General features: G+C 70.9%; 203 protein-coding genes, 2 tRNA genes and 2 pseudogenes (2 of these 207 only partly in view). 119 read left to right on the top strand and 88 right to left on the bottom strand.

Features of this window, described 5'->3' with window-relative positions; translation table 11 throughout:
* The 5 genes from ACWFR4_RS11695 to ACWFR4_RS11675 form a co-directional block, all read left to right on the top strand.
* Positions 1-1,188: the 3' portion of an NtaA/DmoA family FMN-dependent monooxygenase gene (locus ACWFR4_RS11695; RefSeq protein ID WP_453466277.1), read on the top strand. Its footprint begins 171 nt before the window's first position; 1,188 of the gene's 1,359 nt are visible here — the last part of the coding sequence; the start codon falls outside the window, past its left edge; it ends in the stop codon at positions 1,186-1,188.
* Positions 1,185-1,973: a DUF1684 domain-containing protein gene (locus ACWFR4_RS11690; RefSeq protein ID WP_453652113.1), complete on the top strand. Its 789-nt coding sequence runs from the start codon at positions 1,185-1,187 to the stop codon at positions 1,971-1,973. Before ACWFR4_RS11695 ends, ACWFR4_RS11690 begins: the two co-directional genes overlap by 4 nt.
* Positions 1,974-2,229: 256 nt before the next feature.
* Positions 2,230-3,135 (top strand): S1 family peptidase, encoded by a 906-nt coding sequence (locus ACWFR4_RS11685; protein ID WP_266565994.1) that lies wholly within the window; start codon positions 2,230-2,232, stop codon positions 3,133-3,135.
* A gap of 187 nt (positions 3,136-3,322) precedes the next feature.
* A complete protein-coding gene (locus tag ACWFR4_RS11680; protein ID WP_453652111.1) occupies positions 3,323-4,156 on the top strand; it encodes a slipin family protein in 834 nt (277 codons plus the stop codon).
* 237 nt (positions 4,157-4,393) lie between these two features.
* Positions 4,394-5,476 (top strand): S1 family peptidase, encoded by a 1,083-nt coding sequence (locus ACWFR4_RS11675; RefSeq protein ID WP_453652109.1) that lies wholly within the window; start codon positions 4,394-4,396, stop codon positions 5,474-5,476.
* 156 nt (positions 5,477-5,632) lie between these two features.
* Here ACWFR4_RS11675 and ACWFR4_RS11670 read toward each other — a convergent pair.
* A pseudogene (locus ACWFR4_RS11670) lies at positions 5,633-6,127 on the bottom strand (DUF3533 domain-containing protein); the annotation flags it as partial.
* A 164-nt stretch (positions 6,128-6,291) separates the two neighbouring features.
* On the opposite strand from ACWFR4_RS11670, the gene ACWFR4_RS11665 reads away from it, so the two are divergent.
* Positions 6,292-9,792 (top strand): DNA polymerase III subunit alpha, encoded by a 3,501-nt coding sequence (locus tag ACWFR4_RS11665; RefSeq protein ID WP_453652107.1) that lies wholly within the window; start codon positions 6,292-6,294, stop codon positions 9,790-9,792.
* The gene (locus ACWFR4_RS11660) at positions 9,789-10,763 is read left to right on the top strand and encodes a DNA polymerase Y family protein (RefSeq protein WP_453462792.1); all 975 of its coding nucleotides are present in this window, start codon (positions 9,789-9,791) and stop codon (positions 10,761-10,763) included. The genes ACWFR4_RS11665 and ACWFR4_RS11660 overlap by 4 nt, the downstream gene beginning before the upstream one ends.
* A gap of 5 nt (positions 10,764-10,768) precedes the next feature.
* Here ACWFR4_RS11660 and ACWFR4_RS11655 read toward each other — a convergent pair whose 3' ends face one another.
* Positions 10,769-11,143, bottom strand: a complete 375-nt coding sequence (locus ACWFR4_RS11655; protein WP_453462795.1) for a cupin domain-containing protein — start codon at positions 11,141-11,143, stop codon at positions 10,769-10,771.
* Positions 11,144-11,247: 104 nt separating this feature from the next.
* Between ACWFR4_RS11655 and ACWFR4_RS11650 the strand changes: the two genes are divergently transcribed.
* Positions 11,248-11,694: a MarR family winged helix-turn-helix transcriptional regulator gene (locus tag ACWFR4_RS11650; RefSeq protein ID WP_453462798.1), complete on the top strand. Its 447-nt coding sequence runs from the start codon at positions 11,248-11,250 to the stop codon at positions 11,692-11,694.
* Between the two features lie 173 nt (positions 11,695-11,867).
* Positions 11,868-12,734 carry an esterase/lipase family protein gene (locus ACWFR4_RS11645; RefSeq protein ID WP_453462800.1) on the top strand — a complete coding sequence of 289 codons (867 nt, stop codon included), beginning with the start codon at positions 11,868-11,870 and terminating at the stop codon, positions 12,732-12,734.
* A gap of 76 nt (positions 12,735-12,810) precedes the next feature.
* Here the strand turns inward: ACWFR4_RS11645 and ACWFR4_RS11640 are convergent, their stop codons facing one another.
* From ACWFR4_RS11640 to ACWFR4_RS11630, 3 genes are all read right to left on the bottom strand, one after another.
* On the bottom strand, positions 12,811-13,800 hold the full coding sequence (locus ACWFR4_RS11640; RefSeq protein WP_453652105.1) for a lytic polysaccharide monooxygenase: 990 nt from the start codon (positions 13,798-13,800) through the stop codon (positions 12,811-12,813).
* Between the two features lie 359 nt (positions 13,801-14,159).
* A complete protein-coding gene (locus ACWFR4_RS11635) occupies positions 14,160-14,360 on the bottom strand; it encodes a hypothetical protein (protein WP_453652175.1) in 201 nt (66 codons plus the stop codon).
* A 110-nt stretch (positions 14,361-14,470) separates the two neighbouring features.
* A complete protein-coding gene (locus ACWFR4_RS11630; RefSeq protein WP_453652103.1) occupies positions 14,471-14,851 on the bottom strand; it encodes a hypothetical protein in 381 nt (126 codons plus the stop codon).
* 832 nt (positions 14,852-15,683) lie between these two features.
* On the opposite strand from ACWFR4_RS11630, the gene ACWFR4_RS11625 reads away from it, so the two are divergent.
* A tRNA-OTHER gene (locus ACWFR4_RS11625) sits at positions 15,684-15,780 on the top strand.
* A gap of 160 nt (positions 15,781-15,940) precedes the next feature.
* The gene (locus ACWFR4_RS11620) at positions 15,941-16,306 is read left to right on the top strand and encodes a hypothetical protein (protein ID WP_453462805.1); all 366 of its coding nucleotides are present in this window, start codon (positions 15,941-15,943) and stop codon (positions 16,304-16,306) included.
* A 969-nt stretch (positions 16,307-17,275) separates the two neighbouring features.
* On the opposite strand, the gene ACWFR4_RS11615 is transcribed toward ACWFR4_RS11620, so the two are convergent.
* On the bottom strand, positions 17,276-17,689 hold the full coding sequence (locus tag ACWFR4_RS11615) for a hypothetical protein (RefSeq protein ID WP_453652101.1): 414 nt from the start codon (positions 17,687-17,689) through the stop codon (positions 17,276-17,278).
* A gap of 222 nt (positions 17,690-17,911) precedes the next feature.
* Between ACWFR4_RS11615 and ACWFR4_RS11610 the strand changes: the two genes are divergently transcribed.
* Complete coding sequence (locus ACWFR4_RS11610) at positions 17,912-18,391, top strand: GNAT family N-acetyltransferase (protein ID WP_453652099.1); 480 nt, start codon at positions 17,912-17,914, stop codon at positions 18,389-18,391.
* 19 nt (positions 18,392-18,410) lie between these two features.
* Here the strand turns inward: ACWFR4_RS11610 and ACWFR4_RS11605 are convergent, their stop codons facing one another.
* Positions 18,411-18,551 carry a hypothetical protein gene (locus tag ACWFR4_RS11605; protein WP_326713761.1) on the bottom strand — a complete coding sequence of 47 codons (141 nt, stop codon included), beginning with the start codon at positions 18,549-18,551 and terminating at the stop codon, positions 18,411-18,413.
* Positions 18,552-18,661: 110 nt separating this feature from the next.
* Here ACWFR4_RS11605 and ACWFR4_RS11600 point away from each other — a divergent pair, with 110 nt between their 5' ends.
* Positions 18,662-19,297, top strand: coding sequence for a class I SAM-dependent methyltransferase (locus ACWFR4_RS11600; RefSeq protein WP_453462813.1), 636 nt, complete (start codon positions 18,662-18,664; stop codon positions 19,295-19,297).
* Here ACWFR4_RS11600 and ACWFR4_RS11595 read toward each other — a convergent pair.
* Both ACWFR4_RS11595 and ACWFR4_RS11590 read right to left on the bottom strand, forming a co-directional pair.
* Entirely contained in the window at positions 19,294-19,794 is a 501-nt protein-coding gene (locus tag ACWFR4_RS11595; protein ID WP_453462816.1) for a DUF402 domain-containing protein, read from the bottom strand. The two genes, ACWFR4_RS11600 and ACWFR4_RS11595, sit on opposite strands and share 4 nt — an antisense overlap.
* Positions 19,775-20,695: a GNAT family N-acetyltransferase gene (locus ACWFR4_RS11590; RefSeq protein WP_453462819.1), complete on the bottom strand. Its 921-nt coding sequence runs from the start codon at positions 20,693-20,695 to the stop codon at positions 19,775-19,777. The genes ACWFR4_RS11595 and ACWFR4_RS11590 overlap by 20 nt, the downstream gene beginning before the upstream one ends.
* Positions 20,696-20,766: 71 nt before the next feature.
* Between ACWFR4_RS11590 and ACWFR4_RS11585 the strand changes: the two genes are divergently transcribed.
* Complete coding sequence (locus tag ACWFR4_RS11585; RefSeq protein ID WP_453462821.1) at positions 20,767-21,147, top strand: GntR family transcriptional regulator; 381 nt, start codon at positions 20,767-20,769, stop codon at positions 21,145-21,147.
* A gap of 35 nt (positions 21,148-21,182) precedes the next feature.
* Here ACWFR4_RS11585 and ACWFR4_RS11580 read toward each other — a convergent pair whose 3' ends face one another.
* On the bottom strand, positions 21,183-22,277 hold the full coding sequence (locus ACWFR4_RS11580) for a DUF5925 domain-containing protein (protein WP_453462824.1): 1,095 nt from the start codon (positions 22,275-22,277) through the stop codon (positions 21,183-21,185).
* 154 nt (positions 22,278-22,431) lie between these two features.
* Here ACWFR4_RS11580 and ACWFR4_RS11575 point away from each other — a divergent pair, with 154 nt between their 5' ends.
* On the top strand, positions 22,432-23,856 hold the full coding sequence (locus ACWFR4_RS11575; protein ID WP_453652097.1) for a GH39 family glycosyl hydrolase: 1,425 nt from the start codon (positions 22,432-22,434) through the stop codon (positions 23,854-23,856).
* Between the two features lie 59 nt (positions 23,857-23,915).
* On the opposite strand, the gene ACWFR4_RS11570 is transcribed toward ACWFR4_RS11575, so the two are convergent.
* The 6 genes from ACWFR4_RS11570 to ACWFR4_RS11545 all read right to left on the bottom strand — a co-directional run bounded on the left by ACWFR4_RS11570 (position 23,916) and on the right by ACWFR4_RS11545 (position 32,214).
* Positions 23,916-27,803 carry a lipopolysaccharide biosynthesis protein gene (locus ACWFR4_RS11570; RefSeq protein WP_453652095.1) on the bottom strand — a complete coding sequence of 1,296 codons (3,888 nt, stop codon included), beginning with the start codon at positions 27,801-27,803 and terminating at the stop codon, positions 23,916-23,918.
* Positions 27,796-28,596: a polysaccharide deacetylase family protein gene (locus ACWFR4_RS11565; RefSeq protein ID WP_453652093.1), complete on the bottom strand. Its 801-nt coding sequence runs from the start codon at positions 28,594-28,596 to the stop codon at positions 27,796-27,798. The genes ACWFR4_RS11570 and ACWFR4_RS11565 overlap by 8 nt, the downstream gene beginning before the upstream one ends.
* Positions 28,593-29,606 (bottom strand): glycosyltransferase family 2 protein, encoded by a 1,014-nt coding sequence (locus ACWFR4_RS11560; protein WP_453462836.1) that lies wholly within the window; start codon positions 29,604-29,606, stop codon positions 28,593-28,595. Before ACWFR4_RS11560 ends, ACWFR4_RS11565 begins: the two co-directional genes overlap by 4 nt.
* The gene (locus ACWFR4_RS11555) at positions 29,603-30,403 is read right to left on the bottom strand and encodes a glycosyltransferase family 2 protein (RefSeq protein ID WP_453462839.1); all 801 of its coding nucleotides are present in this window, start codon (positions 30,401-30,403) and stop codon (positions 29,603-29,605) included. Before ACWFR4_RS11555 ends, ACWFR4_RS11560 begins: the two co-directional genes overlap by 4 nt.
* Before the next feature lie 376 nt (positions 30,404-30,779).
* On the bottom strand, positions 30,780-31,874 hold the full coding sequence (locus ACWFR4_RS11550; protein WP_453462842.1) for a GNAT family N-acetyltransferase: 1,095 nt from the start codon (positions 31,872-31,874) through the stop codon (positions 30,780-30,782).
* Between the two features lies 1 nt (position 31,875).
* A complete protein-coding gene (locus tag ACWFR4_RS11545; protein ID WP_453462845.1) occupies positions 31,876-32,214 on the bottom strand; it encodes a hypothetical protein in 339 nt (112 codons plus the stop codon).
* Between the two features lie 441 nt (positions 32,215-32,655).
* Between ACWFR4_RS11545 and ACWFR4_RS11540 the strand changes: the two genes are divergently transcribed.
* On the top strand, positions 32,656-33,465 hold the full coding sequence (locus tag ACWFR4_RS11540) for an SGNH/GDSL hydrolase family protein (protein WP_453462848.1): 810 nt from the start codon (positions 32,656-32,658) through the stop codon (positions 33,463-33,465).
* A 31-nt stretch (positions 33,466-33,496) separates the two neighbouring features.
* Here the strand turns inward: ACWFR4_RS11540 and ACWFR4_RS11535 are convergent, their stop codons facing one another.
* Positions 33,497-35,044: a protein kinase domain-containing protein gene (locus ACWFR4_RS11535; protein WP_453652173.1), complete on the bottom strand. Its 1,548-nt coding sequence runs from the start codon at positions 35,042-35,044 to the stop codon at positions 33,497-33,499.
* Positions 35,045-35,385: 341 nt separating this feature from the next.
* Here ACWFR4_RS11535 and ACWFR4_RS11530 point away from each other — a divergent pair, with 341 nt between their 5' ends.
* Together ACWFR4_RS11530 and ACWFR4_RS11525 are read left to right on the top strand one after the other, a co-directional pair.
* Positions 35,386-35,658, top strand: coding sequence for a hypothetical protein (locus tag ACWFR4_RS11530; RefSeq protein WP_453462851.1), 273 nt, complete (start codon positions 35,386-35,388; stop codon positions 35,656-35,658).
* Between the two features lie 496 nt (positions 35,659-36,154).
* The gene (locus ACWFR4_RS11525) at positions 36,155-37,903 is read left to right on the top strand and encodes an amidohydrolase (RefSeq protein ID WP_453652091.1); all 1,749 of its coding nucleotides are present in this window, start codon (positions 36,155-36,157) and stop codon (positions 37,901-37,903) included.
* A gap of 15 nt (positions 37,904-37,918) precedes the next feature.
* Here ACWFR4_RS11525 and ACWFR4_RS11520 read toward each other — a convergent pair whose 3' ends face one another.
* Positions 37,919-38,704 (bottom strand): ABC transporter permease, encoded by a 786-nt coding sequence (locus ACWFR4_RS11520; RefSeq protein WP_453652089.1) that lies wholly within the window; start codon positions 38,702-38,704, stop codon positions 37,919-37,921.
* Positions 38,705-38,747: 43 nt separating this feature from the next.
* On the bottom strand, positions 38,748-39,698 hold the full coding sequence (locus ACWFR4_RS11515; protein WP_453466571.1) for an ATP-binding cassette domain-containing protein: 951 nt from the start codon (positions 39,696-39,698) through the stop codon (positions 38,748-38,750).
* A 63-nt stretch (positions 39,699-39,761) separates the two neighbouring features.
* On the opposite strand from ACWFR4_RS11515, the gene ACWFR4_RS11510 reads away from it, so the two are divergent.
* Positions 39,762-40,472 (top strand): TetR/AcrR family transcriptional regulator, encoded by a 711-nt coding sequence (locus ACWFR4_RS11510; protein WP_453466573.1) that lies wholly within the window; start codon positions 39,762-39,764, stop codon positions 40,470-40,472.
* Positions 40,473-40,493: 21 nt separating this feature from the next.
* Here ACWFR4_RS11510 and ACWFR4_RS11505 read toward each other — a convergent pair whose 3' ends face one another.
* The 3 genes from ACWFR4_RS11505 to hmgA are packed head-to-tail and all read right to left on the bottom strand — an operon-like array spanning position 40,494 to position 43,833.
* The gene (locus tag ACWFR4_RS11505) at positions 40,494-41,714 is read right to left on the bottom strand and encodes a type ISP restriction/modification enzyme (RefSeq protein WP_453466577.1); all 1,221 of its coding nucleotides are present in this window, start codon (positions 41,712-41,714) and stop codon (positions 40,494-40,496) included.
* Between the two features lie 12 nt (positions 41,715-41,726).
* Positions 41,727-42,476, bottom strand: a complete 750-nt coding sequence (locus ACWFR4_RS11500) for a GntR family transcriptional regulator (RefSeq protein ID WP_453652087.1) — start codon at positions 42,474-42,476, stop codon at positions 41,727-41,729.
* Positions 42,477-42,516: 40 nt separating this feature from the next.
* Positions 42,517-43,833, bottom strand: a complete 1,317-nt coding sequence (gene hmgA, locus ACWFR4_RS11495) for a homogentisate 1,2-dioxygenase (protein ID WP_453466581.1) — start codon at positions 43,831-43,833, stop codon at positions 42,517-42,519.
* A gap of 101 nt (positions 43,834-43,934) precedes the next feature.
* Between hmgA and ACWFR4_RS11490 the strand changes: the two genes are divergently transcribed.
* The 3 genes from ACWFR4_RS11490 (at position 43,935) to ACWFR4_RS11480 (ending at position 47,477) form a co-directional block, all read left to right on the top strand.
* Positions 43,935-44,567, top strand: a complete 633-nt coding sequence (locus tag ACWFR4_RS11490) for a TetR family transcriptional regulator (RefSeq protein ID WP_453652085.1) — start codon at positions 43,935-43,937, stop codon at positions 44,565-44,567.
* A gap of 199 nt (positions 44,568-44,766) precedes the next feature.
* Positions 44,767-46,203 (top strand): CitMHS family transporter, encoded by a 1,437-nt coding sequence (locus tag ACWFR4_RS11485; RefSeq protein WP_453466585.1) that lies wholly within the window; start codon positions 44,767-44,769, stop codon positions 46,201-46,203.
* 5 nt (positions 46,204-46,208) lie between these two features.
* The gene (locus ACWFR4_RS11480) at positions 46,209-47,477 is read left to right on the top strand and encodes an MFS transporter (protein ID WP_453466587.1); all 1,269 of its coding nucleotides are present in this window, start codon (positions 46,209-46,211) and stop codon (positions 47,475-47,477) included.
* Between the two features lie 6 nt (positions 47,478-47,483).
* Here ACWFR4_RS11480 and ACWFR4_RS11475 read toward each other — a convergent pair whose 3' ends face one another.
* From ACWFR4_RS11475 to ACWFR4_RS11465, 3 genes are all read right to left on the bottom strand, one after another.
* The gene (locus tag ACWFR4_RS11475) at positions 47,484-50,759 is read right to left on the bottom strand and encodes an ATP-binding protein (protein ID WP_453652083.1); all 3,276 of its coding nucleotides are present in this window, start codon (positions 50,757-50,759) and stop codon (positions 47,484-47,486) included.
* An 84-nt stretch (positions 50,760-50,843) separates the two neighbouring features.
* Positions 50,844-53,762 carry an FG-GAP repeat domain-containing protein gene (locus ACWFR4_RS11470; RefSeq protein ID WP_453652081.1) on the bottom strand — a complete coding sequence of 973 codons (2,919 nt, stop codon included), beginning with the start codon at positions 53,760-53,762 and terminating at the stop codon, positions 50,844-50,846.
* Entirely contained in the window at positions 53,762-56,296 is a 2,535-nt protein-coding gene (locus ACWFR4_RS11465; RefSeq protein WP_453652079.1) for a S8 family serine peptidase, read from the bottom strand. The genes ACWFR4_RS11470 and ACWFR4_RS11465 overlap by 1 nt, the downstream gene beginning before the upstream one ends.
* A 284-nt stretch (positions 56,297-56,580) precedes the next feature.
* Here ACWFR4_RS11465 and ACWFR4_RS11460 point away from each other — a divergent pair, with 284 nt between their 5' ends.
* From ACWFR4_RS11460 to ACWFR4_RS11450, 3 genes are all read left to right on the top strand, one after another.
* Positions 56,581-57,969 carry an aldehyde dehydrogenase family protein gene (locus tag ACWFR4_RS11460; protein ID WP_453456623.1) on the top strand — a complete coding sequence of 463 codons (1,389 nt, stop codon included), beginning with the start codon at positions 56,581-56,583 and terminating at the stop codon, positions 57,967-57,969.
* 14 nt (positions 57,970-57,983) lie between these two features.
* Entirely contained in the window at positions 57,984-59,066 is a 1,083-nt protein-coding gene (locus tag ACWFR4_RS11455; protein WP_453456626.1) for a Zn-dependent alcohol dehydrogenase, read from the top strand.
* Positions 59,067-59,262: 196 nt separating this feature from the next.
* Positions 59,263-60,591, top strand: a complete 1,329-nt coding sequence (locus tag ACWFR4_RS11450; RefSeq protein WP_453456628.1) for an MFS transporter — start codon at positions 59,263-59,265, stop codon at positions 60,589-60,591.
* Here ACWFR4_RS11450 and ACWFR4_RS11445 read toward each other — a convergent pair.
* The 3 genes from ACWFR4_RS11445 to ACWFR4_RS11435 form a co-directional block, all read right to left on the bottom strand.
* Entirely contained in the window at positions 60,557-61,612 is a 1,056-nt protein-coding gene (locus tag ACWFR4_RS11445) for an urea transporter (RefSeq protein ID WP_453652077.1), read from the bottom strand. The two genes, ACWFR4_RS11450 and ACWFR4_RS11445, sit on opposite strands and share 35 nt — an antisense overlap.
* A 102-nt stretch (positions 61,613-61,714) precedes the next feature.
* Positions 61,715-62,425, bottom strand: a complete 711-nt coding sequence (locus ACWFR4_RS11440; protein WP_453652075.1) for an ArsR/SmtB family transcription factor — start codon at positions 62,423-62,425, stop codon at positions 61,715-61,717.
* A 43-nt stretch (positions 62,426-62,468) separates the two neighbouring features.
* Complete coding sequence (locus ACWFR4_RS11435; protein ID WP_453652073.1) at positions 62,469-63,116, bottom strand: TetR/AcrR family transcriptional regulator; 648 nt, start codon at positions 63,114-63,116, stop codon at positions 62,469-62,471.
* Between the two features lie 79 nt (positions 63,117-63,195).
* On the opposite strand from ACWFR4_RS11435, the gene ACWFR4_RS11430 reads away from it, so the two are divergent.
* The 3 genes from ACWFR4_RS11430 (at position 63,196) to ACWFR4_RS11420 (ending at position 65,478) form a co-directional block, all read left to right on the top strand.
* On the top strand, positions 63,196-64,347 hold the full coding sequence (locus tag ACWFR4_RS11430; protein ID WP_453652071.1) for an acyl-CoA dehydrogenase family protein: 1,152 nt from the start codon (positions 63,196-63,198) through the stop codon (positions 64,345-64,347).
* A 127-nt stretch (positions 64,348-64,474) separates the two neighbouring features.
* Positions 64,475-64,765, top strand: a complete 291-nt coding sequence (locus ACWFR4_RS11425) for a YiaA/YiaB family inner membrane protein (protein ID WP_453652069.1) — start codon at positions 64,475-64,477, stop codon at positions 64,763-64,765.
* A 74-nt stretch (positions 64,766-64,839) separates the two neighbouring features.
* Positions 64,840-65,478, top strand: a complete 639-nt coding sequence (locus ACWFR4_RS11420) for a TetR/AcrR family transcriptional regulator (RefSeq protein ID WP_453652067.1) — start codon at positions 64,840-64,842, stop codon at positions 65,476-65,478.
* Positions 65,479-65,490: 12 nt separating this feature from the next.
* On the opposite strand, the gene ACWFR4_RS11415 is transcribed toward ACWFR4_RS11420, so the two are convergent.
* A complete protein-coding gene (locus ACWFR4_RS11415; protein WP_116503845.1) occupies positions 65,491-65,952 on the bottom strand; it encodes a MaoC family dehydratase in 462 nt (153 codons plus the stop codon).
* Between the two features lie 125 nt (positions 65,953-66,077).
* Between ACWFR4_RS11415 and soxR the strand changes: the two genes are divergently transcribed.
* On the top strand, positions 66,078-66,545 hold the full coding sequence (soxR, locus tag ACWFR4_RS11410) for a redox-sensitive transcriptional activator SoxR (RefSeq protein ID WP_453456648.1): 468 nt from the start codon (positions 66,078-66,080) through the stop codon (positions 66,543-66,545).
* 11 nt (positions 66,546-66,556) lie between these two features.
* Here the strand turns inward: soxR and ACWFR4_RS11405 are convergent, their stop codons facing one another.
* Both ACWFR4_RS11405 and ACWFR4_RS11400 read right to left on the bottom strand, forming a co-directional pair.
* The gene (locus ACWFR4_RS11405) at positions 66,557-67,219 is read right to left on the bottom strand and encodes a response regulator (protein ID WP_453652065.1); all 663 of its coding nucleotides are present in this window, start codon (positions 67,217-67,219) and stop codon (positions 66,557-66,559) included.
* Positions 67,216-68,430 carry a sensor histidine kinase gene (locus ACWFR4_RS11400; protein WP_453652063.1) on the bottom strand — a complete coding sequence of 405 codons (1,215 nt, stop codon included), beginning with the start codon at positions 68,428-68,430 and terminating at the stop codon, positions 67,216-67,218. The genes ACWFR4_RS11405 and ACWFR4_RS11400 overlap by 4 nt, the downstream gene beginning before the upstream one ends.
* 132 nt (positions 68,431-68,562) lie before the next feature.
* On the opposite strand from ACWFR4_RS11400, the gene ACWFR4_RS11395 reads away from it, so the two are divergent.
* The 3 genes from ACWFR4_RS11395 (at position 68,563) to ACWFR4_RS11385 (ending at position 70,963) form a co-directional block, all read left to right on the top strand.
* Positions 68,563-69,501, top strand: a complete 939-nt coding sequence (locus ACWFR4_RS11395; RefSeq protein WP_453652061.1) for an ABC transporter ATP-binding protein — start codon at positions 68,563-68,565, stop codon at positions 69,499-69,501.
* Entirely contained in the window at positions 69,498-70,340 is an 843-nt protein-coding gene (locus ACWFR4_RS11390; protein ID WP_453652059.1) for an ABC transporter permease, read from the top strand. Before ACWFR4_RS11395 ends, ACWFR4_RS11390 begins: the two co-directional genes overlap by 4 nt.
* Positions 70,341-70,450: 110 nt before the next feature.
* Positions 70,451-70,963, top strand: a complete 513-nt coding sequence (locus tag ACWFR4_RS11385; RefSeq protein ID WP_453652057.1) for a hypothetical protein — start codon at positions 70,451-70,453, stop codon at positions 70,961-70,963.
* Between the two features lie 94 nt (positions 70,964-71,057).
* Here ACWFR4_RS11385 and ACWFR4_RS11380 read toward each other — a convergent pair whose 3' ends face one another.
* The gene (locus ACWFR4_RS11380) at positions 71,058-71,660 is read right to left on the bottom strand and encodes a hypothetical protein (protein WP_453456663.1); all 603 of its coding nucleotides are present in this window, start codon (positions 71,658-71,660) and stop codon (positions 71,058-71,060) included.
* Between the two features lie 257 nt (positions 71,661-71,917).
* On the opposite strand from ACWFR4_RS11380, the gene ACWFR4_RS11375 reads away from it, so the two are divergent.
* Positions 71,918-74,773 (top strand): penicillin acylase family protein, encoded by a 2,856-nt coding sequence (locus ACWFR4_RS11375; RefSeq protein ID WP_453652055.1) that lies wholly within the window; start codon positions 71,918-71,920, stop codon positions 74,771-74,773.
* Positions 74,774-74,817: 44 nt separating this feature from the next.
* On the opposite strand, the gene ACWFR4_RS11370 is transcribed toward ACWFR4_RS11375, so the two are convergent.
* Both ACWFR4_RS11370 and ACWFR4_RS11365 read right to left on the bottom strand, forming a co-directional pair.
* Entirely contained in the window at positions 74,818-76,143 is a 1,326-nt protein-coding gene (locus ACWFR4_RS11370; protein WP_453456669.1) for an MFS transporter, read from the bottom strand.
* An 84-nt stretch (positions 76,144-76,227) separates the two neighbouring features.
* Positions 76,228-77,478: an exo-beta-N-acetylmuramidase NamZ family protein gene (locus ACWFR4_RS11365; protein ID WP_453652053.1), complete on the bottom strand. Its 1,251-nt coding sequence runs from the start codon at positions 77,476-77,478 to the stop codon at positions 76,228-76,230.
* Positions 77,479-77,627: 149 nt separating this feature from the next.
* On the opposite strand from ACWFR4_RS11365, the gene ACWFR4_RS11360 reads away from it, so the two are divergent.
* From ACWFR4_RS11360 to ACWFR4_RS11350, 3 genes are read left to right on the top strand one after another with little or no spacing between them, the layout of a single operon-like run.
* Entirely contained in the window at positions 77,628-78,395 is a 768-nt protein-coding gene (locus ACWFR4_RS11360) for an SDR family oxidoreductase (RefSeq protein WP_453456675.1), read from the top strand.
* Positions 78,392-80,059, top strand: coding sequence for a class I adenylate-forming enzyme family protein (locus tag ACWFR4_RS11355; RefSeq protein ID WP_453456678.1), 1,668 nt, complete (start codon positions 78,392-78,394; stop codon positions 80,057-80,059). The genes ACWFR4_RS11360 and ACWFR4_RS11355 overlap by 4 nt, the downstream gene beginning before the upstream one ends.
* A 26-nt stretch (positions 80,060-80,085) precedes the next feature.
* Entirely contained in the window at positions 80,086-80,679 is a 594-nt protein-coding gene (locus ACWFR4_RS11350) for a TetR/AcrR family transcriptional regulator (RefSeq protein ID WP_356280404.1), read from the top strand.
* A gap of 87 nt (positions 80,680-80,766) precedes the next feature.
* Here ACWFR4_RS11350 and ACWFR4_RS11345 read toward each other — a convergent pair whose 3' ends face one another.
* Positions 80,767-81,063 (bottom strand): hypothetical protein, encoded by a 297-nt coding sequence (locus ACWFR4_RS11345; RefSeq protein WP_453652052.1) that lies wholly within the window; start codon positions 81,061-81,063, stop codon positions 80,767-80,769.
* 86 nt (positions 81,064-81,149) lie between these two features.
* On the opposite strand from ACWFR4_RS11345, the gene ACWFR4_RS11340 reads away from it, so the two are divergent.
* Positions 81,150-82,085: an NADP-dependent oxidoreductase gene (locus tag ACWFR4_RS11340; protein ID WP_453456684.1), complete on the top strand. Its 936-nt coding sequence runs from the start codon at positions 81,150-81,152 to the stop codon at positions 82,083-82,085.
* A 50-nt stretch (positions 82,086-82,135) separates the two neighbouring features.
* Here ACWFR4_RS11340 and ACWFR4_RS11335 read toward each other — a convergent pair whose 3' ends face one another.
* The 4 genes from ACWFR4_RS11335 to ACWFR4_RS11320 are packed head-to-tail and all read right to left on the bottom strand — an operon-like array spanning position 82,136 to position 84,391.
* Complete coding sequence (locus ACWFR4_RS11335; RefSeq protein WP_453456686.1) at positions 82,136-82,486, bottom strand: DUF202 domain-containing protein; 351 nt, start codon at positions 82,484-82,486, stop codon at positions 82,136-82,138.
* Entirely contained in the window at positions 82,483-82,875 is a 393-nt protein-coding gene (locus tag ACWFR4_RS11330; RefSeq protein ID WP_266668769.1) for a YidH family protein, read from the bottom strand. The genes ACWFR4_RS11335 and ACWFR4_RS11330 overlap by 4 nt, the downstream gene beginning before the upstream one ends.
* A gap of 9 nt (positions 82,876-82,884) precedes the next feature.
* Positions 82,885-83,463, bottom strand: a complete 579-nt coding sequence (locus ACWFR4_RS11325; protein WP_453456689.1) for an NUDIX hydrolase — start codon at positions 83,461-83,463, stop codon at positions 82,885-82,887.
* Positions 83,464-83,500: 37 nt separating this feature from the next.
* Positions 83,501-84,391: a DMT family transporter gene (locus tag ACWFR4_RS11320; RefSeq protein ID WP_453456692.1), complete on the bottom strand. Its 891-nt coding sequence runs from the start codon at positions 84,389-84,391 to the stop codon at positions 83,501-83,503.
* A 186-nt stretch (positions 84,392-84,577) separates the two neighbouring features.
* Between ACWFR4_RS11320 and ACWFR4_RS11315 the strand changes: the two genes are divergently transcribed.
* The 5 genes from ACWFR4_RS11315 to ACWFR4_RS11295 all read left to right on the top strand — a co-directional run bounded on the left by ACWFR4_RS11315 (position 84,578) and on the right by ACWFR4_RS11295 (position 90,509).
* Positions 84,578-86,245: an FAD-binding dehydrogenase gene (locus tag ACWFR4_RS11315; RefSeq protein ID WP_453652050.1), complete on the top strand. Its 1,668-nt coding sequence runs from the start codon at positions 84,578-84,580 to the stop codon at positions 86,243-86,245.
* Positions 86,246-86,480: 235 nt separating this feature from the next.
* Entirely contained in the window at positions 86,481-87,440 is a 960-nt protein-coding gene (locus ACWFR4_RS11310; protein WP_453652048.1) for a hypothetical protein, read from the top strand.
* 71 nt (positions 87,441-87,511) lie between these two features.
* Complete coding sequence (locus ACWFR4_RS11305) at positions 87,512-89,074, top strand: APC family permease (RefSeq protein ID WP_453652046.1); 1,563 nt, start codon at positions 87,512-87,514, stop codon at positions 89,072-89,074.
* 141 nt (positions 89,075-89,215) lie between these two features.
* The gene (locus ACWFR4_RS11300) at positions 89,216-89,881 is read left to right on the top strand and encodes a molybdopterin-dependent oxidoreductase (protein ID WP_266742132.1); all 666 of its coding nucleotides are present in this window, start codon (positions 89,216-89,218) and stop codon (positions 89,879-89,881) included.
* A complete protein-coding gene (locus ACWFR4_RS11295; protein WP_453456703.1) occupies positions 89,865-90,509 on the top strand; it encodes a cytochrome b/b6 domain-containing protein in 645 nt (214 codons plus the stop codon). Before ACWFR4_RS11300 ends, ACWFR4_RS11295 begins: the two co-directional genes overlap by 17 nt.
* Positions 90,510-90,519: 10 nt before the next feature.
* On the opposite strand, the gene ACWFR4_RS11290 is transcribed toward ACWFR4_RS11295, so the two are convergent.
* Genes ACWFR4_RS11290 through ACWFR4_RS11275 form a run of 4 tightly spaced genes read right to left on the bottom strand, consistent with a single transcriptional unit; the run spans position 90,520 to position 94,372 of the window.
* Complete coding sequence (locus ACWFR4_RS11290) at positions 90,520-91,551, bottom strand: L-idonate 5-dehydrogenase (protein ID WP_453652171.1); 1,032 nt, start codon at positions 91,549-91,551, stop codon at positions 90,520-90,522.
* 26 nt (positions 91,552-91,577) lie between these two features.
* Positions 91,578-92,342 carry an SDR family oxidoreductase gene (locus tag ACWFR4_RS11285; RefSeq protein WP_453456706.1) on the bottom strand — a complete coding sequence of 255 codons (765 nt, stop codon included), beginning with the start codon at positions 92,340-92,342 and terminating at the stop codon, positions 91,578-91,580.
* A gap of 46 nt (positions 92,343-92,388) precedes the next feature.
* Entirely contained in the window at positions 92,389-93,786 is a 1,398-nt protein-coding gene (locus ACWFR4_RS11280) for a GntT/GntP/DsdX family permease (protein WP_453456709.1), read from the bottom strand.
* 34 nt (positions 93,787-93,820) lie between these two features.
* The gene (locus tag ACWFR4_RS11275; RefSeq protein WP_453456712.1) at positions 93,821-94,372 is read right to left on the bottom strand and encodes a gluconokinase; all 552 of its coding nucleotides are present in this window, start codon (positions 94,370-94,372) and stop codon (positions 93,821-93,823) included.
* Positions 94,373-94,502: 130 nt separating this feature from the next.
* On the opposite strand from ACWFR4_RS11275, the gene ACWFR4_RS11270 reads away from it, so the two are divergent.
* A complete protein-coding gene (locus ACWFR4_RS11270) occupies positions 94,503-95,204 on the top strand; it encodes a FadR/GntR family transcriptional regulator (protein WP_453652044.1) in 702 nt (233 codons plus the stop codon).
* Positions 95,205-95,219: 15 nt separating this feature from the next.
* Here the strand turns inward: ACWFR4_RS11270 and ACWFR4_RS11265 are convergent, their stop codons facing one another.
* The 8 genes from ACWFR4_RS11265 to ACWFR4_RS11230 form a co-directional block, all read right to left on the bottom strand.
* A complete protein-coding gene (locus ACWFR4_RS11265; protein ID WP_453456718.1) occupies positions 95,220-95,612 on the bottom strand; it encodes a YchJ family protein in 393 nt (130 codons plus the stop codon).
* Positions 95,613-95,661: 49 nt separating this feature from the next.
* Positions 95,662-97,923, bottom strand: coding sequence for a glycoside hydrolase family 3 N-terminal domain-containing protein (locus ACWFR4_RS11260; protein ID WP_453652042.1), 2,262 nt, complete (start codon positions 97,921-97,923; stop codon positions 95,662-95,664).
* The gene (locus ACWFR4_RS11255) at positions 97,920-99,854 is read right to left on the bottom strand and encodes a glycoside hydrolase 5 family protein (protein WP_453652040.1); all 1,935 of its coding nucleotides are present in this window, start codon (positions 99,852-99,854) and stop codon (positions 97,920-97,922) included. The genes ACWFR4_RS11260 and ACWFR4_RS11255 overlap by 4 nt, the downstream gene beginning before the upstream one ends.
* Before the next feature lie 34 nt (positions 99,855-99,888).
* Complete coding sequence (locus ACWFR4_RS11250) at positions 99,889-100,884, bottom strand: LacI family DNA-binding transcriptional regulator (RefSeq protein ID WP_453652038.1); 996 nt, start codon at positions 100,882-100,884, stop codon at positions 99,889-99,891.
* Positions 100,885-100,931: 47 nt separating this feature from the next.
* On the bottom strand, positions 100,932-101,777 hold the full coding sequence (locus tag ACWFR4_RS11245) for a carbohydrate ABC transporter permease (RefSeq protein ID WP_453456729.1): 846 nt from the start codon (positions 101,775-101,777) through the stop codon (positions 100,932-100,934).
* Between the two features lie 14 nt (positions 101,778-101,791).
* Complete coding sequence (locus ACWFR4_RS11240) at positions 101,792-102,730, bottom strand: carbohydrate ABC transporter permease (RefSeq protein ID WP_453652036.1); 939 nt, start codon at positions 102,728-102,730, stop codon at positions 101,792-101,794.
* A gap of 41 nt (positions 102,731-102,771) precedes the next feature.
* Positions 102,772-104,052, bottom strand: coding sequence for an ABC transporter substrate-binding protein (locus ACWFR4_RS11235; protein ID WP_453652169.1), 1,281 nt, complete (start codon positions 104,050-104,052; stop codon positions 102,772-102,774).
* Between the two features lie 177 nt (positions 104,053-104,229).
* Complete coding sequence (locus ACWFR4_RS11230; protein ID WP_453652034.1) at positions 104,230-105,144, bottom strand: AraC family transcriptional regulator; 915 nt, start codon at positions 105,142-105,144, stop codon at positions 104,230-104,232.
* Positions 105,145-105,337: 193 nt separating this feature from the next.
* Here ACWFR4_RS11230 and tkt point away from each other — a divergent pair, with 193 nt between their 5' ends.
* From tkt to ACWFR4_RS11155, 15 genes are all read left to right on the top strand, one after another.
* Positions 105,338-107,422: a transketolase gene (gene tkt, locus ACWFR4_RS11225; protein ID WP_453652032.1), complete on the top strand. Its 2,085-nt coding sequence runs from the start codon at positions 105,338-105,340 to the stop codon at positions 107,420-107,422.
* 38 nt (positions 107,423-107,460) lie between these two features.
* On the top strand, positions 107,461-108,597 hold the full coding sequence (tal, locus tag ACWFR4_RS11220) for a transaldolase (RefSeq protein WP_453456740.1): 1,137 nt from the start codon (positions 107,461-107,463) through the stop codon (positions 108,595-108,597).
* The gene (zwf, locus tag ACWFR4_RS11215) at positions 108,594-110,126 is read left to right on the top strand and encodes a glucose-6-phosphate dehydrogenase (protein WP_453456743.1); all 1,533 of its coding nucleotides are present in this window, start codon (positions 108,594-108,596) and stop codon (positions 110,124-110,126) included. Before tal ends, zwf begins: the two co-directional genes overlap by 4 nt.
* Complete coding sequence (gene opcA / locus ACWFR4_RS11210; protein ID WP_375986828.1) at positions 110,123-111,058, top strand: glucose-6-phosphate dehydrogenase assembly protein OpcA; 936 nt, start codon at positions 110,123-110,125, stop codon at positions 111,056-111,058. The genes zwf and opcA overlap by 4 nt, the downstream gene beginning before the upstream one ends.
* The gene (gene pgi, locus ACWFR4_RS11205; RefSeq protein ID WP_453652030.1) at positions 111,051-112,697 is read left to right on the top strand and encodes a glucose-6-phosphate isomerase; all 1,647 of its coding nucleotides are present in this window, start codon (positions 111,051-111,053) and stop codon (positions 112,695-112,697) included. The genes opcA and pgi overlap by 8 nt, the downstream gene beginning before the upstream one ends.
* 17 nt (positions 112,698-112,714) lie before the next feature.
* Positions 112,715-113,590 carry a phosphogluconate dehydrogenase (NAD(+)-dependent, decarboxylating) gene (gene gnd / locus ACWFR4_RS11200; RefSeq protein WP_266676216.1) on the top strand — a complete coding sequence of 292 codons (876 nt, stop codon included), beginning with the start codon at positions 112,715-112,717 and terminating at the stop codon, positions 113,588-113,590.
* Between the two features lie 19 nt (positions 113,591-113,609).
* On the top strand, positions 113,610-114,209 hold the full coding sequence (locus ACWFR4_RS11195) for a histidine phosphatase family protein (RefSeq protein ID WP_453652028.1): 600 nt from the start codon (positions 113,610-113,612) through the stop codon (positions 114,207-114,209).
* Between the two features lie 112 nt (positions 114,210-114,321).
* A complete protein-coding gene (locus tag ACWFR4_RS11190) occupies positions 114,322-116,013 on the top strand; it encodes a carbohydrate binding domain-containing protein (protein ID WP_453456753.1) in 1,692 nt (563 codons plus the stop codon).
* A 197-nt stretch (positions 116,014-116,210) separates the two neighbouring features.
* Positions 116,211-117,077 (top strand): ROK family protein, encoded by an 867-nt coding sequence (locus ACWFR4_RS11185; protein WP_453652026.1) that lies wholly within the window; start codon positions 116,211-116,213, stop codon positions 117,075-117,077.
* Positions 117,078-117,108: 31 nt separating this feature from the next.
* Positions 117,109-118,803, top strand: coding sequence for an ABC transporter substrate-binding protein (locus tag ACWFR4_RS11180; protein ID WP_453456758.1), 1,695 nt, complete (start codon positions 117,109-117,111; stop codon positions 118,801-118,803).
* 10 nt (positions 118,804-118,813) lie between these two features.
* The gene (locus tag ACWFR4_RS11175; protein WP_453456761.1) at positions 118,814-119,803 is read left to right on the top strand and encodes an ABC transporter permease; all 990 of its coding nucleotides are present in this window, start codon (positions 118,814-118,816) and stop codon (positions 119,801-119,803) included.
* Between the two features lie 7 nt (positions 119,804-119,810).
* Positions 119,811-120,734: an ABC transporter permease gene (locus ACWFR4_RS11170; protein WP_453652024.1), complete on the top strand. Its 924-nt coding sequence runs from the start codon at positions 119,811-119,813 to the stop codon at positions 120,732-120,734.
* Positions 120,727-121,698: an ABC transporter ATP-binding protein gene (locus ACWFR4_RS11165; RefSeq protein WP_453652022.1), complete on the top strand. Its 972-nt coding sequence runs from the start codon at positions 120,727-120,729 to the stop codon at positions 121,696-121,698. Before ACWFR4_RS11170 ends, ACWFR4_RS11165 begins: the two co-directional genes overlap by 8 nt.
* Positions 121,695-122,681, top strand: a complete 987-nt coding sequence (locus ACWFR4_RS11160; protein WP_453652020.1) for an ABC transporter ATP-binding protein — start codon at positions 121,695-121,697, stop codon at positions 122,679-122,681. The genes ACWFR4_RS11165 and ACWFR4_RS11160 overlap by 4 nt, the downstream gene beginning before the upstream one ends.
* Entirely contained in the window at positions 122,678-123,856 is a 1,179-nt protein-coding gene (locus ACWFR4_RS11155; RefSeq protein ID WP_453456773.1) for an ROK family protein, read from the top strand. The genes ACWFR4_RS11160 and ACWFR4_RS11155 overlap by 4 nt, the downstream gene beginning before the upstream one ends.
* Before the next feature lie 538 nt (positions 123,857-124,394).
* Here the strand turns inward: ACWFR4_RS11155 and ACWFR4_RS11150 are convergent.
* Positions 124,395-124,479 (bottom strand) — tRNA-Leu (locus ACWFR4_RS11150).
* Between the two features lie 188 nt (positions 124,480-124,667).
* On the opposite strand from ACWFR4_RS11150, the gene ACWFR4_RS11145 reads away from it, so the two are divergent.
* The 3 genes from ACWFR4_RS11145 (at position 124,668) to ACWFR4_RS11135 (ending at position 127,256) form a co-directional block, all read left to right on the top strand.
* Positions 124,668-125,993 (top strand): M20/M25/M40 family metallo-hydrolase, encoded by a 1,326-nt coding sequence (locus ACWFR4_RS11145; RefSeq protein ID WP_376257120.1) that lies wholly within the window; start codon positions 124,668-124,670, stop codon positions 125,991-125,993.
* Positions 125,994-126,144: 151 nt separating this feature from the next.
* On the top strand, positions 126,145-126,378 hold the full coding sequence (locus tag ACWFR4_RS11140; RefSeq protein ID WP_376539378.1) for a chaplin: 234 nt from the start codon (positions 126,145-126,147) through the stop codon (positions 126,376-126,378).
* A gap of 140 nt (positions 126,379-126,518) precedes the next feature.
* Positions 126,519-127,256: a chaplin family protein gene (locus ACWFR4_RS11135; RefSeq protein WP_453456776.1), complete on the top strand. Its 738-nt coding sequence runs from the start codon at positions 126,519-126,521 to the stop codon at positions 127,254-127,256.
* A 76-nt stretch (positions 127,257-127,332) separates the two neighbouring features.
* Here ACWFR4_RS11135 and ACWFR4_RS11130 read toward each other — a convergent pair whose 3' ends face one another.
* Positions 127,333-127,521: a DUF5703 family protein gene (locus ACWFR4_RS11130; protein ID WP_067429589.1), complete on the bottom strand. Its 189-nt coding sequence runs from the start codon at positions 127,519-127,521 to the stop codon at positions 127,333-127,335.
* A gap of 47 nt (positions 127,522-127,568) precedes the next feature.
* On the opposite strand from ACWFR4_RS11130, the gene ACWFR4_RS11125 reads away from it, so the two are divergent.
* Positions 127,569-128,270 carry a hypothetical protein gene (locus ACWFR4_RS11125; protein WP_453468086.1) on the top strand — a complete coding sequence of 234 codons (702 nt, stop codon included), beginning with the start codon at positions 127,569-127,571 and terminating at the stop codon, positions 128,268-128,270.
* Between the two features lie 82 nt (positions 128,271-128,352).
* Here ACWFR4_RS11125 and ACWFR4_RS11120 read toward each other — a convergent pair whose 3' ends face one another.
* Both ACWFR4_RS11120 and ACWFR4_RS11115 read right to left on the bottom strand, forming a co-directional pair.
* Positions 128,353-130,599: a helix-hairpin-helix domain-containing protein gene (locus tag ACWFR4_RS11120; RefSeq protein WP_453652018.1), complete on the bottom strand. Its 2,247-nt coding sequence runs from the start codon at positions 130,597-130,599 to the stop codon at positions 128,353-128,355.
* Positions 130,596-131,579, bottom strand: coding sequence for an aldo/keto reductase (locus ACWFR4_RS11115; RefSeq protein ID WP_453468088.1), 984 nt, complete (start codon positions 131,577-131,579; stop codon positions 130,596-130,598). Before ACWFR4_RS11115 ends, ACWFR4_RS11120 begins: the two co-directional genes overlap by 4 nt.
* A gap of 128 nt (positions 131,580-131,707) precedes the next feature.
* On the opposite strand from ACWFR4_RS11115, the gene ACWFR4_RS11110 reads away from it, so the two are divergent.
* Positions 131,708-132,763, top strand: coding sequence for an LLM class F420-dependent oxidoreductase (locus ACWFR4_RS11110; RefSeq protein ID WP_453652016.1), 1,056 nt, complete (start codon positions 131,708-131,710; stop codon positions 132,761-132,763).
* A gap of 235 nt (positions 132,764-132,998) precedes the next feature.
* Positions 132,999-133,787: a ferritin-like domain-containing protein gene (locus ACWFR4_RS11105; RefSeq protein WP_453652014.1), complete on the top strand. Its 789-nt coding sequence runs from the start codon at positions 132,999-133,001 to the stop codon at positions 133,785-133,787.
* Between the two features lie 20 nt (positions 133,788-133,807).
* On the opposite strand, the gene corA is transcribed toward ACWFR4_RS11105, so the two are convergent.
* Entirely contained in the window at positions 133,808-134,806 is a 999-nt protein-coding gene (gene corA, locus ACWFR4_RS11100) for a magnesium/cobalt transporter CorA (protein WP_453468091.1), read from the bottom strand.
* 62 nt (positions 134,807-134,868) lie between these two features.
* Here corA and ACWFR4_RS11095 point away from each other — a divergent pair, with 62 nt between their 5' ends.
* The 5 genes from ACWFR4_RS11095 to mshC all read left to right on the top strand — a co-directional run bounded on the left by ACWFR4_RS11095 (position 134,869) and on the right by mshC (position 138,913).
* Positions 134,869-135,555 (top strand): histidine phosphatase family protein, encoded by a 687-nt coding sequence (locus tag ACWFR4_RS11095; RefSeq protein WP_453652012.1) that lies wholly within the window; start codon positions 134,869-134,871, stop codon positions 135,553-135,555.
* Positions 135,556-135,655: 100 nt separating this feature from the next.
* Complete coding sequence (locus ACWFR4_RS11090; RefSeq protein WP_266566185.1) at positions 135,656-136,246, top strand: DUF3090 domain-containing protein; 591 nt, start codon at positions 135,656-135,658, stop codon at positions 136,244-136,246.
* Positions 136,210-137,046, top strand: coding sequence for an SCO1664 family protein (locus ACWFR4_RS11085; protein ID WP_453652010.1), 837 nt, complete (start codon positions 136,210-136,212; stop codon positions 137,044-137,046). Before ACWFR4_RS11090 ends, ACWFR4_RS11085 begins: the two co-directional genes overlap by 37 nt.
* A 104-nt stretch (positions 137,047-137,150) precedes the next feature.
* On the top strand, positions 137,151-137,591 hold the full coding sequence (locus tag ACWFR4_RS11080) for an SRPBCC domain-containing protein (protein WP_453468093.1): 441 nt from the start codon (positions 137,151-137,153) through the stop codon (positions 137,589-137,591).
* Positions 137,592-137,683: 92 nt separating this feature from the next.
* Positions 137,684-138,913: a cysteine--1-D-myo-inosityl 2-amino-2-deoxy-alpha-D-glucopyranoside ligase gene (gene mshC, locus ACWFR4_RS11075; RefSeq protein ID WP_453652008.1), complete on the top strand. Its 1,230-nt coding sequence runs from the start codon at positions 137,684-137,686 to the stop codon at positions 138,911-138,913.
* Positions 138,914-139,073: 160 nt separating this feature from the next.
* On the opposite strand, the gene ACWFR4_RS11070 is transcribed toward mshC, so the two are convergent.
* The 14 genes from ACWFR4_RS11070 to ACWFR4_RS11005 form a co-directional block, all read right to left on the bottom strand.
* On the bottom strand, positions 139,074-140,114 hold the full coding sequence (locus ACWFR4_RS11070; protein ID WP_453461713.1) for a PAC2 family protein: 1,041 nt from the start codon (positions 140,112-140,114) through the stop codon (positions 139,074-139,076).
* Between the two features lie 184 nt (positions 140,115-140,298).
* Positions 140,299-140,970: a FadR/GntR family transcriptional regulator gene (locus ACWFR4_RS11065; RefSeq protein WP_453461710.1), complete on the bottom strand. Its 672-nt coding sequence runs from the start codon at positions 140,968-140,970 to the stop codon at positions 140,299-140,301.
* 196 nt (positions 140,971-141,166) lie between these two features.
* Positions 141,167-142,435: an MFS transporter gene (locus ACWFR4_RS11060; protein ID WP_453652006.1), complete on the bottom strand. Its 1,269-nt coding sequence runs from the start codon at positions 142,433-142,435 to the stop codon at positions 141,167-141,169.
* Positions 142,432-143,424 (bottom strand): Rieske 2Fe-2S domain-containing protein, encoded by a 993-nt coding sequence (locus ACWFR4_RS11055; protein WP_453461705.1) that lies wholly within the window; start codon positions 143,422-143,424, stop codon positions 142,432-142,434. The genes ACWFR4_RS11060 and ACWFR4_RS11055 overlap by 4 nt, the downstream gene beginning before the upstream one ends.
* A gap of 5 nt (positions 143,425-143,429) precedes the next feature.
* Positions 143,430-143,654 carry a recombinase-like helix-turn-helix domain-containing protein gene (locus ACWFR4_RS11050; RefSeq protein ID WP_100599058.1) on the bottom strand — a complete coding sequence of 75 codons (225 nt, stop codon included), beginning with the start codon at positions 143,652-143,654 and terminating at the stop codon, positions 143,430-143,432.
* A 20-nt stretch (positions 143,655-143,674) separates the two neighbouring features.
* Positions 143,675-144,619: a PDR/VanB family oxidoreductase gene (locus ACWFR4_RS11045; protein ID WP_453652004.1), complete on the bottom strand. Its 945-nt coding sequence runs from the start codon at positions 144,617-144,619 to the stop codon at positions 143,675-143,677.
* 15 nt (positions 144,620-144,634) lie between these two features.
* The gene (locus ACWFR4_RS11040) at positions 144,635-146,263 is read right to left on the bottom strand and encodes a thiamine pyrophosphate-binding protein (RefSeq protein ID WP_453652002.1); all 1,629 of its coding nucleotides are present in this window, start codon (positions 146,261-146,263) and stop codon (positions 144,635-144,637) included.
* A gap of 10 nt (positions 146,264-146,273) precedes the next feature.
* Positions 146,274-147,056, bottom strand: coding sequence for an SDR family oxidoreductase (locus tag ACWFR4_RS11035; RefSeq protein WP_116503067.1), 783 nt, complete (start codon positions 147,054-147,056; stop codon positions 146,274-146,276).
* A 19-nt stretch (positions 147,057-147,075) separates the two neighbouring features.
* Positions 147,076-147,828 carry an SDR family oxidoreductase gene (locus ACWFR4_RS11030; protein WP_453461697.1) on the bottom strand — a complete coding sequence of 251 codons (753 nt, stop codon included), beginning with the start codon at positions 147,826-147,828 and terminating at the stop codon, positions 147,076-147,078.
* Complete coding sequence (locus ACWFR4_RS11025; RefSeq protein WP_453461694.1) at positions 147,821-148,342, bottom strand: cupin domain-containing protein; 522 nt, start codon at positions 148,340-148,342, stop codon at positions 147,821-147,823. The genes ACWFR4_RS11030 and ACWFR4_RS11025 overlap by 8 nt, the downstream gene beginning before the upstream one ends.
* Before the next feature lie 10 nt (positions 148,343-148,352).
* Positions 148,353-149,132, bottom strand: coding sequence for an alpha/beta fold hydrolase (locus tag ACWFR4_RS11020; protein ID WP_453652000.1), 780 nt, complete (start codon positions 149,130-149,132; stop codon positions 148,353-148,355).
* A complete protein-coding gene (locus tag ACWFR4_RS11015; RefSeq protein WP_383000093.1) occupies positions 149,129-149,926 on the bottom strand; it encodes an aspartate dehydrogenase domain-containing protein in 798 nt (265 codons plus the stop codon). Before ACWFR4_RS11015 ends, ACWFR4_RS11020 begins: the two co-directional genes overlap by 4 nt.
* Entirely contained in the window at positions 149,923-150,867 is a 945-nt protein-coding gene (locus ACWFR4_RS11010; RefSeq protein ID WP_453651998.1) for a VOC family protein, read from the bottom strand. Before ACWFR4_RS11010 ends, ACWFR4_RS11015 begins: the two co-directional genes overlap by 4 nt.
* A gap of 26 nt (positions 150,868-150,893) precedes the next feature.
* Positions 150,894-152,378, bottom strand: a complete 1,485-nt coding sequence (locus ACWFR4_RS11005) for an aldehyde dehydrogenase (RefSeq protein WP_453461687.1) — start codon at positions 152,376-152,378, stop codon at positions 150,894-150,896.
* 299 nt (positions 152,379-152,677) lie between these two features.
* On the opposite strand from ACWFR4_RS11005, the gene ACWFR4_RS11000 reads away from it, so the two are divergent.
* Complete coding sequence (locus ACWFR4_RS11000) at positions 152,678-154,042, top strand: MFS transporter (protein ID WP_383094421.1); 1,365 nt, start codon at positions 152,678-152,680, stop codon at positions 154,040-154,042.
* Between the two features lie 130 nt (positions 154,043-154,172).
* Here ACWFR4_RS11000 and ACWFR4_RS10995 read toward each other — a convergent pair whose 3' ends face one another.
* Positions 154,173-155,327 (bottom strand): TetR/AcrR family transcriptional regulator, encoded by a 1,155-nt coding sequence (locus tag ACWFR4_RS10995; RefSeq protein ID WP_453651996.1) that lies wholly within the window; start codon positions 155,325-155,327, stop codon positions 154,173-154,175.
* A gap of 203 nt (positions 155,328-155,530) precedes the next feature.
* Positions 155,531-156,625: an XdhC family protein gene (locus ACWFR4_RS10990; RefSeq protein WP_453461681.1), complete on the bottom strand. Its 1,095-nt coding sequence runs from the start codon at positions 156,623-156,625 to the stop codon at positions 155,531-155,533.
* Between the two features lie 117 nt (positions 156,626-156,742).
* Here ACWFR4_RS10990 and ACWFR4_RS10985 point away from each other — a divergent pair, with 117 nt between their 5' ends.
* The 5 genes from ACWFR4_RS10985 to ACWFR4_RS10965 are packed head-to-tail and all read left to right on the top strand — an operon-like array spanning position 156,743 to position 161,859.
* Positions 156,743-157,612, top strand: a complete 870-nt coding sequence (locus ACWFR4_RS10985) for an FAD binding domain-containing protein (RefSeq protein ID WP_453651994.1) — start codon at positions 156,743-156,745, stop codon at positions 157,610-157,612.
* Entirely contained in the window at positions 157,609-158,181 is a 573-nt protein-coding gene (locus ACWFR4_RS10980; protein WP_383094430.1) for a (2Fe-2S)-binding protein, read from the top strand. The genes ACWFR4_RS10985 and ACWFR4_RS10980 overlap by 4 nt, the downstream gene beginning before the upstream one ends.
* Positions 158,182-158,186: 5 nt before the next feature.
* Positions 158,187-160,598 (top strand): xanthine dehydrogenase family protein molybdopterin-binding subunit, encoded by a 2,412-nt coding sequence (locus tag ACWFR4_RS10975; protein ID WP_453651992.1) that lies wholly within the window; start codon positions 158,187-158,189, stop codon positions 160,596-160,598.
* A gap of 38 nt (positions 160,599-160,636) precedes the next feature.
* Positions 160,637-161,266, top strand: a complete 630-nt coding sequence (locus ACWFR4_RS10970; RefSeq protein WP_453461674.1) for an SRPBCC family protein — start codon at positions 160,637-160,639, stop codon at positions 161,264-161,266.
* 56 nt (positions 161,267-161,322) lie between these two features.
* Complete coding sequence (locus ACWFR4_RS10965) at positions 161,323-161,859, top strand: MarR family winged helix-turn-helix transcriptional regulator (RefSeq protein ID WP_453461671.1); 537 nt, start codon at positions 161,323-161,325, stop codon at positions 161,857-161,859.
* Positions 161,860-161,931: 72 nt separating this feature from the next.
* Here the strand turns inward: ACWFR4_RS10965 and ACWFR4_RS10960 are convergent, their stop codons facing one another.
* The 5 genes from ACWFR4_RS10960 to ACWFR4_RS10940 form a co-directional block, all read right to left on the bottom strand.
* Entirely contained in the window at positions 161,932-162,990 is a 1,059-nt protein-coding gene (locus ACWFR4_RS10960) for an LLM class flavin-dependent oxidoreductase (RefSeq protein WP_453461669.1), read from the bottom strand.
* A gap of 124 nt (positions 162,991-163,114) precedes the next feature.
* Entirely contained in the window at positions 163,115-164,737 is a 1,623-nt protein-coding gene (locus ACWFR4_RS10955; protein ID WP_453461667.1) for an FAD-dependent oxidoreductase, read from the bottom strand.
* A gap of 3 nt (positions 164,738-164,740) precedes the next feature.
* Positions 164,741-166,285 carry a glycerol kinase GlpK gene (gene glpK / locus ACWFR4_RS10950; protein WP_372562219.1) on the bottom strand — a complete coding sequence of 515 codons (1,545 nt, stop codon included), beginning with the start codon at positions 166,283-166,285 and terminating at the stop codon, positions 164,741-164,743.
* Between the two features lie 58 nt (positions 166,286-166,343).
* On the bottom strand, positions 166,344-167,135 hold the full coding sequence (locus tag ACWFR4_RS10945) for an MIP/aquaporin family protein (RefSeq protein ID WP_453461664.1): 792 nt from the start codon (positions 167,133-167,135) through the stop codon (positions 166,344-166,346).
* A gap of 365 nt (positions 167,136-167,500) precedes the next feature.
* Positions 167,501-168,265 (bottom strand): IclR family transcriptional regulator, encoded by a 765-nt coding sequence (locus tag ACWFR4_RS10940; RefSeq protein ID WP_453461661.1) that lies wholly within the window; start codon positions 168,263-168,265, stop codon positions 167,501-167,503.
* A 288-nt stretch (positions 168,266-168,553) separates the two neighbouring features.
* On the opposite strand from ACWFR4_RS10940, the gene metH reads away from it, so the two are divergent.
* From metH to ACWFR4_RS10920, 4 genes are all read left to right on the top strand, one after another.
* Complete coding sequence (gene metH / locus ACWFR4_RS10935; RefSeq protein ID WP_453651990.1) at positions 168,554-172,075, top strand: methionine synthase; 3,522 nt, start codon at positions 168,554-168,556, stop codon at positions 172,073-172,075.
* A gap of 142 nt (positions 172,076-172,217) precedes the next feature.
* Positions 172,218-172,913, top strand: coding sequence for an HAD family hydrolase (locus tag ACWFR4_RS10930; protein ID WP_453651988.1), 696 nt, complete (start codon positions 172,218-172,220; stop codon positions 172,911-172,913).
* A gap of 369 nt (positions 172,914-173,282) precedes the next feature.
* On the top strand, positions 173,283-174,887 hold the full coding sequence (locus ACWFR4_RS10925) for an ABC transporter substrate-binding protein (RefSeq protein WP_453461654.1): 1,605 nt from the start codon (positions 173,283-173,285) through the stop codon (positions 174,885-174,887).
* Positions 174,888-174,964: 77 nt separating this feature from the next.
* Positions 174,965-176,554, top strand: coding sequence for an ABC transporter substrate-binding protein (locus ACWFR4_RS10920; protein ID WP_453461651.1), 1,590 nt, complete (start codon positions 174,965-174,967; stop codon positions 176,552-176,554).
* Positions 176,555-176,637: 83 nt separating this feature from the next.
* On the opposite strand, the gene ACWFR4_RS10915 is transcribed toward ACWFR4_RS10920, so the two are convergent.
* Positions 176,638-177,309: a response regulator gene (locus ACWFR4_RS10915; RefSeq protein WP_116503106.1), complete on the bottom strand. Its 672-nt coding sequence runs from the start codon at positions 177,307-177,309 to the stop codon at positions 176,638-176,640.
* A gap of 38 nt (positions 177,310-177,347) precedes the next feature.
* Complete coding sequence (locus ACWFR4_RS10910) at positions 177,348-178,205, bottom strand: RecB family exonuclease (protein ID WP_453469096.1); 858 nt, start codon at positions 178,203-178,205, stop codon at positions 177,348-177,350.
* 206 nt (positions 178,206-178,411) lie between these two features.
* Here ACWFR4_RS10910 and ACWFR4_RS10905 point away from each other — a divergent pair, with 206 nt between their 5' ends.
* The 3 genes from ACWFR4_RS10905 to ACWFR4_RS10895 all read left to right on the top strand — a co-directional run bounded on the left by ACWFR4_RS10905 (position 178,412) and on the right by ACWFR4_RS10895 (position 181,697).
* A complete protein-coding gene (locus ACWFR4_RS10905) occupies positions 178,412-179,932 on the top strand; it encodes a site-2 protease family protein (protein ID WP_453651986.1) in 1,521 nt (506 codons plus the stop codon).
* 61 nt (positions 179,933-179,993) lie between these two features.
* Positions 179,994-180,899: a tRNA (adenine-N1)-methyltransferase gene (locus ACWFR4_RS10900; RefSeq protein ID WP_453469094.1), complete on the top strand. Its 906-nt coding sequence runs from the start codon at positions 179,994-179,996 to the stop codon at positions 180,897-180,899.
* A gap of 219 nt (positions 180,900-181,118) precedes the next feature.
* Entirely contained in the window at positions 181,119-181,697 is a 579-nt protein-coding gene (locus tag ACWFR4_RS10895; RefSeq protein WP_453468620.1) for a hypothetical protein, read from the top strand.
* 100 nt (positions 181,698-181,797) lie between these two features.
* Here ACWFR4_RS10895 and ACWFR4_RS10890 read toward each other — a convergent pair whose 3' ends face one another.
* Positions 181,798-182,112, bottom strand: a complete 315-nt coding sequence (locus tag ACWFR4_RS10890; protein ID WP_100597123.1) for a ferredoxin — start codon at positions 182,110-182,112, stop codon at positions 181,798-181,800.
* Positions 182,113-182,366: 254 nt separating this feature from the next.
* On the opposite strand from ACWFR4_RS10890, the gene arc reads away from it, so the two are divergent.
* The 6 genes and pseudogenes from arc to prcA all read left to right on the top strand — a co-directional run bounded on the left by arc (position 182,367) and on the right by prcA (position 188,168).
* Positions 182,367-184,133: a proteasome ATPase gene (arc, locus tag ACWFR4_RS10885; protein ID WP_383538746.1), complete on the top strand. Its 1,767-nt coding sequence runs from the start codon at positions 182,367-182,369 to the stop codon at positions 184,131-184,133.
* A 278-nt stretch (positions 184,134-184,411) separates the two neighbouring features.
* Positions 184,412-185,923, top strand: a complete 1,512-nt coding sequence (gene dop, locus ACWFR4_RS10880; RefSeq protein WP_453468619.1) for a depupylase/deamidase Dop — start codon at positions 184,412-184,414, stop codon at positions 185,921-185,923.
* Between the two features lie 120 nt (positions 185,924-186,043).
* Positions 186,044-186,262, top strand: coding sequence for a ubiquitin-like protein Pup (locus ACWFR4_RS10875; RefSeq protein ID WP_011027899.1), 219 nt, complete (start codon positions 186,044-186,046; stop codon positions 186,260-186,262).
* Positions 186,263-186,337: 75 nt separating this feature from the next.
* Positions 186,338-186,532: pseudogene (locus ACWFR4_RS10870) on the top strand (endonuclease domain-containing protein); the annotation flags it as partial.
* Positions 186,484-187,326: a proteasome subunit beta gene (gene prcB / locus ACWFR4_RS10865; RefSeq protein ID WP_453468618.1), complete on the top strand. Its 843-nt coding sequence runs from the start codon at positions 186,484-186,486 to the stop codon at positions 187,324-187,326. The pseudogene ACWFR4_RS10870 and the gene prcB, both read left to right, overlap by 49 nt.
* 83 nt (positions 187,327-187,409) lie before the next feature.
* Positions 187,410-188,168 carry a proteasome subunit alpha gene (gene prcA / locus ACWFR4_RS10860; protein ID WP_453468617.1) on the top strand — a complete coding sequence of 253 codons (759 nt, stop codon included), beginning with the start codon at positions 187,410-187,412 and terminating at the stop codon, positions 188,166-188,168.
* A 66-nt stretch (positions 188,169-188,234) separates the two neighbouring features.
* On the opposite strand, the gene ACWFR4_RS10855 is transcribed toward prcA, so the two are convergent.
* Entirely contained in the window at positions 188,235-189,272 is a 1,038-nt protein-coding gene (locus ACWFR4_RS10855; RefSeq protein ID WP_453651984.1) for a LacI family DNA-binding transcriptional regulator, read from the bottom strand.
* Between the two features lie 124 nt (positions 189,273-189,396).
* Between ACWFR4_RS10855 and ACWFR4_RS10850 the strand changes: the two genes are divergently transcribed.
* The 18 genes from ACWFR4_RS10850 (at position 189,397) to ACWFR4_RS10765 (ending at position 207,021) form a co-directional block, all read left to right on the top strand.
* Positions 189,397-190,656: an MFS transporter gene (locus ACWFR4_RS10850; protein WP_453463312.1), complete on the top strand. Its 1,260-nt coding sequence runs from the start codon at positions 189,397-189,399 to the stop codon at positions 190,654-190,656.
* Between the two features lie 9 nt (positions 190,657-190,665).
* Positions 190,666-192,027: a Pup--protein ligase gene (gene pafA / locus ACWFR4_RS10845; protein WP_030606492.1), complete on the top strand. Its 1,362-nt coding sequence runs from the start codon at positions 190,666-190,668 to the stop codon at positions 192,025-192,027.
* A gap of 144 nt (positions 192,028-192,171) precedes the next feature.
* Positions 192,172-193,188, top strand: coding sequence for an FKBP-type peptidyl-prolyl cis-trans isomerase (locus tag ACWFR4_RS10840; protein ID WP_453463309.1), 1,017 nt, complete (start codon positions 192,172-192,174; stop codon positions 193,186-193,188).
* 59 nt (positions 193,189-193,247) lie between these two features.
* Positions 193,248-193,622, top strand: coding sequence for an FKBP-type peptidyl-prolyl cis-trans isomerase (locus tag ACWFR4_RS10835; protein ID WP_116503132.1), 375 nt, complete (start codon positions 193,248-193,250; stop codon positions 193,620-193,622).
* Positions 193,623-193,850: 228 nt separating this feature from the next.
* Complete coding sequence (locus ACWFR4_RS10830) at positions 193,851-194,804, top strand: helix-turn-helix transcriptional regulator (RefSeq protein WP_453463306.1); 954 nt, start codon at positions 193,851-193,853, stop codon at positions 194,802-194,804.
* Between the two features lie 15 nt (positions 194,805-194,819).
* Positions 194,820-195,776 (top strand): helix-turn-helix transcriptional regulator, encoded by a 957-nt coding sequence (locus ACWFR4_RS10825; RefSeq protein WP_453463303.1) that lies wholly within the window; start codon positions 194,820-194,822, stop codon positions 195,774-195,776.
* Between the two features lie 137 nt (positions 195,777-195,913).
* Complete coding sequence (locus ACWFR4_RS10820) at positions 195,914-196,159, top strand: phage terminase large subunit family protein (RefSeq protein ID WP_227293753.1); 246 nt, start codon at positions 195,914-195,916, stop codon at positions 196,157-196,159.
* Positions 196,160-196,168: 9 nt separating this feature from the next.
* Positions 196,169-196,366, top strand: coding sequence for a hypothetical protein (locus ACWFR4_RS10815; protein ID WP_453651982.1), 198 nt, complete (start codon positions 196,169-196,171; stop codon positions 196,364-196,366).
* Positions 196,367-196,627: 261 nt separating this feature from the next.
* A complete protein-coding gene (gene tatA, locus ACWFR4_RS10810; protein WP_376539334.1) occupies positions 196,628-196,915 on the top strand; it encodes a Sec-independent protein translocase subunit TatA in 288 nt (95 codons plus the stop codon).
* Positions 196,916-196,965: 50 nt separating this feature from the next.
* Positions 196,966-197,910, top strand: coding sequence for a twin-arginine translocase subunit TatC (gene tatC / locus ACWFR4_RS10805; RefSeq protein WP_453463297.1), 945 nt, complete (start codon positions 196,966-196,968; stop codon positions 197,908-197,910).
* Between the two features lie 30 nt (positions 197,911-197,940).
* A complete protein-coding gene (locus ACWFR4_RS10800; RefSeq protein ID WP_453651980.1) occupies positions 197,941-198,831 on the top strand; it encodes a diacylglycerol kinase in 891 nt (296 codons plus the stop codon).
* 115 nt (positions 198,832-198,946) lie between these two features.
* Positions 198,947-201,772, top strand: coding sequence for a DEAD/DEAH box helicase (locus tag ACWFR4_RS10795; RefSeq protein WP_453463291.1), 2,826 nt, complete (start codon positions 198,947-198,949; stop codon positions 201,770-201,772).
* An 86-nt stretch (positions 201,773-201,858) separates the two neighbouring features.
* A complete protein-coding gene (locus tag ACWFR4_RS10790; protein WP_453651978.1) occupies positions 201,859-202,095 on the top strand; it encodes a hypothetical protein in 237 nt (78 codons plus the stop codon).
* 329 nt (positions 202,096-202,424) lie between these two features.
* Entirely contained in the window at positions 202,425-204,047 is a 1,623-nt protein-coding gene (locus ACWFR4_RS10785; RefSeq protein WP_453463286.1) for a sensor histidine kinase, read from the top strand.
* On the top strand, positions 204,044-204,451 hold the full coding sequence (locus ACWFR4_RS10780; protein WP_100597102.1) for a roadblock/LC7 domain-containing protein: 408 nt from the start codon (positions 204,044-204,046) through the stop codon (positions 204,449-204,451). Before ACWFR4_RS10785 ends, ACWFR4_RS10780 begins: the two co-directional genes overlap by 4 nt.
* Complete coding sequence (locus ACWFR4_RS10775) at positions 204,448-204,846, top strand: DUF742 domain-containing protein (RefSeq protein WP_453463283.1); 399 nt, start codon at positions 204,448-204,450, stop codon at positions 204,844-204,846. The genes ACWFR4_RS10780 and ACWFR4_RS10775 overlap by 4 nt, the downstream gene beginning before the upstream one ends.
* Complete coding sequence (locus tag ACWFR4_RS10770; RefSeq protein WP_376539328.1) at positions 204,827-205,459, top strand: GTP-binding protein; 633 nt, start codon at positions 204,827-204,829, stop codon at positions 205,457-205,459. The genes ACWFR4_RS10775 and ACWFR4_RS10770 overlap by 20 nt, the downstream gene beginning before the upstream one ends.
* A gap of 77 nt (positions 205,460-205,536) precedes the next feature.
* Positions 205,537-207,021 (top strand): cytochrome P450, encoded by a 1,485-nt coding sequence (locus ACWFR4_RS10765; protein WP_453463280.1) that lies wholly within the window; start codon positions 205,537-205,539, stop codon positions 207,019-207,021.
* Positions 207,022-207,066: 45 nt separating this feature from the next.
* Here the strand turns inward: ACWFR4_RS10765 and ACWFR4_RS10760 are convergent, their stop codons facing one another.
* On the bottom strand, positions 207,067-208,014 hold the full coding sequence (locus ACWFR4_RS10760; RefSeq protein WP_453463277.1) for an RluA family pseudouridine synthase: 948 nt from the start codon (positions 208,012-208,014) through the stop codon (positions 207,067-207,069).
* 78 nt (positions 208,015-208,092) lie between these two features.
* Between ACWFR4_RS10760 and ACWFR4_RS10755 the strand changes: the two genes are divergently transcribed.
* From ACWFR4_RS10755 to ACWFR4_RS10740, 4 genes are all read left to right on the top strand, one after another.
* Entirely contained in the window at positions 208,093-208,689 is a 597-nt protein-coding gene (locus tag ACWFR4_RS10755; protein WP_453463274.1) for a GNAT family N-acetyltransferase, read from the top strand.
* A gap of 180 nt (positions 208,690-208,869) precedes the next feature.
* Positions 208,870-209,517 (top strand): PadR family transcriptional regulator, encoded by a 648-nt coding sequence (locus ACWFR4_RS10750; protein WP_389526634.1) that lies wholly within the window; start codon positions 208,870-208,872, stop codon positions 209,515-209,517.
* A gap of 322 nt (positions 209,518-209,839) precedes the next feature.
* On the top strand, positions 209,840-210,868 hold the full coding sequence (locus tag ACWFR4_RS10745; protein ID WP_453651975.1) for an ATP-binding cassette domain-containing protein: 1,029 nt from the start codon (positions 209,840-209,842) through the stop codon (positions 210,866-210,868).
* Entirely contained in the window at positions 210,865-211,641 is a 777-nt protein-coding gene (locus ACWFR4_RS10740) for an ABC transporter permease (RefSeq protein ID WP_453463265.1), read from the top strand. Before ACWFR4_RS10745 ends, ACWFR4_RS10740 begins: the two co-directional genes overlap by 4 nt.
* A gap of 62 nt (positions 211,642-211,703) precedes the next feature.
* Here ACWFR4_RS10740 and ACWFR4_RS10735 read toward each other — a convergent pair whose 3' ends face one another.
* Both ACWFR4_RS10735 and ACWFR4_RS10730 read right to left on the bottom strand, forming a co-directional pair.
* On the bottom strand, positions 211,704-212,537 hold the full coding sequence (locus tag ACWFR4_RS10735) for a siderophore-interacting protein (RefSeq protein WP_453463262.1): 834 nt from the start codon (positions 212,535-212,537) through the stop codon (positions 211,704-211,706).
* A 51-nt stretch (positions 212,538-212,588) separates the two neighbouring features.
* Entirely contained in the window at positions 212,589-213,536 is a 948-nt protein-coding gene (locus ACWFR4_RS10730) for a 5'-3' exonuclease (RefSeq protein ID WP_453463260.1), read from the bottom strand.
* A gap of 249 nt (positions 213,537-213,785) precedes the next feature.
* On the opposite strand from ACWFR4_RS10730, the gene ACWFR4_RS10725 reads away from it, so the two are divergent.
* From ACWFR4_RS10725 to ACWFR4_RS10710, 4 genes are all read left to right on the top strand, one after another.
* Positions 213,786-214,910 carry a quaternary amine ABC transporter ATP-binding protein gene (locus tag ACWFR4_RS10725; RefSeq protein ID WP_453463257.1) on the top strand — a complete coding sequence of 375 codons (1,125 nt, stop codon included), beginning with the start codon at positions 213,786-213,788 and terminating at the stop codon, positions 214,908-214,910.
* Entirely contained in the window at positions 214,903-217,521 is a 2,619-nt protein-coding gene (locus ACWFR4_RS10720) for an ABC transporter permease/substrate binding protein (RefSeq protein WP_453651973.1), read from the top strand. Before ACWFR4_RS10725 ends, ACWFR4_RS10720 begins: the two co-directional genes overlap by 8 nt.
* A gap of 160 nt (positions 217,522-217,681) precedes the next feature.
* Positions 217,682-218,257 carry a helix-turn-helix domain-containing protein gene (locus ACWFR4_RS10715; protein ID WP_453465527.1) on the top strand — a complete coding sequence of 192 codons (576 nt, stop codon included), beginning with the start codon at positions 217,682-217,684 and terminating at the stop codon, positions 218,255-218,257.
* Positions 218,254-218,994, top strand: coding sequence for a helical backbone metal receptor (locus ACWFR4_RS10710; protein WP_453651971.1), 741 nt, complete (start codon positions 218,254-218,256; stop codon positions 218,992-218,994). Before ACWFR4_RS10715 ends, ACWFR4_RS10710 begins: the two co-directional genes overlap by 4 nt.
* On the opposite strand, the gene ACWFR4_RS10705 is transcribed toward ACWFR4_RS10710, so the two are convergent.
* Complete coding sequence (locus tag ACWFR4_RS10705) at positions 218,921-220,078, bottom strand: TDT family transporter (protein ID WP_453465530.1); 1,158 nt, start codon at positions 220,076-220,078, stop codon at positions 218,921-218,923. The two genes, ACWFR4_RS10710 and ACWFR4_RS10705, sit on opposite strands and share 74 nt — an antisense overlap.
* 70 nt (positions 220,079-220,148) lie before the next feature.
* On the opposite strand from ACWFR4_RS10705, the gene ACWFR4_RS10700 reads away from it, so the two are divergent.
* Positions 220,149-221,090, top strand: a complete 942-nt coding sequence (locus ACWFR4_RS10700) for a LysR family transcriptional regulator (protein WP_453465532.1) — start codon at positions 220,149-220,151, stop codon at positions 221,088-221,090.
* A gap of 15 nt (positions 221,091-221,105) precedes the next feature.
* Here ACWFR4_RS10700 and ACWFR4_RS10695 read toward each other — a convergent pair whose 3' ends face one another.
* The 3 genes from ACWFR4_RS10695 to ACWFR4_RS10685 form a co-directional block, all read right to left on the bottom strand.
* Positions 221,106-221,798 carry a gamma-glutamyl-gamma-aminobutyrate hydrolase family protein gene (locus ACWFR4_RS10695; protein WP_453652167.1) on the bottom strand — a complete coding sequence of 231 codons (693 nt, stop codon included), beginning with the start codon at positions 221,796-221,798 and terminating at the stop codon, positions 221,106-221,108.
* 26 nt (positions 221,799-221,824) lie between these two features.
* Positions 221,825-223,273 (bottom strand): ethanolamine permease, encoded by a 1,449-nt coding sequence (eat, locus tag ACWFR4_RS10690; RefSeq protein WP_453651969.1) that lies wholly within the window; start codon positions 223,271-223,273, stop codon positions 221,825-221,827.
* Positions 223,274-223,384: 111 nt separating this feature from the next.
* On the bottom strand, positions 223,385-224,110 hold the full coding sequence (locus tag ACWFR4_RS10685) for a FadR/GntR family transcriptional regulator (RefSeq protein WP_453465536.1): 726 nt from the start codon (positions 224,108-224,110) through the stop codon (positions 223,385-223,387).
* 86 nt (positions 224,111-224,196) lie between these two features.
* Between ACWFR4_RS10685 and ACWFR4_RS10680 the strand changes: the two genes are divergently transcribed.
* The 4 genes in view from ACWFR4_RS10680 to ACWFR4_RS10665 are tightly spaced (at most 33 nt apart) and all read left to right on the top strand, a layout consistent with a single transcriptional unit that may run on beyond the window.
* Positions 224,197-225,573, top strand: a complete 1,377-nt coding sequence (locus ACWFR4_RS10680) for a glutamine synthetase family protein (protein ID WP_453465537.1) — start codon at positions 224,197-224,199, stop codon at positions 225,571-225,573.
* A 1-nt stretch (position 225,574) separates the two neighbouring features.
* Positions 225,575-226,930 carry an aldehyde dehydrogenase family protein gene (locus ACWFR4_RS10675; RefSeq protein ID WP_453465539.1) on the top strand — a complete coding sequence of 452 codons (1,356 nt, stop codon included), beginning with the start codon at positions 225,575-225,577 and terminating at the stop codon, positions 226,928-226,930.
* A gap of 6 nt (positions 226,931-226,936) precedes the next feature.
* Complete coding sequence (locus ACWFR4_RS10670; RefSeq protein WP_453651967.1) at positions 226,937-227,746, top strand: 3-oxoacyl-ACP reductase; 810 nt, start codon at positions 226,937-226,939, stop codon at positions 227,744-227,746.
* A 33-nt stretch (positions 227,747-227,779) separates the two neighbouring features.
* Positions 227,780-228,143 carry the start of a haloacid dehalogenase-like hydrolase gene (locus tag ACWFR4_RS10665; RefSeq protein ID WP_453651965.1) on the top strand. It continues 926 nt past the right edge of the window, so only the first 364 of its 1,290 coding nucleotides appear in the window; it begins with the start codon at positions 227,780-227,782; its stop codon lies beyond the right edge, outside the window.

Genomic DNA, 228,143 nt, shown 5'->3' with positions numbered 1-228,143 from the left:
CGCGGCCTGTTCGACTTCTTCTTCCTCGCGGAGGGGCTGCGGCTGCGCGAGCACAAGGGACGCGTCCACGACCTCGACGTCGTCGGGCGGCCGGAGTCCCTCACCGTCCTGAACGCCCTCGCGGCCGTCACCGAGCGCCTCGGCCTCGCCGCGACCGTCAACGCGACGTTCAACGAGCCCTACGAGACCGCCCGCAGGTTCGCCACGCTCGACCACCTCAGCGGGGGCCGCGCTGCCTGGAACGTCGTCACCTCCTCCGACGCCTTCACCGGCGAGAACTTCCGCCGCGGCGGCTACCTCGACCGGGCGGACCGCTACACCCGCGCCGCCGAGTTCGTCGCCACGGCCCGCGAACTGTGGGACTCCTGGACGCCCGAGGGGCAGCCGCGCCCTTTCGCGCACACCGGTCGACACTTCGACATCGAGGGCGAGTTCACCCTGCCGCGCTCCCCGCAGGGGCAACCGGTCGTCATCCAGGCCGGGGACTCACCCGAGGGGCGCGAGTTCGCGGCGTCGGCGGCCGACGTGATCTTCACGCGGCACGGCACGCTGGAGGCGGGCCGTGCGTTCTACGCCGATGTGAAGGGCCGGCTCGAGAAATACGGGCGCACCGCCGAGGACCTGAAGATCATGCCGGGTGTCACCGTCGTCCTCGGCGACACCGCGGCCGAGGCCCAGGAGCGGGCCGCCGGGATCCGGCGCCAGCAGGTGTCCCCGCAGAACGCGCTCCTCACCCTGGAGCAGATCTGGGGCGTCGACCTCTCCTCGTACGACCCCGACGGGCCGCTGCCGGACATCGATCCGGTCGTCGACTCCGGGCTCTCCCAGGGCCGCACCAAGCGTGGCGATCCCCGTGCCGTCGCCGAGCAGTGGCGCGCCCTCTCCCGTGCCAAGGGCCTGTCCATCCGGCAGACCGTCATCGAGACCACCACGCGCCAGTCGTTCATCGGAACCCCGCAGGCCGTCGCCGCCGAGCTCGACGAGTTCGTGCAGAGCGACGCGGCCGACGGCTTCATCCTCGTACCGCACCTCACCCCGGGCGGCCTGGACGAATTCGTGGACCAGGTGGTGCCCCTGCTCCAGGAACGCGGGGCGTACCGCACGGAATACACCGGTACGACGCTGCGCTCCCATCTGGGGCTGAAAGAACCCGTAGGCCCCGCACGCGAGGAAGGCCTGACCGCATGACCGACGACGCGACCGGCGCTGCCGGCGCCTGGCAGCAGTGGCACGAGCAGCGGACCGTATCCGTCTCCGAGCCCTACGGACCGCTCGCCCTCACCGGCACCCACTGGCTCGACGACTATCCGGAACGCAAACTTCCGGCCATTCCCGGGCGGTGGCGGGCCGACGGCGACCAGGTCGTCCTGACCGCCGCACCCGAGGACGGACTCACCCGCGACGGACAGCCGCTCACCGGTGAGGTGCGCCTCGCGGCCGACGCGCAGGTCGGCCTCGGCGAGCGCCGCCTCGTCGCGATCGTGCGCGAAGGCTTGTGGGCCGTACGCGACTTCGACCCGCAGTCGGGGCCGCGGCGCGCCTTCCGCGGCATCGAGGCCACCGCCCACGACCCCCGCTGGACGGTCGAGGGCCGCTTCACGCCGTACGAGACCAGCCGCACGGTCCGCGTCGAGAACGCCGACGGCAAGGAGCGCGGCCTCGGCCTCGGCGGTGAACTGGCCTTCACGCTCGAAGGACAGGACCTCACGCTCCAGGTCGCCGTGCAGGCGGACGGCTCGCTCTGGGCCGTGTTCGCCGACGCCACCAGCGGCGACGGGACCTTCCGATTCCGCTTCCTGCAGCCCGCCGCGCCCGACGCCGGAGGCCGTACGGGCGTGGACTTCAACCGCGCGGTGCTGCCGCCCTGCGCCTTCGCGGACCACTTCGTCTGCCCCTTCCCGCCGCCCGGCAACACCCTGCCGGTCAAGATCGAGGCCGGTCAACGGAACCTCGTCGCCCGTACCTCCGTCTGACAGGGGAGCCGAGCCCCGGCGGCCTGCGAACCACCGCAGCAGCCGTCGGGGCATGTGGACGTGTACCGGTCGGACGGCCGAAAGGCGCCCTTGTGCCGGTCAGTTGAAACGCCGAATACTCCCGAGCAGCGCTTGTCAGGGGCACCGCATCTTCGGAACATTCCGGAATCCGGAATCCGAACGAGGGGCCGCTGGCTGCGCCTCACGGGCCCCGACCCCACGCGGGCCCCCGACTTCCCTCGGGAGGAACGAACCAGTGAGGATCAAGCGCACCACCCCCCGCAGTGGCATAGCGAGACGCGCCCGGATGATCTCCGTGGCCTCCGGACTCGTCGCCATCGGCGCACTCGCCGTCCCCACGGCCAGCGCGTCGGACGCGCCCGTCGCGCACACCTTCAGCGCGACCCAGCTCACCCAGGCCGGCACGTCCGTCCTGAAGTCCGATGTACCCGGCACCGCCTGGGCGGTCGACCAGAAGACCAAGCAGGTCGTCGTCACCGCCGACAGCACGGTCTCCCAGGCTGAGATCGCCAGGATCCAGAAGGCGGCCGGCAGCAACGCGGGCGCCCTGAAGATCGAGCGCACCCCCGGCACGTTCAAGAAGCTGGTCTCCGGCGGCGACGCCATCTATGCGAGTAGCTGGCGCTGCTCGCTCGGCTTCAACGTCCGCTCGGGCAGCACCTACTACTTCCTGACCGCGGGCCACTGCACCGACGGCGCCGGCACCTGGTGGTCGAACTCGTCCCACTCGACGACGATCGGGTCGACCGCGGGATCCAGCTTCCCGGGCAACGACTACGGCATCGTCAAGTACAGCACCACGGGGACCCCGCCCGGAACGGTCGGCAGCCAGGACATCACCGGTGCGGCCACGCCGTCCGTGGGGACCACGGTCACCCGGCGCGGCTCGACCACCGGTATCCACAGCGGCCGCGTCACCGCGCTCAACGCCACCGTGAACTACGGCGGCGGCGACATCGTCTCCGGTCTCATCCAGACCACGGTCTGCGCCGAGCCCGGCGACTCCGGCGGCCCGCTCTACGGCGGCTCCACCGCGTACGGCCTGACCTCCGGCGGCAGCGGCAACTGCACCTCCGGCGGTACGACCTTCTTCCAGCCGGTCACCGAGGCGCTGAGTGCGTACGGAGTGAGCGTCTACTGATCCGTATCCGTCGTCTGACGGATACAGCCTGACCTGCAGCCAGCAGCAGGGAGCCCCCGCACGGCAACTGCCGTGCGGGGGCTCGCTCTTGTGCGCGTTCTGGAGTTACCTTCGAAGGAGAAGCCTTCGAAAGCGTCACCTTCGAAAAGGCTGCCTGAGTGCCTGGGTCAGAACCCTGGAGGCCTTCATGGTCGAGGAGCTGCTGGCGGGAGCCGCCGCCGCGTCCGCCCTAGTGATCTACGCGACGGCGGCGGCGCGCGTCGTCAAACAGTACGAGCGGGGAGTGGTCTTCCGGCTGGGGCGGCTGCGACCGGATGTGCGCGGTCCGGGATTCACGATGATCGTGCCGTTCGTGGACCGGCTCCGTAAGGTCAACATGCAGATCGTCACGATGCCGGTGCCCGCGCAGGACGGCATCACCCGGGACAACGTCACGGTGCGGGTCGATGCCGTCATCTACTTCAAGGTGATCGACGCGTCCGAGGCCGTCGTACAGGTGGAGGACTACCGGTTCGCCGTCTCCCAGATGGCTCAGACGTCACTGCGGTCCATCATCGGCAAGAGCGACCTCGACGACCTCCTCTCGAACCGCGAACAGCTCAACCAGGGCCTCGAGTTGATGATCGACAGTCCGGCCGTCGGCTGGGGCGTGCAGATCGACCGCGTCGAGATCAAGGACGTGTCGCTGCCCGAGACCATGAAGCGCTCGATGTCGCGGCAGGCCGAGGCGGAGCGCGAGAGGCGCGCCCGGATCATCAACGCCGACGCCGAACTCCAGGCCTCCAGGAAGCTCGCCGAGGCCGCCGCGGAGATGTCCGAACAGCCTGCGGCGCTCCAACTCCGGCTCCTGCAGACCGTGGTGGCCGTCGCCGCCGAGAAGAACTCGACCCTCGTACTGCCCTTCCCGGTGGAGCTCCTGCGCTTCCTGGAACGGGCGACCCCGGGGGACGGGGTGCGGCAGTCGGGCGCCGAACAACCGCCGATTCCCGGCCCGGTGGCATCGGAATCAGGACAGGACTAGACCTCACCCTTTGCGGACCGCCCCTCTGCGCGGAGTGTTTGCAGTGGGAACCGACGTGGTGCGACAGGCGTGTGACGGGGGTGCACGCGGCCGGGGGAGCGCATAGCGTCAGTCGCACGCGCGTCCTGAAGTCGACCTTGTGTGTCCCCTGTGGCCGTCGGGATAGTGGGCGCGTCAACCTACGGGACCGGCTCACCCCACAGTGGTCGGTTCCGACCCCCCACAGGAGGACGAGAGTTGAAGCACCGACGCATACCCAAGCGGCGTGCCGCCGCGGTAGGAGCGGGCATCGCCGCCCTGGTCGCCGCGGGAGTCACCTTCCAGACTGCGAACGCGAGCACGGACACCCCTGATGTGGCCCCGCAGACCCTGTCGATCGCGAAGGCCGGAAATCTCGCCTCGTCCCTGACCAAGGACCTCGGCGCGGACTCGGCGGGCACGTACTACGACGCGAAGGCCAAGCACCTCGTCGTGAACGTCCTGAACAAGGATGCGGCGGACATCGCGCGGGCGGCCGGAGCCAAGGCCAGAGTCGTCGAGAACTCCCTGGCCGAACTCAAGAGCGCCCGTACCACCCTGAAGCAGGACGCCACGATCCCCGGCACCTCGTGGGCGGTCGACCCGGCCACCAACAAGGTCGTCGTCACCGCCGACCGCACGGTCGACACCGCCGCGTGGAACAAGCTCGGCAAGGTCGTCGACGGTCTCGGCTCCAAGGCCGAACTCCAGCGCACCAAGGGGGAGTTCAAGCCCCTCATCGCGGGCGGTGACGCCATCACCGGCAGCGGCGGCCGGTGCTCCCTCGGCTTCAACGTGGTCAAGGGCGGCCAGCCGTACTTCATCACGGCCGGCCACTGCACCGAGGCGATCTCGACCTGGTCGGACTCCAGCGGCCAGGAGATCGGCACGAACGAGCAGTCCAGCTTCCCGGACAACGACTTCGGCCTGGTCAAGTACACCGCCGACGTCGCGCACCCGAGCCAGGTCGACCTCTACAACGGCTCCACGCAGCCGATCACCAAGGCGGGCGACGCGACCGTCGGCATGAAGGTGACCCGCAGCGGCTCCACGACCCAGGTCCACGACGGCAGCGTCACCGGCCTGGACGCCACCGTGAACTACGGCAACGGCGACATCGTCAACGGACTCATCCAGACCGACGTCTGCGCCGAGCCCGGCGACAGCGGCGGCTCGCTCTTCTCGGGCGACACCGCGATCGGCCTGACCTCGGGCGGCAGCGGCGACTGCACCTCCGGCGGGGAGACCTTCTTCCAGCCGGTGACGGAGGCACTGTCCACGTTCGGCGCCGAGATCGGCTGACGTAACGACAGCGAGTCAGCGAGACAGCGCGACACAGGGGGCCGGCCCGTCATCGACGGGCCGGTCCCTCACGTTCTGAGTGTCCGGGGCGCCCCGGGGCCCGGCTTCCGCCTGCCGCGGAACACGGAGGCGGCCATCGTGATCACGATGCCGGCCACCGACCCGTCCCTGAAGGGCGAGCGTCGCGGCGCCGACCGCGAAGATGATCAGTGCACCCAGCCCCCACGGCGCCATGATGCTGCCGGGCAGCGCGCCGAGGATCGGTCCGACGATCACGGCGCCGCCGAGCCCGCCGATTATCGACACGAGCGCCATGCTGACCAGCCGGATGACCGCGCGCCGCGGGTCGGCGGGCCCGGCGCCCGTGCTGATCGCCAGGACCGAGGCGCACAGGTGGCCGCCGACGCACCAGCCGACGACCGGATAGAGGGCGGAGGAGCGGACGGTGCCGCCGCCGGAGGCGACCAGGAGGGTGTCGGTGGTGCTCCGGGGGTCGATGATCAGGGCCCCTGCACAGGAAGTGATGAAGAGCAGCTGGAGGGCGGTCGCGCCGATGACGAGCAGCGCGGCCCGCGGTGTGACGGCGCTCTTCACCTCGTCGAGGAAGGACCCGCGCGGGGGCCCGGGCAGGGTGTCGGCTGTCTGGGTCATGCCCTCACGGTCCGGGGAGCCCGGTCCGTACGCAGGCGGGGTGGGGCTGAACGGGTGCCTGGGGCAGAGACCTCGCTCAGATGTCGTACACACGTTCGATACTTGGTCTATGGTGGTGGTGGGGAGGCGAGAGCAGGTCGGTTCGAGGTGTGCAGGAGGTGCGTGTGCCAGGGTTCACGCATTTGCACACCGTTTCCGGGTTCTCCCTCAGGTACGGGGCCTCGCACCCGGAGCGGCTGGCCGGGCGTGCCTCCGAGCGGGGCATGGACGCGCTCGCCCTCACCGACCGGGACACCCTCGCGGGCTCGGTCAGGTTCGCCAAGGCCTGCGTCAAGGCAGGGGTGCGGCCGCTGTTCGGGACGGACCTCGCGGTGAGCGGCTCCCCGCCGGCCGGATCCGCCGCGCCGGGCCACGCCCCGGCCGAGCGGCGCAGGCAGCCCGTGCGCGGTGGTGCCTTCATCGACGAGTCGACTCCGCGCGTGACCTTCCTCGCCCGCGACGGAGCGAGGGGCTGGGCCTCCCTGTGCCGTCTGGTCACCGCCGCCCACGCCACCGGCGAGACCCGGCTGACCTGGGAGGACAACCACGGCGACGGCCTGACCGTGCTGCTCGGACCCGCGTCCGACGTCGGCCGCGCGCTCGTCGCGGGCCGCCCCGACCGGGCCGCGCGCCTCCTCGCCCCCTGGCGCGAGATCTACGGCGACGCCCTGCGCCTCGAAGTCGTCCACCACGGCCGCGAGGGCACGGGTCCCGGATCCCTGCGCCTGGCCGCCCGCACCGTCGGCTTCGCCGCCGAACAGGGCATCCGCCCCGTCCTCACCAACGACGTCCGGTACGCCGACCCGGGCCTCGGTCCGGTCGCCGACGTCCTCGACGCCGCGCGCCGCCTCGTCCCGGTCGACCCCCGCAAGGAACTCGACAGCGGAGAGCGCTGGCTGAAGGACGCCGACGCCATGCTGATGACGGCCGAACGGGTGGTGGAGGCGGCGGGCTTCCGCCGTGACGCCGCGTACCGCCTGCTCGAACAGACCAATGCCGCGGCGGCGGAATGCCGCGTCGATCCCGAGGACGACCTCGGCATCGGCTCCGTGCACTTCCCCGAACCGCGGCTCGTCGGCGCCGGTCGCCGCACCGCGCAGCGGGTTCTCGCGTCGCGGGCGACGGCGGGGATGCTGCGCCTCGGGTACGACCGGAAACGGGAGTACTGGGAGCGGATGCACCGCGAGTTGGACATCATCGCCTACCACGACTTCGCCACGTACTTCCTGACGGTGTCCCAAGTCGTCGACGACGTACGGGACATGGGCATCCGGGTCGCCGCGCGCGGCTCCGGCGCCGGGTCCCTGGTCAACCATCTGCTCGGCATCGCGCACGCGGACCCGGTCGAACACGGCCTCCTCATGGAGCGGTTCCTGTCCAAGCGCCGCTCCGTCCTGCCCGACATCGACATCGATGTGGAGTCGGCCCGGCGCCTGGAGGTCTACCGGGCGATCATCGGCCGGTTCGGCGCCGAGCGCGTCGCGACCGTCTCGATGCCGGAGACGTACCGCGTCCGCCATGCCGTACGCGATGTGGGCGCGGCCCTGTCCATGGACCCGGCCGACATCGACCGGATCGCCAAGTCCTTCCCGCACATCAGGGCCCGCGACGCGCGGGCCGCGCTGGAGGAACTGCCCGAACTGCGGGAACTGGCAGGGGAGTCCAGGCAGGGCGGGGACAGGTACGGACGCATGTGGGAGCTGGTCGAGGCGCTCGACGCGCTGCCGCGCGGTATCGCCATGCATCCGTGCGGGGTACTGCTCTCGGACGCCTCGCTGCTCGCCCGTACGCCCGTCATGCCGACCAGCGGCGAGGGCTTCCCCATGTCGCAGTTCGACAAGGAGGACGTCGAGGACCTCGGCCTGCTCAAGCTCGACGTCCTCGGGGTGCGGATGCAGTCGGCGATGGCGCACGCGGTCGCGGAGACCGAGCGGGCGACCGGTTCCACGGTGGACCTGGACGCGGTGCCGCCCGGTGACCCGGAGACGTACCGGCTCATCAAGTCCACCGAGACGCTGGGCTGTTTCCAGATCGAGTCGCCGGGCCAGCGGGACCTGGTGGGACGGCTCCAGCCGGCCACCTTCCACGACCTCGTGGTGGACATCTCGCTGTTCCGCCCGGGTCCCGTCGCCGCCGACATGGTGCGGCCGTTCATCGAGGCGCGGCACGGGCGCGCGCCGGTCCGCTATCCGCACCGCGACCTGGAGGGACCCCTGAAGGAGACGTACGGGGTCGTCGTCTTCCACGAGCAGATCATCGAGATCGTGAACATCATGACGGGATGCGGCCGCGACGAGGCGGACCGGGTCAGGCGGGGGCTGTCCGACCCCGATTCGCAGGGGCGCATCCGGTTCTGGTTCGCACAGCAGGCGGCGGCGCACGGATACGACGCCGAGACCATCGCCCGCACCTGGGAGATCGTCGAGGCCTTCGGGGCGTACGGGTTCTGCAAGGCGCACGCCGTCGCCTTCGCGGTGCCGACCTATCAGTCGGCGTGGCTGAAGGCCCATCACCCGGCCGCGTTCTACGCGGGGTTGCTCACGCACGACCCCGGGATGTACCCGAAGCGGCTGATCCTCGCGGACGCGCGGCGCCGCGGGGTGCCGGTCCTTCCGCTGGACGTGAACAAGTCCGCGGTCGCCCACCGTATCGAACTGGTGTCTGATAAAGGGGGTGGCGACCACAAGAGTGGCGGTCACAAAGGGGAGAAGTGGGGCGTGCGGCTCGCGCTCTCCGACGTGCACGGCATCAGCGAGGCCGAGGCGGCCCGCATCGAGGAGGGGCAGCCGTACTCCTCGCTGCTCGACTTCTGGGAGCGGGCGAGGCCCAGCCGGCCGCTCGCGCAGCGCCTCGCCCAGGTCGGCGGGCTCGACGCGTTCGGTGCCAACCGGCGTGACCTGCAACTGCACCTGACGGAACTGCACCGGGGAACGCGCGGGCCCCGGGGTGCCCGTGGCGCCCAACTGCCCTTGTCCGGCGGCCACGGGACCGCGCCGGCCGGCCTGCCCGACCTCGGCGACGCCGAGCGGCTCAGCGCCGAACTCGGGGTACTGGGGATGGATGCCTCCCGCCATCTCATGGGCGACCACGAGAAGTTCCTCGAGGAGCTGGGGGTGCTGACGGCGCGACGCCTGCGCGAGGCCGAGCACGGCAGGGTCGTACTGGTCGCGGGCGCCAAGGTCGCCACACAGACCCCGCCGATCCGCTCCGGCAAGCGCGTCATCTTCACGACCCTGGACGACGGCACGGGCCTGGTCGACCTGGCCTTCTTCGACGACGCGCACGCCGCGTGCGCGCACACCGTCTTCCACTCGTGGCTGCTCCTCGTCCGCGGCACGGTCCAGCGTCGCGGACCGCGCAGCCTCAGCGTGGTGGGCGCGGCCGCGTGGAACCTCGCGGACCTGGTGGAGGTGCGCCGGCAAGGCGGCCTCGACGCGGTGGCGCTGCGTCTGGCGGAGCCGCCCGAACAGCCGCCGTCCGACGGGGACGACCCGGTCGACGGCCGCCGCATCCGCATGGCCACCGGATACGAGATGCACCCCTGGGCGGACCTGCGCCCGGCGGGCGACGGCCAGTCGGGGCCACCGCGCAAACTGTGGCACCAGAGCCCCGGGAGCGCGGGATGACGACTCTGTACGTACGGTTCCTGCTGCCGCCCGTGTACGAGGCGGCACTGCCCCAACTGATCGCCCTGCTGGGTGAGTTCAGCCCGACGGTCGAGGCGCTGCCGCCCGACGCCGCCCTCGTGGACCTGGGCGGGGCGGTGCGCTACTTCGGGCGGGACGCCGTCGAACTCGCCGCGGTGATCAGGGTGCGGGCGCTCGCCCTGTACGGGGTGGAGTGCGTGATCGGCGCGGGCCCCGGCCCGATGCTGGCGCGGATGGCGGCGCGGACGGCCTCGCCCGGGGTGACCAGGGTGGTGCCGGGGGACCCCGGCGCCGTGGCCGAGTTCCTCGCCGGGCAGCCGGTCGCCGCGCTGCCCGGCGTCGGCGCCGCCACCGCCCGCACCCTGTGCGAGTACGGGCTCGACACCCTCGACCGGGTGGCCGCCGCCCCGCAGGGCACCCTGCAACGGCTCACCACCGCCCGCATCGGCCGTGAACTGCACGAGAAGGCGCGCGGCGTCGACCGCACCCGGGTCACCCCCAACGCCGCCACGCGGTCCACCGCCGCCGAGCGCCCCTTCCCGCGCGACGAACTCGACCCGTACCGGCACCGCCGCGCCCTGCTCTCCCTCGCCGACGAACTGGGCGCCAGGCTCCGCGACGGGAAGCAGGTGTGCCGCTCGCTGACCCTCACCGTGCGCTACGCCGACCGGTCCACGACGACCCGCAGCCGTACGCTCCCCGAGCCCACCGCGCACACGACCGCGCTGTCCACGGCCGCGTACCGGATGTACGAGGCGCTCGGCCTGCAGCGGGCCAGGGTGCGGGCGCTCGGTCTGCGGGCGGAGGGGCTCCGCCCGGTGGAGGGTTCCGCCCGCCAGTTGACCTTCGACCCCGCGGACGAGAAGGCACGGGCGCTGGAGGCCGTGGCCGACCGGGCCCGGGCGCGGTTCGGACCCGGGGCGATCGTGCCCGGTCGGCTCGCGGCGTGAGCCCCTTACTGAGCCCAGGGTGGCGTGACGCGCGTGCCGTCCGCCAGCACGGCCTCCAGGCCCACGGACGTCGTGACCCACATGGTGGCGGGCAGGTCGCCAGGGTTCTCGACCGTGAGGGTCGCGCCCGGATCGGCGATCGCGGTGTCGCCCGCGGTGAGCGTGTCCGTGCGTCCGTCGATCGTGAAGCGCAGGCTGCCGCTGAGCACGTGCAGGATCTCCTCGCGGGACACCGTGTGGGCGACGCCCGGGGTGCCCGCCGGGATCTCGGCCCGCCAGGCGCACAGCTCCTTGCTGCCGGTGGCGGGCTTGGCGTACGAGACGAAACGGACGCCGTGCAACTCGTGGACGGCGGCCTCGGATGCGCGGATGACTGGCATGTCGGCTCCCTCTGGCGGAATGGTCGAACGGGTCATCTGGTCAAGCAACTTGACTACATAGTCAGGCAGCTTGACCAAATCGTCAAGGGTGTTTGAATGGCTCCGTGCAGAACTCCGAGGCCATGGCCCTCTCCGCCGCCCTGCTCTCCGCCGCCGGCGAGCTGACGCAACGCATCCATGAAGGGGTCGTCACCCGCGGCTTCGAGGGGCTGCGGCCCGCGCACGGATTCGCCTTCGCGCGGCTCTCCCGGGGCGGCGCGACCGCCACCGACCTCGCCGCTCACCTGGGGGTCACCAAGCAGGCCGCGAGCCAGCTCGTCGACGAGTTGGTGCGCAAGGGGTACGCGGAGCGGCAGCCGCACCCGGACGACGCCCGCGCCCGCCTCGTCGTCATGACCGAACGCGGCTGGGCGTGCGCGCGGGCCGCGGAGGAGTCTGCCGCCGACGCGGTGCGACCGTGGGTCGAGCGGCTTGGTGAGCGCAAGGCCCGTGCGTTGCTCGACCAGCTGACCGCCGTCGCGCCCGACGGGCCCATCAGGCCCACCTGGTGACGATGTGTCAGCCCCGTACGCGTCCAGCCGTCACCGGAAGTTTTTACTGACGCGTAACTTCACTCTTTTACTACTGGCGCGTAATTTAACTGGCAGTACAGCATCCTCGTGATCCGGATCACAGGGCACGCACCCCACATCGCAACTCCCTTGAGCCGCAAGGAGATCACACGATGCTGCCCCGGAACTGGAAACGTGCGGTCAGATCCCTGACCGCGGCCCTGTTGCTCACGGCCGCGGCCACCGCGGTCCCCGCCGCCGCCCACGCCGGCACCGCCACCAGCAGCGGCTGGAACAACTACAACTGCAAGCCCTCCGCCGCCCACCCGCGCCCCGTCGTCCTCGTCCACGGCACCTTCGGGAACTCCGTCGACAACTGGCTTGTCCTCGCCCCCTACCTGGTGAACCGCGGCTACTGCGTCTTCTCGCTCGACTACGGACAGCTGCCCGGCGTCCCGCTGTTCAACGGCCTCGGCCCGATCGACAAGTCGGCGGGCCAGCTCGACACGTTCGTCGACAAGGTGCTCGCCGCCACCGGCGCCCCCAAGGCCGACCTCGTCGGCCACTCGCAGGGCGGCATGATGCCCCGCTACTACCTCAAGTTCCTCGGCGGCGCCGCGAAGGTGAACTCTCTCGTCGGCATCGCACCCGACAACCACGGCACCACCCTGAACGGCCTGACCAATCTCCTGCCGTACTTCCCCGGAGCCGGTGACCTGCTGACCCTCGCCACCCCCGGGCTCGCCGACCAGATGGCGGGTTCCCCGTTCATCACCAAGCTCAACCAGGGCGGGGACACCGTCCCCGGCGTCCACTACACCGTCATCGCGACCAAGTACGACGAGGTCGTCACCCCGTACGGCACCCAGTTCCTGAGCGGCCCCGACGTCCACAACGTCAAGCTCCAGGACCTGTGCGCCGTCGACCTGTCCGAGCACGTAGCCATCGGCACCATCGACCGCATCGCCTTCCACGAGGTCGCGAACGCCCTCGACCCGGCCCACGCCACCCCCACCACCTGTGCCTCGGCGGTGAGTTGAGCCCGGAGCGGTGAGAAAGGCAAAAGGGCCGCCGTCTCCAGGAGTGGGCAGGGAGGCGGCGGCCCGGCTGTGGGCGTCAGCCGCTGTGGCGCCCGCCCGCCACGGAGCGGCGCCGCACCGACGCGAACAGCGTCGCGGCACCGACGGCCAGGACCGCGGCGCCGCCCATCGCGATGTACGGGGTGGTGCTGTCGCCGCCGGTCTCGGCAAGGTTCTCGTCGGCGAGAGGCTTCGTGGCACCGCCCTTCGCCTCGGGTCCGTTGCCGCCCGTCGAGGCATCGGCGGCCGGCGCCGCGGACTCCTCGGCCTGCGGCTCGGCGCTGCCCCCGGCGTCACCGTGGTGGTGCTCCACGGACGACTTGCCGGCGCCGTCCGCGATCTCCTGGTCGGAGGGCGCGGAGGCGGTGGGAGCGGCCGCACCGGCCCCGCTGTCCTTGCCGAACACCACGTCGGAGCAGGTGTAGAAGGCCTCGGGGGAGTCGGAGCGCTGCCAGATCGAGTAGATGAGGTGGCGGCCCGACCGCGCCGGGACGTCACCGTCGAAGACGTAGTCGCCGTTCTCCATCTTCGGGTCGGTGACCTTGACGAAGGGCTGCGCCTCCAGGTCCGACCACTTCAGCGGCTTCGTCGGGTCGTACGAGTCCTTGGTGATGTACAGCTCGAACGAGCCCTTGTGCGGGGCCGTTCCCTTGTAGTGGAACGTGTGGCTGCCCGCCGACATCGGGCTCGACGGCCAGTCGGCGCGCGGAAGATCGAGCCCCTTGTACTTGTCGTTGCCCGCGCTGCACAGCTTGCCGTCGGGGATGATCTCCTTCGACTTGCCCGCGGCGTTCGCGATGTTGACCGCGTTCCAGTCGTAGAAGGCCTGCGTGCCACTGGCCGCGACGGCGGCCTTGCACGCCGCGGACCGCGGGCTCTCCGGGCCCTCCGCGTAGCAGGCGGAGACGCGGCTGACCGGGTCCGTCATCGAGCCGTGCGCCGACGCGGGCGCGGCGGCCAGCGCGGTCAGGGCGAACGGGACGGCACCTGCGACGGCGAACGCGGCGGCCTTGCGGCGAACTGTCATGAGTGGGAACTCCTCAACGGCGGTTCAGGGGTGGGGGGACGGGCCGCGACGACGGCCCCGGCGGTGAGAAAGCTAGCCCCTGAAAACCGCGGAATCGCCTGCTGAGGGCAGGCGATGGCGATCTTTATGGTGCGGTTAAGGGAGGGCTAATTGAGGGCTCAGGCTGGGCGTTTGCACAGAGCCCGATGACCTGCGTGCTGTGGGTGAGCCAGTCCGTCACAGTCCACTGGAATCCAGCAGGTGTCGCGGTGTTTGGCTCCCTGTTTGGCTCCCCGGCAGTGCCCGTCATGCCTGCGGGACCTCGGGTGCTGACCTGTGACTGCGAATGTCCGTTACAACCGGCCAATTAGGGCCCGCGCTCACGCCGCCTCGTAGTGGTGCGCTCGGCCGCCCCGCCACATCATCCACGCCGGCTCGTCGAGGGGGTCATCCGCCTCCGGGATACCCGCCCGCCGCAAGAACTCGACCACGTCACGATCAGTATGCGCGAGGCCGAGGATCTGCCCGCGCACTGTCACCCGTCGGCCGCCCGTCCCAAGCGGCGGGTGCACGAGGTCGATCCTTCTGGCGCCTTCTGCGCAAAGCCATCCGGGTCGACGGTGCGGCGGACAGAGATTAGAGACGGGCACGGCCTCCAATCATGGCCGCGCCCGTTTTCTGTTTGTGCTGCTCAGGAAGGGAGGAATCCCGGCTTCTCCCTTCCTAGGTCTTGCAGGTGGTTCAGGTAGTCCTGTGCAGCCGGTTCGGTGCTGTAGCGCTGCCTCATGACGGCTGCGAGTTCTCGACTGGTCATGATGAGGGAGGGGACGGACTGTCGGTCACCCTGTAGTGCCCGCTCGCCATGGATGAGGGCCTGTTCGAGGGAGCCGTCTCGCGCTGCGGCGACCCCCAGGGTCACCCGTGCTTCGGCGTTCCGCTTGGGGGAGCGCTCCCTACCGTCGAAGTCCGTTCCGGCACGCAGAACCTCCTCCGCGAGCGTCCGCGCGAGCTGGTCCTCTCCGACCGGTCGGTAGCAGTCCATCGAGTAGAAGTCGAACTTGGCGGGGTCCACCACAGAGTGGTTGTCCAGGTTCTCGGATACGGCATTCCCTCAAGGAGACGCCGTCCCTTGTCAAGGATCGCTACCCGTTCCGATCCCTCGGCCGAATACCTCACCTGTACGGAGAGAGTGCCGTGCGACGGGGCACTCACGTTGATGCACGTCCCGGTGACCCTCACTCCGCGCACCCGCAGCGCCCGCCCACGTTAAAGATGCGTGCTGCGATGCCAAGCACAAGCAGAGACAGCACGGTGCCTAGAACTGCCATCCCGTTCACGCGGTGCTCTCCTTACGCTTCCTCAGGTCATCTATCGTCCTCGATGACGTGCGCACGGCGGATTCTGGCACTGCTGCTCGCGGATATCCGGCGCTTGCACCTCAACCCACCGTGGAGCGGGCGTGGTCCATGGCGTCCAGGTGGAGTGCGGCACTGCCAGAGAGCGCGTGCGTAGGAGGTCATGGCCGCGGGCCTGCGCCGAACTTCTGGAGTTCCTCAACTCATCGTCACGGATGAGCACCTGCGCCGGTATCCGAAGCGACGTCTCTGAGCAGGTGCGGGGCTGCTCGCGGTTGCATTCGGTCGCGATGGTTGCGGTACCTCGCTGCGGTACCGCGGGAAGGCGTGAGGTACAACTACGCCATGGCGATTCGACCGACGCAGGCAATGTGGTGGGCTGAAATGGCGATCTGCCTTGCCGTAGCCGCCGGGACTTTCGCTGGGATCAGCGCTTTTCTGGGGGCATCGGCGACCCAAGGCCGTCACGTCACAGTGGAGGGCGGGGCCTCCATCGTGTTGATTGCGCTGTCCGCCGGCGTCGGCATCTTCGTGAGCGGCCGGTTCAGGGCGTGGGGGCTGCGTCGGCAAGCCGTGTCCTGTACACGGTCTTGAAAACCGTCGTGGCAGCGATGCCACAGGGGGTTCGAATCCCACACCCACCGCAGATGAACGGCCCCTGACCAGGTAAATCGGTCGGGGGCCGTCGGCATGTCCGCCACCGTGATCGCCCGGTGTCCCCGTGATTTCCCGCTCGTTCGGGCACGGAAGGGGCACGCTTCACATCACCTCGGTCCGTCAGTCTCCTGGGCTGCGAAACTCTCTGAGTGAGCTATCCCGCGACAGACGAGCTGTCCTCCGCCGAGCGCGCCTTCATGATCAATGCAACGGAGATCGACATCCTTCCCGGCGTATGGGGCGACATGGATGAGCCGCTAGTGTCCGGTCCTGCCTCGGATCTTGTCCCGATCCTCCTGTCACTTGTCGACAGGGGATGGATCGAGGTGTCCCGGGTCATCCCCTGGACTGCACCCGATGGGGCTGCGGGTTTTCAGTCCGGCCCTCCCATCCCGAAGCGGGCCCTTCCTGCTCTTCTGTCGGATGCCGAGAACTGGGAGTACCCGCAATCTGCTGAGTGGTTGGGGTGCCTGACAGTGACCCTTACCGAGGCAGGACAACAGATCTCCTGTTGACTCGCGGTCGGCGACATGATCGGTGGAGTTCATCCGGCCGCGGGACTTGAACCTGTGGCCTCATCCCTATCAGGTCGATCATGGCGGCTCTTTGGCGTGGACCAACCGGACCTGTGCTTGGACTGTTCGTCCGCTGAGGTACAGCGCTGACCGCGGCTGTTCGAGTTCGTTGGTGTCAGACGCTGATGTCAGCTTCGGCACGCGTTCTTGACAAGCGCCACTAACTCGACCTGGAGGACCAGTGGCGGGATGGGCAGTTCAACCAGCGTCCCGATTATCCAGTGCCCGGTGCCGCTTCGGTCGCGTTGGCCTGCCGAGGATCTGAAGCACCCCGCCGAGCACGCAAAGAATCATGGCTACGCCAGCGAGGTCCGCGCCCACTTCATAGGACCACCCGACCAGCCTCGGTACTCCGTCCAAGGCAAAGCCGGCACCAATCAAGATGAAGCCCCAACCAGCCTTCCGCGGATGCCTGTACTGCGCTCCATGCCGGCCGTTCAAGGTCAACATTCCCAGGGATGCCAACAAGCATCCGCAGGCCGACATGATCCACGAAGTCATGGCACCCCTCCGCCGGGAGATTACCCCGCGGGCGTTGGAGTCTCTATGGGGGCCCAGGTCGTGAGCAATCTTGAAAACCGTCGTGGCGCGAGTCGCCGTGGGTTCAATTCCCACACCCACCGCGCAGGTTGAAGGCCCCTGACCAGCGTCATCGGTCGGGGCCTTCGTCGTGCTCGTCCCCTGCCGCTGATCGGGATTCCCCGTGAGTTCCCGGTCTATCGGGCACGGATGGGGCACGGCTACCTTCTGATCCGTAGCTCTAGCCGGATCGGTCAGCGACGGCCATGCCGGTCGCTACGAGGCCCCGTCGGGACGGTAGCGGACGAGGGCGGTTGCTGGGGTTGCCGTACTGGCCTGATGTACAACGAGCAGAGGTCGACCAGCCCACGGCACCCCGCCGTGTCCCGCTCAGCCCCCGTCAGGCCATCCGCCGGGGCTGTCTGTGCGGATGAGAATCCCGGGGTCGTCCGGATCAACCTCACCCGTGTAATGGCTCGGCCAGAATGCCCGGCGGGTGCGCGACAGAGGTACCTCCACGAGTCGGCCGTCGTGGATCATCCACAGGCCAAAGCACTCGTCCTCCTCGTCGTGAACCAGCACTTGCACCGAGCGTGGTGATTTCCAGGGCAACGACTCAAGGTGCTCCAGCAATCCGATCCATCGGGACCGCCGCACGAACTCAATGGCCCAGCCGTCGAACATGTTATGTCCGATATCAGTGAAACATCCTGACCACTCTCGGCTGTCGTCTGGCCGGGTCAGCGGCTCCATCGTCTCTTCTTCGTTGCTTGCCGGCACGATGACTTCGGCAAATCTGCTCATGAGGGAGTATTGCCAGCCGTTGGGACGCAATGGCAACCAAGTTCTTGTCGTCCCTGTGGGGACCACTGTGAACACCGCGCTCCCGCAGATGCCTACCTCCTCAACCCGCCACTCGCCCCAGCTCCCATCCCGTCCGCCGTCTGCTCGGCTCTGCCTGGGTCGATGGTGGACGGTGCGGTTAAGGAGGTGCTCAGGCTGCGATCAGGTCCGTACTGTGCGGCCATGACCCACACAGTTCGCCGCGCAGTGGCAGCCGACGTACCCGACGTGAAAACGGTGACCGACGCCGCGTACCACCACTACATCGACCGCATCGGAGTGGTGCCCGCGCCCATGGAGGCCGACCACAGCGCCGAGGTGGCCGAGGGCAGGGCGTACGTCGTGGACGGGGAGCGGGGCGGAGCGCCCGCCGTCGTCGGGCTCGTGGTCGTCGAGCCCCGCGAGGACCATCTCTTCCTCGACAGCATCGCCGTTCACCCCGACGCCCATGGAAAGGGCGTGGGGCGACGGCTGCTGGCATTCGTCGACGAGCACACGCGCACGCTCGGCCTTCCCGAGGTGCGGCTCTACACGAACGCGATGATGTGGGAGAACCAGGAGATCTATCCGCGGTACGGATACGAGGTGGTGGAGCGCCGCGTCGACGGCCCCTACGATCGCGTCCACTACCGCAAGAGGCTCTCCGCCGACCGCCCCGCGTGACGCGGGCGTCCCGGCCCGCTCACTCGTCGGGCCACCACGTGCGCCGGATGTCCTTGCGCACTTCCGGACGGTCGTGGCGGCGCTCGGCGGCGTCTTCCTGCTGCTGCCGACGGGTGGTGCTGGTCTTCGCCACGGGCTTGTTGATGGTCACACGGCGCATGACTGCCTCCTGTGCCTACCCCGGTTCCACTGCGGTACCGCTGTAGACGTGTTCCCCGGAGGGTGACGCATCGAAGCGTGATTGTCAGTGGCAGGTGTCACGATCTGGGTATGAGGATGAGCGAGGACACCACGAACCGGGACATGGCGCCCCTCGAACGGGTCGACTGGGACGCCGAGGCCGCGGCCTTCGACGACGAACCCGACCACGGTCTGCGTGATCCCGCCGTGCGCGGGGCCTGGGCCGCGCGCCTGCGGGACTGGCTGCCGGACCACCCCTGCGAACTGCTCGATCTGGGCTGCGGCACGGGCAGCATGTCGCTGCTCGCCACCGACCAGGGACACAGCGTGACCGCGGTCGACCTGTCGCCCGCCATGGTCGACCTCGCGCGCGCCAAGCTCGCGGGCCGCGCCGCCCGGGTGCTCGTCGGGGACGCCGCGGCGCCGCCCGTCGCGGGTGAGACCTTCGACGCCGTCCTTGTGCGGCACGTCGCGTGGACACTGCCCGACCTCGACGGCGCCCTCGCGCACTGGCTCTCGCTGCTGCGGCCCGGCGGGCGGCTGATCCTGGTGGAGGGCGTGTGGGGAACACTCAGTCCCGTCGGCATCCCGGCGGCCCGGCTCACCGGCGCCCTCGCCCCGCTCGCCGCCCACATCCGGCACGAACCGCTCTCCGGCGACGCGCTGCTGTGGGGGAGACAGGTCGAGGACGACCGGTACGCGGTGGTCGCGACCGTTCGGTCCTAGGCGAGCAGCCGGCCGAACCCCTCGGCGCGCGCGAGGAGTTCGAGGTCGTCGAGGGCGCGGAGCGCGGCCGCCGCCGCGTGCGGATCGCGCTCCGCGATCCCGCTCGCCGCGAACTCGTCCTCGTCGAGCCGCAGTACGTCGCTGCCGTCCGCCGAGACCCACAGGTCGAGGTCGAGATCCTCCACGACGAGTTCGCCGCCCTCGCGGACCGCCGGCCGGGTCACGTCGCAGTACCAGCCCTTGAGCGTGCCGCCGCCGGTGCGCACCTCCTTGACCGCGTACCACCGGTCCCGCCAGTAGTGCTCGGTGAAGACGTCGCCCGGCCCGAAGCGCACGAACCCGAAGTCCCTGACCCCGGGGGAGGCCCAGGCGGCGGTGACGGTCACGCGCGTGCCGTCGTCGCGGACGATGTCCGCGGGGTAACGGATCTTGAGCCGGCCCGCCTTGAGGAGGACCACGTCGAGGGACCCGGTCGGTTCAGGTGAGGGTGCGGACATGGCGTACCTCCGTGGCACAGATCTCGTAGCCGAACCATTTGTTGATCGCGAGCATCGGGCCGTTCCCCGCGTCGTTGCCCGTGAACGCCTCCGTGACGCCGGCCTCTCGGGCGCGGTGCAGGGAGTTGTTCTTGGCGAGCTTGGCCAGGCCGCGGCCGCGGAACTCCCGTGCGGTGCCGGTCATGCCCGACGTGTAGCGGGTCTCGTCGTCGGTGCGGGCCAGGCTGAACGCCACGGGCCGGCCGTCGGACACGGCCACCGAGGTCAGTTCGTGGTCGGTCAGCGGATGGTGCCAGGTCTCGTCGAGCCAGTGCTCGTAGTCCGTGAACTCCGTGGCCACGTCGCTCGGTTCGTCGCTCACCGTCTCCGCGTCCAGTTCGAACAGCGGACGCGGGTCGTCCGCGAAGTCCGCGCCGGTCCGCAGCGTCACTCCGGCCGGCGGCGCGGCGAGCGGCGGCAGCGTGCCGTGCGCCAGATCGAGGCGGAGGAAGTGGGCCGGCCGGCTCGCCCGGTAGCCGCGGCGCGCGGCGAACGCCCGGTCCCGCGGGGTGTCGAGCACCCACGAGTAGACGGCGACGGCGCCCTCACCGGCGAGATACTCCTCCGCCGCCCGCACGATCAGGGACCCGGCCCCGCGTCCCGTGCGCCCGGGGTCCACATAGACGTTCACATAGCCCTGCCCCGGGTCCGGACTGTCGTACGCGATCCCGACCTGCGCGGTGCCGACGACCTCGCCGTCGGCCTCGGCGACCAGCGGCCGGTACCGGGCGTCCGGATGGGCGTGCGCCAGATCGAAGGCGACCGACTTGGCGGTGGCGAGCATGGCGGGCAGTGCGGCGCGGCGAACCCGGGCGAACGCAGCCGCGTCCTCGGACCGCAGGGCCCGGACGATCACAGTCATACGGCCGCACGCTACGCGTGGGGCGCGCCGGGGTGCCTCCCATTTTTTCCGCGGTGCGGGACAATCGGCCCGTGACCTTGAAGATCGACATCGATGCGGGCGCGGCGACGGCGCCCTACGAACAAGTACGGGCCCAGATCGCCGGACAGGCCCTCTCCGGGACCCTGCCCGTCGGCTACAAACTGCCGACGGTACGCGGGCTCGCCGAGACGCTCGGCCTGGCCGCGAACACGGTGGCCAAGGCGTATCGGGCGCTCGAGTCGGACGGCGTGATCGAGACGCGCGGCCGCAACGGCACGTTTGTCGCCGCCGCGGGTGATGCCTCGGCCCGGGAGGCCTCGGCGGCGGCCGCCGTGTTCGCGGAACGGGCCCACCGCCTCGGCCTCTCCGAGTCGCAGGCGCTCGCCGCCGTACGGGACGCGCTGCGGGCGTCGTACGGCGACAAGGGGTGACCGGGCGGCAGCCCCGGGCATCCAGGTCCTGAGCGCTACAGGTACAGCCCCGCGTCCGCCGAATCGCGCTGGTCCGGGACCGACGCCGGGCTGGTGCCGCGGCGCAGCGCGTACAGCTCGGCCAGTGTCGCGCCCTCGCGGCCCACGCCCTCCTCGCCGCCGAGCCAGTCCACCGACTCGCGGTGGGTGAGGGGGCCCACCTCGATACGGGCCAGGCAGCGGCCGGGGCGCACGACCGCCGGGTGGAGGCGCTCCAGGTCCTCGTTCGTCGTGACGCCGACCAGCACGTTCCGCCCCTGCCCGAGCAGGCCGTCCGTCAGGTTGAGCAGGCGTGAGAGCGCCTGCCCCGCCGTGTGCTTGGCCTCGCCGCGGATGAGCTCGTCGCAGTCCTCCAGGAGGAGGAGGCGCCAGCGACCCTTCGCCGTGCCGTCGTCCTCGCCGATCGCGATGTCCATGAGGTAGCCGACGTCGGAGAACAGTCGCTCCGGGTCCAGTACGCAGTCCACCTGGCACCAGTCACGCCACGACCGGGCCAGCGTGCGCAGCGCGGACGTCTTGCCCGTGCCGGGCGGTCCGTGCAGCAGGAGCAGCCGGCCCGCGATGTCCTCCGGGGTCGTCTTCATCAGCTGGTCCATGGCCCCGGCCACCGGCGCCGTGTAGTTCTCCCGCACCTCGTCCCACGTACCGGCCGAGATCTGCCGCGTGGTGCGGTGCGGTCCGCGCCGGGGCGAGACGTACCAGAACCCCATCGTCACGTTCTCCGGCTGGGGTTCGGGCTCGTCGGCGGCGCCGTCCGTGGCCTGCCCGAGCACCTTCTCGGCGAGCTCCGCGGTGGTCGCCGTCACCGTGACGTCGGCGCCCCTGTTCCAGCGGGAGACGAGGACGGTCCAGCCGTCGCCCTCGGCGAGCGTCGCGCTGCGGTCGTCGTCGCATGCGGAGCGCAGGACCACCGCGTCGGGCGGCAGGAGGGTGGCCCCCGACCGCACCCGGTCGATGTTCGCCGCGTGCGAGTGCGGCTGCTCGCCCGTCGCGAAACGGCCGAGGAACAGCGCGTCGACGACGTCGGCCGGAGAGTCGCTGTCGTCGACGTTGAGCCGGATCGGCAGCGCGTCGTGTGGGTTCGCAGACATGCCGCCATGATCCGCCACGCACGGCGCTCCCGCACGGGATTTCCGCAGCGCGTCACACGCTTGCCCGCCCGGCGGCCGACGCCCGTGCGCCGTTACAACCCTGTCGCAGCGGAGTCTGTCCCTCCGCGAACGACCGTAGTTACTCTTGCCCTTGATGGGACGTCATGGGTGGGTTTCGGGGGCGGGGCGGTGGCGGCTCACCGCTCTGCTCGGCGTGGGGATGGCCGTTCTGGCCCTGGTGCTGACGGTGATCAGCACACTGCCGGACGACCGTGCCGACGACAGCGGCACCACGAGTGCGGGTGACAAGGTGCACGGCTCCCCGTCCGACCCGCCCGCGCAGCTGGGGCCCGCGGTCGGGTGGGGCTTCACGCACACCCAGTACAGCGCGGACGAGGGAGACGACGGCGCGACGCGGCGGGTCGAGGACACGCTCTCCGGCCAGGGGGTTCCGCAGATCCAGCACATCATGGGCTGGGGCGCCGGGAACCCCGAGCCGGTCAAGGGCCGTTACGACTTCGACGAGATGGACCGCCGGATCGACTTCATCAGGAAGTCGGGCGGCACCCCCGTCGTCACCCTGTGCTGTTCCCCGGACTGGATGAAGGGCGGGAAGGCGGGGGTCGACAACACGGACTGGAGCCGGCAGTCCCTGGAGACCGCGCCCGACCGGGCGCACTTCAAGGACTTCGCCGCGCTCGCCGCGACGGTCGCCAAGCGTTACCCGGACGTGCGCCACTTCATCGTGTGGAACGAGTTCAAGGGCTTCTGGAACAACGGGAAGCAGCGCTGGGACTACGAGGGCTACACGGAGCTGTACAACCTCGTCTACAAGGCCCTCAAGAAGGTCGACAAGGACATCATGGTCGGCGGGCCCTACCTGGTGATGGACAGCGTCGACCCGCGCCAGACCGAGAACGCGTCGGCGGACGTGAAGGGGCCCTGGGGCAGCATGGACCGACGTGTCCTCGACGCCTTCGACTACTGGAACAAGAACAAGGCGGGCGCCGACTTCGTCGTCGTCGACGGCTCCAGCTACACCGTCGACGACGAGCTGCTGCCCGACGAGTTCAAAGCCACGGACAAGCTCACCGCCGTCGGCAAGTGGGTGGAGCAGCAGACCCGTGACCTGCCCCTGTGGTGGGCCGAGTACTACGTGGAGCCCGGTGACCGGAACGACGACCGCAAGGGCTGGAGCGAGCCGCACCGCGTCGCCGTCCAGGCGTCCGGCCTCGTCGCGATGGCCAAGGGCGGCGCGTCCTCCGGCTTCTACTGGAACCCGGAGGAGAAGACAGGCACGACGTGCGCCGGCTGCCTGTGGACGCCCACGCAGTCGGGCGACGGCGGCGCGAAACTACCCATGTACGACCTGATCTCCCGCTTCCACAAGGCGTTCCCGCCCGGCACCGAGTACGAGACGGTGCCGGTGGCCGCGGACGACGTCCCGAACGTGCGGGTGCTCGCCGACGACAGGACGGTCGTCGTGGTGAACACCCTGAACCGGAAGATCAGCGCGAAGGTCGACGGGAAGCGGTTCGAGATGGGTGCCTACGAAGTGAAGTGGCTCGAGCGGAAGTAGTCCGCCCGAGCCACCGACTGTTCTTGAGCGCCACAGGGCCTACTTGAGACCCGCAGGGCCTACGCCATCGTCAGGAACCTCTGGACGATGGACGCGAGCAGCACCGCGAGCAGCGGCAGCGAGAACCAGAAGCTGCTCTGCAGCCAGCGCAGCTGCCGCACACTCGGCCGCACCGCCACCCGCACGATCTCGCGCGCCCCGAGCAGCAGCACCAGGGCGACGGCCGCGAGCCCGCCCACCACGGACCACGGGGTCCAGGTGATCTGCGGGCCGATCGGCCCTGGCTCGGCCTTCGGGACCTCACCGCTCGGCTGCTTGCGCAGCGTGTACATCGTGACGTCGCCGTTGACGAGGACCTTCGTCAGCTCCTGGCGGTCGTCGAGGTTGCGGATGAGCCGCGTCTCCCAGGTCTTCGAGTAGCCGACGTCCATCTGCAGATAGACGACCTGACTCTTGTTGATCATGAGGTACGAGTTCGGGCCCGCGTCCTTGAGCGCCTTCACCAGGCTGGAGACGAGGACGGGGTCGACGGGCGCGAGCGTGGGAACGTACTGCACCTTCTCCATGTCACGCGTGCCCCACGGCATCGCGGGCGTGACGTTGTCGACGGTGTCGTTGCTCATCCACAGGAGGCGGACCGTCGGGTCGTCGTGCGCGTAGACGTAGTCCATCGCCGCGACCTCGCCCGGCCTGATCCGTTCGAACGGCTCGTTGCCCCAGCGCGCCACGAGGAAGCCGCCCATCAGGATCAGGCCGGCCAGCAGCGCGGCGAGCGGCGCGAGGCTCACCCGGTCGCGGTCGCGCTCCTTCGCGGTGATCCCGGTGCGTGGGAACAGCGCGAGCCCGGCGAGCAGCGCGGCGCCCGGCAGCGCGAACATGAAGACGCGCAGCGCCATCTCGCCGCCGTACGACTGCATGCCGAAGCCCAGGAACGGGACGAACGTGAGGACGAGGAGGGAGCGCTCCCGGTACTTGGCGTCGCGCCGCCGCCACCAGCCCCAGCACGCGAACGCCATCACACCGCCGGCGAGCAGCACGCGTGCGTAGAGGACGAGTTTGTGGGCCGAACTGCCGCCCTGGATACGCCCGGAGACCGACGACGACACATTGCCGCCGACGCCGCCGAGCCCGCCGAACAGCTCGTCGAAGTGGCCTGACCAGTACGGTTCCGCGAGGAACGAGACCCAGACGGCGACCAGGACCGCGAACAGGATCGGCAGGCCGCGCAGCTCGGAGCGGCCCACGAGCACCAGGACCGCGAGGACCCCGAGCATCACGAACGGGGTGAGCTGGTGGGCCGGGACCGTCGCCGCGAACAGGCCGATCAGGACGAGCAGCAGCACCGCTCGCTGGCGTCGGTCGGTGGGCTCGACCTCCAGCTCGCCGGGCCGCCGCTTGGTCCACAGCACCCGCGGCGCCCGGAACCACACCAGCAGGATGGCGACGAAGGCCAGGTAGAGGAGGTACGTGAAGCCCTGCGGGGAGAAGTAGTCCTGGCCGACCCAGCCGCTGAGCACGAAGATCCACAGCCCGGTCCAGCGGGCGCGCCAGCTCGCCCGCATCGAGCGCGTCAGCAGGAACATCGGTGCCAGGTAGAGCAGTTGCATGGCGAGCGGCCACCAGCGGATGACCTCGGTCATGTCCGTGACACCGCACGCCTTGGCGACGAACGTCGCGGCGGCGAAGAACCCCGGCCAGCTCCAGCGCGCGTCCAGGTCGGGCACCGCCGAGCCGGTCCTGTCGATGTACTCCATGAAGCCCAGGTGCTGCCATGCCGTCGCGAACCGCGGCTCGGCCTCGATCACGGCGGGCAGGGCGTGCAGCGAGACGACCGTGGCGAGCAGGGTCAGCAACAGAAGCCATTTGTGCGGGCGTTCGAGCCACAGGAGGGACGCGAACACACCGATCAGGAGCGCCGCGCCGAGCAGCGTCGCGGGCGGCAGCACCGAGATGAGCCCGAGCCCGCCCATCGCGTCGAGATCGCCGTCGCCCAGGCCCAGCACGGGTCCCCAGTACAGCCCGAGCGCGGCGACGAGCAGCAGCGCCAGGACGACGACGCGCGGGCTCAGCAGTGCGAGCCGGTCCCGCAGGGTCCGGGGTGCGGGTGCGGGTATGGGCGTGGCAGGCGGGGCGAGAACTGCGGTGTCAAAGGTGCCTGAGGTGTCAGAGGTGCCTTCGATGCCTGAGGTGCCAGCGATGCCTGAGGTGTCAGAAGCCTCCGACGTGGCAGAAGTTTCGGATGTGGCAGAGGCCGGCTCCGGGTCCGGCTCGGCGGACGGTCTCGGCGCCGGTGGCGGTGGGGACTTCAGCGCCCAGGTCGGCCGGTGCCCCATGTCGTCCTCCCCGCCCCCCGCCGCCGGCGTCCCGTGCGCGGGTGTAGCGGGCCCCGGCCGCACGTCGGGGCGCCGCTCCTGATGGTCCAGATTGAGCTGCACCGCGAGGTGCAGTGTGTCGGAGTCGAGCGTGCCGCGCAGCACCTGCCCGGGACCCTGCCGCTTGGCCCCCGTGGTCACGTCCGGAGTGCCGAGGTCGGCCAGATCGCCGTCCGGGGCCGCCACGACGGCCGGCGCCGGGGGAGCGGTCCGCACGATGCGGTACAGCTTCGGCGCGGCGAGCGCCACGATCACGGCCAGGCTGGAGATCTCCGCGACGCCCGCACCCGTCAGGCCCATCCGGGGCAGGAGGAGCAGCGTCAGACCGAGGACCAGGACGCACAACAGGCCCTGCAGCCAGGCGAGTCCGGCCGTCCGGCTCTGCGCGCGCAGCACCGCGAAGTACGTCTCCATGACCACGCGCAGGGCCGCGCCGACCGCGAACCAGCGCAGCAGTGGCGTCGCCGCGTGTGCGTAGTCGTCGCCGAAGACGTGCAGCACCAGCGGCGCCGCGAGGAACAGCAGCCCGCAGATCGGCAGCATGATCCGCGCCATCCGGCGCAGCGCGGCCCGGGTGTTCGCCGCGAGCTGCGCGGGGTCGTGCGAGCCCTCCACTGTCAGTGAGGCGCCCATGTTGATGGCGAGCAGGTTGACGGTGCCGCCGATGGTGGTGGTGATGTAGAAGTACGCGTTGTCGGCGGAACTGACCTGTGAGGCGATCAGGACCGGGACGAGATAGACGACGGCGAGCGAGAACAGGGAGCCCGTGTAGTCGCCCGCCAGGAAGCGGCCCACCTCGCGCAGCGTCGGCGGGTTCGTCCGGTGCGCCGTGAGCTCGACGTGCCGCGGCACCAGGCGCCGGAACACCAGCCAGCCCAGGGGGATCACGGACGTCGCGATGGCCACGACCCACGACACGAAGACGCCGGTCGTGGGGATCGCCACGGCGAACGCGATCAGCAGGCCCAGCTTGACCGTGGAGAAGACGGTGTTGCCGACCGGCACCCACAGCGCGCTGCGCAGCCCGGTCAGCACGCCGTCCTGGAGCGTGAGCAGCGACCAGGCGACCACGGCGGCGATGAACCCGAGCCCGTTGACCGGCCCGTGCAGGAACCGGTACGACGGCCCCCAGACGTCCAGCGTCAGCAGGAAGACCAGCGCCGCGCACGCGACGGCGAGTGAACTCCCCGCGTACGTGCGGAAGATGAAACTGCCGGTGCGCCGCCCCGCGATCGGGATGAAGCGGGCCAGCGCGCCCGTCAGGGTCACCGCGGTCAGCCCCGCGAGGAACTTCATCGCCGCGATGGCCGCCGAGCCCTGGCCCACGGAGTCCGCCGAGTAGTAGCGGGCGGCGGCGAGCCAGAAGCCGACGCCGAGCACTCCGGAGATGCCGGTGTTGAGCATCAGGGCATAGGCGTTGCGGAACAGCTGGTTCCCGCCCCCCGACCCCATGCCGTCCTTGTTGCCCTTGCCGCCCTTGCCCATGCCGGGCAGCCGCAGTTTGCGGCCGGCCGGCTGCTGGGGCTCGGTCGTGGGTGTGGTCGTGGCGGCCTGGGCAGTGGTCGTGTCAGACACGGGTTCGGATTGCCTTCCGGCGGACCTGTCGGGCTCTGCGGACGAGGGCGTAGCCCTTGGTGAGGGCACGGTCCCTGGCGAAGTTGCGGGCGATCGCGCGGCCCTCCACGAGCCGTGTGAACTCCTCGATACCGGTGGCGCGGCGCACGGTGACGCGCTGGAGGGCGTACGGCCCCTGCCGCCGCCGGGCCAGGCCGTTGCCGACCGCGAGGGACTGGGCGAACCCGGCCCCGCGCACGGCGGCGCGCACCCGCCGGCTGGAGTAGCCGTACGGATACGCGAACGACATGGGCACCGCGCCGAGTTCGTCGGCGACGATCTCCTTGCAGCGCAGCAGCTCGAACCCGAGCGCGTCGTCGTCGAGCTGGTCGAGCTGTGGATGCGTGTGGCTGTGCCCGCCGATCTCCGTCCCGGCACCGGCGAGCGCGCGCACCTCGTCCCAGCCGAGCATCGTGTCGAGCCCGCCCCCGGTGTCGTACGCCCCGCGCAGCCAGCCCGTCGACACGAACAGCGTCGACGGGAAGCCGTGCTTGGCGAGGACGGGGAGCGCGTGGCGGTGCACGCCCTCGTAGCCGTCGTCGAAGGTGATGAGGACGGGCCGCTCGGGCAGGGCGCGCCCCGGGGAGCGCCAGATCGCGGCGAGTTCGGCGGTCGTCAGGGGAGTGAGGCCGAGGTCGGCGACGGCCGCGAGCTGTTCGGCGAACGCCTCGGGCGTCACCGACAGCTCACGCGTCGCGTCGTTCGGCTCACGCGCCACCGAGTGGTACATGAGGATGGGCACGGGCGTGCTCATGACGGCCCACCACCCCCCTCGGCGGCCCCGATCTCCACGACCGAGAACGTCGCGCCCGTCCTGCGCGCCCGGAAACTGCCGAGCGCGTACCCGCCGGCCGTCGTGAGGACTCCGGCCACGATCGCCCCGGCCCGCCCCGCGCCCCCCGGCCGCGCCAGGACGAAGTCCCGTACCCCGCGCGCCACTCCGGCCGGCAGGACCCGCGTGGCGTAGCGCCGCTCGGACTCGAGGCCCTTGTCCGCTCCCACGCTCTGCGCGACCAGCGCCTTGGAAAGCCCCTCGGCGTACGCCCGGGTGCGGAAGTAGGCGAAGCGCTCGCGGCCCGAGGGGACCCGGTGGTGGATCACCGCCCGGTCGTCGATCAGGAGCACCGCCTCCGGCCTGGCGCGGGTGAGCCGGATGCACAGCTCCGTCTCCTCGCAGCCGAGCGGCCGCTTGTCGCCGTCGCGGCCGATGCCCGTCGCGAAGCCGCCCGCCGCGTCGAACGCGGACCGCCGGAACGAGGCGTTCCCGCCGAGCACGTTGCGCACCCGCACCTTCCCGCGCGGCAGCCCCTTGTACGTACAGCCGACGACCCAGTCGAACTCCTCGGGGAACCACGCGGGGCGGCGGCCCGAGGCCCAGACGGGTTCCGTGCGGCCGCCCACCGCCATGACCAGGGGATCGTCGTAACCGGCGGCGAAGTGACGCAGCCAGTCCCGCTCCGCGACCGCGTCGTCGTCGAGGAACGCGATGATCCCGCCGCGCGAGACGGCGATGCCCGTGTTGCGTCCCGCGGACAGGCCGCGGGGGCCCGCGTTGGCGAGCACACGGACGTCTTCGGACTCCTTGAACTCCTTGCCCAGACGCTCCAGGAGAGCCGGATTGTGGTCGACCACCAGCAGCGTCTCGAGCGCCGGCAGCGACTGCGCCCGCACCGAGGACACCGCCGCGAGGATGTCCTCCCAGCGGTCCTCGGTGTAGACGCAGATCACGACGGACACGCCGCCGTGCGGGGCGTGAGCGCTCAAGACACCTCTCCCCGGCCCGTGTTGAGCATGGTCGCCTGCGTCCGGCGGCGGCGTTGGGCGCGCCGGGTCGAGCGCTCCCTGAGGATCACCTTGAGGACCCGGAGCCCGTCCCGCACGGCCCGCAGATTGCTCGCGCCATGGATCCGCAGATACTCGTGGCTCGGGATCTCCTGGACCTTGAGGCCGGCCTTGACGACCCGGATGTTCATCAGGGTCTCGACCTCGAAGCCGGTGCAGTCGAGGTCGATCTGGTCCAGGCAGTGCCTCCAGAACGCGTTGTAGCCGTAGCAGAGGTCGGTGTAGCGGGCGCCGAACTTCTTGTTGACGACCGTGCACAGCGCCCAGTTGCCGAGCTTGCGGATCGGCGTCATGTCGTCGGTGCCACCGCCGTTGGCGAAGCGGGAGCCCTTGGCGAAGTCGGCGCCCGAGACCAGGGCGGAGACGTAGGAGACGATCTCCTGGCCGTCCGCGGAACCGTCCGCGTCGACCATCACGATGATGTCCCCGGTGCACGCCTCGAAGCCGGTGATCAGGGCGTCGCCCTTGCCCTTGCCGCGCTGCGGGACGACGACCACGTCGGGCCACAGTTCGCGGGCGACTTCCACCGTGTTGTCGGTGGAATTCCCGTCGACGAGAACCACTTCGTGGATCCAGTCGGGAAGGGTCTTGAAGACGTACGGAAGATTTTCCGCCTCATTCATGGCGGGGATCACGACGCTCACCGGCGGCGCAATCGCGAGATGGGTCGAGATCGCCCTGTACTGGCTGGGTATCGCAGGACGCACAAAAGAACTCATGAGTCTGGTCCCTCTCGTCCGGTGGACCGCCCGCCCCCGGGCGGTCCGGTTGTCTGTCCGGTTCGAAAGGGGGGTTCTCACTTACGGCCATGACAAATGGAGCTCTGTACAGGCCGGGTGAGCTGGCTAAATAGACCGATCGACTAAATCGGCCACGCGGCACGCGACTCGGCTGAATTTCGGTCACCGAGCACGGCACCCCCCTACCGCGCCCCGCGCCAGACCATCGCGATCTTGAGCCCTCCCCTAGATCGCTATTGCGTTGATGGTCCGATGCGGGTGGATGTACGACGGTATTGATGATTGAGACTGTATGGCAAGACCTGTATCCAGGCCTCACTTTTCTGTTGTTTTGACCTTTACCTGACTCTGGCCCTTAACTCCCCGAACGGATTTTCCCCATCCGTTTCAGGAGTTTGTCGGCCGGCTCGAAGAACTCGGGCCGGGACAGCACGGTGTTACGCAGTGCCCGGACCGGAGCGCGGCGCGCACGGTGTCCGAGAGCGACCGGATGGCGGCGCGTCACCCAACCCTCGTGCACGGTCAGTTCCCGTGTCTTGAGGGAGTCCTTGTATTCCTTCTGGCCGCGCCCGAGATCCAGATAGGCGATGCCGTCGGCGGCGGCCGCCTCGGCCATGCGCAGATGCAGGATCAGCCCGGGTGAGAACTTCGCGAACGCCGGGTCGTAGGCCGGGAACCAGCAGGCGAGCACGCGCTCCGAGCGGAGTCCGAAGTGCGCGGCGACCGGCTGCCCGCCCGCGTACAGGACCGACAGGATCCCGGCGAACGGCTCCGAAGAGGTGTGGAAGAGCTGCTGCGTGAGGCGGGTGATCCAGGCGTGCGCGAAGCGATCGCTGCGGCCGGTCCTGCGGTACTGGGCCGACTTCCACTCCATCAGTGTCGCCAGGGCCCGCGGGTCGCGCTCGTCGTGCACGTAGCGCACCTCGCCGGCGTCCCGGCTCAGCTTGCGGTCCTTGGCCAGCGTCGTCCTGGTGAACTTCGGCGACCGCTCACGCAGTAGACGCAGATACGTCTCGTACCCCTGGTCGACGTCCATGACCGGGGAAGGGAAGCTGCCGGAGGCCTCCGCCTCGAACGGCTCCTGGCCTCCCGCCAGGTGGTCGAACTCCCATACCGAGAGCCGGCAGGCTCGCAGCAGGTCGCGGGCGTTCCACTCGAAGCCGGGTCTGTGTACCAGGCCCTGACTGTCGGAGACGCCGAGGCCGACGGCTCTGCCGACGCCGGTCGCGGTTCTCTGGAACGGGAAGAACGCCGCGGGTTCGCCGTCCTCGCGCACGACGGCGATCCGCACCCCGCGCCGGCAGCGGCCCATCGCGAGGGTGAACTCGGGTGAGAGGAAAGGGTTCGCCAGCTCGGGCGTGCCGTGCAGATGCGCTTTGGACTGCATGGCAGTCCAGGCGGCCCGGTCGGCGGCGGTCAGCTCACCGGGCCGGTGCAGGGTGATGTCCACGTCAGGAGTCCCGCCTTCCCGGTGCGCGGCCGAGCAGCCGCCGCGCGGGGATCATGGGTGCGAGGAGGCCGACGACGCTGATCACCGCGATCGTGACGACCCCGCCGGTCACCGACCAGCGGTGCGTGGCGAGCATCGTCTCGGCCACGAGCAGGTCGAGCGCGACCGCTCCCGCGACGGCGGAGATCCAGCGGCCCCACGGATCGAGTCCGCGCAGCGCCGAACCGATCGCGGCGCCCGGCGCCGCGAGCAGGAAGAAGAGCGTCGACGGGCCGCGCAGCGGCGACGAGATGTCCGCGAGCGCCAGGACCGCGCCGACCCCTGCGACGGCGGCGGCCATCCCTGCTGCCAGGGGTGATACGTCCCTGCTGCGTCCCCACTGCGCAGGTGACGGTGCTCTGTCTGATGTCGGTGGCTTGATGCCGATGGTCTGCATTGGCGACTTTGCCCCCCGAAGCGCCGGATGCCGGGCTTCAATGTCGCGCAGTCCCGGGGCCCCAGTCAAGGTGCGGAGAGAGCGTGCAGATGTCATACGCACGTTCCCCGGAGACCTGGTGTGTCACGGGGGAACTCACGTTCACACAGGTGCAGTTGGGATGGGCCGGTCTACGGGCGTAGCGCAAGGAAGTTGAGGGTATGTCATAAGCCTGACATGTACCTGCAATCGAACGCCGGGCGAACTCTCATGAGGCGTACGGAAAAAGGTTGACATGGACACTTCCCGTGAACTGTGGGGCGTGCTACCACAGTTGTGGCAGAGATCCCGCTAAAGGAGGTTTTCATGAGACGTTTCCGAATTACGGCGTACGTGACCTCAATCCTCTTCGCGGTCGGCGTCGCCCTCACCGGAGCGACAGCGGCCCAGGCGTCCGAACAGGCGGCGGCCACGGGCTATGTGGCCCTCGGCGACTCGTACTCGTCCGGCGTGGGTGCCGGCAGCTACGACAGCTCCAGCGGCTCCTGCAAGCGCAGCACGAAGGCCTATCCCGCACTCTGGGCGGCCGCCCACTCACCCTCGAGCTTCAGCTTCACCGCCTGCTCGGGCGCTCGTACAGGTGATGTCCTCTCCGGACAGCTGGGCCCGCTCGGCCCCGGCACCGGCCTCGTCTCGCTGTCGATCGGCGGCAACGACGCGGGCTTCGCGGACGTCATGACCACCTGTGTCCTGCAGTCCGAGTCGACCTGTGTCGCTCGCGTCAACGAGGCCAAGGCGTACGTCCAGAACACCCTGCCCGGCCAGCTCGACTCGGTGTACTCCGAGATCACCGCGAGGGCACCCGCCGCCCATGTCGTCGTCCTCGGCTACCCGCGCTTCTACCAGCTCAACGGCTCCTGCGTCGCGGGCCTGACCGAGACCGAGCGCGCCGCGATCAACAGCGCGGCCGACCTGATCAACTCCACCACCGCCAAGCGTGCCGCCGACCACGGCTTCGCGTTCGGCAACGTGACCTCGACCTTCACCGGTCACGAGATCTGCTCGGGCAGCGCCTGGCTGCACAGCGTCAACTGGCTGGACCCCAGCGTGTCCTACCACCCCACCGCGGCCGGCCAGTCCGGCGGCTACCTCCCCGTGTTCAGCGCGGCCGCCTAGTACTTCGAGTACCGCCTGTACGTCCGCTCACCTAGTACGACGATGACGGCGAGGGAGAGGGCCCGCCCGTAGGGGACTCCGTCTTGCACGTCACCGCGTACGTCACCGAGTTCGACGTGGCACGGACGGGGGCGCGCACCTCCACACTCACCTGGTTGTGGAGCGTGGCCCCGTCCGTGTAGCCCGTCTCGACATGGTCGACCGACCTGGTCTTCGGGCCGCCGGACGCGAAGCTGAGCGTCTTCCACCCCGGGTCGCTCGACTCGCCGCTCTCCGTCACCCAGCGGTACTGAACGTCGACGGGCACGCGCCCCACCGTGAAGGTCGCCCTGAAGGCCGGAGCCTCCCCACCCGGCGGTGGGCAGGTACCGCTGTAACTCCCGCGCACCGCCGAGACGCTGACGCGCACGGACTGCTGCGGCGGCGTCGAGTGCCCTCCGCCGGCGCCCTTGCTGCTGGCGTCGTTCCCGCTGGGCGATCCTGCTCCGCCACCCTTCGAATCACCGTCCGACGGGCTGCGCGGGGCACTGGAGGTGCTTCCGCCGGAACTTGAGTTGTCGTCGCCGGAGTTGTCGCTCCCGTCACCCCGGTTCATCAGCGCGTACGTGAGACCGCCGAGCGCCAAAAGCAGCGCCACGACACCGGCCAGCAGGACGGCGACGGAGCGGCGGGGGCGTTCCGGATGCGTCGTGGCCGGATCCGGGGAGGGCGTCGCGCCTTGCCCCGAGGCGAATCCGGCAGAAGCAGGAGCCGGCGGCGTTCCCTGCCACGACGTCTGCGTCGGCGTCGACTCCGGGGACGCCAGGACAGTACCGGCGCGGGGCGTGCCACCCGCGCCCACCAGCCGCAGATCGCGCTCGGCGTCGGCCGCCGACGTCCGCTCGGCCGGATCCTTGCGCAGCAGCCCTTCGATGACGGGCGCCAGCGGGCCCGCGCGGTGGGCCGGCGGCAGTTCCTCGTCCACGACCGCCCGCAGTGTGCTCAGCGGTGTCTCCTGCCGGAACGGCGACTGCCCCTCGACGGCCGCGTACAGCAGGACCCCGAGCGACCACAGATCGGACTCGGGGCCCGGCGTGCGCCCCAACGCCCTTTCCGGAGCGAGGAATTCGGGCGAGCCGACCACCTCGCCGGTCATCGTGAGCGCCGAACTGCCCTCGACCATGGCGATTCCGAAGTCCGTCAGGACGATGCGTCCGTCGTTCGCGATGAGTACGTTGCCCGGCTTCACGTCCCGGTGCAGGACGCCCGCCTCGTGCGCGGCGCGCAGCGCGGAGACCACCTCGGCCCCGATGTGCGCCGCGCGCCGCGGGGGCAGCGGTCCCTCGGCGTCCAGGAGGTCGGACAGGGAGAGTCCGCGCACCAGTTCCATCACGATCCAGGGGCGGCCCTCCTCGGTCGCCACGTCGTACACGGTGACCACGTTCCGGTGCGAGATACGGGCCGCGGCCCAGGCCTCCCGCTCCAGGCGCGCGTACATCCGGTCGACCTCGCTCGTCGGGAGCCCGGCCGGGGCGCGCACCTCCTTGACGGCGACCTCACGGCCCAGGACCTCGTCGCGGGCGCGCCAGACGGTGCCCATGCCGCCCTCGCCCAGGGGGCTCAGCAGCCGGTAGCGCCCCGCGATCACACGCGCTTCACCGGTCTCTCGACGGCCCGGATTCTCGCTCACGGGCGACCCCCATCCGTAGCGGTGCGATTCTCCACAAAGCTAGCCCAGTGTCCGTGAGATCGCCCACGTTCCGGACGTGCCCGTTCCTGCCCGCCATGTCCAAGTCGCCCTGGAATCAGTTGGATTCGGTGAGTAATCGTCAACCTCCTTATAGGGGAGGTGAATCCTGCGACCGGGATACACGAGTGTCACGACGGGGCGATAGGGTTAACCTGCCCGGGCCGGGTGCCCTCGTACGGGTGGGGAGTGACATGGAACAGATAACAGTGCGCAGCAGGCCACGTGTGCCTGCGATCACCTGCGGGAGCAGCGCGACCAGCTCGCGTCTCGACCGCCACCTCTCGGTGCTGGGCGGTCCCGCCGTCCCGCAGCGCGAGGTGGCCGAGGCGACGTCGCTGATGCGTGAGCTCACCTCGCGTGACCTCGCGCACGAGCGCAGCAGCAGGGGCGCGCGAGTGAGCCGGGTCTCACTCTTCGCACCGCTGCGCCGACTGCGCCGCTCGCTGTTCGGCGGCCGCCGCTGACAGGCGGTCATATCCGGCACAGCCCGATCCCGCGCTCAGGCGACCATGCCGTACCGGCACGGCGCCGCGATCTCCGCGACCGTCATCCCCACGGCACGCGGCGTCGCCCAGGTGTGCTCGCCTGACGCGGGACAGAAATCTCCTGCCGCCCCGGCACCGCTCTCCCCATCGGGCCGCCCGGCACTCTGAAACGGCGCTGACACGGCATGTGAGCCGCACCCTCCCCGCTCCCGGTGCGCCGCCGTACATCCCGTCACCTCTGCGCCGCCGTACCTCTCCTTTCACCTCCGACGTGTGCCCTCCGCACCGTCGGTTTTCCGTCGTTCCGGGGCCTGTTGACGCCCCCGCAGGCGTCGCCGCGCGCAGTTATCCATGTCCGGTGCGTAACAGCTTTGTCATGCACGGATGTTGACGGGGCAATGTTCCGGGGCCAATGTTGCGCCTGATCCTGATCGTTTGGCCTGTACACGGAAACCTCACCCCCGGAGGTACGCGCGTGTGTGACCTGCATGACCAGCACGAGCATGAGCATGAGCACGGGACGACCCAGACCGCCGCCGGCCCGCAGCTCAGCAGGCGCCGCATCATGCAACTGCTCGGCGCGGCCGGAGTGACCGCCGCCATGACCGCCGAGGCAGACCCGGCGATGGCCGCGGCCGCCGACTCCATCGTCGAGGAGGCCGGTGCGTACAAGGCACCCGAGGGCCTCGCCGAGGACAGCCCGGCGAAGGCCTCCGCCCTCGGCTGGATCACCTCCAACTCCTCCCGCATCACGGGCCTGAACGAGGAGATCTGGGAGCACGCGGAGCTGTCGCTGCGCGAATGGAACTCCTCGGTCGCCGAGGCCGGATTCCTAGAGAAGGCGGGATTCGACGTCAAGTTCGGCACGGCCGGCTTCCCGACGGCGTTCACGGCGACCTTCTCGTACGGCAACGGCGGCCCGGTCCTCGGCTTCAGCGGCGAGTACGACGCGCTGCCCGGGCTCTCCCAGAACAAGGGTGTCGGCCACCACGATCCGCGCGAGTACATCCACGACCCCTTCTCCCCGAGCTACGGGCCGGGCCACGGCTGTGGGCACAGCGCCCTCGGTACCGCGGCGGCGGCAGCGGCGGCAGCCGTCGCGCAGGCCGCGAAGAAGCACAAGCTGCCGGTCACGGTGAAGTTCTTCGGCTCCACGGCCGAGGAGGCGCTGATCGGCAAGACGTACGCCGTCAGCAGGGGCGTGTACGACGGGCTCGACGCGTTCCTCGACTGGCACCCCTCCACTGCCAACGCCACCGGTTGGGGCACCAGCAACGCCATGACCGCGGTCACCTTCACGTTCCTCGGTGTCGCGGGCCACGGCGGCACCCCGCTGGGCAACAAGTCGGCGCTCGACGCCGCCGTGATGATGGCGACGATGTCGGAGTTCCTGCGCGAGGAGAACATGGCTCCGGCCGCGCGCCTGCACTGGGTCATCAACAACGGCGGCGACATCCCGAACGTGACCCCGGAGATCGCCGAGATCTCCTACTACGTGCGCGAGGGCAGCACGGCCCGCGTTCAGGTGCTGCTGGACAAGGTGATCGCGATATCCGAGGCCGCCGCCAAGGCCTCGCAGACGAAGGTGCAGCACCGCATCACCTCCGCCTGCTGGAACCAGCTGCCCAACAAGGCTGCCGCGGAACTGCTGTACGACAACATGCGGCAGATCGGCCCGCCCGCGTTCACCGCCGAGGCGCACCAGCTGGCGAAGGACCTGCAGAAGTCCCTGGGGCTCGCGGAGGTCGGCATGCACGACAAGGTCGCCGAACTGACCCCGCCCAACCCCGTTTTCCTGGGTGGCGGTTCGACGGACGTCGCCGACATCAGCTGGAACGTGCCGACCGTGTCGATGGGCGCCGCTCTCGCCCCGATCGGCGGCAAGTTCCACACCTGGTCCACCGCGGCGTGTGCCGCCGCGGCGCCCGGTCAGGCCGCGGTGATCGCCGCCGCGAAGTACCTGGCGGCGACTGCGGTCGACCTGATCACGCAGCCCGAGCGGCTCAAGGCCCTCAAGGACGAGTTCAAGCAGCGCACCAAGGACGTCGAGTGGAAGACGGCCCTGCCGGACGGCTATGAGCCGCCCATGTACGAGCCGCCGGCCTGGTTCCTGAAGAAGACCGGGCAGAAGTGGCCGCCGAACAACATCACCTGGCCGCCCCGGCGGGTCGTCTCGAACGAGAAGTTCTCCTCGCTCGGACCCGAGCTGGCCCCGCAGAAGTAGGCGGCCGCAGTTCGCTCAGCGTCCGCCGGTCGTGTACCGGCGGACGGCGAGCGGCACGCACACCGCGAGCAGCACCGCGCACCAGGCGAGCGAGCCGGCCACCGGGTGCGCAACCGGCCACGAGGCACCGATGGGCACGGGGGCGTTGCCGAACAGGTCGCGTACCGCCGTGGCGACCGCGCTGATCGGGTTCCACTCGGCGAGCACGCGCACCCAGCCGGGGAAGCCCGCCGTCGGGATGTACGCGTTCGACAGCAGCGGAAGCATGAACGTCGCGCCGCCGAGCTGGCCCGCCGCCTCCTCGCTGCGCGAGAGCAGCCCGAGCAGGATGCCGACCCACGTCGTGGCGAAGCGGAACAGCAGCAACAGGCCGAAGGCGCCCGCCGCTTCGAGCGCGCCGCCCTCGATCCGCCAGCCCATCGCGAGCCCGACGAGGAGCAGCGGCACGAGACCGGCCGCCGTCGTCACGATGTCGGCCGCCGCCTGCCCCAGCGGGACGGCCGCGCGGGTCATCGGCAGCGTACGGAAGCGGTCCATGACGCCCCGGTGCGAGTCCTGGGCCGCCGTGAACATCCCGGTCATGATCCCGTTCGCGGCGGTCGCGACGAGCATGCCCGGCACCAGGAAGGCGCGGTAGTCCGCGCCAGGCATCGCCAGGGCGCTGCCGAAGACGTATCCGAAGAAGAGCAGGAAGACGATCGGCATCGTCTGCGTCATCACGAGGATCGCGGGCGCGTGCCGGATCCGCTGGAGGTGCCGGCCGAGCATCGCCGTGCCGTCGTACAGGAGTGCCGTGGCCATCAGGTCGCCTCCGAAGGGGAGTTGGGGCCGGTGGGTGGTGCGGTCATGCGACGAGCTCCCGGCCGCCGGTGAGACGGAGGAAGGCCTCGTCCAGGGTCGGCGGGCGCAGGGTCGCGTCGACGATCGGGACGCCCGACGCGTCCAGTTCGCGGACGATGCGGGGGAGGGTGAGGGCCTGGTCGAGGGTGACGACGCCGACCGCCCTGCGGTCCGGGTCGAGGGTCGGCTCGGCGCCGGTGAGCTGGTCGAGGACGACGGCGGCGGCGTGCAGGGCCGCGTCCTCGGCGACCACCACCTCCGCGTAACTGCCGGTCTGCGCCTTGAGTTCGGCGGGGGTACCGCGATGGGCGGCGCGGCCGCCGTCGATCAGGACCACGGAGTCGGCGAGCTGGTCGGCCTCCTCCAGGTACTGCGTGGTGAGCAGCACCGTCGTGCCCTGGCCGGTCAGCTCGCGGACCGCGTCCCAGATGCCGCTCCTGCTGTGCGGGTCGAGGCCCGTCGTGGGCTCGTCGAGGAAGAGCACGGCAGGTCGCGTGAGCAGGCTCGCCGCGAGGTCGAGGCGGCGGCGCATGCCGCCGGAGTACGTACGGGCCGTGCGGTCGGCCGCCGCGGTGAGGTCGAAGCGGTCGAGCAGTTCGTCGGCGCGGCTCCGCGGCAGCCGCAGGAGGCGGGCGAACAGGCGCAGGTTCTCGCGCCCGGTGAGGTCGCCGTCGACCGACGCGTACTGCCCGGTGACGCCGATACGGCGGCGTACGGCCGGTGCCTCGGTCAGGACGTCGTGGCCCGCGACGCGCGCGGACCCCGCGTCGGGCCGCAGCAGGGTGGTGAGCACCCGGACGGCCGTCGTCTTGCCCGCGCCGTTCGGCCCGAGCAGCCCGCAGACCGTGCCCTCCTCGACGGCGAGATCGAGGCCCCGCAGGGCGTGGACCACCTGGTCCCCGGAGCCGTAACGCTTCTCCAGACCTTCACTAAGTACAGCGTACGTAGAAGTCATGGAGCCACCGTAGCGCACTACGTACGGTGTACGTAACTACGATGGTGGGCGAGGTGATGATCGATGACGGGCCGAGCGGCCGAACCCGAAGTGATCTGGACGCGCCCCGAGCGCGCGGGCCGTGGCCCGAAACCCGCCTACGGCAGGGGTGACATCGCGGCCGCCGCCGTGCGCGTCGCGGACGCGGACGGGATCGATGCCGTGTCGATGCGGCGGATCGCGGGCGAGCTGGGCCTCGGCACGATGTCGCTCTACAACTACGTGCCGAGGAAGGACGACCTCTACGAGCTGATGATCGACGCGGTGAGTGCCGAGTACGACCTGACCGAGCCGACCGGCGACTGGCGCGCCGACCTGCTCGCTCTCGCCCGGCAGGCCCGCGCCCTGATGATCCGGCACCCGTGGATGCCCCGGCTCATGTCACCCGTCTACGGCTTCAGCCCGAACGCGCTGCGGTACCTGGAGTACTGCATGACCTGCCTCGAACCGGTCGACCTGCCGGCCGGGACGAAGATGGAACTCGTCGCGTCCCTCACCGGCGTCGTGACGTTCTACGTCGCCAACGAGATCGCCTCCGCCGAGCGGACCCGTTCGCTGCCCTGGTCCGAGGAGCAGGAGTACGCCGCGCGGACCGCCTACCTGGTGAGCCGGATCTCGACCGGTGAGTATCCGCACCTGGCCGCCGCGTTCGCCCAGAGCACCGGCCCCGTCGACATGGAGGCGGCCTTCGAGCGGGCCCTCGGGCGCACGCTCGACGGGTTCGTGCCCTCCTGAGTCCGGCAGGAGCACCGAGCTTCAGAGCAGTGCGAACTGGCCGCCCGGGCCCTCCTCGTGATGGTCGAGGACCGAGGCCGGCCTGCGCGTGGCCGGCGCCGGCGGCAGGACGCGCGCCCCGAGCAGGTCCGTCGCCGTGATGAGCGACGCGGCGTCTGCCAGCAACTCCTCCTGCTGCGCGCGCAGTTCGGCCAGCAGCGCCAGTACCGTGACGATCTCCAGCAGCTCCGACGTCCACGGCTGCGGCCAGCTGCCGGGCCGGATCCCGGCCAGCGTCCCCGGCTCGGCGGCCGCGGTCCTGCGCGCGAACCACTGCTCGATCACCCGCACCCCGCTCACCTGGAAGTCCCAGGCCTCGACGGGGACCGGGGAGATGCGGCCGTCGCCGACGAGCAGGGCCTCCTCCTCGCGGTCGTAGAGCAGCTCGGTGGGGCGGTCCGGAAGCGGGGCGCGCACGTACGGGCGGCGGCCCCCGGGGAGTTTGGGGCGGTCGCCCTCGCCGCCGCGGCGCAGCAGCCACAGGATCCGCTCGCCGAGCGCTGTGCCGCAGGCCCAGACCCCGGCGTCGTCAGGGAGCGGGACCCGCGGGCCCTGCGGGGAGGGCCGCGCCGCGGCGAGGGTCCAGGCGAGCAGGTCACGCGCCCCGACCTCGTGCCCGTACCGGCCGGAGAGCTCGGTGAGCAGGCCGGGCGTCACATTCGGTTCGCGGCCTCCCGGGCGCCGGTACAGCGGGCGGATGCGGCCGGGGCGTCCCGCCGGGGAGCGGCCCTCGGGCAGGATCGCGCAGGCGAGCACCGCGGGTCCGCCCGCCCCGGGCACGAACCCCTGCTCGACGAGGAACAGCTGGCTCTCGTCGGCCACCCGCCACAGCTCGGGGCGGGCCGCGTCGATCAGCCGGTGGTCCGGTATCAGCCACTGCTCGTCGAAGGGGGCGTGCAGTACCCGGACGGGTTCGGGGCAGGGGCCCTCGGCGTGGGTCAGGTCGTCCGTCGGGGTGCGCCGGCCGGGGAGCTGGGCGACGGCCGTGCGCAGGGTACGCGCCCGGCTCGGTTCGAGCAGCGACTCGCGCTCCGCGGCCTCGGCCTTCACGAACGCGGACCAACGGGCCTTCAGGGAAGCCGGGTCCGGCGCCAGCGGCCAGGCGCGGCCCAGGCGCAGGGGCGCGACGGACCACGGCATGAGGTCCGCGAGCAGCGGCGCGTCAACAAGGCTTTCGAGGCTGTCGGGCGTCACGCCCGGCATCGTACGACGCGGTCAGTGCGCGTCGAGAGTGACCGTGAAGGAGAACCGGTCACCGCGGTAGTGGATGACGGCGACGTCCAGCGGCCGGCCGTCCTCGTCGTAGGTGATGCCCGTGTAGTGCAGGATCGGGCTGAGCAGCGGCACTTGGAGCAGCCGGGCCGTCTCCGGGTCCGCGAGGCGGGCCTCGACGGTGTCGGTGATCCGGCTGATGCGCACGCCGACGACGTCGCGCAGGACCTTCGTCATCGGCCAGCGCACCAGGTCGTCCAGGTCGACGCGGTCGGCGAGGTCGGCCCTGATGTAGTTGCGGGCGTGGTTCGTCGGCTCGCCGGTCTTCTCGTCGCAGCGCAGCCGGTGGTACGTCGTCACGCTCTCGGCCTCCGGAAAGTACTCGGCGATCGCGCCGGGCACCGGCACCGTGCCGTGGTCCAGCAGCTCGGTCGTCATGCCGGACTGCTGGGCCACGATGGCGTCGACCGAGCCGAGCAGGCGCACGGGCGCTCCTCGCCGCGCGGCCGGCTCGATGAAGGTGCCGCGCCTGCGGTGCCGGGTGATCAGCCCCTCGTCCTCCAGCTCCTTGAGCGCCTGCCGCATGGTCAGGACGCTCACCCCGTAGTGCCCCGCGAGCTGTTCCTCGGTGGGCAGGCGCAGCGGGTCGTCGGGGGAGCGCCCCAGTATGGAGGCGCGCAGGGACTGCGACACCTGATACCAGAGCGGCAGCTTGCGGTTCAGGACGATCGAGTCCGGGGCGAAAGAGGTCACGGGGCTATCCGTATCGGTCGGGCGCGTTCAGTGCAACGGCTCAGCGCGACGGCCTGAAGTGCCGTTCGAGGCCGCTCCACACGTCGTCGTAGCCGCGCTGGAGGTGATCGGCCTGCGCCGCCTGGGCGGTCGCGGTCACCGGCCACCGGGTCTCGAACATGAAGGCGAGCCCGTCGTCGACCTTCTGCGGCCTGAGCTCGGCGGCCGACGCCTTGTCGAACGTCTCACGGTCCGGGCCGTGCGCCGACATCATGTTGTGCAGCGAACCACCGCCCGGAACGAAGCCTTCAGCCTTGGCGTCGTACGCACCCTCGATCAGGCCCATGTACTCGCTCATCACGTTCCGGTGGAAGTACGGCGGCCGGAACGTGTCCTCGCCGACCAGCCAGCGCGGCGCGAACACGACGAAGTCCACGCCCGCGAGCCCGGGGGTGTCGCTCGGCGAGGTGAGGACCGTGAAGATCGACGGATCCGGGTGGTCGTAGCTGACCGACCCGATGACATTGAAGCGGCGCAGGTCGTAGACGTACGGGACATGGTTGCCGTGCCAGGCGACGACATCGAGCGGCGAGTGGTCGTACGTGGCGTGCCAGAGGTTTCCGCAGAACTTGTTCACCACCTCCACCGGCCCTTCGGTGTCCTCGTACGCGGCGACGGGGACCATGAAGTCCCGGGCGTTCGCCAGGCCGTTGGCGCCGATCGGGCCCAGGTCGGGCAGCCGGAAGGGGGAGCCGTAGTTCTCGCAGACGTAGCCGCGGGCATCGCCGTCGAGGAGTTCGACGCGGAAACGGACCCCGCGCGGGATCAGCGCGACGTGGCCCGGATCCACGTGCAGCAGGCCGAACTCGGTGTGCAGCAGCAGACCGCCGCGCTCGGGGACGATCAGGAGTTCGCCGTCCGCGTCGCTGAACACCCGGCCCGTCATGGAGGAGTTGGCGTGGTAGAGGTGCACGGCCATACCGGTGCGCTGGGTCGCGTCGCCGTTCCCGCCGAGGGTCCACAGGCCCGCCAGGAAGTCCGTGCCGGGGGCCGGCTCGGGCAGCGGGTTCCAGCGCAGCCGGTTGGGGTCGGGGACCGACTCGGTGAAGGGAGCGGTGCGCAGCGCGCCGTTGTCCGCCCGTACGAACGCCGGGTGCGCGGCCGAGGGGCGGATCCGGTACAGCCACGAACGCCGGTTGTGCGCCCTCGGCTCGGTGAACGCGGCGCCGCTCAGCTGCTCCGCGTACAGACCGAGCGGGGCGCGCTGCGGCGAATTGCGTCCGTGGGGCAGAGCGCCGGGCACCGCCTCCGAGCTGTGCTCGTTGCCGAAGCCCGAGAGGTAGGCAAGCCCCTCGGCGGTCTTCCTCGCGTCACGCATGTCGCTCCCTCGTCCATGATTCCTATGCTCAACCGTAGGATTCCCTCTTTCCTCGCGCAAGAACACCCCGCGAAGCTGAACAGTCCTCTACTCTCCGGGGCATGCCGTGGACGCCGCCCGTGGAACCCGTGACCAACTCCACGTCCCTGCGCCGCGCGCCCGTCCAGCAGCGCAGCGCCGAACGCCTGAGCCGGATACTCGACGCCTGCGCGCAACTGCTCGACGAAGGCGGCTACGAGGACCTCAGCACCCGGGCCGTGGCGGTCCGCGCCGGAGTGCCCATCGGCTCCGTCTACCGCTTCTTCGGCAACAAGCGCGCCCTCGTCGACGCCCTCGCCGAGCGCAATCTGCACCGCTACGCCGAGCGCGTCGCCGGGCGCCTCGCGGGGGTCCCCGCGGCCGACTGGCGCGGCGCGATGGACGCCGTCCTCGACGAGTACCTCGCCATGAAGCGCACCGCTCCCGGCTTCTCCCTCGTCGACTTCGGCAACCAGATCCCCGTCGGTGCCGACGCCGGCCCCAACCACCGCCTCACCGACCGCCTCACCGAGCTGCTCGCCGGCCACCTCGGCCGCACGCCCGACGACACCCTGCGGCGCACCTTCCTGGTCGCCGTCGAATCAGCGGACGCCCTGGTCCGGCTCGCGTTCCGGCTCGACCCGGCGGGCGACGAGAACGTCATCGCGGAGACGCGGGAGCTGCTGCGGGCGTATCTGGCGCGGGTGCTGGACTGATCCGGGGGCCCGGCGGGGGCGCGTATCGGAGCCCTGAATGTCCTCACCGGCCGCCCCGATCGCCACCCAACCCCGTGACCTGGAGTTTTGCGCTTATTGCTCGCACGTCAACATCTTGTTAACGCTGATGCGCGCGCCCTAACGTCTCGCTGACCGCAAGGCCCCGGTGGAAGTTCAAGGGCGAACGTTAGGTATCCACATGTTGACCATCCTCGGCTTCGGCATGATTGCCACCTTCCTGGTGCTGATCATGATGAAGAAGGTGTCGCCGATCGCGGCGCTCGTGCTCATCCCGGCTCTTTTCTGCGTCTTCGTGGGCAAGGGAGCCAAGCTCGGCGACTACGTCGTCGCGGGCATCGGTGACCTCGCGCCCACCGCGGCGATGCTGATGTTTGCCATCGTCTACTTCGGTCTGATGATCGACGTAGGCCTCTTCGACCCGATCGTGCGCGGCATCCTGCGCTTCGCCAAGGCCGACCCGGTCCGCATCGTCGTCGGCACCGCCGTCCTCGCGGCGATCGTCTCGCTCGACGGCGACGGATCGACCACCTTCATGATCACCGTCTCGGCGATGTACCCGCTGTACAAGCGCCTCAAGATGAGCCTGATCGTGATGACCGGCGTCGCCGCGACCGCCAACGGCGTCATGAACACGCTGCCCTGGGGCGGCCCCACCGCCCGCGCCGCGACCGCGCTGAAGCTCGACGCCGGCGACATCTTCGTGCCGATGATCCCGGCGCTCGCCGTCGGCCTGCTCTTCGTCTTCGCCCTCGCCTACGTCCTGGGCCGCCGCGAGCGCAAGCGCCTCGGCTACCTCTCCCTCGACGAGGTCACCGAGACCGTCACGGAGAACTCCGACGAGAAGATGCTCGTGGGCGCCGGTGCCTCCGGCGATAAGGCTTCCGGTTCCGGTTCCGGCAAGAAGTCCTCCGGCGGCGCCGGTACGGGTTCCGGCTCCGCCGCGCCCTCGTACGAGAACGAGGACGGCGAGACCTTCTCGGCCCTCGACCCGAACCGCGCCACCCTGCGGCCCAAGCTCTACTGGTTCAACGCGCTCATGACGGTCACGCTGCTCACCGCGATGATCATGGAGTGGCTGCCGATCCCGGTCCTGTTCATCCTGGGCGCCGCGCTCGCCCTCACGGTGAACTTCCCGCACATGCCCGACCAGAGGGCCCGCCTCGCCGCCCACGCCGAGAACGTCCTGAACGTCTCCGGCATGGTCTTCGCCGCCGCTGTCTTCACCGGCGTCCTCCAGGGCACCGGCATGGTCGACCACATGGCCAAGTGGGTCGTCGGCGGCATCCCCGACTGGATGGGCCCGCACATGGCCCTCGTCACCGGCGTCCTGTCCATCCCGTTCACGTACTTCATGTCGAACGACGGCTTCTACTTCGGCATCCTGCCCGTCCTCGCCGAGGCCGGGAACGCGCACGGCGTCTCCACCCTCGAGATCGCCCGCGCCTCCCTCATCGGCCAGCCGCTGCACATGTCGAGCCCGCTCGTCCCCGCCGTCTTCGTCCTCGTGGGCATGGCCAAGGTCGAGTTCGGCGACCACACGAAATTCACGGTCAAATGGGCCGCTCTCACCGCACTGGTGATGCTCGGCGCCGGATTCCTCTTCGGGATCCTCTGACCCCGATGAGTCTCACAACAGAGCCCGGCAGGAGAAGCTGGCTGCTCCGCCTCGTCATCGCCTTCAGCTTCGCGCAGGGGGCGGTGTCGATGGCGCGGCCGGCCGTCTCCTACCGGGCTCTCGCGCTCGGCGCGGACGAACGCGCCATCGGTGTGATCGCGGGCGTGTACGCGCTCCTTCCGCTGTTCGCGGCCGTGCCGCTGGGCCGCCGCACCGACCACGGCCGGTGCGCGCCCCTGCTGCCCGTCGGCGTCGTCCTCATCGCCGGCGGCTGCGCGCTCAGCGGCACGGCCGACTCGCTCGCCTCGATGGCCGCGTGGAGCGGGGTGATGGGGCTCGGCCATCTGTCGTTCGTGATCGGCGCGCAGTCGATCGTCGCCCGGCAGTCGGCTCCGGCCGAACAGGACCGCAACTTCGGTCACTTCACGATCGGCGCCTCCCTCGGCCAGCTCGTCGGGCCGATCGCCGCGGGCGCGCTCATCGGCGGGCCCGACCTGGCGGCCACGAGTGCGCTCGCGCTGCTCGTCGCGGCCGCCGTCGCCGCGGTCTCCTTCACCTCGCTGTGGCGCATCGAGCACCCTCGTACGACGACGGGCGCGGCTGCTCCGGCCGGGCAGCGCGTACCCGTCGGCCGCATCCTGCGCACCCGGGGTGTGCCCGGCGGCATCTTCATCTCGCTCGCCGTGCTGTCCGCGACGGACATCCTCACGGCGTATCTGCCGGTGGTCGGCGAGCACCGGGGGATCGCGCCGTCCGTCGTCGGCCTGCTGCTGAGCCTGCGGGCTGCCGCCACCATTGCCTGTCGGCTGGTCATGACGCCGATGCTGCGTGTCCTCGGACGGGCGGCACTTCTCGCGACCACCTGCCTGGTCGCCGGGGTCATGTGCGCGGGGATCGCGCTGCCCGTGCCGGTGTGGGCGCTCGCGCTGATGCTTGCCGTGCTCGGGTTCTGCCTGGGTGTCGGGCAGCCGCTGTCCATGACGACGGTCGTTCAGGCGGCGCCTGATGATGCCCGGTCCACGGCGCTTGCGCTGCGGCTCACCGGCAACCGGCTGGGGCAGGTGGCGGCGCCGGCCGCCGCCGGGCTCGTGGCGGGGGTTGCTGGTGTCGCGGCGCCGTTCTTGATGCTGGGCGTACTTCTTGTAGGAGCGGCGGGGGTCGGGGTGCGGAGCGGGGGCGGGGGGTCCTCCGGGCGGGGTCTCTTGCCCAAGCCCGTCCCTTCCCGAACCGGGGCTCCGCCCCGGACCCCGCTCCTCAAGCGCCGGAGGGGCTGAAAGGGCCTAGCTCAGCGCGGCCTGGGCCCGGCCGAACACGGCCCTGGCCTCCGCCTCCGCCAGGCGTTCGCCTGCCTTTCGGGCGCGGGTGGCTTCGGCCTCGGCGAGCGTTGCTGCCTGGGCGGGGCGGCCCGCCTCCAGGTGGGCCCAGGCCGTGAGATGGCCCGCGTCCGTCGTCCCCGCCAGCAGGGTCAGCGCCTCCTCGGGGCGGCCCCGGCGTACGCCCAACTCGGCCCGGGCAAGCCGTACTTCCTGCTGGGCCTGCCGGTCGCCCTGCGCGTCGGCGGTCCGGCCCGCGCGGTCCAGGAGGGCGGCGCAGGACTCCGCGTCACCCGACCGCATCCGTACCCGCGCCAGCGCGGCCAGCGCATACGGAGCGCACCAGCCCGTGTGCGGCTCCGACTCGCGTACCGCGTCCTGCGCGAGGTCGCGCGCCGCGTCGTACTCCTCCAGGAGCAGATGGAGTTCGGCGAGATTGGCCCGCTCGAAGGCCGCCGCCGTCGGGTCACCGGAGCGCTCGGCCAGCGCGAGGGCACGCTCGCCCGTCGTGATGGCCTCCCGCAGCCGCCCCGACCGGCGCGCGTGCTCCCGCAGGACGGAGAGGACCGAGCCGAGCAACTGCGGATCCCCGTACGCCTCCGCGTGCGGCAGCGCACGGTCCGCCACGGGCCTGGCCTGCGCGAAGCGCCCGGCGAGGGCCAGCGACGTGGCCTGCGTGGCGAGCGAACGCGCGAGCAGACCGCGCTGTTCGGGCCCCGCCACCCGCAGCGCCGCCGCGTGTGCCGCCTCTCCCGCGGTGACGGCCTCCGGGTAGCGCCCGGTGACGAAGTACAGGAGGGAGCGGGCGAGATGGTGCGCGGTGGCCGCCTCCGGCGCTGTTCCCGCGGCGGGCGGCGCCGCGTCGAGGAGGGTGAGCCCCTCCTCCGTGGAGCGGGTCTTCGCGAGGACCTCGGCGAGCCGGGCCGAGGCCAGGACGCGCCCGTCCGCGTCGTCGCGGCGCGCCACGTCGTCGAGGGCCTCGCGCAGCACCCGCGCCGCGTCCTCGTACCGCGCCATGCGCCGCAGTACGGCCGCCCGGTCGATCCTGGCCCGCGCCGACTCGGCGGCGAACGCGTCGAGACGGTCGGTGAGCTGGGCGTAGTAGTGGTCCGCGGTGTCGTTCGCGCACAGGGCGGCAGCCCGCTCGGCAGCCTGCCGGAGATAGCCGGTGGCGCGCGGGTCGTCGGCGCGGGTCAGATGCGCGGCGAGCGTGTCCACGGCGTCGGGCCTGCGCCGCAGCACGGCCTCCGCGTACGCCGAGTGGAGGAGGCGGCGGCGGGCGGCCGAGAGGCGCTCGTAGCAGGTGAGGCGTACGAGGGGGTGGCGGAAGGTGAGACCGGACACGGTGCGCCCGTCGGCGACGACGTCCCGTTCGGCGAGGACCGAGGCCGCGACGGCCGCGTCGGCGCCGGACGTCGCCTCGGCCATGGAGAGCAGCGGGTGCAGCCCCGCGCTCGCGACGTCGAGCACCTCGGCGAGCGCCGCGTCCCCGCCGGCCACCGCCACGGCCTCCACGACCCGGCGTGCGGCGGACCCGAGCCGCGCGAGCCGGGCGGCCACCAACTGCCTTACCCCGTAGGGAGTTTGATGCTCAGGCTCGGCTGCCTCCGTCATCGTTGCCTCGCCCGCACGTCCATCCCCGAATGCCCGCGCCAGTTCCAGGGCGAAGAGCGGGTTGCCCAGCGAGAGGTCCCAGACCCGCTCGGGTACGGCGGACCCGGCCGGCAGGCCCAGCGCGTCTGCGGCCAGGGTCAGGCAGTCGTCGCGGCCCAGGCGGGGCAGGTCCACGTGGCGCGCGAGTCGCTGGCGTACGAGGGATTCGAGGCCCGCGCGGCGCGGGTCGGTCTCGGTGAGTTCCTCGGCCCGGTAGGTCGCCACGAAGCGGACGGGGCCGCGGGCCGTCCTGGCGCGCCGGGCCAGATGGCCGAGCAGCTGGAACGAGCCCGTGTCGGCCGCGTGCAGGTCGTCGAGGACGACCAGGACGGGCGCCGTCCGAGCAAGGTCGCCGAGCAGCCCGGACGCAGCCCGGAACAGCCGCTCCCGCTCCTCCTCCGGACTGCGCTCCGCGCCACCGCCGGCCTGCCCCAACGACGGGAGCAGTGACGCCAGTTCGGGGTACTCGGTGCCGGCCCTGGCGCGCTCCGCGGGCGGCCGGTCGGCCAGCCAGCCGTCGAGTGCCTCCACGAAGGCGCCGAACGGCGTGTGTCCTTCCGCGTCGTGGCCCGCACCCCACAGCACCGCGGAGCCTTCGCCGAGAGCACGTCGCGCGGCCTCGCTCACCAGGCGCGTCTTGCCGAGCCCCGCCTCGCCGCTGATCAGCTGTACGGCAGGCGCGTCCGGTGCGAGCAGCCGGTCGAGGACCGCGTCCCGTCCCCGCAGCGGCGCCGGCGTGGGCCCCCGCACCGCTCCCGGCGGCGCGAATCCCGCGGCGGGCCGCACCACCCGGGCCGCCGCTCCGCCCGCGTCGAGGGCGAGCAGATGGAGCCGCTGAGTCCGGGGCCCGGGACGCACGCCGAGTTCGGAGTCGAGGGCCTCGCGGCACGCGTGGAACTGCCGTACCGCCTGCCGCCGCAGCCCTTGGCGCAGATAGGCGCTCATGAGGAGCTGATGGGCGCGCTCGTCCGCCGGATTCTCGTCGAGCGCCGACCGGGCAACCGTGGCGGCCTCGTCGGCGGCATCCTCGTCGAGCAGCGCCTCGGCCAGTGCGGTCCGCAGCCGTTCGCACACGACGGCGAGCCGCTCGCGCCGCGAGTCGGTCCACGGCGCGTACCGGTCCTCCGGCAGCAGTTCCCCCGTGAACGCGCCGAGCGCGGCACGGAGTCGAGGGGAAGAGCCGGAGTCGAGCGCCGCTTCCGCCAGTCGCTCCGCGTGGTCGGCGTCGATCCAGACCGTCCGCGGATCGAGGCGCAGGAGCGTGCCGTCCGAGATGAGGTACGAGGAGGCCGCGCGCGGCGCCAGCTCCGGCTCCAGGGCGCGGCGCGCGGCGTGCAGGGCGACGCGCAGGCTGCCGAGCGCGGCGGACGCGTCGGCGTCGGGCCAGCAGATGTCCATGGCCTGTTCGCGGTGCAGGCTGTGGCCGGGGGAGACCGCGAGGAGTTTGACGAGGGCGCGGGCGCTGGGGCGCGGCCATCGTTCGGCGGGGGCGGGGCCGCCGTCGCGAGTGAGCCGAAAGCCGCCGAAAAGGTGTAGACGCAGCAGTGGAGGAGCGGATTCCGTGCCGTGGTTCGTGTCGTCCGCACCCATAAGGGCGCACTTTAACCCCCTGGCCCAGGCGCACCGCAGGCCCCCCGAACGGATGTCCGGAGGGCCTGCGGGTGATGGCGAGGGTCAGGAGAGCGTGTTCACCGTCAGCTGGGAGATCGCGGTGAACTGGTTCAGGTACCGGCCGCCGAGCAGCTCAGTCGTCCGGTCGAAGCCCGTCTCGTCGAAGCCGAGGTTCACGACCTCGTCGACGCCGTCACCGTCCAGGTCGCCGGAGAAGTACTCCCGGGCGCCCATCAGCGTGACTCGACCCACGGAAGCGGGGTAGTTGTGGCCCCCGGTGAGCACGGCCGGGTCGTAGAGGTCGAGGCCCGCCTGAGTGCCCGCTGCGAGGAGCCGCTTTCCGCCGGGTCCGGTCAGGAAGCCGCCGGTCTCCGTGCTGGCCAAGGTGAAGATCGAGTAGTCCTGGCCGCCGGCCCCGTAGGTGCGGAACGAAGCGGTCCCCGCGAGGTTCAGCCCCTCCGGCCCGGTGAAGTAGTTCCCGAGCGTCCAGGCGCCGCCGGCCAGGCCCTGGTGCAGGACCTCGCCGGTGCGGCTGTCGCGGATCTCGACGACGTTGCGCAGACTCGTCGCGTCCGGGGCGCCCGACGCGGTGGTGGAGGTCGCCGCCATCCAGGTGTAGACGACCGCGTGCCCGTCGGCGTACGGGATCTTCGGCGAGGTGAACACGCCTCGCTTCAGGACGGCGCCGTACAGCTTTCCGTCGACGGCCTCGGCCGGGGCCTTCGGCGAGGCGGTCCAGCGCACTGTGCCCTTCTCGGCCTCGAGTGCGACGCCGTCGACCACGGGTGAGTCCTTGTCGAGGGAGTCGGTGCTGCTGTACTGCGCGTACACCCGGCCCTCGCCCACCGCGGGGTCGCCGAACACGACGTCGCCCGCGCTGTCCGGTGCCGCGTACGTCCACAGCGCCGAGCCGTCGCCGCGGTAGGCCCGCAGCTTGTCGGTGGGCACGAGGAGGTCGGCACGCTTGTCGCCGTTCAGGTCGGCGACCGTCACGGAGCGGATGAACTGTCCCTTCCCGTCGATGCGTTCGAGGGTCTTGCCGGTGCGGCCGTCGAGGACCGCGACCGCCGTGTCCGCGGCCACCGCGAAGTCGTCGACGCCGTCGCCGTTGACGTCGCCCTTCTCGATCCGGTGCACCTGGCCCGGCACGGTGGCCTTCCACAGGAGTTTCGGCTTGCCCGCGGTCAGCGAGGGACCCGAGTAGGCCCACACGCCATCGGACTTGCCGCCGACGACCAGGTCGTTCTTCTTGTCGCCGTCGAGGTCGGCCGAGGCCGAGGACGACAGGTCGCCCTGGAAGGGCAGCAGGGTCTGCTGCTTGCCGTTGCCGAACCCGTAGGTGCGCAGGTTCTGGTTCTGGTCGACCGTGCGGACGTGCCGGCCGTCGGCGTCGCGGTAGACCTGGGCGAACATCGGCGACGCGCCGGTGCCCTTCTCCTGCCAGCGCACGTCACCGCTGCCGGAGAACACGGTGAGCGAGGCGTACTGGCCGCCCCCGGGGTTCTCCGCGGAGTTCATGCCGGTGTCGTCCTGGGCGGCCGTCACGAGGCTGCCGCCGACGATGTCGAGGCTCCAGACGCTCGGACCGTCGTGGCTGTTGTCGGCGGCCCGCTTGATGGTGGAGGACCACAGCAGCGTGGCGGGGTCCGCTCCGTCCACGACCCGGACGGTGTTGGCGTTGAGGTACAGATACGGGTCGAGCGTGGACTCGCTGACCACGTACTCGGGCTTCCGGTCGCCCCGCAGGTCACCGATCGTCATGTCGGTGGGCAGCGCGTTGATCCGGGTGTCGAGGGTGGTCCGTTTGCCGTCGGTCAGGGAGTAGGAGTCGATCTCGTACTTGACGCCGTCGTTCGGGTCGGACTGCTCCAGGGCCACGAGCCGGCCGCGCGCGGTGTCCAGGTGCAGCTGGCGCGAGTAAAGAGCGCTGTCCGTCTGCCACTTGACCTTGCCGTCGGCGGTGTCGAGCACGAGAGTGCGGCCGCGGCCAGCCGTCGTGGCTGTCTTGCGCTGGTTGTACGACGCGGCGACCAGGCCGCCACCGAGATCCTCCAGAGCACCCCACGCCGTGCGGTCGCGCACCCCTGTGTCGTACGTCCACGTGTCGGTGGGCTTCAGTGCCCCGTCGGCGTACGCGAAGCGGATGCCGGAGACGGTGGCGGTCGCGGCGGCCGGGGAGTTGAGGTTGTAGTACGGCGCGTCCGTGACGACGAGCGTCTTGCCGACGAGCTTCACGTTGTAGGCGTACGCGTACAGCTTCGACCACAGCGTCTTGCCGGTCTTCCCGTCGAGCACCGTGACGAAGGTGCCGTTGGCGAGGGACGAGCCGGGCGAGGTGAAGGGGCGGTACGGGTTCACGCCGACGCTCGCCGAGAACACCACGTCGTCCACGCCGTCGCCGGTCAGATCGCCGGTCACGTACCCCTGGTCGGAGGCCGGTGTGAACGGGCTGACCGCGTTGTAACCCATGACGATCCGCGCCGGGTACGGCTCCGTCTGCCATGGCCGGGAGTTCTTGACACCCCAGTCCGCGTACAGCGAGGCGTTGTCGCGCCGCCACAGGGCGGTGCCGTCGGCCTTGCTGCGCTGGACGCTGCCGAGGCTGTGCAGGGTGAAGTAGTCGCCGCCCTTGACCCCGGCGGGGACGGTGGCGGCGAGGCCGCGCACGCCTTCCAGCGCGGACCTGGAGGAGAGGGTGACGGCGCCGTCGGTGCCGGTGCCTTCGTCGAGGTGGGAGCCGGAGCCCTGCCCGTCCGTACCGGAGCCTTCGGTCGCACCCTGCGGGTCGACCGTCTCGCGGTCGGCGTCCGCGTAGGGGTTGAGCTGGGCGTGGTCCGCGAGCTTCTCGGCCTGGCTGTCCGTCAGCGTCAGCAGGGAACCGTCGTCGTCGGCCGCGAGGGCGGGCGGCGCGGCGCTCAGCGCCAGACCGGCCGCGACCAGCGCGGAGGCGAGCCGCAGCGCCCGCCAGGAGTTGCTTCTCATCACTTGGTCCCCTGCGCGATGCGGATGGCGGCCTTGTCCTTGAGGACCGGCTCGTTGAAGGAGTACTGGAGGGCGTCGGTGCCGGCCTGGTTCTCGATGCCGACGGTGGCGCTCGCGCCGCCGCCCGGCACGGCGAGGTACTGGAGGGTGATGGCGCCGGTGGCCTCGTCGAAGACGGCCTCGAAGGTGACGCGGCCCGGACTCCCGTTCGCGAACGCGGCGTTGGTCCACACGACGGCGAACTTCCGGCTGCCGGCCGTGCCGGTGGTGGAGGTCTGCACGCTCGACTTCTTGTCCAGGGTCAGGTCGTCCCAGAACGCGGCGACGGTGCCGTTCGGCTTGTCCGCCGACGGGAGTGCGACGTTCTCGTAGTCGCCGAGCCGCGGCTCCATGAAGTTGATCAGGCCGTTCGTGGTGACGCTCGTGCTGGAGTAGGAGACGCCGTACAGCTTCACCGGGAAGGGCAGCGCGATCGTCTTGGCGTCCTCGTCTCCGCTGAGCGCGACCTTGCTGCTGCCGGGGATCCAGGAGTACGTGGCGGGGGTGCAGCTGTTGCCGGTGCTGTCGGAGCGGGCGGGCACCGGGGCGGTGAGCGTCTCGTCGCCGTCCACGGTCAGCTTGCCGTTGTACGTGCCGTTGCACAGGACGGGCGCGGCTGGCGTGGCGGTCAGCGTGTACGAGCCCTCGGCGACCTTCGGCAGGGTGAAGTGGCCGGTGGCGTCCGTGGTGACGGAGGCGACGGGCGTGCCCGCGACCTGGACGGTGGCCTTGGCCAGCGGCTTGCCGGTGACGTCGAGGACGGTGCCGGACACGGCGTGTGAGGCGACCGCGTTCAGGGCGAAGTCCTCGGTGGCCTGCTCGCCGGTGGTGACGGTGACACCGGACCTGGCGCCGTCCGCGTAGCCGTAGCCACCGAGGGCGAAGTCGTACGTGCCCGCCGGGAGCGTCAGCCGGTAGGAGCCGTCGGCCGCGGTCGTCACGGTGCGGGTCGAGGTGGCGCCCGAGGCCTTCACGGTGACTCCGGACAGCCCGGAGCCCGTCGCCTTGTCGGTGACCTTGCCGGTGACGACGGCCGCCGTGTGCGGGGCCTTGTCGACGGAGGCGAAGATGTCGAGCTTGCCCTCGCCCCACACGTTGTTCGCGCCGGCGGTGCCGCCGCAATGTGTGTCGTCGACGTCGACCGCACCCTCGTTCAGCAGCGCGCGCGTCGCCTCGATGTTGCCGATGAGGGAGGGCGCCGACGCCCAGAGCAGGGCGACGGCGCCCGCGACGTGCGGGGTCGCCATCGACGTACCGGAGATCGACTTGTAGGTGTTGCCCGGCCAGGTGGAGCGGACGTCGACGCCCGGGGCCGAGATGTTCGGCTTCATCGAGCCGTCGAGCCGGGAGGGCCCGAAGCCGGAGAAGTCCGCTATCTTCCCGTTCACGTCGTAGGCGCCGACACCGTACGCCGGTGCCTGCGAGCCCGGCGCGTGGCCGGTCGAGCAGGTCACGCCGTCACCGTCGTTGCCGGAGGCGAACGCCTCGAAGATCCCGGCCGCGTTCCACGCCTCGACGATGTCCTGGTAGAACGTCGTGTCGCCGCCGCCCCAGGAGTTGTTCACGATGTCGGGCGCGAGGTCGGGGCGCGGGTTCTGGCCGTTGTGGTCGGTCGGGGCGAGGATCCACTGGCCCGCCGCTAGCAGTGAGGCGTCCGAACAGGAGCTGGACTCGCAGCCCTTGGCGGCGATCCACTTCGCACCGGGCGCGACCCCGACGCCGCCCGCGCCGACCATGGTGCCCATCGTGTGGGTGCCGTGGCCGTTGTTGTCGCAGGGCGCCGAGGTGGGGCACTGGCCGGTCGGGTCGTACCAGTTGTAGTCGTGCGTGAAGGAACCGTCGCCGTTGTTGCCGCGGTAGTTGGCCTTCAGCGCCGGGTGGTCGTACTGGACGCCCGAGTCGACGTTGGCGATGACGATGCCCTCGCCCCGGTCGTCGTACTGGTCCCAGACCTGGTCGGCCTTGATGTCCTTGACGCCCCACTCGGGGGTGACCGGGCCGCTGTCGCCGGCCGCGTCGGAGACCCGGCTCTCGGTCGCGTCAAGGGCGTAGTGGTGTTCTTTGACGATGCTCGCCACGTCGGCGCGCTTCGCCAGGCCCTCGACGAGCCGCTCGTCGCCGGTCACCTTGAGCGCGTTGGCGATCCAGAACGACTGGTAGCCGACCTTCTCCTTGTCCAGGAAGGACTGCAGGGGCTGCTGGCTGCTCTTGGCCTCGGCGCGCAGCGCGGCGAACGCCGACTTCGCCTTCGCGGCGTGTGTGCGCTCGCCCTTGGCCGCGGACAGGTCCGCCTGCTTCTTGAGGACGACGAAGAAGGTCGACTCCTTGCCCTTCCCGACGGTGTCGAGAACGGACGGGTCGACCTCGGCGGTGCTGCTCGTGGTGGTGTCGGACTGCGCGAAGGCGGGGGCCGGGCCGATCAGGACGGCCGCCGCCGTGATCGCGGCCGCGGCCCACGCGGCAGATCTGCGCCGGGGGGATCGGGGCAGGTGCATAGGAGCGCTCCTCCAGGACTGGTACGGGGGAGCCCGCTCCGCCCCCGTACTCACGGGGGAGGTACGGGGGCGGGGCGGGCTGGTCCGGGACGCTAGGAGGGGGCCGTTACTGGCGCATTACCGGCCTGGACGAGGCGGACTTCGCGCGCTGGGCGTGGCACCGTGACGGGAGCCATGGAAGTGGCCCCTGGCGCCCAAAAACTAACGGCGCTAGTTTGGGCCGCGGACGACTACGCCGTAGCGGACGACTGTGCCGTGGACGCGGCACCCCGGGAGGAACAGCCATGAAGGCCCACGACGGGATGTACATCGGCGGCGAGTGGCGGGCCGCCGCGGGCACGGACACGATCGCGGTGGTCAATCCCGCGGACGAGCAGGTCATCGCCCATGTCCCGGCGGGCGTCGCCGAGGACGTCGACGCCGCCGTGTTCGCCGCCCACGAGGCGTTCCCCGCCTGGGCCGCGACCCCGCCCGCCGAGCGCGCCGCGAGAATCGCCGCCCTGCGCGACGTCCTCGTCGCCCGCAAGGACGAGATCGCCGAGACGGTCACGGCCGAACTCGGCGCGCCCCTGCAGTTCTCGCAGATGGTGCACGCCGGCGTGCCGATCCTGGTGGCCGGCTCGTACGCCGAACTCGCCGCCTCGTACGCCTTCGAGGAGAAGGTCGGCAACTCCACCGTCTACGCCGAACCGGTCGGCGTCGTCGGCGCGATCACGCCCTGGAACTACCCGCTCCACCAGATCGTCGCGAAGGTCGCCCCCGCGCTCGCGGCGGGCTGCACCGTCGTGCTCAAGCCCGCCGAGGACACCCCGCTGACCGCCCAGCTCTTCGCCGAGGCCGTCCACGAAGCGGGCATCCCCGCGGGCGTGTTCAACCTCGTCACCGGCCTCGGCACCGTCGCCGGCCAGGCGCTCGCCGCGCACTCGGGCGTCGACCTCGTCTCCTTCACCGGCTCCACCGCCGTCGGCAAGCAGATCGGCGCCACCGCGGGCGCGGCCGTCAAGCGGGTCGCCCTCGAACTGGGCGGCAAGTCCGCCAACGTCATCCTGCCGAGTGCCGACCTCGCCAAGGCCGTCGGTGTCGGCATCGCCAACGTCATGGGCAACTCCGGCCAGACGTGCAGCGCCTGGACCCGCATGCTCGTCCACACGTCCCAGTACGACGAGGCCGTCGCGCTCGCCGCCGAGGCCGCCGCCAAGTACGGCGACCGCATCGGCCCGCTCGTCAACGCCAAGCAGCACACGCGCGTGCGCGGCTACATCGAGAAGGGCGTCGCCGAGGGCGCCCGCCTCGTCGCCGGCGGCCCCGAAGCCCCGCGCGAGCAGGGCTACTTCGTCAGCCCGACCGTCTTCGCCGACGTCACCCCCGAGATGACCATCGCCCAGGAGGAGATCTTCGGCCCGGTCGTCTCGATCATCCGCTACGAGGACGAGGACGACGCCCTGCGCATCGCGAACGGCACCGTGTACGGCCTCGCGGGCGCCGTCTGGGCGGCCGACGACGCCGAGGCGGTCGCGTTCGCGCGCCGCATGGACACCGGCCAGGTCGACATCAACGGCGGCCGCTTCAACCCCCTCGCCCCGTTCGGCGGTTACAAGCAGTCCGGCGTCGGCCGCGAGCTGGGCGCGCACGGCTTGTCCGAGTACCTCCAGACCAAGTCCCTCCAGTTCTAGGAGCTCCGCGCCTCATGGTCCGTGCCGCTGTACTGCCCGCCGTCGGCTCTCCCCTGGAGATCACGGAGATCGACCTGCCCGAGCCCGGCCCCGGCCAGGTCCGGGTCAGGCTCACCGCCGCCGGGGTCTGCCACTCCGACCTGTCCCTGACCAACGGCACGATGCGCGTGCCCGTCCCCGCCGTGCTCGGCCACGAGGGCGCCGGCACGGTCGTCTCCGTCGGCGAGGGCGTCACCCATGTCGCGCCCGGCGACGGCGTCGTCCTCAACTGGGCGCCCGCGTGCGGAAAGTGCCACGCCTGCTCGCTCGGCGAGGTGTGGCTGTGCGCCGACGCCCTCACCGGCGCCGGCTCCGTGTACGCCCACCGCTCCGACGACGGCAGCGACCTCCACCCCGGCCTGAACGTCGCCGCGTTCGCCGAGGAGACCGTGGTCGCCGCCAACTGCGTCCTGCGCGCCCCCGAGGGCGTCCCCCTCACCGACGCGGCCCTCCTCGGCTGCGCCGTCCTGACCGGATACGGCGCCGTGCACCACTCGGCGCGGGTCCGCGAGGGCGAGACGGTCGCCGTCTTCGGCGTCGGCGGGGTCGGCCTCGCCACGCTCCAGGCGGCCCGCATCGCCGGCGCCTCGAGGATCATCGCCGTGGACGTCTCCCCGGAGAAGGAGGAGCTGGCCCGCAAGGCCGGCGCCACGGACTACGTCGTGGCCTCCGAGACCACCGCACGCGAGATCCGCGGCCTCACCGGCAAGCAGGGCGTGGACGTCGCGGTCGAGTGCGTGGGCCGCGCCGTGACCATCCGTACCGCGTGGGAGTCCACGCGGCGCGGCGGCCGCACCACGGTCGTCGGCATCGGTGGCAAGGACCAGCAGGTCACCTTCAACGCCCTGGAGATCTTCCACTTCGGCCGCACGTTGTCCGGCTGCGTCTACGGCAACTCCGACCCGGCGAAGGACCTCCCGGTCCTGGCCGAGCACATCCGGGCGGGCCGCCTCGACCTGAGCGCGCTCGTCACCGAACACATCGCCCTCGACGGGATCCCCGCCGCCTTCGACAACATGGTCGCGGGCAAGGGCGGACGGGCGCTGGTCGTCTTCTAGACCTGCGTCCCATGACCCCGGCCGCCCCCGCGCGGCCGGGGCCGAAGGGCTGCCCGCACTCGGCAGGCGCTTTCCCATGCGCAGGCAAAAGCTACTGACGCGCAACCCGTTGACCCGCGTACCGTCCGGTCAGTATGTTCCCGGGACCGCGGCGCCGCGGACCGTCCCCTCCCCGCAGTCACCGGAGTGTGCACGCATGGACACGGCACCATCCGCTCGCCCCGCAGCGACCACTTCCCCCGAAGCCGAGACCCGTGCCCGACGAAAGGTCGCCACCGCCGCCGCGCTCGCCTCGGCCGTCGAGTGGTACGACTACTTCGTCTTCGGCATCGCGGCCGCCCTCGTGCTCGGCGACCTCTACTTCCCCTCCGGCAGCTCGTCGGCGGGCGTGCTCGCCGCCTTTGCGACCTTCGCCGTCGGCTTCCTGGCCCGCCCGCTCGGCGGGGTCATCGCCGGCCAGCTCGGCGACAAGCGCGGCCGCAAGCCCATGCTGGTCCTCGCCCTGACCCTGATGGGCCTGGCCACCACGGGCATCGGCCTGCTCCCCACGTACGACACGATCGGCGTGGCCGCGCCGATCCTCCTCGTCGTCCTGCGGGTCGTGCAGGGCCTCGCCGTCGGCGCCCAGTGGGGCGGCGCGATGCTGATGGCCACCGAGTACGCCCCCGAGGGCAAGCGCGGCCTCTACGGCAGCCTCGTGCAACTCGGCGTCCCCATCGGCGTGGTGACCGCCAACACCGTCTTCCTCGTCGCCGGCGCCCTCACCAGCGACAGCGCCTTCACCGCGTGGGGCTGGCGGCTCCCGTTCCTGGTGGGCCTGCTCGTTCTGGCGCTGGCCTGGTACATCCACGCGAAGGTCGAGGAGACCCCCGAGTTCAGGGCGGCGGAGGCGGAACTGGCGAAGGAGGAGGCGGACCGCTCCCGTTCCCCGCTGCGCAGGATCCTGCGCGAACACCTCGGCACGGTCTTCCTCGCGGGCGGCTCCTTCGCCGTGAACACCGCGACGTTCTACATCATCATCACGGGAGTCCTCGACTACACGACCCGTGAACTCGGCATGAAGCGCGAGGCCGTCCTCACCGTCTCGCTCTGCATCAGCCTCACCCAACTCGCCCTGATCCCCGCGTCGGCGGCCCTCTCCGACCGCATCGGACGGCTGCGGATCTACGCACTCGGCGCGGCGGGCCTCGTCGTGTGGGCCGTGCCGATGTTCCTGCTCATCGACACGGGCTCACTGCTCTGGCTGGCCGTCGGCACCTTTGTCACCAGCTGCTTCCTGAGCATCATGTACGGGCCTCAGGCCGCGCTGTTCGCCGAGCTGTTCACCGCCGAGATGCGTTACACGGGAGCCTCGCTCGGCTACCAGATCGCGGCCGTGTTCGGCGGCGGACTCGCGCCGTTCGTGATGGTGCTGCTCCTGGAGGCGACCGGCACGTCGATGGCCGTCTCCGGCTACATCATCGGGCTCGGCGTGATCGCCCTGATCTCCATCAAGGTGCTTGCGGGGCGGGCGGCTGCGCGCTGACAGCGCCCGCAGACATCGGCTCCGGCGCCGCGGGTGCCGGGGCCGATGTGCGCAGTCCGGGGAAGGAGCGGGCCGCTGCCAGGAAGGCGAACGTCGTCAGGACGAACGGCCAGGTGAACGTGTGCCCGCCGGACGGCGCGAACACCGCGGCCATGGCCGGCGTCGCGGCCGTCGCGGTGAACGCGCCCACCACGGCGTACCCCAGAGTGCGCGGGCCCGCCTCCAGGAACACCCCGCACAGGGCCAGCGCCACGAGGATCGCGTTGTAGCCCATGGTCCCGTCGGCGATCTGCGCGGCGGGAGCGCCGAGCGCCCACGCGGAGAGGATCCCGGTGAGGCTGCCCACGCACGCCACGACTGCGGCCCGGCGGCTCGCGACGAGGAGCGCGGCGAGCACCAGCGCGCCGACGTACCACTGCGGCATGAAGAAGACCTCGGCGAAGCCGGTGAAGAACCCGTGCCACAGGTCGGAGAAGCCGAGCGAGGTCGGCCCTGTCGCCGCGCTCGTGAGGGCGGCGAGGCCGTCGCCGTGGTGCCAGATCCGCTCGAACCCCGGTGCCCCGGCGGTCATCGCGCTCGCGAGGAGGCAGTAGGGGAGCGTCAGCGACGGCAGGTTCCACACGCCGAGCAGATTGACGACGGCCGCGGTGACGACGGTGACGACGACGCAGCCGGCCGCCGCGAGGAGCGCGGTCGACAGATGGTCGGCGCCCAGGAACACCGCGAAACACAGCGCCGTCAGACAGGCGTTGAAGCCCTCGAGGCCCGTCGAGACGCGCTCGCGGTCCGCGCCGAGCAGCCGCGAGGTGGCCGTGCCGAGCGCCGTTCCCACGATCGCGTAGAGCCCGTACTCCCATCCCGCCGCGAACAGCGCCACGGTGAGCAGCGCACCGGCCGGGACTCTGGACAGAAAGACGACCTGAGCCTGCCCGCGCAGGACCTGAACGCCGAACTGCCTACAATCCCCGCCCCGATCAAGGGGTGATATGCCAGCAGTTGGGCCGTTCTTGGCCTGCAGCATCCCGCGCTCCCGTGTTACGTCCCTGTTTCACCGAGCAGAACGGACGCACTTTACAGACATCACCTGAAGTCCGGAAGAAGGGGCGGTTGCCGTACATCGCCGCTAGCGCAGCGCCCCCGCCTCGATGCCCAGCGCGGCGCCGAACGCCCGCTCCCCGTCCGGCGTGACCTTCACGGCCCGTTCGGACCCGATCCGCACGACCCAGCCCGCGTCGAACGCGTGGCTGCACAGCGCCGCGCCCGCCGTCCCCGCGAGATGCGGCCGGCGCTCGGTCCAGTCCAGGCACGCCCGCGCCATGGGCCGCCGCCCCGACCGCTCGAGCTCGATCCCCAACACCCCGAACAGGGCCACCCCTTGCGCGGTCAGTGCGAACCCCGTATCCGTGCGCAGATCACCGCGCCGGACCAGCGCGTCCGTGAGGGCGATGCCGAGACGGCCCGCGAGATGGTCGTAACAGGTGCGCCCGCGCGCCATCGCGTCCCGCGCGCTCACCGCCCGCAGGGTCTGCGGCCGCTCCCCGCCGTCCGGCGCCGCGTACGCCGCGAGTTCCTCGACGAGCCCCGCCACCCGCGCGTCCGCGAGCCGCACATAGCGGTGGCGCCCCTGCCGCTGCTCGGCGAGCAGGCCCCCCGCGACGAGCTTGCCCAGATGCTCGCTCGCGGTCGAGGCGGCCACGCCCGAGTGCCGTGCGAGCTCACCGGCGGTCCACGCCCGACCGTCGAGCAGGGCGAGCAGACAGGCGGCGCGGGTCTCGTCGGCCATCAGTGCGGCGAGCGCGGCGAGGCGCGGTGCGCCGGGTTCCCTGGACTTCATGGGTCAAGCATGCGCCCGGCACGGTTCGGTGGCGGCCGAAACGTCAGTGCAGCGCCGCGACCTGCTCGTACTGCTGCGCGAGCCCGTCGAGGAGCGCCCGCAGGCCCGTCTCGAAGGACCGCTCGTCGATCAGCTCCTGGCGGTCGGCGAGCAGATGCGCCTGGCCGAGGTGGGGGTAGTCGGCGGGGTCGTACGCCGTCTCGTCGTCGACGAAGCCCCCGGCGAACGAGCCGAGCGCGGAGCCCGTCACGAAGTACCGCATGAGTGCGCCGATCGACGTGGCCTGCGCCGGCGGCCAGCCCGCGTCCACCATCGAGCCGAACACGGCGTCGGCGAGCCGGAGTCCCGCGGGCCTGCGGCCCGGCCCCTGGGCGAGCACGGGAACGATGTTCGGGTGCTCGAGGAGAGCCGCCCGGTAGGAGACCGCCCAGTCGTGCAGGGAGGTGCGCCAGTCGCGCCGGTCCGTGGGGTCGAACATCGACAGGTCGACCTGCGCGCTCACCGAGTCGGCGACCGCCTCCAGGATCTGGTCCTTGGTGCGGAAGTGGTTGTAGAGCGAGGGACCGCTCACGCCCAGTTCGGCGGCGAGCCGCCGTGTCGAGACGGCCGCGAGGCCCTCGGCGTCGACGAGAGAGAGTGCCGCCGTGACGATGCGGTCTCTGCTCAGGAGGGGCTTGCGCGGTCGGGCCATGCGGCACATAGTAGGGCTGTCAGCCAAAAACTAGCAGTGCTAATTTAGTGCTCATTCACTTATGCCTGAGGTGTGGTCCATGAATCTGGAGCTCAGCGAGGAGCAGGCGGCCGTAAGGCAGCTCGCCAGGGACTTCGTGGCGCGCGAGATCACCCCGAACGTCGTCGGCTGGGACCGTGCCGAAGAGGTCGACCGCGGCATCGTCAAGAAGCTCGGCGACGTCGGCTTCCTGGGCCTGACCATCGACGAGGAGTACGGCGGCTCGGGCGGCGACCACCTCGCGTACTGCCTGGTCACGGAGGAGCTGGGGCGCGGCGACTCGTCCGTGCGCGGCATCGTCTCCGTCTCGCTCGGCCTGGTCACCAAGACGATCCAGTCCTACGGGACCGAGGAGCAGAAGCGGGAGTGGCTGCCGCGGCTCACGGCCGGCGAGGCCCTCGGCTGCTTCGGACTCACCGAGCCCGGCACCGGCTCCGACGCCGGCAACCTCACCACCCGGGCCGTCCGTGACGGCGACGACTACGTGATCAACGGCTCCAAGATGTTCATCACGAACGGCACCTGGGCCGACGTCGTCCTCCTCTTCGCCCGCTCCACCGACGCCCCGGGACACAAGGGCGTCACCGCCTTCCTCGTCCCCACGGACACCCCCGGCCTCACCCGCCGCACCATCCACGGCAAGCTCGGCCTGCGCGGCCAGGCCACCGCCGAGCTGGTCCTCGAGGACGTCCGCGTCACCGCCTCCGCGATGCTCGGGCCCGAGGGCAAGGGCTTCTCCATCGCCATGTCGGCGCTCGCCAAGGGGCGCATGTCCGTGGCCGCGGGCTGCGTCGGCATCGCGCAGGCCGCGCTCGACGCCGCCGTGGGGTACGCGGCGGAGCGCGAGCAGTTCGGCAAGTCCATCGCCTCGTACCAGCTGGTGCAGGAGCTGATCAGCGACATCTCCGTCGACGTGGACGCCGCGCGCCTGCTGACCTGGCGCGTCGCCGACCTCATCGACCGAGGCGAGGACTTCGCGACGGCGGCCTCCAAGGCGAAGCTCTTTGCCTCCGAGGCCGCGGTGCGCTGCGCGAACAACGCCCTCCAGGTCTTCGGCGGCTACGGCTACATCGACGAGTACCCGGTCGGCAAACTCCTGCGCGACGCCCGCGTCATGACTCTCTACGAGGGCACCAGCCAGATCCAGAAGCTCATCATCGGCCGTGCGCTCACCGGCGTGTCGGCCTTCTGAGGTCGGGCTGTCGAGTCCGGCTTCCGAGTCCTGCTGTCGAGTCGGACTTCCGAGCCCGGCTTCTGAGTACGTTTCTGAGTACGCGAGCGGATGGGGGTGCGCCCCCGTCCGCTCCATGCTGTCGCCCATGAGTGACACACCGGTCAAGCACGGGACCACCAACGCCTTCTACGGACAGGCCGTCGCCTCCTTCGCGCTCGCGCTCGTGGCGACAACCGTCGGTATCTACCGCATCGACGCCAGCGGCTGGGTCCGCGGCTTCCTCGCCATCGCCGTCCTCTATCTGACGACCTCCGCGTTCACGCTCGCCAAGGTGATCCGGGACCGTCAGGAGGTCGATCAGGTCGTCAGCCGTATCGACCAGGCCCGCATCGACAAGATCCTCGCCGAGCACGACCCCTTCAAGCCCGCTGCCTGACGTACGGAACTAAGCGCTCGCTCACCTCTAGGGGTATGGTGTTCGTCCTGTCCACGGGAGGATGTGAGCGAGCGATGAGCGCGGAGCGGCACGGCCAGAACGAGGCTGCCACGGACGACATGTCCTGGGCCGAGGTCACCCCGGACGCAGCCAGGCGGCTGCTGATCGCCGCCGTCGAGGCGTTCGCGGAGCGTGGCTACCACGCGACCACCACCAGGGACATCGCGAGCCGGGCCGGCATGAGCCCGGCCGCGCTCTACATCCACTACCGGACCAAGGAGGACCTGCTCCTCCGTATCAGCCGCATCGGCCACGAGAAGGCCCTGGAGATCCTCAAGGACGCGGCCGCCCAGGAGGGCACCGCCGCCGAGCGGCTCTCCGAGGCCGTACGGTCCTTCGTCCGCTGGCACGCGGCACGCCATCTGACAGCGCGCGTCGTGCAGTACGAGCTGGACTCGCTCGGCGAGGAGCACCGGCCCGAGATCGTGGCCCTGCGCCGCGAGAGCGACGCCACCGTGCGCGAGATCCTCAACGACGGTGTGAAGGCGGGGGAGTTCGACGTCCCGGACCTCCCGGGCACCACGCTGGCCGTGCTGTCGCTCTGCATCGACGTGTCGCGCTGGTTCAACACGGAGGGCCGCCGGACGCCCGACGAGGTCGGCGCGCTGTACGCCGACCTCGTCCTGCGGATGGTGGGGGCTCGGACCTGCTGAGCCCCGAAGGGCTCAGAGGTAGTAGCGGGACACCGACTCGGCGACGCACACCGGCTTCTCGCCGCCGTCGCGCTCCACCGTGAAGGCGACCGAGACCTGGACGCCGCCGGGCACGTCGTCGACGCCGGTGATCTTCGCGGTGGCGCGCAGCCGGGAGCCGACCGGCACGGGGGCGGGGAAGCGGACCTTGTTCGTCCCGTAGTTCACGCCCATCTTCATGCCGTCGACCTTGATCAGCTGCGGTCCGAAGAGGGGGAGCAGCGACAGGGTCAGATAGCCGTGCGCGATCGTCGTGCCGAACGGCCCGTCCTTGGCGCGCTCGGGGTCGACGTGGATCCACTGGTGGTCACCCGTGGCGTCCGCGAACTGATCGATCCGCTTCTGCTCGATCTCGACCCAGTCGCTGTACCCCAGCTGCTCGCCCACCGCCGCGCGCAGCTCGTCGACCGTCGCGAAAACCCTCGGCTCTGCCATGTCCTGGCCTCCCATGTTTGCACCATGTGCGGATGTCTAACGTGGATGTCTAAGCGCTTGCTCAGCATGCTAGGGAGGGCGACCTCTGTCAACGACGGCAGGGTCGGCCCAGTAGGCTCGGCACAGTGCCCCAGATTCCAGTGAAGATCCACGAACTCACCGTCGGTCAGCTGTCGGCGCGCAGCGGAGCCGCCGTCTCGGCCCTGCACTTCTACGAGGCCAAGGGCCTGATCGGCAGCCGCCGCACGACGGGCAACCAGCGCCGCTACCAGCGCGACACCCTGCGCAGGGTCGCGTTCATCCGCGCCGCGCAGCGCGTCGGCATCCCGCTCGCCACGATCCGGGACGCGCTGTCCGAACTGCCCGAGGGGCGCACCCCGACCCGTGAGGACTGGGCGCACCTCTCCGAGGCCTGGCGCTCCGAACTGGACCAGCGCATCACGCAGCTGGGCCGCCTGCGCGACCATCTGACCGACTGCATCGGCTGCGGCTGTCTGTCCCTGGAGAACTGTGTGCTCTCGAACCCGGACGACGTGTTCGGCGAGCGCCTCACCGGGTCGCGCCTGATGAGGGAGAACCGGGAAGGCGCCTGAGGGGCCGCCGCTCAGCGGGGCGCGGAGACCAGCCCCGACTCGTAGGCGATGATGACGAGTTGGACCCGGTCCCGGGCGCCCAGTTTGGTGAACAGGCGCGCCACGTGCGACTTGGTCGTGGCCACGGTGATGTAGAGCTCGTCGGCGATCTCGCTGTTCGACCGGCCGAGCCCCACCAGCTTCAGCACCTCGCGCTCCCGCTCCGTGATGCCCTCGACCGGGCGCGGCGGGCGGGCGGGCGACGGCCCGGGGAGCGCGACGAAGTCGGCGATGAGGCGGCGCGTGATCCCCGGCGCGATCAGCGCGTCCCCCGCGGCGACGACCCGGATCGCCGCGAGGATGTCGTCGAGCGCCATGTCCTTGACCGCGAAACCGCTCGCGCCGGCGCGCAGCGCGCCGTAGACGTAGTCGTCCTCGTCGAAGGTGGTCAGCACCAGCACACGGGTCGCCCCCGGGCCCGACGTGACCAGGCTCGTGGCCTCGATCCCGTTCATGCCCGGCATCCGGATGTCCATCACGATCACGTCAGGACTGACCTCCTTCGCCAGCCGGACCGCCTCCTCACCGTTCGCGGCCTCCCCGACGACCTCCAGATCGGGGGTGTCGGCGATGAGGACGCGCAGCCCGGAGCGTACGAGCGGCTGGTCGTCGGCGAGCACCACGCGCACGGTCATCGGGCGTCCGCCCCGGCCGCAGCGGCGTCGTCCGTCGCCGTCGGCTCCGGCAGCGGCAGCCGCGCCGCGACCCGGAAGCCCCCCTCGGGCCGCGGCCCCGCACCGAACTCCCCGTGCAGCAGCGCCACCCGCTCCCGCATCCCGGTGATCCCGAACCCCACGCCCGGCCCCGCGCTGCGCATCCCACGCCCCTCGTCGACGATCTCCACGGACAGCTCATCCTCCCCGAATCCGACGCTCACCCGGCACCGCCCGGCGCCCGAGTGCCGCACCACGTTCGTCAGCGCCTCCTGCACGATGCGGTACGCCGACAGGTCGATGTCAGGCGGCAGTTGACGCCGCTGCCCGCTCCACCGCAGGTCGACCTCGACGCCCGCGGCCATGGTCGTGGCGGCCAGGCGCTCCAGGTCGCCGAGGCCCGGCGCGGGTCCGTACGGCGCCGCCCCCGACTCCGCCGGAGGACCCGACCTGCGCAGCGCGACGAGCGTGCGCCGCAGCCCCGACAGGGTCTCCCTGCTTGTGGCCTCGATGGCGCTCAGGGCGGCCCGCGCCTCCAGCGGCTGCGTCTCGATGACCCGGCTGCCGACTCCGGCCTGGATCGCGATGATGCCGATGCTGTGCGCGACCTGGTCGTGCAACTCACGGGCGATCCGCAGCCGTTCGGCCGTGATCGCCTCGGCGACCTCGTGCGACCGCAGCTCATTCGCGTACCGGCGGCGCTCGCTGCCGAGGAGGCCCACGACGCAGGCGGTGACCAGCGCCAGGAGGGCGATCGTCCCGATCACGATGAGGTTGTCGGGCCCGTGCGTGAAGCCGAGGATCGTCAGGCACTGCGTGAGGAACGTGAGGCAGACGGCGACCACCGACGCCCGCAGGGTGCGGGTCGCGACGAAGTACCCGAGCAGGATGTCGACCGCCACGAACGGCACGAACCACACAGGGCCGTGGTACTTGGCCACCGGCGGCAGGAGGGCGGTGACGAGCAGCGTCATGACCAGGGCCGCCGTGGGCCTGCGCCGGATCAGGCCGACGAGCAGGACCGTCGCGAGCGCCGAGCCGCAGGCCGGGAGGATGCCGGGCGCCCTCGGGTCGGCGCTGACCGCGGGGAGCAGCGCCATGAACGGGTACAGGACCGCGCCGATCCAGGTGAGGACCGTACGGGGCGTCCCGTAGGCGTGCTGGGGCGGCGGGGGTATCGAGGTGGCGTCCACACAGGGATCGTAGGTGCGCCGTCCGCTCCCGGCATGAGCCCACGGGCTGCATCCCACGGGTGCATGCCGCCCCAGGGAAGGCCGCCGACGGGCCGATGCGCGCCCCTCACCCGTACCGGCACCGTTGCCCTCGTGATCGAAGTCAGCGAACTCACCAAGCGGTACGGCGACAAGACCGCCGTCGACCACCTCTCCTTCACCGTGCGGCCGGGACAGGTCACCGGCTTCCTCGGCCCCAACGGCGCGGGCAAGACGACCACCATGCGGATGGTCCTCGGCCTGGACGCGCCCACCGCCGGCACCTCCACCGTCGGCGGCGTCCCCTTCCGCACCCACCCGCGCGGCCTGCGCCACGTCGGCGCGCTGCTCGACGCCCAGCAGGTCCACGGCGGGCGCAGCGCCACCGCGCACCTCGGTGCCCTGGCCCGCGGCAACCGCATCCCGGCGAGCCGCGTGGCCGAGGTGCTCGCCGAGGTGGGCCTGACCGAGGCTGCCGGGCGCCGCATCGGCGGGTTCTCGCTCGGCATGAAGCAGCGGCTCGGCATCGCGGCGGCCCTGCTCGGCGACCCTCCTGTGCTGATGTTCGACGAGCCGATCAACGGCATGGACCCGGAGGGCGTGCTCTGGGTACGCGGCCTCTTCCGCCGCCTGGCCGCCGAGGGACGGACCGTCTTCCTCTCCAGCCATCTGATGACGGAGATGGAGAGCACCGCGGACCAGCTCGTCGTGATCGGACAGGGCCGTCTCATCGCCGCCGAGTCCGTACGGGAGTTCGCTGCCCGCAGCACCCGCTTCAGCGTGCTGGTCGCGACGCCGCAGGCCGGCGAGCTGACGGCCGTCCTCACGGCGGCCGGCGCGTCCGTCGAGCCGCACGGCCCGCCGGACGCGGCCAGGATCGCCGTGACCGGGCTGCCGGCCGAGCGCATCGGAGCGCTCGCCTTCGAGCACCGGATCATGCTGCACGAGCTGACCAACCGCACGGCCTCACTGGAGGAGGCGTTCATGGAACTCACCGCCGGCAGCGTCGAGTACCTGTCGGGAGACGCGGGAAAGGCGGGTCAGGCCCGATGACGAGCACGACTGCAACGACGATCGCCGCAGCGGTGGACGAACCGCCCGCCCGCTTCCTCGACCTCGTCGCCGCCGAATGGATCAAGGTACGGTCGCTGCGCTCCACGCCCTGGGTGATCGTCCTGGTCACGCTGGTCGTGACCGGGGTCGCCGCGGGCCGCGCCCTCGCCGACTACAACAACTTCCCGTCCTACAGCGCCCTCGCGCGGCGGGAGCACTCGTTCTCGCTGGGCGACTCCTTTCCGGCGGAGGCCTATCTGACGCTGATGCTCGCCGCCGTGTCCGTCGGCGCGATCGCCGTGGTCAGCGAGTACGGCAGCGGCCTCATCCGCACCACCACCGTGGCCGTTCCCGCGCGCGGCGCGGTGGTCCTGGCCAAGGCAGTCGTGCAGGTCGTCATGTGGACCGTGATCGGGGTGTTCGTCGCCCTGTGCTCGTTCTCCGTCGCGCAGGCCATCCTCAGCGGGCGGTACGACGTGGTCTCCCTCGGTGACCCCAACGCGCTGCGGGCCCTGGCCGCGTCGGCGCTGCTCGCCCCGGTGTGCGCGCTGGTCGGCCTCGGGCTCGGCGTCCTGGTCCGGCACAGCGCCACCACCATGGTCGCGGGCGTCTTCGTCCTGCTCCTGCTGCCGGTGTTCTTCTCGTCCCGCAAGCCGCTGTCCGTCACCTTCGCCAACGCGATGGTGCGCAACGCGTGGCAGCGCCTGGCCCAGATCTACGGAACGCCGGCCGAGGCGTACAACGGGGCCACGGTCGCCGGGAGCTGGACCGTGTTCGTCCTCTGGCCGCTGGTCGCGCTCGCCCTGGCGCTGGTCGTCGTACGGCGCCGCGACGTGTGACGGCGTGCACCCGCACCCGGAGCCGTCCGTCCAGATGTCTTCACGCGCAGGGGAGTTGGGGATGAATGAGGGCATGACGGCATGACGGATCACGGGAACGGGGAGACGCGATGGGACTCGCCATCTGCTCGCTGAAGTACGAGGCCGCACGCTCGGGCCCGCAGAAGATCACCTATGACCGCGACGGCTACCACCTCGTCCGCTTCCCCTACGCGGCGGGCGAGGAGTCGTACGACCCCTGGAAGATGCACGACCCGCCGAAGGGGTCCAAGTACCCGGACGCCCACTCGGGTCTGATCCGGCCGAGTCACGACGGGTGGGGCACCCTGTCCGCGCTGGTCTTCTGGGAACCGGACTCCGGACCGCGCGAGTTCAGGGCGCGCTTCGTGCGCGACCCGCTCGCCGGTTCGACCGGCTACGACTCGACCGCCACGACGGACTCCGCGCCGACCGGCGGCGGTCAGTACCGGTCGTACACCTGGCAGATGTTCTTGCACCCGGGAACCCCGGTCGGCCTGAAGATCTCGGTGCGCGGCGCGGGTGACGCGCTGATCCGTACGCCGCTGATCCTCGCCGAGTTCAAGCTGGCCGTCCAGACGGACGTGATCACACCGAAGGGCTGAGGCAGGTGAGTGGACCGGGGGTGCGGCTCATGGGCGGCACCCCCGTCGTGCTCACGCCTTCGTGCGATCGCAGCCGTGCTCGTGCCGATGCGCTTCACGCCGAGACAAGGACCCGTGCCTGCCAGGCTCCTGCCAGGGACGCGGGGGTGAGGACGGGGCGCGGCACCACGATGCCGCAGTGGGTGCAGACCGGTCCTGACGACGGTTCGTGCGCCAGGTCGTGCTTCCAGCGCAGTGCCGTGCCGGTGCAGACGGGACAGGCCGTGCCGGGCTCGCGCTCCAGGGCCGCGATCAGCCGGTTCAGAACCTCCGCGAGAGGTTCGGAGGGATGCACCATCGGGTCGTCGCACCAGGCGACGCCGAAGCCGCCCCAGGTCAGCCGGTGCCAGTCGTCGACCGTGCCCGGTCTGCGCAGCCCGTCGTGCTTCTCCTTACGGCGGCGCTCCGCGAACTGCGTCTCGTACGCGAGCCAGACCGCCCGCGCCTCCTCGAGCTCGTCGAGCGCGGCCGTCAGCCGCGCCGGCTCGGGTGACCGGTCCTCGGGGTCGAACCCGGCCCGCGAGCACAGGTGGTCCCAGGTCGCCCGGTGCCCGTAAGGGGCAAACCGCTCCAGGCACTTGCGCAGCGAGTACCGCCGCAGCGCCAGATCATTGCGCGCGTCGCGCGCCTGTCTCGCCAGACTCCGGAATCCGGCCATCGCCCTGCACCTCCGTCACACGTACATGTACTTCGGCGTCGTCGTCGAACGGACGTCGCCGAATAGACGTATCGACACTCGATTCGGATCCATGCCGCTCCATCCGAATTCCGATGGACTCCATCAGCGGCACCTCCTGGGGCCCGTTCGCCCCAGGGGGTCGCGTGTGGCGATTCCGAAAAGGTGACGCATGTTCATCTCCAGTCGGCTGCCTACCGCCGGTAACCTCCGGCGCACCATCGTCGGGAGGATCAGGCATGCGACGGCGCACCATACGAACCACCCAGCACAGAAGCCTCCGCAGAACTCTCAGGCGCACGGCCGCCACCGCGGTGTTCGTCCTCACGGCGGGGCTGCTGTCCCCGGCCGGCGGGGCGTCCGCCGCGGAGCCGGCACCGGCGCCCGACTACTGCGCGGGCCGGTGCGCGGACATCCTGCCGCCCGGCGCGAACGGCAGCGCCACGCTGGCCGAGATCCTCGGCCACCGTCTCTTCGGCACCCAGCCCGCCCACGCCGACGATCAACTCGGCCCCTACGACGCGCTCGCCGCCGGGTACCCGTCCCTGACGGACGACACCCTCACCCAGTTCTTCAACGACTCCTCCTTCGGGGTCCCCGATGGTCAGGTCGGTTCCGTCACGCGCCCCCGCGACGATGTGACGATCACCCGTGACAAGAAGAACGGTGTACCCCATGTCAAAGGTTCCACGCGCTACGGAACAGAGTTCGGCGCCGGCTACGCCGCAGGTCAGGACCGGCTCTGGCTGATCGACCTGTTCCGGCACATCGGCCGCGGCGAGCTCACGTCGTTCGCGGGCGGCGCCCTCGCCAACCAGGGACTCGAGCAGGAGTTCTGGCCGCAGGCCCCGTACACCGAGCAGGACCTGGAGAAGCAGGTCGAGTACATCAGGACCACCCAGGGCGCCCGTGGCAAGCAGGCCATGGACGACGCGCAGGCCTACATCGACGGGCTCAACGCCTATCGCGAGAAGTCGAAGAACGGCCGCTACTTCCCCGGCGAGTACGTCCTGACCGGCAAGATCGACGCGATCACGAACGTGGGCGAGATCCAGCCGTTCAAGGTGACCGACATGATCGCGCTGGCCTCCGTCGTCGGCGGCCTCTTCGGGGGTGGCGGCGGGGGAGAGGTCGGCCAGGCCCTCTCGCTCCTGTCGGCGCAGCAGAAGTACGGCGTCGAGCGGGGCACCGAGGTCTGGGAGTCCTTCCGCGGGCGCGACGACCCCGAGGCCGTGACGACCATCCACGACGGCACGAGCTTCCCCTACGGCGCCAAGCCCGGGAAACCGCGCGGCGAGGCGCTGCCCGACAAGGGCACCGTCGAGAGCGAACCGCTCGTCCACGACCGTGAGGGCTCGGCCAAGCCGGCCGAGGCGGGGCGCAGGACCCCGGTCAAGGCACCGGCGAAGCTCAAGCCGCTCCAGGGCATGTACGACAAGGGCGTGCTGCCCGCGGACATGTTCAGGAACTCCGACTCCAAGAAGGGCATGTCCAACGCCCTCCTCGTCTCCGGCAAGCACACCGCGTCCGGCCACCCGGTCGCCGTGTTCGGCCCGCAGACCGGGTACTTCGCCCCGCAGCTCCTGATGATGCAGGAGCTCCAGGGTCCGGGCATCAGCGCGCGCGGCGTCTCGTTCGCGGGCGTCGGCATGTACATCCAGCTCGGCCGTGGCCAGGACTACGCCTGGTCGGCGACCTCGGCGGGCCAGGACATCACGGACACGTACGCCGTGGAGCTGTGCGAGCCGGACGGCGCGAAGCCCACCCGGCAGTCCACGAACTACCTGTACCGCGGCACCTGCACCCCCATGGAGAAGCTGGAGAAGAAGAACGCCTGGAAGCCGACCCTCGCCGACTCCACGGCGGCAGGCTCCTACCGGATGCAGGTCTTCCGCACGAAGTACGGCATCGTCACGCACCGTGCGACGGTCGGCGGCAAGCCCGTCGCGTACACCTCACTGCGCTCGACGTACCGGCACGAGGCCGACTCCATCATCGGCTTCCAGATGCTGAACGACCCGTCGTACGTGAAGGACGCGGCGACCTTCGAGAAGGCCGCGCAGCACATCAGCTACGCCTTCAACTGGTTCTACGCCGACTCGCGTGACATCGCGTACTACAACAGTGGCGCCAACCCGGTGCGCGCGGACGGTGTCGACGCTTCCTTCCCGGTGAAGGCCGAAAAGGCCTACGAGTGGCGGGACTTCGACCCGACGGACAACACGGCCGCGTACGCGCCGCCGTCCCAGCACCCGAACTCCGTCGACCAGGACTACTACGTCTCCTGGAACAACAAGCAGGCCAAGGGGTTCGGCGCCGCCAACTTCAGCCTCGGCGCCGTGCACCGCGCCGATCTGCTCGACGGGCGCGTGAAGCGGCTCGTCGCCGAGGGCGGCGTCACCAGGGCCTCGCTCACCCAGGCCATGGAGGAGGCCGCCCTCACGGATCTGCGGGGTGAGCAGGTGCTCCCCGAGATCCTCAAGGTCATCCGCAGCAAGCCCGTCGACGACCCCGCCCTGAACAAGGCCGTGGAGCAGCTGGAGGCCTGGCGCAAGGGGGGCGCCCAGCGCAACCAGACGTCGGCCGGTTCGCACACCTACGCGCACCCGGACGCCGTACGCGTCATGGACGCCTGGTGGCCGCTCCTGGTGAAGGCCGAGTTCGAGCCCGGCCTCGGCAGCGACCTGTACGGGGCGCTCACCGGCGAGCTGACCATCGACGAGTCGCCGTCCGCCGGCCACGGCCCGACCGGCGCGCACGCGGGATCGGCGTTCCAGTACGGCTGGTGGGGCTATGTGGACAAGGACCTGCGCACGGTCCTCGGGCAGCCGGTGAAGGGCAAGCTCGGCGCCGCCTACTGCGGCGGCGGCAAGCTCGACACCTGCCGCGACGCCCTGCTCGCCACGCTCGTGCAGGCGGTCGCCAAGCCCGCCGCCGAGGTCTACCCCGGCGACGACGCGTGCAAGGCCGGCGACCAGTGGTGCTCGGACACGATCATCCATCGGGCGCTCGGCGGCATCACGCACCGCGGGATCCAGTGGCAGAACCGTCCGACGTACCAGCAGGTCGTCGAATTCCCGTCGCACCGGCCGTAGTTCAGCCGCTTCCATGGGGCACGCACATGCGTGCCCCATGGGGGTCACCCCAGTTCGCGCTCCCGCGTCTCCGGCAGGGCGAGGACGCAGAGCAGGGAGACGACGGCCATCGCGCTGACGTACCAGCCCACCGAGGACGAGCCGAACTCGCCCTGGAGCCGCGTCGCCACGAGCGGCGACACCGCGCCGCCGAGCACCCCGCCCAGGTTGTACGCGAAGGACGCCCCGGAGTAGCGCACGCGCACCCCGAACAGCTCGGGCAGGTACGCGCCCATCGGCCCGTACACGACCCCCATGCAGAACAGCGCGCCGCCCAGGGCGAGCGCGATCAGCACGGGCTGCCCGGTGTCCATGAGCGGGAAGAGGACCAGGCCCCAGACCACCGCGAGCCCGGCGCCGGCCAGCACGAGCCGGCGGCGCCCGCCCGCGTCCGAGCGGGTCGCGGCCAGCCAGGTGCCCGCCGCGAGGAAGAGGCAGGCGACGAGCGAGACCGCGAGCATCGTGTTGCGCGGGACACCGAGGGTCGTCGTGCCGTAGGCGAGGCAGTACGTGGTCGCGGTGTAGAAGAGCCCGTACGCGACGACCATGCCGCCCGCGCCGAGCAGGATCTCGCGGGGGTGGCGCTTGAAGACCTCGAGCGCGGGGGCCTTGCTCGCCTCCTGCTCCTTCATCACCTTCGCGAACACCGGCGTCTCACTGATCTTCAGCCGTACGAAGAGGCCGACGGCGACCAGCAGGAAGGAGAGCAGGAACGGCACGCGCCAGCCCCACGAGTGGAACGCCTCGTCGTCGAGCGTTGTCGACAGGATCCAGAAGATGCCGGTCGCCGCGAAGAAGCCCACGGACGGGCCGAGTTGGGGGAACGCCGCGAAGAGACCGCGCTTGCCGCGCGGCGCGTGTTCCACGGCGAGCAGTGCCGCCCCGCCCCACTCGCCGCCGAGTCCCACGCCTTGGAGGAAGCGCAGCAGCACGAGCAGCAGCGGCGCCCACACGCCCAAGGTGCTGTATCCGGGCAGCAGGCCGACGCACGCCGTCGACAGGCCCATCAGGAGCAGCGAGGCGACGAGGACGGACTTGCGGCCGACGCGGTCGCCGAAGTGGCCGAACAGGAGCGAGCCGACGGGGCGGGCCGCGAAGGCCACCGCGTACGTCGAGAAGGACGCGAGGGTCGCGTTGAGGGAGGAGAGGTTCGGGAAGAACGCCTCGTTGAGGACGAGGGCGGCGGCCGTTCCGTAGACATAGAAGTCGTAGAACTCGATCGCGGTCCCGATGAAACTGGCGACGGCCACGCGGCGCAGGCTCTCGGGGCTGTCCCCGTCAGAATCCGCGCCGGTGACCGTGTTCTGCCTGGTGGAGTCATCTGTGAGCACGTACTGAACTGTGGTTGTGCGTGTACATGGCAGTCAATACGCGAAACGGGTCGTCCCGTATCGCGAGACGATACGTGCCGGGCCCTACTTGTACGCCAGGTACCGGCCGCGCACCGCCCGGAACGCCGCAAGCTCGCCCTGCCAGGCCGCGACCACCTCGTCCGTGGACGCCCCGGCGTCGATCATCGTCCGCACCTGGGTGGACCCCGTGAGCTTGTCGATCCAGTTGTCCGAGCGCCAGGCGAAGCCGCCCCAGGACTTCTTCGCCGTCACCAGGAGCGCGATGCCGGTGCGTACGGGGTCGTACGCGGCCCGGTCCCTGACGTGGATCTGCACGCCGCCGATCGTCTTGCCCTGGAACTTGGAGAAGGTCGGCGCGAAGTACGCCTCGCGGAAGTCCACGCCGGGCAGGTGGAGTTCATTGGCGGCGGCCGCCCAGCGCCCGTCGACGTCTTCGGCGCCGAGCAGTTCGAAGGGGCGGGTCGTGCCGCGGCCCTCGGAGAGGTTCGTACCCTCGAACAGGCAGGTGCCCGAGTAGACGAGCGCGGTGTCGGGGGTCGGCATGTTCGGGCTCGGCGGCACCCACGGCAGCCCCGACGCGTCGTAGAAGTCGCGCCGCTTCCAGCCCGTCATCCGGACCGTCTCCAGCTCGACGGGCTTCGCCAGGTACTCGCCGTTGAACAGACGGGCCAGCTCCGTGACCGTCATCCCGTGGGCCTGCGAGATCTCGCGGCGGCCGACGAACGTGGCGAACTCCTTGTGCAGGACGGGCCCGTAGGCGTTCCGGCCGGTCACCGGGTTGGGGCGGTCGAGCACCACGAACTTCTTGCCCGCGAGCTGCGCGGCCTCCATGCAGTCGTAGAGCGTCCAGATGTACGTGTAGAAGCGAGCGCCCGCGTCCTGGATGTCGAAGACGACCGTGTCGACACCGGACGCGGTGAAGACGTCCGCCAGCGCCTGCCCGCTCTTCAAGTAGGTGTCGTAGACGGGCAGTCCGGTCGCCGGGTCGTCGTAGCGCCCCTCCGAGCCGCCCGCCTGTGCCGTGCCGCGGAAGCCGTGCTCGGGCCCGAACACCGCGGTCAGCTTCACGCGTTCGTCGGCGTGCATCACGTCGACGATGTGCTTGACGTCGCGCGTGACGCCGGTCGGGTTCGTCACGAAGCCGACCTTCTGCCCGGCGAGGATCCGGTATCCGTCGGCCGCTAGCCGCTCGAAACCGGTGCGGAGCCGGCCGCCGTCCTTCTCCGCGGCGAGCGCGGGGGACGCCGCGCCCGCCGTGGCGGCCACCGCCGAGGCGGTGGTGGCGGCGAGCAGGCTCCGTCTGGACACGTTCATGTGGTGACCTCCGTGATCGCGGAAGGTGGCATGTGCACGCACGCTAGCGTGCGCCGCGCCCCCGCGGAACGAAGCCGACCGCCGACACCTCTTCCGTTGAGCTGACCGACTGCTTAGTCTGTGACGGGAAGTCGAGTCAAGGGAGACCGATGGTGGACAGCCTGCACGGCACGGGGGTCGTCGTCACCGGCGCGGGAGGCGGCATCGGAGCCGCGCTCGCCCGCCGCTTCGCCGCTTCGGGAGCGCGCGTCGTCGTGAACGACCTGGACGCGGGGAAGGCCAAGGCGGTGGCGGACGAGATCGGCGCCACGGCGGTGCCGGGCGACGCGTCCGAGATCGTGCCCGAGGCGCTGGACGCCCTGGGTGGCACCGTGGACGTCTACTGCGCCAACGCGGGGCTCGCCTCCGGCGGCACCGAGGACGCCGACGAGCAGATCTGGGCCGACGCCTGGGACGTCAACGTGATGGCCCACGTCCGCGCCGCGAAGGCCCTGCTGCCCGGCTGGCTGGAGCGCGGCAGCGGCCGCTTCGTGTCCACCGTCTCCGCGGCCGGACTGCTCACGATGGTCGGCGCCGCGCCCTACAGCGTCACCAAGCACGGCGCGTACGCCTTCGCCGAGTGGCTCTCCCTCACCTACCGCCACCGCGGGCTCAAGGTCCACGCGATCTGCCCGCAGGGCGTGCGTACGGACATGCTCACCGCCTCCGGATCGGCCGGGGAGATCGTCCTGGCGCCGACCGCGATCGAGCCCGAGGACGTCGCCGACGCGCTCTTCACGGGCATGGCGGAGGACCGATTCCTGATCCTCCCGCACCCCGAGGTCGCCGGGTACTACGCGGCGAGGGCCGCGACGCCGGACCGCTGGCTGTCGAACATGAACCACATCCAGCAGAAGTGGGAGGCGGCACAGAAGTGAGCTCCTCGATCTACGCGGCCAAGCCCTGGCTCGGGCAGCTCTCCGAGGCCCAGCGGGCCCCGGTCACCCCGGCCGACTCCGTGCTGCACGCCTTCCGCGCCGCGGTCCGCACCGCCCCCGACCGCACCGCCGTCGCCTACTTCGACGGCCGCCTCAGCTACCGCGAGCTCGACGAGCTCAGCGACTCCGTCGCCGGGCACCTCGCCGCGCGCGGCCTCGAGCGCGGCGACCGCGCCGCCCTCATGCTGCAGAACTCCCCGCACTTCGTGATCGGCCTGCTCGCCGCCTACAAGGCGGGCGCCACCGTCGTCCCGGTCAACCCGATGTACAAGTCGGGCGAGGTCACCCACGTCCTGCACGACGCCGACGTGACCGCCCTGATCTGCTCGGACCGGGCCTGGGAGGCGTATCTGCGCGGGACCGCCGCGGACTCTCCCGTACGGATCGTGCTCACCGCCTGCGAGCTGGACCTCCAGACGCGGGGCGACGAGCGGGTCCTCAAGTTCGAGCGCGTCGAGCCGCAGGCCGAGGACGCCGACGACCTCCTGACGGTCGCCCGCGCGGGCCACGCGGCGCCCGAAGGCCGCGACCCGGGCCCGGACGACATCGCGCTCATCAGCTACACCTCCGGCACCAGCGGCACGCCCAAGGGCGCCACGAACCTGCACCGCAACATCACGTACAACGCCGAGCGCCAGCGCACCGGACTCGGCATCCCCGAAGGCGGCGCCTACTTCGGGCTCGCGCCGCTCTTCCACATCACGGGCATGGTCTGCGAGCTGGTCTCCTCCTTCGCGAATACGGGCACCCTCGTCCTCGCGTACCGCTTCGAGGCCGGTGTCGTCCTGGACGCGTTCGCCGAGCACCGGCCCGCCTATACCGTGGGCCCCTCGACCGCGTTCATGGCGCTCGCCGCGCACCCGGCCGCGACCCGCGAGCACTTCGCCTCCTTCCAGTCGATCTCGTCCGGCGGCGCGCCGGTGCCGCCCGCCCTCGTGGAGAAGTTCCGGGCAGGCTTCGGCCCCTACATCCACAACGGCTACGGCCTCACCGAGTGCACCGCTCCCTGCGCCTCCGTGCCGCCCGGCAAGGAAGCCCCCGTCGACCCCGTCTCCGGCACCCTCGCCGTCGGCGTCCCGGGACCCGAGAGCATCGTCCGGATCGTGGACGACCTCGGCCAGGAGGTGCCTTTCGGCGAGCAGGGCGAGATAGCCGTCCGCGGCCCCCAGGTCGTGCCCGGCTACTGGAAGCGCCCCGACGCCACCGCCGAGGCCTTCCCGGACGGCGAACTGCGCACCGGGGACATCGGCTTCATGGACGCCGACGGCTGGCTCTACGTCGTCGACCGCAAGAAGGACATGATCAACGCCTCCGGCTTCAAGGTCTGGCCCCGCGAGGTGGAGGACGTCCTCTACACGCACGAGGCCGTGCGCGAGGCCGCCGTCGTGGGTGTCCCCGACCCCTACCGCGGGGAGACGGTCAGGGCGTACGTGAGTCTGCGCCCGGGCGCCTCGGTGGGCCCGGACGACCTGTCCGCCTACTGCAAGGAGCGGCTCGCCGCGTACAAGTACCCGCGCGAGGTGGAGATCCTGCCCGAGCTGCCGAAGACGACAAGTGGGAAGATCCTCCGGCGGGAACTGCGTTCTCGTACACAGAACAGCTGATCGCAGGAGAAAGGCAGGTGGCGGCAGTGCCCAGGACGTCGGACGGAGACGGTACGCCCGTCCCCCAGAGGCTGCTCGCCGCCGCCACCCGGCTCTTCGCCGAGCGCGGGTACGACCGCACCTCGGTCCAGGAGATCGTCGAGGCGGCCGGCGTCACCAAGGGCGCGCTCTACCACTACTTCGGCTCGAAGGACGACCTGCTGCACGAGGTGTACGCGCGCGTGCTCCGCGTGCAGCAGGAGCGCCTCGACGCGTTCGCGGACGCCGACGCGCCGGTCGAGCAGCGGGTGCGCGACGCCGCGGCCGATGTGGTCGTCACGACCATCGAGAACCTCGACGACGCGTCGATCTTCTTCCGCTCCATGCACCACCTCAGCCCGGAGAAGAACAAGCAGGTCAGGGCCGAGCGGCGGCGCTACCACGAGCGGTTCAGAGCCCTGATCGAGGAGGGCCAGCAGGCGGGTGTGTTCTCCACGGCCACGCCCGCCGACCTGGTGGTCGACTACCACTTCGGGTCGGTGCACCACCTCTCCACCTGGTACCGCCCGGGCGGCCCGCTCGCCCCGCAGGAGGTCGCGGACCACCTGGCGGACCTGCTGCTGCGCGCACTGCGCCCCTGACGCCGCTCAGGCCCGGACACGGCCAAGGGCCCCCGCACTCACGCCGAGTGCGGGGGCCGTTCGCTGCCTTGACCGGCCCGCGGACCGTCAGTGGTCGTCCCAGTGGCCTTCGTGCTGCGCGTGCCGGTGGCCGTCGTGGACGTAGTCGACGTGATCGCCGTGGGTGACGGCCTGGTGCCCGCAGTCCTGGCCGTGCTGGTGCTCGTGGCCCTGGTGCGTGGTGTGGGTGCCGGGCTCGCACTCGTCCCAGTGGCCGTTGTGCTCCGCGTGCAGATGCCCCTCGTGCGCGTAGTCGACGTGGTCGCCGTGCGGGACCGCCGTGTGGCCGCAGCCCTCGCCGTGGGTGTGCTCGTGAACGGGGTGTTCCTGGTGGAGAGTGGTCATGGAGTCAGGCTAGCCGGAAATGCCCGGATCATTCTGATATGGAACCCTTGTGCCTGTTCCTGTGCCCTTCGCGAGGAGTACGTCGGATGAAGGCGATCAGCTACAGCGGCTACGGCGGTCCCGAGGTACTCGAGTACGGCGAGGTGCGCGACCCCAAGGTCGGGCCCGACTCCGTCCTGGTGAAGGTCAGGGCCGCGGCGGTGAACCCCGTCGACTGGAAGGCCCGCGAGGGTTACCTCGCCCCGGCGCTCGACGCCGTCTTCCCGGTGATCCCCGGCTGGGACGTGTCCGGCGTCGTGGTCCAACCCGGCGCCTCCGTCACCGAGTTCGTCACCGGCGACGAGGTGATCGGCTACGTACGCGAGGACTTCCTCTCCCGCGGGACGTTCGCCGAGTACGTCGCCGCGCCCGTGCGCACCCTGGCGCGCAAGCCCCGGAACCTCACCTACGAGGAGGCCGCCGGGCTGCCGCTCGCCGGGCTCACCGCCTACCAGGTCCTGACCGGCGCCCTCGCCGTGCAGGAGGGCGACGTGGTGCTCGCCCACGCGGCGGCCGGCGGCGTCGGCTCGATCGCGGTCCAGCTGGGCCGCCACCTCGGCGCCCGCGTCATCGGCACGGCGAGCGAGCGCAACCACGACTTCCTGCGGGAGCTGGGCGCCGAACCGGTCACGTACGGGGAAGGCCTCGCCGAACGCGTGCGGGCCCTCGCGCCGGAGGGCGTGGACGCCGTGTTCGACACGGTGGGCGGGGAGGCCCTGAAGGTGTCCGCGAACCTGCTCGCGCCGGGCGGCCGGCTCGCCTCCATCGCGGACGCCTCGGTCGTCGACCTGGGCGGCCGCTACGTCTTCGTGCGCCCCGACGCCGCCGACCTCGCGCGCCTCGTGGACCTCGCGGAACAGGACGTGGTCACGGTGCACGTCGACGAGACGTTCCCGCTGGAGCGGGCCGCCGACGCCCAGCGGCTGAGCGCCGAGGGCCGCACCAGGGGCAAGATCGTGGTCACCGTGCCGTGGACCGACTGACCGACCGACCGGCCGACTGCCCGGGAACGGCCGCCCACCGCGTCGGGGCGTCACACCACCAGTGCCGCGAACGCGGCCAGCGCCACCGAGCAGGCCACCGCCACGACGGCCGCACGCTGGGACATCACGGGCGGACTGGCCTCGTGCAGCGCCAGATCGCGGATACGGCGGTGCGCCACCGCCAGGAACCCCAGCCACGCCAGGAAGAACAGGGCCGCGCCCAGCACACCGAGGGTGTCCGTGCCGCCGTGCAGCGCCGCCCTGGCCGCGAGGATCGCCGCCACCGTGCACGACAGCGTCGTCCTCCGCCAGGCGAGCCGCGTCCGTGCGGGCTGGAGCCCTGGATCGCGCCCGGCCGCAGCCGCGTCGCCGGCCGACGACGGCTCCGACGGGCCGCTCAACCCGCCCACCCGGCCAGCACGACCACCACCATCGCGACGGCCACCAGCGCCACGACCACGCTCAGCAGCGCCGGGAACCGCGAGACGGGCAGGTCCTCGCCCCGCCGCATCGCCCGCTCGCAGCGCACCCAGTGGCTGACCGCCCGCAGGGAGCACAGGGCGCCCGCCGCGAGCAGCGCGAGCGCGAGACCGGCCCGCCAGGCCCAGCGCAGGTCCGGCAGGAACTGGTCCACGGCGAACCCGCCGCCGATCAGCGCGAGCGCCGTGCGCAGCCAGGCCAGGAACGTGCGCTCGTTGGCCAGCGAGAAGCGGTAGTCGGGCGTATCGCCGTCGTCCCGCACCCGCTCGGGCGCGAACCAGAGGCGGACACTGCGCACAAATTCGATCACGGGGCGACCTTATCCGGGCGCCCGTGGCAGGCCCGCGGCCCCTGCGCGGTAGGCCCGCAGCCGCTCGTACGCGTCGAGTCCGTCCGGCACCCACGGCCACTCGGGAAGCCGCCGTTCCAGCTCCTCGTCGGTGAGGAAGTCGTGCCAGGCCACCTCCTCGGCCTGCGGGTTCACGGGCAGCTCGCAGTGCACCTCGTACAGGTACGACCACCAGGTCCGGCCCGCCCCGTCGTCGTACAGGAACTTGAACAGGGGCTCGGGGCGGGGCAGCCCGGTGACGCCGAGCTCCTCCTCCGCCTCGCGCAGCGCCGCGTCGTCGTAGGACTCCCCGGTGCCCACGACGCCGCCGACGAACATGTCGTACAGGGACGGGAACACCAGCTTTGTCGGCGTGCGGCGATGTACGAAGATCCGGCCGGCGCCGTCCCTGGCCTGGATGAACACGGCCCGGTGGCGCAGTCCGCGGGCGTAGGCCTCGCCGCGCGGGGCCTGCCCGACCACTCGGTCGTGCTCGTCGACGATGTCGAGGACTTCCGCCGCCGGATCCGGGGCGTCAGCGGCGTGCGTGGGATCGGTGGGAGGGGTCATGCGCCCATGAGACCAGACCCGGCAGACTCCCGGCGGATCAGACTTCGACCCCTGCCCGGTCCCCCTCCCGAGGGCCCGTGGTCGGCATCGCCGGATGCATCCCGAGCAGCACGATCCCCGCCACGATCGCCGTGAGCCCGGTCGCCTGCCAGGCGAGCGCCCCGGCGTCCGTGCGCAGTTGGTCGCCCATGAAGCCGACGCCGCACGCGATGCCCGCGAGCGGCTGCGCGGCCGTCAGCGCGGGCAGCGACATCCGCAGCGGCGCCATCTCGAAGGCGCTCTGCACCAGGATCAGGCCCGTGACGCCGAGCGCCAGGACCCCGTACGGCTGCCAGCTGGTGAGCAGCTCGCCCCAGCCGCCCGACGAGAACAGCTGCCCGCTCATCCGCGTCAGCGCGTCCTGCACCCCGTAGAGGAGCCCGGCCGCCACGCCCAGCAGGACCGGGGCCGAGCTCATCCGTGACTTCTTCGCGTACGCGGTGAGCAGCAGCGCGCCGCCCACCATCAGGCCGATGATCAGCCAGCGCCGCAGCGGGTCGGTGACCGCGTCGCCGCTGCGTGGCTCGCCCGCCACGATGAAGGCCGTCACCCCGCCCGCGAGCAGGGCCAGACCCGACCAGCCCTGTTTGCCCAGCGGCTGGCGGGTCTGGTGGCGCGAGAGGGCGAGCGCGAACAGGAGGTTGGTCGCGAGCAGCGGTTCGACGAGGGAGATCTCCCCGTTGCCCAGCGCGATCGCGCCGAGCACCATGCCGCACACCATGAAACCTATGCCGCCCAGCCAGCGGGGGACCCGTACGAGGTCGAGGAGCAGGCGCGGCGACAGGAAGTCGCTCAGCGGGGCGTGCTGCGCCGCGTTCTGCTGGAGCACGAATCCGATGCCTAGGCAAAAGGCCGCGGAGACGGCGAGGACGAGTACGAGAACCGACACGCTGCGCACCTCGAGAATGCAGGTATCAAGATCGGCCATGGGCGGGTCGTTGCACGGGTGTAAGGCCGACGATAGCGCCCCGCGGGACGGGCTGCCCCGCGAGTGACCCGGTCGGCGAGGTTGACGCCGCCCACCCCCGTGCCCAAGATCTGACCCACCGGTAACTTTCGAGAGGGACGGACCCCAATGACGACGTACGACGCGGACGTGATCGTGATCGGGGCGGGCCTCGCCGGGCTCGCCGCGGTGGCGGAACTCGTGGACGCGGGCCGCAAGGTGATCCTCCTGGACCAGGAACCGGAGCAGTCCTTCGGCGGCCAGGCGCACTGGTCCTTCGGCGGCCTCTTCTTCGTCGACTCGCCCGAGCAGCGCCGCCTGCGGATCAAGGACAGCCACGCGCTCGCGCTCCAGGACTGGATGGGCACCGCCGGCTTCGACCGCGCCGAGGACCACTGGCCGCGCAAGTGGGCCGAGGCGTACGTCGACTTCGCCGCGGGTGAGAAGCGGTCCTGGCTGCATGCGCAGGGCGTCCGGTTCTTCCCCGTGGTCGGCTGGGCGGAGCGCGGCGGCTACGACGCGAACGGGCACGGGAACTCGGTGCCGCGCTTCCACATCACCTGGGGGACCGGCCCCGGCCTCGTCGCGCCCTTCGAGCGCCGGGTCAGGGAGGGTGTGGCGCGCGGTCTGGTCGAGCTGAAGTTCCGGCACCGGGTGACGGGCCTGTCCCGCAGCGCCGGCGCCGTCGACACGGTCACCGGCGAGATCCTCGAACCGTCGTCCATCGAGCGCGGCCAGGGCAGCAGCCGTACGGTCACGGGCTCCTTCGAGCTCAAGGCGCAGGCGGTGATCGTCACCTCCGGCGGCATCGGCGGAAACCACGACCTGGTGCGCGCCAACTGGCCCGAGCGCCTCGGCACCCCGCCCGAGAAGATGCTCTCCGGCGTGCCCGCGCACGTCGACGGCCTGATGCTCGGGATCACGGAGAACGCGGGCGCGCACCTCATCAACCGCGACCGCATGTGGCACTACACCGAGGGCATCGAGAACTGGAACCCCATCTGGGACAAGCACGGCATTCGCATCCTGCCGGGCCCGTCCTCGCTCTGGCTCGACGCACGCGGCGAGCGCCTGCCCGTGCCGCTCTTCCCCGGCTTCGACACCCTCGGCACTCTCGACCACATCATGAAGACCGGGTACGGCTACACGTGGTTCGTGCTCAACCAGCGCATCATCGGCAAGGAGTTCACCCTCAGCGGCTCCGAGCAGAACCCCGACCTGACCGGGAAGTCCGTGCGCGGAGTCATCGACCGGGCCCGCGCCGACGTACCGGCGCCCGTCAAGGCGTTCATGGACCACGGCGCCGACTTCGTCATCGAGAAGGACATCCCCGCCCTGGTGCGCGGCATGAACGCCCTCGCCGAGAAGTCGTCGGGTCCGCTGATCGACGAGGCCGCGCTGCGCAACACCCTCGTCGCCCGCGACCGGGAGATCGCCAACCCCTTCACCAAGGACCTCCAGGTGACCGCCATCCGCGGCACCCGCAAGTTCCTCGGCGACCGCCTCATCCGCACCGCGGCGCCGCACCGCATCCTCGACCCGAAGGCGGGTCCGCTGGTCGCGGTGCGCCTCAACATCCTCACCCGCAAGTCCCTCGGCGGGCTGGAGACCGACCTGTCCTCGCGCGTCCTGACCGAGGGCGGCGAGCCGCTGCCGGGCGTGTACGCGGCGGGGGAGGCGGCCGGGTTCGGCGGCGGGGGAGTGCACGGCTACCGCTCCCTCGAAGGGACCTTCCTCGGCGGCTGCCTCTTCTCGGGCCGCACGGCGGGCCGCGCCGCGGCCGCCGCGACCGGCTGAATCTCGCCTTGACAGCACTTCGGACCCTGCTCCGCGGTTCGGGGTGCTGTCTCGTGTCATCAGTTCAACTGCCCAGGTGAGAGCGGGAATTGGCGGATCGCGAGGGTGAACTCGGAGGATTGTGAAACGAGTTGGTGAAGGCCACCCCTTGGTCTGCTCTTGACTCGGAGCGCCCGGTACCGCTTTGCTGTGCGTGATCACCTCAAGTAAGCCGCGTCGTAGAGGATTTCCTGCGGTGCCCCCACCCCCGCCACCACTCGGGCGTGCCCGCAAGCGGGCCGCTCCCCCGTTCGACTCCGCGCTCGACGACAGCCACCTCGTCGCCGCCCGCGCGGCCCTCGCTCAGGGGCGCTGGACCGAGGTCAGGGAACTGATCTCGGCCACCGGCGACGACTGGGACCGCCGCGGCCACCGCATCGTCGTCCTCGCCGAGGAACCGACGGCCACCGCCTGGGTCAGGGACTGGCGGCTCGCCGAACCCGAATCGGCCGACGCGGCCGTCCTGCTCGCCCTCGCAGCCGTGCAGCGCGCCCGCATCGGCAAGACGCGCCCCGAGAGGGCCCGCGACGCCTGCCGCGACGCAGCGGCCCTCGTGCCCGCCGACCCCACGCCCTGGCTCGGACTCCTGCTCCTGGAACGGGACATGGGCCGCGAGGAGGACGTCGTCCGTCTCTTCGACGAGATCCGCCACCGCCATGCCGAGCACCACCACGCCCACCACCTGATGGTCGCCAGACTCGCCGAACGCCGCCCCGACGCGGGCCAGGACCCGCTCCACGAGGTGTACGACTTCGCGTCCTGGGCCGCCGAACAGGCGGGCCCCGGCTCACCGCTCGCCGTCCTCCCCGTGGTCGCGCACGCCGAGCGCTACCGGGTCCTCGCCGCCGCCGGCAGCGAACCGCCCGACCCCAAGGCATCCGGACACTGGACGAGTCGCCGCGCCCGCCTCGTGATGAAGACCGCCTTCGACTGGTGGCTGGAATGGGGCACTCCGGAGCGCCCCGCCCATCCGCGCGGCCGCGTCGACCTGAACTTCCTCGCCCATGCCAAGTCCTGCGAGGGCAGGCCCGCGGAGGCCGCCGCGCTGTTCCACCGCATCGGCCGGCACGCCACCGCCGCCCCCTGGTCGTACCCGGACCGCGATCCGCACGAAGCGTTCCGGGCCGCGCGCAGTGCCGCGCTCGGCACGGCCTAGGACGACGCCCCCAGAAATTCCCAGACACCCGCACCAGCAGCGTTCATCCACAGGGAAGGGACAACCCCGCCATGACGACGGGCAGTTCGAGCACGAGCGACACGGCACGACCCCCCGAGTCCGATGCGGGGATCAGCACCTTCAAGGGACAGGACAGCGCCCTGCGCGCCGGCCGCCTCGGCACGGCGGGCCTGCTCCTGTCCGTGCTGGCCGCGACGGGCCCGCTCATGGTGGTCGCCGGCGTCATGCCCACCACGTTCGCCGTGATGGGCGTCGTCGGGCAGCCGCTGCTCTTCCTCATCCTGGGCGTCGTTCTCGCCCTGTTCAGCGTCGGCTACGCCGAGATGAGCCGGCACGTCCACAACGCCGGTGCCTTCTACGCCTACATATCCCGCGGCCTCGGCCCGACCGCCGGCGCGGGAGCCGCCCTGGTCGCGCTCGTCGCCTACAGCTTCCTCCAGGTCGGCATCTACGGGATGTTCGGCTTCGAGGTGTCCAACCTCTTCGCCTCCTATCTCGACCTGAGCATCGCCTGGTGGATCCCGGCGCTGGTGGCCGTGCTCGCCGTCGGCGCGCTCGCCCTGCTGAAGATCGACGTGAACGCGCGCGTGCTCGGCGTACTCCTGCTCGTCGAGGTCGCGCTCGTCGTTGTCTTCGACGTCGCGGCGATCGGCGACCCGGCGAAGGAGGGCCTGTCGCTGCACGCCTTCAACCCGGAGACCCTCACCGGCGCGGGCGTCGGCACCGCCCTGTGCTTCTGCATCGCCGCCTTCACCGGCTTCGAGCAGGCGCCCGTGTACGCGGAGGAGACCAGCCGCCCTCACATCCTCGTGCCGCGCGTGATGTTCATGGCGGTCGGCTTCGTCGCCGTCTTCTTCGCCATCAGCTCATGGGCGCTCACCGTCGCCGCCGGACCCTCCGCGATCATCCCGACCGCGCAGAAGCAGAGCGCGGGCCTGATGTTCTTCCTTACGGAGAGCAGGCTCGGCGGCACGTTCACGGACATCGTCCATGTCCTGTTCGTCACCGGCATGTTCGCGGCGCTCCTCAGCTTCCACAACGTCGTCTCGCGCTACGCCTTCGCCATGGGCCGTGAGGGCCTGCTGCCCGCCACCTTCGGCCGCACCAACAGCTCCAGCGGCGCGCCCGGCACCGGCTCCCTGCTCCAGACCGCCCTCTCCCTGATCGTCGTCGTGGCCTTCGCGGTCACCGACGACGGCAAGGCGGGCGACCCGACGGCGCCCGTGCTCAAGCTCTTCACCTGGGGCGGCAACGTCGGCGCGCTCGGCATCATCCTGCTGATGGCCGCCGCCTCGCTGGCCGTGATCGTCTTCTTCGTCAGGCGTGGCGCCGCGGGCGCCCAGATCTGGCGCCTGATCGCGTCGGGGATCGCCGGGATCGCGCTGCTCGTCATCGCGGTCTACACGGTCAAGGACTTCGACGTCCTCGTCGGCTCGGGCCCCGGCTCCTCCCTCAACTGGGTGCTGCCCGGCATCATCGCGCTGGCCGCCGTCATCGGCCTGGTCCACGGCGTCGTCCTGCGCGGGCGGAACCCCGAGGCACACGCCGGGATCGGCCTCGGCAACGAGGCGTTCCAGCTGGAGAAGGCGGCCGGCGTGCCCGCCGAGAAGTGACAGAACGCTGACGAACACCCGTGGCCCCTGGCCTCCAGAGGCCACGGGTGCTCGAATCAGTGTGTGAACCCGGAAGAACCCGTACCACCCGAGCGGGACGAGCAGAGCGGCGCGCCCGTCGGCCGCCGCCTCGTTCTCGGCATGCTCGGACTCGGCGCCCTCGGCGTCGCCGCCGCGCCCACTCTCCAGCGCGGCCTCGAATCCTTCCTCGGCAGCGCCGCGGACAAGGACCCCACCGGTCTGACGGACCTCCTGCCGAACGGCGGCGGCTTCCGCTACTACTCGGTTGCCTCCTCCGTCCCGCACAGATCGGCCGCCGACTACCGCCTCACCGTCGACGGTCTCGTCGACCGGCCCACCACCTACACGCTGCCCGCGCTGCGGGCGCTCCCGCAGACCCGGCTCGTGCGCGACGTCCAGTGCGTCACCGGGTGGCGCGTGCCGGAAACCCCCTTCGAGGGCGTACGCCTCTCCAGCATCCTCGACGCGGCCGGGGTCCGGCCCTCCGCCAAGGCGCTGCGGCTGACCTGCTTCGACGGCACGTACAGCGAGAGCCTCACCCTGCCGCAGGCCCGCCGCGCCGACGTGCTCGTCGCGCTGCGCATGCAGGACAAGCCCCTCGGCCACACCCACGGCGGGCCCGTCCGGCTCTACGTCGGCCCGATGTACTTCTACAAGTCGGCGAAATGGCTGTCCGGCATCACCGTCACCGACCGCGTCGAACCCGGCTACTGGGAGAACCGCGGCTACGACGTGGACGCGTGGGTCGGCCGCTCGAACGGACGCGACGATGAACCCACCCACTGAACTCCCGGCGCGCGTAAGGCGCTTCACCCGCTCCGAGACCTGGGTCCACTGGTCCATGGCGGCCCTCATGGGCCTGTGCATCCTGACGGCGGCCTGCCTGTACGTACCCCAGTTCGCGGAGCTCGTCGGCCGCCGCGAACTCGTGGTCACGCTCCACGAGTGGTCCGGTCTCCTGCTGCCCGCGCCCTACCTCGCCGGCCTCGCGTCCCGCGCCTTCCGCGCCGACCTGCGCCGCCTGAACCGCTTCGTCCCGCACGACCGCACCTGGCTGCGCTCCGCCCTGCGCCGCTCGGGCCCGAGGCCCGCGGGCAAGTTCAACGCGGGCCAGAAGCTGTACGCGGGCTGGCTCGCGGGAGCGGTTCTGGTGATGCTCGGCACGGGCCTGCTCATGTGGTTCACCCTCCCCCAAGCTCTCGGCTTCACTCGAGCAGGGGGGACCCCCATCGCGCCCCTCACCTGGCGCACCGGCAGCACCTTCGTGCACGACTGGCTGGCCCTCGCCCTCGGCATCGTGGTCGCCGGGCACATCGCGAAGGCGTGGGCGGACCCCGAGGCACGGCTCGGGATGCGGACCGGGTTCGTGGGGAGGGAGTGGGCCGAGCGCGAGCACGGCGAGTGGCTGCCGTGACGGCGCTTCGTTACGCGCCCGCACCGAAGTCCAGGAGGACCTTGCACGCCCGCGCGCGGTCCGCGGCCAGCACGAACGCCGACTCCGCGGCCGCCACCGGGACCACCGCACTGATCAGCTCCGCGAGCCCCGGCTGCTCGGCGAGCAGGCGCAGCGCGTCGTCGAACTCCGTGTCGAAGCGGAACGCCCCGCGCAGCTCGATCTCCCGGCTGACCACGAGGTTCCCCGCGAACGGGCTCTGCCCCGGCGGCAGCATCCCCAGCTGGACGACCACACCGCCGCGTCGCACATGGCGCAGACAGCTGTCGAGCCCGGCGGCCACGCCCGACGCCTCGACAGCCGTGTCGGCCTCCTCGGGCCAGCCCTTGTCGGCCGGGTCGTCGGCGCGGACGAGGGTGTCGGCGCCGGCGAGCCGCGCGTGACGGAGGGCTTCGGGGAGGAGGTCGGTGGCGGTCACCTGTGCCGCTCCGGCGGCCTTGGCCGCGGCGACGACGAGGCAGCCGATCGGGCCCGCGCCGGTGACCAGGACGTGCCCGCCCGCGACCGGGCCCGCCCGGCGCACCGCGTGCAGCGCCACCGCGAGGGGCTCGGCGAGGGCGGCCCGGTCGAGCGGAAGCCCGTCGGGCACGGCCCTCAACTGGCCGGCGGGGACGGCGATCCGCGCGGCGAAGCCGCCCTGGACGTGCGGGGTGCGGGCCGCGCTGCCCAGGTAGCGGGTGTCACGGCACACATTGCGCCGCCCGTCCACGCACTCGGGGCAGGTCCCGCAGGGGGTGGCGGGGTGCACGGCGACGGCCGTGCCGGGCGCGGGACCGGTGGCACCGTCTCCGTACGACAGGACCGTGCCCACGACCTCGTGGCCGAGCAGCATGGGTTCCTGGAGCCGGAAGTCGCCGACACCGCCGTGGCGCCAGTAGTGCAGGTCCGACCCGCACACCCCGCCGTAGCGGACGGCCACGAGCGCCTGGCCCGGGCCGGGTTCGGGGGAGGGAAGTTCGTCGACGCGCAGATCTCCCGCGCCGTGGATCACGCAGCCCAGCATCAGGTCTCCTCCAGCCATGAGGTCCTCTAGAGAACGCTCGTCATGCCGCCGTCCACGTAGAGGATCTGCCCGCTGACGAAGTCGGACGCGGGTGAGGCCAGGAACAGGGTGCCGCCGACAAGGTCGTCGGTGCGGCCCCAGCGGCCGGCCGGGGTCCTGCGGCGGACCCAGGCGCTGAACTCCTCGTCGCGGACGAGCGGTTCGGTCAGCTCGGTCTCGATGTAGCCGGGGCCGAGCCCGTTGACCTGGACCCCGGAAGGGCCCCAGTCGGCGCACATGCCCTTGGTGAGCATCTTCAGGGCGCCCTTGGTGGCGGCGTAGGGCGCGATGCCGGGCCGCACGACCTCGCTCTGCAGCGAGCAGATGTTGATGATCTTTCCGTGACCGCGTTCCACCATGCCGCGGGCCGCCTCACGGCCCACCAGGAACGCGCTCGTCAGATTGGTGTTCAGGACCCGGTGCCAGTCGGCGTCGGTGAACTCCAGGAGCGGGGCGCGCAGCTGCATGCCCGCGTTGTTGACGAGGATGTCGAGCGGACCCACCCGCTCCTCGACCCCGGCGACCCCGGCGGCCACGGAGGGTCCGTCCGTGACGTCGAACGCCGCGGTGTGGACCGGGCCGAGCCCGCACAGCCGCTCGGCCGCGTCCGCGAGGGCGGACTCGTCGCGTCCGTTGAGGACGACGGTCGCGCCGGCCTCCAGGAGGCCGCGGGCCAGGGCGAACCCGATCCCGCGGCTGGAACCGGTCACCAGGGCCGTGCGGCCGCTGATGTCGAAGAGGGGGTGGGTCATGGCTCAGTACTCCAGTCGCTCCGAAGGGAGCCAGATCATGAGGTGGCTAGATGACCAGGGACAGCAGCAGGACCAGGCCACCGGCGACGACCGAGATGATCGTCTCCATGACGGACCAGGTCTTGATGGTCTGCCCGACGTCCAGGCCGAAGTACTCCTTGACCAGCCAGAAGCCCGCGTCGTTCACGTGGCTGAAGAAGAGCGAGCCGGCGCCGATCGCGAGGACCAGCAGGGCCGTGTGCGAGGTCGACATGTCGGCCGCGAGCGGCGCCACGAGTCCGGCCGCCGAGATGGTCGCGACGGTGGCGGAGCCCGTGGCGAGGCGTATGACGACCGCGATCAGCCAGGCGAGCAGCAGGGCCGGGATCGACCAGTCCTTGGAGATGTCGAGGACCATCTGGCCCACGCCCGAGTCGATGAGGGTCTGCTTGAAGCCGCCGCCCGCGCCGACGATGAGGAGGACGCCCGCGATCGGGGCGAGCGACTTCTCGACGGTGGAGGACAGCCGGTCCTTGGTGAACCCGGCCGCGCGGCCCAGCGTGAACATGCCGACGATCACGGCGGCGAGCAGGGCGATCAGCGGCGAACCGATGACGTCGAAGACGCGCTGCACGGTGTGCTCGGGCTTGTCCACGACGATGTCGACGAGCGCCTTGGCGAGCATCAGGACGACGGGGAGCAGGATCGTGGCGACGGCCGCGCGGAAGCTGGGACGCTTCTCCAGGTCGTCGCTGGCCCGCGCCGGGGTCATCTTGTCCGGGGCCTGGACGTCCACCCAGCGGGCGGCGACCTTCGAGAACAGCGGACCCGCGATGATCACCGTCGGGATGGCGACGAGGACACCCAGGGCGAGCGTGACGCCGAGGTTGGCGCCGACGGCGTCGATCGCGACGAGCGGGCCGGGGTGCGGCGGGATCAGGCCGTGCATGACCGACAGGCCGGCGAGGGCCGGGATGCCGATGCGCATCACCGAGTAGTTGCCGCGCTTGGCGACCATAAGGACGACCGGGATCAGCAGCACGATGCCGACCTCGAAGAACAGCGGCAGACCGATCACCGAGGCGATCAGGACCATCGCCCACGGCATGGCGCGCCCGCCCGCCTTGGCGAGGATCGTGTCGACGATCTGGTCGGCGCCGCCCGAGTCGGCGAGCAGCTTGCCCAGGATCGCGCCGAGCGCGATCAGCACACCCACACCGGCCACCGTGGAACCAAGGCCCGTGGTGAAGCTGACGATGGTCTTGTCGAGGGGGGCGCCCGCGAAGGCTCCCAGGGCCAGAGAACCGATGGTCAGCGCCAGGAAGGCGTGGACCCGGAACTTCGTGATGAGCAGAACGATGACAGCGATGCCCGCGAGAACGGCGATCCCCAGCTGGGCGTGGCCCGCCGAGGTGATCGGTTCGACGGCATCCGCTGCCAGCGTCTCGACGCTGAGACTGGTCACGGTTTTTCCTTGGTGTGGGTGGGGACTTCTGGGACTAACTCAGCGCCGGGCGCTGGGGGGACGGGGACCGGCCTTCGAGGTCGGCGAGGGCCGCGACGGCCCGCTCCGTGATCTCCTCGGGGCTGCCCGACACATCGACGTCGACGCCCGCCTCGTCCGCCGCGAGCGGCTGGAGCGTGGCGAACTGCGAGTCCAGCAGGGCCGTGGGCATGAAGTGCCCCTGGCGGTGCGACATCCGGTCCTCGATCAGGGCGCGGTCACCCGTGAGGTGGACGAACACGACTCCGGGGGCCTCGGCCCTGAGCCGGTCGCGATAGCTCCGCTTGAGGGCGGAGCTGCTGACGACGCCGCCGAGTCCCGCCCGTCCGTGCGCCCACTGGCCGATGGCGTCGAGCCACGGCCACCGGTCGTCGTCGGTCAGGGGGGTGCCGGCCGACATCTTGGCGATGTTCGCCGGCGGGTGGAAGTCGTCGCCCTCGGCGTACGGGACGCCAAGCTTGTCTGCGAGCAGGGGGCCGATCGTGGTCTTGCCGGTCCCTGCCACGCCCATGACTACGACGACGTGGGGGGTGCGTCGTGTCTTCATTGCGTCCTCGCTGTCTTCTTCGACATCGCTGTGTCACGCCACTGAAACCTGAATGGTCGGACAAATTCAAGAGACTGTGACATAAAAGTCTGACTTTTTATTCCGTCGACCCGCCTCGTACGCTGACGGCATGACCACACAGGGCCGGGGGCTGCACGCCCACGTACTGGAGAACCTCGGCCCCGCCATCACCGCCGGGGAGTACCCACCGGGCAGCGTGCTGCGCACGGACGAGCTGGCCCAGCGGTACGAGGTGTCACGTTCGGTCATGCGGGAGGCCGTACGGGTGCTCGAGTCGATGCACCTCGTGGAGTCCCGGCGCCGGGTCGGCGTGACCGTCCGGCCCACAGCGGAGTGGAACGTCTACGACCCGCAGGTCATCCGCTGGCGTCTGGCCGGCGCGGACCGGCCGCGGCAGCTGCGCTCCCTCACGGTCCTGCGTTCCGCGGTCGAGCCGGTCGCGGCCGGACTCGCCGCGACGCACGCCACGGCCGCGCAGTGCGCGGCGCTCACCGAGTGCGCGCTCGGCATGGTCACCACGTCACGCGGCCATCAGCTGGAGGCGTACCTCGTCCACGACGTCGAGTTCCACCGGGTCGTCCTGAACGCGTCGGGCAACGAGATGTTCGCCCGGCTCGGTGACGTGGTCGCGGAGGTCCTCGCGGGCCGCACGCACCACCAGGTGATGTTCGAGGACCCGGACCCGGCGGCCGTGTCACTCCATGTGCACGTCGCCGAGGCCGTCCGCGAGGGGGACGCGGCCCGCGCGGAGGCGCTCACGCGCGAGATCGCGGTGGGCGCGCTCGAGGAACTGGACATCCTCGCGCCCTGAGCGCGCAGGCGCGCACTATTCGATGAAGTCGCCGTCGACGTACACCCATGCGCCGTCGAGCCGTATGAACCTGCTGCGCTCGTGCAGTGAGCCGGGCCGCCCGCCGTCGGTGTAGCGGGCCCGGAAGGTCACGGTGCCGGTGCTGTGGAAGGCAGAACCCTCGGTCGTTCCCAGGATCTCCAGCCCGGTCCACTTCATGCCCGGCTCGAAGGTGACGGCCGGGGGCCGCGTGGCCGGGTGCCAGGTCCGCAACAGATACGCGGCGTCCTTGACGGCGAAGGCGCAGTAGCGGGACCGCATCAGTGCCTCGGCGGTCGGCGCGTTCGCCCGTCCGGAGTGATACCGGCCGCAGCAGGCGTCGTACGCGGAGGGGAGCCCGCAGGGGCAGGTGGGGGCGGGGCGTGACATGCGGACGATTCAACCAGTTCCGCCGCCGATCACCCGGCCCCCACCCCCGTCATGGCGTCACGGTCAGTGCCGCGCCCCGTGCGCGGTCCGACGAGGGTCCCGTCTCGATCGAGAACTCGCCGGGCTCCACGGCGAGGTCCAGGTCGCGGGTGACCGATGCGAGCACCTCGGCGTCGACGGCGAAAAGGGCCTCGGCGCTCCCGCCGGGCTCCAGGTCGAGCCGTACGAACCCGCGCAGCTCCCGCACACGCGGCCACGACGTACCGCCCGACACCCGGCGCACATACAGCTGCACGGTCTCGCGCGCGGGCCGCGTCCCGGTGTTGGTCACGGTGACGGAGCACGTCGTGCCGGGTTCGCCGGCCGTGACGGTGGAGTGTGCGAGGCGGGGTGCCGTGTACGCGACCGTCGAGTAGGAGAGGCCGTGGCCGAAGGAGTGCCGCGCGGTGGCGCTCTGGTCCACGTAGCCGCCGTAGTCGTGGTCCTTGGCGTTGTAGAACACCGGCAACTGCGCGGCGGACCGCGGCACCGACACCGGGAGCCGGCCCGCCGGCGACGCGGCCCCGAACAGGACGTCGGCCACCGCCCGTCCGCCCCACGGCCCCGGATACCAGGCGCACAGCACGCCCTTCGCCTTGCACGTGAGGTCGGGCAGCGCGTGCGGGCGGCCCTGGACGAGGACCACGACGACCGGGGTGCCCGTCGCCGCCACCGCGTCGAGCAGCGCCGACTGGCCGTCGGGCAGGCGCAGATCGGCCAGGTCGACGCCTTCGCCACAGGTCATGCCGACCGGGTTCCCCGAGGAGACGACGGCCGCCCCGTTGGCCTCGAAGCGCGTGTCGGCCTCGCGGGCGCTCGACCCGCCGAGGACGAGCACGGCCACGTCCGCCGATGCGGCCAGAGCGACCGCCTCCGGCACACCGGACAGGTCGCCGCCGACGAGCTCGCACCCGCGCGCGTAGGTCACTTCGGCGCCGGGCGCGGCCCCCGCCCGGATCCCTTCGAGCACGGTGACACCCGAGCCGGGCCGCTGCGGCGCGGTGTAGTCCCCGATCTGGCCGGGAACGGAGTCCGCGCCGGGACCCACGACCGCGATGCGGCGCAGGGAAGGGCCGAGCGGCAGCGTCACCCCGTCGTGCTCCAGGAGCACGATCGACTCCCGGGCCACGCGCTCGCTCAACTCCCGTACATCGGAAGGCTGTTCAGGTATTCCGACGTAGGGCCGCTCGAAGAGGCCGAGCCGGAACTTCAGCGCGAGGACGCGCTCCACCGCCGTGTCCACGGTCTCTTCCGCGACCAGCCCCCGCTCGACGGCCTCGCCCAGCCGCGGGAAGCAGCCGTCCCACAGGCTCAGATCCGTGCCCGCCGCCAGGGCGAGCGCGCCCGCCGCCGCGGGATCGCCGGCCAGCCGCGTCAGCCGGTCGAGCGCGCCCCCGTCCGCCATCACGATGCCGTCGAACCCCCAGCGCTCCCGCAGGAGTTCGGTCAGGAGGTACCGGCTCGCGGCGCACGGAAGACCGTCGAACTCGTTGTACGCCGCCATCACGCCCGCGGCGCCCGCACGGATCCCCGCCCGCGCCGCCGCCAGATGGATCTCGTGCAGCTCGCGGACGCCGAGCTCGGTGGCCGCGCTGTTGCGCCCGCCCACCGAGGAACCCTGGCCCGCGAAGTGCTTCAGCACCACCCCGACCCCGGCCCGCCGCATGCCCCGTACGAGCGCCTCGGTGAACCGGGCCGCCAGATACGGGTCCTCGCCGAAGCACTCCTCGGTCCGGCCCCAGCGCGGGTCGCGGACGAGGTCGAGCGCCGACACCAAGGCCAGATGGCCACCCCTGGCCCGCAGTTCGGCCCCGGCCGCGGCCGCCGCCTCCTCGTAGAGGTCCGGGTCCCACGTCGAGCCGACGGCCAGGTTCACCGGCAGGACGGTGCCGTCGAGCGCCTGGTGGCCGTGCGGGACCTCCTCGACCAGGAGCACCGGGATGCCGAGCCGCGTCTGTTCGACCATGTGCCGCTGTACCGCGTCCGCGACGCCCGCCGCGTCCGCCGCCGTGATCCCGTCGGCGAACGTCACCCCGGACCACGGGTCCGCACGCTGGAGCCCGTACAGGGCGCCCATGCCGTCGTACGCGGCGACCTCGGAGCGGAACGCGTCCGTGAGCCGATGGCCCGAGCCGGTGCGCTCGTACGCGTGCCAGCCGTACATCCGCTGGTTGAGCTGCCCGACCTTCTGGGTGAGGGTCATACGGGCGAGCAGGTCCCGCACGCGCTCGGGCACCGGGGCCGCAGGGTCGCGGTACAGCGGCTCGCTCATCGCAGTTCCAGGACGCGCACGCCGTACGGGTCGAGGGTGACGTCCGTGACGGGCCCGCCCGTCCCCGCGTCGTGCAGTGTTCCGTCCGCCTCCGGACGCACCGCCACCTCCTGCCCGGACTGGCTCACCAGCCACACGAACCGCCGCCCGTCCTCGTGGACCAGCACATCGGCCGACACGTACGGGCTCTCGACCGTCACGGGCCGTGCCACACCGGCGACCTCGGCGAGCGCCGCGTACAGCCGGTGCGTCTGCTCCGGGTTGACGTGCGCCGTGCGGGCGGCCATGTGCTCCAGCGGATACGTCGCGAGGACGGTGCGGCCGAGGCGCGTGGCCCGCGAAAGCAGCGCGGGGCGGCCGTGTGCGTCGACGGCGACGACCTCCGCGCCGCGCGCCTCGACCGGCAGGTACGCCCGGCTGTCCTCGTTGCCCGCGACCGGGAAGCGCAGGGTCTCACCGGCCCCGATGCTCCCGAAGTCCTTCATGAACGTCATCTCCAGGACGTCGTCCTCGATCGGCTCGGCCACCCCGTACGACAGCTGCATCTCGACCCCGAAGAGCCCGTCCAGGTCGTCGAACCACGGCCCGCGCGTCCCGGGGTGCTCACCCGAGCAGAAGGACAGATAGACCGTCGCCCCCTCGGCGGCCCGCCGCGCGAGCGCGCGCCGGGTGCGGGTCGTCAACTGCCGTGTCGCGGGCAGGAGATAGAGCGACGCGTCCTCGCTGATGCCGTCCGCCTCCCGGGTGAGGCCCACCGCCAGGTCGGCGGCGCGCGCCGCGACGTACCCCTGGTGGAGCGAGGTGAAGATGAGCGGGCGGTCGGCGGGGCGGCTGTAGGGGTAGCCGCGCTCCAGGAAGGCGGGCACGACCAGCGCGGCCCCGGCGTCCGAGCGGCGGCAGCGCGCGAAGTCGACCCGATCCAACACCTCGGCGAACGCGGCGAGTTCGACGAGCGGGGCCTTCGGGGCGCCCGTGCTGTCCGTGATGCCGAAGTGCATCTCGAAGGGGTGGTGGTCGTAGGGGGACCGGTCCCACAGGTCGTCGTAGTCCGTGTTGTTCCAGGCGACCCAGCCCGTCGCGCCGCCGAGCAGTGAGTTGTGCAGGGTCTGGCGGTAGTACACGCCCGCGTTCTCGGCGGAGACCGTGTCCGTCGACAGGCCGAACTCCTCCAGGACCACCGGCTGCCCCGTGACGGCCGCGAGCTCGCACTCGAACGCGGCCCGGTAGTGCTGGCGCGGCCGGTCCGTGTCGGAGCGGTAGACGTGCGGGCCCACGAAGTCGACGTACTCGGCGGTGTCCCGCAGAGAGAAACCGTTGTCGCGGCCCGTCACCTCGATGCCCCACGCCCCGTCGCCCAGGGAGACGGGCTGGGTGCCGCCGGCCGCGCGCACCGCGTTGCACATGGCCTGCGCCCACGCCGTGACGACGTCACTGGGGGGCGGGTCGACCTGGTAGATCCGCCCGTAGCCCGGCATCTCGTTGGTGATCAGCCAGCCGGTGACCGCCGGGTGGTCCTTGAAGCGGCGCGTCATCTGGGACACGAACCACGCCTGGCGGCCGACCATCCACACGTCCTCGTACAGGTCCCGGCCTCCGCGCCAGGCCGGATCCCAGTTCTCGCCGGACATGTGACCGACGATGAACGTCGGTACGGTGCCCATGCCCGCCTCGGTGTGCGCGTCGAGGAAGTCGCGGAAGCGCTCGCACAACTCCTCGTCGATCCGGTGCGGTTCGGGGTGGAAGTCGGGCCAGTAGAAGAACGAGCGGGTCATGTTCAGACCGTGTTCGCGCAGCACCGCCAGTTCCTCGCGCACCGTCTTCGGCTCGTAGTCGCGCCACATCAGGGGACCGCCGGTGCGGGACCAGAAGTTGGCGCCGAGCCAGGGCAGGACGGCGGAGTCGTGGGTGAGGTGGGCGCTGTGGCGTCGCATGGTGGTACCTAGCTCCGTAGAAATGCGGGATTCATCAGGGGGTCGCGGGGCCGGTCGACTCGCGGACGACCAGGTGCGGGCGCCCCTCGAGCGGTGTCTCGGGGACGTCCTCGCCGCACCGGGCGAGCAGCACGCGCGCGGCGGCCGCGCCGACCCGCTGCACCTGCTGATCGACGGTCGTCAGGCGCGGGTGCAGCCAGCGGCCGAGGGGGAGGTTGTCGTAGCCGACGACGGACAGGTCCCGGGGCACGGCGAGGCCGGACCGCTGTGCGGTGCCGATGCCGCACACGGCCATCGAGTCGTTGGCGTACACGATCGCGGTCGGACGCTCGGCGCGCCCGATGAGCTCCTCGGTCGCGGCGACGGCGGCCGACTCCGAGAAGTCGGTGCTCAGGACGTCGGCGGGACGGAGTCCGGCGAGTTCGAGTGTCTCCTCGAAGACGGTGCGGCGCAGCCGGGTGTGCTGGAGCTCGACGGGTCCGGAGACGTACGCGATGCGCCGGTGGCCGAGCCCGAGCAGGTGGTCGACCGCCTCGTGGACGCCCGCCCCCTGGTTGCCGAGCCCGACGGTCGGCACGGTCGCCTCCGGGTCGGGCGCGCCGAGCAGCACCGACGGAAGGCCGATGCGGCGCAGCAGCGCCGGGCGCGGGTCGTCGGCCCGCGCGTCCGTCAGGACGGCCCCGTCGACCCGGCCCTCCGAGGCGAGCCGCTCGTACAGCGCGCTCTCCTCGTCGACACCGGCGACGAGATGCAGGAGCAGACCGTAGCCTCGCGGCGCCAACTCGCCCTCTATACCGGTGATCAGCTCACTGAAGTGCGGGTCGGCCCCGAGCACGTCGGTGGGCCTGCGCACGACCAGCGCGAGCGTGCGGGTACGCGCGCTGCGCAGTGCCGAGGCGGACGCGCTCGGCGACCAGCCGAGCTCCGCCGCCGCGTCGAGGATCCGCCGCCGGGTCGGCTCGGCAAGACGGCCTTTCTCGTTGAAGGCCTGCGACACGGCGGCCGTCGACACCCCCGCCGCGGCCGCCACCGCCTTGATGGTCGGACGACCGGTCGGCCGTTTCGGCCGGGTAGCGCTCACATCTTCACCGCCCCACTGACGAGTGCCTGCTGCATCCGCTTCTGGAGCACCGTATAGACGATCCACACCGGTACGAGGGTGAGGACGGTCCCCGCGGTCAGGACGCCGTAGTCCGTCCCGGTGATGGACTTCAGCGTGGGCAGCGCCACCTGGACCGTGCGCTGCGCCGGGTCCGGGCCGATGATGACGAGCGAGTACAGGTACTCGTTCCAGAACGTCAGGAAGTTCAGGAGGAGCACCGTCGCGATGCCGGGCAGGCACATCGGCGTGTACACGTGCCGGAGCACCGCGAAGGTCGAGGCGCCGTCCATGCGGGCCGCCTCCTCCATCTCCCTGGGGACGGTCCGCATGAACTGGACCAGGATCACCACCGAGAGCGGCATCGCCGTGGCCGGCAGGAACAGGATCATGAACGTGCGCGTGTGGAACAGGCCGGTGGCCGCGGCGAGCAGGAACGTCGGGAAGAGCGCCGCGAACGTCGGGATCAGGAACCCCAGCGAGAAGACGCTCTCGACGACGGAGGCGAGCCGGCCCGTCGAACGGGCCAGCGCGAACGCCGCGGGGATCGCGAGCGCCAGCGTGAGGACGAGCGAGAACACCGTCACCAGGGCCGAGTTGACGACCGCGAGTCCGAGGTCGGCGCTGTGGAAGGCGGTACCGAAGTTGCCGAGACCGAATGACGACGGCAGCGCGAACGGGCCGGCGAAGATCTCCTCGTTCGTCTTGAACGCCGAGGCGACGAAGTAGTACAGCGGCACGACGAGGAGCACCGCGTAGAGCCAGACGAGGATGTGGGCGGGCAGCCAGGACCTGCCGAGGCGGCTGTGCTGGGCGGACTTCATGGCGACGGCTCCGATCAGTGGTTCTGGCGGAACGCGCGCCGGATGGCGAGCAGTCCGACGAGCCCGGTGAGGAAGAGGAAGACACCGACGGTCTGGCTGTAGCCGAGGTCGGCCGCGATGAACGCCTTCTGGTAGACGAGGAATGACAGCGTTGTCGACGAGGTGCCGGGGCCGCCCTGCGTCAGCAGCAGCACATGCTGGGCCGACCCGAACAGCGTCCACAGGAACTGCAGCATCGTCACCACCCCCACGTAGTCGCGGATCACGGGGAAGTGGATGTGCCACATGGTCCGCCAGTGCCCGGCGCCGTCCAGCTGCGCCGCCTCGCCGATCTCCTCGGGGACGCTCCCGAGCCGCGCCGCGAACAGCACCGCCGTGAAGCCGATCCCGGCCCAGATGTCCAGCGCGATCAGGCACGCGAGCGCGGTGGAGGGGGAGGCGAGCCACGCGTCGGCCAGCGAGCCGAGCCCGACCGCCTTCAGGCCGCCGTTGACCAGGCCGTCGGGGGACAGCGCCGCGTAGAACACCATCGCCTTCGCCGGGGTCGAGATCAGCCCGGGGATGAACAACAGATAGCGGATGACCTTGTGGCCGGGCGGCTTCTGCGCGACGTAGTAGCCGAGCATGTACGCGCACACGATCATCACCGGGACGGCGACGACGAGTTGGACCGCCGTGTTGCTCACCGCGTCCCAGAACACCGGGTCGTCGAGGACCGTGCGCACATTGTCGAACCCGGCGAACGAGACGGGCTGCAGCATGCCCGGCCAGCGCAGGGCGGAGACCACGAAGATGGCGACCAGCGGGCCGACCATGAAGACCAGGTACCAGACGAGGGCGGGCAGGGCGAGGATCGTGCCGCCCTGGCGGCGCGGCCGCCGGGCGGCGGCCGGGGAAGACGGGGTGGGGCGGCGGACCGCGGTCTCGCCCGCTGTCGACGACATCGTCGTCATGAGCAACTCCCTTACGGATGAGGAGAGAGGGGGGCGTGCGGTCAGGCGCCGCGGTACGCGGCCTCGAGGACCGAGCGGACCTTGGCCGCGCTCGTGCCGCGCGTGAAGGAGGTGCTCGTCGCCGTGATCAGGGGCTGCGTCGCGGCCGGCGGGACGAACAGGTCGGGCAGCAGCACCTGGCTCACGTCACCGCCGAGCCGCTGTGCCGCCGCCACCAGCGGGAAGTCCGAGCTGACCGTGTCGGACCGCAGCGCCATGTCGCGCCCGGCCTCCTTGATGAACCGCGAGACGGTGTCCGGGCGGTACATGAACCGCAGGAACTTCTCGACGGCGTCGATCTTCTTCGTGCCGTTCGGGCTGATCCAGAAGCCGATCAGCGTGTATGTCCGCAGGATCGTCGGCTTGCCGTGCGCCGCCCCGGGGGCCAGCGGCCAGCCACCCACGTCGGTGTGACGCGCCACCTCGGCCGGCACCTTCGCCAGGGCCGACGACATGGCGGACTGCATCGCCGCGGCCTGCGTGTTGAACTGCGTGGTCATGGAGTCCGACGTCAGGCCCTGGGCCTTGTCGGCGAACACCCCGGCGTCGCGCAGCTCCACGAAGTAATCGAGGCCCTGCCGTGCGCCCCGGCTGCCGAAGTCCCCGGTCGCGTAGACGTGCCTGGCCTCGTCCTCGGTCAGAAACGTCTGGATGATCTGGGCGAGCAGCTTCTGGCCGGTCCAGTCGTTCCCGCCGACCGTGACGGGCGCGATGCCCTTCCTGCGGAGCTTGCCCGCCGCGCTGATCAGTTCGTCGCCGGTGGCCGGGACGTGGTCGACGCCCGCCTTGTCGAGGAGCGCGCGGTTGTAGGCGACCGGCCAGTTGGTGGCGAAGTACGGGAAGGCCCGCACCCGGCCCTTGCCGTCGGTCCACGCGTCCAGGGCCACGGGCAGCACCCGCTCGCGCAGCCCCCAGTCGTCCAGGTAGTCCTTCACGTCCACGGTGGCGCCGACATCGGTCCAGGCCAGCGTCTTGTCGTAGAGGTTCACCATGACGACGTCCGGCTCCTTGCGGGCCAGCCGCGAGGTCTCGTAGACCTGCGCGAGGTCGTCGCCGTTGACGAGGTTCCTGACCTTGAGACCGGGGTTCTCCTTGCGGAACCGGTCCAGGGCGGAGAGGTAGGTGGGGGAGCCGGGGGCGGTGGTGCCGAGCTGGCTGTGCACCACGAGGGTGCCGGGGTCGTCGTCGGCAGCGGCGAGGGCGGAGCAGCCGGACAGGGCGGAGGCGGCGGCGAGTCCGCCGCCGGCGGCGAGGAATCCGCGCCGACTCATCGTCGAGGGCACAGAGCGCACAGCGGTATGTCTCCAACCGGGTTACGGGTAACGACGGAGTGGTTAATCGATATACCTGTGGGAGGTGCGAGCACCGTAAGGGGCGGGAGAAGAACGGTCAACCCCCCATTGCGCATGCTGAAACAGGGCCGCCGCAGGCCCGTGCATACCTATGGAAAGCGGGGTCTGTCAGACCTGTTCGGCACGGAATGACGCCGGCGTCATTCCCGTGTGCTGCTGGAAGTACTTGGAGAAGTTCGCCGAGTCGCCGATGCCGACCGCCACCCCGATCCGGCCCACCGGAAGGTCCGTGTGGGCGAGCAGCCGCTTCGCCTCCAGGGTCACCCGGCGGTCGATGAACGCCTTCGGGGTCTGGCCGGTCGCCGCCCGCACCGCGCGGACGAGGGTGCGCCGCGAGTAGCCGAGCTCGTCGGCGTACGCGCTCACGCTGTGGTTCGTCGTGAAGCCCTGCTCGACCGCCGTGCGGAAGCGGCTGAACGTCGTGTCCGGCTGCGGCCTGCACTCGTCCGCGGCCGCCTGCGCCGACACATGTGCGACCCGCAGCATGAAGGCCGTGAGCGAGTGCCGCAGCACGGAGGTGTGCAGGCTGAGCGGCAGCGTCGCTGTGTCCAGGTACTCGCGCTTCAGCTGCTCCAGCGAGGCGTCCAGGGCAGTGCGTTGGGCCTCGTCGGGGTGGAGGAGGGGCGGCCGGTCGTAGCGGTACAGGCCCGTCGCCTCGACGATCGCGCGCGGCAGGAAGCCGGGCTGCATGGTGAGCGCCGTGCCGACGTAGCGCTCGTTCGTCGAGAAGCCGTGCACCTGGCCGGGCCGGATCCACAGGATGTCGCCGGCGCCGACCTCGTACTCCGTGAAGTCGATCATGTGGTGGACCGGGCCCTCGCGGAAGAAGAGCAGGACGTGGAAGTCGATCCGGTGCACGCGGCGCGACAGGCCGACGCCGCCCGCCCAGGGACCCTCCGTGCCCATCGGGCCGATCTGTATCCCGACCCCGGACACGCTGGCGCTCGGGTCGAAGGGATACGTACGGATGTGCGCCGCCGCTCCCATATGTGCGCTCGGATGTGCGCCGCCCTGCTCCGTCATTCAATTTCCTTGGCTCAAACCGGCTCGGCCTCTTGTAGGTGTCCCATTTTCACCGAACGCTGGCACGGGGGCACCTGCCGCTCCAAAAGTATGACCTTTAGATTCGTAGGTAGTTCGACCAGGGCTTTAGCCCCGGTCGGGCGGTGCCTTTCGGTACCTCGGATGCACAACGGATGCGAAGGAAGTCGTACAGATGAGCACGCAGATACCGGACGCCCTCGGCCCCTTCGAGTGGAGCGACCTCGACCGGCGTGCCGTCGACACCGCGCGCCTGCTCGCGGCCGACGCCGTGCAGCAGGTCGGCAACGGCCACCCGGGTACGGCGATGAGCCTGGCCCCCGCCGCGTACACCCTCTTCCAGAAGGTCATGCGCCATGACCCGGCCGACCCCGAGTGGACCGGCCGCGACCGCTTCGTCCTCTCCCCGGGCCACACCAGCCTCACCCTCTACACCCAGCTCTTCCTCTCCGGCTACGAGCTGGAGCTGGACGACCTGAAGGCCTTCCGCACCCACGGCTCGAAGACTCCAGGCCACCCCGAGTACGGCCACACCGCCGGCGTCGAGACGACGACAGGCCCCCTCGGCCAGGGCGTCGCCAACGCCGTCGGCATGGCGATGGCCGCCCGCTACGAGCGTGGCCTCTTCGACCCCGAGGCCCCCGAGGGCGAGTCCCCCTTCGACCACACCATCTGGGCGATCGTCTCCGACGGCGACCTGGAGGAGGGCATCTCCGCCGAGGCCTCCTCCCTCGCCGGCCACCAGAAGCTCGGCAACCTCGTCTTCGTCTACGACGACAACCACATCTCCATCGAGGGCGACACCGCCACCGCGTTCTCCGAGGACGTCCTGAAGCGGTACGAGGCCTACGGCTGGCACGTCCAGCGCATCGAGCCCAAGGCCGACGGCGACACCGACGCGCAGGCCCTGTACGAGGCCCTGGCCGCGGCGAAGGCCGAGACCGGCCGCCCGTCCATCATCGCGATGCGCACGATCATCGCCTGGCCCGCCCCGAACGCGCAGAACACCGAGGCGTCCCACGGCTCCGCCCTCGGCGCCGAGGAGATCGCCGCCACCAAGCGCGTCCTCGGCTTCGACCCGGCGCAGACCTTCGAGGTCGCCGACGACGTCATCGCCCACACCCGCGGGGCCCTCGACCGCGGCGCCGACGCGCACGCCGAGTGGGACAAGCGGCTCGGCGAGTGGCGCACGGCCGAGCCCGAGCGCTCCGCCCTCCTCGACCGCATCGTCGCCGGCCGCCTCCCCGAGGGCTGGGAGCAGGCGCTCCCGTCCTTCGACGCGGGCACGAAGGTCGCGACGCGCGCCGCGTCCGGCAAGGTCCTCCAGGCGCTCGGCCCGGTCATCCCCGAGCTGTGGGGCGGCTCCGCGGACCTGGCGGGCTCGAACAACACGACGATCGACAAGACGTCGTCGTTCCTGCCCAAGGGCAACCCGCTGCCGGAGGCCGACCCGTACGGCCGCACGATCCACTTCGGCATCCGCGAGCACTCGATGGCCGCCGAGATGAACGGCATCGCGCTGCACGGCAACACCCGTATCTACGGCGGCACCTTCCTCGTCTTCTCGGACTACATGCGCAACGCCGTCCGCCTCTCCGCGCTGATGCAGCTCCCCGTCACGTACGTGTGGACCCACGACTCCATCGGCCTGGGCGAGGACGGTCCCACGCACCAGCCCGTCGAGCACCTCGCCTCCCTGCGCGCCATCCCGGGCCTGAACATCGTCCGCCCGGCCGACGCCAACGAGACCGCCGTCGCCTGGCGCGAGATCCTGCGCCGCGGCACGACCAAGCCCGCCCCGCACGGCCTCGCGCTGACCCGCCAGGGCGTGCCCACCTACGAGCTCGACGAGCGGGCGGCGAAGGGCGGTTACGTCCTGCGCGAGGCCTCCACCGAGACGCCCGGCCTCATCCTGATCGCGACCGGCTCCGAGGTGCACCTCGCCGTGGCCGCCCGCGAGCAGCTGGAGGCCGAGGGGATCGGCACGCGCGTCGTGTCGATGCCGTCCGTCGAGTGGTTCGAGGAGCAGTCGCAGGACTACAAGGACAGCGTCCTGCCGTCGTCCGTGAAGGCGCGCGTCGCCGTCGAGGCCGGCATCGGACTGACCTGGTACCGCTACGTCGGCGACGCCGGACGCATCGTCTCCCTGGAGCACTTCGGCGCCTCCGCCGACGCCGCCACGCTCTTCGCCGAGTACGGCTTCACCGCCGACAACATCGCCGCCCAGGCGCGCGAGTCCCTCACCGCCGCCCGCGCCTGACCCGTACGCACCCGTACACCCGAAAGAAGATGAAGAACATGAGCAACGCCGACTCCACCGTCACGCCCCTCAAGTCCCTTGCCGGCGAAGGCGTTTCCATCTGGCTGGACGACCTGTCCCGCAAGCGCATCGAGTCCGGCAACCTCGCCGAACTGATCGAGAACAGCCACGTCGTGGGCGTCACGACGAACCCCTCGATCTTCCAGGCGGCCATCGGCTCCGGTGAGGGTTACGAGGAGCAGCTCGCCGACCTCGCCACCCGCGGCGTCACCGTCGACGAGGCGGTCCGCATGATGACCACCGCCGACGTCCGCGCCGCCGCCGACATCCTGCGCCCCGTGTACGACGCGACGCAGGGCCGCGACGGCCGCGTCTCCATCGAGGTCGACCCGCGCCTGGCCCACGACACCGAGGCCACCGTCGCCGAGGCCAAGCAGCTGTCCTGGCTGGTCGACCGCCCGAACGTCATGATCAAGATCCCGGCGACGAAGGCGGGCCTCCCGGCCATCACCGAGGTCATCGGCCTCGGCATCAGCGTCAACGTCACGCTGATCTTCTCCCTGGAGCGCTACCGCGCCGTCATGGACGCCTACCTCGCGGGCCTGGAGAAGGCGCAGGCCGCGGGCATCGACCTGGCGGGCATCCACTCCGTCGCCTCCTTCTTCGTCTCGCGCGTCGACGCCGAGATCGACAAGCGCCTCGACCAGGTCGGCACCGACGAGGCCAAGTCCCTCAAGGGCAGGGCCGCCCTCGCCAACGCCCGCCTCGCGTACGAGGCGTACGAAGAGGTCTTCGCCTCCGGGCGCGCCACGAAGCTGGAGACCGCCGGCGCCAACAAGCAGCGCCCGCTGTGGGCCTCCACCGGCGTCAAGGACCCCGCGTACAAGGACACCCTGTACGTCGACGAGCTCGTCGCCCCCGGCACGGTCAACACGATGCCGGAGGGCACCCTGAAGGCCACCGCCGACCACGGCGAGATCACCGGTGACACGGTGACGGGCGGCTACGAGCAGGCCCGCGCCGACCTCAAGGCCGTCGACGCGCTCGGCATCTCCTACGACGAGGTCGTCCAGCAGCTCGAGGACGAGGGCGTCGCCAAGTTCGACGTGGCGTGGAACGACCTGCTCGGCACGGTCGCCGGCCGCCTCGCCGACAAGGAGGCGCAGGCCAAGTGAGCACCACCGCTTGGCAGAACCCGCTGAGGGACCCCCGCGACCGCCGTCTGCCGCGCATCGCGGGCCCCTCCGGGCTCGTCATCTTCGGCGTCACCGGCGACCTCTCCCGCAAGAAGCTGATGCCGGCCGTCTACGACCTCGCCAACCGCGGACTGCTGCCGCCGGGCTTCTCGCTCGTCGGCTTCGCCCGCCGCGAGTGGGAGGACCAGGACTTCGCCCAGGTCGTCCACGACGCGGTGCGCGAGCACTCCCGCACGGAGTTCCGCGAGGAGGTCTGGCAGCAGCTCGTCGAAGGCATGCGCTTCATCCCCGGCGACTTCGACGACGACACGGCGTTCAAGCAGCTGCGCGAGGCCGTCGACGACCTCGACGAGAAGCGCGGCACCAGCGGCAACTACGCCTTCTACCTCTCCGTGCCGCCGAAGTTCTTCCCGCAGGTCGTGCAGCAGCTCAAGAAGCACGGCCTCGCCGACGGACCCGAGGGCTCCTGGCGCCGCGCCGTCATCGAGAAGCCGTTCGGCCACGACCTCGCCAGCGCCCGCGAACTCAACGCGATCGTGCACGACGTCTTCGCCCCCGACCAGGTCTTCCGCATCGACCACTACCTCGGCAAGGAGACCGTCCAGAACATCCTGGCCCTCCGCTTCGCCAACCAGATGTACGAACCCATCTGGAACCGGAGTTACGTCGACCATGTGCAGATCACGATGGCCGAGGACATCGGCATCGGCGGCCGCGCCGGCTACTACGACGGCATCGGCGCCGCCCGTGACGTCATCCAGAACCACCTCCTCCAGCTCATGGCCCTCACCGCCATGGAGGAGCCGGCCTCCTTCGACGCCGAGTCTCTCCTCACCGAGAAGCTCAAGGTCCTCAAGTCGGTACGGCTGCCCGAGAATCTCGGCGAGCACACCGTCCGCGCCCAGTACGCGCCCGGCTGGCAGGGCGGCGAGAAGGTCCCCGGCTACCTCCAGGAAGACGGCATCGACCCCAAGTCGAATACCGACACCTACGCGGCCATCAAGCTGTCGGTCGACAACCGCCGCTGGGCGGGCGTCCCGTTCTACCTGCGCACCGGCAAGCGCCTCGGCCGCCGCGTCACCGAGATCGCCGTCGTCTTCCAGCGCGCCCCGCACTCCCCGTTCGACTCCACCGCGACGGAGGAACTCGGCCAGAACGCCGTGGTCATCCGCGTCCAGCCCGACGAGGGCATGACCGTACGCTTCGGCTCGAAGGTCCCGGGTACGTCGATGGAGATCCGGGACGTGTCGATGGACTTCGCCTACGGCGAGTCCTTCACCGAGTCCAGCCCGGAGGCGTACGAACGGCTCATCCTGGACGTCCTGCTCGGCGACGCCAACCTCTTCCCCCGCACGGAGGAAGTGGAGGAGTCCTGGAAGATCCTCGACCCGATCGAGGGCCACTGGGACACCCACGGCCGGCCCGCGCAGTACGCCTCGGGAAGCTGGGGCCCGAAGGAAGCGGACGAGATGCTCGCACGAGACGGACGGAGCTGGCGCAGGCCATGAAGATCGACCTCACCGACACGACGGCAAGCAAGGTCAACAAGGCCTTGGTGGAAGGCCGCAGGGCGATTGGCACCCCGGCCGTGGGCATGGTCCTCACGATGGTCATCGTGACCGACGAGGAGAACGCCTACGACTCCATCAAGGCCGCCGAGGAGGCCTCCCGCGAGCACCCCTCGCGCACCCTCGTCGTGATCAAGCGGCACGCCCGCTCGCCCCGCGACCGCCAGGGCAACCGCCTCGACGCCGAGGTGCGGGTCGGCGCGGACGCCGGCACCGGCGAGACCGTCCTGCTGCGCCTGTACGGCGAGGTCGGCCAGCACGCCGACTCCGTCGTCCTGCCGCTGCTGCTCCCGGACGCGCCCGTCGTCGTCTGGTGGCCCGTCGACGCCCCCGAGGTTCCCGCCAAGGACCCCCTGGGTGCGCTCGCCCAGCGCCGCATCACCGACACGTACGCGGTCGAGGACCCGCTGTCCGCGCTGGCCGCCCGTGCCGCCTCGTACGCCCCCGGCGACACGGATCTGGCCTGGACCCGCCTCACCCCGTGGCGCTCCATGCTCGCCGCCGCCCTCGACCAGGCCGGCGCCGAGATCACCTCGGCGGCCGTCGAGAGCGAGGCCGAGAACCCCAGCGCCGAGCTGCTCGCCCGCTGGCTGGGCGTCCGCCTCGGCGTGCCCGTCGAGCGCGTCACCACCGCGGGACCGGTCGTCACCGCCGTCCGCCTCGGCACGGCCGGCGGCGAGATCCGCATCGACCGCCCCGAGGGCCCGCTCGCGCAGCTCACCCTGCCCGGCCAGCCGCAGCGCACCCTGGCCCTCAAGGTCCGCACCACCTCCGAGCTGATCGCCGAAGAACTCCGCCGCCTCGACGCGGACGAGATGTACGCCGTCGCTCTGCGCGGCGACGGCACCAAGGAGCGCGTTCAACATGCCTGACACCACCCCGCACCTCACGGTCCGTCCCCAGTGGACGGCCCTGTCGGACCACCGCGCGAAGCAGCGCCAGGTCCATCTGCGGGATCTGTTCTCCACCGACCCGGACCGCGCAGGGCGCTACACCGTCCAGGTCGGCGACCTGCACATCGACTACTCCAAGCACCTGATCACGGACGAGACGCTCGCCCTGCTCCAGGAACTGGCCACCGCCACCGGCGTGTTCGGGCAGCGCGACGCCATGTTCCGCGGCGAGAAGATCAACACGACGGAGGACCGGGCCGTACTGCACACGGCGCTGCGGGCCCCGCGTGACGCGGTGATCGAGGTCGACGGTGAGAACGTCGTCCCGGCCGTCCACGCCGTCCTCGACAAGATGGCCGTCTTCGCGGACAAGGTCCGTTCGGGCGAGTGGACGGGCCACACCGGCAAGCGGATCAAGAACGTCGTGAACATCGGCATCGGCGGCTCCGACCTCGGTCCCGCGATGGCGTACGAGGCCCTGCGGTCCTTCACCGACCGCGGTCTGACGGTCCGTTTCGTGTCGAACGTGGACGGTGCGGACCTGCACGAGGCCGTGCGTGACCTCGACCCGGCCGAGACGCTGTTCATCATCGCCTCGAAGACGTTCACCACGATCGAGACGATCACCAACGCCACGGCGGCGCGCGGCTGGCTGCTCAAGGCGCTCGGCGACGACTCCGCGGTCGCGAAGCACTTTGTCGCCCTGTCGACGAACGCCGAGAAGGTGTCCGACTTCGGCATCGACACGGCCAACATGTTCGAGTTCTGGGACTGGGTCGGCGGGCGCTACTCGTACGACTCGGCCATCGGGCTCTCGCTGATGATCGCGATCGGTCCGGACGCCTTCCGGGAGATGCTCGACGGGCTCCACCTCGTCGACGAGCACTTCCGCACCGCCCCCGCCGAGGCGAACGCCCCGCTCCTGATGGGCCTGTTGGGCATCTGGTACGGCAACTTCCACGGCGCCCAGTCGCACGCGGTCCTGCCGTACTCGCACTACCTGTCCAAGTTCACGGCGTACCTCCAGCAGCTCGACATGGAGTCCAACGGCAAGTCCGTGGACCGCGAGGGGCGCCCGGTGGACTGGCAGACGGGACCCGTGGTCTGGGGCACCCCCGGCACCAACGGGCAGCACGCCTACTACCAGCTCATCCACCAGGGCACGAAGCTCATCCCGGCCGACCTGATCGGCTTCGCCCGCCCGGTCGGCGAGCTCTCCGCTCAACTGGCCGACCAGCACGGCCTGTTGATGGCCAACCTGTTCGCGCAGGGGCAGGCCCTCGCCTTCGGCAAGACCGCCGACGAGGTCCGCGCCGAGGGCGTCGCCGAGGCGCAGGTGCCCCACCGCACCTTCAGGGGCAACCACCCCACGACCACCATCCTGGCGAAGGAACTCACCCCTTCCGTCCTGGGCCAGCTCATCGCCCTCTACGAGCACAAGGTGTTCGTCCAGGGCGCCGTCTGGAACATCGACTCCTTCGACCAGTGGGGCGTCGAACTCGGCAAGGTCCTCGCCAAGCGCGTCGAACCCGCCCTCACCCACGGCGCCGACGTCCCCGGCCTCGATGCCTCCACCCAGGCGCTCGTCGCCACCTACCGCACGCTCCGGAAGAAGTGAAGACAGACATGACCGCGATACAGCTCGGACTCATCGGCCTCGGCAAGATGGGCGGCAACATGCGCGAGCGCATCCGCCGCGCGGGCCACACCGTCATCGGCTACGACCGCAACCCCGAGGTCTCCGACGTCGCCTCCCTCGCCGAGCTCGTCGAGAAGCTCGAGGGCCCGCGCGTGGTCTGGGTGATGGTCCCCGCGGGCGCCGCCACGCAGTCGACGATCGACGAGCTGAAGGAGCTCCTCTCGCCCGGCGACATCGTCGTGGACGGCGGCAACTCCCGCTGGACCGACGACGAGAAGCACGCCGCCGAGCTCGCCACCAAGGGCATCGGCTTCGTCGACGCCGGCGTCTCCGGCGGTGTCTGGGGCCTGGAGAACGGCTACGCCCTCATGGTCGGCGGCGACAAGGAGCACATCGCCCGCGTCCAGCCCGTCTTCGACGCCCTCAAGCCCGAAGGCGACTTCGGCTACGTCCACGCCGGCAAGGTCGGCGCCGGGCACTTCTCCAAGATGGTTCACAACGGCATCGAGTACGCCATGATGCAGGCCTACGCCGAGGGCTGGGAGCTCCTGGAGAAGGTCGACTCCGTCACCGATGTGCGTGAGGTCTTCCGCTCCTGGCAGGAGGGCACGGTCATCCGTTCCTGGCTGCTCGACCTGGCGGTCAACGCGCTGGACGACGACGAGCACCTGGAGAAGCTGCGCGGCTTCGCCGCCGACTCCGGAGAGGGCCGCTGGACCGTCGAGGCGGCCATCGACAACGCGGTGCCGCTGCCCGCGATCACCGCGTCCCTCTTCGCGCGCTTCGCGTCGCGCCAGGACGACTCGCCGCAGATGAAGATGATCGCGGCGCTGCGCAACCAGTTCGGCGGCCACGCCGTCGAGAAGAAGTAATCAGGGGGAGACGGCAGCCATGGGCGACCTCCTGCTGGTCCGCCACGGCGAAACGGAGTGGAGCCTGTCCGGACAGCACACCAGCTGGACGGACAAGCCCCTCACCCAGCACGGCGAGGAACAGGCCAAGTCCCTCGCCCCGCTCCTCGCCGGACGTCCGTACGCCCTCGTCCTCACCAGCCCGCTCGGCCGCGCGGTCCGCACCGCCGACCTCGCGGGCCTGAGCGGGGCCAGGCCCGAACCGGATCTCCACGAGTGGCACTACGGCGCCTACGAAGGCGTCACCACCCGCGAGATCCACCGCACCCGCCCCGACTGGGACCTGTGGACCCAGGGCGTCCCGCTGGGTCCCGAAGGCGGGCCCGGCGAGTCCCCCGGGGCCGTGGGCGAGCGGGCCGACCGCGTCCTGGCCCGCGTGGCGCCCGTGCTCACGGAGGGCGATGTGGTCCTCGTGGCCCACGCCCACGTCCTGCGCGTGCTCACGGCCCGTCGCCTGGGTCTCGCCCCGGCGGACGGCCGGCTGTTCCAGCTGGCGACCGGGACGGTGAGCCGCCTTTCGACGGAGCACGGGCGACCGGTGATCGCGGAGTGGAACGTGCGGGCGCCCGGACACGAGTGAGCCGAGTGAACGCGGGGTCTTGACAAGGGGATTGGTCCATACCAACTTGGTGGTCGCGCCTCGCGCGCCGCTGGTGTCCGGTCCAATCCCCTTGCCCCCACCGGGAGTTCATGTGTTCTCCAGACGCAAGAGACGCTCTGCAAGGCCCCGCCTTCTCGCCCTCATCGGAGCCGCCGCACTCGCCGCGGCCGGCGCGGTCGCCCTCCCCACCACCGCGCAGGCGGCGAACGTGCTGTCCAACGCGGGCTTCGAAAGCGGCAGCACGAGCCCGTGGACCTGCTCCGGCGGGCTCGGCTCGGTCGTGTCCAGCCCGGTCCACGGCGGCACCAAAGCCCTCTCGGGGGCGGCCAGTTCCAGCGACAACGCGAAGTGCAGCCAGACCGTCTCCGTCCAGCCGAACACCGCGTACACCCTCTCGGGCTGGGTGCGCGGCAACTACGTCTACCTCGGCGTGGACGGCGGGGCCTCGACCTGGACGCAGTCCCCGACGGCCTACAGTCAGCTCACGGTGCAGTTCACGACCGGCGCCTCCCAGACCAGCGCCACCATCTACACCCAGGGCTGGTACGCGCAAGGCACCTACTACGCCGACGACATCAGCCTCGACGGGCCCGGTGGCGGGGGCGGCGACACCCAGGCGCCCACCGCCCCGACGGCTCTGAAGTCCACCGGCAAGACCTCGACGAGCGTCTCCCTGTCCTGGACCGGGGCGAGCGACAACGTCGGCGTCACCGGCTACGACATCTACAGCGGCGGCAGCAACAAGCTCCTGACGGTCTCCGGTACGAGCGCCACCGTCAGCGGCCTCTCGCCGAGCACCGCGTACGCCTTCACGGTCAAGGCCCATGACGCGGCCGGCAACGCCTCGGCCGCCTCCAACTCGGTCTCCGTGACCACGGATCAGGGCTCCGGCGGCGGCACCGGCTTCAAGCAGGCGGCCCCGTACTTCTACACCGGCTGGGGTGACCCGCCCAGCCCGGCCACGGTGATGAACGCGACCGGCGTCAAGTGGTTCACGATGGCGTTCGTCCTCTCCTCCGGCGGCTGCAACCCCGCCTGGGACGGCCAGCGCGCCCTCACCGGCGGCCAGGACCAGACCGCGATCAACGCCATCCGCTCCGCGGGCGGCGACATCGTCCCGTCCATCGGCGGCTGGAGCGGCAACAAGCTCGGCCCCAACTGCTCGACCCCCGAAGCCCTCGCGGGCGCCTACCAGAAGGTCATCGACGCGTACGGGCTCAAGGCCATCGACGTCGACATCGAGAACTCCGACGAGTTCGAGAACGAAGCCGTCCAGGACCGCATCCTGGGCGCCCTGAAGATCGTCAAGGCCAACAACCCGGGCCTGCGCACGATCCTCACCTTCGGCACCTCGACGACCGGACCGACGTACTACGGCAACCGCCTCATCGAGCAGTCCAAGGCCCTGAACGCGGACATCGACGTCTTCACGATCATGCCGTTCGACTTCGGCGGCGGCTCCGACATGTACGGCAGCACCGTGAACGCCGCCGAGGGTCTCAAGACCAAGCTCAAGTCCGTCTTCGGCTGGGACGACACGACGGCGTACGCGCACATCGGCATCTCCGGCATGAACGGCCTCAGCGACCAGCAGGAGACCACGACGCCGGCGATCTGGACCCAGGTCAAGGACTGGTCCAACAGTCACCACATCGCCCGCCTCGCCTTCTGGTCGGTCAACCGTGACCGGCCGTGCGCGGGCGGGGGAGTGGCGGAGAACTGCTCCGGCATCAGCCAGGACAACTGGCAGTTCACGAAGATCACCGCCGGGTTCACCGGCTGAGCGCCTCCGCACCGGACAGGCCCCCGGGATTCCCGGGGGCCTTGTCGTTGCCGAATGCCCCGAGAGCCCCGAAAGATCCTCAACTTCGTTGTGAACGCGAGGACTTACGCAGGAGACGCATCGCGCGTACAGTCCCGGGCAACCTCGTTTAGTTACGTAACTTTACTGGCGCCTCCCTCCCGCGTGAGGAGCTCCATGTGAACGTGCCTCCCTCCACGCCCGTCGTTCTCGCCCTCGATTTCGGCGGCACCAAGACGGCTCTGACCGTCGCAGACCAGCACGGCGCCCGGTTGCGCGACCTCACCGTCGAGACCGCGGCGGAGCACGGCGCACGGGCCGGCCTCAAGAGGGCCGTGGGCGCCGCCCGAACACTTCTCGACGGCCGCGAACCCGTCGCCGTCGGGGTGTCCACCATCGGCATCCCCGGCGCCGAAGGTGTCGCCCTCGCCCCGAACATCCCCGGCTGGGAAGAGCTCGCCCTCGGCCATGAACTCGCTCTGGAATTCCCGGGGTCGGAGCTTCGACTCGCCACCGATGTGAAGGCCGCGGCCCGCTACGAGCACGATGCCGGGGCGTTGAAGGGCTGCGACCCGGGCCTGTACGTCAACCTCGGCACCGGCCTCGCCGTCGCGATCGTCGCCGGCGGTACGGTCCTGGCCGGACGGCACGGTGCGTCCGGCGAGATCGGTTACAACCTGCGCACGGTCGCCGACGTCGGACGCGGCCCGGGCGACCGGATCCCGCTGGAGGACGTCGTCAGCGGCAAGGCCCTCAGTCGGGCGGCGCAGACCAATGGCTCCACCGAACTCGCCCATCACATAGGGGAGTTCATGGACGAGCTGGCCTTCCATCTCGTCAACCTCGCCATCGCCGTAGATCCCCAGCGGATCGTCGTCGGCGGCGGCATGGTCCGCTCCTGGGCCGCTCTGCACGCACCGCTGCGCACCGCCCTGGACGCGGCCGTGCCCTACCCGCCGCAGCTCGTACCCGCAGCGCACCCGTACGACGCGCCCCTCCTCGGGGCACTCGCGCTGGCCGTCGAGGCCGCGCGCACCGGAACCTGACGCACCCGGCCCACGAAGGGACTGGCAGGACATGAGGCCCACGCGCATCCTCGCCGCAGCGGTCATCGGCGCGCTCGCCGTGACGGCGACGGCCTGTTCGGAGACCAAGCACAAAGGCGGCTCCGACAGCAACGACGCCACACAGAGCAGCGGCCCGAGGAAGAAGGGCGGCACGGTCACCATCGCCAACACGGCGGGGCAGACCTGGACCTGCAACTTCAACCCGTTCAACCCGGCCGTCTACAACACCTCCATCGGCTTCGTCTACGAACCCCTGATCTACGTCAACACCCTCAAGAACCAGGCCGAGACACCGATGCTCGCCAAGAGCTACAAGTGGAACGCCGACAAGACGCAGATCGACTTCACGATCCGCTCCGGAGTGAAGTGGAACGACGGCAAGCCGCTCACCGCCAAGGACGTCGCCTTCACCTTCGACCTCATGAAGCGCGTCAAGTCCACCGACCTGTACGCCCTGTGGACCACGGCCGGACTCCAGTCGGCGACCGCCTCCGGAGACCAGGTCACCCTGAAGTTCGAGAAGGCGGCGCAGCCCTACTTCTACGCGTTCGCCCACCAGGTCGCCATCGTGCCCGAGCACGTCTTCGGCACCGGCGCGGCCGCCGCCCACCCCGACACCTGGGTCGACAAGAAGCCCGTCGGCACCGGCCCGTTCGAGGTCGACCCCTGCTCGCCGAACAACATCCAGTACACGGCCAACCCCGACTACTGGCAGCAGGGCAAGCCGTACATCCAGAAGGTCGAGTACCCGGCCTACCTCGACAACGGCCCCGCCAACCTCGACCTCGCCAACGGCAAGGCGCAGTGGGGCAGCCAGTTCATCCCGGGCATCAAGCAGTTCTACCTGGACAAGTCGGCCGACAACCACACGTGGTCGCCGCCCGTCCAGAACGTCAGCATCCACCCGAACCTGGACCCGTCCCACAAGATGACCAGCAACCTCAAGGTCCGGCAGGCGATCTCGTACGCCATCGACCGCGAGAAGGTCTCCAAGATCGGTGTGGGTGGACAGGAACCGGCCGCGAACCAGTCGGGCATCGTGACACCGACGTTCGACAAGTACTACGACAAGGCGGCCGTGGAAAAGGCCGGATTCGACAAACCGGACCCGGCCCGCGCCAAGAAGCTGCTCGGCGAGCTCGGCTACTCCCCGTCCAAGCCGCTCAAGCTGAAGATCATCACGATCACCGGCTACACCGACTGGGACGCCTCGCTGAACGTCATCAAGCAGAACCTGAAGGCCGTCGGCATCGACCTCGCCGTCCAGGACCTCGCCCAGCAGACCATGGTGGGCAAGCTCTACACCGGCGACTACGACCTGGCCTATTACAGCCAGCAGACCAGCGGCCCCACCCCGTACTACGAGCTGCGCCAGATGCTGCACTCCGCGAACACCGCGCCGCTCGGCAAGAACGCCGCGAGCAACTGGGAGCGCTACAAGAACCCGAAGGTCGACCAGCTCCTCAACGACTACGCGTCGGCGGACGAGACCAAGCAGGTCGACATCGTCAAGCAGGTCGCCCAGTACATGATCGACGACGTACCGCTGATCCCGGTCGTCGAGTCGGTCGACTGGTTCCAGTACAACACCAAGGACATCGGCGGCTGGCCCACCGAGGACAACCCCTACGCCCAGCCCGCGGCCTACAACTTCCCCGACACGGGCCAGGTGCTCACCCATCTGTACTCCAAGTCGGCCCAGTAGGCGGTGACCTGTGCGCTTCATACTGCGCCGCCTGGGGTTCTTTCTCCTCACGCTCTGGGCGGCCCTCACCCTGAACTTCTTCATCCCGCGCTTCATGCCGGGCGACCCGGTCGACGCGCTCGTCGTGCGCACCCGCGGCCGCGTCTCCCGCGACGCGCTCGAACAGATGCTGACGTCGTTCGGCTTCAAGCCCGACCAGAACGTGGTGGTCCAGTACGTCGACTACCTGGGCCACATGTTCACCGGCAACTGGGGCCGCTCGATCGGCCAGACGCTGGGCGAGCCGGTCACCAAACTGATCGGCGGCGCCCTGCCCTGGACCCTGGGCCTCGTCGGCATCACCACGGTCCTCGCCTTCGTGCTCGGCACACTCATCGGCACCGTCTCCGGCTGGCGCCGCGGCGGCGCCCTCGACGCGATCCTCCCGCCGATCTTCGTGATCACGTCGGCGCTGCCGTACTTCTGGGTGGGCCTGCTGCTGATCCTGGTCTTCTCGCAGGGCACCGGCGGCTGGTTCCCCGCCAACTTCAACTACGACACCACGATCGTGCCCGGCTTCTCCCCGGGCTTCGTCGGCAGCGTGCTCTCCCACGCCGTGCTGCCGGCGGCGACGCTGCTCATCACGACGATCGGCGGCTGGATCCTCACCATGCGCAACAACATGATCACGACGCTGGCCGAGGACTACGTCCGGATGGCCCGTGCCAAGGGCCTCGGCTCCCGCCGCATCATGTACGGCTACGCGGCCCGCAACGCGATCCTGCCCAACCTCGCCGGCTTCGCCATGTCCCTCGGCTTCGTCATCTCGGGCGCGATCCTCATCGAGTACGTCTTCAACTACCCCGGCATCGGCTACCTCCTCTACAACGCCGTCCAGAACGTCGACTACCCGCTGATGCAGGCCCTGTTCATGCTGTTCACCGTCGCGGTGCTGGTGGCGCTGCTGGCCGTGGACATCGCGACCGTGTGGCTCGATCCACGAGCCAGGGCGAAGGGGTGAGCGCCCGATGACCACCACCGCCATCACCGCCCCACCTCCCGAGAAGGCCTCCGCCCGCACCCGGGCGGGAGGCGGCCTGTGGAGGGCGGTCCGCGGCAACCGTAAGGCCATGGCCGGTGCGGTGATCCTGCTGATCTTCACCGTCGTCGCCGCGTTCCCGAGCCTGTTCACCTCCGTCGACCACCCCGACGAGGCGAACTTCGCCCCGCGCCTCGACCCGTCCACCGCCCATCTCCTCGGCACCACGGCGCTCGGCCAGGACATCTACTCCCAACTCGTCCACGGCACACGGGAATCGCTCGTCATCGCCGTCGTGGCCGGCGCGCTCGCCACCGTCCTGTCCGTGATCATCGGCGTCTCCGCCGCGTACCTCGGAGGCATTGCCGACGACCTCCTGTCCCTGCTGACGAACGTGGTCCTCGTCATCCCCGCCTTCCCCCTGGTGATCATCCTCGCCAAGTACGCCGGCAAGGGCTCGCTCACCGTGATCCTCGCCGTCCTCGTCTTCACCGGCTGGTCCTACGGCGCCAACCAACTGCGCGCCCAGGCCTTGTCGTTGCGCAACCGGGACTTCCTGGAGTCGGCCCGAGTACGCGGCGAGCGACGCTCGTACATCATCGTCTTCGAAGTCCTGCCGACGATGACGTCCCTGATCGTCGCCAACTTCCTCGGCGCCGCGCTCTATTCGGTGCTGAGCGCGGCCGGCCTGCAGTTCCTCGGCCTCGGCGACCCGAACTCGCAGAGCTGGGGCACGATGCTCTACTGGGCCCAGAACCAGCAGGCACTGCAGACCGGCACCCCGCTGTGGTCCATCGCCCCCGGCCTCTGCGTCGCCCTGCTCGGCGTCGCGTTCGCCCTCGTCAACTACGCCTTCGACGAGATCGGCAACCCGGCCCTGCGTCCCGTACGAAGGAGGCGCAAAGGTGCCTGAACCCCTGCTGAGTGTCACTGACCTGACCGTCGTCTACGACACCGCGCGCGGCCCGGTCACGGCCGTCGATCACGTCGAACTCGCCGTGGAAAAGGGGCAGTTCACCGCTGTCGTCGGTGAATCCGGCTGCGGCAAATCCACCCTGATGTTCGCCGTCGCGCAGCTGCTCAACCCGCCCGCCCGCATCGCCGGCGGCGCTGTCCGCTTCCGCGGCGAGAACCTCGTCACCCTCGGCGAACGCGAACTCAACACCCTGCGCTGGCGCGACTACTCCGTCGTCCTGCAGTCCGCCATGAACGCACTGAACCCGGTGGCCACCCTCGCCGCCCAGTACAAGGACGCCATGGCCGCCCACGGGACTTACACGAACGAGGAGATCCGCGCCCGCTCCACCGAGGTCCTCGACCTCGTCGGCATCGACCCGGTCCATCTGCACAGCTACCCGCACCAGCTCTCCGGAGGCATGCGCCAACGCGCCATGATCGCCATGGCGCTGGTGCTCACCCCGGACCTGGTCATCATGGACGAGCCGACCTCCGCGCTCGACGTCGTCGCCCAGCGCTCCCTCATGGTCCAGATCAAGGAACTCCAGCAGCTCCTCGGTTTCGCCGTCGTGTTCGTCACCCACGACATGTCCCTGGTGAGCCACTTCTCCGACCAGCTCCTCGTCATGTACGCGGGCCAGGTCGTCGAGCAGGGCCCCACCCGCACCGTCTTCGACCACCCCTCCCACCCCTACAGCCGCGGCCTCCTCGAAGCGTTTCCCTCGATCCGCGGCCCCCGCGTCCCGCTGCACGGCATCCCCGGCAGCCCGCCCGACCTCGCCGCGCCCCCGGCCGGCTGCCGCTTCACCCCGCGCTGCCCCCTCGTCCACGAGCGGTGCCACGTCAGCGAGCCCGCCCTGTACGAAGTGGGCGCGGCCCGCTCCCGCTGCCTGCTGCACCTCACGGAGGCCGCCTCATGAGCCCTCTCCTCGAAACGATCGGCCTCACCCGCCACTTCAAGGTCGGCACCGGGCTCACCCGCAGCGTCCTGCACGCCGTCGACGACGTCGACCTCGCCATCGGCGAACGCGAGATCGTCGCCCTCGTCGGCGAGAGCGGGAGCGGCAAGTCCACGCTCGCCCGCCTCGTCGCCCAGGTCCACAAGCCCACCCGCGGCGAAATCCGGTACCAGGGACAGCTGTTGACCGCCCAGCGCGGCCGCAGGGCCAAGCTCGCCTACCGCGGCGACGTCCCCATGGTCTTCCAGGACCCCTTCGCCTCCCTCAACCCCGCCTACCGTGTCTCCCACGGCATCCTGCGCGGCCTCAAGCTGCACCGCCCCGAACTGAGCGGCGCCGAGCGCCAGGCGGAGGCCGAGCGGGTCGTCGAGGCCGTCGGCCTCACCCCCGCTACCGAGGTCCTCTCCCGCTTCCCGTACGAACTCTCCGGCGGCCAGCGCCAGCGCATCGGTTTCGCCCAGGCCCTCGCCCACCGCCCCAAACTGATCCTCGCCGACGAACCCGTCTCCATGCTCGACGTCTCCATCCGCATCGGCCTGCTCAACGTCATGGCCGACCTGCGCGAGACCGAGGGCGTCTCCATCCTCTACATCACCCACGACATCGCGGGCGCCCGCTATCTCTCCGACCGGATCGCCGTCATGTACGGCGGTCACATCGTCGAGACCGGCCCCACCGAGGACGTCCTGGCCCACCCCCGCCACCCCTACACCGAGCTGCTCCTGTCCGCCGTCCCCGATCCGCGCGCCCCCCTCGACGTCGACGCGGCCGCAGCCAAGACCGACCCGCCCGTCGTCATCGACCCCACCCCCAGCTGCCGCTTCCGCACCCGCTGCCCGCTCGCCGTCGACCAGTGCCACCACGTCACCCCGCGCCTGCAGCCGGTCGCCGAGGGCCACACGGCGGCCTGCCACGTCACCGCCCCGCCCGAGGGCGCCCGGTGACCACGCCCCCCTGGAACCGCCGGCGCCTGCGCAGCAACAACGAATGGCTGCTCCTCGAGCGCCTGCGCCTGGAAGGGCCCGCCTCCCGCGCCCAACTCGCCCGCGACAGCGGCCTGTCCAAGCCCACCGTCTCCTCCGCCCTCGCCGCTCTGGAACGCGCGGGCCTGGTCCGCGAGGCAGGTACTCACGCCCAGAGCAGGGGACGCGTCGCCGTCCTTTACGAACCCGACCCGAGTGCCGGACACGTCCTCGGCATCGACATCGGCCGCGCCCGGCTGCGCACGGCGGTGGCCGACCTGGCGGGCGAGATCGTCTCCCGTACGGAGTTACGCAACCGGGGCCGCAGCGCGGGAGCGGTCGCCGACGCCGCCGTCGCCTGCGCCGAACAGGCGCTCGCGGAAGCCGGGTTGAGCCAGGCCGACATCGTGCACACCGCCGTCGGCACCCCCGGCGTCCTCGACCGCCACACCGGCCGGGTCCGCTACGCCGTCAACCTGCCCGGCTGGGGCCGCCCCGGCCTCGTCGAGCGCATGCGCGACCGGCTCGGCACCCCGCTCTCCGTCCACAACGACGCCAACCTCGCCGCGCTCGGCGAGTACACCTTCGGCGCGGGCGCCGACAGTCATCTGTTCGTGTACGTCCTGATCGGCACCGGGCTCGGCATGGGCGTCGTCGCCGACGGTGAACTCTTCCTCGGCGCGCACGGCGCCGCGGGCGAGATCGGCTTCCTGCCGCTGGACGGTGTCCCGGCATCGGGGGCGGCCCCCCGGCGCGGCATGCTGGAGGACGCGGTCTCCGCCGACGCCGTCGTCCGCGCCGCCCGCACCCTGGGCATGACCGGACCTCTCACCGCCAAGCGTGTCTTCGACGCCGCCCGCACCGGCGACAGTGCCGCCCTGGCCGCCGTACGCCAGGAAGGCGAGCGCCTCGCCCTCGCCGTCGCCTCCGTGACCGCAGTCCTCGACCCCGATCTCGTGGTGCTCGGCGGGGGAGTGGGCCGCGGCGCCGACCTCCTTCTGACGACCGTGGCCGACACCTTGCACCGCCTCACCCCGCTGCGCCCCCGCGTCGAGGCCAGCACGGCCGGTGACGACGCGGTCCTGCGCGGCGCCCTCACCACGGCACTGCGCGCGGCCCGCCCCCTCGTCTTCGACCGGCGCACCGCAGCCACATGACACACCGGGTGCCGTCGGCTGAGACGCACCGGTTCCGTGCCCTGTATACGCACCGTGGGCCGCCCGGCACGAGGCGTCGATCACACACGGAGCCTGTCCGACGGCCCGGCGTCGCCAAGCTCACGGGACGGAGAAGCCGTGCGTTACGAACTGTCCGACCTGCGCCTCCGCGCCATCGCGGAGGCGCACAGTCTCTCGCTGGGCACCTCCGCCGTGTTCATCACGCCGTCCACCGCCAGCTACCGGCTGAAGAACCTGGAGAGCGCGCTCGGCACCCCTTCGTCGGATCGGCCATCGCCCTGCTGCGACGCTCCTCGGAACAGCCGACGACCGCCGCCTGAGCGGGGCATCGAGGCTGGCGAGACCCCTGTGAGGGCATGATCAGAGCTCTGGGTGTGCTCACCGGCCGACTGCCCGCCTCGGCCCCGGACCGCAAGCGGCCGCTCTACGAAGCGTTCAGGCTCGCCATCACCCTGGACATGAAAAAGAGGACCGCGATGGTCACATCGCGGCCCTCTCAAACATGTACTTCTTGAAGTGTCCGAGGGGGGACTTGAACCCCCACGCCCGATAAAGGGCACTAGCACCTCAAGCTAGCGCGTCTGCCATTCCGCCACCCGGACAAGGTGTCTGTCTTCGCGGGGTGTTCCCCGCGGCGACAGAGAGAACATTACCAGGCCCGAAGGGGTACCCGATCCCGCCACCTCTTCGCTGTGAACGGCGGATGACGACCCCCGCCCGCCCTTGGGCCGCGGCCTCCGGAGAGGGAGGATGAGGGGGACCACCAGCAACGACAGTGGGAGGAACAGGCGTGAGCGAGTCGAGCACGGGCAGGACGGTCTCGGGCGAGGACGAGGTCGTCGACCTCTGTCGTGAGCTGATCCAGATCGACACCAGCAACTACGGCGACCACTCGGGCCCCGGCGAGCGCAAGGCCGCCGAGTACGTGGCGGAGAAGCTCGCCGAGGTGGGCCTCGAGCCCAAGATCTTCGAGTCGCACCCGGGCCGGGCCTCCACGGTCGCCCGCATCCAGGGCGAGGACCCCTCGCGGCCCGCGCTCCTGATCCACGGCCACACCGACGTCGTACCGGCCAACGCGGCGGACTGGACCCATCACCCGTTCTCCGGCGAGATCGCCGACGGGTGTGTCTGGGGTCGCGGGGCCGTCGACATGAAGGACATGGACGCGATGACCCTCGCGGTCGTCCGCGACCGGCTGCGTAGCGGCCGCAAGCCCCCGCGCGACATCGTCCTGGCCTTCCTCGCCGACGAGGAGGCGGGTGGCACGTACGGCGCGCGGCACCTCGTCGACAAGCACCCGGACCTCTTCGAGGGGTGCACGGAGGCGATCAGCGAGGTCGGCGGGTTCTCCTTCACCGTCAACGAGAAGCTACGGCTCTACCTCGTCGAGACGGCCCAGAAGGGCATGCACTGGATGAAGCTGACCGTGGACGGCACCGCCGGCCACGGTTCGATGATCCACAGGGACAACGCGATCACCGAGCTGTCCGAGGCCGTCGGGCGCCTGGGGCGGCACAAGTTCCCGGTGCGGGTGACCAAGACGCTGCGGCACTTCCTCGACGAGCTCGGCGACGCGCTCGGTACCGAGCTCGACCCGGAGAACATGGACGAGACGCTCGCCAAGCTCGGCGGCATCGCCAAGCTGATCGGCGCCTCGCTGCAGAACACCGCGAACCCGACCCAACTCGGCGCCGGCTACAAGGTGAACGTGATCCCAGGGCAGGCCACCGCGCACGTCGACGGCCGCTATCTGCCGGGCTACGAGGAGGAGTTCCTCGCCGACCTGGACCGCATCCTCGGCCCGAACGTGAAGCGCGAGGACGTACACGCGGACAAGGCCTTGGAGACCACCTTCGACGGTGCGCTCGTCGACGCCATGCAGACGGCGCTCCAGGCCGAGGACCCGATCGCCCGCGCGGTGCCGTACATGCTCTCCGCCGGCACCGACGCCAAGTCCTTCGACGACCTCGGTATCCGCGGGTTCGGCTTCGCCCCCCTGAAGCTGCCGCCGGAGCTGGACTTCGCAGGCATGTTCCACGGCGTCGACGAGCGGGTTCCGGTCGACGGGCTCAAGTTCGGTGTGCGTGTGCTCGACCGGTTCATCGACGCGTCCTGATCCGGCGGGACCGCGCCGCCGGTATTCGACTGCGCGTACGCACTGGACTGGAAAGAGTGAAAGGAAACATAGGCTCGTAGCCTCATCAGTCCCTCCTCGTTACAGGAGGTGCGGTCCGCGGCTGGGACTGCATTGCCAACAAGGAGGAATAATGATCAAGAAGGTCGTCGCTGCTGCGGCTGCCACGGGTGGTCTCGTGCTCGCTGGTGCGGGCATCGCTGCTGCCGACTCCGGTGCCCAGGGTGCCGCCGTGAAGTCTCCCGGTGTGATCTCGGGCAACGTCATCCAGGTTCCGGTCCACATCCCGGTGAACGCCTGTGGCAACACGGTGTCCGTGATCGGGCTGCTGAACCCCACCTTCGGCAACGCCTGCGTCAACAAGTGACGCTGTTGTGCATCGCCCCTTGAGGGCCTGAGTCCGTCGGCCCCGGAGTGCGCGCCATGCGCTCCGGGGCCGATTGGGTATTCCGCGCACGTGTATGGATGCCCGTGCGCATTCCGCAAGGCATAAGGCAGGTTAAAGCTATGCGACAGGTCACGCGCAAAGGCCTGATCACCGTGGCGGCCGCGACCGGCGTACTCGCCGTGTCCGGTGGCTACGCCCACGCAGACTCCGGTGCCGAGGGGGGCTCGTCGGGATCGCCCGGCGTCCTCTCCGGCAACACGATCCAGCTCCCCGTGGACATCCCGGTCAATGCGTGCGGCAACACAGTGAACGTCGTCGGGTTGCTCAACCCCTCGTCGGGCAACGACTGTGCCAACACGTCGAAGCCGGGCGGCGGCCACCCCGGTGGGAGCCACCATCACGGCGGCGGCGCCACGGCCGAGGGGGGCACGAGCGATTCGCCCGGTGTCGGCTCCGGCAACCATGTGCAGGTCCCGGTCCACGTGCCGGTCAACGCCTGCGGCAACAGCGTCTCGGTCATCGGGCTTCTCAACCCCGCAGGGGGCAACGACTGCGCGAACTCGCCGGGAGGCGGCGAGCCGACGACCCCGCCTACCAAGCCGCCGACGAAGACCGTGCCGGGCACGCCCCACCACCCCGTCACGCCGTCGAAGCCGAGCCACCCCGTCACGCCGTCGAAGCCGAGCCACCCCAGCACCCCGAACCACCCGGGGCCGCAGACGGTCACCCAGCCCAAGGGTTCGGAGCAGCTCGCCGAGACCGGCAGCTCGATGCCGCTGGGTACCGTCCTGCCGGCCAGTGCGGGTGCCCTGCTCGCGGGCGCGCTTCTCTACCGGCGGGCGCGGGCAGGCGTGTGACCGCCGCGTGACGCGGCGTGACTGAGAAGGTGCGGAACGGAGCGGGCCCAGTAGCGACGGGGCCCGCTCCGTTCACTCACCACGTGGCGCGCAGCTGGCGGATGATCCGCCGGCGCAACCGCACTCTGCGGCTGCCGTCGCGCAGCAGGCTCAGGCGGTCCAACTCCCAGTGTCCGTACTCGGCATGGTCGGTCAGCAGGCGTGTGGCGTCCTTGCGGGAGACCCCGCGAGGGACGTACACGTCGACAAATTCGTATTCCGGCATCGCATCTATTGTGCGGGCACGGGCTGTGTACGGATAGCGTCTGCTCTATGTCTGATGCTGCGCAGCCCACCGCTGCCGAGGTACGCGCCGCCGCCGAGGCGGTCAAGGCTGCGCTCGACCGCCACCTGGCGGCTGTCGAGCGCAGGTCGGGTGAGGACGATCCGGCCGTCTACGAAGCGTTCAACGAACTGGCCGCGGCGGCCGAGGAGTACGACGAGCTCCTCTACGACCGCTACGACGAGGTCACCCCGTTCGAGATTCCCGGTACGGAGGACTCGCTGCCCCCGTACACCGGCCCCGAGGAGCCGAACGCCCTGAGCGTGCTCATCCGCCGCGACTACGCCGTGGTGGAGCCGCAGCGACTGCTCGCGCAGGCCCAGCGGGTCGCCGACGTGGAGGCCGACTCGGACCTCGGCGACGGCGCCGCGGCGGCCGTCGGGACCATCGGGAACAGCGTGCACGCTGCCCTCGGTGTCCTCTTCGGCGAGTTCGAACCCGACGAAATCGCTTCCCGGCACAAGGAGTTCGGCCTGGAGGAGGGCGACTCCACGCTGTGGGTGACGGCCTCGGACGAACCGGCGGAGCCGGGGGAGTGGCTGGACGCGCCGTTCGACCAGGCCGATCCGCAGCGGGTCGTCTGCCGCTTCGACGTCAGCTCCGTCTTCGACGACGAGCTGGACGGCGACCTAGCGGACGACGAGCCCGACGCGGTCGCGGGCGCCACGGAGGACGAGCTGGAACCGACCTGACACGGCCGGTGACGGTGTGAGCGAGCGAGTGAGGGGCGGGTGGACTTCGGTCCGCCCGCCCCTCACGCTTGCCGCTGTGTGTCTACTGCGTCGGCGGGACCTGCGCGCGCAGCAGGGTCTGCAGTCGCGTCGTACGCGGCTTGGCCGGGACCTCGGCCACGGCGCGCGGCAGGGCCGCGTCCGCGCCGTGCACCACCGAGAGGTGCCGCTCACCGCGGCCGAACGCCGTGTACACCCACGGGCGGCTCAGCGCCTGCGTCGCGTCGCCCGGCAGCACGACCACCGCCGCGGGCCACCGCAGCCCCACCGCCTGGTGCGCGGTCAGCGCCCACCCGTGCCGCACGGTCCGCTCCACCGCGTCCTGCGGTACGACGACCGGGGTCCCGGCGCAGTCCAGGTGCAGGCCCTCCGCGTCGGCCCGCACCACCCGGCCGGGCACCGTGCGGCCAGGGGCCGGTACGTACGCGATCCGGTCGCCCGGGTCGAAGCCGCCGAAGCGGCCGGGGCCGGGGTTGAGGCGCTCCTTGAGGGCCGCGTTCAGCGCGCGTGTCCCGGCGGCGCCCCCGTGGCCGGGGGTGATGACCTGGGTCTGCTCGGAGGGCACGCCGATCGCCCGCGGCACCGAGTCGGCGACCAGCTGTACGGCCCGATGGATCGCCTCGGCGGCGTCGCGCACCGGCACGATCACCACTTCCTTGCCGGGGGCCGCCACCTCGTTCAGCTCGCCCACGCCGATGCCGGAGACCAGCTCGCCGACCGGGCCGGGGTCCGGGGTGCGGGAGGCGATCTGGGGGCACACGCGGGCCGCGAGGAGATCCGCGAAGACCCGGCCGGGGCCCGCGGACCACAGGACGGACGGGTCACCGCTGAGGACGAGCCGCGCGCCGTCCGGGAGCGACTCGGCGAGCATCGCGGCCGTCTCCACGTCGAGCTGCGGCGCGTCCAGGACCACCAGCAGGTCCACCGCGAGCGCGCCGTCCCGGTCCCGGCCAGGGCCCTCGGTGCCGGACAGCAGGCCGGACACGGTGACCGCGGTGCCCTCCGGGGCGTCGGGGCCGAAGTGCTCGGCGAGGCGGCGCCGCCCGTCGACGCTGTGCGCCGCGGCGCACACGCGCAGGCCGAGGCGCGTCGCGGCCTGGACGAGTGCGGCGGGCTCGGCGCGGGCCGCCTCGGCGCCCGTGTGCAGGACGAGGCCGTGTCCGGCGGCCGCCCTGATCAGCTCGGCGGTGGAACCGCCGGCCGCCGCGGCGACCGGCTCCCAGTCCGCGAGGGCCTGCGAACTGTCTTCCTTGGAAAGGGAGTTGACCATCCGGGCGAGCCCGTCGGCGAGGCTCTCCTCGGCCAGCGCGTACCGCTCGAGGCCGACGAGCACCCGGACCGGCCGCTCGGCTTCGTCGCCGTCCTGCGAGCCGTCCTCCGGGCCGTCCTGCGCTGAGGTCTCCTGGGTGCTCTCCGGGGCGCGAGCGGGCCCACCGGGCGGCTCTTCCAGCGCGTCCTGGAAGACGAGCGCGTCGCCCTCCGCGATGGCGCTCTGCACCGCCTCGTCCGGGTCGGGCACGGCGCGCTTGCCGAGCGCCTCCGCGAGCAGAGGCGCGTCCAGGGCGGTGTGCCCCGCGACCGCGGCCTGTTCCAGCAGCCATACGGTGACGGCACGGCCCCTGCGCTCGTCGTCGGGGCCGCACTCGGCGCCGAGCAGCGCGCGGGCGAAGCCGTCCGCCTGCTCGGGGCGCACGCCCGGGATCCGCAGAAGCTGCCACGGGTCGTCCCGGAGCGCGCGGTCCGCGCCCTCGCCGAGCGTCGCGGCGGCAGGTGCGGACAGCGAGGTGGGGGCGCCGCCCTCGGCCAGGAGGGCCCGCACGGCGTCGACGGCCTCCGCGGCCGGTTCGGCAGGCCCCGAGGGCGCGGCGGCCGGCGCACGGCGGACGGGCTCGGCGACGACCTTGCGGGGAGCCGGTGCCGGCTCGCTGAACACGGCGGCGGGCCGCTCACCGCTCTCGACGGCCCGGACCGCGGCGAGGAGATCGGCGGCCGTACCGCTCAGCTTCCCCCCGGCCGCGATGGGCCCTTCCTTGGCCGCCTTCCGCTGGGCGATCCGCTCCTGCAACTCCCGCTGCGCGGCGATCTCGGCAGCGGCCTCGGACTCACCCTCGCCTTCGGCGGCGGCTCCGTCCTGACCGGCGGCGGCACCGGCGCCCTCGTCCGTCTCGGCCGGATCAGGGGTGCCGGCCCCTTCCTCGGGGCCGGTGGCCTCCGCGCCTTGCCCGGCGCGGGGCGCGTCGGTGTCGGCCGGGCCCGGGTGGCCCTCCGCGGCAGCGGGCTCCGTACTCACAGCGTGCTCCAGTCCTGATCGGGATAGCGGTGCACGGGCGCCGACACGTCGTCGAGCGCCTGGCAGATCTCGTCAGGAAGACTAAGGGCCTCCACTGACAATGCCGCCGTGAGCTGCTGCGAGTTGCGCGCGCCGATGATGGGGGCGGCCACCCCGGGCCGGTCGCGGATCCAGGCGAGGGCGACCTGGAGCGGCGTCACCGCGAGGCCGTCCGCCGCCGTGGTGACCGCGTCGACGATGCGGGCCGCGGCGTCGTCGAGGTAGGGCGCGACGAAGGGCGCCATGTGGTCGGACGCGCCCCGCGAGTCGGCAGGTGTGGCGTTGCGGTACTTGCCGGTGAGGACCCCGCGGCCGAGCGGCGACGACGGGAGCAGACCGATACCGAGGTCGCGCGCTGCGGGCAGGACCTCCCGTTCGACCCCGCGCTGGAGCAGGGAGTACTCCATCTGCGTACTGGCGAGCCGGGTGCGTATCCCCGGTGCGGCCAGCTGCCACGTGCCGGCCTTGGCGAGCTGCCAGCCGCAGAAGTTGGAGACGCCGGCGTACCGGGCGCGGCCGCTGCTCACCGCGATGTCGAGAGCCTGGAGCGTCTCGTCGAGCGGGGTGGCCGGGTCGAAGGCGTGGACCTGCCACAGGTCGACGTAGTCCGTGCCGAGGCGGGCGAGGGACGCGTCGAGGGCGGAGAGGAGATGGGCGCGCGAGCCGTCGAAGCGGCGGTCCGGGTCGGGCACGCTGCCCGCCTTCGTCGCGATGACCAGATCGCGCCGCGGCACGAGGCCCTCGACGAGCTGCCCGAGGAGATACTCGGCCTCCCCGCCCCCGTAGACATCGGCCGTGTCGACGAGTGTGCCGCCCGCCTCCCAGAAGGTCTTCAACAGGTCCGCGGCGTCGTGCTCGTCGGTGTCGCGGCCCCATGTGAGGGTGCCGAGCCCGATCCGGGACACGCGCAGGCCGGTGCGGCCGAGATGCCTCTGCTCCATGGGCGCTGAGATTACTGGCCGGAAGTCGGTTATTGGGGGCCTGTGGACAACCGGCCTCTGCCGACCCCCGAACCGGCGCGCTAGGGTGCCCGGACAAAGGACGTTACTGATCAGTAAGGGGATCGGCCATGGAGCTCGGCATCAACCTCGGTTACTGGGGCGCCGGAATGGACGCGGACAACCTGGCCGTCGCGCGGGAGGCCGACAAGCTCGGCTACGCAGTCTGCTGGGCCGCGGAGGCCTACGGCTCGGACGCGCCCACGGTGCTCTCCTACGTCGCCGCGCAGACCGAGCGCATCGACATCGGCTCCGCCATCATGCAGATCCCCGCCCGCCAGCCCGCGATGACCGCGATGACGGCCGCGACCCTCGACTCCCTGTCCGGCGGCCGCTTCCGCCTGGGCCTCGGTGTCTCCGGCCCGCAGGTCTCCGAGGGCTGGTACGGCGTGAAGTTCGACAAGCCGCTCGCCCGCACCCGCGAATACGTCGACATCGTGCGCCGCGCGATGAGCCGCGAGCGGCTGTCGTACGAGGGCGAGCACTGGACGCTGCCGCTGCCGGGCGGCCCGGGCAAGCCGCTCAAGATGACCGTGCACCCGCAGCGCGAGCACATCCCGCTCTACATCGCGGCGATCGGCCCGAAGAACCTGGAGCAGACCGGCGAGATCGCCGACGGCGCCCTGCTGATCTTCCCGGCCGCCGAGCACCTGGAGGAGACCGCCCTGACGCACCTGCGGGCGGGGCGCGAGAAGGCCGGCAAGACCCTGGAGGGCTTCGACGTCGTCCCGACGCTGCCCCTCGCGCTCGGCGCCGACAAGGACGTGCCCGCGCTCGCCGACATGTTCCGCCCGTACACCGCCCTGTACGTCGGCGGCATGGGCAGCCGGAAGCAGAACTTCTACAACCAGCTCGCCCAGCGCATGGGCTACGAGAAGGAAGCCGCCGAGATCCAGGACAAGTACCTGGGCGGCGACAAGGAGGGTGCGGGGGCCGCGGTGCCGCACCAGCTGATCGACTCGACGACGCTGCTCGGCTCCGTGGAGCGGATCGCCGAGCGGATGCAGGCCTACGCGGCTGCCGGGGTGACGACCCTGACGCTGGCCCCGGCCGGCTTCACGCTCGACGAGCGGCTCGCGGCCCTGCGGGCCGGCACCGAGGCCCTGGGACGGGCCGGACTGGCGTAACCGCGGGGAGAGGAAAGTTCTGCGGCCGTGGTGGGGGCTCGGGGGTCTTCCCCGCCACGGCCGTCACGGGTAACAACGTCTCATCGGGCACCTGGTTACGCCTAGGGACCCTCTCTCGGGGTCCTTCCTTCGGCCGAGTGGCCCCACACAGCTGTTGCCCGGTCCGGCATGCCGTATTTGACTCGTTTTCGGCGGAACCCCGCACGGACGCGCGGCGCGCACGGAGGTGCCAGAGATGCTGTCGGCCAAGAGTCTGTTCCAGGAGATCCTCGACGACGACGAGTCTTTCCGGCTCTTCTGCTCCATCGCGGCGAGCGGGGAGTCGCAGGGAGGCTGGGAGAACGGCCGAATCGCCGCGCTCGTCCCCCTCAGCGAGCGGGACCTCGCGCCCAAGGTGGCGCGGCACGGCGCGGACGAGGACAAGCACGGCCGGATCTTCAACGCACTGATGAAGAAGCGCGGCCTGCAACCCGTGGACGTACCGCCGGAGACCGACTACACGATGCTCCTGGAGAAGCACGGCATCGGCCTCGCGCACCAGCAGCTCAAGGCCGACGATCCGCTCACCGTGCGGGACGTCGTCACGTATCTCGCCCACAGCCGGGTCACCGAGCAGCGGGCCTCCGAGCAGATGGACCTGCTGCGCAAGTACTTCGCGGACGACCCCGACATCGGCCGCGCGGTGAAGATGATCTCGGCCGACGAGGACAACCACCTCGCGTACTGCCACGAGGAGCTGCTGCGCTTCGCGTACGCGGGCCACGGCCGCGACATCCAGCGCATCCTGCGCGAGTGCGCCCTGGAGGAGATCCGCGTCTACCGCGACGTCAGCCTCGCCGTCACGGAGCACATGGGGCACATCCTGCGCTGGCCGAAGCCCAAGGCGGCCCTGCTCGCGGTCGGCATCCACGCCGTGTACGCGTACGAACGCCTGGTCGGCTGGCGGCGGATGGTGTCCCTGGAGATGCCGGAGCGGCGCAACGCGCTGGGCGGGCCCGCGGCGAGCGCGGTCGAGTTCGCCTAGGCCCCCGCGGGAGGTGCGCGCTACAGCCAGCCGCGCCGCTTGAACGTCCGGAACAGCAGAAGTTCCAGGGAGAGCATCAGAAGGATCACCAGCGGATACGACCACATCCAGTGCAGCTCCGGCATGTGGTCGAAGTTCATGCCGTAGATGCCGGCGATCAGGGTCGGGACCGCGGCCATGGCGGCGTACGCCGAGATCTTGCGCATGTCGTCGTTCTGCCGCACGCCCATCTGTGCCAGGTGCGCCGACAGGATGTCCGAGACGAGCCGGTCGAGGGCGTCCACCGACTCGTTGACGCGCAGGAGGTGGTCGCTGACGTCACGGAAGAACGGCCGCGCCGAGTCGTTCACGAAGGGCACGGATCCCACGTACTGGCCGGTTCCGGAAAGCCGGGCGAGCGGGAGCATCAGCGGGCCCGTGGCCCGGCGGAACTCCAGGATCTGGCGCTTGAACGTGTAGATCCTGGACGCCGTGTTGCGCGAGCCGCCCCCCTCCGGCGAGAACACCTCCGCCTCCAGCCCCTCCATGTCGGTCTGGAGCTCGGTCGCGACCTCCAGGTAGTGGTCGACGGTCGCGTCGGCGATCGAGTACAGGACCGCGGTGGGGCCGTGCCGCAGCACGTCGGGGTCGGCTTCGAGCCGCTTACGTACGACCTTCAGGGGTGCGCCCTCGCCGTGCCGGACGGTGACCACGAAGGAGTCGCCCATGAAGAGCATGATCTCACCGGAGGTGACCTTGCCGCTGTCCGTCTCGTACACGACCGGCTTGAGGACCACGAAGACGGAGTCGTCGTACACCTCCAGCTTCGGCCGCTGATGAGCCTTGAGTGCGTCCTCGACGGCCAGGGGATGCAGCCCGAACTCGGCGCTGACCCGCTCGAACTCGGCCTCCGACGGCTCGTACAGGCCGATCCAGACGAAGGAGTGGCCCTCGGCCCTGGCCTCGGCGAGCGCGTCGGAGAAGTCAGCGGGCCCCTCGGTCCTGCGCCCGTCCCGGTAGATGCCGCAGTCGACGATCACGCTTCGTATTCTTCCCAGGGGGTGCCCGGGCCGCACGTTGCACTGGGCCTAGGCTGGCCCGCATGCCCACGCTGATCCTCGTCCGGCACGGACGCTCCACCGCCAACACCGCGGGCCTGCTCGCCGGGTGGACCCCCGGTGTCTCCCTCGACGAGCGCGGCGCCGCACAGGCCGCCGCGCTGCCGGAGCGGCTGGCCGCGGTGCCCCTCGCCGAGATCGTCACGAGCCCCCTCCAGCGCTGTCAGGAGACCCTGGCCCCGCTGCTCGCCGCCCGCCCGGAACTCACCCCGCACACCGACGACCGCATCGGCGAGTGCCACTACGGCGACTGGTCGGGCCGCAAGCTCGCCGAACTCGTCGACGACCCGCTGATGGAGGTCGTGCAGCAGCACCCGTCGGCCGCCGCGTTCCCCGGCGGCGAATCCATGCGGGCCATGCAGCACCGGGCCGCGGAGGCCGTACGCGAGTGGAACGCGCGCGTGGAGCGCGACCACGGCCCGGGCGCCGCCTATCTGATGTGCTCCCACGGCGACATCATCAAGTCGCTCGTCGCGGACGCCATAGGGCTTCATCTGGACCTCTTCCAGCGCATCTCCGTGGAGCCCTGCTCGGTCACGGCGATCCGTTACACCCGGCTCCGCCCCTATCTCGTCCGCCTCGGCGACACCGGCGACTTCGCGTCGCTCGCCCCGCGCGAGAAGCCGGCCGAGGGGGACGCCCCGGTCGGGGGCGGTGCGGGCGCCCCGTGATCGTCCGCCGCAGTAGGGTGAAGCCGTCGCAGTAACTGCAGTTGTTGCCGCGCCCGATCAAGCAGTCGGTCCCAGCAGTCGATTCCAATGGAGACAGGACGTGTCCCGTCAGGTGTTCCTCTACGACCCCCCGGAGCGCTTCGTGGCCGGCACGGTCGGGCTCCCCGGGCGCCGGACCTTCTTCCTCCAGGCCTCGGCCGGCGCCCGTGTGACGAGTGTGGCCCTGGAGAAGACCCAGGTCGCCGCCCTCGCCGAGCGCATGGACGAGCTCCTCGACGAGGTCGTGCGCCGCAGCGGCGGGAACGCGCCGGTGCCCGCCGTCGTGCCCACGGAGATCCACGACACCGCGCCTCTCGAGGCGCCCGTCGACGAGGAGTTCCGGGTCGGCACGATGGCCCTCGCCTGGGACGGCGAGGAGGAGCGGATGATCGTCGAGGCGCAGGCGCTCGTCGAGCTCGACGCGGACTCCGACGAGGACCTCGCGGAGGCCGAGGAACGGCTGCTCCAGGACGAGGAGAACGGCCCCCCGATGCTGCGGGTCCGGCTCACCGGCGTACAGGCGCGCGCGTTCGCCAAGCGCGCCCTGGACGTCGTGAACGCGGGGCGTCCGCCGTGCCCCCTGTGCAGTCTGCCGCTCGACCCGGAGGGACACGTATGCCCGCGTCAGAACGGATACCGGCGAGGAGCGTGACCGTCTCGGACACGGACCTCCTCACCAGGGGCGAGCTGGCGGTCCAGGGGCGCATCCGTGAGGCGTCGAACGCGGTGCTCCTGTGCACGGTCACCCACGCGGGCCGAGAGGCGTCGTGCGTGTACAAGCCCGTCGCCGGCGAGCGCCCCCTGTGGGACTTCCCCGACGGCAACCTCGCCCGGCGCGAGGTCGCCGCCTACGAGGTCTCCGAGGCCCTCGGCTGGAGCCTCGTACCGCCGACCGTGCTGCGCGACGGGCCGTACGGCGAAGGCATGTGCCAGCTCTGGATCGACCGGGCCGAGGAGCCCGCCGAGGGTGCTGAGCTGCTCGCTCTCGTGGAGGGTGAGGAGCCGTCCGACGGGTGGAAGGCCGTCGGGTTCGCGGAGGTCGGAGAGGGGCGCACGGCGCTGCTCGTGCACGCCGACGACGTACGGCTGCGGCGCCTCGCCGTGCTGGACGCGGTGATCAACAACGGCGACCGCAAGGGCGGCCACCTCCTGGTCGACGCCGAGGGGCGCCTGTTCGGCATCGACCACGGCGTCTCCTTCAACACCGAGGACAAGCTGCGCACGCTCCTGTGGGGCTGGGCGGGGGAGCCCCTGACCGGAGAGGCGACCGAGGCCCTGAAGGCGCTCACGGGCGCCCTGGAGGCCGGGAAACCCCTCGCGCTGCGGCTCGCGGAGCTGATCACCGAGGCCGAGCTGGACGCCGTACGCGCACGGGTCGACGCGATGCTCACGACCGGGAAGCACCGGGAGCCGAGCGGGGAGTGGCCGGCCATCCCCTGGCCGCCTGTGTGAGCCGGCCCGTCCGAGCTCTGCGGTCCGCGTCCGGGGGCGCATGTCCGTGGCTGCGGCTACGTTCGAAGAGATCCTCAGGGGATCCCTGGAACGGAGGCCACGCCGTGAAACTGATCGTCGAGGACCGGATCGACCGGCCCGTGAAAGACGTGTTCAACTCCATCGTGAGCCCGGAGGGGCTGTCCAGCTTCTTCACGGCTGACGCCTCCGCCCCGCTGATCCCCAACACCACGGTGACCTGGCGTTTCGGCCATGTCGACGCGACGTTCGACGTCGAGATCGGGCCCGTGGAGACGGACCGGCTGATCTCGTGGAGCTGGCCCGGGGGAGACGTGACCATCGAGCTGGAGCGGGCCGACGACGGCGCGGCCACCCTTCTCACGATCACCGAGCAGCCCATGGGGCAGAGCCTGGAGGGCGCCGCGCGGGCCGTCGGGCAGACTCAGGGGTGGACGTACTTCGTGACGGGGCTCCGAGCCCATCTGCTGTATGGCATCCGCCACTTCGGACTCTCGGGCGCCATCCGTGCCACCGTCGAGGCCTGACATGGCACCCGAGCGGACCGCAAGAGGGCCTTCCCGGCCATCGGACCCGGTCCGGTTCGTATGCGGAAGCTCCGTCCGGTTAGGCTCATGGCATGCATGCCTGGCCCGCTTCTGAGGTCCCCGTCCTGCCTGGCAAGGGCCGCGACCTGAGGATCCACGACACCGCGACCGATGGCCTCGTCACCCTCGAGCCCGGTCCCGTCGCCCGTATCTACGTCTGTGGGATCACCCCGTACGACGCGACCCATATGGGTCACGCGGCGACCTACAACGCGTTCGACCTCGTCCAGCGCGTGTGGCTCGACACCAAGCGGCAGGTTCACTACGTCCAGAACGTGACGGACGTCGACGATCCGCTGCTCGAGCGCGCGATTCGTGACGGCGTCGACTGGACCGGACTCGCGGAGCGCGAGACCGCCCTCTTCCGCGAGGACATGACCGCCCTGCGGATGCTGCCGCCGCAGCACTACATCGGAGCCGTCGAGGCGATACCCGGCATCGTGCCGCTCGTCGAACGGCTCCGGGACATGGGCGCCGCCTACGAGCTCGAGGGCGACGTCTACTTCTCCGTCGAGTCCGACCCCCGGTTCGGCCAGGTCTCGCGCCTGGACGCCGCGGCGATGCGGCTGCTGTCCGCCGAGCGGGGCGGTGACCCGGACCGCCCGGGCAAGAAGAACCCGCTCGACCCGATGCTGTGGATGGCCGCCCGCGAGGGCGAGCCGAGCTGGGACGGCGGCTCGCTGGGCCGCGGCCGGCCCGGCTGGCACATCGAGTGCGTCGCCATCGCCCTCGACCACCTGGGCATGGGCTTCGACGTGCAGGGCGGAGGGTCCGATCTGGCCTTTCCGCACCACGAGATGGGCGCCTCGCACGCGCAGGTACTCACCGGCGAGTTCCCGATGGCCAAGGCGTACGTCCACGCCGGCATGGTCGCGCTCGACGGCGAGAAGATGTCCAAGTCCAAGGGCAACCTCGTCTTCGTCTCGAAGCTGCGGCGCGACGGGGTCGACCCGGCCGCGATCCGTCTCGCGCTCCTCGCGCACCACTACCGGGCCGACTGGGAGTGGACCGACCAGGTCCTGAGCGACGCCGTCGAGCGGCTCGGCCGGTGGCGTGCCGCCGTGTCCCGCCCCGACGGTCCGGCCGCCGAGGCGCTCGTCGTGGAGATCCGCGAGGCGCTGTCGAACGACCTCGACGCACCGTCCGCGCTGCTCGCGGTGGACCGCTGGGCCGCGCTTCAGACGGAGCGGGGCGGCACGGACGAGGGGGCGCCCGGCGTGGTGTCCCGCGCGGTCGACGCCCTGCTCGGAGTGGCGCTCTAGACGCCTCGGTCCCGGGCCCGGTCCCGGGGCACACATCCCTCGACCGCCCTCGAATTCCACGGAGTTCGGGGGCGGTCACGTTTGCCCGTGCGAGGGCAGGCGCACAGCGAAGGGGCGGTGCACACCATGTGTGCACCGCCCCTGCTGAGCCGTCTTCGTCCTACTCCGGCGAGTCCTCGGAGGAATCGTCCCCGGAGTCGGCGGACGTGTCCGTGTCGCCCGTCCCGCCGGGGCCTTCCGTGCCCGGATCGGGGCGCTGGGGCCGCGGCGGCCGGGTGCGCTCGCTCGGGGTGTCCCGCAGGTACGACGCCGTGTCGCCGGCGTCCGTCGCGTGGCCGGCCGGACCGCCCGGAGGGCCGCCGCCGTCCCTGCGCCGCAGATAGCGCTCGAACTCGCGGGCGATCGCCTCGCCGGACGCCTCGGGAAGCTCCGCGGTGTCCCGGGCCTCCTCCAGCGACTGCACGTACTCGGCGACCTCGCTGTCCTCCGCCGCCAGCTGGTCCACGCCCAGCTGCCACGCCCGGGAGTCCTCGGCCAGCTCGCCCAGCGGGATGCGCAGGTCGATCAGGTCCTCCAGGCGGTTGAGCAGGGCCAGCGTCGCCTTCGGGTTCGGCGGCTGCGACACGTAGTGCGGCACCGCCGCCCACAGGGAGACCGCGGGGACGCCCGCGTGCGTGCAGGCCTCCTGGAGGATGCCGACGATGCCCGTCGGACCCTCGTACTTGGTCTCCTCAAGGTCCATGGTGCGCGCCAGGTCCGCGTCGGAGGTGACGCCGCTGACCGGCACGGGCCGCGTGTGCGGGGTGTCGCCGAGCAGCGCGCCCAGGATGACGACCAGTTCGACGCCCAGCTCGTGCGCGAAGCCGAGCAGCTCGTTGCAGAACGAACGCCACCGCATCGACGGCTCGATGCCCCGGACCAGGACCAGGTCGCGCGGCTTGTCGCCGCCGACCCTGACCACGGAGAGCCGGGTCGTCGGCCAGGTGATCTTGCGCACACCGCCGTCGAGCCACACCGTCGGCCGGTTGACCTGGAAGTCGTAGTAGTCCTCGGCGTCGAGCGCCGCGAACACCTCGCCCTTCCACTCCTTGTCGAGATGCGCGACCGCGGCGGAGGCGGCGTCACCGGCATCGTTCCAGCCTTCGAACGCGGCCACCATGACCGGGTCGACCAGCTCGGGAACCCCCTCGAGCTCGATCACCCAGCGCCTCCTTCCGACGTTCCCCCAGTGCCCTGGTGGCCTGGGGGGACCCCCATCGCGTACCTGCCCACCTTACGGCGTCCGCGAGGGCCATCCGCAGCCCCCTTGTGCGGGGGGAGTGACCGGATCACTGCCCCGCGATCCGCCCTCGCACTCCCCTTTCACGCCCGTAGCGGAACCCGTGTCAGAGCGTCGAGCGCAACCACTGCTCCACGCTCGCGATGTGCACCGTCGCCCACGACCGCGCCGCCTCCGCGTCACCGTCGCGCAGCGCCGCCAGGATCGCCCGGTGCTCGTGCAGGGTCCGGCTGACCGCGTCCTCCTGCGTCAGCCCGCGCCAGACGCGCGCACGGGTCGTCGGGCCGGACAGGCCGTCGATGAGCGAGCACAGGACCGAGTTGCCCGAGCTCTGCACGATGCCGCGGTGGAACTCCAGGTCGGAGGCGACGAGTTCCTCCACCGAGGGCGCGGCTCCGAGCGCGTCCAGCTGGGCCGCGAGCGCGTCGAGCCGTGCCTCGTCGATCCGGGTGGCGGCCATCGCGGTCGCGGCCGGCTCCAGGATGCGACGCACCGCGAGGAATTCGAGGACGGTGTCGTCGCGGTGGAAGTCGACGACGAAACTCAGGGCCTCGAGGAGGAGTTGGGGGTCGAGGCTTGTGACGTACGTCCCGTCGCCCTGCCGCACGTCGAGGATGCGGATGAGGGACAGGGCGCGGACGGCCTCGCGCAGGGAGTTGCGGGACAGGCCGAGGTCGGCGGCGAGTTCGCTCTCCTTGGGGAGCCGGTCGCCCGGGCGCAGGGCGCCGGAGACGATCATGCCCTTGATCTTCTCGATGGCCTCGTCGGTGACAGCCATGGCGGCCTCCCTGTCCTCGGTTGGAGCGCCACCGTCTGGAGCGCCGATACCTCCGATGTATCGGCTCATTATGTGTGCAGGGATGCGGTGGGCGGGGCGGAGTCCCGCAACCACGACCTGATCGTGCGGGTGTGGAACGGAACACCCGGACGACGAACGACGCATGCCCGGCCGGGATCTCCCCGGCCGGGCGGCCTCAACTCGCCTCGCTGTGCTCCAAGTCGGAGCACTCTGTCGAGGACTTCGCACCTGCGCCCGACGGGCCTTGAACCGGCCGCGCGAGCAGCCAGGCCCCGCACACCAGCGTGATCAACTGCGCCCCGGCCAGCAGCGTGAACCCGGCGCCGAAGCCGTGCCCGCCGCTCGCCGCGATGGCCACGCCCATCAGCATCGGCATGAACGCCGAGACCAGGTTGCCGACCCCGTTGACCACCCCGTACGCGCTGCCCACGAAACGGGCCGGCGCACAGTGCTGGACCAGCGTGGGGATCGCCGGACCCTGCAGGCCCCAGAACGCGCCCGCGAGGATCAGGCCCGTCGTCGCCGCCCCGTCGCTGTCCGCCCCGGCGACGAGGAGGACACAGACCGCCGTGCCGGCCGAGCCGACGACGAACGGCAGCGCGAGCAGCCGCCGCGGCAGCCGGTCGAGCAGCAGCCCGCCGAGGAACCCGGACACCAGCGACATCAGGAACGGCAGCGATGACACGGCGCCCATGGCGGTCAGGGAGAAGTGCCGCTCCTGGATCAGATACGTCGGCAGCCAGGCGCTCGAACCCCACAGATACGCGAGCGTGGCGATCTCGATGAGCAGGATCGGCGCCAGGCGCGGCATGCTCAGGGCGCCCTTGAGGGTGGTACCGAACCCGGACCGGCGGGCCCCCGCCACACCCCGGCCACGGACGAACAGGGCTATCAGCGGCAGGCCGATCACCGCGTTGAGCGCGGCCAGGGCGAGGAACGACGTATGCCAGTCGAAGTGGTAGACGAGATACGTGATCAGGGGGAGGCCCGCGGCCGTGCCCAGGGACACCCCCATCGAGCTGACCGCGTTCGGCCGTCCCGCCTCGTGCGGCGGGAAGTGCTCGCGCACGTACATCGTCTTGAGCGAGAACAGCGGCCCCTCGGCCGCGCCCAGCAGGGCACGCAGGACGGTGAGCGTGAGCGCGCCCAGGGCGTACGGCGACAGCAGCGTCATCACCGACCACAGGGCCACGCTCACGAACAGGCCGCGCCGCGCCCCGAGCGTCGTCTCGTAGAACGGGGTGAGAAAGAAGGCCGCGATGCCGTAACCCACGAGGAAGACGGTCGACAGGGCGCCCTGAGCCACCCGGTCACCGGTGATGCCGAAGTGGTCGGTGAACGCCTCGTCGGTGATGAGGACGGAGACGTTCACCCGGTCCACGTAGCTGATCAGGACGATGACCAGGAGGCTGAGGACGCCGGCCCAGCGGGCTCTCAGACTCACGCGGACGCCTGCTCCGCGGCGGCCGCCCGGTACATGCGGCGCAGGCGCACCACGCCCAGGTCGTGCTGGTAGAGGTTCTCGCGCTGGTCGGCGTCCGCCGGCATGGCCTCCAGCATCACGCGGTCCTGTTCGAGCACATCCCAGTGGCGCTTCTCGATGAGGGTCTTGTAGAGGAAGCGCCAGGTGTCGCGCTGCCAGCCCTCGACCCTGCGGTAGCGCCAGAAGAAGACGCCGCAGCGCTTCTCGTCGACGGGGCAGACCATGCCGACGATGCCGAACGGGCCGCCGGGGCCGGCCGACGGCGGGTACGGGATCGACAGGTCGACCCAGTCGACGCCGGTCTGGCACAGCTCGACCCAGTCGAAGTTGACGCCCCGCTGGTCGGTCTTCTCGAAGAAGTAGCCCCGGTCGGTCTCGCGGATGCGGAACTTGGCCGTCGTGTCACCGTCGAACATGGTGTGCGAGTCGTGGTGCAGGAAGGCACCGTGCATCGGGTCGAGGAGGTTCTCGACGGCGTAGCGCCACGGCACGTCCCACTCCGCGTAGCACAGGATCGCGTCGGTGCCGGGGTCGGTCAGCGGCTCCGGGAGCGTCAACTCGGCCGGTTCCGGGTGCTCTTCGTCGCCGAAGTAGGCCAGGACCGCGCCGCCGACCTCGCGCACGGGCAGCGACCTGACGAGCTTCTTGCCCTCCAGGTTGCAGCCGGGCAGGCCGGGCACCGAGGAGACGGTGCCGTCGCCCTCGACCTCGACGCCGTGGTACCAGCACGCCACCCGGTCGCCGAGGTGCTTGCCGAGCGACAGGGGCGCGCCGCGGTGCGGGCAGCGGTCCGCGAGCATGGACAGCGTGCCGTCGGAGCGGCGGAACAGGAGCCACTGCTCGCCGAGCGCGGTCACCTTGCGCATGGCGCCGGGCGCGACGAACGAGGACGGCACGACGGGGTGCCACTGGTTGCGCAGGCCCGTCGCGTAGATGTGGTCGGCGGTCATCGGGGTCACGCTCCCAGTCGGTGCATCTCGGCGCGGAACGAGTCCTCGGTCCACGGGGCGCCGTCGGGGGCGTGGACCTGGCGGGCGTTCAGCCCACGGATGACGTCGGCGAGTTCGTGGCCGTCCTTGGTGAAGACCTCTTCGAGGGTGGCGGCCAGCTTGTACTCGTAGGGGGTGGGTTCGTGCGTACGGGACTGGTGGACGTCCAGGTACGGCCAGGTGGTGGTCACACGTGCCTCCAGGGAAGGGGTTACAGGTCGAGGGCCAGGCGGCCGGAGGCGCAGCGCGAGACGCAGATCATCATCGAGGCGCCCGCGGCCCGTTCGGCGTCGGAGAGCAGGAAGTCGCGGTGGTCGGGCGTGCCGTCGAGCACCCGGGTCTCACAGGACCCGCAGATCCCGTCGCGGCAGGAGCTGGCCACGTCCAGGCCGGCCGCCTCCGCCGCCTCCAGGATCGACGTGTCGGCGCCGACGGTGAGCGTGAGCCCGGAGGTGCGGCACTCGACCTCGAAGCCCTCGTCGTCCGCGGACCGCTCGACGACCGGGGCCGCGAACCGCTCGACGCGCAGCCGGTCCGCCGGGCAGAGGGCCTCGACGGCGGCGAGCAGCGGCTCGGGACCGCAGCAGTAGACGAGCGTCCCCTCCGGCAGCCCGGCGAGAGTGGACGCGAGGTCGATGTGGCCCTGCTCGTCCTGCGGCACCACCGTCAGATCGCCGCCCAGCGCGGTGAGTTCGTCGACGAACGCCATCGACGCCCGGCTGCGACCGCCGTACACCATGCGCCACGCGGCGCCCCGGCGTGCGGCCTCGCGGGCCATCGCGAGGATCGGCGTCACACCGATGCCGCCCGCGACGAAGACATAGCCCGGCGCGTCCTCCAGCGTGAAGTGGTTGCGCGGCGCCGACACCGTGACCCGCCCGCCGGGGCGCAGCTTCGTGTGCACATGGCGCGAACCCCCACGTGACGACGGCTCGTTGAGGACGCCGATGCGGTACGACGCCGGGGTGCGCGGGTCCGAGCACAGGCTGTACTGGCGGACCTGCCCGCCCACGTGGACGTCGAGGTGCGCGCCGGGCTCCCAGGCGGGCAGGGGCTTGCCGTCCGGGTGGGTCAGCTCGACGGAGAGGACGCCGTCGGCCTCCCAGGTCATGCGGTGTACGAGGAGGTCCAGGAGGGTCTCGTCGGTTGCGGTCATGGCTGCGGGGCCTCCCTACGCGGTGGGGATCTTCACGGGCGGGGTGAACGGGTTCTTCATCGGGCCGAGCGCCGCGAGGTCGACCTCGACGAGCGTCGGCCCGTCGGAGGCGACGGCCTCGCAGATGACGGGCTCCGCGTGCTCGGTGGCGGCGATCCGCAGATACGGCAACCCGCAGGCCCGGGCCAGGAGTTCGAAGTCGGGAGTGGCGAGGTCGACGCCCGAGCGGCGGTCGCTGTGCCGGTCCTGCATGTTGCGCAGGACGCCGTAGCCGCCGTCGTTGAACACGAGGAGGGTCAGGCGGGGGCGCTCCTGGGCGAGGGTGAGCAGTTCACCGAGGTGCACGGCGAGCCCGCCGTCGCCGGCGATGACGACCGTGGGCGCGTCGGGCCTGGCGAGCGCGGCCCCGATGCCCATGCCGAGGCCCTGCCCGATGCCGCCGCCGCGCGGGAAGACGTTGTCGCGCGGGTCGTACATGTCGAGGAGGCGGTTGCCCCAGCTGCTCGACGGGATGGTGACGTCGCGGGCGACGACTGCCTCGCGGGGGAGCGCGGCCCGGATCGCGTCGCAGATGGCGGCCTGCGGGCCGATGTTGTCGTGCAGGGTGGCGCGTACCTCGTCGCGGACCGCGGTGGCCCGCGCCGTCCAGCCCGGCTCGGCGGGCTTCGCGTACGGGAGCAGCCGCTCCAGCACGCCGGCGGCGTCGCCGTGCAGCGCGTGCGGGGCCGGGTACACACGGCCGAGCGCGTCCGCGGCCAGGTCGATCTGGATGTGGGCGGCGGGGAGCTCGAGGCCGTAGTCGGCGGTCTCGTTGGACCGGAAGTGGGTGCCGATCGTGAGAAGCACGTCGGCGTCGGCGAGCAGGGCGCGCCCGGCCGGCGTCGTCGCGAAGTTGCCGACGACCTGCGGGTGGTCCTCGGGGACGGACCCGCGACCGGAGTTGGACGTCAGGAGAGCGGCGCCGGTCGCGGCGAGCAGGTCCGCGAGCTGGGTACGGGCGCGCGTGGCACCGCCACCGGCCCAGATCACCGGGCGCTCGGCCGAGGCCAGCAGGGCGCCCGCAGCGGCGAGCTCGTCGTCACCGGGCGCGGGCACGGCGGCCTCCGTGGACTCCTCCACGGCGGTGTCGGTCTGGGCCGCGTACTGGAGGTCGACCGGCCACTCCACGCTCGCGGGGCCGCCCGGGGCGGTGAGCGCGGCGCGGGCAGCCTCGCGCAGGATGCGGCCCGCCGCGTCGGTGGACGGCACCGTCGCGGCGTACTTGGAGACCGCCGTCAGCATGCCCAGCTGGTCCTTGGTCTCGTGGATGAAACCGCGGCCGCTGCCCAGGAACTCCGACTCGACCTGCCCGGTGATGTGCAGGACGGAGGTGCCGGACGCCAGCGCCTCGATCAGGGAGCCGGCCGCGTTGCCCGCGCCCGTCCCGGTCGAGGTGAGGGCGCAGCCGAGCGTGCCGCGGGCCCTGCCGTAGGCGTCGGCCGCGTTGACGGCGGACGCCTCGTGCCGCACGGGCACGAACCGCAGCTCGCGGTCGACGGCCTCGACGAGCGGCAGGTTGTGCACGCTGACGATCCCGAAGACCGTGTCGATGCCCAGTTCCCGCAGAACGGCGACGAGGAGATCGCCTCCGGTGTCGTAACGCATAGTGGTCTCCTCAGAGGATGGAGCGGCCGACTCCGCCGCAGACGTCGATGCTGGTTCCGGTGATGTACGAGGCTCGCGGCGAGAGCAGCGCGACGATCGCGTACGCGACCTCCTCGGCCCGGCCGAGCCGCCCGAGCGCGATCCCGCGGTCGGCGGCGAGCTCCGCCTGCCAGTCCTCGTAGGAGAGCCCGGACTCCGCGGCGGCGTGCCGGCGGGTCCACTGGCCGGTGTCGACGAGGCCGAGGCAGACCGAGTTGACGCGGATCCCCTCGGGGGCGAGCTCGGTGGCGAGGGACTTGGAGAGGTTGAGGATGCCGGCGCGGGCGGCGCTCGTCGTGATCAGCCGGGTCTCCGGCTGCTTGGCCAGGACCGCGTTGACGTTCACGACGGACGCGGCGTCGGACGCGGCGAGATGGGCGCGGGCGGCGTGCAGCGGATTGAGGACGCCGGAGAACTTCAGCTCCAGCTCGTCGCGCCAGTCCTCGGCGGTCGACTCGTCGAGGCTCTTCATACGGGACTGGCCCGCGTTGTTGACGAGCCCGTCGAGGCCCCCGAAGGTGTCGGCGGCATGCCGGACGAAGTCCCGTACGGCCGTCGCGTCCCGCACGTCGCAGACGCCGGTCAGGAGGCGGTCGCTGCCGAGGCGCGCGGCCGCCTTCGCGAGGCGGTCGGCGTCACGGCCGCAGGTCGCGACGCGCGCGCCCTCGTCCAGAAGGGCGCGGACCGTGGCCAGGCCGACGCCCGAGCTGCCGCCGGTGACCAGGACGGTCCGGTCGGCGAGGCCCAGATCCATGATTCTGCACTCCTGTGGGTCAGTTCATCGTGAAGCCGCCGTTGACGGCGATCACTTGTCCGGTGAGATAGCGGGACTCCTCGCCGAGCAGGAAGGCGACGAGACCGATGAGGTCGCCGGGCTCCTGCGGCCGCGAGATGGCCCGGCCCGAGCGATACAGCTCGTGCCGTTCCTCGGGGACGGTCTCGGTGGCCTCGCACTCGGTGAGGCCGGGCGCGACCGCATTGACGGTGATGCCCTTGTCGCCGAGTTCCCTGGCCATCGCCCGGGTCAGCGCGATGACCGCGCCCTTCGAGGCGATGTAGTGGGCGAGGCGGGGCGAGCCGTAGAGCGCGGCGTCCGAGGCGACGTTCACGATCCGGCCCGGCGAGCCGAAGAGGGGGTACAGGGCCTTCGACACCAGCCAGGGGCTGCGGGCGTTGACCGCCATCAGGCGGTCCCACACCTCGACGTCGATGTCCTGGAACTCCTTGCCGCCGACGCCGTTGGCGAGAGCCGCGTTGTTGATCAGGCCGTACAGCGGGCCCAGATCCCGTACGCGACCGGCGAGTTCGGCGACCGACTCGGGGTCGGCCACGTCGCAGCGCACGAAGTGGGCGTCGAGCCCGTCCCTTCGCAGTCCCTCGACCGCGTGGGTCCCGCGCTCGGTGTCGAGCTCGGCGACCACGACACGGAAGCCGTCCTCGGCGGCCCGGCGGGCCATGGCCAGCCCCAGGCCACGGCCCGCCCCGGTGACGACGACGGTGCCGGCACCCCCTGAGGGGTCAGTCACGGGTGACACCGTGCATCGGCGAGTGCTCCGGGTACGTCGGGACCTGCGGCTTCTGCGTGCCGATGACGACGCAGAACAGGGCGTCGGTGTCGCCCTCGTTCTTCAGGGACCGGGCCACGCCCGCCGGGACGACGATCATGTCGCGGTAGCCGAGGGTGCGGTACTCGACCTCGCCGGCCCCGCGGTGGATGCCGACGCGGACCTGGCCCTCCAGGACGAAGAAGGCCTCCTCGACGTCGTGGTGGGTGTGCTCGGGGCCCTCGGCGCCGGGCGGCAGCAGCATGTTGGAGAAGGTGAAGCCGCCGGACGGGAGGATCCGCGAGTCGTTCTCGTGGTTGCCGGTGGCGCCGGAGCCGACGTAGCGGATCTGGCCGCGGCGGTACTGCGGGCCCGCCTTCTCCTGGAAGGAGAGCGTGTTGAAGTCCGCGACGCGGGACTCCTTGGTGGCGATGAGCGAGTCGGTGTACTTGCCGAGGTCGCTGCCGTTGTCGTAGTCGGTGGTGGTCAGAGGCATGGCTGGACTCCTACTCGGGGATGCGGGCGGTGATGCGGAGGTGGGACAGGACCCACGCGTCGAAGCGCGCGGGCTGTTCCTGGTTGGCCAGGTGACCGGCGTCCTTGACGATCACGTAGGCGGTCTTGTGGAGGGCGCCGGCGAGGACCTGTGAGGCCTCGACGCCGGTGACCTGGTCCTGGTCGCCGCACAGGACGAGCGTGGGCGCGGCGATCGCGGGCAGTTCGGCCCGCAGGTCGGCGGAGGCCATGGACTCGGCGGCGTAGGCGTAGCCGGGCAGCCGCACGGACCCGGCCATGGTGTCGACGACGCGCTGTACGAGTTCCTCGGGCGCCCCGCCGGACACGAGCCGCGGTCCGCGCTTCTCGGCGAAGGCGCGCGGTCCGAGCTCGGCCAGCTCGGCGGCCCGCGCCCGCATGCCCTCGGCCTTGGCGGGGTCGGTGCCGGATCCCGCGCTGGAGTCGGCGACGACGAGGGACTCGACCAGATCCGGGTGGCGGGCCGCGAGCCGCAGCGCGATCACCCCGCCCCAGGAGACACCGAGGACGTGCGCGCGTCCGCCGCGCTCCCGGATGAGCTCGGCCGCCGCATCCGCGAATCCGTCCAGGTCCAACGGCCCTTCCGGATCCGGCGACTTGGCGTAGCCGGGCGCGTCCCAGGCCACGACCCGCGCGTACACGGACAGCTCGGCGAGCTGCGGGGCGAACGCCGCCGACGAGGAGCCGATGCCGTGCAGGCACAGCAGCAGGGGGCCGTGGTCGCCCGCCTCCTCGACATGGACGGCGCTCACAGGATCTGGCCCGTCCGCCCGGCCAGCGCCGCCAGGCTGCGCAGCACCGCGTACGGCACGACCTGGCTGGTCGCGGGGTTGCCCGGGTCCGGCAGGTGCGCGACGTCGAAGCGGTACGCGCCGTGTGCGCCGGACGCCTCGACGACGTGCCGGGTGTGGCGGGCGCCGGGGTCGGCGACGACCCGGACCCGCACAGCGTCCAGGTCGCCGACGGCGAGGGCGACCGAGGCGGCCACGTTCGTCGACTTGGGGAACTTCACGGGGATGTCGCGCGCCGTGCCGGACATGACCTCGACGGGCCCGGTCGCCGTCCGCAGCTTGGACAGCAACTCCTCGTCCATCCAGGGCTGTTCGAGGGTGGACGGCAGCTTGGTGGTGGTGAGCCGCACCTCGTCGAGGGGGCCGAGGGAGCGCACCGCCTGGAGGAGGTCGAGCCCGCCGACCGCGCCGCCGGTGAAGTACACCCGGCCGGGGCCCGCCGCGAGCAGCCGCTTGGACAGCTCGTCGTCGGTCAGCGCCCCGGTCGACGCGACGAGCAGATCGGTGCCGGAGGCGAGGACCCGCTCGCCCCACTCCCGTACGACACCCTGCCCGGCCGCCTCGACGATCAGGTCGCAGCACTCCAGGGCCTCGTCGAAGGTCCGCTGGGGCGCGGGCGCCGTGTCGCCGAGGGGGCGGTTGTCGATGATGCAGGTCAACTCGGCGCCGGGGACCTGCTGTTCGGCGAGGGCGGTGCCGACGACACGTCCGATCGCGCCCCAGCCGACGAGGCCCACCTTGCGTACCGTGCTCATGCGGAGACCTCCAGGGAAGCGGATGCGAGCGGACCGGGGTCGGGCGACCCCGCCATGTGGCAGCGGATCTCCTTGGACGGCGGGCCCGCCGTACCCCACAGGTCGGACAGCTCGGGCACGCGCCGCCACACCCGCGCGATCCAGGCGTCCTCGACGATCTGCGCGACCTCGGACGTGTATTCGCACACGAGGCCGGACGGGTCGGTGAAGTAGGAGAAGGTGTTGTTGCCGGGCCCGTGACGCCCCGGCCCCCACTGCGGGTCGATGCCGTGGTGCTTGAGCCGGCCGAGCCCGCGCATGAAGTGGTCGACCGAACTCATCTCGTACGCCACGTGGTTGAGGGAAGCCCACTCGGCCTGGTTGAACGCGATGCAGTGGTGGTCGGCGTTGCAGCGCAGGAACGCCATCTGGTGCTCGGACCAGTCGGAGACGCGCAGGCCGAGGACGTCGCAGTAGAACGCGACGGAGGCGTCGATGTCGGCGGTGTTCAGGACGGCGTGCGTGACGCCGACGGGGACGGCGGCGTCCCTGCCGCGCGGCGCGACCGCCTCGACCTGCGCGCTGATCTCCACGAGCCGCTGCTCGGGGTCGGTGAAGCGCAGGCCGTAGCCGCCGCCCACCTGGTCGAGCGGTCCGGGGCCGAAGACCGGGGTGATCCCGCGGGCCTCCAGGCGCCGGGCCGCCTCGTCCACCTCGGCGGGCGTGGCGACGGCGAACGCGAGCCGGCCGAGTCCCGTGCGGTCCGCGCGGGTGAGGTGCAGGACGTGGTGCTCCTCACCGGTGCCGCGCAGCCAGGCCGCCGCGCCGCGCTCCGCCTCGACGGTCCGCAGGCCCCAGACCTCCTCGTAGAAGTCGGCGGCCTCGGTGAAGGCGGGGGTGAGCAGCTCGACGTAGCGCAGGGAGCGCAGGCGGGCGACGGGTCCTGGCGATGGGTGGGGCATGAGTGTCTCCAGACGACGGGGCGCGGTCAGTTGGCCCAGGGCAGGGGCGCGTCCGAAGTACCCCAGTACAGGGACTTCTGGCGCTGGTAGGCGCGGATGGCGTCGCGGCCCTTCTCCGTACCGAGACCGCTGTCCTTCATCCCGCTGAACGGGGTGGACGCGCTGAACTGCTTGTACGTGTTGATCCAGACCGTCCCCGCCTCGATCCGGCGGGCCAGGCGCCACGCGGCCCGGTGGTCGCGGGTCCAGATCCCGCAGGCGAGCCCGTAGACGGAGTCGTTGGCCTGGCGGACCAGGTCGTCCTCGTCGTCGTAGGGCAGGGCGACCAGGACGGGCCCGAAGATCTCCTCCTGGCAGGTCCGTGAGGTGTTGGGGAGCCCGTCGAGGACGGTGGGCAGGTAGTACGCGCCGTCCCGGTAGGCGTCGCCGTCGGGCGCCCGGCCGCCGCACAGCACCCGGGCGCCCTCCGAGCGGGCCAGATCGACATAGGCGGCAACGGAGTCCCGGTGCCGGTGGTGGACCAGCGGCCCGACCTGGGTGCCGGGGTCCGTGCCGGGACCGACGCGCAACTTGCCCACCCGCTCGACGAGCTCGCCGACGAAGCTGTCGTAGATCTCGCGTGCGACGAAGAGCCGGGAACCGGCGATGCAGGACTGGCCGCTGGACGAGAAGATCCCGAACATCACGCCCGCCAGGGCCTGCTCGACGTCCGCGTCCGCGCGCACGATCGTCGGCGACTTGCCGCCGAGTTCGAGCGAGGCGGGGATCAGCTTCGAAGCCGCCACCGCCGCGATGGACCGGCCGGTCTCGGTACCGCCGGTGAAGCCGATCCTGGTCACCAGGGGGTGGTGCACGATCGCGTCCCCGACGACCCGGCCGCTGCCGGGCAGGACCGACAGCAGGGCGGTGGGCAGTCCGAGTTCGCCGAGTGCCTGGTGGATCAGGCGCCCGAGCGCGAGGGAGACCAGCGGGGTCCAGGCGGCGGGCTTGAGCAGGACGGCGTTGCCGCCGGCGAGGGCGGGCGCGATCTTCTGCGCGTCGCTGGCGACCGGCGAGTTCCAGGGGTTGATGGCGCCGACGACGCCGATCGGCTCGTACACGCTCATCGTCACGTACGGGCCGCGGGACGGGGTGAGGGTCTCCTCGGCCGTCTCCAGGGCCGCCGCCATGTACCGGAAGGTGCCGGCCGCGCTGAGCGCGAGGGCCTTCGTCTCGGTGAGGGTCTTGCCGGTGTCGGCGGTCTGGAGGGCCGCGAGCTCGCCTGCGGCGTCCTCGGTCAGCTCCGCGATGCGGTAGAGGAGCCGGGCCCGCTGGTGGGGGAGGAGATCGTGCCAGGCCGGGTCGGCCACGGCGAGCGCGGCGGCCCGAGCGGCTTCGTCGACCTCGTCCGCGGACGCGGAGTGGACGGTGGCGAGCACCTCTCCGGTCGCCGGGTCGACGGTATCGACCGGTTCGCCCGCGCCGCGTCGCCACTGGCCCGCGATCAGGATGTCGGTGGGGTGGTGAGGCACGGGCGGGACCTCCAGGCGGTCTACGGCCAACGGGTGCGGGGGAGTTGGGCTCACCGAGGCGCTCGCTTTCGTTGGTTGCGCCGGTCGGCTTGCTCAGTGATAGAAATCTAAGCGCTTAACTATTTTCCCGCAAGACCCCCCGGCGAAGTCGTCGAGCGACGCTGTCCGAGGTGGGTTACGTGAGGGTGACGGTGAGGTCTCTTCCGATGTATCTAAGTCATTAATCATTGACCGCTTAGATAAGTCCTCTTAGTGTCTGCGCAACTCCTCTGTTCGCGTTGTCGCGGAAGGACCCCCTCATGACGACTGTGGCCGGCAAGCCAGGCCTCGGCTCGATAGCAGCCCGGCTCGAACGACTCCCGCAATCCCGCTGGCACGTGAAGGTCCGGTTCCTGATCGGCGCCGTGACGTTCTTCGAGGCGTTCGACCAGCTCCTTGCCGCCTCCGCGCTGCCCGTCCTGATCAAGGACTGGCACCTGACCACGGGCCAGGCCACCTTCGCGGTCACCACCGGCTCCGTGGGCATGCTCCTGGGCGCCCTGGTCGCCGGGTGGCTGGGCGACCGGATCGGCCGGGTGCGGACCGTGGCCCTCGGCGTCGCCGTCACCGCGCTCGGGAGCCTCGCCGTGGCCTTCTCGAACGGCATCGAGCTCTTCTCGCTCTTCCGCTTCGTCCAGGGCCTCGGCATCGGCGGAGTCGTCCCCGTGGCGGCCACGTACATCAACGAGATCGCCCGCTCCGACAAACGCGGTCGCTTCGTCCTGATCTACGAGATGATCTTCCCGGCCGGTCTGGCCGTGGCCACCCTCGTCGCCGTGTGGGTGGTGCCGAACTTCGGCTGGCGCGCGATGTTCGTGATCGGCGCCCTGCCCGTCCTGCTCGCTGCCGTCCTGCCCAAGCATGTCGCCGAGTCGCCCCGCTGGCTGCTCTCCCAGGGCCGTACCGAGGAAGCCGAACAGGCCATCACGCGGATCGAGGAGGAGGTCGCCGCCGCCACCGGGGAACCCCTGCCGCAACCGGCCGCGGACCGCACGGAGGAGACGTCTCGGGGCCGCCTGCGCGAGCTGTTCACCGGTCGCTACCTGCGCCGCACGACCGTGGTCTCCGGGCTCTGGTTCGTCGCCTACTACGTCAACCATGGCATCTCCACGTGGCTGCCGTCGCTCTACACCAAGTACTTCGGGCTCGACCTGACCACCGCGCTCGTCTACACGCTGCTCAGCAACGTGACGGGACTCCTCGGCACTCTGGCCATCGCCCTCGTCATCGACCGCGTGGGCCGGCGCCCCGCGCTGGTGGCCGCGCTCGGCGGCACCACCTTCACCCTCGCGGTACTCGCCCTGGTCGGCGTGACGTCGGGCAGCCAGGTCGCGATCTTCGCCTCCTGCACCACGTTCTTCGTGTACGCCATCAACGCGGGCCTCTACCTCTACTCGCCCGAGCTGTACCCGACGCGCAACCGCGCCAAGGGCGCCGCGTTCGGCGGCCTGTGGAACCGCCTCGGCGTCATCCTGGGCCCCATCACGGTCGGCGCGATCATCGGCGGGGGCGGCAGCCTGACGCTCGTCTTCGCCCAGCTCGCCGGGGTCGCCGCGGTGGGTGCGGTGATCGCGCTGTTCGCGGTGGAGACGAAGGGGAAGACGCTGGAGGAGCTCAACTCCTGAAAGAGGGTTTGGTGTTCGGCGCCGGTCTTTCGCACGGGGGGTGCGAGGGGGCCGGCGCCGTTCGCGTGCCCGCCGTGCCTGCTCAGGCCTGTCTCGCCGTGCCGGCTCAGCTATGTCCCGCCGTCCCGGCTCAGTCCTGTCTCTCTGTCATCGACCGTCCCAAACCGTCCAGCAGCGCCGCGAGTTGCCGCTGCTCGCCCGGTACGAGCCCCGCGAGCAGCTCCCGTTCGTGTGTGCGGCGTTCCTCGGCCACCCGGCCGACCAGGTCGGCCCCGGCCGGGGTGAGGCGGAGGCGGACGACGCGCCGGTCCTGGCCGTCACGTTCGCGTTCGATGAGGCCCGCCTCCACGAGGCGGTCGGCGTGCTGGGTGACACCGCCCGCGCTGACCGCGCCGGCCGCGGCGATCTCGCCCATCGTGCGCCGGTAGGGAGCGCCCGTCGCGTGCAGCGCGGACAGCACTTCGAAGGCGGTCAGGCTGATGCCGTGCCGCTTCACGACGCGGCCGATCAGGGTCCGGTAGCGCGCGGTGCAGGCGTTGAGCGCGGCGAACACGGCGAACACGGCGGGGCCGGACGCGCCGGGGGTCTCGCGTGCGGGCGGGCGGCGGGCCGGCGCGGGGTCCGGCCCCGGGGCCTGCCGCTCGGGGACCTGCGGCTCCGGGATCCGCCCGGTCAGCGCCGCCGTCAGGACGTCCGCGAGGACGGGCTCCAGCGTGTCCGTCGACACCGACGCGGCCGGTTCGTGGGCGAACAGATAGCGCTCCATGATCACGCCGAAGAGGATGCTGCGGATCATGGCGATCCGCGCGTCCGCCTCGTCGCAGTCGCCGAGCAGCCGCCGCAAGGGCTCGCTCACCTGCCGGTCGAGGATCGTGGACAGCAGCTCGGCGCTGGGGGGATGGCTGAGCCCCGAGCGGATCAACGCCGGCCAGGGGTCGTGTGCGGGGAGCCGGTCCCAGCGGTCGAGATAGTCGTGGGCGAGGGCGCGCGGCAGCTCCTCCCGGCCGACGGAGGGGTCGTCGAGCACACCCTCGGTGACCCCGGTCCCGCCGCCGACGACCTCACGGAACAGTCCGTCCTTCGAGCCGAAGTACGCCATGACCAGGCCGGGGGTGACGCCCGCCTCGGCGGCGATGGCCCGGATGCCGACCCCCTTGTAGCCCTGGGCCGCGAACAGCCGGCGGGCCGCCTCCAGCACGGCGCTGCGCCGCCCCTCGGGGTCGTGGGAGCGACCGCGACGGGGCTCGGGGGCGGTCCGGTCCGGGGTGCTGTGCTCTGCGTCCACGTGCCTCAGATTAAACGAGTGTTCAGATTGGGGTGTTCGGGCCGGTCATATGGGGCGACCCACCCTGGCCGCCGTCGCCGCGAGCCACCCGGGCCACAGTCGCCGCAGCGCGCCCGGGCCGCGGTCACCGGCCGGCCTGCCCGGCGCGCCCTCGCGGGGCGCGTTCAAAAACAGCCGTTCAAAAACGCCCGTTCAAAAATGGCTCACGACGCGTGCACCGGCCCCGCGAGGCCGCTCAGCGCCCGTCCGCTGCCGCCCCGTCGCACCGCGATGAGCTCCGCCGCGATGGACACGGCCGTCTCCTCCGGCCCGCGCCCGCCGAGATCGAGGCCGATCGGTGAGCGCAGCCGCGCCAGTTCGGCCTCGCCGAGCCCCGCGGCCCGCAGCCGTGCCAGCCGGTCCTCGTGCGTGCGCCGGCTGCCCATGGCGCCCACGTACCCGGCCCTGCTGCGCAGCGCCAGTTCGAGGACGGGCACGTCGAAGCGGGCGTCATGGGTCAGCACGCAGACGGCGGTGGCCGCGTCCACCTGGTCCTCGTGGGCCGCGAACCAGCGGTGCGGCCAGTCCACGACGACCTCGTGCGCGTCCGGGAAACGGGCGGCCGTCGCGAAGGCCGGGCGGGCGTCGCACACGGTCACCCGGTGTCCGAGCAGCGCTCCGATACGCACGAGGGGGCGCGCGAACTCGACCGCCCCGCACACCAGGAGGTGCGGCGGCACCCCGAAGACCTGCACGAACAGTTCCCGCTCGGGCGTGCACGACGGGTCCGAGCCCGGCTCGCCGACCCGTACGAGGCCGCTCGTGCCGCGGGCGAGCAGCGCTTCGGCGGCCTGAGCCGCGGCCCGGTCGAGCCGTGCGTCGCCCAGCGTCCCGCTCACCCCGGAAGCGCCCGCGGCGAGGCTTCCCGGCTCGCCCTCCACCGGCGTCACCAGCGCTACCGGGACATGGGCCGCGAGGTCGGCGGCCACCCGGGTGAGCGGTGCGTCGCCGGTGACCTCGCGGATCAGTACCTCTATGGTTCCGCCGCAGGTCAGGCCCACAGAGAAGGCGTCGTCGTCGCTGACCCCGTACGTCTCGCGGGCGGGCCCCGCGCCGGCGAGGACGTCCTCCGAGGCCGCGCACACCGCGGCCTCCACGCAGCCGCCGGAGACGCTGCCGACGACGCGGCCGTCCTCGGCGACCAGCATCGACGTACCCGCGGCGTGCGGCGCGGAGCCCCAGGTGGCCACGACCGTCGCCATCGCGAAGCGGGTCGCGGAGGCCTGCCACGCGGCTGCCTGGTCGATCACGTGTCGCATATCGCTCACCTCGAGCTCATCGAATCGGCTGCACCCTCTTGCCAAGAAGAAACTTTAGTGTAAATCATTTTAGGCATTAGATAGATGCGTCGACCCGAGAGGCCTGGTGGAAGCCGGTTGAAACCGACACCCTTTGACTACAGCGCTCCAGGCAGTGTCGCCGAGGTGCTCGCCCTCCTCGCCGACGAGGAGCGGGAGGCCAAGGTCCTGGCCGGCGGCCAGTCCCTGATCCCCATGCTCAGCATGCGCCTCGCCCGCCCGGGACTGCTCGTCGACATCACGCGGGTCCCCGGCCTCGACCGCCTGTACGCCGACGTGTCGGGCGCCCTGCACATCGGCGCCGCCGTCCGCCAGTCCCGTGCCGCGGACGACCCCGCGGTGCGCGAGGGGTGGCCCCTGCTCGCGGCGGCGATCCGGCGCATCGGGCATCCGCAGATCCGCCACCGCGGCACGGTCTGCGGCAGCCTCGCGCACCACGACCCCGCCGCCGAACTGCCGACCGCCGCGCTCGCGCTCGACGCCCGATTCGTGATCGCCGGACCCGGCGGCACCCGTACCGTCGGCGCCGCCGACTTCTTCGTGGCCACCTTCCAGACCGCCGTGGCACCGGACGAGCTCCTCACCGAGGTCGTCCTGCCGCCGCGGGCCGGTGACGGCTGGGCCTTCGAGGAACTCGCCCGCAGACATGGCGACTTCGCCACCGTCGGCGTCGCGGTCACCCTGCGCCGGGCGCCGGACCGGCGCACGGTCGCCGCCGCCCGCGCGGTCTTCTGCGGCGCGGGCCCCGTCCCCGTCCGCCTGCCCGCCGTCGAGGAGGCGCTGACCGGGACCGACGCGGGAGCGGCGGCCCTCGACGCGGCCGCGTCCGCCGCGCTCGCCGGACTCACGCCCACCGACGACGTCCACGCCACGGCCGCCTACCGCCGCGAGGCCGCCGCCCACCTCCTCGTCCGTGCCTGCACCCTCGCCTGGGAGCGCTGCTCATGACCACCGACCTCGCCACCCCCGACCCGGCGACAGCCACCCACGCTGCCCCGCCGCCGCTCGCCGAACCCTCCGGCTGGCACGAGATCCGCCTTACGGTCAACGGCGCGCCCGTGACCGCCCAGGTGGAGTCCCGGCTGTTGCTCAGCGACTTCCTGCGGGACCGGCTGCGCCTCACCGGCACCCACGTCGGCTGCGAGCACGGCGTCTGCGGTGCCTGCACCGTCCTCGTCGACGGGGAGCCGGCCCGCTCCTGCCTGACCCTGGCGGTGCAGTGCGCGGGCGCCGAGCTGCGCACGGTCGAGGGCCTCGCCCCCGGTGACGCCCCGCTCACCCCCGTACAGCGGGCGTTCCACGAGTGCCACGGGATGCAGTGCGGCTTCTGCACTCCCGGATTCGTGATGACGGCGACCGCGCTGACCGAACAGCCGGAGCGGCCCGACGCGGCTGATGTCGCCGATGCCCTCAGCGGACACCTGTGCCGCTGCACGGGCTACCGCAACATCCGCCGTGCCGTGTGCCAGGCACTGGACGAGCGCTTCGCCGGCGGCCCCGCCGGGCGGGGGGAGTGACCCGTATGTCCCACGAACCGTCCCACGCACCCCAGCAGCACACGCCGGACGGCGGCCCCTGGACCGGCCGCCCCGTTCCGCGCGTCGAGGACGACCGCCTCCTGCGGGGCAACGGCCGCTACGTCGACGACGTCGCCCTGCCCGGTGCCGCCGAGGCCGCCTTCCTGCGCAGCCCGCACGCCCACGCCCGCATCCGGTCGGTCGACGTCACCGCCGCGCTCGCCGCCCCCGGGGTCGTCGCCGTCTGGACCGGCGCCGACGTGGCCCATCTGCCCGCCATGCTCAACAGGGAGGAGCTGCGTACCCCGCCCGGCCTCGCCGAACTCCTCGACCCGTACGTCGCGATCACCCCGATGCCGCTCCTCGCCACGGACAAGGTCCTCTACGTCGGTCAGCCCGTCGCGGTCGTCCTGGCCGAGAACCGCTACCTCGCCGAGGACGCCCTCGAACTCGTCGACGTCCGCTACGCGCCCCTGCCCGTCCTCGTCGACCCCGACCGCGCGCTGACCGACGGCGCGCCGCTGCTCCACGACGACCTCCGCGACAACACCGCCGTCGCCGTGGCCACCAAGGTGGGCGACCCCGACGCGGCGTTCGCCTCGGCCCACACCGTCGTCAGCGAGGAGTTCCAGGCCCACCGCTATGTCGCCTCGCCCATCGAGACCCGCGCGGTCTCGGCCCAGGTCGACCCGTACAGCGGCGAGCTGACCGTCTGGTCCAACACCCAGACCCCGCACCGGGTGCGGGAGGCCACGGCGCACACGCTCGGTCTCGACCCGGAACGCGTCCGCGTCATCGCGACCGACGTCGGCGGCGGCTTCGGACAGAAGGGCATCCTCTACGTCGAGGAGATGCTCGTCCCGTACGCGGCCCGTGTCCTGGGCCGCCCTGTGCTCTGGCGCGAGGACCGCAACGAGAACCTGACGGCCTCCTCGCACGCCCGTGAGCAGATCCACCGCATCGAACTCGCCGCGGACGCACAGGGCCACCTCCTCGCCGTACGCGACCGCATCACCGTCAACTTCGGCGCGTACAACATGACCGGCCTGGTCGTGCCCTACAACTCGGTGTGCCACCTCCTCGGCCCCTACCGCGTCCCGCACGTGGACATCGACGTCGTCGGTGTCCTCACCAACACCACCTTCGCCACGCCCTACCGGGGAGCGGGCCGCCCCGAGACCGTCTTCGCGATGGAGCGCGCGATGGACCGCCTCGCCGCCGAACTCGGCCTCGAACCAGCCGAGTTGAGGGCGCGCAACCTCGTGGGCCCCGACGAGATGCCTTACGCGACGGGCCTCGTGGACCGCTCCGGCAAGCCGCAGTCGTACGACTCCGGGGACTTCCCCGAGCTGCTGCGGCGCGCCGTCGCCAAGGCCGATGTCGAAGGGGTGCGCGCCCGGCAGCGCGAGGGCGCCCGCGACGGCAGGCTCGTCGGGGTCGGCTTCGCGATGTACATCGAGGCGACCGGACTCGGCCCGTTCGAGACCGCCCGCATCGACATCGCGCCCAGCGGCCGGGTCAAGGTAGCGATCGGCGCGCCCTCCCAGGGGCAGGGACATCGCACGTCCATGGCGCAGATCGCCGCCGACGCGATCGGAGTGCCCTTCGACGCCGTCGACGTGGTGGGCGGGGACACCTCCGCGACACCGTTCGGTGTCGGCACCATCGCCAGCCGGGCCCTCGTCAACGCGGGCAACGCCACGCACCGGGCCGGACGCCTCGTCCGCGAGAAGATCATCGAGGCCGCGGCCCGCCGGCTCGGCGTCCCCGCCGACGGCCTCGACCTGCGCGAGGGCGTCATCACGTCCAAGACCGCCGAGGGGCCGGCCCTCACCCTGGCCGAACTCGCCGGCCGGGCCCCCCTCCCCGGCACCCCCGAGCCCACCGACGGCCGCCACGGCACCGAGCTCAGCGAGACCGTGCACTTCCGCCCGCCCGGCTTCGCCGTCTCGAGCGGCGCGCACGCCGCCGTCGTCGAGGTCGACGAACACACCGGCGAGACCGAGATCCTGCACTACGTGGCCGTCCACGACGCGGGCGTCATCGTCAATCCGATGATCGCCGAGGGCCAGGTCACCGGCGGTATCGCCCAGGGCATCGGCGGCGCGCTCTACGAGGAGATGATCTACGGCCCCGACGGCCAGCCCCGTACCGGCACCTATATGGACTACCTGGTGCCGACCTCGTCCGAGATACCCGACCTCGACCTCGACGAGATCCACTCCCCGAGCCCGATGAACGACCTCGGAGTCAAGGGCCTCGGTGAGGGCGGCGCCATCGCCCCGCAGGCCGTCATCGCGAACGCCGTCGAGGACGCGCTGCGCCCCTTCGGCGTGGTCGTCCGGCGCGGCCCCCTCTCACCCAGCCGCGTACGCGACCTGCTCCGCGCGGCCGGCCGGCCCACGGCCGCCCGCTGACCCGGCGCCGCTCCACCCCGACGATTGGACACCCACCCATGCGACTCGACCACTCCTTCACCGTCCCGGCCGCGCCCGACGACGCGTGGAAACTCTTCCTCGACCTCGGCCGTGTGGCCCCCTGCATGCCGGGCGCCGTGCTCGACACCCTCGACGGCGACGCGTTCACCGGACGCGTCAAGGTGAAGGTCGGCGCCGTGCAGATGAGCTACCGCGGTGAGGGCACCGTGACCCGCGACGAGAGCGGCCGCTCGATGGTCCTCGACCTCAGCGGCAGCGAGACCCGGGGCGCGGGCACCGCGTCCGCCACCGTCACCGCGTCGCTCGCCGCCGACCCGGCGGGCACCCGGGTCCGCGTCGGCACCGACCTCGACATCACCGGTCGCCCCGCCCAGTTCGGCCGCGGCATCATGACCGAGGTCGGAGACCGCATCGTGCGCCAATTCGCCGACCGGCTGGAGGAGTTGCTGAGGGAGCCGGCCACCACGGAGGCTTCGACGGTGGTCCCGTCCCCGGCCCGCGAGCCCGAAGCGGTGGACCTCGGCGCGGCCGCCCTGCCCGTCCTCCTTCGGAAGGCAGCCGTCCCGGCCGCGGCTGTTCTCGTCACGATCGCCGTGATCCGCCTCTTCGCCCGACGCGCGTCCGGCCCCCGATCGCTTCAGGGGTAGGATTTTCAGGGGCGTAGGACATCGCGTCACGCCCGGGAGCGGCCGAGGGGACGGGGATGGCTGAACGGAAGGCGCCACGGCGCGACGCCGTGGCGCAGATCATCGAGGACTGGGCACGTGAGCGGCCCGAGCTGGACACGACCCCGCTCGAGGTCCTCGCCCGGCTGCACCGCTCGTTCCTGCGGTACAACACCAAGCTGATCGCGTCGATAGAGCGGCACGGGCTCTCCGTCGCCGGCTTCGACGTGCTGACGGCGCTGCGCCGCTCCGGCGCGCCGTTCCGCCTGACCGCGGGGCAGCTCGCCGACCAGGGGCTCGTCTCGTCGGCCGGGGTCACCCTGCGTATAGACCGCCTGGAGAAGGACGGCCTGATCGTCCGGGAGCGCGACGCGGACGACCGCAGGGTCGTCTACTCGCGGCTCACGGACGAGGGGCTCGCCAAGGTCGACGAGGTCTTCACCGAGCACCTCGACAACGAACGCCGGATGCTCGGCGACATCTCCCCGGCGGAGCGCCGCCAACTCGCGCGGCTGCTGCGCAAGCTGGAGGACTCCATCCTCGAGTCGGACACCCCGGACGAAGCGGCTTCATAGAGGCGAAGCTGGATTTTTCCGGGCAACGAAGCGGTTTCCGGGCGACGATGCGGCTTTCCGGAGCGGAGGCGCTCACTCCCACAGGGAGCTGGGCGCCTCTCTCCTGATCACCGGCGCGATCTCCTCGGCGAACCGCTGGAGCGTCTCGACCTGCTCGCCGGTCCCCTGCCCGAAGGCGTCGACGGTGACCGACTGGAGGTCGTGCCGGTACACCTCGTGGTAGCCGAGGATCTTGTCGATGATCTGCTGCGGCGAACCGATCAGCTGGGGCCCGTCCGCGATGGCGTCCTCGATCGTGCGGAACGGCGTGTTGTACCCCGCCCTGCCCTCCAGGTGCGGCTTGAAGGACTGCGCGACCTTCGCCTCGTACAGCTCCTTGAAGCGCGCCACCGCCCGCTCGTGCGAGTCCGCGATGAGCAGGCCGCCCGAGCCCGCCGCGACATGCGCCCGCGCCGGATCGTGCCCGTACGCCTCGAACCGCTCCCGGTAGTGGTCGATGAGCTTCGCGTAGGCCGCGCGCGGCTGGATGGCGTTGGCCGTGAACAGCGGGTCGCCGTGCCGGGCCGCCAGCTCGGGGGAGTTGAGCGAGGTCGCCGAGCCGTGCCAGACGCGCGGCAGTCCGTCGTACGGGCGCGGCACCGTCGTCACGTTCTTCAGGGCGGGCCTGAACTCGCCCTCCCAGTCGACGCCTTCCTCGCTCCACAGTCGCCGAAGGAGCTCGTACTTCTCCTTCTGGAGGTCCCACTGCCGCTCCTCGTCGAGCCCGAAGAGGTCGAAGTGACCGGCCTCGGCGCCCTTGCCGATCACCAACTCGATGCGTCCGCGCGAGAGTTGGTCGAGGGTCGCGTAGTCCTCGGCGACCCGTACCGGATCGAGGATCGCCACGACCGTCACGCCGGTCAGCAGCTTGATACGGGAGGTACGGGCGGCCAGCGCGCCGAGGACCACCGTCGGGCTCGACGACAGGAACGCCCCCGCGTGCCGCTCGCCGACCGCGTACGCGTCGAAGCCGAACTCCTCCGCCGCGACACCGACGTCGACGACCTGCGTCAACCGGTCGGTGGCGGAAGGGAGTTCACCGGTGAGGGGGTGCGGCGCATGGCCGATGATGGACAGGACCTGGAACTTCATGCCCCCACTCTCGCGCCCGGGCGTTGCGGGCGTATGTACACGGCATGGCGGCGCACCGGGACAGGCGAGAGGGGCGGCTCCCCCCGTGGCAGCCGCCCCTCACGTCACATGGATCCAGAGGTACTTACTTCTTGTCGAGCACGTCCTGGACCTTGGCCCGCACGTCGTCCGTGGCCAGGCCGCGGATCGTCAGCGTGGTGCGGCGGCGCAGCACGTCGTCCGCCGTCTCGGCCCACTCGTGGTCGCGGGCGTAGGCGACCTGCGCCCAGATCTCCGGGGCGTCCGGGTGGACCCGCTCGCCGAGCTCCGGGTTCTCGTTGGCCATCCGCGCGATGTCGAAGGCCAGCGAACCGTAGTGCGTCGCCAGGTGCTTGGCCGTGTCGGCCGCCATGCGCGGCCCCGGGGCCGGGTTGTCGACCAGGAGGCGGTGCGCGACGGCGCGCGGGTTGGCGACACCCGGCAGCGGCATCCGCTTCGGCAGCTCCTTGACCGGTTCGAAGTCCTCGCCCAGCGGGTGGCCGGGCAGCGACTCGAGCTTCTTCATGACCGTGCGGCCGATGTGGCGGAACGTCGTCCATTTTCCGCCGGCGACGGACAGCATGCCGCCACGTCCCTCGGTGACGACGGTCTCGCGCTTGGCCTTGGACGTGTCGCCGGGCCCGCCGGGCAGCACGCGCAGACCCGCGAACGAGTACGTGATCAGATCCCGCTTCAGCTGCTGGTCACGTACGGAGAAGGCGGCCTCGTCCAGGATCTGGTCGGTGTCCTTCTCGGTGACCGACACGTCGCGCGGGTCGCCCTCGTACTCCTCGTCGGTCGTGCCGAGGAGCAGCATGTCCTCCCACGGCAGGGCGAACGTGATGCGGTACTTGTCGATCGGCGTCGCGAGCGCGGCCTTCCACGGCGAGGTGCGCTTGAGGACGAGGTGGGCGCCCTTGGAGAGGCGTATGGAGGGGGCCGCGTTCGGGTCCTCCATGGCGCGCAGGTGGTCCACCCAGGGGCCGGTCGCGTTCAGCACGAGCCGGGCGTTCACGCCGAACTCCTCGCCGTCGACCCGGTCTTTGAGGTCCGCGCCCGTGACCCGGCCCCGGGTGAAGCGCAGACCCGTGACCTCGGCGTGGTTGAGGACCACGGCCCCGGAGTCGACGGCCGCGCGGACGGTCATCAGCGCCATGCGCGCGTCGTTCATCTGGTCGTCGCCGTACACGGCCACGGCCTTCAGGTTCTGCGTCCGCAGCTCGGGCACGTCCTGCTGAGCCTTCGCGGGGGAGAGCAGGTGCCCGACACCGTCACCGAACGCCGACAGGGCGCTGTACGCGAACACGCCCGCGCCCAGCTTCGCGGCGCCGTGCGGGCCGCCCTTGTAGACGGGCAGGTAGAAGGTGAGCGGGTTGGCGAGGTGCGGTGCCACCTGACGCGACACCGCACGCCGCTCGAAGTGGTTCTCCGCCACCAGCTTCACCGCGCCGGTCTGCAGGTAACGCAGACCGCCGTGGAGCAGCTTGGAGGAGGCGGAGGAGGTGGCGCCGGCGAAGTCACCGGCGTCCACCAGGGCCACCCGCAGTCCCGACTGCGCGGCATGCCAGGCGGTGGAGATGCCCAGGATTCCGCCGCCGATCACCAGGAGGTCGTACTGAGCCTTGGAAAGCTGCTCCCGGGTCTCGGCGCGGCTCGCTGCTTTGAACGACGCAGTCGAGCCGGCGGCCGGATGCGTCCCGAGGGCAGGGACGCTCTGCAGGGTGGTCATGTCTTACTCCTCGCCACTTTCGTCGAGCCAGCCCATGGAGCGTTCAACGGCCTTGAGCCAGCTCTTGTACTCACGGTCGCGCTTCTCCGCGGCCATGTTGGGGGTCCATTCGGCGGCCCGGCGCCAGTTGGCGCGCAGGTCGTCGGTGCTGGTCCAGAAGCCGACGGCAAGACCGGCGGCGTAGGCGGCGCCGAGGCAGGTGGTCTCGGCGACCATCGGGCGCACCACGGGGGCGTCCACGAAGTCCGAGAGCGTCTGCATCAGCAGGTTGTTGGAGGTCATGCCGCCGTCGACCTTGATCGCCGCGAGCTCGACGCCGGAGTCCTTCGTCATGGCGTCGGTGATCTCACGGGTCTGCCAGGCCGTGGCCTCCAGGACGGCACGCGCCAGGTGCGCCTTGGTGACGTACCGGGTCAGGCCGGCGATCACGCCGCGGGCGTCGGAGCGCCAGTACGGGGCGAACAGACCGGAGAAGGCCGGCACGAAGTACGCGCCGCCGTTGTCCTCGACCGACGACGCGAGCGTCTCGATCTCGGCGGCGGTGGAGATCAGGCCCATCTGGTCGCGCATCCACTGCACCAGCGAACCGGTGACGGCGATCGAGCCCTCCAGGGCGTAGACCGCCTTCTGGTCGCCGATGCGGTAGCCGACGGTGGTCAGCAGGCCGTTGTAGGAGTTGACCGGCTTGTCGCCGGTGTTCATCAGCAGGAAGGTGCCGGTGCCGTACGTCGACTTGGCCTCGCCCTCGGAGAAACAGGTCTGGCCGAACAGGGCCGCCTGCTGGTCGCCGAGCGCGGACGCGACGGGAATGCCGCCGAGGAGGTCGCCGAGACGGCCGCCGCTGACCTCGCCGTACACCTCGGCGGAGGAGCGGATCTCCGGCAGTATGGCCAGCGGGACGCCGATGGACTCGGCGATCTTCGCGTCCCACTCCATGGTGTGGAGGTTCATCAGCATGGTGCGGGAGGCGTTGGTCACGTCGGTGACGTGCTTGCCGCCGTCGGCACCACCGGTCAGGTTCCAGATGACCCAGCTGTCCATGGTGCCGAAGAGGATGTCGCCCGCCTCGGCACGCTCGCGCAGGCCCTCGACGTTGTCGAGCAGCCAGCGGGCCTTGGGGCCCGCGAAGTAGGAGGCCAGCGGGAGGCCCGTCTCGCGGCGGAAGCGGTCCTGGCCCACATTGCGCCCGAGCTCCTTGCACAGGGCGTCGGTGCGGGTGTCCTGCCAGACGATGGCGTTGTGGACGGGCTCACCCGTGTTCTTGTCCCACAGCAGCGTCGTCTCGCGCTGGTTGGTGATGCCGATCGCCTTGATGTCGTCGCGGGTGATGCCGGCCTTCGTGATGGCCCCGGCGACGACCTCCTGGACGTTGGTCCAGATCTCGGTCGCGTTGTGCTCGACCCAGCCCGGCTTCGGGAAGATCTGCTCGTGCTCCTTCTGGTCGACGGAGACGATCCGGCCGTCCTTGTCGAAGACGATGCAACGGCTGGAGGTGGTGCCCTGGTCGATCGCTGCGATGAACGGGCCCGCGGTGTGTGCGTCGGTCACGGTCTGCTCCTGGGAGTTCTCGGTGCGGCTCTGGCGGAGGGTGCTGGGGGTCTGTCGCCTACTTGAAGGCGACGTTGTAGAGACCGCCCGCTATGGCGCCGCCGATGAGAGGGCCGGCGACCGGGATCCAGGCGTACGTCCAGTCGGAGCCGCCCTTGTTCGGCAGGGGCAGCAGGGAGTGCACGATGCGGGGTCCGAGGTCGCGGACCGGGTTGATCGCGTAGCCCGTGGGCCCACCGAGGGAGAGGCCGATGCCGACCACGACGAGCGCGGTGACCATGGCGCCGAGGACGCCCAGGCCGTTGCCTCCGTCGTTGAGGCCCTGCGTGAGGATGGCCAGGACGAGCACGACCGTGGCGATGATCTCCGTGACGAGGTTCTGCGCCACGTTCCGGATCTCGGGGCCGGTCGAGAAGATGCCGAGCACCGGGCCCGCGTCGGGCGCGGCCTTCTCCTGGACCATGCCTTCCTCGGCCGGCGGGGCGGCGAGGATCTCCGGGTCGGTCAGATGCGCCTGGAACTGGCCGTAGTACGTGGCCCAGACCAGCACGGCGCCGATCATCGCGCCCAGGAGCTGCGAGCCCAGGTAGAGCGGAACATCGCTCCACTTGGTGCCGCCCTCGATGGCGAGGCCTATGGTGACCGCCGGGTTGAGGTGGGCGCCTGACACGCCCCCCGCCACGTAGGCACCGGTCAGTACCGCGAAGCCCCACCCGAAGGTGATCGCGAGCCAGCCGGCGTTGCGCGCCTTGGAGCGCTTCAGTGTGACGGCGGCGCACACGCCACCGCCCAGCAGGATGAGTAGGGCGGTACCGATGGTCTCGCCGATGAAGATGTCGGAGCTGGACACCCGCGACTCCTTTGTCCTTCGTCCAGGGGAAGCCGAACCCCGGGTCCCTCTCCGGTGGTTCGCGCCCTCAGGTGAGAGCGTTTTCGGCCCTGGCTTGCCACACTCTAACGCCTATTGCCGGTAGGTGTTCGGCAATGCCGACCGATGGACGCGAGTCTCGCCCCGGGGTTACTCGCTAGTCAAGGGTTCTGTTATCGAAAACTCGATCGTTATTGATCGGGTCGGGCTATCGGTTCCGTGTCTGGACTGCGCGTTCGTCGATGGTGTCCCGGAAAGGTGCGCCCTGCACGCTGAAACGGCGAAGGCCCCGCCGGGAAGCGGGGCCTTCGGTCCGTACGGGGGTACCGGCGGGGCGGCAGGGGCGCTCAGAAGCGACTGGCGCCCAGATCCCGGGAGACGGCGCGGGCGCAGTCCCGCACGGCGGCGACGAGCTCGGGGCGCAGCTCCCCGTCGACACACACGCGCTCCACGGCGCCGGTGACGCCGACCGCGCCGACCGGCATGCGCCGCCGGTCGTGGATCGGGGCCGCGACGGACGCGACGCCCTCCCAGGTCTCCTCGACGTCGTCCGCGTACCCGCGCGCGCGGGTCAGGTCCAGAAGGGTCTCGAACTCCGCCATGCCGCTCACGGTCCGCCCGGTGAACGCCTTGCGTTCCACCTCGACCACCTCGCTGTGCGCCACCGGGTCGTACGCCGACAGGACCTTGCCGAGCGCCGTGGAGTGCAGCGGCTGCATCGCCCCGACCTCCAGGACCTGACGGCTGTCGTCGGGCCGGAAGACGTGGTGCACGATCAGTACGCCCTGCTGGTGCAGGACGCCGAGATAGACGCTCTCGCCGCTGGAGCGCGCCAGGTCGTCCGTCCACACCAGCGCGCGCGCCCGCAGCTCGTGCACGTCGAGATAGCTGTTGCCGAGGCGCAGCAGCTCCGCGCCCAGCTGGTAGCGGCCCGACGCGGCGTCCTGCTCGACGAAGCCCTCGTGCTGCAACGTACGCAGAATGCCGTGCGCCGTGCCCTTGGCCAGGCCCAGCGACGAGGCGATGTCCGAGAGGCCGAGCCGGCGCTCACCGCCCGCAAGGAGCCGCAGCATGGCGGCTGCCCGCTCGAGTGACTGGATGTTCCGTGCCATCCCAGCCCTTCCTCCCTCGATCCTCTCGCCGAGCAACGTTCGACAATGCTGAACACTATCGGTCGTTGCCGACCTCGTGCGAATACGCGAGGAGCCTATATTTCGCCCCGTTTGGCTCGACGCCCCGGTTCGGAACCCACCCGCACGCACCCGCACCCCGCGCCACATGGCCGTTCCGGCCAGTGGACGCCTCCGCGGAGAAACCACCGGCCCGGCTACCCTGACCGGGTGCGCCTCTTCAATGGGAGCCGCAAAGCCGACAGCCGTCGCACCTCAGGGAGCACTTTCATGGCCTCGTTGCCAACGCCCGTCCCGTCCACCGACTCCGCCGGCCGGACCCGAGCCGACGCCCTCCGTGACGCCCTGGCCACCCGCGTGGTCGTGGCCGACGGCGCGATGGGCACGATGCTCCAGGCGCAGGACCCGACCCTCGAGGACTTCGAGAACCTCGAGGGCTGCAACGAGATCCTGAACGTCACCCGCCCCGACATCGTCCGCTCGGTCCACGCGGAGTACTTCGCGGTCGGCGTCGACTGCGTCGAGACCAACACGTTCGGCGCGAATCTCGCGGCCCTGGGGGAGTACGACATCCCCGAGCGCGTCTTCGAGCTCTCCGAGGCCGGCGCGCGCATCGCCCGCGAGGTCGCCGACGAGTTCACCGCGAGCACCGGACAGCAGCGCTGGGTCCTCGGCTCCATGGGCCCCGGCACCAAGCTGCCCACCCTCGGCCACGCCGCGTACACCGCGCTGCGCGACGCCTACCAGCAGAACGCCGAGGGCATGATCGCCGGCGGCGCCGACGCGCTCCTCGTCGAGACGACGCAGGACCTGCTCCAGACCAAGGCCTCGATCATCGGCGCCCGCCGCGCCCTCGACGCCACCGGTACGAACCTCCCGCTGATCTGCTCGGTCACGGTCGAGACCACCGGCACGATGCTCCTCGGCTCCGAGATCGGCGCGGCACTGACCGCCCTGGAGCCCCTCGGTATCGACATGATCGGCCTGAACTGCGCCACCGGCCCGGCCGAGATGAGCGAGCACCTGCGCTACCTCGCCCGCCACTCCCGTATCCCGCTGTCCTGCATGCCCAATGCCGGCCTGCCCGTCCTCGGCAAGAACGGCGCGCACTACCCGCTGACCGCCCCCGAGCTGGCCGACGCCCAGGAGACGTTCGTCCGTGAGTACGGGCTCTCCCTCGTCGGCGGCTGCTGCGGCACCACCCCCGAGCACCTGCGCCAGGTCGTCGAGCGCGTCCGCGGCCTCACCCCCACCGTCCGCGAGCCGCGCCCCGAGCCGGGCGCCGCCTCGCTCTACCAGACGGTCCCGTTCCGCCAGGACATCTCGTACATGGCGATCGGCGAGCGCACGAACGCCAACGGCTCCAAGAAGTTCCGCGAGGCCATGCTGGACGGCCGCTGGGACGACTGCGTCGAGATGGCCCGCGACCAGATCCGCGAGGGCGCGCACATGCTCGACCTCTGCGTCGACTACGTGGGCCGTGACGGCGTCGCCGACATGGCGGAGCTGGCCGGCCGCTTCGCCACCGCCTCCACCCTGCCGATCGTCCTGGACTCCACCGAGGTCGAGGTCCTGCGGGCCGGCCTGGAGAAGCTCGGCGGCCGCGCGGTCATCAACTCCGTCAACTACGAGGACGGCGACGGCCCCGAGTCCCGCTTCGCGAAGGTCACCCGCCTCGCGCAGGAGCACGGCGCCGCCCTGATCGCGCTGACCATCGACGAGGAGGGCCAGGCCCGCTCCGTCGAGCACAAGGTCGCCATCGCCGAGCGCCTCATCGACGACCTGACCGGCAACTGGGGCATCCATGAGTCGGACATCCTCATCGACTGCCTCACCTTCACGATCTGTACCGGCCAGGAGGAGTCGCGCAAGGACGGCATCGCCACCATCGAGGCGATCCGTGAACTGAAGCGCCGTCACCCCGACGTGCAGACCACGCTCGGCCTGTCGAACATCTCCTTCGGCCTCAACCCGGCCGCCCGCATCCTCCTCAACTCGGTCTTCCTCGACGAGTGCGTGAAGGCGGGCCTCGACTCGGCGATCGTGCACGCGTCGAAGATCCTGCCGATCGCCCGGTTCAGCGAGGAGGAGGTGCAGACGGCTCTCGACCTGATCCACGACCGTCGCGCCGAGGGCTACGACCCGCTGCAGAAGCTGATGGCGCTGTTCGAGGGCGCCACCGCGAAGTCCCTCAAGGCCGGCAAGGCCGAGGAACTGGCCGCGCTGCCCCTGGAGGAGCGCCTCAAGCGCCGCATCATCGACGGTGAGAAGAACGGTCTGGAGGCCGACCTCCACGAGGCGCTGCAGACCCGCCCCGCCCTCGAAATCGTCAACGAGACGCTCCTGGACGGGATGAAGGTCGTCGGCGAACTCTTCGGCTCCGGCCAGATGCAGCTGCCGTTCGTCCTCCAGTCCGCCGAGGTCATGAAGAACGCGGTGGCCTATCTGGAGCCGCACATGGAGAAGTCCGACGCCGAGGGCAAGGGCACCATCGTCCTGGCCACCGTGCGCGGCGACGTCCACGACATCGGCAAGAACCTCGTCGACATCATCCTGTCGAACAACGGCTACAACGTCGTCAACCTCGGCATCAAGCAGCCGGTCTCCGCGATCCTGGAAGCCGCCGAGGAGCACAAGGCCGACGTCATCGGCATGTCCGGACTCCTCGTCAAGTCCACCGTGATCATGAAGGAGAACCTGGAGGAGCTCAACCAGCGCAAGATGGCCGCCGACTTCCCCGTGATCCTCGGCGGCGCGGCGCTGACGAGGGCGTACGTCGAGCAGGACCTCCACGAGATCTACGAGGGCGAAGTCCGTTACGCACGCGACGCGTTCGAAGGCCTGCGCCTCATGGACGCGCTCATCGCCGTCAAGCGGGGCGTGCCCGGAGCCACCCTCCCCGAGCTCAAGCAGCGCCGGGTCAAGGCGGGCGCCGTGCAGATCGAGGAGCGGCCCGACGAGGAGCCGGCGCGCTCCGACACGTCCACCGACAACCCGGTCCCCGAACCCCCCTTCTGGGGCACCCGCGTCATCAAGGGCATCCAGCTCAAGGAGTACGCGTCCTGGCTGGACGAGGGCGCCCTGTTCAAGGGCCAGTGGGGCCTCAAGCAGGCCCGCACCGGCGACGGGCCCACGTACGAGGAGCTGGTGGAGACCGAGGGCCGCCCGCGGCTGCGCGGCTGGCTGGACGAGCTGCACACCAAGACCCTCCTGGAAGCGGCCGTCGTCTACGGCTACTTCCCGTGCGTGTCCAAGGGCGAGGACCTGATCATCCTCGACGACCAGGGCAACGAGCGCACCCGCTTCACGTTCCCGCGCCAGCGCCGCGGCCGCCGGCTGTGCCTCGCGGACTTCTTCCGTCCCGAGGAGTCGGGCGAGACCGATGTCGTCGGCCTCCAGGTCGTCACCGTCGGCTCCCGGATCGGCGAGGAGACCGCCAAGCTCTTCGAGTCGAACTCGTACCGCGACTACCTCGAACTGCACGGCCTGTCCGTCCAGTTGGCCGAGGCGCTCGCCGAGTACTGGCACGCACGCGTCCGTTCGGAGCTGGGCTTCTCCGGCGAGGACCCCGCCGAGATGGAGGACATGTTCGCGCTCAAGTACCGCGGCGCCCGCTTCTCGCTCGGCTACGGAGCGTGTCCGGACCTCGAGGACCGCGCCAAGATCGCTCAGCTCCTGGAGCCCGAGCGCATCGGCGTCCACCTCTCCGAGGAGTTCCAGCTCCACCCGGAGCAGTCCACGGACGCGATCGTCATCCACCACCCCGAAGCGAAGTACTTCAACGCGCGCTAACGCGGTGCGCAAACCGCCCGGGAGACGTCAACGCGCGCGCTGATCCGCACAAGTCGTACACTGGTCGGTCCAGTGCAGGCCGGCTGCCTTCCTGTCAAAAGGAGGCAGCCGGCCTTCTCGTCCCTCACGGAGGTGTGCCCGGATGACCAGTACGGTCCCCGCTCTCGGTACCCGAACGGCCGAAGGCTCCGCCCTGCAGGCTGTGCTCCTGGACATGGACGGCACTCTGGTGGACACCGAAGGCTTCTGGTGGGACGCCGAGGTCGCCGTCTTCGGCTCGCTGGGGCACGCGCTCGACGAGGCGTGGCGCCACGTCGTCGTCGGCGGCCCGATGACCCGCAGTGCCGGCTTCCTCATCGAGGCGACCGGCGCGGACATCACGCTCCCCGAGCTGACCGTGCTGCTCAACGACGGCTTCGAGGAGCGCATCAGCAGCGCCCTGCCGCTCATGCCGGGCGCCGCGCGGCTCCTTGCCGAACTCGCCGCCCACGAGGTGCCCACGGCCCTCGTGTCCGCCTCGCACCGGCGCATCATCGACCGGGTCCTGACCTCGCTCGGGCCCGAGCACTTCGCGCTCACGGTCGCAGGTGACGAGGTCGAGCGGACGAAGCCGTACCCCGACCCGTATCTGCTCGCCGCCGCGGGACTGGGTGCGGATCCGGCCAGATGCGCCGTCATCGAGGACACCGCCACCGGTGTCGCCGCCGCCGAGGCGGCCGGCTGCCACGTCGTCGCCGTACCCTCCGTGGCCCCCATCGCACCCGCCTACCGGCGCACCGTCGTCCCCTCGCTCGAACACGTCAACCTGCCTTTCCTGCATGGCCTGATGGGCTACTGAACCTTCGGTAACACCGCTCGCGCGTGGCCGAAATGCTGCGCCCATCAACCCAGTTGAGCGTGTGACGTTTCCCACTCGACGCGGGGTCGACAGGTATACGGACCTGTGCTGCGCCCCCACCCCCCGCTCCACCCCGAGTGACCTTGTGTCCCGATTGGTCGGACCCTGAGCCGAAGCGACCCCTGTGGGGTTATCGGTGTGTCCACGCCCGGTTTCGTAGCGTGATGAAGCCGTGGCTCCGGCCCCTTCGGGACGCTTCGCCGTGCGCATTAATGTCGTGGCGAGAACATCGCCGTAACCCCTCGTGTCCCGTCGACACCACCCCCGTTGCCGGGCCCACGGGATCGACAGCTCTGGAGAACTTCGAGCATGAACCGCAAGACTTTGGTGTTGCCGGCCGTCATCGGCCTGCTCGCGCCTGTGCTCGCCGCCTGCGGCGGGTCCGACAGCGGGGGCAAGGACGGCAACCCGATCGCCGTCGGTACCACCGACCGGTTCGTTGCCTCGAAGGCGGTCCCGGCCCCGTTCGACCCCGCGTACGCCTACGACGCGGGTTCCTGGAACGTGCTGCGCCAGACCATCCAGACCCTGATGGCCATGCCGCGCGGCGGCGGCGAGCCGGTGCCCGAGGCCGCCCAGACCTGCGGCTTCACCGACACCGGCAACGAGCGCTTCTCCTGCACCCTGCGCAAGGGTCTCGCGTTCGGCGACGGCACCCCCGTCACCGCCTCGGACGTGAAGTTCTCCATCGACCGTGTGCTCCGCATCAAGAGCGACAGCGGCTCCTCCGCGCTGCTCTCCAGCGTCGACACGATCGAGACCAAGGGCCGCAGCGAGGTCATCTTCCACCTGAAGAGCCCCGACGCCACCTTCCCGTACAAGCTGGCCACACCCACCGCCGGCATCGTCAACCCCGACGACTACACGAAGGGGAAGCTGCGCAACGGCTTCGCGGTCGACGGCTCCGGCCCGTACACCCTTGACGCCAAGGTCACGAACAACACCCTCGTCAAGGCCGTCTTCACCAAGAACCCCCACTACAAGGGGCAGTTGAAGCCGAAGAACGACAAGGTGGAGCTGGTCTCCTTCGCGGACGCCGACGCCATGGGCAAGGCCCTCGAAAAGGGCGACGTCGACATGATGACGCGCACCATGTCGCCGGAGCAGATCAAGCAGCTCTCGGACAACCCGAGCAAGAACATCAACCTGGTCGAGATGCCGGGCATGGAGATCCGTTACCTCGGGTTCGACACCAGCGCCCCGGTGGTCAAGAGCAAGGCCGTCCGCCAGGCCATGGCGCAGGTCGTCGACCGCGGCCAGCTCACGGCCGACGTCTACGGCACCTCCGCCGAGCCGCTCTACTCGCTCGTGCCCGCCGGCATCACCGGCCACACGAACTCGTTCTTCAACAGGTACAGCGAGCCGAGCGTCTCCAAGGCCCGCTCGATCCTGTCGCGGGCCAACATCACCACGCCGGTGAAGCTGACCCTGCACTACACGACCGACCACTACGGCCCCGCCACCAAGCGGGAGTTCGAGGTGCTCAAGCAGCAGCTCAACTCCAGCGGCCTGTTCCACGTCGGCATCAAGGGCGACGCCTGGGACACGTACCGCGCCTCCGAACTCAAGGGCAAGTACGACGTCTACGGCCTCGGCTGGTTCCCCGACTTCCCCGACGCCGACAACTTCATCGCGCCGTTCCTCGACAAGGACAACTTCCTCGCGTCCCCGTACGCGAACAGCACGATCCGGGACCAGCTCATCCCCGAGTCCCGTCGTGAGGCCGACCGGCTGACCGCCTCCAAGAGCCTCACGAGCATCCAGAACATCGTCGCCGACGACGTACCGGTCCTCCCGCTCTGGCAGGGCAAGCAGTACGTCGCCGCCCGCGACGACATCACCGGAGTCGAGTGGGCGCTGAGCTCCTCCTCGATCCTTCAGCTCTGGGAGCTCGGCCGCGGCGTGAGCGGCTGATCCCCGTGCGAGCCGGCCTCCCCCTCCAGGGCGGCCGGCTCGCCCGATTTCCGCACCACTGACGACAAGGCACGTACGTGAGAATGCGCAACCAGTGGCTGGTCCTGCCCCTCGGGACGGGACTCACCGCGGCCCTGCTGGCCGGCTGCGGCACCGACCAGGGCGATGCCGCCGGGCAGGGCGGGGCCGTGGTCATGGGAATGTCCGACGACATCCAGGCGACCGATCCGGCGTCCGGCTACGACCCGGGGTCGTGGCTGCTGTTCAACAACGTGTTCCAGTCGCTCCTGAGCTTCCCCAAGGGCAGCACGGAGCCGGAACCCGAAGCCGCCAAGGAATGCTCCTTCACGGACTCCGGCACCCGCGTCTACTCCTGCACCCTGCGCGACGGCCTCACGTTCAGCAACGGCCACAAGCTCACCTCGAAGGACGTCAAGTTCTCCTTCGACCGCATGATGAACATCGGTGACGACGCCGGCCCGGCGATCATGTTCCCCATGCTCGACAAGGTCGAGACGCCGAACGCCAAGACGGTCGTCTTCAAGCTGAAGCACGCGGACGCCACCTTCCCCAGCAAGATCGCGTCCGGCGCCGGTTCCATCGTCGACCACGCCGCCTACTCCATGGACGGCCTGCGCACGGACGGCAAGGCCGTCGGCTCCGGCCCCTACAAGCTGGACTCCTTCGACAAGAAGAAGGCCGTCTTCTCGGTCAACCCGGACTACAAGGGCACCGCGAGGGTCCAGAACTCCGGCATGACCATCAAGTTCTTCCACGGCGACCAGGCGGGCCTGAAGAAGGCCCTCGTCGGCGGCGACATCGACCTCGCCTACCGCGGACTCGCCGCCAAGGACATCGCCGGCATCGAGAACTCCACCTCGACGAGCGAGCCCATGGACGTCGTCGAAGGCACCAGCGCCGAGGTCCAGCACCTGGTCTTCAACATGAAGGACCCCGTCGCGGGACGCCTGTCCGTGCGCAAGGCCATGGCGTACCTGATCGACCGGGACGCCCTGGTCGACGAGGTCTACCAGGACACCGCCACCCCGCTGTACTCGATCATCCCGGCGGGCATCAGCGGCCACAACACGGCCTTCTTCGACACCTACGGCGCCCACCCCTCGCCCGGGAAGGCCCGCGCCGCGCTGCGCGCCGACGGCATCACCGGCAAGGTGAAGATCACCCTCTGGTCGACGCCCTCGCGCTACGGCCCCGCCACCGACCAGGAACTGGCGGCCATCGCCAAGCAGCTCAACGCGAGCGGCCTGTTCGACGCCGACATGAAGTCCATCGAGTTCGGCCAGTACGAGAAGGACATCAAGACCGGCAAGTACGGCGTGTACGTGAAGGGATGGGTCCCGGACTACCCGGACCCCGACAACTTCACCCAGCCGTTCTTCGGCGCCGGCAACGTGCTCGGGAACAACTACACCAACAGCACCATCACCGGAAAGATCATCCCGGAGACCGGGGCACAGAGCGACCGCGCCTCCACCGACCGGGACTTCGAGCAACTCCAGAACATCGTCGCCGACCAGCTGCCGGTCCTGCCCGTCTGGCAGGCCAAGCAGTACGCCGTCGTCCGCGACAGCGTCTACGGCCTGGAGTCCTGCCTCGACGCGTCGACCGTCTTCCGCTTCTGGGAGATCAGCAAGGGCACCGCGTAACCAACAGGCCGGTGGCCGCCTCCCTTCGCGGGAGGCGGCCACCGGCCTGTTCTCTCAGACGCCGCTGTTCTTGCTGAGGCCTTCTACTGGGCGCCGGGACGCACCAGACCGCTCTCGTACGCGTACACCGCCGCCTGCACGCGGTCGCGCAGCCCCAGCTTCGTCAGCACATGGCCGACATGGGTCTTCACCGTCGTCTCGCTGACGAACAGATCCGCCGCGATCTCCGCGTTCGACAGGCCACGCGCCACGAGCTTCAGGACCTCGACCTCACGCTCGGTCAGCGTGTGCAGTGTGTCGGGCACCGGGTCGTCACCCGACGGCAGATGGTCCGCGTACTTGTCGAGCAGCCGGCGCGTGATGCTCGGCGCGAGCATCGCCTCGCCCGCCGCGACCACCCGGATCGCCTGCACCAGCTCGTTGGCCGGGGCGTCCTTCAGGAGGAAGCCGCTGGCGCCGGCGCGCAGCGCCTCCACCACGTACTCGTCGAGGTCGAACGTCGTCAGGACGAGCACCTTCGCCGGACCGTCCCGGCCTGGGCCGGTGATCTGCCGAGTCGCCTCGACGCCGTCCATCCGCGGCATGCGGATGTCCATCAACACCACATCGGGCTGCAGGGCACGGACCTGGTCGAGCGCCTGCAGGCCGTCTCCGGCCTCGCCGACGACCGCGATGTCCTGCTCGGCCTCCAGAATCATCCGGAACCCGGTACGGAGCAGCGGCTGGTCGTCGACCAGTAGGACGCGGATCGCCACGTAACTCTCCTTCGGTAGTCCGGGCCCATTCTGCCCTGCTAGCCGGCGTCCGCCCCGGGCACCCTGATCTGAAGCGGATACGGCGGGGGAGTCCCACCGAACTCCGGGCAAACCGCCTGATGGTCGCACCAACCGCACAGCTTCGTCGGGCGTGGCCGCCACTCGCCCGTCTCCGTGGCCAGCTGGATCGCGTCCCACAGCGCGTGCAGCTTGCGCTCCACCCGCTCCAGGTCCGCCACCACCGGGTCGTACGTCAGCACGTCACCGCTGCCCAGATAGACCAGCTGGAGCCGCCGCGGCACGACGCCCTTCAGGCGCCACACCACCAGCGCGTAGAACTTCATCTGGAAGAGGGCGCCCTCCGCGTACTCGGGGCGCGGAGCCTTGCCCGTCTTGTAGTCGACGATCCGGACCTCGCCCGTCGGCGCCACGTCGACCCGGTCGATGATGCCGCGCAGCTTCAGGCCCGAGTCCAGCTGGGCCTCGACGAACAGCTCCCGCTCGGCGGGCTCCAGACGCGTCGGGTCCTCGAGCGTGAACCAGCGCTCGACGAGCTGCTCGGCCTCGCCGAGCCAGCGCGTCATCCGCTCACCCTCGCCGTCGTCCGCGAACAGGTCGGCCAGCTCCGGCTTCACCTCGCGCAGCCGGTCCCACTGGCCAGGGATGAGCGCCTTGGCCCGCGGTGCCGTCCGCTCTCCCGCCGGAGCGTCGAACAGTCTCTCCAGCACGGCGTGCACCAGCGTGCCGCGGGTCGCCGCCTCGCTCGGCTTCTCGGGCAGCTTGTCGATCACCCGGAACCGGTAGAGCAACGGGCACTGCATGAAGTCGCTCGCGCGCGACGGCGAGAGCGACGCAGGGCGAGCGGCCGCGGCGGCCCCTTCGGTGCTGGTTTCCATGACGACAGACCTTACGGGCCGCCACTGACAGTCAGGTACGAACGCGTCGCGGGCGTCCTGGGAAGCGGGGCCCGGCGGCACCGCAGGGGAGTCGACGAGGGCCGCGCCACACCGGACGCATACCATCGACGGCAGACCCCCTCGCCCTGCATGATCGTGCAACGGCAGGAGCGAGGGATTTCTAACGAGGGGACCGAGGGATCACCGTGGACGAGAGCGGCCGGCCGCAGCCCGGCAGCGGCACGACGGACGACCATCAGGCCGCCCGCCCCGGCCCCACGCCCCCACCACCCGCGAGCCCGAACGGCGCGGACCGTGCGAACTCCGTCCCGCACACGCCCCGGGACCCGGAAGAGCCGCCGCACAAGGAGCACCCCGAGGACGCCACCCCGGCCGAACAGGGCGACACCCCGGACACTGCCCCGGACACCGCCCCCGGCTCGGACCCGTTCACCAAGCACACCCCGGCCGGCGGCGATGACACAGCCCCGCCCGCCCAGGACCCCGTATCCCAGGGCGACACCCCGCCCACCCGTACCCCCGCGACAAGCGGCCGCCGCCCCACCAAGGCTCCCGAGCCCCGTGGCGGCCTCCTCATGGGGCGCCCTTTCGGCGTCCCCGTCTACGTCGCGCCCAGCTGGTTCCTCGTCGCCGCCCTCATCACCTGGGTCTTCGGCGGACAACTCGACCACGTCCTGCCCGGACTCGGCGCGGTCCGCTATCTCGTCTCCCTCTTCTTCGCGGTCGCGTTCTACGCCTCCGTACTCGTCCACGAACTCGCGCACACCGTCGCCGCGCTCCGCTTCAAGCTGCCGGTGCGCCGCATCCAGCTCCAGTTCTTCGGCGGCGTGTCCGAGATCGAGAAGGAATCCGAGACGCCGGGACGCGAGTTCGTACTCGCCTTCGTCGGACCGCTGCTCTCCCTCGTCCTGGCCGGCGTCTTCTACCTCGGCATGCTCGCCGTGGAACCCGGCACCGTGCCCGGCGTGCTGCTCGCGGGACTGATGATCTCCAACCTCATCGTCGCCGCGTTCAACCTGCTGCCCGGCCTGCCCCTCGACGGCGGCCGCATGCTCCGCGCCATCGTCTGGAAGATCACCGGCAAGCCCATGAGCGGCACCGTCGCCGCCGCCTGGGTCGGCCGCGCCCTCGCGATCACCGTCCTCATCGGACTGCCCCTGCTGACCCAGTCCGGCGCCCTCGGCGAAGGCGCCGCGGACGTCAGCGGCATGGACACCGTCACCGACGCCCTGCTGGCAGCCATCCTCGCCGCGATCATCTGGACCGGCGCCGGCAACAGCCTCCGCATGGCCCGCCTGCGCGAACACCTCCCGGAGCTGCGCGCCCGCACCCTGACCCGCCGCGCCGTTCCAGTGGAGAGCGCCACCCCGCTGTCCGAGGCCCTGCGCCGGGCCAACGAGGCGGGCGCCCGCGCCCTCGTCATCGTCGACGCCGACGGGGAACCCAGGTCCCTCGTGCGCGAGGCCGCCATCGTCGGCGTACCGGAACACCGCCGCCCCTGGGTCGCCGTCAGCGGCCTCGCCCAGGACCTCACCGACGGCATGCGCGTCTCCGCGGAACTCGCCGGCGAGGAGCTCCTCGACACCCTCCGCGCCACCCCCGCCACCGAGTACCTCGTCGTCGAGGAGAGCGGCGCCATCTACGGCGTCCTGTCCGCCGCTGACGTGGAGCGCGCCTTCGTCAAGGCCATGGCCCGCCCCTCCTGACCGGGCCCGCACCCCTGCTCCCCTGGTCCGCGGGCCCTCCGCGGACCGGTAGGCTGGTCACATGTCCGAACCGACCGGTGCCGCCCGCCGACGCGGGCCCTTCAAGGTCGGGGACCAGGTACAGCTGACCGACCCCAAGGGCCGCCACTACACGTTCACGCTCGAGGCCGGGAAGAACTTCCACACCCACAAGGGTTCCTTCCCCCACGACGAGCTGATCGGCGCTCCCGAGGGCAGCGTTGTCCGCACCACCGGAAACGTCGCCTACCTCGCGCTGCGCCCCCTGCTCCCCGACTACGTCCTGTCCATGCCCCGCGGCGCCGCCGTGGTCTACCCCAAGGACGCGGGGCAGATCCTGGCCTTCGCCGACATCTTCCCCGGCGCACGCGTCGTGGAGGCAGGTGTCGGCTCCGGCTCGCTGAGCAGCTTCCTGCTGCGCGCCATCGGCGACGAGGGCATGCTGCACTCCTACGAGCGCCGCGAGGACTTCGCCGAGATCGCCACGCAGAACGTGGAGCGCTACTTCGGTGGCCGCCACCCCGCGTGGCAGCTCACCGTCGGCGACCTCCAGGACAACCTGAGCGACGCCGACGTGGACCGCGTCATCCTCGACATGCTCGCCCCCTGGGAGTGCCTCGAGGTCGTCTCCAAGGCCCTCGTCCCCGGCGGCATCCTCTGCTGCTACGTCGCCACCACCACCCAGCTCGCGCGGACCGTCGAGTCCATCCGCGAGATCGGCTGCTTCAACGAGCCGACGTCCTGGGAGTCGATGATCCGTAACTGGCACGTCGAAGGCCTGGCCGTCCGCCCGGACCACCGCATGATCGGCCACACCGGCTTCCTCCTCACAGCCCGTCGCCTCGCGGACGGCGTCGAGCCGCCCATGCGCCGCCGCCGCCCCGCCAAGGGCGCGTACGGCGAGGACTACTCGGGCCCGAACGCGGACGGCGGCAACCCCGGGCGCTGACCCGAACACCCGACACAACGCACAGGCGCCACCGTCGAGTTCCCCCGATATGCGGGGAACTCGACGGTGGCGCCCGTTCGTTGAGGAGCGGCGCGCACGATACGGCAAGGACACGTGAGGAAGCTGAGAATCAGCGGACCCTGACGTTCCCCCACGGTGTGAGGTATGGCACGATGCTGGCCACCCCCACCGGCACAGCCCTCACAGGAGACACTCCTAGTGCAGCACCCCGCCGTCCCGGAACTGGCGCACACCACCACCCACCCCATCCACTGGCTCGCGACCGCCGCGGCCGTATCGGCCGTCGTCGCGGTCTCCTCGTTCCTGCAGCCCGGCGCGGCCACCGCGGCCCAGCCGGGAACACAGCCCGTCGGCACCAGAACCGCCGCCGCGCCGCCCGACGCGGCCGCCGTCCACTTCCCGCTCGAGTGCGGCCCCGCCAAGATCCTCGTGGTGAAGAAGGCCACCGGGGACCTCGACGGTGACGGCAGGCCGGAAACCGTCGCCGTGGTCCGCTGCGACGCCGGCTCCGGCACCCCGCCGAACGGCGTCTACGTCCTCACCCAGCCCCACGAGGCCCACGCCAAGCCGCGCATCGTCGCCACCCTCGTCGACCCGAAGGACCGGCTCACCGCCGACGACGTGGCGGTACGCGACCAGGCCGTCACCGCAACGCTCCTCGGCTACTCCAGCTCCGCCGTCCCCAGTTGCTGCCCCGACACCCAGGACAAGGCCAAGTGGCAGTGGAAGGGCGACGCGTTCGTGCGCTCCACTCCCGCGGAGGCACGCAGCGTCTGAAGCGCGGCATACGAAAAGGGGCCCTGCCCGCCGGGAACGGCGGCACGGGCCCCTTTCGTTGGCCTCTTCCCACGCGGAGTGACGCGCGGGAACCCCGCGGTCACTCCGCGTCAGGGCCGTAGACCTCCACCCTGTCCGAAACGCGACGTACATGAATGCAGTCGCCCGGGCACTCCTTCGCGGAGTCCACGACGTCGTTCAGCAGCGGCAGCGGCACCGGGGTGGTGGCCCCCTGCGCCTGCAACAGCTCGTCCTCCGCGCCCTTCACATAGGCCAGTCCGTCGATGTCCAGCTCGAAGACCTCCGGCGCGTACTGCGCGCAGATCCCGTCGCCGGTGCAGAGGTCCTGGTCGATCCACACCTCAAGGGCGACACCGCTGTCGATGCCGGATCCGGCCTCCTGCTGCACGCTCATATCTCCTGCCGTTTCCTGCCTCGAACCGCCCCGCGTACCAGCAAGTCGGGCCAGCTCCGACGGGTGTTGAACACTGCGACCCTACAACCGGCTGCTTTCCGATGTTGTTGGGTGGGTATTCCCCTGGCGTGAGGGAGAGCGCAAGGGTGAAGATCGGACACACCCCCTTCGTCTTTGTGATCTAGGGGTTTCAATCGACACCCACCCAGGTAGGGTCTGGAAGCGTCCAGCTCCCCTTGGAGGAGGTGAGGACCGTGGCAGCCCACGACGACGACATGAACCGCGGCATCCGCCCGGGAAGAGGGTCTGACGACCCCGCCGGTCAGATTGCCTATCTTGAGCAGGAGATCGCCGTCCTGCGACGCAAGCTCGCCGACTCTCCGCGCCATACGAGGATTCTCGAAGAGCGGATCGTCGAGCTGCAGACCAACCTGGCCGGCGTGTCCGCACAGAACGAGCGGCTCGCCAACACGCTCAGGGAGGCCCGCGACCAGATCGTGGCCCTCAAGGAGGAAGTCGACCGGCTTGCGCAGCCGCCGGCCGGCTTCGGAGTCTTCCTCATGGCGAACGAGGACGGTACCGCCGACATCTTCACCGGCGGCCGCAAGCTCCGGGTGAACGTCAGCCCCAGCGTGGAGCTCGAAGACCTCAGGCGCGGCCAGGAACTGATGCTCAACGAAGCGCTCAACGTGGTCGAGGCCATGGAGTACGAGAGCGTCGGCGACATCGTCACCCTCAAGGAGATCCTCGAGGACGGCGAGCGCGCCCTGGTGGTGGGGCACACCGATGAAGAACGGGTGGTCCGGCTCGCCGAACCGCTCCTCGACATCACCATCCGCCCCGGCGACGCCCTCCTGCTCGAACCCCGATCCGGCTATGTCTACGAAGTCGTACCCAAGAGCGAAGTCGAAGAGCTCGTCCTGGAAGAGGTCCCGGACATCGGCTACGAGCAGATCGGCGGTCTGGGCAACCAGATCGAGCTGATCCGCGACGCGGTCGAGCTCCCCTACCTCTACCCGGACCTGTTCAAGGAGCACGAGCTGCGGCCGCCCAAGGGTGTCCTGCTCTACGGGCCTCCCGGCTGCGGCAAGACCCTGATCGCGAAGGCAGTGGCCAACTCCCTTGCCAAGAAGGTCGCGGAAGTGACCGGACAGGCCACGGGCAAGAGCTTCTTCCTCAACATCAAGGGTCCGGAGCTGCTCAACAAGTACGTCGGTGAGACCGAGCGGCAGATCCGCCTCGTCTTCCAGCGTGCGCGTGAGAAGGCCAGCGAGGGCACGCCCGTCATCGTCTTCTTCGACGAGATGGAGTCCCTCTTCCGCACCCGCGGATCCGGCGTCAGCTCGGACGTGGAGAACACCATCGTCCCCCAGCTGCTCGCCGAGATCGACGGTGTGGAGGGCCTGGAGAACGTGGTCGTGATCGGTGCCTCCAACCGTGAGGACATGATCGACCCCGCGATCCTGCGGCCCGGACGACTCGATGTGAAGATCAAGATCGAGCGCCCGGACGCCGAAGCGGCCAAGGACATCTTCGCCAAGTACCTGACCGCCCGCCTCCCGCTGCACTCCGACGACCTCGGAGAGCACGGCGGCGACCGCGCCAGTACGGTCCACGGGATGATCCAGACCGCCGTGGAGCAGATGTACGCGGAAAGCGAGGAGAACCGCTTCCTCGAGGTCACGTACGCCAACGGTGACAAGGAAGTCCTGTACTTCAAGGACTTCAACTCGGGCGCCATGATCGAGAACATCGTCGGACGCGCCAAGAAGGCCGCCATCAAGGCCTTCCTCGAGCACAATCAGAAGGGCCTCAGGGTCTCCCACCTCCTCCAGGCTTGCGTGGACGAGTTCAAGGAGAACGAGGACCTGCCGAACACCACCAACCCGGACGACTGGGCTCGCATCTCCGGTAAGAAGGGCGAACGGATCGTTTACATCCGTACGCTCGTCACCGGAAAGCAGGGCGCGGACACCGGACGCTCCATCGACACGGTGGCGAACACCGGGCAGTACCTGTAAAAGGCAGGGCGGCTGCGGGTGCCTCTACCGGGTACCCGCAGCCGACTGTTTTCCAGGCAACAATTCCGGCCGACTTTCCGGTTTCCCGGCAACGGCCGGCTCGCAGGCTCGGCAACAGCAATGACGGTAATGATCTCCCCACCAGCGCATAGGCGTTCTAGGCTCTTCGGTACCGCCGAGTCGCGCAGCGCGGGGACGGGCACCGCACGCGCACTGGAGAACCAGCGGTACTTGAGCGCCGCCCCCGAACGGGGGCGCCGCCGGGCAAGGAGGGCCGCATGACCGTACGGCGAGTAATGGGCATCGAGACGGAGTACGGGATCTCCGTCCCCGGCCACCCCAACGCCAATGCCATGCTCACCTCGTCCCAGATCGTCAACGCCTACGCGGCGGCGATGCACCGGGCGCGCCGTGCCCGCTGGGACTTCGAGGAGGAGAATCCGCTGCGGGACGCGCGAGGCTTCGACCTCGCCCGGGAGGTCGCCGACTCCAGCCAGCTCACCGACGAGGACATCGGTCTGGCCAACGTCATCCTCACCAACGGTGCCCGCCTGTACGTCGACCACGCACACCCCGAATACAGCGCCCCCGAGGTCACCAACCCGCGGGACGCCGTCCTGTGGGACAAGGCCGGCGAGCGCATCATGGCCGAGGCCGCCGAGCGCGCCGCCCAGCTCCCCGGGGCCCAGCCGATCCACCTCTACAAGAACAACACCGACAACAAGGGTGCCTCCTACGGCACGCACGAGAACTACCTGATGAAGCGGGAGACCCCCTTCTCGGACATCGTGCGCCACCTGACGCCCTTCTTCGTCTCCCGCCAGGTCGTCACCGGCGCCGGCCGCGTCGGTATCGGCCAGGACGGCCATGAGCACGGCTTCCAGCTCAGCCAGCGCGCGGACTACTTCGAGGTCGAGGTCGGCCTCGAGACGACCCTCAAGCGCCCCATCATCAACACCAGGGACGAGCCGCACGCGGACGCGGAGAAGTACCGCCGCCTGCACGTGATCATCGGCGACGCGAACCTCTCCGAGATCTCGACCTATCTCAAGCTGGGCACGACGGCCCTGGTCCTCTCCATGATCGAGGACGGCTTCATCGCCGTCGACCTGGCCGTCGACCAGCCCGTGCGCACCCTCCACCAGGTCTCCCACGATCCCAGCCTGCAACACCTGGTCACACTCCGCAGCGGCCGCACGCTCACCGCGGTGCAGCTCCAGATGGAGTACTTCGAGCTGGCCAGGAAGTACGTCGAGGAGCGCTACGGGGCGGACGCCGACGAGCAGACCAAGGACGTCCTGACCCGCTGGGAGGACGTGCTGGGCCGTCTGGAGAGCGATCCGATGAGCCTGGCCGGAGAGCTCGACTGGGTCGCGAAGCGGCAGCTCATGGAGGGCTACCGCCGCCGCGACAACCTCGACTGGGACGCCGCGCGGCTCCACCTCGTCGACCTCCAGTACGCCGACGTAAGGGCCGAGAAGGGCCTGTACAACCGTCTCGCGGCCCGCGGCAGGATGAAGCGGCTCCTGGACGAGTCGGAGGTCGAGAGGGCCCGTACGAAGCCGCCGGAGGACACCAGGGCGTACTTCCGCGGGCGCTGCCTGGAGCAGTACGCGGATGACGTCGCCGCGGCCTCCTGGGACTCGGTGATCTTCGATCTGCCCGGCCGTGACTCTCTGCAGCGGGTCCCAACCCTCGAACCCCTTCGCGGAACGCGTAATCACGTGAAGGAGCTGCTCGACCGGTGCCGCACGGCCGAAGATCTGGTCCGGGTGCTGTCCGGAGGCTGAAAAGCCGGCGGCAGGGGAATCACAGAGGTGGGCCTCGCACGTTGGACGAAGTGCGGGGCCGATGTCGGACCCGGCTTGTAGGGTCTGATCAAGAACGTCGAACCGAGCGGGGTGAGGTAGATGGCGACCAAGGACACCGGCGGCGGACAGCAGAAGGCGACGCGTTCCACCGAGGAGGTCGAGGAGCAGGCGCAGGACGCGCAGGCTTCCGAGGACCTCAAGGAACGCCAGGAGAAGCTGAGCGACGACGTGGACTCCGTGCTGGACGAGATCGACGACGTCCTCGAGGAGAACGCCGAGGACTTCGTGCGGAGCTTCGTTCAAAAAGGCGGCGAGTAGCTCGTTCCACCTTTGAACTGAAGGTGGCGTGGCCGGGGTGCCGGGGGCGGGCGGGCCGTCGAGCGAGGCCGTCCCAAGCACCCGGCCACGGATGTGGATCACTGCAGTTCCGTGGGTAGGGTCCCTGACGTACTGTGCTTCAACTGCAATTCGGCCATCGGCAAGTTGGGACATCATCCCGACGTCATCCGTCGCGCCGCCGCCTACGTGGAAGGAATCGCGTGGAAGCCAACACTCGTAGCACCGGGCGTCTACCAGCAGCCTTCCTGACGCCTGGATCCTCGTCCTTCGTGGACTTCCTGTCCGTGCATCAGCCGGAAATCCTGCCCGGGAACCGCGCGTTGCCGGTGAAGGGCGCGATCGAGGCGCCGCACGGCACGACGATCGTGTCCGTCACGTTCCCCGGCGGTGTGGTTCTCGCCGGTGACCGCCGGGCCACCATGGGCAACATGATCGCCCAGCGCGACATCGAGAAGGTCTTTCCGGCAGACGAGTACTCGGCGGTGGGTATCGCCGGTACGGCCGGTCTGGCCGTGGAGATGGTGAAGCTCTTCCAGTTGGAGCTGGAGCACTTCGAGAAGGTGGAAGGCGCCCAGCTGTCGCTGGAGGGCAAGGCGAACCGGCTCTCGACCATGATCCGGTCGAACCTCGGCATGGCCATGCAGGGCCTGGCCGTGGTGCCGCTGTTCGCGGGGTACGACGTGGACCGTGGCAAGGGCCGCATCTTCTCGTACGACGTCACGGGCGGGCGGAGCGAGGAGCACGGGTACGCGGCGACCGGCTCCGGGTCGATCTTCGCGCGTGGGGCGATGAAGAAGCTCTTCCGCGAAGATCTGACGGAGGCGGAGGCCACGACGCTCGTCGTGCAGGCCCTGTACGACGCGGCGGACGACGACTCGGCGACCGGTGGTCCCGACGTGGCGCGCCGGATCTACCCGATCGTCACCGTGATCACGGACGACGGGTTCCGCAGGGTCACCGACGAGGAGGGTGCGCAGATCGCCCGTTCCATCCTCGAGCGCCGGCTCGAGCAGCCCGACGGCCCGCGGGCCGCGCTTCTCTGACCGGTACGCATCCGTCATGCCCGAAGCGCCATTCGCCCGAGACTTGAGTCACTGAGTCACTGACAGAAAGGGACGGACAGCCGGTGTCGACGCCGTTCTATGTCTCACCCCAGCAGGCCATGGCCGACCGGGCGGAGTACGCCCGCAAGGGCATCGCCCGCGGTCGCAGCCTGGTTGTGCTGCAGTATGCCGATGGCATCGTGTTCGTCGGCGAGAACCCGTCCCGCGCGCTGCACAAGTTCAGCGAGATCTACGACCGGATCGGCTTCGCCGCCGCCGGCAAGTACAACGAGTACGAGAACCTGCGGATCGGCGGCGTGCGCTACGCCGACCTGCGCGGTTACACCTACGACCGCGACGATGTGACGGCGCGTGGCCTGGCGAACGTGTACGCGCAGACACTGGGCACGATCTTCTCGAGCGCGGCCGAGAAGCCGTACGAGGTGGAGCTGGTGGTCGCGGAGGTCGGCGAGACCCCTGATGGTGACCAGATCTACCGCCTTCCGCACGACGGCTCGATCGTCGACGAGCACGGCTCGGTCGCGGTCGGGGGGAACGCGGAGCAGATCAACACCTATCTGGATCAGCGTCACCGGGACGGGATGACCCTGGCGGAGGCCCTGAAGCTGGCGGTGCAGGCACTGTCGCGGGACACCAACGGCAGTGAGCGGGAGATCCCCGCGGAGCGGCTCGAGGTGGCGGTCCTCGACCGTACGCGCCCGCAGCAGCGGAAGTTCAAGCGCATCGTGGGGCCGCAGCTGTCGCGGCTGCTCGAGGCCGGTGCGGCGACGTCCGCCGAGCCGGTGGAGAGCAGTGACGCGGAGTCCGACGACGAGGAGTGAGCAGGGTTTCCTGCCGAGGTGTCCGGCGCCCCGACCGTGGAAGCGGTCGGGGCGCCGTTCGTCGTGTCAGGCGCCGGGCGCGGCCGTGGAGCCGCGGACGACCAACTCGACGGGGAGCGCGGCGGTTTCCGGGGCGCGGCCGTCCAGGACGGCGAGGAGCGCGGCCATGCCCCGCTCGCCGAAGAGCTCCGCGGGCAGCCGGACGGTGGTGAGTTCGGGCTCGACGGCGGTGGCGAGGGAGAGGTCGTCGAAGCCGGTGACGGAGAGGTCGTCGGGGATGCGCAGGCCCAGTCTGCGGGCGGCCTTGTAGGCGCCGGTGGCGAGTTTGTCGTCGTCGCAGACGATCGCGGTGGGACGGGGTCCTGGGGCGGTGAGCGCGGCCTGCGCGGCGGTGCGGGCGGCCTCGACCGTCAGGGGTGAGCGCACGGTGCTCACGTGGGTTTCGGCGACGCGGGCCGTGCGGTCGGCGAGTTCGTGGGCGCGTACGTCGAAGGTCCAGGAGGGCACGGCCGAGGCGAGGTGCAGGAACCTCCGGTGGCCGAGGGCGAGCAGGTGGTCCGTCACCTGGCGCATCCCGTCGGCGATGTCGAGGTTGACGGTGGCCGCGCCGCCGGTGCCCGCCGTGTCGTCGGGGTCGCTGTCGAGCATGACGAGGGGGAGTCCGCCGCTGCGGATGGCGGTGACGGCGGCGGAGGCCATGGAGGAGGCGAGGACGCCGTCGAGGGCCGCGCGTGCGGAGTCGAAGGGGTCGCGCGCGGGGCCGATGCCTTCGGGGGAGGGGTAGAGCACGACGCCGAAGCCGTGCTCCGCGGCGACGCGGGCGGCCCCGGTGTAGACGCCGGCGAAGAACTCGTTGGTGAGGGCGGGGACCACGAGGAGGGCCGTGCGGGTGCGGCCGAGGCGCAGGTTGCGGGCGGCGAGGTTGGGGCGGTAGCCGAGGTCGCGGGCGGCGGCGCGGACGCGTTCGGCGGTGGCTTCGGCGACGCGGCCGCGCCACTTGTCGCCGAGTACGAGGGAGACGGCGGCCTGGGAGACTCCGGCGGCGCGGGCGACGTCGCGGCTGGTGGGACGCGCGGGGGCCGTCTCGTCTGACCCGGTCGTCACTCATGCCTCCGTGGGGTGTGCGGCGGGGCCTTCGGGTGGACCCGTGGCCTGCGGACATGGTACGTATGACCCTCGAAGTTATACGTAAAACCTAGGGCGCCTCGGGGCGGCGAGAGGGCGGGCGATGGCCGCGGGATATGCGGAGATCCTCAAGGCGCGGCACGCGGCGCGGCTGCTGGCGGGCACCCTGGTGGGGCGCCTGCCGAACGCGACGGCCGCCATCGCGATCGTGCTGTTCGTGCGCGCCGCGGGCGGCACGTACAGCCTGGCCGGAGCGCTCGCCGCGGTGTACGGCGTCTCCAACGCGGTGGGGCAGCCGCTGCTCGGCCGGCTCGTGGACCTGCGGGGACAGCCGCGAGTGCAGCTCCCGGCAGCGCTGGCGTCGGCCCTGGCCATGACCGTCTTCGCCTTCGCCGGGACCGGGTCACCGGCGCTCGCGTACGTCGCTGTGGGCGCGGCGGGACTGTTCACCCCGCCCCTTGAGGGCGGGCTGCGCGCGCTGTGGCCGAACGTGCTGCCGCGCGAGGACCAGGTGCACACCGCGTACGCCATGGACGCCGTGGCGCAGGAAGTCATGTTCACCGTCGGGCCGCTGCTCGTCACCGTGTGCGTCTCGCTGTGGTCGGCGCAGGCCGCGCTCATCGTTCTGAACGTCGTCGGTGTACTCGGCGCGCTGTCGGTGGTGGTGTCACAGCCCTCGCGCGCGTGGTGCTCGGCACCGCGTGAGGCGCACTGGCTGGGCGCCCTGCGCTCGCCCGGACTCCTCGCGCTCCTCGGGGCGTTCCTGTTCATCGGGACGGCGCTGGGCTCGATCACGGTGGCGGGTGTCTCGTACGCGGACGGGCACGGCGGCGACGTGACGTACGGCTGGCTGATGGCGGCACTCGGGCTCGGCGCGCTGGCGGGCGGGTCTGTGTACGGGGCGCGGCAGTGGGCCGGCGTCCCCGAGCGGCGGCTGCGGTGGCTGGTGGCCCTGCTGGCCCTCTTCTACGTGCCGTTGGTGCTGATGCCGGGCGTGGTGGCGATGACCGCGCTGACGGCGCTCGCCGGTGTGTTCCTCGCCCCGTCGATCGCCTGCGCGTTCATCATCGTCGACCGGCACGCGCCGCGGGGCACGGTGACGGAGGCGTTCTCGTGGCTCGTGACGACGTTCACGGTGGGTACGTCGATCGGAACGGCCGCCGCCGGACCGGTCGTCGAGTGGGGCGGCACGGTGTGGGGCTTCGCCGTTCCCGGAGCGGCGGGGGTGGCCGCGCTGCTCGTGCTCCTCGCCACCGGACGGGTCCTCGCAGCTCCTCATAGCGCCGGGCGTGTCGCGGGCTCATCGGAAAATGATCGAAACGGTGCTGCCGAACCCGGTTTCAGTACAGGGCATCAGGCGTAATGTTCACTCATGGACCGCCGCATTTTCGGGCTGGAGAACGAGTACGGCGTCACATGTACGTTTAGGGGACAGCGCCGCCTGTCTCCTGACGAGGTGGCGCGGTACCTCTTCCGCCGTGTCGTGTCATGGGGCCGCAGCAGCAATGTCTTTCTGCGGAACGGCGCCCGCCTCTATCTCGATGTCGGGTCACATCCGGAATACGCAACTCCCGAATGTGACAACGTGACCGAGTTGGTCACGCACGACAAAGCGGGCGAGCGCATTCTGGAAGGCCTGCTCGTCGACGCCGAACGCCGCCTGCACGAGGAGGGAATCGCGGGCGACGTCTATCTCTTCAAGAACAACACCGACTCGGCGGGAAACTCCTACGGCTGCCACGAGAACTATCTGGTGGCCCGTCACGGGGAGTTCTCGCGACTCGCGGACATCCTCATTCCGTTCCTGGTCACACGGCAACTGCTGTGTGGCGCGGGCAAGGTGCTGCAGACTCCGCGCGGCGCCGTGTACTGCGTGAGCCAGCGTGCCGAGCACATCTGGGAGGGCGTGTCCTCCGCGACCACGCGTTCCCGCCCCATCATCAACACCCGCGACGAACCGCACGCGGACGCCGAGCGCTACCGGCGCCTGCACGTCATCGTCGGCGACTCGAACATGTCCGAGACGACGATGCTCCTCAAGGTGGGCGCCACCGACCTCGTGCTCCGCATGATCGAGGCCGGCACGGTCATGCGTGACCTCACGCTGGAGAACCCGATCCGGGCCATCCGTGAGGTCAGCCACGACATCACCGGCCGGCGCAAGGTGCGTCTGGCCAGTGGCCGCGAGGCATCCGCCCTCGAGGTGCAGCGCGAGTACTACGAGAAGGCCGTGGACTTCTGCGAGCGCCGCGGGATCCGTACCGGCACCGTCGAGCAGGTCCTCGAACTGTGGGGCCGCGTTCTCGACTCGATCGAGGCCGAGGACCTCGACCGGATCGGCACCGAGATCGACTGGGTGATGAAGTACAAGCTCATCGAGCGGTACCGGGCCAAGCACAACATGACCATGTCGCATCCGCGGGTCGCGCAGATAGACCTCGCGTATCACGACATCCACCGCCGCAGGGGCCTCTACTACCTCCTGGAGAGGAAGGGACAGGCGGCCCGCATCTGCAACGACCTCAAGATCTTCGAGGGCAAGTCGGTGCCGCCGCAGACCACGCGCGCGCGCCTGCGGGGCGACTTCATCCGCAGGGCCCAGGAACAGCGCCGTGACTTCACGGTCGACTGGGTGCACCTGAAGCTGAACGACCAGGCGCAGCGGACGGTGCTGTGCAAGGACCCCTTCCGGTCGGTGGACGACCGGGTGGAGAAGCTGATCGCCGGAATGTAGGACGACCCGCTCACCGTCGACCCGGGGCCCCGTACGTGATCTACGTACGGGGCTCTTTGGTGTGTGTGCGGTACCCCGGGTAAGTGACGTGAGGGCCTAGAGTGGCTGGACCGTACTCACGTAACCCGCAACCTGAGGATCACTGTGCGACGCCGACTTGCTGCTCTGCTCATCGTCCCGGCTCTGGCGCTGACCGCGACGGCGTGCGGGGGTGATGACAACAAGAAGAGCGACACGGACAAGGCGGATTCGGCGTCCGCCTCGCCGAAGGCCGAGGCGGCCGCGCCCAAGCCCGTCGACTCGGCGTCGCCCATGCCGCAGATCAGCGGCGATGTCGGCAAGCAGGCGAAGATCACCGTGCCGAAGGCCGAGCCGAGTGGCAAGTTCGTCGTGCACACGCTGTCGCAGGGTGACGGCGCCGTGGTCAAGAAGGACGACCTGGTGTCGATGAACTTCACCGGCAAGGTCTGGAAGAGCGGCAAGGACCTCGGCAGCTCCTACCAGCAGGGCGGCAGCCCGCAGCTGATCACCGCGGGCTCGAAGACCGTCATCCCGGCGTTCGCGGACGCCCTGGTCGGCCAGAAGGAAGGCAGCCGCGTCCTCGTCGTGGCGCCGCCCGCCGCCGGCTTCGGCAGCCAGGGCAACCAGCAGGCGGGCGTCACCGGCACCGACACGCTGGTCTTCGCGATCGACGTCGGCAAGGTCACCCCGAAGATGGCGACGGGCACGCAGGCGCCCATCCCGTCGAACCTGCCGCAGATCAAGGCCGACAAGCCGGAGCCCGCGACGATCTCCGTGCCGAAGAACGACCCGCCGAAGAAGCTGGTCGACCAGGTCCTGATCCAGGGCAAGGGCGCCGAGGTCAAGAGCGGCAAGACGGTCACCATGCAGTACAGCGGTGCCGCCTGGAAGATCAACGAGGGTAAGCCGAAGGCCACGCTCTTCGACTCCTCGTGGAACGCCGGCCAGCCCTTCACCACGATCATCGGCCAGGGCCAGGTCATCCCGGGCTGGGACAAGGGTCTCGTCGGCAAGCACGTGGGCGACCGCGTCCTCCTGGTGATCCCGGCCGACCAGGCGTACGGGAAGCAGGCCAAGGGCGACACGCTCCCGGCCAACTCGACGCTCGTGTTCGTCGTCGACATCCTGGCCACGTCCTGACCCTGCGGGATGCAAGACTGTCCGGGTTGCCCAACCGTTTAGCAGCAGGAGCAAGAGACGTGAGCATCGAGAAGCCCGAGATCGACTTCCCCGAGGGTCAGCCGCCGGCTGACCTGGAGATCAAGGAGATCTGGGAGGGTGACGGCGCCGTCGCCAAGCCCGGCGACTACGTCAAGGTCCACTACGTGGGCGTGGCCTTCTCCACCGGCGAGGAGTTCGACGCCTCCTGGAACCGCGGCAACCCGCTGGAGTTCCAGCTCGGCGCCGGCCAGGTCATCACCGGCTGGGACAAGGGCATCCAGGGCATGAAGGTCGGCGGCCGCCGCCGGCTGACCATCCCCGCCCACCTCGCCTACGGCGAGCGTGGCGCCGGCGGCGGCGTGATCGCCCCCGGCGAGACGCTGATCTTCGTCTGCGACCTGATCGGCGTCTGATCGTCACCGACGCGGTCGCCGTCTGATCAGGCTGTGACCGCAAACGGTCGACCCTGGGCCCATGCCTCCTGGCATGGGCCCAGCCCGTCTCCCTCCACCGCCCTCGACCGAATCCCTTTGGGATGCACCGCTTGTCCTCGGCTTTTGCCACGACACCCCGGAGCGGTACGGTCGACATTCGGATGGGGGAGAGCCAGGGGGCTCTCGAAGAGAGGACGTAGGGCGTCGATGGCCATTGCGAAGGCCGAGCGGCTGATGAATCTGGCGCTGTGTCTGCTCGGGACGGGACGCCCGCTCAGCAAGCGTGAGCTGCGCGGTTCCATCGAGGCCTACCTGGAAGCCAACTCCGACGACAGCTTCAACCGGATGTTCGAGCGGGACAAGGACGACCTGCGGGAGCTCGGCCTGGTCATCGCGACCGTGGAGAGCCTCGACGGGGAGATCGGCTATCTCGCCCGCCGGGACAGCAACCGGTTGCCGCCCGTCACCCTCGACGCCGAGGAGGCCGCCGCGCTGGGCCTCGCCGCGAAGGTCTGGCAGCAGGCCCGCCTCGCCGGCGCCGCCAGCGGAGCCCTGCAGAAGCTGCGGGCCGCAGGACTCCCCGAGGACGTCGACCCGTACGAGGCGCACTCGGCCCTCGAACCCCGTATCCCCGCGCACGAGGCGTCCTTCGAACCCCTGATGCTGGCCTGCCGCGACCGCCGAACCGTCGTCTTCGACTACCGCAAGGCCACCGCCGCGCGGCCCGAGCAGCGGCATGTCGAGCCGTGGGCGCTGGAGTGCTGGCGCGGCCACTGGTACCTCGCCGGCTGGGACCGCGACCGCGGCGCCGAGCGCGTCTTCCGGCTCTCCCGCATCACCGGCAAGGTCCGCTCCCGGGCCGGCCGCTTCACCGCCGACGTGCCCGACGTCGTGACCGTCCGTGAGACCGTCGCGAGCTGGGCCGGCGAGACCGCCGACCGCACGGCCCTCATCAGGCTGCGCACCGGCTCCGGCTATCCACTGCGCGCCAAGGCCTCCGCCGTGCGCGACCTCGGCGACGGCTGGGACGAGCTGGAGATTCCTTACGGGCACGGACTCGACGCCTGGCTGGTCGAGTTCGGGCCCGACGTGGTCGTGCTCGAGCCCGCCGAGCTGCGGGCCGAGGTCGTCGACCGGCTGCGTGCCGTGGCCAAGGGCTGAGGGGAACGAGGACCAATGGCCACGAACGCCATCGACCAGACCCGGCGGATGCTGTCCCTCGTGACGTATCTGCGGGAGCGCCCAGGAGCGCGCGTCGAGGATGTCGCCCGCGCCTTCGGGATCACCGAGGACGAGCTGATCTCGGACCTCGACATCCTGCCGCTGTGCGGGACGAGCTTCCGTGGGGGCGACCTCCTCGACATCGACACGGACGGCGACCGCATCTGGTGGCACAACCCGGACGATGTCGCCGCGCCGCTGCGGCTCGCCGCCGACGAGGCGACGGCGCTGCTCGTCGCCGCGCGCGCCGTGTCCACGCTGCCCGGCCTCAGGGAGAGCGACCGGCTCGCGCTGCTTCGGGCCACCGCGAAGCTGGAGGCCGCGGCCGGCGAGGCGGCCGGGGCGAGCGCCCGGCTCTCGGTGACGTTCGAGTCCGAGGGCGGCGTCTTCGCCGACGTCGACCGGGCGATCTCGGAGCGGCGCCGGCTGTGGATCCGCTACTACTCCCCGGCCCGCGACGAGCTCACCGAGCGGGAGATCGACCCCATCCGTCTGGTGAGCGTCGGCCACACCTACGTGGAGGCCTGGTGCCGGCGCTCCGAGGCGCGGCGCACCTTCCGCCTCGACCGGGTCGCCGAGATCCGGATCCTGGACGAGCCGTCCGTGCCGCCGGAGATCGAACTGCGGGACCTGTCCGAGGGGCTCGTGCAGCCCGCGGCCGAGGACCCCGAGGTCGTGGTCGAGGTCGGTCCCGGCGGACGCTGGGTGGCGGAGTACTACCCGCACGACAGCGCCGAGGAGTTGGCGGACGGCGGCCTGCGGATCACGCTGCGCACGCCTGACCCGTCGTCGCTGCGCCGGCTCGCGCTCCGGCTCGGCCGCGACGGGCGCATCGTCTCGCCGCTCGGGCTCGCCGAGAGTGCGCGGCAGGCCGCCGGGGAGGCGCTGGGCGCGTACGACCAGCAGGGGTAGGGACGTTGGCCGCGGGCGGGTCTGTGACGACCCTCATGCGCGTGGCCGGCGTGAGAAGGGTGGGCGTGCCGTTGACCGCGGTGCGGCCCGGGGGTGCCAGAAGTTCGGGAAGTTCTGAAAAGTCTGGGATGGTCGAAATGGGTGGATTGTCTGCGGTGGTGGGTCCGGTGCTTTTCAAGGCCGCCTGCCCCGACTGCCGTGAGCGGTTCGAACTCTCCGCAGGAGCCCTGCGCCTGGCGATCGGCGCCACCCGCCGCACCACGTTCTACTCGTTCACCTGCCCCGAGTGCGGCGCCGCCGTACGCAAGCCGGCCGGAGAGCGCATCATCGAACTCCTCACCGGCGGAGGGGTGAGCACGCTCCGCCTCCACCAGACCGTCTAGGCTCGGCGCATGTTCTGGGCGATGCTGGCGATTGCTGTGGGGTTCGTGGGGCTCGCCGTGCTCGGCGTACTCGCGGTCAAGGTCTTTGTCGAGGCGCAGCGCCTCGGGCGCCAAGTCGCCGACACCACGCAGCAGATCAACCGTGCGGCGGAGGACCTGGAGCGGGCGGCGACCGGCACGGTCCGCACGAGCCGCGAGCTTCTCTGATCGCGCGGCCCGTCGAACGTGACGGGGGAGACATGCTGGTAAGCGCTTTACCCCTGTGCCCTGTCCGGTTGCAGGGACGTGCGGGTACGCTGCGAGGCGCGGCCCGTCGAGCGAGGCGCGGACCGCAATTGGGAGTACGCAGAGGGATTGCCCCCTGTTCACCCCCGCGGGATACGATCGCTGCCAGCACGGTGGTCGGACATCAGTCCGACCTGTACCGGCAGCCCCGCCCCTGCCGCCTCGGTGAGAAGGTAAACGCTTATGTTCGGAAAGATCGGCGCCCCTGAGATCATTCTGATCCTCGTCGTCATCGTCCTGCTGTTCGGCGCGAAGAAGCTTCCCGACATGGCGCGCTCGCTGGGCAAGTCGGCCCGCATCCTCAAGAGCGAGGCCAAGGCGATGAAGTCCGACGGTCAGCAGACCGCGCCGGCCGACCCGCCGCAGCACGACGAGCAGACCCCGGCGCAGCGCACGATCAAGGCCGCCCCCGGTGACGTGACAGGCGGCCGCCCGGTCACCGAGCCGACCGACCAGACTTCGCAGCGCTGATCCCGGGCCGCCCCGCGAAGGCGGCCTGTCGCACGAGATGAGGACGTGGGTTGCTCAAGTCTGCCCGCAACACGGAGAAGGATCCCGAGGGGCGGATGCCGCTCGCGGAACACCTGCGTGAGCTACGCAACCGGCTCACGAAGGCCCTGCTGGCCATCGTCGTCGTCACGATCGTCGCCGCCTTCTTCTACAAGGACATCATCGAGTTCTTCACCAATCCGGTGCTCGACTCGGTGGGCTGCAAGTCGAGCTTCGCCGAGCTCGCCGAGCAGGCGAACAAGGGACAGCACGACGAGACGTGCGCGCGGATCGTGCTCAACGGTCTGCTGACGCCGTTCACCCTCGCGCTGAAGATCTCGCTGATGGCGGGCGTCGTGCTCGCGTCGCCGGTCTGGCTCTACCAGCTGTGGGGCTTCGTCGCGCCCGGCCTGCACAAGCACGAGAAGAAGTACGCGACCGCTTTCGTCGCCACCGGCTTCCCGCTGTTCCTGTGCGGCGCCTTCTTCGCGTACAAGACCCTCCCCACGATGGCGAGGGTGCTGCTCGACTTCTCGCCGGGCGGTGTCGACAACCAGCTGCCGCTGGACGATCTCCTGGACCTGATCACACGCATGGTGGTCGTGTTCGGGCTCTCCTTCGAGCTGCCGCTGCTTCTCGTGATGCTCAACCTCACCGGGGTGATCACGGGCAAGCGGATGATCGGCTGGTGGCGCGGCATGATCATGGGCATCACGGTCTTCGCGGCCGTGGCCACGCCCAGCACCGACCCGTTGAGCATGATGGCGCTCGCCGGACCCATCTGGGTCCTGTACTTCGCGGCCGCCGGTTTCTCCCTGCTCAACGACCGCCGCAAGGCCAGGGACCGCGAGGACCTGGACGACGACGAGGCCTCGAACCTGGACCTCACGCCCGAGCCCGTCTCGGCCGGCAGCGCGCTGCCCGAGCAGGCGAGTTCGGACCAGGACCGGGTCAACGGTTATGACGATGTGACCTGACAGGGCGGCACGATCTTGTAAGGTCCGCCCGTGACCAGCGAGATCACCCTCTTCGTCAATCCCACCGCCGGGCGCGGCCGGGGCGCCCAGGCGGCGCAGCCGGCCGCTTCCGCGTTGCGGGCGGCCGGTTTCTCTGTGCGTACGGTCGTGGGGGAGGACGCCGACGACGCGCTCACGCGCGCGCGTGCTGCGGTCCACGCCGGCACCGGAGCGCTCGTGGCCGTCGGCGGTGACGGCATGGCCAACCTGGCGCTCCAGGCCGTCGCGGGCACCCGCACCCCGCTCGGCGTGATCGCCGTCGGGACAGGAAACGACTTCGCCCGCTCCCTCGGACTGCCCGGACGGGACCCGTCGGCGGCGGGCGCCCTCGTCGCCGACGCCCTCAAGGGATCGCGGATACGCGAGCTCGACCTGGGGCGGGCCGACGGACACTGGTTCGGCACCGTCCTGGCCTCGGGTTTCGACTCCAGGGTCAACGACCGGGGCAACCGGATGCGCTGGCCCGGCGGCCGCTTCAAGTACGACCTCGCGATCGTCGCCGAGCTCGCCGCGTTCAAGCCCATCCCGTACCGGATCACCCTGGACGACGGCCCTGTGCTGGAAGTCGAGGCCACGCTCGTCGCTGTGGGGAACGGGACGTCGTACGGCGGTGGCATGCAGATCTGTGCGGGCGCCGACATGACGGACGGGCTCTTCGACATCACGGTCGTCGGCGACTGCTCGCGGGCGACACTGCTCAAGGTCTTCCCGCGCGTGTACAAGGGGACCCACCTCGATCACCCCGTGGTCACCGTCCACCGCGCGAAGAAGGTCGAACTGGCCGCGGAGGGGATCACCGGGTACGCCGACGGGGAGCCACTCGGAAGCCTGCCCCTGACCGTCGAGTGCGTGCCGCAGGCCGGGCTGATCGTAGGGCCCTGACGCCTGGAGGCCGTGGGGCTCCGGCCCCGGAAATCGTGGCGCCCCGGCCCCGGAAGGGGCCGATCACAATAAAGATCGTCCGTTGTCAGTGGTGGCCGGTAGTCTCGAAAGCACGATGACAGAGGACCTCTCACCGGCCGAGCGGTACGCGGCAGCACGTAAGCGCGCTGCCGAGCAGGCCACCGCGCTCGCCGATTTTCGCGAGATGTACGACTTCGGCCTCGACCCCTTCCAGATCGAGGCGTGTCAGGCTCTCGAGACGGGCAAGGGCGTTCTGGTGGCCGCGCCCACCGGCTCCGGCAAGACGATCGTCGGCGAGTTCGCCGTCCACCTGGCCCTCCAGCAGGGCAAGAAGTGCTTCTACACGACACCCATCAAGGCGTTGTCGAACCAGAAGTACGCCGACCTCACCAAGCGGTACGGCGCCGACAAGGTCGGCCTGCTGACCGGCGACAACAGCGTGAACGCGGACGCTCCGGTGGTCGTCATGACCACCGAGGTCCTGCGGAACATGTTGTACGCGGGCTCGCAGACCCTCCTCGGCCTCGGCTACGTGGTCATGGACGAGGTGCACTACCTCTCCGACCGCTTCCGCGGCGCCGTCTGGGAAGAGGTGATCATCCACCTCCCGGAGTCCGTCACCCTGGTCTCCCTCTCGGCGACCGTGTCGAACGCGGAGGAGTTCGGCGACTGGCTCGACACCGTGCGCGGCGACACCGAAGTGATCGTCTCCGAGCACCGGCCCGTACCCCTGTTCCAGCACGTGCTCGCCGGACGCCGGATGTACGACCTCTTCGAGGAGGGCGAGGGCCGCAAGAAGGCCGTCAATCCGGACCTGACGCGCATGGCCCGCATGGAGGCCAGCCGCTCGTACAACCCGCGCGACCGCCGCAAGGGCAAGATGGTGCGCGAGGCGGACCGCGAGCGCGAGCGCAGACAGCGCTCCCGGATCTGGACGCCCGGCCGCCCCGAGGTCATCGAGCGCCTCGACAGCGAGGGGCTGCTGCCCGCGATCACGTTCATCTTCAGCCGCGCCGCCTGCGAGGCCGCCGTACAGCAGTGCCTGTACGCGGGCCTGCGGCTCAACGACGACGAGGCCCGCGCCCGCGTCCGCGAGATAGTCGAGGAGCGCACGGCCGCGATCCCCGACGAGGACCTGCACGTCCTCGGCTACTTCGAGTGGCTCGAAGGCCTGGAGCGCGGCATCGCCGCCCACCACGCGGGCATGCTGCCGACGTTCAAGGAGGTCGTCGAGGAGCTGTTCGTACGCGGTCTCGTGAAGGCCGTCTTCGCGACGGAGACCCTTGCGCTCGGCATCAACATGCCGGCCAGGTCCGTCGTGCTGGAGAAGCTCGTCAAGTGGAACGGCGAGCAGCACGCCGACATCACGCCCGGCGAGTACACCCAGCTCACCGGCCGGGCCGGCCGGCGTGGCATCGACGTCGAGGGCCACGCGGTCGTCCTGTGGCAGCGCGCCTTCAGCCCCGAGCACCTGGCGGGACTCGCGGGCACGCGCACGTACCCGCTGCGCTCCAGCTTCAAGCCGTCGTACAACATGGCGGTGAATCTGGTCGAGCAGTTCGGTCGGCATCGCTCGCGCGAGCTGCTCGAGACGTCCTTCGCGCAGTTCCAGGCCGACAAGTCGGTCGTCGGGATCTCCCGTCAGGTCCAGCGCAACGAGGAGGGTCTGGATGGCTACAAGGCCTCCATGACCTGCCACTTGGGGGACTTCGAGGAGTACGCGCGGCTGCGCCGCGAGCTCAAGGACCGCGAGACGGACCTCGCCAAGCAGGGCGCGGCACAGCGGCGCGCCGCGGCGGCCGCCGCCCTGGAGAAGCTCAAGCCGGGCGACGTCATCCACGTCCCCTCCGGCAAGTTCGCCGGGCTCGCGCTCGTCCTCGACCCCGGCATCCCGGCCGGCCGGTCGGACGGACACCGTGGCTTCGAGCAGCACGACGGCCCGCGCCCGCTGGTCCTGACCGCCGAGCGCCAGGTCAAGCGGCTCGCGTCGATCGACTTTCCGGTGCCCGTCGAGGCACTGGAGCGGATGCGGATCCCCAAGTCGTTCAACGCGCGCTCGCCCCAGTCGCGGCGGGACCTCGCATCCGCGCTGCGCACCAAGGCCGGCCACATCGTGCCCGACCGGCATCGCAGGGGCCGCGCGGCGGCCGCCGACGACCGTGAGATCACGCGGCTGCGCGCCGAGCTGCGCGCCCACCCCTGTCACGGCTGCGACGAGCGCGAGGACCACGCCCGCTGGGCCGAGCGCTACTACCGGCTGCGGCGCGACACGCAGCAGCTGGAGCGCCGCATCGAGGGCCGGACGAACACGATCGCCCGCACCTTCGACCGCATCGTGGCCCTGCTGACCGAGATGGACTATCTGCGCGGCGACGAGGTCACGCAGAACGGCAAGCGCCTCGCGCGTCTGTACGGCGAGCTCGATCTGCTCGCCAGCGAGTGCCTGCGCGACGGGGTCTGGGAAGGCCTCAGCCCGGCCGAACTGGCCGCGTGCGTCTCGGCGTTGGTGTTCGAGGCCCGCGCCGCCGACGACGCGCTCGCGCCCAAGCTGCCGTCCGGCAAGGCCAAGGCGGCGCTGGGCGAGATGGTCCGCATCTGGGGTCGGCTCGACGCCCTGGAGGAAGAGTTCAAGATCAGCCAGACCGAGGGCGTCGGCCAGCGCGAACCCGATCTGGGCTTCGCCTGGGCCGCGCACCAGTGGGCGTCCGGCAAGGGCCTCGACGAGGTCCTGCGCGAGGCGGACATGCCCGCCGGTGACTTCGTGCGCTGGTGCAAGCAGGTCATCGACGTGCTCGGCCAGATCGCGGCCGCGGCGCCGTCCGTCTCCGGCGCGGGAGACGGGGACACGGTCGCCAAGAACGCCCGCAAGGCGGTGGACGCGTTGCGGCGCGGCGTGGTGGCGTACTCGTCCGTCGGTTAGGGAGCGGCCGGTTGTGACCGGTCGCGCCGTTCCCCGCGCCCCTGACGGGCGCGGGGACACAGGCCGTACACGTTTTCATGCCGTCCATGCCGTCCATGCCGTTCGTGCCGAACGCACGGACATCTACGGGCAGTTGCTGCCGCCATCGGCCAGGGCGTGCACTCGCCAGGGGTGAACTCTCCCCGGGTGCCGATCTGTTCTTCGGGCTGACCGAAGGCGTCATTCTCGTGCATCGCCGCGATCCAGAACGCTCCGTACCGGTCGCCGCCCCGGTCCTCGCCGCGACGACCGCGGACGCGGCCCCGCGCATCGCGGGCCCCTGACCTCACACGCGTCACGCGCCGAGGGCCCAACAGCCCTTCCGTGGCGGGGATTTCGCACGGGCGGATGTGATCACTCCATGTGTGCGAGCCACCGCTGAGCGTGCAAATGGAGCTGAGTGTATTCCTCCCGTCCGGCCATTTCAGGTGCTTGCGGAATATGACACAGCGGTGATCCCACCGGACTAAGCTCGCCCGCAGCGCACCGAGTTGGCACATATTCGTGCGTTTGTTCCCAATCTTGCAGATGGTTCGAGTTCATCCCCCACGCGCATGTCGGCACGTCCCCCGTAACCACACATTTCCCCGATCCGACCGTTCAGAGGGCATACATGGTGAGTGTTCAATCGCCTCCCGGTGGCCGAGAAGTCCCCTACGCACGCGTGCTGTTGCTGCCCGCCGTGGCCATGGCCGCGGCGACCGGAGCCGCCGTCGCGGTGGTGGCGCAGCCCGCGCGGCTCGCCGTCGCCCTGTGCGGCGGCCTCGCCACGCTTCTGCTGATCCTGGTGGCCGCCGAGGCGGTACGCCGCGGCCGCACGATCAAGTGGGAGCGGGCCCAGTCCGCCCGCCACGTCGCGCACCTGGAACGCAGCCTCGCCGCCCGTGATGACGAGGCCCAGTGGATGGCCAGGTATCTGCTGCCTGAGTCCCTGTACCGGCTGCGCTCCGGCGACACGGCCTCGGAAGCCGTCAAGGTCGTCGTCGAGAGCGACCCGGCGCACTCCCAACTCCCTCACGCACAGCGCAGGTTGATGGCCGAGGTGCTCGACCTCATCGACCGCGAGGAGAACATGCGCGACGCGGCGCAGCGCGCCTTCGTCTCCATCGCGCGCCGCGTCCAGTCCATCGTGCACAAGCAGAACGCCGAACTGCGCGAGATGGAGGAGGACCACGGCCGCAACCCCGAGGTCTTCGACGACCTCCTGCGCATCGACCACGGCACCGCGCTGATCGGCCGGCTCGCCGACTCCATCACCGTCCTCGGCGGCGCCCGCCCCGGCCGCCAGTGGCCCCGGCCGGTGCCGCTCTACAGCGTGCTGCGCGGCGCCATGTCGCGCATCCTCGAATACCCCCGCATCGAGCTGCACTCGATCGCCAAGATCGCCATCCGCGGCATCTCCGTCGAGCCGCTCATCCACGCGCTCGCCGAACTCATGGACAACGCGACGCGCTACTCGCCGCCGCAGACCAAGGTGCACGTCACCGCGGTCGAGGTGCAGACCGGCATCGCCATCGAGATCGAGGACGGCGGCGTCAGCCTCAGCGAGGAGGCCCGCGGCCGCGCCGAAGAGATGCTGGCCCGCGCCAAGGCCGGTATCGACCTCAACGACCTCGGTGAGAACCCCCGCCTCGGCATGGCCGTCGTCGGCCGGCTCTCGCAGATGTACGACATGCAGATCGCGCTGCGCCAGTCCGCGTACGGCGGCGTCCGCGCCGTCCTCATCGTGCCGCGGATCATGATCACGACCGACCCCGCGCCCGGCCTCGCGCACGGCATCGGCGCCTCCGGTGTGCCTCGCGTCAACAACGACGGCGAGCCCGTCGTGGAGGAGCCCCGCAAGAAGAAGCTGCGCCGCCCCACCACGGGACCCCGCCCCTCCGCGCCGCTGATGGCCGCCATGGAGGACGACGTCCCCGTCGTCACCGAGTGGCGCGCCAACGGACTGCCGCAGCGCCGCAGGAAGGTCGACACGAAGGTCATCGACCAGCAGATCATCGTGACGCCCAGGGCGCCCGAGAACGGCAGCGGGACGGCGCCCCGCGCGGACCAGCCCCCGCAGTGGACGCCCATCCCGGTACCGGCCTCCGAGGCCGAACCCGAGAAGCCGGACCAGCCCGAACCGGGCCTGTGGGTCGAGGCGTTCATGAACGGGCTCAAGGGTGACGGGCAGGGCGACGCGTCGGGCGAGCCCACCGGAACCAATCAGCAGGTCGACGAGGGAGACCGTCAGTGATCCAGCAAAGGGCAAACTTCGACTGGATGCTCAAGGAGCTCGCCGACGGCGTGCCCCAGACCCGGCAGGTCGTGGTGCTCTCCGCGGACGGCCTGCGCATCGCCCGCTACGGCGGCGACCCCGACGCCGCCGACCGCATCGCCGCCGCCTGCGCCGGACTCCAGAGCCTCGCCACCGCGGTGGCCAGCGAGATCCCGGACAGCGACGGCCGGATGAGCATGGTCATCATCGAGGTCAGCGGAGGGTTCTTCTACCTCATGGCCGCGGGCAAGGGCGCGTACCTCGCGGTCCTCGCCGACGCCCACGTGGACGCCGGACTCATCAGCAACCGCATGCGCGACCTCGTCGTACGCATCGGCGCCCACCTCACCAGTCCGCCCCGGCGGAACGGGCAGACCGTATGACACATCCCCCGCAACCCTCCGGAGTGGAGCCGCCGCAGCGCGAACGCCGCGGGCCGGACGGCAAGGGCGCCAACCCCGAACGCCTGTACACCATCACGGGCGGCGGCGAGGGGGCCGAGCGCGCGCCGCTCGACCTGGTCACCCTGATCGTCGCGCGCGCCGACCCCCCGCCCGCGGCGCCGCCCGAACAGGCAGCCCTGTTACGGCTGTGCAAGTCACCCCTGTCCACGGCCGAGATCTCGGCCTACCTCAGTCTGCCGTTCAGCGTGGTCACCGTGCTGCTCGGCGAACTCCTCGCGGCCGAACTGGTCCAGGCGCGCGCCCCCGTCATCCGCGGCGCCGTCGCCGACCGTTCCCTCCTCGAAGCGGTGATGCATGGACTTCAAAAGCTCTGACACGCTCCGGGACGGACCCCGCATTCCGGGGCCCCGGAGCGAGGACCATCTGCCCGACACGGTCACGGCCGCAGTGAAGGTCGTCATCGTGGGCGGATTCGGCGTGGGCAAGACCACGATGGTGGGATCCGTCAGCGAGATCAGGCCGCTCACCACCGAAGAGACCATGACCCAGGCGGGCATCGGAGTCGACGACAACTACGGCTCCGAGACGAAGACCGCCACCACGGTCGCCATGGACTTCGGACGCATCAGCATCACGGACGAGCTGGTGCTCTACCTCTTCGGCACCCCGGGCCAGGAGCGCTTCTGGTTCCTGTGGAACGGCCTGTTCGAGGGCGCGCTCGGCGCCGTCGTGCTCATCGACACCCGCCGCCTCGAAGTCAGCTTCGACGTGATCGGGCGCCTGGAGGAGCGCGGCGTGCCGTTCGTCATCGCCAACAACGCCTTCCCCGACGGCCCGCGCTACCCAGCCGACGAACTGCGCCAGGCCCTCGACCTCGACCCGGACGTCCCGATCCTCGAGTGCGACGCCCGGCGCCGCGCCTCCAGCCGGGACGTCCTGATGACGCTGATGCGCTATCTGCACGAACTGGCGCTCGCCCGCGTCTGACCCGGCCGGTGCCTGCCGCCCTCTTCGTCCACACAGCCTTTTCCACACAGACTTTCCACACCACCGGAGCGATCACCGTGACGACTCCCTCCCACTCACACGCCGGTACGGACGAGGCCGCGCTCAGTCCACCGCCCGGCTGCCCGGCCCACGCCCTGGGCCCCGGCGGCCTGCGCCGGCTCTACGGCCCCGAGGCGGACGACGACATCTCGGCCGTGTACGAGAAGCTGCGCGCCGAACACGGCCCCGTCGCCCCCGTCCTGATCCACGACGACGTGCCGATGTGGGCGGTCCTCGGGCACAGCGAGAACCTGCACATGGTCCGCTCGACCTCTCAGTTCAACCGCGACGCGCGCCACTGGAACGCCGTCCTCGACGGCAGTGTCACCCCCACCAACCCCCTCGCGCCCGTCTTCAGCTGGCAGCCCATCTGCAGCTTCGCCGAGGGCGCCGACCATCAGCGGCTGCGCGGCGCGGTCACCGGGGCGATCGGCACCATCGAGGCCCGGGGCCTGCGGCGCTTCATCAACCGCGCCTCGAACGAGCTGGTCAACAAGATCTGCGAGATCGGCGAGGCGGACGTCGTCAGCCAGTTCGCCGAGCATCTGCCGATGATGGTGATGTGCCGGATCTTCGGCATGCCCGAGGAGTACAACGAGCGGATGGTGCAGGCCGCCCGCGACATGATCAAGGGCACCGAGACCGCCATCGCCAGCAACGAATACATCATGGGCGTCCTCACCAGGCTCACCGCCCGTCGCCGTGCCCACCCCGAGGCCGACTTCACCAGTCACCTCATCGCCCAGCCCGCCGCCCTCGACGACGACGAGGTCGCCCAGCACCTGCGCCTCGTCCTGATCGCCGCGTACGAGGCCACGGCCAACCTCATCGCGAACGTGCTGCGCGTGGTCCTCACCGACCCCCGCTTCCGCGCCCGGCTCAACGGCGGCCAGATGACCGTGCCCGAGGCGGTCGAGCAGTCCCTGTGGGACGAGCCGCCGTTCAGCGCCATGGTCGGCTACTTCGCGAAGGAGGACACCGAGCTCGGCGGCCGGCACATCCGCCGGGGCGACGGCCTGATCTTCGGCATCGCGCCCGGCAACGTCGACCCCGTCGTACGCCCCGACCTGTCCGCCAACATGCAGGGCAACCGCTCGCACCTCGCCTTCGGCGGCGGACCGCACGAGTGCCCAGGACAGGACATCGGCCGCGCCATCGCCGACATCGGCGTCGACGCGCTCCTGATGCGTCTTCCCGACGTCGAACTCTCGGTGCACGAGCACGAGTTGCGCTGGCGCTCCTCGATCCTCTCGCAGCACCTGGTGGAGCTGCCGGTGAAGTTCGAGCCGCGCCCGCCGCAGGACGTCGTCGCCAAGCCCGGCATCCGGCCGGTCCCGGAGCCGCGCGACGAATGGCAGGTGTCGACACACGCTCCGCCGGCGCCCGCCCCCGTTCCGGCGGCCGCACCGGAACCGCAGCAGCCGCCCGCCGCGTTCCCGGCGCCCGCCGCACCGCCGCAGGGCGCCTGGCGGCGCTTCCTGCGCTGGTGGCGCGGCTACTGAGCGGGCCGCACCCAGGCGTTACGAGGAGTGGACGGGCGCCGTCGGCTAGCCGTCCGTCCACTCCTCGTACACCGACCAGGCCTCGAGCATCCGCCCGCTCTCGAAGCGGTGCTCCTGGCCTGTCACGGGATCCCTGAACTCCAGGGTCCGGGCGAGGAGTTGGAGCGGGCGGCGGAAGTCGTCCGGCGCCACCTCGTCGGCGATCACCGGGTAGATCGGGTCGCCGAGGATCGGCAGGCCGAGCGCGTTCATGTGGACCCGCAGCTGGTGGGTGCGGCCGGTGTGGGGGAGCAGCCGGTAGCGGCCGAGCCCGCCGCGCCGCTCGACGAGCTCGATCCGGCTCTCCGCGTTCGGCTCCCCGCCCGGCACTTCGCGCGCGGCAAGCACTCCGCGCTCCTTCTCGATCCGGCTGCGCACGGTCCTCGGCAGGGCGATTCCCGGGTCGTGGGCGGCCACCGCCTCGTACTCCTTGCGCACGAGCTTGTCGCCGAACAGCGTCTGGTACGCGCCGCGTTCCTCGGACCGGACGACGAACAGGACGAGGCCCGCGGTGAGCCGGTCGAGCCGGTGCGCCGGCCCGAGCGCGGGCAGGTCCAACTCCCGTCGCAGGCGCGCCAGCGCGGTCTCGGTGACATGGCTGCCGCGCGGCGTCGTCGCCAGGAAGTGCGGCTTGTCGGCGACCACGATGTGCTCGTCCCGGTACACGATCCCGATGGGGAACGGCACGGGCACCTCGGGCGCGAGGTCGCGGTGGAACCACACCCAGGCGCCCGGGACATAGGGCGCGTCCGACGTCACCGCGGCCCCGTCCGCGCCCACGATCCGCCCCTCGCGCAGCATCGCGTCGATCACCCCGGGCCCGGCCGCGAGCCGTTCCACGAGATGGTCGCGCACCGTGCTCCAGGCGCCGTCGAGCGGCAGCATGACCCGGAAGGCGTCGATGCCGTCGCGCTGCGGCAGCGGGGAGGGCGGAATGCGCCGCTTACGTCTCATCGCGGCCCAGCCTACGGGCGGTCGCCGGTCCCGAGGAACCACGGACGGAGGCGGGCCGCCGGGGGCAGGATGGGGCCCATGCCGATCACGATTCCGCAGGTCCTGGCCACCGGCACGCTCGCCCGCGGTCCTCAGCCCACCATCGAGGCCGAGGGCGGCCTCGTCCTCAGGCCCTGGCGGGACGACGACGTGCCCGCCGTGTACGCGGCGTTCCGCGACCCGACGATCCAGCAGTGGCACGCGCGGGTCGCGGAGTCCGAGGACGAGGCGCGCGGCTGGATGAAGGAGTGGCGGGACGCCTGGGACGGCGAGCACCGGGCCAGCTGGGCCCTCGCCACGGCGGACACCGGCGAGGTGGTGGGCCGCACGGCGCTGCGCTCCCTCTCTCTGCACGAGGGGCTGGCCGAGGTCGCGTACTGGGTCCTGCCCGCGGCGCGGGGCGCCGGTATCGCCCCGCGCGCCGTCGCCGCGCTGTCCCGCTGGGCGCTCGACGAGATCGGCTTCCACCGCCTCGAACTCCAGCACGCCGTCGGCAACATGGCGTCCTGCCGGGTCGCCCTCAAGTCGGGGTTCGCCCTGGAGGGCACGAAGCGCAGCGCGCTCCTGCACGCGGACGGCTGGCACGACTGCCACCTCCACGCGCGCGTGCAGGGCGACCGCCGTCCGGAGGCGTGACGCGGCCCCGACCCGAACCTGCCGCGGCCGCCCCACCAGTTCCCCGCGCCGAAGTCCGCACCCTTGCATACTGGCCTCGTTCGCGATACATCGTGTATTGACGCGGACGGTCGATCGCGATATGTTCGGCTACGGATATTCGGATACGGGGTGTCGGGTGCGAGGGGCGAGGTGAGGTCCGTGGCCACGAAGCGGCGCAAGCTGGGCAATCCGCTGGCCCTCGCGGTGATGGTGCTGCTCATGGAGAAGCCCATGCACCCGTACGAGATCGCGCAGACCCTGCGCCGGCGTGGCAAGGACACCACGACGAAGATCAACTACGGCTCGCTCTACACGGTCGTCCAGAACCTGGAGAAGCACGGCTTCGTCGAGGTCGCGGACGTTCAGCGGCAGGGGAACCGGCCGGAGCGCACGCTCTACGGGATCACCGACGACGGCCGGGAGGAAGCGCTCGAGTGGCTCTCCGACCTGCTCGCCGTGCCCGCGCGTGAGTACCCGATCTTCGAGACGGCGCTCTCCCTCATGGGGGTCATACACCCCGACGAGGTGACGCGACTGCTGGAGGAGCGGCTCGCCTCGCTCGAGGTCCAGGCGGCGAGCGCGCGTGGCGGACTCATGAAGCTGTACGAGACGCTGCCGCGGATCTTCCTCGTGGAGACCGAGTACCAGTTGCACATGGTCGAGGCGCAGGCCGAGTGGATCCGGGGCTTCCTGCGGGAGGTCAAGGAGGGCACGCTCGACGGCGTCGAACAGTGGCGGACGTTCCAGGAGACCGGTGAAATCCCGCCGGAATTCGCCGAGTTGGAGGAAACCCGCCCCGACCGGTGATCGCCCATGAACCGGTGATCACCCGTAAGTCGGTGGCCCACTCGTGAACCGGTGGTCCACCGGTAAACCGGGGGCTCCACCGCAGGAAGAAAAGAGAGACCCGGAGAGAAGTAGGCCAAGAGAGACAAACAGACCCCGGCAGGACTGTTGCAGCAGTCCCGCCAGGGTCTCGAACCCCGGACCGACCCACCGTGCGGCGAGCCAGGCGATCGAGGTGCGGCACACCCAGGATAGCCCGGCGCTCTTCACGTGGATCGGCCGTCATCCGCTCACACCCGCGAGCGGATCCACCGTCGTCCGCTCACACAGGAGAGCCGTCGTCATGAGTACCCGTGCGCCCGCGGTGCAGGCGCGTCAACTCGTCAAGACCTATCCCGGCGATGTCACCGCGCTCAGCGGCATGGACATCACTGTGGAACCCGGCACCGTCTTCGGCCTGCTCGGCCCGAACGGCGCAGGGAAGTCCACCACCGTGAAGATCCTCACCACCCTCGCCCGCCCCGACTCCGGGACCGCCACCGTCGCGGGCCACGACGTGCTGCGGCACCCCGACCGGGTGCGCCGCGCCATCGGTGTCGTCGCCCAGAAGTCCGGTGCCGACCCCGTCGCCACCGGCCGCGAGAACCTCCAGCTCCAGGGCAGGCTCTACGGCCTGCGCGGAGCGGATCTGAACCGGCGCGTCTGCGAACTCCTCGACCGCTTCCGCCTCTCCGACGCCGCCGGACGCCAGGTCAAGGGCTACTCGGGCGGCATGCAGCGCCGCCTCGACGTGGCGCTCGGCCTCGTCCACCGGCCCGAGGTGCTCTTCCTCGACGAGCCCACCACCGGCCTAGACCCGGAGGCCCGCACCGCGATGTGGGACGAGATCGCGCGCCTCGCCGGCGACGAGGGCCTGTCCATCCTGCTCACCACGCACTACCTCGAAGAGGCCGACCGGCTCGCCGAGCGCATCGCCGTCGTCGACCGCGGCCATGTCGTCGTCGAGGGCACCCCCGACGGCCTCAAGGGTGAACTGCGCGGGGACGCCGTCCACTTGGAGCTGCGCGCCCCCGTCCCGGACGCCGGTCGCACGGTGCTGGAGGGCGCGCTCGCCGCGCTGCCGGGCGTGCGCGAGACCCAGTTCGACGGCCGGCGCGTCAGTGTCCGCGCCGACGACGGGGCCGCCGCCGTGCCCGCCCTGCTCGGCGCGCTGGAGCGGGCGGGCGTAGTGGTCACCGCCGCCACCGTCGCCCGCCCGTCGCTCGACGACGTCTATCTCCGCTACGCCGGCCGCCGCTACTCGGAGGCGCAGGCCGCCACCCTCGACGCGTCCGCCGCCGACGCTCTCGCCCCCGCCGGAGGTGCCCGATGAGTACCGCGATCCCGCAGACCTGGTACATGACGCAGCGTCAGCTGATGGTGTTCCTGCGCCAGCCCGCGTATCTGCTGATCACCCTGATCCAGCCGGTGGTCTGGCTGTTCCTGTTCGGCAACCTGTTCAAGAAGGTCGTCGAGCTGGGCGGATTCGGGACCACGACCTATCTCGACTACCTCATCCCCGGCGTCGTCGTGATGAGCGCGCTCAGCTCCAACATGTGGGCGGGCATGGCGACGCTCGACGAGATCCAGCGCGGCACGCTCAACCGGTTCCTCACCACGCCGGTCAGCCGTGGGGCTCTGATGAACGGCAATGTGGTGAGCAACGGTCTGGTCACCGCGCTCCAGTCCGTCGTCATCGTGCTGCTCGGCCTCCTCGGCGGGGCCGAACTGCCGGGCGGGGCCGGCGGAGTGCTCATCCTCGTCGCCGCCGCGGTGCTCCTCGGCACGGTGTTCGGCGCGCTGTCGAACGCGTTGGGCATGCTGGTCAGGGAGCGGGAGTCGATCATCGGGATCAACACGTTCCTGCTGCTCCCGCTGACCTTCCTGTCCTCCGCGTTCATGGCGCCGTCGCAGATGCCGTCGTGGATGCGGCACATAGCCGACTTCAACCCGCTCAACTGGGCGATGGTCGCGGGCCGTTCGGCGATGTCCGAGCACCCGGACTGGAGTGACGTGCTGACCCGCGGCGGGGCGCTCCTCGTACTGGCCGTCGCGGCGGTGTGGCTGTCGACCCGCACCTTCCGCTCGTACCAGCGATCCGTCTGAGCACGACGCCCAAAGGGGGCGCTCCCTCTGAGGGGGGCGCCCCAGGGGAGCAGGGGATGGCCCTACGCCGTCTCCTGCTCCGCCTCCACCTGCGCGTTCCACTCCCGCTTCGAGGCCTGCCAGCCGTCCTCGTTGTGACCGTGGCGCCAGTACCCGGAGATCGAGAGGTCCTCGCGCGGGATCTCCCGCTCGGTGCGCAGATGGCGACGCAGCTCCTTCACGAAGCCCGCCTCGCCGTGCACGAAGGCGTGCACCCGGCCGGCCGGGAACGCGAGTCCACGCACGGCCTCCACCAGGGCCTCGCCCACCGGCCGGTCGCCGCGGTGCAGCCAGACGACCTGCGCGGCGGAGTTGATCTTCTGCTCCTCGGCGGTGTCGGAGACCTCCACGAACGCGTGGGCCACGGCACCCTCGGGCAGCGCCTCCAGGGCGGCCGCGATCGCGGGCAGGGCGCTCTCGTCACCGGCGAGCAGGTGCCAGTCGGCAGTCGAGTCCGGGGTGTAGGCGCCGCCCGGACCGGTCAGATGCACGCTCGCGCCCGGCTGTACGTCCCGCGCCCACGGACCGGCGATGCCCTCGTCGCCGTGCACCACGAAGTCGAGCGTCAGCTCGCGTGCCACCGGGTCCCAGGCGCGCACGGTGTACGTACGCGTCACGGGCCACTGCTCGCGCGGCAGCTCCTCGCGGATCCGGCCGAGGTCGAACGGCTCGGGGTAGGTGACGCCGTCGAGCGGGAACTGCAGCTTCACGTAGTGGTCGGTGCAGCCGCCCGCGGCGAACGCTGCGAGGCCGTCCCCGCCGAGGACCACGCGCTGCATGTGCGGGGTGAGCCGCTCGGTGCGCAGGACCTCGCCCCGGTGTGCCGTCGGCTTCCTGCGTTCCGGACGTTCCGCCATGGCGGCCTCCCCTGAAGATCACTGGCTACTTAGGTTTACCTAAGTTAACACTCAGCGCTCCAGGGTGGTGAGCAGCCGCTGCAAAGAACCGCCCAAGCCCCAGCGCTCCGCGAGCTTGTCGAGGGCCGCGGGATCGCGCGCTTCGCGCGGCAGCGCCGTGTCCACGTCCGGCAGGGGCACGTCCCCGGCGACCCGCACGACCGTCGGCGCGACAGCGATGTACGGGCGCGACTCGTCCAGGCGCTTGCGCTGCGAGGGCGTCAGCTTCGACTTCGGGTCGTCGACGGCGGCCATGATCCCGGCCAGGTCCCCGAACTGCGTGAGCAGCTTCGCGGCCGTCTTCTCGCCGATGCCGGGCACGCCCGGCAGGCCGTCGCTCGGGTCGCCGCGCAGGAGGGCCAGATCCACGTAACCGGAGCCGTCGACGCCGTACTTCTCGTGCAGCAGTTCCTCGTCGGTGACCTGGAGGGTGCCGACGCCCTTGAGGGGGTACAGGACGCGGCGTTCGCGCGCGTCGTCGACGAGCTGGAAGAGGTCACGGTCGCCGGTGACGATGTCGACCGGACCGGTGGCCCGCCCGGTGAACGTGCCGATGACGTCGTCCGCCTCGTACCCCTCGACGCCCACGCGCGCGATGCCCACCGCGTCGAGCACGTCCTCGATGATCGGGACCTGGGGGGAGAGGGTGTCGGGGATCTCCTCTGCGTAGGAACCGTCCCGCCCGGTCTCGGTCTCCTGGGCGACGCGATGCGCCTTGTACGAGGGGATCAGGTCGACCCGCCACTGGGGGCGCCAGTCCGCGTCCATACAGGCCACCAGCGAGTCGGGGTGGTGGTCGTGCACGAGCCGGGTGATGAATTCGAGCAGGCCGCGCACCGCGTTGACCGGCGTCCCGTCCGGGGCCTTCACGGAGTCGGGGACCCCGAAGTAGGCCCGGAAGTACAGGGACGCGGTGTCGAGCAGCATCAGGCGATCGGTTCGCTGGGTCACGTCCCACATCCTGCCGCACAGCACCGACAGCCACCGCCTCGCGAGGATATGGCGGATCCGGTTCCGGAAGTGAACGCGATGTGAACTGGAACACTCTTCCGTTTGATCTGCATAAGTGAGGGCAGGCGCGCTCCCGGAGCGAACCCGGTCCCTCATTCAACCAATGGATGTGTTTCCGGCCTGCGAGCGGACCTCGCATCGCTCCACGGCCCGCCGGCGGGGGAGGCGGGCCGTCATGGTTCTACCCGAGAGGTGTATGTGTCCACGCTGCAAGCCGAAGACCTGTACAAGGTGTTCGGCAGACGACCCGATGAAGCGGTGGAGAAACTCCGCCACGGAGCAGACCGTGAGGAACTGCGCGCCGGCGGCACCACCGCTGCCGTGATCGACGCTTCCTTCACCGTCGAGCCGGGCCAGATCTTCGTCGTGATGGGTCTGTCGGGCTCCGGCAAGTCCACGCTTCTGCGCATGCTGAACGGACTGCTCGAGCCCACAGCCGGGCACGTCCGCTTCGACGGCCAGGATCTGACCGCGCTCAGCCCCCGCGACCTGCGGGCCGTGCGCTCCAAGAAGATCAGCATGGTCTTCCAGCACTTCGCGCTCTTCCCCCACCGCAGCGTGCTCGAGAACGCCGCGTACGGCCTCGAGGTCCAGGGCGTCCCGCGCAAGGAGCGCCAGAAGCGCGCCGTCGAGGCGCTGCGCCTGGCCGGTCTCGCCGGCTGGGAGAAGTCCTGGCCCGACGAACTCTCCGGCGGTATGCAGCAGCGCGTGGGCCTGGCCCGCGCACTCGCCACCGACGCGGACCTGCTCCTCATGGACGAGTCGTTCAGCGCGCTCGACCCGCTGATCCGCCGCGACATGCAGGACCAGCTCCTCGAGCTCCAGAAGACCCTGAAGAAGACCATCGTCTTCATCACCCACGACCTGAACGAGGCCATGCGCCTGGGCGACCGCATCGCCGTCATGCGCGACGGCCGCATCGTCCAGATCGGCAGCGCCGAGGACATCCTCGTCACGCCGGCCAACGACTACGTCGCCTCGTTCATCCAGGACGTGGACCGCTCCCGCGTGCTGACCGCGGGCGCCATCATGACCGCCCCCGAGAAGGGGTACGACCCGGCCGACGCGCCCGCGACGGTCACCGAGGACACCCCGGTGATCGAGCTGTTCACGCCGTGCTCCACGGACGGCGTCGCCGTCGCCGTGACAGACGAGAGCGGCAAGCTCACAGGCGTCGTGACGCGGGAACGGCTTCTCGCCGTCCTCGGTGAGCCGATGAAGCCCACCGCGCAGACCTCCATGACGAAGACTCCGAAGGACGCCGTCCCCACGCCGCGTGGCGAGGACGACGAGCCGGTGAAGAAGGTGAGCACCGGTGCCTAGGATTCCCTTCGGTGACTGGGTCAACGACGTCGTCGAGTGGCTGCTCAGCAACGCCGCGTGGCTTTTCGACTTCTTCAAGAACGTCTTCAACGGTGCCTACGACGGCATCAACTGGGTCCTCCAGGCCCCGCAGCCGCTGATCCTCGCGGGCATCTTCGCGGTGGTCGCCTTCTGGCTGCGCGGCACGGTGGCCGGAGTCCTGACCTTCGTGGGATTCGCGTTCATCGACTCCCTCGAACTGTGGGACCACGCGATGATGACGCTGTCGCTCGTCCTCGTGGCGACGATCATCGCGCTGGTCATCTCGGTGCCGGTCGGCATCTGGGCGGCCCGCTCCAACCGGGTCAGCGCGGTCGTGCGCCCGGTCCTGGACTTCATGCAGACGCTGCCCGCGATGATCTACCTCATCCCGGCCATCCTGTTCTTCGGCTCGGGCGCCCCCGCGGGCATCGTCGCGACCCTGATCTTCGCCCTGGCCCCCGGCGTCCGCATGACGGAGCTGGGTATCCGGCAGGTCGACAAGGAACTGGTCGAGGCCGCCGACGCGTTCGGTGACACCCCGCGCAACACGCTGTTCCGCGTCCAGCTGCCGCTCGCGCTCCCGTCGATCATGGCCGGTGTCAACCAGGTCATCATGCTGGGCCTGTCCATGGCCGCCATTGCGGGCATGGTCGGCTCCGAGGGCCTCGGCGCCGACGTGAACGAGGCCATCGGCCAGCTGAACATCGGTCTCGGCTCCGAGTCCGGCGTCGCCATCGTGATCCTCGCGATCTACCTCGACCGCATGACCGGCGCGCTCGGCACCCAGTCGTCCCCGATGGGCCGCCGCGCGCTCGCCAAGGTGCGCGCCGCGCACGGTCTGACGGTCTGGAACTATCGTCCGCAGGCCGCGGTCGCGGTCGTCGGTGTCGTCATCCTCGCGCTCGTCGCGGGCGGCATGGGCATCTTCGGCGGTTCGAAGAACGAGACGCCGATGGCCGACGCGTCGAACGTCGGCCAGGGCAAGAAGATCTCCATCGGCTACATCCCGTGGGACGAGGGCGTCGCCTCCACCTTCCTGTGGAAGGAGATCCTCGAGCAGCGCGGATTCGACGTGCAGGTCAAGCAGCTCGAAGCCGGGCCGCTATACACGTCGCTGGCCTCCGGCCAGATCGACTTCGAGACCGACTCCTGGCTGCCGACCACGCACGCCCAGTACTGGAAGAAGTACGGCAAGCAGCTCGACGACATGGGTTCCTGGTACGGCCCGACGTCGCTCGAGCTCTCCGTGCCCGCGTACATGAAGGGCATCGACTCGCTCGAGGACCTCAAGGGCAAGAGCGGCACGTTCGGCGGCAAGATCACCGGCATCGAGTCCAGCGCCGGAATGATGGGGATCCTCAAGGACAAGGTCCTCAAGGAGTACGGCCTCGACAAGGAGTACAAGGTCGTCGACAGCTCCACGCCGGCGATGCTGGCGCAGCTGAAGCGCGCGTACGCCAAGAAGCAGCCGATCGTCACGACGCTCTGGTCGCCGCACTGGGCGTACAGCGACTACAAGCTGAAGAAGCTCAAGGACCCGAAGGGTGCCTGGGGCAAGGGCGACGGCGTGCACACGCTGTCCCGCAAGGGCTTCGCCGACGACAACCCCGAGGTCGGCAAGTGGCTCAAGGACTTCAAGCTGACCGAGAAGCAGCTCACGAGTCTTGAGGCCGAGATCAACAAGGCCGGCAAGGGCAAGCAGCAGGACGCCGTCAAGACCTGGCTGAAGTCCAACCCCGGCGTCGTCGACAAGCTGGCCCCGGTCAAGAAGTCGTCGACGGCCGGCGGCAAGGGCGAGGCCGCCCGACCGGTGAACGTCGCCTGGTTCCCCTGGGACGAGGACGTCGCGGTCACCTACCTGTGGAAGCGGGTCCTCGGCGACCGCGGCTACAAGCTCAACCTGAAGCAGATGGACGTCGGCCCCGTCTACACGGGTCTCGGCTCCGGTGACCTGGACGTCAACTTCGACGCCTGGCTGCCCTATGCCCAGAAGAACTACTGGGACAAGCACAAGGACAACCTGACGGACCTGGGCTCCTGGTACAGCCCGACGTCCCTCGAGATCGCCGTGCCGTCCTACGTGAAGGGCGTCAAGTCCCTCGAGGACCTCAAGGGCAAGGGCTCCACCTTCGACGGCAAGATCATCGGGATCGAGCCGGGCACCGGCGAGATGAACCTGCTGAAGAAGAACGTCCTGCCGGGCTACGGCCTGGACAAGGAGTACAAGGTCGTCGACGGCTCCACGCCCGCGATGCTCGCCGAGCTGAAGCGCGCGTACGCCAAGAAGCAGCCGGTCGCCGTCGTGCTCTGGTCGCCGCACTGGGCGTACAGCGAGTACAAGCTCAACAAGCTGACCGACTCCAAGAAGCTCTTCGGTGAGGGCAACACGATCCGCACCATCGCCAACAAGAGCTTCCCCTCGAAGTACCCGCAGCTCACGAAGTGGTTCAAGAACTTCAAGATGAGCGAGAGCGAGCTGGGCAGCCTCGAGGCGGAGATCAAGAAGCACGGTCAGGGCCATGAGGAAGAGGCCGTGGACGCGTGGCTGAAGACGCACAAGGGTGTCGCGGACCGGATGGCTCCGCAGTAGTTCCCGAGTACGTTCAGAAGTAGTTCCAGCGCGCGTGGGCGGCCGGTGTTCAGCACCGGCCGCCCACGCGCGTTCCGCCGCTCACATGAAACCGTCGGGCGAACCTGCGTAGGGTGCAAGGAGCCGGGCAGGTGACGACGCGCGGGAGGCAGCCGGAGCGATGGACGAACACAAGGAGACTCTTCGGGTGGGCGCGGCCGTGCGGCGCAGGCGCCGAGCCCAGGAGCTCACCCTTGCCACCGTGGCCGAACGCAGCGGCCTGTCCGTCCCGTTCCTGAGCCAGGTCGAGAACGAACGCGCCCGGCCGAGCCGGCGCTCCCTGGAGAAGGTGGCCGACGCGCTCGGCACCACGGCGGTCGAGCTCCTGGCCGCCGCCGACCCCGCCCACACCGTGGACCTGGTGCGCGCGGACGACACCACGGTCGCCGAGGACGCGTCTCCCGAATCGGTCGTGCGCTCCCTCGTCCGCGGCCATCACCAGCTGCACGCCGAGGAGTTCATCGGCGACCACGACCCGGGTCGCGAGTTCCAGCTCCGCAACGACGTGCTCATGTATGTCACCGAAGGCGCCGTAGAGGTCGAGGCCGAGGGCAGGGCCTATCGGCTGGGCCGCGGTGACAGCCTGTACCTGACCGGTGGCGTACGGCACCGCTGGCGGGCCACCGCCGCGGACGCGCGTGTGCTCGTCGTCGCGGTCGCCGAACACATCGAGGCGCGGGACGAACCCGGGCGGTGACCGTGCCCCGCGGCCCGCGCGTCGTCTCCCTCGTCCCCTCGCTGACCGAGGCGGTCGCCGTCACGCTGCCCGGAGCCCTCGTCGGTGCCACGGACTGGTGCACACACCCGGCGGACCTCGGCAGCGGTCTCGTACGGATCGGCGGCACGAAGAACCCGGACGTCGAACGGATCATCGCCCTCGCCCCCGATCTGGTGATCGCCAACGAGGAGGAGAACCGCGCGCCCGACCTCGCGGCCCTGCGCGAAGCGGGACTCGACGTCCTCGTCACCGAGATCCGCGATCTGCCGGGCGCGCTGCGTGAGCTGGAGCGGGTCCTCAGGGCCTGCGGCTCCCCCCGCCGGCCCCGCTGGCTGGACGAGGCCGCGGCGGCCTGGGACGGACTGGAGCGCCCCACCCGGCGGCTGCGGGCGGCGGTGCCGGTGTGGCGGCGCCCCTGGATGGTGCTCGGCAGGGACACCTTCGCCGGTGACGTGCTCGCCCGGCTCGGCGTGGACAACGTGTACGCGGACCACGGCGAGCGCTACCCGCGCCTGGCGGCCGACGAACTGCGCTCGGCGGACATCGACCTGGTGGTGCTGCCCGACGAGCCGTACCGCTTCACGCGCGACGACGGGCCGGAGCAGTTCCCGGTGCCCGCCGCGCTCGTCAGCGGGCGTCATCTCACGTGGTACGGGCCGTCGTTGACGCAGGCGCCGGCTGTCCTGCGCGCGGCGCTGCGAGCAGCTCTCCGCTGATCAGCCGGCGGACCGTGGGCACGGCGGCGAAGGCCCAGGCGGCGACGAGCACGACGTACAGGACGACTGCGAGCACGTCGTACACCGCGAGCCCCGTGTGCTTGGCGAGGCCCTCCGCGCCGGTGACACAGGTGCCGATGGGGAAGGTGAACGCCCACCACGTCATCGAGAACCGCATGCCGCGGCGGCGGGCCCGCACCACGAGCGCCGCCGCGAGCGCCAGCCACAGCAGCGCGAACCCCATCACGGGGACCCCGAACAGGACGGCGAAGACGCCGAACCCCTGGGCGTACGGGGCCGGCAGAACGCCCGGCGCGGTGTCCGCGAACTTGTTGACGGCGGTCGTCGACTGGCCGAGCGGGCCGAGCACGAGGAACAGCGCGGGCGTGAGCATCAGCGGCAGCGGTCCCGCCGTCACCAGGCGCGCGAAGATCACCGGAAGCATCACCGCGGTGGCGATCAGGCTGAGACCGAACATGGCGACACAGGCGAGGAGCATCGTCTGCTGCCACTGGCCCGACGGGAGATGCGGCACCAGGAGCGGGCCGACGGCCGCGGACACCATGGGCGCTACGACGGGGAGCAGCCACACGGGGGACGCCTGACCCGGCTCGATCCGGTGCTTGGCCACCATCAGGTACGGGACGGCCACCGCCGCCACGAGCCCGATCACCGTCCCCGCCGTGAACAGCACCGTGTCCAGGGCGACGGCCGCCTGCGTCCCGATCCAGTCCTGGCCGACGAGCATCGTGCCGCCGCCGACGGCGAGCAGCGCCATCGCGAGGCAGCCGTAGAAGGGGGCCACGGCCGGGTCGAGCAGATGCTCCTTCGCCCGGTCGCTGTGGTGCGTCCAGTGCAGGGCGCGGGCCGTGAGGAGGACGAGGAGCGCCATGAGGGAGAGCGCCCACATCGCGGTGCACAGGGCCCGCAGGCCCGGAACATGCACGGGGAACGCGGCGCCCGCGTTCGCGATGATCGCGGTACCCATCACGGACGCGTACCAGTTGGGGCCGAGATGGCGGACGGCGGGACATCGAAGTGACGGGGTGCGGGCGGCCGTGAGCGGCTGGGCGGCGGTGACCATGACCCCACGGTCCCGTCAGGCCGTGCCCCCCACCAGGGACCATGCCCCTATGAGGGCATAAGCTGGATTTATGAGTGGCGATATGGCGGGTGCGGCGGACGGTTCGACGGCGGGGGCGGGGCTCGCTCACCGGGTCCCGGACCTCGGCGCCCTGGAACTCCTTCTCGCCGTGGCACGGCTCGGCAGCCTGGGTCGCGCCGCGCGCGAGACGGGCATCACGCAGCCCGCGGCCAGCAGCCGCATTCGCTCCATGGAACGCCAGCTCGGTGTGGCCCTGGTCGACCGGTCACCGCGCGGCTCACGGCTCACCGACGCGGGCGCGCTCGTCACGGACTGGGCGCGGCGGATCGTCGAGGCGGCGGCGGCCTTCGATGCGGGCGCGCAGGCGCTGCGCGACCGTCGTGACTCGCGGCTGCGGGTCGCCGCCAGCATGACGATCGCCGAGTACCTGCTGCCGAACTGGCTGCTCGCGCTGCGCGCGGAGCGCCCCGACACGGCGGTGTCGCTCCACGCGGGCAACTCGGCGGCGGTCGCCGAGCGCCTCCTGTCCGGCGACGCGGACCTCGGCTTCGTCGAGGGCCTCGCGGTGCCCGCGGGCCTGGACGCCACCGTCATCGCCCATGACCGGCTCATCGTGGTCACCGCCCCCGGACACCCGTGGGCCCGGCGCAGGAAGCCACTGTCGGCCGACGAGCTGGCGGCGACCCCGCTCATCCTGCGCGAGCGCGGCTCGGGCACCCGGCAGGTCCTCGACGCCGCGCTCGGCGGCCTGGCACGCCCCCTCATCGAGCTGTCGTCGACGACCGCGGTGAAGGCGGCTGCGGTGAGCGGCGCGGGCCCCTCCGTCCTCAGCGAGCTCGCCGTCGGCGAAGAACTCGCCGCGCGCAGGCTCGTCGAGATCCCGCTCGAAGGCGTACGGCTGCGCAGGGACCTGCGCGCGGTCTGGCCGACCGGGCACCGGCCGGTGGGGCCGGCCAGGGAGCTGCTCGCTCTCACGCGCGGGCCGGCCTGAGCGTCGCCCGTGACGTCAGGAGCCGCCCCGCTCCGCCGCGCGGATCAGGCCGCCCATGACGCGTGCGTCCTCGCCCATCTCGGGGTGCCACTGCACGCCGAGTACCCAGGAGAGGCCCTGGAGTTCGACCGCCTCGACCGTGCCGTCCGCCGCGTGGGCCGACGCGACCAGACCCCGGCCGAGCCGGTCGACCGCCTGATGGTGGTACGTCGGCACGTCCGACTCCTCGGGCACCAGCTCGCCGTACCGTGTCCCGGGCACGGGCGTCACCGCGTGCGTCCCGAAGACGCCGATGTCCTTGACGTGCCCCTCGATGTGCTGGGTGAGCGTGCCGCCGAGGGCCACGTTCAGGAGCTGCATGCCCCGGCAGATGCCGAGCAGCGGCTTGCCGGACGCCAACGCGGCGCGGATCAGGGCGAGTTCCCACGCGTCCCGCTCGACCGCGGGCGGCCCGGTGCGCTCCTCCCGCACGGCGCCGTACCGGCCCGGTTCCACGTCGGGCCCGCCCGCGACGACGAGACCGTCGAGCCGGGCGACCACCGAGGGTGCGTACGTGGGGTCGTCCGGCGGCACCATCGCGGCGAGGCCGCCTGCGGACTGCACGAGCCGCGGGTACCCGGCGGGCAGCAGTGCGGCGGGCAACTCCCACACGCCCCAGCTCGCCTTCGCCTCCAAGTAGGTGCTGACTCCGATCAGCGGCCTGCCCATCATGTACCCGTGCTCCCTCGCCATGGTCAGTTCCGTTCCAGTTCGGCCTCTGCCGCCGCGAGCGCCGCGAACTCCTCCTCGGGGGCCCGCGCCACCAGATGCCTGCGGCTGTAGGCCCCGAAGTACCCGATCACCACCGCGTACACCCCGAGCGCGATCAGCGCCGCCGTCACGTCCACCAGGAAGGTGGCGACCAGCGCCGCGCACGCGAGGACCAGCGCCACGGAGGACGTGAGCACGCCGCCCGGAGTGCGGTACGGCCGCTCGAGGTCCGGTTCCCGGCGCCGCAGCACGATGTGCGACAGGGACATCAGAGCGTACGAGATCGTCGCGCCGAACACCGCGACGTTCAGCATGCGGGCACCGTCGCCCGTCGCGGCCGCCAGCGCGAAGCCGATCGCGCCCGGCACGAGCAGACCGAGGTAGGGCGCCTTGCGTCGGCTGGTGAGCGACAGGAAGCGGGGGAGGTAGCCCGCGCGGGAGAGCGCGAAGAGCTGGCGCGAGCCCGCGTAGATGAGGGAGAAGAACGACGCGACCAGGCCCGCGAGCCCCGCGTAGTTCACGATGCGGCTCAGCGTGGTCGCCCTGCCGCCGGGCTGCAGCGCCTCGACGAGCGGGTTGCCCGCCTCCTGGATCGCGGCGGAACCGCGCGCCCCCGACGAGGCGAGGAACGTCAGGACGGCGAGCACCACGAGGATCGCCATGGACCAGCGGATGGCGCGGGGCAGGGTGCGCGCCGGATCCTTGGTCTCCTCGGCCGCGAGCGGTACGCCCTCCACACCCAGGAAGAACCACATGCCGAACGGGAACGCCGCCCAGATCCCCAAGAGGCCCATGGGAAGCCAGGAGTTGGCGCCGAACGCGCCCGTGTCCACGGGGATGTCGTTGAGCTTCGACGCGTCGAAGTCGGTGAACGCGGCGACCGCGAAGACGAGCAGCGCCGCGACCGCGATGCCGGTGACGACGAAGCTGAAGCGCAGCGCCTCTCCCACGCCCCACAGGTGGATGCCGATGAAGACGAGGAAGCAGGCCAGGTGGACCGGCCAGCCGGAGGTCAGACCGAACAGGCCGAGCGACTCGACGTAGTCGCCGATGAAGATGGAGATGGCGGCCGGCGCGAGGACGTACTCGATGAGGATCGCCGTGCCGGTGAGGAAGCCGCCCCAGGGACCGAGGGCGCGGCGCGCGAAGCCGTAGCCGCCGCCCGCGGTGGGCAGCACCGAGGACAGCTCGGCCAGGGAGAACACCATGCACGCGTACATGACGCCCATCAGGGCCATCGCGATCCCGAGGCCGCCGAAGCCGCCCTGCACCAGGCCGAAGTTCCAGCCCGAGTAGTCGCCGGAGACGACGTACGCGACGCCGAGCCCGGTCAGGAGCAGCCAGCCCGCGCTGCCGCGGCGCAGCGTTCTGCGTTCCAGGTAGTCGTCCCCCGTATCACCGGTGGGGCGGGTGTTCTGGGTGTCCAAGGTCATGGCGCGGGCTCCCCGTCGTACGGTGGATGCTCAATGGAGTGGATCCATACCTTTGCGGGGAGCGCGCGAAGAAATCAAGACCCCTGCGTTACGCGCGGGTCAATCACGGGCTCAGGTCAGGAAGCCCCGCAGGAGAGCGGCCGTTCCGGCGCAGTGCTCGCGCATCATCTCCCGTGCCCCGTCCGCGTCCCCGTCGAGCACCGCCTCCACCAGGGCCGTGTGCTGGCGCTGCGAATGCTCCAGGTTCCGTACCAACAGCGGGATGCAGTCGAGGAGGTCGTTCACCGTCGCGCGCACCGCGGCGTACCGCGCCGTGAGCGAGGGTGACCCGCACAGCTCGGCGAGCGTGAGATGCAGCAGCGTGTCGAGCCGGCGGTAGTCGGCGAGGGGTGCGTCATGGGTGCGCGCGAGGGCTTCGCGCAGCCGCCCGGCCTGTTCGTCCGTGAGGCCGTGAGCGGCGCACAGGCCGGCCGCGCCGACCTCCAGGACCTCCCGGAAGCGCAGCGCGTCCTCGACGTCCACGTCCTTGAGGCGGCGGCGCAGCTCGTCCTCGCCCGGCGCGTCCGTGCGCGCCACCACGAACGTGCCGCCGTAGCGCCCGCGCCGCGACTCGACCAGGCCCTGGTCCTGGAGCACCTTCAGGACCTCCCGCAGCGTCACCCTGCTGATGCCGAGCCGGTCCGCCAACTCCCGCTCGGAGGGCAGGCGTTCACCTCCCGGCACCAGGCCGAGCCGGACGACCTGGAGGATCTGCTCCAGGGCCTCCTCGAAGCCGTTGCCCGCCCGCACGGGCCGCAGCACCGGCGTGAGCCGGTCGTCGTCATCGGTGTGCGACATATGGCCGTACCCCCTTCCCAAGCAATGGTTCTCCGCAATACCTTATGGCTTCCGGCTGACCGAAGAAGCCCGAAGGAGGCCTTCCCGTGGCAGACCGCACACCCCCGCTCGGCGTCGAGGAGCTCACGTCCCTCGTCGAGAGTGGAGAGATCGACACTGTCGTCCTGGCCTTCCCCGATATGCAAGGGCGGCTCCAGGGCAAGCGGTTCGCCGCCCGCTTCTTCCTCGACGAGGTCCTCGCCCACGGCACGGAGGGCTGCAACTACCTCCTCGCCGTCGACACCGAGATGAACACGGTCGACGGATACGAGATGTCCTCCTGGGACCGCGGCTACGGCGACTTCGCCATGCACGCCGACCTCTCCACCCTGCGCCGCGTCCCCTGGAACGACGGCACCGCGATGCTCATCGCGGACCTGGCGTGGAACGACGCCTCGCCCGTCGTGGCCGCGCCCCGGCAGATCCTGCGCCGCCAGCTCGACCGCCTCGCCGAACTCGGCTACACCGCCCACGTCGGCACGGAGCTCGAGTTCATCGTCTTCAAGGACACCTACGAGCAGGCCTGGGACGCGGGCTACAAGAACCTGACCCCGGCAAACCAGTACAACATCGACTACTCGGTCCTCGGCACCGGACGCATCGAGCCGCTCCTGCGCCGCATCCGCAACGACATGGCCGCGGCCGGCCTCGTCGTCGAGTCCGCCAAGGGCGAGTGCAACCCGGGCCAGCACGAGATCGTGTTCCGCTACGACGAGGCCCTCGTCACCTGCGACCAGCACGCCATCTACAAGACCGGCGCCAAGGAGATCGCGGCCCAGGAGGGTGTCTCGCTCACCTTCATGGCCAAGTTCAACGAGCGCGAGGGCAACTCCTGTCACATCCACCTCTCGCTCCAGTCCATCGACGCACCCGGCACCAACGTCATGGCGGGCACCGCGGACGACCCCGGCGGGATGTCGCCGGTGATGCGGCACTTCCTCGCGGGCCAACTCACCGCGCTGCGTGACTTCTCGCTGCTCTACGCGCCCAACATCAACTCGTACAAGCGGTTCCAGCCGGGCTCCTTCGCGCCGACCGCCGCCGCGTGGGGCTACGACAACCGCACCTGCGCGCTCCGTGTCGTCGGCCACGGCCGCTCGATGCGCTTCGAGAACCGCCTGCCCGGCGGCGACGTGAACCCGCACCTCGCGGTCGCCGGACTCGTGGCAGCCGGCCTGTACGGCATCGAGCAGAAGCTCGAACTGCCCGAGGAATGCACCGGAAACGCCTACACCGGCGAGTACGAGCACGTTCCCACGACGCTGCGCGAGGCCGCCGAGCTGTGGGAGAACAGCCCCATCGCCAAGGCCGCGTTCGGCGACGAGGTCGTCGCGCACTACCGCAACATGGCGCGGGTCGAACTGGACGCGTTCGACGCCGCCGTCACCGACTGGGAACTCCGCAGGTCGTTCGAAAGGCTCTAGCGTGCACGACATCCTCAACCCGGCGACCGAAGAAGTCATCGCCACGATCCACGCGACCTCCCGCGACCAGGTCGACGCCGCGGTCCTGCGGGCCCACCGGGCACAGCGCGGCTGGGCGGCCGCGGCCCCCGCCGACCGGGCCCGCCTCCTGCGCCGCTTCGCCGCCGTCGTCGACGAGCAGGTCGAGGAACTCGCCCGCCTCGAGGTGCGCGAGGCCGGACACACCATCGGCAACGCCCGCTGGGAGGCCGGCAACGTCCGTGACCTGCTCGACTACGCGGCCGGGGGAGTGGAGCGCCTCACCGGCCGCCAGATCCCCGTCGCCGGCGGCCTCGACATCACGATCCTCGAACCCCTCGGCGTCGTCGGTGTCATCGCGCCCTGGAACTTCCCCATGCCGATCGCCGCGTGGGGCACGGCCCCGGCGCTCGCCGCCGGGAACGCGGTGATCCTCAAGCCCGCCGAGACGACCCCGCTCACCGCGCTCCGCCTCGCCGAACTCGCCCTGGAGGCAGGGCTTCCCGAGTACCTCTTCCAGGTCCTTCCCGGCGCCGGAGACGTGGCGGGAGCCGCACTCGTGGAGCACCCCGGCGTCGCCAAGATCGTGTTCACCGGCTCCACCCGCGTCGGCAAACAGATCATGGCCAAGTGCGCCGGCCAGGTGAAGCGCGTGACCCTCGAACTCGGCGGCAAGAGCCCGAACATCGTCTTCGCCGACGCCGACATCGAGGCGGCCGCCGCCGCGACCCCCATGTCGTTCCTCGACAACGCCGGCCAGGACTGCTGCGCCCGCACCCGCATCCTCGTCCAGCGGTCCATCCACGACCGGTTCCTCGGGCTGCTCGCGCCCGCCATCGAGTCCGTCGTCGTCGGCGACCCCGCCGACGAGAAGACCCAGATGGGCCCACTCATCTCCAAGTCCCAGCTGGAACGCGTCCGTTCGTACGTCGACGTGGGAGCGGCCGCCGTGCGGGGCAGCGCCCCCGAGGGCGCCGGATTCTGGTTCCCGCCGACCGTCCTCACCGAGACAGCAGCCGACGCGCCCGCCGCCGCCGAGGAGGTCTTCGGGCCGGTCGCCGTCGTCCTGCCCTTCGACGACGAGGCCGACGCGATCCGGCTCGCCAACGCCACCCAGTACGGGCTCTCCGGATCCCTCTGGACCCGTGACGTGGGGCGCGCCCTGCGCGTCGCCGGGGCGGTCCGCGCCGGGAACCTCTCGGTCAACTCCCACTCCAGCGTCCGCTACTCGACCCCGTTCGGCGGCTACAAGCAGTCCGGCGTCGGCCGCGAACTGGGCCCCGACGCCCTCACCGCCTTCACCGAAACCAAGAACGTCTTCATCAGCACGGAGGCCTGAAGCACCATGACCGAGCAGACTCCTACCGTGGGTTCCCCCCGGACCCCCATCTGCCGCCGCCTCACCGGCCGCACCGCCGTCATCACCGGAGCCGGCAGCGGCATCGGCCTCGCCACCGCCCGCCGCCTCGCCTCCGAGGGCGCGAACGTGGTCTGCGCCGACATCGACGAGAGCGCCGGCAAGAAGGCCGCCGAAGAGGTCGGCGGCACCTTCGTCCAGGTCGACGTCACCGACGCCGAACAGGTCGAGGCCCTCTTCAAGACCGCGTACGACACCTACGGTTCGGTCGACATCGCCTTCAACAACGCCGGGATCTCGCCCCCCGACGACGACTCCATCCTGGACACGGGCCTGGAAGCCTGGAAGCGCGTCCAGGAGGTCAACCTCACCTCCGTCTTCCTGTGCTGCAAGGCCGTCATCCCCTACATGCGGCAGCAGGGCAAGGGCTCCATCATCAACACCGCCTCGTTCGTGGCACGGATGGGCGCGGCGACCTCCCAGATCTCGTACACGGCCTCCAAGGGCGGCGTCCTCGCCATGTCGCGCGAGCTCGGCGTGCAGTTCGCCCGCGAGGGCATCAGGGTCAACGCCCTGTGCCCGGGCCCGGTCAACACCCCGCTCCTCCAAGAGCTGTTCGCCAAGGATCCCGAGCGCGCCGCGCGCCGTCTCGTGCACATCCCGGCCGGCCGCTTCGCCGCCGCCGAGGAGATCGCCGCCGCCGTGGCCTTCCTCGCGAGCGACGACTCCTCGTTCGTGAACGCCACCGACTTCCTCGTCGACGGCGGCATCTCGGGGGCGTACGTCACGCCTCTGTAGGGGACGCGTCATGTAGGTGTACGGTCCCCAGACATGCGTAACAGAGATGTTGCCGCGTGGACTTCAGCCGTGGTCACCGTCCTGGTGGCCACGGCTCTCGTCTCTCCTGCGGCCGCCGCCACGTCCGCTCCCACCACCGACCGGGCCTGCCCGCAGCTCTCGAAGAAGCTGTCGTGGTACGGGCAGAACCGGGCCCGACTCCAGCGCGTGATCGACGAGCGCGGGACCTGCAACGGCCATCACGGGCCCCGGCCCGTCGCCGCGTTCGACTGGGACAACACCGTCTCCAAGAACGACGTCACCGACGCGACGATCGCCTGGTCGCTCAAGCACGACAAGATCCTGCGGCCCGCGAGCTGGAAGAAGACCAGCAAGTGGCTGACCGACGACGCCGACA

It is taken from the genome of Streptomyces sp. NPDC055140 (genome assembly GCF_053607285.1).
This window is presented reverse-complemented; position numbering and strand designations above follow the sequence as displayed.

What these genes read in the sequence shown, in the direction of transcription:
- ACWFR4_RS11690 (WP_453652113.1), top strand. Translation starts at nt 1,185, where the DNA reads ATGACCGACGACGCGACCGGCGCTGCCGGCGCCTGGCAGCAGTGGCAC.
- ACWFR4_RS11680 (WP_453652111.1), top strand. Translation starts at nt 3,323, where the DNA reads ATGGTCGAGGAGCTGCTGGCGGGAGCCGCCGCCGCGTCCGCCCTAGTG.
- ACWFR4_RS11660 (WP_453462792.1), top strand. Translation starts at nt 9,789, where the DNA reads ATGACGACTCTGTACGTACGGTTCCTGCTGCCGCCCGTGTACGAGGCG.
- ACWFR4_RS11655 (WP_453462795.1), bottom strand. Translation starts at nt 11,143, where the DNA reads ATGCCAGTCATCCGCGCATCCGAGGCCGCCGTCCACGAGTTGCACGGC.
- ACWFR4_RS11645 (WP_453462800.1), top strand. Translation starts at nt 11,868, where the DNA reads ATGCTGCCCCGGAACTGGAAACGTGCGGTCAGATCCCTGACCGCGGCC.
- ACWFR4_RS11640 (WP_453652105.1), bottom strand. Translation starts at nt 13,800, where the DNA reads ATGACAGTTCGCCGCAAGGCCGCCGCGTTCGCCGTCGCAGGTGCCGTC.
- ACWFR4_RS11615 (WP_453652101.1), bottom strand. Translation starts at nt 17,689, where the DNA reads ATGAGCAGATTTGCCGAAGTCATCGTGCCGGCAAGCAACGAAGAAGAG.
- ACWFR4_RS11610 (WP_453652099.1), top strand. Translation starts at nt 17,912, where the DNA reads ATGACCCACACAGTTCGCCGCGCAGTGGCAGCCGACGTACCCGACGTG.
- ACWFR4_RS11605 (WP_326713761.1), bottom strand. Translation starts at nt 18,551, where the DNA reads ATGCGCCGTGTGACCATCAACAAGCCCGTGGCGAAGACCAGCACCACC.
- ACWFR4_RS11600 (WP_453462813.1), top strand. Translation starts at nt 18,662, where the DNA reads ATGAGGATGAGCGAGGACACCACGAACCGGGACATGGCGCCCCTCGAA.
- ACWFR4_RS11595 (WP_453462816.1), bottom strand. Translation starts at nt 19,794, where the DNA reads ATGTCCGCACCCTCACCTGAACCGACCGGGTCCCTCGACGTGGTCCTC.
- ACWFR4_RS11590 (WP_453462819.1), bottom strand. Translation starts at nt 20,695, where the DNA reads ATGACTGTGATCGTCCGGGCCCTGCGGTCCGAGGACGCGGCTGCGTTC.
- ACWFR4_RS11580 (WP_453462824.1), bottom strand. Translation starts at nt 22,277, where the DNA reads ATGTCTGCGAACCCACACGACGCGCTGCCGATCCGGCTCAACGTCGAC.
- ACWFR4_RS11575 (WP_453652097.1), top strand. Translation starts at nt 22,432, where the DNA reads ATGGGACGTCATGGGTGGGTTTCGGGGGCGGGGCGGTGGCGGCTCACC.
- ACWFR4_RS11565 (WP_453652093.1), bottom strand. Translation starts at nt 28,596, where the DNA reads ATGAGCACGCCCGTGCCCATCCTCATGTACCACTCGGTGGCGCGTGAG.
- ACWFR4_RS11555 (WP_453462839.1), bottom strand. Translation starts at nt 30,403, where the DNA reads ATGAGTTCTTTTGTGCGTCCTGCGATACCCAGCCAGTACAGGGCGATC.
- ACWFR4_RS11545 (WP_453462845.1), bottom strand. Translation starts at nt 32,214, where the DNA reads ATGGCCGCCGCCGTCGCAGGGGTCGGCGCGGTCCTGGCGCTCGCGGAC.
- ACWFR4_RS11540 (WP_453462848.1), top strand. Translation starts at nt 32,656, where the DNA reads ATGAGACGTTTCCGAATTACGGCGTACGTGACCTCAATCCTCTTCGCG.
- ACWFR4_RS11535 (WP_453652173.1), bottom strand. Translation starts at nt 35,044, where the DNA reads ATGGGCACCGTCTGGCGCGCCCGCGACGAGGTCCTGGGCCGTGAGGTC.
- ACWFR4_RS11530 (WP_453462851.1), top strand. Translation starts at nt 35,386, where the DNA reads ATGGAACAGATAACAGTGCGCAGCAGGCCACGTGTGCCTGCGATCACC.
- ACWFR4_RS11520 (WP_453652089.1), bottom strand. Translation starts at nt 38,704, where the DNA reads ATGGCCACGGCACTCCTGTACGACGGCACGGCGATGCTCGGCCGGCAC.
- ACWFR4_RS11515 (WP_453466571.1), bottom strand. Translation starts at nt 39,698, where the DNA reads ATGACTTCTACGTACGCTGTACTTAGTGAAGGTCTGGAGAAGCGTTAC.
- ACWFR4_RS11510 (WP_453466573.1), top strand. Translation starts at nt 39,762, where the DNA reads ATGACGGGCCGAGCGGCCGAACCCGAAGTGATCTGGACGCGCCCCGAG.
- ACWFR4_RS11505 (WP_453466577.1), bottom strand. Translation starts at nt 41,714, where the DNA reads ATGCCGGGCGTGACGCCCGACAGCCTCGAAAGCCTTGTTGACGCGCCG.
- hmgA (WP_453466581.1), bottom strand. Translation starts at nt 43,833, where the DNA reads ATGCGTGACGCGAGGAAGACCGCCGAGGGGCTTGCCTACCTCTCGGGC.
- ACWFR4_RS11490 (WP_453652085.1), top strand. Translation starts at nt 43,935, where the DNA reads ATGCCGTGGACGCCGCCCGTGGAACCCGTGACCAACTCCACGTCCCTG.
- ACWFR4_RS11485 (WP_453466585.1), top strand. Translation starts at nt 44,767, where the DNA reads ATGTTGACCATCCTCGGCTTCGGCATGATTGCCACCTTCCTGGTGCTG.
- ACWFR4_RS11480 (WP_453466587.1), top strand. Translation starts at nt 46,209, where the DNA reads ATGAGTCTCACAACAGAGCCCGGCAGGAGAAGCTGGCTGCTCCGCCTC.
- ACWFR4_RS11475 (WP_453652083.1), bottom strand. Translation starts at nt 50,759, where the DNA reads ATGGGTGCGGACGACACGAACCACGGCACGGAATCCGCTCCTCCACTG.
- ACWFR4_RS11470 (WP_453652081.1), bottom strand. Translation starts at nt 53,762, where the DNA reads ATGAGAAGCAACTCCTGGCGGGCGCTGCGGCTCGCCTCCGCGCTGGTC.
- ACWFR4_RS11465 (WP_453652079.1), bottom strand. Translation starts at nt 56,296, where the DNA reads ATGCACCTGCCCCGATCCCCCCGGCGCAGATCTGCCGCGTGGGCCGCG.
- ACWFR4_RS11460 (WP_453456623.1), top strand. Translation starts at nt 56,581, where the DNA reads ATGAAGGCCCACGACGGGATGTACATCGGCGGCGAGTGGCGGGCCGCC.
- ACWFR4_RS11455 (WP_453456626.1), top strand. Translation starts at nt 57,984, where the DNA reads ATGGTCCGTGCCGCTGTACTGCCCGCCGTCGGCTCTCCCCTGGAGATC.
- ACWFR4_RS11450 (WP_453456628.1), top strand. Translation starts at nt 59,263, where the DNA reads ATGGACACGGCACCATCCGCTCGCCCCGCAGCGACCACTTCCCCCGAA.
- ACWFR4_RS11445 (WP_453652077.1), bottom strand. Translation starts at nt 61,612, where the DNA reads ATGCTGCAGGCCAAGAACGGCCCAACTGCTGGCATATCACCCCTTGAT.
- ACWFR4_RS11440 (WP_453652075.1), bottom strand. Translation starts at nt 62,425, where the DNA reads ATGAAGTCCAGGGAACCCGGCGCACCGCGCCTCGCCGCGCTCGCCGCA.
- ACWFR4_RS11435 (WP_453652073.1), bottom strand. Translation starts at nt 63,116, where the DNA reads ATGGCCCGACCGCGCAAGCCCCTCCTGAGCAGAGACCGCATCGTCACG.
- ACWFR4_RS11430 (WP_453652071.1), top strand. Translation starts at nt 63,196, where the DNA reads ATGAATCTGGAGCTCAGCGAGGAGCAGGCGGCCGTAAGGCAGCTCGCC.
- ACWFR4_RS11425 (WP_453652069.1), top strand. Translation starts at nt 64,475, where the DNA reads ATGAGTGACACACCGGTCAAGCACGGGACCACCAACGCCTTCTACGGA.
- ACWFR4_RS11420 (WP_453652067.1), top strand. Translation starts at nt 64,840, where the DNA reads ATGAGCGCGGAGCGGCACGGCCAGAACGAGGCTGCCACGGACGACATG.
- ACWFR4_RS11415 (WP_116503845.1), bottom strand. Translation starts at nt 65,952, where the DNA reads ATGGCAGAGCCGAGGGTTTTCGCGACGGTCGACGAGCTGCGCGCGGCG.
- ACWFR4_RS11405 (WP_453652065.1), bottom strand. Translation starts at nt 67,219, where the DNA reads ATGACCGTGCGCGTGGTGCTCGCCGACGACCAGCCGCTCGTACGCTCC.
- ACWFR4_RS11390 (WP_453652059.1), top strand. Translation starts at nt 69,498, where the DNA reads ATGACGAGCACGACTGCAACGACGATCGCCGCAGCGGTGGACGAACCG.
- ACWFR4_RS11385 (WP_453652057.1), top strand. Translation starts at nt 70,451, where the DNA reads ATGGGACTCGCCATCTGCTCGCTGAAGTACGAGGCCGCACGCTCGGGC.
- ACWFR4_RS11380 (WP_453456663.1), bottom strand. Translation starts at nt 71,660, where the DNA reads ATGGCCGGATTCCGGAGTCTGGCGAGACAGGCGCGCGACGCGCGCAAT.
- ACWFR4_RS11375 (WP_453652055.1), top strand. Translation starts at nt 71,918, where the DNA reads ATGCGACGGCGCACCATACGAACCACCCAGCACAGAAGCCTCCGCAGA.
- ACWFR4_RS11365 (WP_453652053.1), bottom strand. Translation starts at nt 77,478, where the DNA reads ATGAACGTGTCCAGACGGAGCCTGCTCGCCGCCACCACCGCCTCGGCG.
- ACWFR4_RS11360 (WP_453456675.1), top strand. Translation starts at nt 77,628, where the DNA reads ATGGTGGACAGCCTGCACGGCACGGGGGTCGTCGTCACCGGCGCGGGA.
- ACWFR4_RS11345 (WP_453652052.1), bottom strand. Translation starts at nt 81,063, where the DNA reads ATGACCACTCTCCACCAGGAACACCCCGTTCACGAGCACACCCACGGC.
- ACWFR4_RS11340 (WP_453456684.1), top strand. Translation starts at nt 81,150, where the DNA reads ATGAAGGCGATCAGCTACAGCGGCTACGGCGGTCCCGAGGTACTCGAG.
- ACWFR4_RS11325 (WP_453456689.1), bottom strand. Translation starts at nt 83,463, where the DNA reads ATGACCCCTCCCACCGATCCCACGCACGCCGCTGACGCCCCGGATCCG.
- ACWFR4_RS11315 (WP_453652050.1), top strand. Translation starts at nt 84,578, where the DNA reads ATGACGACGTACGACGCGGACGTGATCGTGATCGGGGCGGGCCTCGCC.
- ACWFR4_RS11305 (WP_453652046.1), top strand. Translation starts at nt 87,512, where the DNA reads ATGACGACGGGCAGTTCGAGCACGAGCGACACGGCACGACCCCCCGAG.
- ACWFR4_RS11300 (WP_266742132.1), top strand. Translation starts at nt 89,216, where the DNA reads ATGCTCGGACTCGGCGCCCTCGGCGTCGCCGCCGCGCCCACTCTCCAG.
- ACWFR4_RS11295 (WP_453456703.1), top strand. Translation starts at nt 89,865, where the DNA reads ATGAACCCACCCACTGAACTCCCGGCGCGCGTAAGGCGCTTCACCCGC.
- ACWFR4_RS11290 (WP_453652171.1), bottom strand. Translation starts at nt 91,551, where the DNA reads ATGCTGGGCTGCGTGATCCACGGCGCGGGAGATCTGCGCGTCGACGAA.
- ACWFR4_RS11285 (WP_453456706.1), bottom strand. Translation starts at nt 92,342, where the DNA reads ATGACCCACCCCCTCTTCGACATCAGCGGCCGCACGGCCCTGGTGACC.
- ACWFR4_RS11275 (WP_453456712.1), bottom strand. Translation starts at nt 94,372, where the DNA reads ATGAAGACACGACGCACCCCCCACGTCGTCGTAGTCATGGGCGTGGCA.
- ACWFR4_RS11270 (WP_453652044.1), top strand. Translation starts at nt 94,503, where the DNA reads ATGACCACACAGGGCCGGGGGCTGCACGCCCACGTACTGGAGAACCTC.
- ACWFR4_RS11265 (WP_453456718.1), bottom strand. Translation starts at nt 95,612, where the DNA reads ATGTCACGCCCCGCCCCCACCTGCCCCTGCGGGCTCCCCTCCGCGTAC.
- ACWFR4_RS11260 (WP_453652042.1), bottom strand. Translation starts at nt 97,923, where the DNA reads ATGAGCGAGCCGCTGTACCGCGACCCTGCGGCCCCGGTGCCCGAGCGC.
- ACWFR4_RS11255 (WP_453652040.1), bottom strand. Translation starts at nt 99,854, where the DNA reads ATGCGACGCCACAGCGCCCACCTCACCCACGACTCCGCCGTCCTGCCC.
- ACWFR4_RS11245 (WP_453456729.1), bottom strand. Translation starts at nt 101,777, where the DNA reads ATGAAGTCCGCCCAGCACAGCCGCCTCGGCAGGTCCTGGCTGCCCGCC.
- ACWFR4_RS11240 (WP_453652036.1), bottom strand. Translation starts at nt 102,730, where the DNA reads ATGACGACGATGTCGTCGACAGCGGGCGAGACCGCGGTCCGCCGCCCC.
- ACWFR4_RS11230 (WP_453652034.1), bottom strand. Translation starts at nt 105,144, where the DNA reads ATGACGGAGCAGGGCGGCGCACATCCGAGCGCACATATGGGAGCGGCG.
- tkt (WP_453652032.1), top strand. Translation starts at nt 105,338, where the DNA reads ATGAGCACGCAGATACCGGACGCCCTCGGCCCCTTCGAGTGGAGCGAC.
- tal (WP_453456740.1), top strand. Translation starts at nt 107,461, where the DNA reads ATGAGCAACGCCGACTCCACCGTCACGCCCCTCAAGTCCCTTGCCGGC.
- opcA (WP_375986828.1), top strand. Translation starts at nt 110,123, where the DNA reads ATGAAGATCGACCTCACCGACACGACGGCAAGCAAGGTCAACAAGGCC.
- pgi (WP_453652030.1), top strand. Translation starts at nt 111,051, where the DNA reads ATGCCTGACACCACCCCGCACCTCACGGTCCGTCCCCAGTGGACGGCC.
- ACWFR4_RS11195 (WP_453652028.1), top strand. Translation starts at nt 113,610, where the DNA reads ATGGGCGACCTCCTGCTGGTCCGCCACGGCGAAACGGAGTGGAGCCTG.
- ACWFR4_RS11180 (WP_453456758.1), top strand. Translation starts at nt 117,109, where the DNA reads ATGAGGCCCACGCGCATCCTCGCCGCAGCGGTCATCGGCGCGCTCGCC.
- ACWFR4_RS11170 (WP_453652024.1), top strand. Translation starts at nt 119,811, where the DNA reads ATGACCACCACCGCCATCACCGCCCCACCTCCCGAGAAGGCCTCCGCC.
- ACWFR4_RS11160 (WP_453652020.1), top strand. Translation starts at nt 121,695, where the DNA reads ATGAGCCCTCTCCTCGAAACGATCGGCCTCACCCGCCACTTCAAGGTC.
- ACWFR4_RS11140 (WP_376539378.1), top strand. Translation starts at nt 126,145, where the DNA reads ATGATCAAGAAGGTCGTCGCTGCTGCGGCTGCCACGGGTGGTCTCGTG.
- ACWFR4_RS11135 (WP_453456776.1), top strand. Translation starts at nt 126,519, where the DNA reads ATGCGACAGGTCACGCGCAAAGGCCTGATCACCGTGGCGGCCGCGACC.
- ACWFR4_RS11130 (WP_067429589.1), bottom strand. Translation starts at nt 127,521, where the DNA reads ATGCCGGAATACGAATTTGTCGACGTGTACGTCCCTCGCGGGGTCTCC.
- ACWFR4_RS11125 (WP_453468086.1), top strand. Translation starts at nt 127,569, where the DNA reads ATGTCTGATGCTGCGCAGCCCACCGCTGCCGAGGTACGCGCCGCCGCC.
- ACWFR4_RS11115 (WP_453468088.1), bottom strand. Translation starts at nt 131,579, where the DNA reads ATGGAGCAGAGGCATCTCGGCCGCACCGGCCTGCGCGTGTCCCGGATC.
- ACWFR4_RS11110 (WP_453652016.1), top strand. Translation starts at nt 131,708, where the DNA reads ATGGAGCTCGGCATCAACCTCGGTTACTGGGGCGCCGGAATGGACGCG.
- ACWFR4_RS11105 (WP_453652014.1), top strand. Translation starts at nt 132,999, where the DNA reads ATGCTGTCGGCCAAGAGTCTGTTCCAGGAGATCCTCGACGACGACGAG.
- ACWFR4_RS11095 (WP_453652012.1), top strand. Translation starts at nt 134,869, where the DNA reads ATGCCCACGCTGATCCTCGTCCGGCACGGACGCTCCACCGCCAACACC.
- ACWFR4_RS11085 (WP_453652010.1), top strand. Translation starts at nt 136,210, where the DNA reads ATGCCCGCGTCAGAACGGATACCGGCGAGGAGCGTGACCGTCTCGGAC.
- mshC (WP_453652008.1), top strand. Translation starts at nt 137,684, where the DNA reads ATGCATGCCTGGCCCGCTTCTGAGGTCCCCGTCCTGCCTGGCAAGGGC.
- ACWFR4_RS11065 (WP_453461710.1), bottom strand. Translation starts at nt 140,970, where the DNA reads ATGGCTGTCACCGACGAGGCCATCGAGAAGATCAAGGGCATGATCGTC.
- ACWFR4_RS11055 (WP_453461705.1), bottom strand. Translation starts at nt 143,424, where the DNA reads ATGACCGCCGACCACATCTACGCGACGGGCCTGCGCAACCAGTGGCAC.
- ACWFR4_RS11045 (WP_453652004.1), bottom strand. Translation starts at nt 144,619, where the DNA reads ATGACCGCAACCGACGAGACCCTCCTGGACCTCCTCGTACACCGCATG.
- ACWFR4_RS11040 (WP_453652002.1), bottom strand. Translation starts at nt 146,263, where the DNA reads ATGCGTTACGACACCGGAGGCGATCTCCTCGTCGCCGTTCTGCGGGAA.
- ACWFR4_RS11035 (WP_116503067.1), bottom strand. Translation starts at nt 147,056, where the DNA reads ATGGATCTGGGCCTCGCCGACCGGACCGTCCTGGTCACCGGCGGCAGC.
- ACWFR4_RS11025 (WP_453461694.1), bottom strand. Translation starts at nt 148,342, where the DNA reads ATGCCTCTGACCACCACCGACTACGACAACGGCAGCGACCTCGGCAAG.
- ACWFR4_RS11015 (WP_383000093.1), bottom strand. Translation starts at nt 149,926, where the DNA reads ATGAGCACGGTACGCAAGGTGGGCCTCGTCGGCTGGGGCGCGATCGGA.
- ACWFR4_RS11010 (WP_453651998.1), bottom strand. Translation starts at nt 150,867, where the DNA reads ATGCCCCACCCATCGCCAGGACCCGTCGCCCGCCTGCGCTCCCTGCGC.
- ACWFR4_RS11000 (WP_383094421.1), top strand. Translation starts at nt 152,678, where the DNA reads ATGACGACTGTGGCCGGCAAGCCAGGCCTCGGCTCGATAGCAGCCCGG.
- ACWFR4_RS10990 (WP_453461681.1), bottom strand. Translation starts at nt 156,625, where the DNA reads ATGCGACACGTGATCGACCAGGCAGCCGCGTGGCAGGCCTCCGCGACC.
- ACWFR4_RS10980 (WP_383094430.1), top strand. Translation starts at nt 157,609, where the DNA reads ATGACCACCGACCTCGCCACCCCCGACCCGGCGACAGCCACCCACGCT.
- ACWFR4_RS10975 (WP_453651992.1), top strand. Translation starts at nt 158,187, where the DNA reads ATGTCCCACGAACCGTCCCACGCACCCCAGCAGCACACGCCGGACGGC.
- ACWFR4_RS10970 (WP_453461674.1), top strand. Translation starts at nt 160,637, where the DNA reads ATGCGACTCGACCACTCCTTCACCGTCCCGGCCGCGCCCGACGACGCG.
- ACWFR4_RS10965 (WP_453461671.1), top strand. Translation starts at nt 161,323, where the DNA reads ATGGCTGAACGGAAGGCGCCACGGCGCGACGCCGTGGCGCAGATCATC.
- ACWFR4_RS10960 (WP_453461669.1), bottom strand. Translation starts at nt 162,990, where the DNA reads ATGAAGTTCCAGGTCCTGTCCATCATCGGCCATGCGCCGCACCCCCTC.
- ACWFR4_RS10955 (WP_453461667.1), bottom strand. Translation starts at nt 164,737, where the DNA reads ATGACCACCCTGCAGAGCGTCCCTGCCCTCGGGACGCATCCGGCCGCC.
- ACWFR4_RS10940 (WP_453461661.1), bottom strand. Translation starts at nt 168,265, where the DNA reads ATGGCACGGAACATCCAGTCACTCGAGCGGGCAGCCGCCATGCTGCGG.
- metH (WP_453651990.1), top strand. Translation starts at nt 168,554, where the DNA reads ATGGCCTCGTTGCCAACGCCCGTCCCGTCCACCGACTCCGCCGGCCGG.
- ACWFR4_RS10930 (WP_453651988.1), top strand. Translation starts at nt 172,218, where the DNA reads ATGACCAGTACGGTCCCCGCTCTCGGTACCCGAACGGCCGAAGGCTCC.
- ACWFR4_RS10925 (WP_453461654.1), top strand. Translation starts at nt 173,283, where the DNA reads ATGAACCGCAAGACTTTGGTGTTGCCGGCCGTCATCGGCCTGCTCGCG.
- ACWFR4_RS10910 (WP_453469096.1), bottom strand. Translation starts at nt 178,205, where the DNA reads ATGGAAACCAGCACCGAAGGGGCCGCCGCGGCCGCTCGCCCTGCGTCG.
- ACWFR4_RS10900 (WP_453469094.1), top strand. Translation starts at nt 179,994, where the DNA reads ATGTCCGAACCGACCGGTGCCGCCCGCCGACGCGGGCCCTTCAAGGTC.
- ACWFR4_RS10890 (WP_100597123.1), bottom strand. Translation starts at nt 182,112, where the DNA reads ATGAGCGTGCAGCAGGAGGCCGGATCCGGCATCGACAGCGGTGTCGCC.
- dop (WP_453468619.1), top strand. Translation starts at nt 184,412, where the DNA reads ATGACCGTACGGCGAGTAATGGGCATCGAGACGGAGTACGGGATCTCC.
- ACWFR4_RS10875 (WP_011027899.1), top strand. Translation starts at nt 186,044, where the DNA reads ATGGCGACCAAGGACACCGGCGGCGGACAGCAGAAGGCGACGCGTTCC.
- ACWFR4_RS10850 (WP_453463312.1), top strand. Translation starts at nt 189,397, where the DNA reads ATGGCCGCGGGATATGCGGAGATCCTCAAGGCGCGGCACGCGGCGCGG.
- pafA (WP_030606492.1), top strand. Translation starts at nt 190,666, where the DNA reads ATGGACCGCCGCATTTTCGGGCTGGAGAACGAGTACGGCGTCACATGT.
- ACWFR4_RS10830 (WP_453463306.1), top strand. Translation starts at nt 193,851, where the DNA reads ATGGCCATTGCGAAGGCCGAGCGGCTGATGAATCTGGCGCTGTGTCTG.
- ACWFR4_RS10825 (WP_453463303.1), top strand. Translation starts at nt 194,820, where the DNA reads ATGGCCACGAACGCCATCGACCAGACCCGGCGGATGCTGTCCCTCGTG.
- ACWFR4_RS10820 (WP_227293753.1), top strand. Translation starts at nt 195,914, where the DNA reads ATGGGTGGATTGTCTGCGGTGGTGGGTCCGGTGCTTTTCAAGGCCGCC.
- ACWFR4_RS10815 (WP_453651982.1), top strand. Translation starts at nt 196,169, where the DNA reads ATGTTCTGGGCGATGCTGGCGATTGCTGTGGGGTTCGTGGGGCTCGCC.
- tatA (WP_376539334.1), top strand. Translation starts at nt 196,628, where the DNA reads ATGTTCGGAAAGATCGGCGCCCCTGAGATCATTCTGATCCTCGTCGTC.
- ACWFR4_RS10795 (WP_453463291.1), top strand. Translation starts at nt 198,947, where the DNA reads ATGACAGAGGACCTCTCACCGGCCGAGCGGTACGCGGCAGCACGTAAG.
- ACWFR4_RS10790 (WP_453651978.1), top strand. Translation starts at nt 201,859, where the DNA reads ATGCCGTCCATGCCGTTCGTGCCGAACGCACGGACATCTACGGGCAGT.
- ACWFR4_RS10785 (WP_453463286.1), top strand. Translation starts at nt 202,425, where the DNA reads ATGGTGAGTGTTCAATCGCCTCCCGGTGGCCGAGAAGTCCCCTACGCA.
- ACWFR4_RS10775 (WP_453463283.1), top strand. Translation starts at nt 204,448, where the DNA reads ATGACACATCCCCCGCAACCCTCCGGAGTGGAGCCGCCGCAGCGCGAA.
- ACWFR4_RS10770 (WP_376539328.1), top strand. Translation starts at nt 204,827, where the DNA reads ATGGACTTCAAAAGCTCTGACACGCTCCGGGACGGACCCCGCATTCCG.
- ACWFR4_RS10760 (WP_453463277.1), bottom strand. Translation starts at nt 208,014, where the DNA reads ATGAGACGTAAGCGGCGCATTCCGCCCTCCCCGCTGCCGCAGCGCGAC.
- ACWFR4_RS10755 (WP_453463274.1), top strand. Translation starts at nt 208,093, where the DNA reads ATGCCGATCACGATTCCGCAGGTCCTGGCCACCGGCACGCTCGCCCGC.
- ACWFR4_RS10745 (WP_453651975.1), top strand. Translation starts at nt 209,840, where the DNA reads ATGAGTACCCGTGCGCCCGCGGTGCAGGCGCGTCAACTCGTCAAGACC.
- ACWFR4_RS10740 (WP_453463265.1), top strand. Translation starts at nt 210,865, where the DNA reads ATGAGTACCGCGATCCCGCAGACCTGGTACATGACGCAGCGTCAGCTG.
- ACWFR4_RS10735 (WP_453463262.1), bottom strand. Translation starts at nt 212,537, where the DNA reads ATGGCGGAACGTCCGGAACGCAGGAAGCCGACGGCACACCGGGGCGAG.
- ACWFR4_RS10730 (WP_453463260.1), bottom strand. Translation starts at nt 213,536, where the DNA reads ATGTGGGACGTGACCCAGCGAACCGATCGCCTGATGCTGCTCGACACC.
- ACWFR4_RS10715 (WP_453465527.1), top strand. Translation starts at nt 217,682, where the DNA reads ATGGACGAACACAAGGAGACTCTTCGGGTGGGCGCGGCCGTGCGGCGC.
- ACWFR4_RS10705 (WP_453465530.1), bottom strand. Translation starts at nt 220,078, where the DNA reads ATGGTCACCGCCGCCCAGCCGCTCACGGCCGCCCGCACCCCGTCACTT.
- ACWFR4_RS10700 (WP_453465532.1), top strand. Translation starts at nt 220,149, where the DNA reads ATGAGTGGCGATATGGCGGGTGCGGCGGACGGTTCGACGGCGGGGGCG.
- ACWFR4_RS10695 (WP_453652167.1), bottom strand. Translation starts at nt 221,798, where the DNA reads ATGGGCAGGCCGCTGATCGGAGTCAGCACCTACTTGGAGGCGAAGGCG.
- eat (WP_453651969.1), bottom strand. Translation starts at nt 223,273, where the DNA reads ATGACCTTGGACACCCAGAACACCCGCCCCACCGGTGATACGGGGGAC.
- ACWFR4_RS10685 (WP_453465536.1), bottom strand. Translation starts at nt 224,110, where the DNA reads ATGTCGCACACCGATGACGACGACCGGCTCACGCCGGTGCTGCGGCCC.
- ACWFR4_RS10670 (WP_453651967.1), top strand. Translation starts at nt 226,937, where the DNA reads ATGACCGAGCAGACTCCTACCGTGGGTTCCCCCCGGACCCCCATCTGC.